The sequence below is a fragment of the Sphingomonas chlorellae genome (genome assembly GCF_056485145.1).
Genome location: NZ_JBQXXM010000003.1, coordinates 169,115 through 395,807 on the forward strand (window position 1 = coordinate 169,115; position 226,693 = coordinate 395,807).

Below are 226,693 nucleotides of genomic sequence, written 5' to 3' on the forward strand. Positions count from 1 at the left end.
CAGGTGGGAACCATGTGTGACAGACCAGGATCTGCACAGGGACAGCTCCCATGGATGAAGAGTATAGCCTCAGGGATTATTGCCAAGGCTCGTACCGGGCAGTGCCCGCCGTCGACCTATTTAGGGGCGCCGGCGCGCGGGCGCAACCGGCGGCAGCCGCTGGCGGGATCGAAGTCAGATGCCCGAATCGGCTTCGAGCATGGCGGCGACGCTTTCCAGGCGATCGGCGATCCGTTCGAGCAACGCCTCCGACACCACGCCTTCCGGTGCGGCAGGCGGATTGCGTTCGGCGCTGTCGACCATGTCGGCAAGGATCAGCGCAAGATAGACAAGCGTTCGCTCGGCGCTGGCACCACCGGCGGCGCGCAGCGCAGCGGCGGCATGCGCCTGCAACAGCGATTCGAGGTGCTGGAGATGCGGCACATCCTCATCGCGCGCGGCGATGGGATAATTGCGTCCGGCGATGTTGATGACGAGTTCGGCCATCAGTTTGCCTCCCCGGCATCGTCGGGCAAATCGTCCTGCTCGTCAGAAGCGATTGCCGCGGCCTGCCTGTCCTCCGCAATGAGGTGATCGAGCGCCGCGAGCGCGTCCTGCACACGGTCGCGAAGCACCGCATGACGGCGCGCGAGTCGTTCGGTGGCATAGGCGCGTTCAGCGGCGGCGGCTTCGATGCGCGCCAGCGCTCGTTCGATGCGATCGGCTGGGTTTTCGGACATTCCTGGCGCCGGATAGGCCCGCCCCGTCGCGCCCGCAACCCCCGTCGCGGTACGCGGTGGCGCGAGTCGGTTGACGTGCGGCGTCAAGGCTCGCAAAGGCGACCGCGAACCGAAATTCCGCCATCCGGGGGTAACAGAAACGTGTCCGCATCCTTCACCGACTGCGCCAATGCGATCCGGGCGCTCGCAATGGACGCTGTCGAGGCCGCCAATTCGGGCCATCCCGGCATGCCGATGGGCATGGCCGATGTCGCGACCGTGCTGTTCCAGCGCTATCTGAAGTTCGATCCGGCCGACCCGGCCTGGCCCGATCGCGACCGTTTCGTCCTTTCGGCAGGACACGGTTCGATGCTGCTCTACAGCCTGCTGCACCTGACCGGCTATGCGCGGCCGACGATCGAGGACATCAAGAACTTCCGCCAGATCGGCAGCCCGTGCGCCGGTCACCCTGAGAATTTCGAGTTGCCCGGCGTCGAGGCAACGACCGGGCCGCTGGGGCAGGGGATCGCGATGGCGGTGGGCATGGCGATGGCCGAACGCCATCTCAATGCCCGCTTCGGCGACGCGCTGGTCGATCACCGTACCTGGGTGATCGCGGGCGACGGCTGCCTGATGGAAGGCATCAACCACGAAGCGATCGGCATCGCGGGGCATCAGAAGCTCGGCCGCCTGATCGTGCTGTGGGACGACAACAACATCACCATCGACGGCGCGGTCTCGCTGTCGTCGAGCGAGGATATCCCGGCGCGCTATGCGGCGACGGGCTGGCACGTCGTTGCGTGCGACGGGCATGACGAGGCGAGCATCGCCGCCGCGATCGACGCCGCGATGGCTGACCCGCGGCCCTCGCTCGTCCGCTGCCGCACGGTGATCGGCAAGGGCGCGCCCAACAAGCAGGGCAGCTCGAAGGTCCACGGATCGCCGCTCGGCGCCGATGAGGTGGCGGCCGCGCGGCAGGCGCTTGGCTGGTCCTATGCGCCGTTCGAAATTCCGCAGCCGATCCGCGACGCGTGGACGGCCGCCGGGCAGCGCGGCGCCGAACCCCGTGCGCGCTGGGCCGAACGGCTGGCCGCCGATCCGGCGCGTGTGACCTTCGAAGCGGCGATGGCGGGCGACGTCGACGATGCGTGGCTGGGTGATTATCTCGCCGGCCTGATCGCGGCGCCGCAAAAGGTCGCAACCCGCAAGGCGTCCGAAATGGCGCTGGCGGCGATCAACGCCGCCGTACCGACGACGATCGGCGGATCGGCGGACCTCACCGGTTCGAACAACACGCTGACCAAGGGGATGGGGACGTTCGAGCCCGCCAATTATGGCGGTCGTTATGTCTATTGGGGCATCCGCGAATTCGGGATGGCCGCCGCGATGAACGGCATGGCGCTCCACGGCGGCGTCGTGCCCTATGGCGGCACGTTCCTTGTGTTTTCGGATTATGCGCGCGGCGCGATCCGGCTTTCGGCGCTGCAGCATGTGCGTGTCGTCTATGTGATGACGCACGACTCGATCGGGCTGGGCGAGGACGGTCCGACGCATCAGCCGATCGAGCATGTGATGAGCCTGCGGCTGATCCCCAATCTGGAGGTTTATCGCCCGTGCGACGCGGTCGAGACCGCCGAGGCTTGGGCGCTTGCGCTTTCGCGCAAGGACGGTCCGGCGCTGCTCGCGCTGTCGCGTCAGAACCTACCGCAACTGCGCACCGACGCCGGCGAGAACCGTACGGCCAAGGGGGCCTATCGCCTCATCGCGGCCGAGGCGCCGCGCAAGGTGGTGCTCGTCGCGACAGGCTCTGAAGTCGAGATCGCCGTCGAGGTTCGTGCGGCGCTGGAAGCGCAGGGCATCGGCGCCGACGTCGTGTCGATGCCGTGCTGGGAACGGTTCGACGCACAGGATGCGGCCTATCGCGCCGACATATTGCCCGCCGACGTTCTCAAGGTCACGATCGAGGCGGGGACCACGATGGGCTGGGAGCGTTATGCCGGCGACGGCCTGCGCTTCGGCGTCGACAGCTTCGGCGCGTCGGGGCCGTATCTGCGCCTTTATGAACATTTCGGGCTGAGTGCTGCGGCAATCGTTCCGCAGGTCATCGAACGCCTTAGCTAAGCAGGAGAAGAGGGACATGACGAAGGTTGCGATCAACGGGTTCGGGCGCATCGGCCGCTTGGTGGCGCGCGCGATCCTGGAACGTCCCGAGAGCGGGCTGGAACTGGTGACGATCAACGATCTCGCCGACGCCAAGTCCAATGCCTGGCTGTTCTCGCGCGATAGCGTCCACGGCAAGTATCCGGGCACCGTCAAGGCCGACGGCAACGACATCATCGTCGACGGCAAGCGCATCAAGGTGACCGCCGAGCGCGATCCCGCGAACCTGCCGCACAAGGAAAACGGCATCGACATCGTCCTCGAGTGCACGGGCTTTTTCACCAAGCGTGAAGATGCCCAGAAGCACATCGACGCGGGTGCCAAGAAGGTGCTCATCTCGGCGCCGGGCAAGAATGTCGACCTGACCGTCGTTTACGGCGTCAACCACGACAAGCTTGAGGCCGGGCACACGATCGTTTCGAACGCTTCGTGCACCACCAACTGCCTTGCGCCGGTGGCGAAGGTGCTCAACGACGCGATCGGCATCGAACGCGGTCTGATGACCACGGTGCACGCCTATACCAACGACCAGAAGATCCTCGATCAGATCCACAGCGATCTGCGTCGCGCACGCGCGGCGGCGATGTCGATGATCCCGACGACCACGGGCGCTGCGCGCGCGGTGGGCGAGGTGCTGCCCGAACTCAAGGGCAAGCTCGACGGTTCGGCGATCCGCGTGCCGACCCCCGATGTCAGCCTGATCGACCTGACCTTCACGCCGGCGCGTGAAACCACCAAGGAAGAGGTGAACGCGCTGCTGAAGGCGGCTTCGGAGAGCGGCCCGCTGAAGGGTATCCTGGATTATACCGACGAACCGCTCGTTTCGATCGACCTGATGCACACGCCCGTCTCGTCGACGGTCGACAGCCTCGAGACCGCCGTGATCGACGGCAAGCTCGTCCGCGTCGTCAGCTGGTACGACAACGAATGGGGCTTCTCGAACCGCATGGTCGATACCGCTTCGGCAATGGCGAAGCTGGGCTGAACAGGCTGAGGCAAGGCGCCGCCGCTCCGGGATGCCGGGGCGGCGGTCTTTGCATCGGCAGGCTTGGGCGCGAGACAAGGGAACGATGATGGCGCGCAACTTCAAGACGCTCGACGACATGGGTGATGTGGCGGGCAAGCGGGTGCTGGTCCGCGAGGATCTCAACGTGCCGATGGCCGAGGGGCGCGTCACCGACGACACGCGCCTGCGCGCCGCGGTGCAGACCGTGGCCGAACTGGCCGACCGCGGTGCGCGCGTGCTGGTGCTGGCGCATTTCGGGCGTCCCAAGGGGCAGCCGAACCCGGAGATGAGCCTGGCGCAGCTCGCCGAGCCGTTCGCAGCGGTGCTGGGACGTCCGGTTCGGTTCATTCCCGACGCCGGTGCCGTGGATGCGGTGAACGCGTTGCAGGACGGCGAGATCGCGTTGCTCGAGAACACGCGCTTCGATGCCGGCGAGGAGAAGAATGCGCCGGAGACGGTCGAACGCTTCGCCGCGCTCGGCGATCTTTACGTCAACGATGCCTTTTCGGCGGCGCATCGTGCCCATGCCTCGACCGAAGGGCTGGCGCATCGGCTGCCGGCCTTTGCCGGGCGGCAGATGGAGGCCGAACTCGACGCGCTCGACAAGGCGCTCGGCAATCCCGAGCATCCGGTCGCAGCGGTGGTGGGCGGTGCCAAGGTGTCGACCAAGCTCGACGTGCTCAAGCACCTGGTCGACAAGGTCGATCACCTCATCATCGGCGGCGGTATGGCCAACACCTTCCTGGCGGCGCGCGGGGTCGATGTGGGCAAGTCGCTGTGCGAGCATGATCTGACCGCAACGGCGGAAGCGATCCTCGACGCGGCCGACGGCGCCGGCTGCACTGTCCATCTGCCCTATGACGTCGTCGTCGCGACCGAATTCCGCGCCAATCCGCCGGTGCGGACGGTCAATGTCCACGAGGTCGGCGCCGACGAGATGATCCTCGATATCGGGCCGGCCGCGGCCGAGGCGCTCGCCGACGTGCTCAAGACCTGTCGCACGCTCGTCTGGAACGGTCCGCTCGGGGCGTTCGAGATTCCGCCGTTCGACGCGGCGACGGTCTCGCTGGCCCGCACGGCCGCGGCGTTGACGCGCGAAGGCTCGCTGGTTTCGGTCGCAGGCGGCGGAGATACGGTTGCGGCGCTCAACCAGGCTGGGGTCGCCGATGATTTCAGCTTCGTTTCGACCGCCGGGGGAGCCTTCCTCGAATGGATGGAAGGCAAGGAACTGCCCGGCGTGGCGGCACTCGCCCGCTAAAGGCTAACAATCCTGGTCGGCCGGGCGGGGCAGGGCGAAAGCCGACCCCGCCCGGCATGCCCATTCAGGCTGGACGCGGCTCCTTGAGCAGCGGCACCAACTCGCGGTTGAGCGCATCGAGATCGAATGCCGCCGCCTTGGCGTAGCGGAGTATCCCTGCGCGATCGATCACATAATTGGACGGCACGGCATTGTCGATCGGACCATAAGGCCCCTTGATCTTGCGGGTCGGCTGGATCGACAGCATCTCGAACAGCTTCTTGAGCTTGAAAAGCGGCGCCGAATCGTCGGTGGTGAGCGCATAGACGCGCAGGCCGTGCGCCCTTTGCGCTGCATAATAGCCGTTGAGCAGCGGCAGTTCGGTACGGCACGGGCCGCACCAGGTCGCCCAGATATTGAGCACCACGACGTCGCCACGCATCTCGGACAGCTTGACCGTACTCCGATCCATCAGTGTCAGTTCAGCCTCCGGGGCAGGTTTTCCGACGATCGGCTTTGAAGTTCCCGCGAACGCCGGCAATGCCGGCAACAACAATCCCGCGCTTGCCTGAAGCAGATTTCGCCGGTTCCACATGATTCCACTTCCCCCATTCGTCCGCCGACAAGCTATTGTTCTGTATGCCGCGGTCAATCCCCGTGGGCGAGAGATGGATCGCCGGAACTCCTGGTCGCACGAACCATTCGTTGCGACGGCGGCCAATTAGTTTTGACCGGCAGCAATTGGGCAACGTTGTCAGCCTTTCCTCGCCAGGACGGGCGCGATAGGGACCCGCTCGACATCATCATTAAGAGGAACATCATGGGCATCACGCCGGCCATCAAAGCGATCCTCGCCAATTACGAATCGGACAATCCGGGGGTGAAGGCGAACCTCGCCCGCATCCTGATGCACGGCCGCCTCGGCGGCACCGGCAAGCTGATCATCCTGCCGGTCGACCAGGGATTCGAACATGGTCCGGCGCGAAGCTTTGCGGTCAATCCCGACGCCTATGACCCCCATTATCACTATCAGCTCGCCGTCGACGCAGGGCTCTCGGCTTATGCCGCGCCGCTCGGCATGCTCGAAGCGGGGGCGGACAGCTTTGCGGGGCAGATCCCCACGATCCTCAAGGTCAACAGCTCGAACAGCTGGGCGACCTCTATCAACCAGGCGGTGACCGGTGGCGTCGACGATGCGCTGCGGCTGGGCTGCTCGGCGATCGGCTTCACCATCTATCCCGGCGCGGACGACGTGTTCGAGATGATGGAGGAGATCAAGGAGATGCGCGCCGAGGCCGCTTCGGTCGGGCTGGCGACGGTGATCTGGTCGTATCCGCGCGGCGGCAAGCTGTCGAAGGAAGGCGAACTGGCGCTCGACGTCGGCGCCTATGCGGCGCACATGGCGGCGCTGCTGGGCGCACACATCATCAAGGTGAAGCTGCCGACCGATCACATCGAGCAGAAGGATGCGCAGAAGGCCTATGAAGGACTGGATCGCTCGACGCAGGCGAAGCGCGTCGAGCATGTCGTGAAGTCGTGCTTCAACGGCCGCCGCATCGTCGTCTTCTCGGGCGGCGCGGCCAAGGGGGCTGACGCCGTCTATCAGGACGCGCGCGATATTCGCGACGGCGGCGGCAACGGCTCGATCATCGGGCGCAACACGTTCCAGCGTCCGCGCGACGAGGCGATCGCGATGCTCGACAAGCTCATCCGGATCTACAAGAACGAAGAGTAAGCACTTCTAGATCAATGCTTCTTTCCTTTGGGTGCTGCGGCCATTTCCCCAGGAAGGCATGCAAGGCTCCCAGTGAGCAATCGGCGGAGGCGCTGTGCATCGCACACGGCGTCTCCACCGATATCGTTGTTGAAGAACGTCCATGCGCTTCTTCTCGCATGTACCTGATGTTCCAGCCATAACGCGGCATCGCGAAGCGCTCGCGCCGGATAGCGCCCCCGATAGTCCCCGGCCGGCCCGTGGAAACGCAGATAGGCGACCTTGCCCATCGCAATGCACGGCGCCCGCGACCCGGGCATGTCGTGTACGCACAGGCTCGCCCCATGCGCGTCCAAGAGGGCGAAGACGGCATCGGCGTACCAGCTTGCATGCCTGAATTCAAAGACATGGATCGCATCGTCGGGAAGCAATGCAAGGAAGTCGGCCAATCGCGCATCGTCGCGGCCGAGGCTGGGCGGCAATTGATAGAGGATGGGGCCGAGGGCGGCGCCGAGGTAACGAAACGCCTAGATCATCCGCGCGACCGGCTCGGCGCCGTCCCGAAGCCTTTTCGCCTGGGTGAGATAGCGATTTGCCTTCAGCGCGAACTGAAAGCCGTCGGGGACGGCATGACGCCAATCGAGCAGCGTTGACGGCGAGGGCAGACGGTAAAAGCTGCTGTTGACCTCGACCGCGCCGAAATGGTGGGCATAGAAGGGCAACCAGCGCTTGACCGCAAGCGCCTCGGGGTAGAAGGCGCCGCGCCAGTGACGGTAATTCCACCCCGATGTACCGATATGAACCCTCGCCTGACCGGAGTGCGCCATGACCCTTCCCGATGATGACCTAGACACCGAGAACGCGCTGGAGGGCTTTTCGGATCGGTTCGAGCGCGATGATCGTCGACCGCCCTGCCAGCTCTACCTGATCTCGCCGCTCGACGTGACGGGCGGCTTTGCCGATCGGCTCGCACGCGCGCTCGACGCCGCGCCGGTGGCGGCGTTCCAGTTCCGGGTAAAGGGCGTCGACCAGCACGAGGCAGCCCGGCTGGCCGAACCGCTGCAGCGGATTTGCGCCGATCGCGAGGTCGCGTTCATCGTCAACGACAGCGTCAGTCTCGCCAAGCGTCTGGGCGCAGACGGCGTCCATCTTGGCCAGGAAGACGGCGATGCCCGCGAGGCTCGCGCAGCGCTGGGGCCGCAGGTGCAGATCGGCGTCACCTGCCACGACAGCCGCCACCTGGCGATGGAGGCGGGGGAAGCGGGCGCCGACTATGTTGCCTTTGGCGCCTTTTATCCGACCAGCACCAAGGAAGTGCGCCATCATCCCGAACCGTCGATCCTGTCATGGTGGTCGACGCTGTTCGAGATTCCCTGCGTCGCAATCGGCGGGATCACGCCCGACAACGCCGCGCCGCTGGTCGCAGCCGGCGCCGACTTCCTGGCGGTTTCGGGCGCGGTATGGGGCGGCGACGAGGCGGCGGCAGTCCGCGCCTTTCATGCGGTACTGCAAGGCTGACGCGTGGGAAGGGGCGCCGCCGAAGCGCCCGGTTGCCCCGGCGGGCGACGCGGCCTAAAGCCGGGCGCATGGCGAACCCCTTCTATCTCACCACCGCGATCCACTATCCCAATGGCCGTCCGCATATTGGCCATGCCTATGAGATGATCGCGGCCGACGCGATCGCGCGCTTCCAGCGCCAGCAGGGTCGCGAAGTCCTGTTCCAGACCGGCACCGACGAGCATGGCCTCAAAATGGTGCAAACGGCGCGTGGGCGCGGCATGACGGCGCGCGAACTCGCTGACGAAATGTCCGGCTATTTCCATGAGATGGCGGACAAGCTTGATATCAGCTACGATCGCTTCATCCGGACTTCGGAGCCGGAGCACCATGCGGCGAGCCAGGCGATCTGGAAAGCGATGGCGGCGGCGGGCGACCTCTATCTCGACCGTTACGAGGGCTGGTACTCGGTTCGCGACGAAGCCTTTTACGAGGAAAAGGAACTCGTCGAGGGCGAGGGGGGCCAGAAGCTTTCGCCGCAGGGCACGCCCGTCGAGTGGACGACCGAGGAGACGTGGTTCTTCCGCCTTTCGAAATACCAGCAGCCGCTCCTCGACTTCTACGCCGCCAACCCCGACTTCATCCGTCCGGAGGGGCGTCGCAACGAGATTCTGCGCTTCGTCGAGGGCGGTCTGACCGACCTGTCGGTGAGCCGCACCAGCTTCGACTGGGGCGTGCCGGTGCCCGACAGCCCCGGTCATGTGATGTATGTGTGGGTCGACGCGCTCACCAACTATATCACCGGGGCAGGTTATCCCGCCGATCCCGAACGGTTTGCGCGGTTCTGGCCGGCCGACCTTCACCTGATCGGCAAGGACATCGTCCGCTTCCACGCCGTCTATTGGCCCGCCTTCCTGATGTCGGCGAAGCTTGCGCTGCCGCGCCAGGTATTCGGCCACGGCTTCCTGCTCAACCGCGGCGAGAAGATGTCGAAGTCGGTCGGCAATGTTGTCGATCCGATGCAACTTGCGGAACTCTATGGCGTCGATGCGCTGCGCTACTTCCTGTTGCGCGACGTCAGTTTCGGTCAGGACGGCACGTTCAGCGACGAGGCGATCGTGACGCGCGCCAACGCCGATCTCGCCAACAGTTTCGGCAACCTCGCACAGCGCACGCTGGCGTTCATCGCGAAGAACCTTGAAGGGGCGTTGCCCGACGCCGGCCGCGCCGACACGGCTGATGCGGCATTGCTGGCCGAGGTCGATACCGCGTGCGCCACCTTCCGCGTGGCGTTTCAGGACCTGGCGCTCGCGCATGCCCTCGAAGGCTGGATGACGGGCGTTTTCGCGTGCAACCAGTATATCGATGCACAGGCGCCCTGGGCGTTGCGCAAGACCGATCCCGAGCGGATGCATGCGGTGCTGCGCACGCTGGTGCGCGCGATCCGTCAACTCGCGGTGACGATCGAGCCGGTGATCCCCGGTTCGGCCGGCAAGCTGCTGGCGCTTCTCGGCTACGCCGCCGAACAGGGGGATGACTGGTACGATCAGTTGGCCGCGGCGGGCTATCGCATCCCGACGCCGACGCCGATCTTCCCGCGGCTCGAACTGCCGGTGAAGGAAGAAGCATGAAGCTGGCCGACAGCCATTGCCACCTGAACTACAAGGGGCTGGCCGAGGATCAGCCTGCGGCGCTTGCGCGTGCGCGCGAGGCCGGCGTGGTGGCGATGCTGAACATCGCGACGCGCGAATGCGAGTGGGACGCGATCGTCGCGACCGCCGAACGCGAGCCCGACGTGTGGGCGAGCGTCGGCATTCATCCGCATGAGGCCGACGCGCACCCGCAGATCGACACTGCCCGGCTGGTGGCGCGCGCCGCGCACCCGCGCGTCGTCGGGATCGGGGAAACGGGGCTCGACTATTTTTACGATCATTCCGATCGTGATCGGCAGAAGACGAGCTTTCGCGCCCATATCGCGGCGGCCCGCGAGACGCAGTTGCCGCTGATCGTCCACACGCGCGACGCCGAAGCAGACACCGCCGAAATCCTTCGCGATGAAATGGGGAAGGGGGCCTTTCCCGGCGTGATCCATTGTTTCACCGCGAGCGATGCGTTTGCTGCAATCGCGCTGGAACTCGGTTTCTATATCTCGATTTCGGGGATCGTGACCTTCCGCAATGCCCATGCACTTCAGGCGACCGCCGCGCGCTTGCCCCTCGATCGGCTGCTGATCGAAACGGACGCGCCGTTCCTCGCGCCGGTGCCGCATCGGGGGAAGACGGGCGAGCCGGCCTTTGTCGCCGACACGTGCCGCTTCCTCGCGAGCTTGCGCGGCGAAACGCCGGAAAGCCTTGCCGAGCGTACGCGCGACAATTTCCATCGGCTGTTTGCGAAGACGCTGGGCTGAGATGGCTGGGCTGAGATGACGGCCGGCAGCCTGTCGCTGCGTATCCTGGGATCGGGGACGTCGTCAGGCGTGCCGCGGATCGGCAACGATTGGGGCCGATGCGATCCCACCGATCTCCGCAATCGGCGCACGCGCGCCTCGGTGCTGGTCGCATCGGCGACAACGCGCATCCTTGTCGACACCAGCCCGGACATGCGCGAGCAGTTGCTGGCTGCCGGCGTCGCTGATTTCGATGCCGTGATCTGGACGCATGACCATGCCGACCACTGCCACGGCATCGACGATTTACGCCAGGTCATGCACGCGCGCGACGGCGTTCCCGTGCGCGGGCTCGCGCGCCCGTTCACGCTCGACCAGTTGCAGCAGCGCTTTGCCTATGCGTTCCATGGCCGGGCAGGGTATCGGCCGACGATCGCCGCCGAACTGTTGCCCGACACGCTGACGATCGGCGATATCACGATACGCGTTGCCGATCAGCCGCATGGCGGGATCACTTCGGCCGGGCTGCGTTTCGAACATGCCGGCCGTGCGATCGGCTACGCCACCGATTTCCACGACATGACGGACGCGATGCGCGCGCTCTATTCGGGCCTCGACCTGTGGGTCGTCGATGCGCTCCGGCGTGCGCCCCATCCCACGCATCCGCATCTCGAGGCGGTGCTTGACTGGATCGCGGCCTTGCAGCCGCGCCGTTCCGCGCTTGTTCACATGGACAATTCCATGGACTATGCCGAACTGGCCGCGTCGCTGCCCGCGGGGGTAGAGCCGGGGCATGACGGTCTGGAGTTCATCGTTTGAACATGCCCGAAGGCGTCGACGCGATCCGGATGATCTGGCTGGTCGTCGCGCTCGTCATCGTCGGCAGCGCGCTTTTCGCGAGGCGTGTGTCGCTCGGCTTCCTCGTCCGGTCGATCCTGGGCTGGCTTCTGCTGATCGCCGGCGCCACCTTTGCCGTCACGCATCGCCACGCGCTTGCCGGATTGTTCGAGCGCGCGTCGGCAACGCTCGGGGCCGATGAGCAGCAGGTCGATGGTGGAGTCGTCCGGATCCGTATGGCCGACGACGGGCATTTCTGGGCGAAGGTTCGGATCAACGGCGTTCAGCGTCGCATGCTGATCGATAGCGGTGCGACAATCACCGCCATCTCGGCGGCGACTGCCGATGCCGCCGGGATCGAGGCCGGCGGCGCGTTGCCGGTGATGATCGAAACCGCGAACGGAACGGTGCCGGCATCGCGTGGGCGCATCGATCGGTTGTCGATCGGTTCGCTGTCGACGCGCGATCTGGGCGTGGTCATTTCCGACCGTTTCGGGCCGCTCGACGTGCTTGGCATGAATTTTCTGTCGCGGCTGCACAGCTGGCGGGTCGAGGAGAATGTGCTGATCCTCGAACCGCGCCGCGACGGTGATGCCGGGAAGCGGGCGAACGGCCACCAAGGGGCACAGCCGACCGATGATAAAGGTGGCGATAATTAACATAATGCAGATTATCGGAACGATGGCCGCTACTTTTGGGATGCATGCATGACGATGTCCACGACGCCCCCCGACATCCAGCGGATCGTCGCGATCATGGCGCGGCTGCGCGATCCGCAACGCGGATGCGAATGGGACGTCGCGCAGGATTTCTCGACGATCGCGCCTTACACGATCGAGGAAGCCTATGAGGTCGCCGACGCCATTGCCCGCGGCGACCTGCGTGACCTGAAGGACGAACTGGGCGACCTGTTGCTCCAGGTCGTGTTTCACAGCCGGATGGCCGAAGAAGCCGGCGCCTTCGCGCTCCAGGACGTGATCGATGCCATCAGTGACAAGATGGAGCGTCGTCACCCGCACATTTTCCGCGGCGCGGCCGAGGGCGGCCATCACCTCTGGGAAACGATCAAGGCCGAGGAACGCGGTCAGCGCGATGCAGGCGGAGCACTCGACGGCGTCGCACTGGGGTTGCCCGCGCTTCTTCGGGCGGAAAAGCTGCAGAAGCGCGCCGCACGCGTCGGCTTCGACTGGCCGGACGCAGCGGGTGCGCGGGCCAAGGTCGACGAAGAGCTTGTCGAGGTCGAAACCGCGCCCGATGCCGAAGCGCGCGCCGAGGAGATCGGCGATCTGTTGTTCGCGGTTGTGAACTGGGCGCGCAAGCTCGGGGTTGAACCCGAAGCCGCATTGCGCGCCGCCAACGGCAAGTTCGAACGTCGTTTCCGCGCAATGGAATCGGCCGCCGGCGAAGAATTCGCCGCGCTCGACCTCGATGCGAAGGAGGCATTGTGGCAGGCGGTCAAGCGGGACGAACGGCACGCCTGACAACGCAAGGAGCGCCCCCTCGCCCCTCTCCCTCGCGTATCAGCGCGTGAGGAAGCGTTCGTAGTCGCGCGGCGCCATCCGCACTTCATAGACGGCTTGATCGTCCTCGATCGTCTGGTCGAGCACTTCGCCGTGCTGGTGCAACCATGCCGCCGCCGCGCCGTCGGCCGGGTCGAGCCGCAACGTATAGCGGCGATGTCCCTCGGTCAGCCGGTTTGCGACCGCCCCGATCAGCCCGTCGACACCCTCCCCCGTCACCGCCGAAATCGCACGCACATCGGGACGGCGCGAGGCTGCCTCCAGGATTTCGGCGCGAGCCTCGGGGTCTAGGAGGTCCAGCTTGTTCCACGCCTCGAACCGGGGGGTCGCTTCAGAAACGCCGATCTCGCCCAGCACCTTCTCGACATCGGCACGCTGCGCTTCGCTGTCGGGATGCGCGACGTCCCGGACATGGATGAGCAGGTCGGCGGAGACCACTTCCTCCAGCGTCGCCTTGAACGCCGCCACCAGTTGCGTGGGCAGTTCGGAGACGAACCCGACAGTGTCGGACAGGATCGCCTTGTCGATGCCGGGCAGCGCGATCTGGCGAAGCGTGGGGTCCAGTGTCGCGAAAAGCAGATTTTCCGCCATTACGGTCGCGCCCGTCAGGCGGTTGAACAGCGTCGACTTGCCCGCATTGGTATAGCCGACCAGTGCGATCACCGGCCAAGGCGCGCGCTGCCGGCGATCACGGTGAAGCGTTCGGGTACGGCTCACCTGATCGAGTTCGCGCTTGAGCCTTGCCATGCGGTCACGGATCATGCGCCGGTCGGCCTCGATCTGGGTTTCACCCGGGCCGCCCAGAAAGCCGAAACCGCCGCGTTGCCGCTCAAGGTGCGTCCAGCTGCGAACGAGCCGCCCGGCCTGGTAATCGAGATGGGCCAGTTCGACCTGCAGCCGCCCTTCGGCGGTCCGGGCACGCTCGCCGAAGATTTCGAGGATCAGCCCGGTTCGGTCGATCACCTTGCACCCCAGCGCCGTCTCGAGATTGCGCTGCTGGACGGGTGTGAGCGCAGCATCGAAGACCGCGAGTTGCAATTCGGCATCGCGGACCGTCTCCGCGAGACCTTCGACCTGGCCCGACCCGATCAGCGTGCCCGGTTTGGGCTGACGCAGCCGCAGCGCGACGCGCTCGACCACCGTCACCCCGATCGCGGCGGCGAGACCGGCGGTCTCCTCCAGGCGCGCATCCGCATCGCGCGAGCTGACCCCAAGATCGGGATAGACGACAATGGCGCGAGCGCCCCGCGCGAATTCGGAGGCGTCGCGTTCGAAACCGGTGCTCATGCTGCGATCAATCGCCGTCGCCGGCGGTCGTTTCCTCGGAAAGATTGAGCGGATGCGCCGGCTGGATCGTCGAGACGGCGTGCTTGTAGACGAGCTGCGCCGAACCTTCACGCTGAAGCAGCATGCAAAACAGGTCGAACGCCGCGATCTGCCCCTGGAGCATCACGCCGTTGACGAGGAACATGGTGACGTTTTCCTGCTGACGGCGAACCGCGTTGAGGAAAATCTCCTGGAGCACCGGGTTCTTCTGCTGGTGATCGCCGGCCGCGAGCAGCAGGCTGGGCAGGTCGATCGGCCCCGCGGGCATGATCGTGGAAATGGCGTGCTTGTAGATCAGTTGCGACTGACCGTCGCGGCGCAACAGCACCGAGAAATTGTCGAACCAGGTAACGATGCCCTGCAGCTTCACGCCCTTCACGAGGAACATCGTGACAGGGACTTTCGAGCGCCGCAGCGTGTTGAGGAACAAGTCCTGAAGCGAGGTCTGCTTCTCAGCCATTGGGTACGTTCCTTCTTTTCTTGGCGGGATCTGTCCCGCGTTGCGCCGTTTTCCGGCGTCAGAATGCCGCGCCACCATGACGCGCCGCAACATTGTACGGCGTCCGATGCGCGTCGTCCAACGCTTAATCCTCGCGGGTTTCGGTAATGCCCAGCAGCTTGAGCTTGCGATGGAGTGCCGACCGTTCCATCCCGATGAAGTTGGCGGTTCTCGAGATGTTGCCGGAGAAGCGGCGGATCTGAACGCGCAGATACTCGCGCTCGAACGTCTCGCGCGCTTCCTTCAGCGGCGCGCCCATGATCGCACTCGCCCCGATGCCGTTCCCCTCCTCGCGCTGGCTCCCCAGCACCTCGGGCGGCAACAGGTCGATGTCGATCCGGCCGATACGGTCGCCCGGCGCCAGGATCACCGTGCGCTCGACGACGTTGCGCAGCTGACGGACATTGCCCGGCCATTCATAGCTCTGCAGCGCGACCATCGCATCGGCGGCGACTTCGGGCGTCGGCACGCGCCGCTCGGCGGCATAATGCGCCACGAAATATTCGACGAGCGCCGGAATGTCCTCACGACGCTGGGCAAGCGGCGGGATCGCGACCGGGACGACATTGAGCCGATAATAGAGATCCTCGCGGAACCGCCCTTCGGCGATCTCGACCTGCAAATCGCGCGACGTGGCCGAGACGACGCGGACGTCGACCTTGACCTGACGTGTGCCGCCGACGCGGTTGAAGCTCTGGTCGGTCAGCACGCGCAGGATGCGCGCCTGCGTCGCGATCGGCATATCGGCGATCTCGTCGAGGAACAGCGTGCCGCCATGCGCCTGTTCGAGCAGGCCGGGACGCACCAGGTCCCCCCCCTCCTCCACGCCGAACAATTCCTCGTCGACCCGCTCGGGGGTCATGCGGGCGGCGCTGACGATGATGAAGGGTGCGCCTGCCCGATGGCTCCACGCGTGCAGCAGCCGGGCGGCGACCTCCTTGCCCACGCCCGCCCCGCCGGTGACGAGCACGCGGCTACCGGTCGCCGCGACGCGCTTCAGCGTTGCCCGAACGCCGTTGATCGCCGCCGAATTGCCGGTCAGGTCGTCCTCGCGCCCCAGGGTCGCACGAAGCGACGCCACCTCGCGCCGCAACCTTTCGGTTTCGGTCGCGCGTTCGACCAGCCACAACAGCCGCTCCGCCTCGAACGGCTTTTCGATGAAGTCGGCGGCGCCGCGCCGGATCGCCGCGACGGCGGTATCGAGGTTGCCGTGCCCCGAGATGACCAGCACGGGGATCGACGGGTCGCGCTGCTTGATCTCGTCGAGCAGGTCGAGCCCGTCGAGCCGCGAGCCCTGTAACCATACGTCGAGCAGCACCAGGCTGGGCCGCCGATCGGCGATGGCATCAAGCGCCGAGTCGCTGTCTGCGGCGGTACGCGTCGAATAACCTTCGTCCTCGAGCACCCCCGCGACCAGCTCGCGGATGTCGCGTTCGTCGTCGACGACCAGAATATCCAGGCTCATTTCACTTGTCCGGTTCGGGTGAGCGCGGTTGGCCGGGGCTCGGCGGGCGCGGCATCGCCCTCCTGCTCCGCCAGGCGGGAAAGCTGATGCGTGTCAAAGCACAGCGTCACGACGGTGCCGCCGCCGGGGCGGTCGGCAAATCCGATCGTCCCGCAATGTTCCTCGACGATCTTCTTGACGATCGCCAGCCCCAGCCCGGTGCCGCGACTGCGGGTGGTCATATAGGGCTCGACGATGCGGTCGCGTTCGACGGGAAGGCCGATGCCGTTGTCCGCAACCGTCAGCAACAGCCGGTTCGACTGCGGCTCGGGCGTGATCGTCATCGTGATGGCGCCGGGCGACGACTCGGTCTCCTGTCGGGCCTCGATCGCCTCGACCGCATTCTTGACGATATTGGTCAGCGCCTGCCCGATCTGGCGGCGATCGCACACGAACGGTTCGACGCTGTCGGGCGCATCCAGCTCGAAACGGACCCCCGGATGCGCGACCTCGTGGAGGAACAGCGCCTGGCGCGCCATGTCGATCAGCGATTCGCGCCGGAACACCGGCTTGGGCATGCGGGCGAAGGACGAGAACTCGTCGACCATCCGGCGAAGATCGGCGACCTGGCGAACGATCGTGTCGGTCAGCCGCGCGAACACGCCGTCGCTGCTGTCGACCTGCTTGCCATAACGACGCTGAAGCCGTTCCGCGGCAAGCTGGATCGGCGTCAGCGGGTTCTTGATCTCGTGCGCGATCCGGCGGGCAACATCGGCCCAGGCGGCGCGGCGCTGATCGGTCAATTGCTGCGTGATATCGTCGAAGGAGAGCACCTGCCCGCCCTCGTCCGAGGTGATCTTGACCGCCAGCGTGCGCGTCTCGCCGCCTGCCGTGATCTGGACCACACCCTCGCGCGCGCCGCTTGCCAGCATCGCGTCGAGCTCGGGCGCGACGACGCTCAGCGGTTGGCCCAGCGGATCGGCCGTGTCGGGATGCAGCAGCGCTTTCGCAGACGCGTTGATCAGGCGCACCTGCCGCTCCGCGCCGATCGAAATGACGCCTGCGGAAACGCCCGACATCACCGCCTCGATCAGCGCGTTGCGACTGACCAGCGCCTCGGTCTGCTGTTGCAGCCGCTCGGTCATGCTGTTGAACGCGATTCCCAGCGTGCCGATCTCGTCGACCTGTTCGGGCTGTGGGACGCGTACCGTGAAATTGCCTTCGGAAACGTCGCGCGATGCCGCGACAAGCCGGTCGATCGGCCGCACCAGCCGGTCGGCGACAAGGATCGCGACCCACATGGCGCAACCGACGATCAGCAGCGCGACGCCGTATAGCGCGGCGATGAACTTCACCTGGAGCGACCGTGCCCGCGCGCGCAGCGTCTCGTAATCGCGCACGATATCGCGCGCCGAACTCGTCTGGCTCATCAGGAAATCGGCGTTCACGGGCGTCGCGACATAGAGAAAGATGTTCCGCGCGCGATCGACAGGGGTGACGACCCAGATCTGTTTCTCGTTGAAGTTGATATAGGTTTTCTGGTTCTCGTTCAGGACATTGAGGATCTGTCCATTCACCCGCGCCGCGAATTCGCGCGCATCGGGTTGCTCATAGGCATAGAGCGGCTCGATCGTCTTCCCGCTGACGACCTGGAACATCACCGAGTGATAGAGATTTCGATTATAGGTCTGCTGGAGGAACCAGCTGTTCAACTCCGGCGATTGCCGCGGCAATTCGGGGAAATAGCGCAGCAGGTCGGCCGCCATCGCCCGCGCTTCGGCCGTCCATCGTTCGGACACGACCTGCTGGCCCTCATGCGCCAGCGCCATCGCCGATTCGAATGCCGTGCGCGCACGTTCCGATCCCCACAACTGGACACCGGACTGGAACATCACCGACGCCGCGATCACGGTCAGCACGATCGGCACGCTGGCGATCAGCGAGAACATCGCGACAAGCCGCACATGCAACTGGCCGCCGCCGGCCAGCGCCGTCTTGGCCACCCGATACCGCGCGATCCGCCGCCCGACGAGCACGATCAACGCCACCGAGGGGGCCAGGTTGATGAGCAGCAGCAACGCCGTCACCCCCGGGCTCAGCAACCGCCCGGCAATGTCCTCGTTGTGGATATACCAGATCGACGCGATCAGCGCGGCGACAAAGGCAGCCAGCACGCCGAGCTCGATCGCGGCAGTCACCCCGAACCGCCATCGGCGCGGGACTGCTGAAGCTATTGGCTCGGCGGCTGCACGGTCCATCGTTGCAACGATACAACGAGATAGTGGCCGAAAGAACACAGAATCTGCATCAATCTGTCGCTATTCGGCACTGCCGTCTCATGCGGTCGAAAGATCGATCCCCAGGGTATCCAGCCGCTTGCGCAGCGTGTTCCGGTTGATGCCAAGCGCACGGGCGGCCCGCAACTGATTGCCGCCGTGCCGCGCCAGCATCGCCTCGATCAGGGGCCGCTCGACCTCGCCGATGATCCGGTCATAAAGCGTGCCGTCGTCGAGCGCGCGCGGCTCCTCGATCGCGATCCGTTCGAGCCGGGCGCGGACCGCCGCCTCGATACCCGCATCGGGCGCCGGGCCGGCCGCTGCGCTTCGTGCCGCGCCCATCGCGCCCCGGATCGTATCGGCGTCGATCCATTCGTCACGGCTGAGTGCGGCGATCCGGCGCATCAGGTTTTCCAGCTCGCGGACGTTGCCGGGCCAGTCGTGCGCTTCGAGCACCGCGACCGCGTCGGGCGCCAGCGACTTGCGCGGCAGCCCGTGCGCCACCGCGCGTTCAAGGAAATGCCGGGCAAGCAGCGCCACGTCCTCGCGCCGTTCGCGCAACGCCGGCAGCGCGATCGGCACGACGTTGAGGCGATAGAATAGATCCTCGCGAAACTGGCCGCCCTGGACGAGCAACGCCAGATCCTTGTTGGTGGCGGCGACGATCCGCACGTCGACGCGGATCGGGCGAGCGCCCCCGACGGTGGTGAACTCGCCCGACTGGAGCACGCGAAGCAGCCGGGTCTGCGCATCCATCGGCATATCGCCGATTTCGTCGAGGAACAGCGTTCCGCCGGCGGCCTGCTCGAACTTGCCCGCGACGCGTGCCTGCGCCCCGGTAAAGGCGCCTCGCTCATGGCCGAACAGCTCGGCCTCGATCAGTTCACGCGGGATCGCGGCCATGTTCAGCGCGATGAACGGAGCGTGGCGCCGTGGTCCCATGTCGTGGATCGCACGGGCGACCAGTTCCTTGCCCGTTCCCGACTCGCCGGTGACAAGCACGGTCAGGTCGTTCGCGACCACGCGCGCGATGACGCGATAGACCTGCTGCATCGCCGGCGACCGGCCGATCAGCGCATGGCCCCCGCCCCCCGCATCGGGTTCGGGCGTATCGGCCGGCCGTGCCTGGCCGCGCGCGATCGCGCTGTTCACCGCGCGGGCAAGCACGTCGAGATCGAAGGGCTTCGGCAGATAGTCGAACGCGCCCACCTCGGTCGCGCGCACCGCGGTCGCGAGCGTATTCTGCGCCGAAAAGACGATGATCGGCAGTGCGGGATGCTCGGCAAGCAGTGCCGGAATGCCGTCAAGCCCGTTGCCGTCGGGAAGGACCACGTCGGTAACGAGCACGTCGGGAACGCCCGCCGCGATCGCACGGCGCATTTCCGCGACACTGGCCGCAGTCACGACGCGGTGGCCCGCGCGGCGCAGCGCAGCGCCCACCACCGTCCGGATGGCGTGGTCGTCATCGACGACGAGGACGGTTCCGTTCATGCCGCCCTCGGCAACAGGATACGGAACACGGTCTGATCCGGATCGCGCTCGCGCGCATATTGCACGATGCCGCCCATGTCGCGCACCAGCTTCTCCACCAGCGGTAATCCCAGCCCCTTGCCCTCGGGCTTCGAGGTGACGAACGGCTCGAAAAGGTGATCGGCGATGTCGGCCGGGGCACCGGGGCCGTTGTCGATCACCTGGATCTCGATCGGCAGCGGGCGGCGCGGCTGGCCGGCACCGCCGCTCACCGACATCCCGTGTCGATAGGCGGTGGTCAGCACGATCCGCGGTCCCGCCATATCCCCCAGCGCCTCCGCGGCGTTCTTGATGAGGTTGAGCAGCACCTGGAGAAACGCGTCGGGATCGATCAGCACTTCGGGAAGCGAGGGGTCGAACCGCTCCTCGACCATGATCGCGCGCGCGAACCCGGCCTGCGCAACGCGGCGGGCGTGGCCCAGCAGCGCATGGACATTGGTCGGCTGGAGCCGGGGCGGTCGCGTATCGGTGAAATCCTGCATCCGGTCGATCAGCGCCGCGACGCGATCGACCTCGGTCGTGATGAGTTCGGTCAGTTCGGCATCCTGCCCCCCTGCCGCGAGGAGTTGCGCGGCCCCGCGGATGCCGGCCAGCGGGTTCTTGATCTCGTGCGCCAGCATCGCCGCCGCGCCCACCGCGGCGCGGGCCCCCGCGGTCCGGTCAGCCCCTTGCGCCACGCGGCGCGACTGCGGCGCATGGTGCAGCGTCACGATCCGCCAGCCGGGATGGTCGGCCACCTGCGTTTCGACCAGATCGACGCGTGCGCGAACCCCGCGACTCGATTCGACCTCGATGTCGAATGCCGAAAAGGCATGGCCGTCGCTGCGGCTGGCGCGCAGTTCGGGCACGCGAAGCACCGCGTCGAACGGACGATCGAGCATCGCGCTCTCGCTCTGGTTGAGCAGCAGTTCGCACGCGGCATTGGCATGGGCCACGCAGCCCGCGGGGTCGATCACCAGCACCGCCAGCGGCAACGCGGCGAACAATTCGGCAAAGCCGGGGCTGCCGGCCTCCGGCGCGGCCGCGGTCACGCTGCTTCGCGCGCCCGCCACGGAGCGTAGAACGCGTCGAGCATTTCGAGCACGCGGCGCGGATCGGCGACCTGGTTCACCTTGTTCCGGAACTCCGCCGACCCGGGCAGTCCCTTGGTGTACCAGCCGATATGCTTGCGCATCATGTTGACGCCGACTTCGTCGCCATAATGACCGAGCGTATCGACATAATGCTCGACGACGACGCGATACTGCTCCTCCAGCGTCGGCTCGGCACGTTCGCCCTTCCCGGTCAACGCATCCATCACCTGCCGAAGCACCCACGGCTTGCCATAGGCCCCGCGGCCGATCATCACGCCGTCGGCGCCCGACTGGCGCAGCGCCTCGCGGGCATCCTCGACATTGCAGATATCGCCATTGGCGATCACCGGGATCGAAACGGCGTCCTTGACCCGGCGGATGAATGCCCAGTCGGCGCTGCCCTTGTACATCTGGTTGCGCGTGCGGCCGTGCACCGTCACCAGGCGAATGCCCAGATCCTCGGCGATGCGTGCCAGTTCGGGCGCATTCAGGCTGTCATGGTCCCAACCCATCCGCATCTTGAGCGTCACGGGAACCTTCACGGCCTTCACGCAAGCGTCGATGATCGCGGCCGCATGCTTCAGGTCACGCATCAGCGCCGACCCGGCATCGCCATTGGTCACCTTGCGTACCGGGCAACCCATGTTGATGTCGATGATGGCCGCACCGCGATCCTCGTTGAGCTTGGCCGCCTCGCCCATTTCGTGCGGCGTGCAGCCGACGAGTTGCATCGAGACCGGCTCCTCGATCGGATCCCATGCCGCCTTCTGGACCGACTGGCGCGTCTCGCGGATCGCCGCGGCGCTCGCGATCATCTCGGTGACATTGAGGCCCGAACCATAGCGGCGCACGCAGCGGCGGAACGGCAGGTCGGTCACGCCGGTCATCGGCGCGAGCAACACGGGGGCGTCGATCCGCACGGGGCCGATCTGGATGGGGGCGAGTTCGCTCATGAGAATGCCTGAAAAATAGGCACGAACGCCTAGTGCCGCAAGGGCGGATTGGCAAGCGCGGAGTCTCCCGCTAGGGCGCGCGACCATGGGGCAAGCAATTCACGCTGCGCTGATCGTCGCTGCCGGCCGGGGAGTCCGGGCCGGGGGCGGCATACCCAAGCAGTTCGCCATCGTTGCGGGGCGTCCGCTCCTCGCGCACAGCCATGCCGCCTTTTCCGCGCATCCGTCGATCGGGCGCGTGCTGGTGGTGGTCGGTGCCGGTCAGGAATCCGCGCTCTTCGATGCGCTGGGCGAGGTTCCGTATGTTATCGGCGGTGCGACGCGCCGCGAATCGGTTCGCAACGGCCTCGAGGCGCTGGCGTCTGCCGGCGCCGACGGCGCCGTGCTGATCCACGACGCGGCCCGGCCTTTCGTCCCGCCGCGCGTCATTGACGATCTGCTGGCCGCGCTCTCCACGCACGACGGCGCGATCCCGGCGCTTCCGGTTGCCGACACGCTGGTACGTGCCGACGGGGCGATGGGCGAAACCGTCGCGCGCGACGGGCTGTGTCGCGTCCAGACGCCGCAGGCCTTCGCGTTGCGGCGCATCCTCGACGCGCACCGTAACTGGCCCGACGGCCGCGAGGCGACCGACGATGCACAGATGGTCCGCGCCGATGGCGGCCGCGTCGCGCTGGTTGCAGGAGATCCGATGCTCGAAAAGATCACCCTTCCCGCCGATTTCGCGGCTGCCGAGGCGCGTGCCGCGACGACGATGCAGGTGCGGACGGCGCAGGGTTTCGACGTCCACCGCTTTGCCGATGGCGAACCGTTGTGGCTGGGCGGGGTCCGGATTCCCTCGTCGCGCGGGCTCGCCGGTCACAGCGATGCCGATGTCGCGCTGCATGCGATCACCGACGCGCTGCTCGGCACGATCGCCGCCGGCGACATCGGCATGCACTTTCCTCCCAGCGACCCGCAATGGCGCGGGGCAGCGTCGGCACGTTTTCTCGAACATGCCGCCGGTCTGGTCGCACGGCGCGGCGGGGTGATCGATTTCGTTGACCTGACGCTCATCTGCGAAGCGCCCAAGATCGGTCCGCACCGCGACGCCATCCAGGCGAGCATCGCCGGGCTGTTGCGGCTGGACCCGGAACGCGTTAGCGTCAAGGCAACGACGACCGAGCGGCTCGGCTTCACCGGCCGGGGCGAGGGCATGGCCGCACAGGCCATCGCGACGATCAGAATTCCGGAGAAACAGGCATGATGAAGGGGGTCGCCGCAGCCGCGGCCGCATGGATGGCGCTGGGCGCCAGCGGTGCGCAGGCGGCGACGACGCTTGCCGTCGCCAAGGATGCGCCGTGCCTGTATCGTGCCGAGGCGCAGGGACTGATGACCGCACTCGCGCCGGGACTGCTCGGATCGTTGCGCGACCGCTGCGCCGAAAATCTCCCTGCAACGGCCTATCTGCGCGTCAACGGTGATGCGTTGATCGAGCGCTACCGGGCGCCGGCATTGGCGTCGTTGCCGCTGGCGGCGCAGGCGATGGGCAAGATCACCGGGGCGAAGGTCGACGAGGCAACCTTTGCCGCGGTGGCTGACGCGCTGGTGCCGCCCATGCTCGCCAAGGAAATCAAACCGCGCGATTGCGGCAAGATCGATCGTGCTGCGGCGCTGCTCGATCCGCTGCCGCCCGAAAATTTCACCGGGCTGATCGTCCTCATCCTCGAGCTCGGCTCGAAAAAGGACGACAAAGGCCCGTTTCCCTTATGCAATATGGCAAATTGAAATGATGGACACCCTTCTCCCCCCCGAACTCATCGCCGCAGCGCGCAAGGTGCTCGACGCAAACCGTGCCGCCGGCCGCAAGATCGCGGTGGCGGAAAGCTGCACCGGCGGGCTCGTCTCGGCGGCGCTCACCGAAATCCCCGGCTCGTCCGACGTGTTCGAAGCCGGGTTCGTCACCTATTCGAACGAGGCCAAGCACGCGGTGCTCAAGGTCAGCACCGATGTGCTCGAGACCTTCGGCGCGGTGTCGATCGCGGTGGCCTGGCGGATGGCGCAGGGCGTGCTCGAAAATTCGGACGCCGACGTCGCGGTGGCGATTACCGGGATTGCGGGCCCCGAGGGCGGGAGCGAGAAGAAGCCGGTCGGCACGGTGGTCTTTGCCCAGGCGGAGCGCGGTGCCGATCCGCAGAACGTCGTGGCCGACGCGCGGCAGTTCGACAATAACGGGCGCGGCGGCGTTCGCCTCCAGGCGGCGCTCTGTGCGCTCGATCTGCTTATGCCGGCCGAACCCGAGGCCGAGGCGCCCGAGACACCCGAGGCGGAAGAACCTCAGGATTCGCCGGAAGCGTAAAGCGCGGCAGCGCGCGTCTCGAACGCACCGATCATCTTGCGCAGGGCACGGTCAAAGACCTGCCCTGCCAGCATCTCGAACACGCGGTTCTTGAACGCGAAGTCGACCGTGAAGTCGACCAGGCAGCCGCCCTGTCCGTCGGGGCGGAAGCTCCAGTCGTTGTGCAGGAACTTCAGCGGCCCGTCGACATAGTCGACATGGATCCGCTCGGGGCGCAGCTTGCCGACCTTCGACGTGAAGGTCTCGCGCAGCCCCTTGAACCCGACGATCATGTCGGCGACCATCTCGGTGTCGCTGTTCGAGCGAACCCGGATCGCGCTGACCCAAGGCAGGAACTCGGGGTAGCGCGCGACATCGGCCACCATGTCGAACATCTGCTCCGGCGTATAGGGAAGCTGCCGGGTCTCGCTGTGCTTCGGCATCAGGCGGGCTTGGCGGCCTTGGCAAGCTTTGCTTCGCGCGCCGCCCGCAGCTTCTGGAAGTCGTCGCCGGCGTGGTAGCTCGACCGGGTAAGCGGCGACGACGCGACCAGCAGGAAGCCCTTCGCCCGCGCGATCGCGCCATAGGCCTGGAAGGCATCGGGCTTGACGAACTCGGCCACCTTGGCGTGCTTCGGCGTCGGCTGGAGATACTGACCCATCGTCAGGAAATCGATATCGGCCGATCGCATGTCGTCCATCACCTGATGGACCTCGAGCCGCTGCTCGCCCAGGCCCAGCATGATCCCCGACTTGGTGAAGATCGACGGGTCGAGCTTCTTCACCGTCTCCAGCAGGCGCAGCGACGCGTAATAGCGCGCGCCCGGGCGGATCGTCGGATACAGCCTCGGGACGGTCTCAAGATTGTGGTTGAACACGTCCGGCCGCGCCTCGACGATCGCTTCCAGCGCGCGCTCGTGCTTGTTGCGGAAATCGGGGGTCAGGATCTCGATCGTCGTGTCGGGTGCCTGCTCGCGCAGCGCCCGGATCACCTTGACGAACTGGCCGGCGCCGCCGTCGGGCAGGTCGTCACGGTCGACCGAGGTGATGACGATGTGTTCCAGCCCCATCTGCACTGCGACGTCGGCGACGTGCTGCGGTTCCATCGGGTCGACCGCACGCGGCATGCCCGTCTTGACGTTGCAGAACGCGCACGCGCGCGTGCAGGTGTCGCCCAGGATCATCACCGTCGCATGCTTGCGCGACCAGCACTCGCCGATGTTCGGACACGCTGCCTCTTCGCACACCGTCGCCAGGTTCTTCGAGCGCATCAGCGCCTTGGTCTGGGCAAAGCCGGTCGAAGTCGGCGCCTTCACGCGAATCCAGTCGGGCTTGCGCGAACGTTCGGGGCGGGCGAGCGGGGTGACATCGTTCATGCGTGCCAGATAGCGAGGCCGACGCTCCGGTACAACAACCCGCCGACGCCGGGACGGCCTCGCCCGGGAAAGCGGGTTCACAAGCGGCCGCGTTGGCGTAAAAGGCGCGCCCATGACCGACTTCCGCGACCTGCTCGCCGGCTATCGCCGCTTTCGCACCACGGGGTATCGCGCGCAGCACGAGCGCTGGGAGGAACTGTCGCAGGGGCAAAGCCCCAAGGTGATGGTGATCGCCTGTTCCGACAGCCGAGTCGATCCGGCGCAGATCTTCGACACGTCGCCGGGCGAGATCTTCGTCGTCCGCAACGTCGCCAACCTGGTGCCGCCGTTCGAAACCGGCGGCGGGCGTCACGGCGTGTCGGCGGCGCTCGAATTCGCGGTGACGCAGCTCGAGGTGCCCGAAATCGTCGTGCTGGGGCACGGCGCGTGCGGCGGCGTCCATGCCGCGCTGACACGGCGCTTTGCGGATGCGCCCAACGGCCAGGGCGGCTTCATCGCGCACTGGGTCGACATGCTCGACGATGCCCGCGACCGCGTCGTTGCATCGCATGGCGACGGCCGCGATGCGATCAAGGCGCTCGAGCTCGAAACGGTGCGCGTGTCGCTCGCCAACCTGCGCAGCTTCCCCTTCGTCGCCGAGCGCGAGGCGGCGGGCAAGCTGCGGCTGCACGGTGCCTATTTCGCGATCGCCGACGGCGCGCTGCACGTGATGGGCGCCGACGGCAGCTTCACCGCCGCCTGAACGACCGCCTCACCGACCGAGCTCAGAGCCCGAGCGCGCGCCGCGCCACCTTCTCCAGTTCCGGGTCGAGCTCGGGAGGCGCCATCGGCACATTCGCCTCCAGCCGGTCGGCAATCGCGGTCAGCGCCGCGATGCGCGCGGCCTGCTTGTTGTTGCCGTCGACGACGATCCACGGCGCCTGCCGCGTGCTGGTCTTGCGGAACATGTCGTGCATCGCGGTCAGATACGCGGCGCGACTCGCCCGGTTCCGATAATCCTCGAGCCCGGTCTTCCACCGCTTCCACGGATTTTCCAGCCGCTCGCGCAACCGCGCGTCCTGCGTCGCCTGGGTGATGTGGAGGAACAGCTTGACGATGGTGGTCCCGCTGTCCGCCTGCTGCGCTTCGAACGCGTTGATCTCGTCATAGGCGCGCTGCCACTCGGCTTCGGTGGCAAAGCGCTCGACCCGCTCGACCAGCACGCGTCCGTACCAGCTGCGATCGAACAGCGCGATCTGCTGGTCGGCGGGCAGCCGCGTCCAGAAGCGCCACAGGAAATGGTGCGCGCTTTCCTCCGCGCTCGGCGCCGCAATCGGCCAGACGCGGAAATAGCGCGGCTCCCACTCGGCCGTCAGTCGGCGGATGACCCCGCCCTTCCCCGCCGCGTCCCATCCCTCGAAAAGGATCAGCGCGCGGCGGCGATGGACGATGTGCGCGAAGTGGATGCGCGCCAGCCGAAGCTGCAGCTTCCTGAGCGCCTTGGCATAGTCTCCCTCGAACGGACGACCGGCCTCGAAATCGCTCAGGTTGATGCCCATCGCGTCAGGCGCCGACGCCGGGCGCAAGGCGGATGTGCAGCTCCTTGAGCTGCTTGTCGCTCACCGTCGACGGCGCGCCCATCATCAGGTCCTCGGCCTTCTGCGTCATCGGGAAGGTGATGACCTCGCGGATGTTCGGCTCGTCGGCGAGCAGCATGACGATGCGGTCCACGCCCGGTGCCGAGCCGCCGTGCGGCGGCGCGCCATATTTGAACGCGTTGATCATGCCCGCAAAGTTCGTGTCGACGTCCTCGCGGCTATAACCCGCGATCTCGAACGCCTTGTACATGATGTCGGGACGGTGGTTCCGGATCGCGCCCGACGACAGCTCGATGCCGTTGCACACGATGTCGTACTGATAGGCGAGGATGTCGAGCGGATCCTTGGTCTCCAGCGCCTCCAACTCGCCCTGCGGCATCGAGAAGGGGTTGTGGCTGAAATCGACCTTCTTCGCGTCCTCGTCATATTCGAACATCGGGAAGTCGACGATCCAGCAGAACTCGAACCGCTTCTTGTCGATCAGCCCCAGCTGCTCGCCGACGCGGGTGCGCGCCAGGCCCGCGAGCTTGGCCGCCTGCGCTTCCTTGCCGGCGGCGAAGAAGATGCCGTCGTTCGGGCCCAGGCCCATCGCTTCGGCAATCGCCTTCATGCCGTCCTGGCCATGGTTGTTGGCGATCGGACCGCCGAACACGCCGTCCTTCTGCGTCGCATAGCCCAGGCCCGGGAAGCCCTCGCTCTGCGCCCAGTTGTTCATGTCGTCGAAGAACTTGCGGCTCTTCTCGTGCGTGTTCGGCGCCGGGATTGCGCGGACGACGTCGCCGCCCTCGACGATCGAGGCGAAGCGGCCGAAGCCCGAACCCTTGAAGAAGTCCGACACGTCGGTGATCAGCAACGGGTTGCGCAGGTCGGGCTTGTCGTTGCCGTACTTGAGCATCGATTCGCGGTACGGGATGCGCTTGAACGGCAGCGGGCTGACGGTGCGGCCCATGCCCTCCCAGTTCGCGAACTCCTCGAACACGCCGTGCAGCACCGGCTCGATCGCGGCGAACACGTCGTCCTGCGTCACGAAGCTCATCTCGAAATCGAGCTGGTAGAATTCGCCCGGCGAACGATCGGCACGCGCGTCCTCGTCGCGGAAGCAGGGCGCGATCTGGAAGTAGCGGTCGAAGCCGGCGACCATCAGCAGCTGCTTGAACATCTGCGGTGCCTGCGGGAGCGCATAGAACTTGCCCGGATGGACGCGGCTGGGGACGAGATAGTCGCGCGCGCCCTCGGGGCTCGACGCGGTGAGGATCGGCGTCTGGAACTCGGTGAAGCCCTGGTCGATCATCCGGCGGCGCAGGCTCGCGATCACCTGCGCGCGCAGCATGATGTTCTTGTGAACCTTCTCGCGGCGCAGGTCGAGGTAGCGATAGCGAAGGCGGATTTCCTCCGGATATTCGGCATCGCCGAACACCGGCATCGGCAGTTCGGCCGCCGCGGACTGGACGGTCACTTCGGCCGCACGCACCTCGATCGCGCCGGTCGGCAGGTTGGGGTTCACCACGCTCGGATCGCGTGCCACCACGGTGCCCGTCACCGTGATGACCGACTCGCTCTTCAGCGATTCGATCGCGGCAAAGGCCGGGCCGCTCACGTCGGTGACGATCTGGGTGATGCCATGATGGTCGCGCAGATCGACAAAGACCAGGTCGCCATGGTCGCGCTTGCGGTGCACCCAGCCCGACAGGCGGACTTCCTGACCGACATTTTCGGCGCGAAGCTCGGCGCAGTTGTGCGTGCGATAGGCGTGCATCATCTTCTTCTTTCTGGCGGCCTTCCGGCAAACGATCCCGCACGCGATCGGCGCATCGGGTCCGTCCGCGCCGGCATGGCACGTTGAACGGGACAGGTCGCTGCGCTTTCCCCTCAACACCCGCTTTGTCAACCCGCGCGGACGGGTATATGGCACGCCGATGCACATCCACGGTCTGATCGAGGACAACACCGCCCTCGCCAATCTTTGCAGCCGCCTTGCGCAGTCGGACTATGTCACCGTCGACACCGAGTTCATGCGCGAGAACAGCTACTGGCCCGAACTCTGCCTGATCCAGGTCGCCAACGACCAGGAAGCGGCTGCGATCGACCCCAAGATGCCCGGGATCGATCTTGGCCCGCTGCTCGATCTGCTGGTCGAAAACGATGCGGTGCTGAAGGTCTTTCACGCCGGCGGGCAGGATATCGAGATCGTCTACAACCTGACGGGCAAGACGCCCTTCCCCCTGTTCGATACCCAGATCGCGGCAATGGCGCTCGGTCAGGGCGAACAGATCGGCTATTCGAACCTCGTCGACACCTATCTGGGGTTCACGATCGACAAGGGCGCGCGCTTCACCGACTGGAGCCGCCGGCCGCTCGACAAGCGCCAGATCGACTATGCGATCGCCGACGTGACGCACCTGTCGAAGATCTTCCCGAAGATGCTCGACAAGCTGCGCAAGACCGGTCGCGGCGCCTGGCTCGACGAGGAGATGGAGCGGCTCGGCGATCCCGCCAACTATCGCAACGATCCCGACCTCGCGTGGCAGCGGGTCCGCATCTCCAGCCGCAAGCCCGAAGTGCTCGGGCGGCTCAAGGCGCTCGCGCGCTGGCGCGAACTCGAGGCACAGGGCAAGGATCTGCCACGCGGCCGCATCGTCAAGGACGAGACGCTCGCCGACCTCGCGGGCAACCCGCCGCAGCGCCAGGCCGATCTCGCCCGCGTGCGCGGCCTTTCGGCATCGTGGGGCGGCAACGATATCGGCGGCCGGCTGATGGCCGCGATCGCCGAAGCGACGCCGCTTTCGCCTGCCGAAATGCCGGCGCGCGACGATCGCAAGCCGTCGGTCGGCAAGGACGGGGCGCTGGTTGCCGACCTGCTCAAGCTGCTGCTCAAGATCCGCGCCAAGGAAATCAACGTCGCGCCGCGCCTCCTCGCCCGCTCGGAGGATCTGGAGGCGCTTGCCGCCGGCCAGCGCGAATCGATCCAGGTGCTTCAGGGCTGGCGATACGAACAGTTCGGTCGCGATGCGGTCGCGCTGGTCGAGGGGCAGCTCGGCTTCACGGTGCGTAACGGCAAGCTCAAGATGACCCGCGCCGAGGATCCGCAGTGAGGCGGCAACCCGGCGGCATCCTGACCGCGGCGGCACTGGTCCCGGCGGCCCTTATTGCCGGTTGCATCCCGCGCGGCCATCCCCCGGCGCCGCCGGTCGCATCGACGGCGCCCGCATCGCCATATTCGCCGTCCGTGCCGGGGGCCTGCCAGGTCGGGCGCACACCGTTGCTCGATCGCGTCGCCGATGCGCCGACGATCGCGTTCGCAAAGCGCGAGGCGCATGCGGCGACGGTGCGCGTGATCCGGCCGGGCATGGCGGTGACGATGGATTATCGGGGTGACCGGCTCAACCTCGTCGTCGATCGCAACGAGCGGATCGTCCGCGCGCATTGCGGCTGAACCGGTCGGGGCCGGCCGCGCCGGCTCCGGGTCGTGAACGCAAAGCGCCCGCTCTTGGCACGCGCCTTCCTGTCCAAGGCTGGCGGCACGTGCTGAAAACGCTCGGAGACGCCAACCGCCGTCAATGGTGAAGAATTTTCACCTCCGGCCGAAACGGAGCTCTCGATACGGTCGGGCCTTTCCTGCCGTTCCGCATCGCTGATCGTTCGTCGGGCTAGATCGACAATACCGGTGCGGCGCCCATTGCCGCGGCGAGCGCCTTGTGCCGCTTCTCGACGGCATCGCCGTACAGCGCCGCGTCGCGCCCCTTGAGCGCGAGCGCCAGCTTGCCGTCGCCCAGCGACAGCCGCGAACGGCGCAGCGGCTCGGCGACCCCGGCGCTCAATCGCTGGCCCAGCCGCATCGCCAGCCCCCATTGCCGGGCACGCGTCAGCAACGGTGCATCGGCAAGCCGGCTGAGCGGCGCAGGGGTTCCCGTTCCCCCGCCCAGCGAGGTGAACAGCGCCTGCGCGACGACGGCGCGCCCGGCGGCGTCGATCGCCACCCAGTTGCCGTGGAGCGCGATCTCCATGCCCCGTTCCGCGCGGAACTCGGGATTGGCGCGCCAGCCCACATCGGCGAGCAGGCAGGCCGCATGGCGCAGCCGCGCGAGTTCGGGCGGATCCTCGGCGAAAAGCGGTGCGACCCAGTTGTCGAGCAGGTCGCCATGCTCGGGAAACCGTCCGGCGCGCGCCCCCTCATCGCGTGCGGCCGCGATCAGCGGGTCCTCGAGCCGCTGCTCCGGGCTCAGCCGCTGATAGAGCAGCCCTTCGCGCAGGCCATAGGCCGAAGCGACCGCCCGCGTTGCGCCGAGGTGGCGCAGCACGACCTCCAGCAGCGCGGCCGCGTCGCCCAGTTGCGGAATGCGCGCGCTCGACAGGTCGGGAACCGCCTTGAGCGCGCCGCGCGGCGTATCGGCGAGCAATCGCTGCAGCTCGCCGAGATGGCCGTTGGGAAGCGTATATTGGTGGACGACGGGCAACGGATAGCCGGTCCGGTGCATGTCGAGCCGCGCGAGCGCGCGCCACGATCCGCCGACGAGGTAGAATGGCAGGTCGCGGCCGCGATCCTTCCATCCGCTGCGCGCCAGCAGTTCGCCGACCTTGGCGTCGAGCGCGCCCTTCCCCGCGCCGCGAATCCCGGGGACGCGCAGCACGCCCAGCGGGAAGGACGCCCGGTCGGTAACGGTGCCCGCGACCACGCGCACCAGTTCGAGGCTGCCGCCGCCCAGATCGCCGACGATGCCGTCGGCGTCGGGAATTGCCGAGATGACGCCCATTCCGGCGGCGCTTGCCTCCTCGCCGCCGCTCAGCACCTCGACCTCAAGGCCCAGCCTGGCGGCGGCGTCGACAAGCTGCTGGCCGTTCGACGCGTCGCGGACCGCGGCCGTCGCCACGACGCGCAGCTCGTCGACGCGCATCTCGCGGGCCAGCAGCGCGAACCGCGCGAGCGCGGATGCCGCCATGTGGAGCGCGGCGGTCTCGATCGCGCCGCTCTGGGCGAGCGAACGCCCCAGCCCGGCCATCACCTTTTCGTTGAACAGCACCGCCGGCAGCCGCGCCGGTCCCTGATAGACGACCAGCCGCACCGAATTGGATCCGATGTCGATGATCGCGACGCGCGGATCGTGCGCGGCAGCGCCGCGCGCCGGGCGCGCGGACCGAAGGGTGGACATGGTCAAGTTCAGCGCTCCTTGGCCGAGGAACGCCGACGCTTGAGCGATAGTTTCGGCACCGGCTTGCGCGCCTCGCTCGCCGCCCCGCGGCCGGAGAGCGAGGGGTTGGTCATGAAATAGCGGTGAAGGTTGAACCGCTCCTCGCCGGGAACCATCCGGACATAGCGGCCGTCGGGCTGCAACTGCCAGCTCTGCTCGTTGTCGAGCAGGTTGGCGACCATCACCTGGTCGAGCACCTGGTCGTGCACGGTCTTGTTGAGGATCGGCAGCATGAACTCGACGCGCCGGTCGAAATTGCGCGGCATCCAGTCGGCGGAGGAAATGAACAGCTTCGCCTTGTCGTTGGGAAGCGCCTGGCCGTCGCCGAATGCCCAGATGCGGCTATGCTCCAGAAAGCGCCCGACGATCGACTTGACGCGGATATTGTCCGACATCCCCGGTACGCCGGGGCGCAGGCAACAGATGCCCCGCACGATCAGGTCGATCTCGACGCCCGCGTTGCTCGCCTCGTACAGCTTCTCGATCACCGCCGGATCGACCAGCGAGTTCATCTTCGCCCAGATCGCCCCCGGTCGCCCGGCCCGGGCATGTCCGATCTCGGCGTCGATCAGCGCCACCAGCCGCTCGCGCAGGTCGCGCGGGCTGATCCCCAGCAGCTCGAGCTCCTGCGGCTCGACATAGCCGGTGACATAGTTGAAGATCTGCGCCGCATCGCGACCCACCCGGGGGTCGGCGGTAAAGAAGCTGAGATCGGTGTAGATCCGCGCCGTGATCGGGTGATAATTGCCCGTCCCGAAGTGGCAATAGGTGCGATACGCGCCGCCCTCGCGCCGTACCACCATCGACACCTTGGCGTGCGTCTTCCAGTCGATGAAGCCATACACGACCTGCACGCCCGCGCGCTCCAGCGCGGTCGCCCAGTACAGGTTCTGCTCCTCGTCGAACCGCGCCTTCAGCTCGACCACCGCCGTCACCGACTTGCCGGCCTCGGCCGCCGCGATCAGCGCGTTGATCACCGCCGGCTGCTTGCCTGCGCGATAGAGCGTCTGCTTGATCGCCACCACATCGGGGTCGGCCGCGGCCTGCCCCAGGAACGAAAGCACGACGTCGAAGCTTTCATAGGGGTGGTGGACGACGATGTCCTTGGCGCGGATCGCCGCGAAGCAGTCGCCGCCATATTCGCGGATGCGCTCGGGGAACCGCGGCGAATAGGGGGTGAATTTCAGGTCGGGCCGATCCTCGTCGACCAGCGAACTGAGGTCGCCGATCCCCAGGAACCCGCCCTTCTCGGTCAGCAGCGCGTCGCTGCCGCCCAGCTCTTCCTTGAGCACCGCCTCGAGCTCGGGGTCGATCGACTCCTCCATCTCGAGGCGGATGACGCGGCCCCGGCGGCGGCGCTTGATCGCCGAGCGGAAGGTGAGCACCAGGTCCTCGGCCTCTTCCTCGATCTCGATGTCGCTGTCGCGCAGCACGCGAAACGCCGCCGCCCCGCGCACATCGTATCCGGGAAACAGCAGGTGCGAGAACCGCTTGATCAGCGTGTCGACCGCGACATAGCGCGCCGGCTGCCCGGGCAGCCGGACGAAACGCGGCAGCGTCGTCGGGAGCAGCACCAGCTCGCGGATCGGCTCCATGTCCGATCGCCGCACCAGGTCGAAGATCACGCTCGATCCCTGGTTCGGGATGAACGGGAACGGATGCGCGGGGTCCAGCGCCTGCGGCGTCAGGATCGGGAAGATCTGCTCGCGGAAATGGTGGATCAGCCACGCCTCGGTCTCGCCGCTGATCGCCGCCGCCTCGAGCACATGGATGCCCACCGCCGCCAGTTGCGCGCGGATGTCGCCCCACACGCTCTGCTGCGCGTCGGCGAGCGACTCGGCCTCCGCCGAAATTGCCGCGAGCTGCTGCCCCGGGGTCAGCCCGTCTGCCGATCGCGCCTCGACCCGCTGGAGCTGCTGCCCCATCAGCCCCGCGACGCGCACCATGAAGAACTCGTCGAAATTGGTGCCCGAAATCGACAGGAAGCGCAGCCGCTCGAGCAGCGGATGCGCCGGGTTGCACGCCTCCTCCATCACGCGCCGGTTGAAGGCGAGCCAGCTCAGTTCGCGGTTGAAATAGCGCGAACCCGAAGCGGGCTCGGCAGCGGCGGATTGCGGGACGGGCGTCGTCATGCGGGTTCCTTATCGCGTCCGGGCGCCAGCAAGCCAGCACGTTCCAGCGCCTCGCGCACCACGGGAAGCGTCAGCCGGTCGCGCCCCGCCGCCTCCAGCACGTCGGCGGCGCGCAGGATGGCGACATGGCTGCGCTCGATCCGACGGGCGATCCACGCAAGCAGCTCGGGTTTGGCGTGGAGCAGATGCCGGGCAAAGGCGCGTTCGAGCAATTGCGGGATCAGCGCGTCGTCGGGCACGCCGATTTCGAGCAGCGGCGACGCCGCCAGTCGCGACCGGAGATCGGGCAGCCGGACCTCCCAGCGCGGCGGCGGCGCGTCCGCGACGATCAGCAGCGGGTGATGCTCGTGCTGCGCGCGGTTCCAGGCGTGGAAGATCGCCGTCTCGCTCTGGCGCTCGGCATCGTCGATCACCTCGGCGCCGGTCTTGGCGGCAAAGATGCGCGCGAGCAGGCTGCGCCCCGACTTGCGCGGGCCGACGAGCAGCGCCGCCCGCACCGGCCAGCTCCCCCAATGTTCAAGCTGATGGACCGCACGAGCGTTCGAATCGCTGACGAGGAATTCGTTCTCATGCGCCTCGGGAAGCCCGAGGGGCAGGCGAAGCTGGCTCATGGGTTGCGCGACGTTCCGGACGGGCGCGGAATGGGCGGCGGCGATGCGCCCGGCGCCGGCGCCGCGCCCCCGGCACGGCCCGCGCCGCCGCTGCCCGATGCTGCGGGCGCGCGCGCCTCGCCGCTGCTGCTCGCGCTGCCGCCACCGCCGGGCCGGCGGATGCGCAGCACCCCCGCGCCCTCCTGAACCTGCCAGCCCCGCGCCTCGAGCGCCGAACGCAACGCGCCGATATTGCCCTCGAATGCGACGCGGACGACCGAGATGCCGCCGAGCGCGAGGCTCGACGTGACCGCCGACCGCACCCCCGGCGTGGCGCGCAGCGCGCTTTCGGAAGCATTGACCGCGGCGGCGTTCGGCGTCTCGACTTGGACGGTGATCGTCGCCACCGTGCCCGCCGCGCCCTCGGCCGCCGCTGCGGCCGCGGCTTCGGCCGCCGGGTCGACGACGGGCTTGGGCGCGGGCGGGCGCGTGGCGAGCATCCGGTCGGGACGCAGCCGGCCGTCGGCAAGCGCGGTCTGGAATGCCGCGTCGATGCGCTGGATCGCGGTATCGTACAGCGAATCGATCGCATCCGCCGATTCGACCCGCAGCGCGAAATGCGTGATCGGCGTGCGATCGGGGCCGTGCGTTGCCGCGAACAGCCCGACGACCGGACCGCCGGGATAGTCGCGGCGCAACTGCACCTCGGCGACGACCATGTCGCTCGCGCCATATTGGTCGAGCACCGTGCGCCACCAGTTGCGGCCGCGGCGCAGCGTCTGCCCCGCGTTGACCAGCAGCGAATCGGCGCCGTTGCCGCGCAGCCGGACATAGTCGATCGTGCTGCTCGTCGCGCGAAAGCGGTTCCATGCGCGCGCCCAGGCGGTCTCGCGCTCGAATACGCGGCCCGTCCCGCCCGAAAATTCCAGCGGCACCAGCAGCGTCGGCACCGATCGCGTCATCTGAGTCGAAACGCCCAGGATCGCGCCGGCGCGCGCGCGATCGAACTGGATGCCCAGCCGGGCGATGTAACGCGTCGGCCCGATCTGTTCCTGTTCGATCACGACGCCGCTCACCAGCGAATCGATCGCCGAGTCGGAAAGGTCCGATTTCTCGCCGGTCAGCCGCTGCGACAGCATCTGCCATCCCTTGCGCTGCGCGATCCGCCATCCGCCCAGCCGCGCACTCTCGGCATCGCGCCCTTTGACGTCGACGGTCACGCCCGTCACCTCGAAACTGCCGGCCGAATCGGCGGCGGCGCCCCCCTGCCCTTCGGCAAGCGTAACCCCCGCGCCGCCCGCGAGAACGAGCGCGCCGGCCGCGCCGATGGAGAGGAAAAGCCGTTTCCGATGCATGCGGGCGCTCTTTTGGCGAAGCGGGCGTGGAAATCCAAGCGCGTTGTGGCTAGGCGGTTCGGCCATGACCGATCCGAAAGCCTATACCTACGCCCAGGCGGGCGTCTCGATCGCGGCGGGCAACGCGCTGGTGCGCGCGATCGCCCCGCTCGCCCGTTCCACGCGCCGTCCGGGTGCCGATGCCGATCTCGGCGGGTTCGGGGGGGTGTTCGATCCTCGCGCCGCCGGGTTCAAGGATCCGCTGCTCGTCGCCGCCAATGACGGCGTGGGAACCAAGCTCAAGCTCGCGATCGAGCATGACCGGCACGACGGGGTCGGGATCGACCTCGTCGCGATGTGCGCCAACGATCTGGTCGTTCAGGGGGCCGAACCCCTGTTCTTCCTCGACTATTATGCCAGCGGCAAGCTCGACGCCGGGGTCGCCGAACGCGTCATCGCGGGCATCGCCGAAGGCTGCCGTCAGGCGGGCTGCGCGCTGATCGGCGGCGAAACCGCCGAAATGCCCGGCATGTATGCCGCGGGCGACTATGACCTTGCGGGCTTCTGCGTGGGTGCGGTCGAGCGCGAGCAACTGCTCGACGGCGGCACGATCCGCCCGGGCGACATCCTGCTCGGCATGGGCTCGACGGGCGTACATTCGAACGGCTTCTCGCTCGTGCGTCGCCTCGCGGCGGACAAGGCGTGGAAGCTCGATCGCCCCGCGCTGTTCGATCAGGACGTGCTGCTCATCGACGCGCTGATGGCGCCGACGCGCATCTATGTCGCCAGCCTGTTGCCGTCGCTCCGCAAGGGGCTGATCCGCGGGCTCGCGCACATCACCGGCGGCGGGCTGCTCGAAAACGTTCCGCGCGTCCTCCCGGCGGGATGCCATGCCCGGATCGACGCGGGCAGCTGGCCGTTGCCGCGGCTGATGGCGTTCCTCCAGGCACAGGGCAATATCGAGCCCGAGGAAATGGCGCGCACCTTCAATTGCGGCATCGGCATGGTCGCCGCGGTTCGCCCCGAACATGCGGCCGAGCTTGCCGAGGCGCTCACCGCCGCCGGCGAGACGGTGTTCACTATCGGCGAGATCGTGGCGGGCGAACGCGGCTGCACCGTGTTCGGATCGGGCGAGACGTGGAGCGCGCGCGCGGACTGGTCGGCCACGCACCATGGCTGATCCGGCGGCTGATCCGGCGGCGGCGCGCCGTCGCGTCGGCGTGCTCATTTCGGGGCGCGGGTCGAACATGGCGTCGCTGGTCGAGGCCGCACGCGCGCCCGATTGCCCCTATGCCGTCGTGCTCGTCGCCAGCGACAAGCCCCAGGCGGCGGGGCTCGCCTGGGCGGCGGAGCGGGGCATCCCCACCTTCGCCCAGTCGCCCAAGGGCATGCCCAAGGCCGAGTATGAGGCGCGCATCGATGCGGCATTGCGCGCGCACGATGTCGAGATGATCGCGCTTGCGGGCTATATGCGGCTGCTCTCGGATCGTTTCGTCGCCGACTGGCGCGACCGGATCGTCAACATCCACCCCTCGCTGCTGCCAAAGTACAAGGGGCTCGACACGCACGCGCGCGCGATCGCCGCGGGCGATGCTGAGGCGGGGTGCTCGGTCCATGTCGTCACCGAAGAGCTCGACGGCGGCGAACTGCTCGGCCAGGCGCGCGTGCCGATCCTTGCCGGCGACACCGCCGACACGCTCGCCGCGCGCGTGCTGGTCGAGGAACATCGTCTCTATCCTCAGGTGCTCGCGCGCTGGGCCATGGCGTTGCCGCGCCAGCACGGCGGCCGGGGCTAGGCCGCTTCGGGCTTCTTCGGGCGTCGGCCGGATATTTCGGGCGGGCGGCGGGTTGTGCCCCGTCGCCGGCTTTGCCTGTCGCCGGCAAGTGGAGGCCCCATTCGGACGCATCGCGACACGCCCGCAACCCTCTTGCGCCATGGCGCCGCCGCCCGCGATAAGGGCGGGGTGATCAAGGTCGCCAGCTACAACATGCGCAAGTCGATCGGCACCGATCGCCGCCGGCGCCCCGAGCGGACGCTGCAGGTGCTCAACGAGATCGACGCCGACATCATCGCGCTGCAGGAGGCCGATCGCCGCTTCGGCACCCGCGCGGCGGTGCTGACCGCCGCGCTGCTCGCCGAACACAGCGACTGGAAGGCCGTTCCCGTCAACCTGCGGGCGCGCTCGATGGGATGGCACGGCAACGCCTTGCTGGTGCGCAAGTCGGCGACGATCCTCGACTGTGCGCCGCTCCACCTGCCCGCGCTCGAACCGCGCGGCGCGGTGATGGCCGATATCGAAATCGGCGGTCAGGCGATCCGCGTCGTCGGGATGCACCTCGACCTGTCGGGGCTCTGGCGGCGGCGGCAGGCGGCGGCGATCCTTGCCGAACTCGCCGCGCGCGAACGGCGTCTGCCCACGGTGATGATGGGCGATCTCAACGAATGGACCGCCAATGGCGGCTGCCTGCGCGACTTCGGCGAGCGTTTCGCCTTTGCCGAAACGGGCAAGACCTATCATGCGCGCCGCCCGATGGCGCGGCTCGACCGGATCATGGTCACCGGCGACATCGCGATCGCGGGTTCGGGGACGCATGAAAGCCTTCAGGCGCGCACCGCGTCGGACCATCTGCCGATCTGGGCCGAACTCCGGATCGCGCAATGACCGCGGCGCGCGACAAGGAACTGCGCCTCGCGCTCGTCTGCTATGGCGGCGTCAGCCTTGCGGTCTACATGCACGGCATCACCAAGGAGATCTGGCGCCTCGCCTGTGCGAGTTGCGCGGTGCGCGAAGGCGGCGATGCCGACGGCGTCTATGCCGCGCTCCTCGACGAGATCCGCGACAGTTGCGGGGTCAATCTGCGCGTGCTGGTCGACATCCTGTCCGGCGCGAGCGCGGGCGGCATCAACGCGGTCTTCCTCGCCCAGGCGCTCACCACGGGTCAGTCGCTCGACGCGCTGACCGATCTCTGGATCGAACATGCCGATATCGAATCGCTGCTCGATCCGGTGCAGGCGCCGTCGCACCGTTTCGCCAAGATCTGGGCGACGCCGATCGCGTGGATGCTCGCCGACCGCAACAAGACCGTCGACGAGACCGTCGAGGCAGGCGCGCGGGAAGAGGTGCGTGCCAAGCTCGAACGCTTCGTCCGGTCGCGCTGGTTCGAGCCGCCCTTCGGCGGGCGCCAGCTTTTCCATACGCTGATGGATGCCTTCGACGCGATGGCGCGCGGCCCCTCGCGCAACCGGCTGCTGCCGCGCGATCAGCCGCTCGACCTGTTCGTCACCGTCACCGATTTCCACGGCCATCGCGAGGCGCTGCGGCTCAATTCGCCGCCGCTCGTCGACGAGACCGAGCACCGCCTCGTCTTCGCCTTTTCCGACCATGGCGAGGAAGGCGCGATCGGGCACCCCGCCGCGCTCGCCTTTGCCGCGCGGGCGACCTCCAGCTTTCCGGGCGCATTCCCGCCGGTGACGGTCGAGGAACTCGACACCGTGCTTGCCGAGCGGGGTGAAAAATGGGGTGGGCGCGACGCGTTCCTCGAACGGGCCCTTCCGCAGCATTTTTTGACCGATAATGCACGAAAAGCGGTGCTGATCGACGGGTCGGTGCTCGCGAACGCGCCCTTTCGTCCTGCCATTGACGCGCTCCGCGAGCGCCCTGCCCGCCGCCAGATCGATCGCCGCTTCGTCTATATCGACCCCACGCCCGAACTCCGCCTGCTCTCCTATGGACGTTCGGCGGAGCGTCCGGGCTTCTTCCAGACGATCATCGGCGCGCTGACCGAACTGCCCCGCGAACAGCCGATTCGCGACAATCTGGAGGCGATCAGCGCCCGATCGGACCGGATCGAACGCATGCTGGCGATCATCGGCGACATTCGCGCGGAGGTCGAAAGCCAGGTCGAGGGGCTGTTCGGCTATACGCTCTGGCTCGATTATCCGACGCCTCGCCGCCTCGCCGCCTGGCGCCGCCGCGCCCAGGTCTCCGCCGCGACCAAGGCCGGCTATGGCCACACGGCCTATGCTCTCCTGAAAGTCGACGGCGCCGTCGAGCGCACCGCCCGACTTCTCTACGCGGTGGCTGGGCTCCATGGGCCGGAAACGCTACGTTCCCTGCGCGATTCGCTGATGGCTGCGGTGCGCGCGCGCGGTGCCGATCGCTTCGGCGCGGCACTGAACGGAGGCGCGTCGCCCGAGGCGTTGGCGTTCCTGCGCGCGCACGACCTCGGCTTTCGTATCCGTCGGTTGCGGCTGCTGGCGCGCCGTCTGACCGAAATGGACGTGCGCGAACGGCGCGAAGAACTGCGCCCGATCCGCGACGCACTCTACGAGTCGCTGGCCGCGTATCTCGAACTCAAGCGTTCCGATACCTATGCCGACCTCGCCGACGCCGCGCGCGCCTGCGCGACAGGGACGGGAGACGCCTCGGCGCTCCTCGACCGTGTCGGCGAACGGATGGACCTGACAGCCCTCGACGCAGCCGCCGATGCCCGGCTCTCGCAGGGATTCAGCGCCCTGGGCCGCGATCTGCGCCGTCCGCTCTTGCTCGCGCATCTCGGCTTTCCCTTTTTCGACATTGCCACATTGCCGCTGCTTCAGGGCGACGGTCTCGACGAGTTCGACCCGATCCGGGTCGACCGCATTTCGCCCGAGGACGCCAGGGCCATCCGCACCGGCGGTGCCGAGGCGACGCTCAAAGGCATCCAGTTCAACAGCTTCGGCGCTTTTTTCAGCCGGGCGTACCGCGAGAATGATTATCTGTGGGGCCGCCTGCACGGCGCCGACCGGCTGATCGACATCGTGCTTTCCACGCTTGCCGATGACGAACGCCTCCCCGAGGAGCGCGTGAGCGCGATCAAAAGGGCGGCATTTCACGCGATCCTTGACGAGGAACAAGGCCGTTTGCGCAACATTCCGGCGCTGTTCGAGGAACTTCGGGCGGAGATCGGGCCGCGCTGACAGGGCGCGGACCGGCCGGGACGACGCGCGGACGAGACTGGTCAAACCGCCATATCGGCCCTATCGTCCAAGCCTCTTTTCAGCGGGAACGGGGTTTCGATGCGGTTTCTGAAGGTGCTGTTCTGGCTCTTGCTGGGCGGCCTCGTCACAGCCTTCGTGATCTATAACGGCGACGAGCGGGTGAGCATCCACCTGTGGGGCGGACTGGTGGCCGATTTCAGTCTGCCGCTGCTGCTGATCCTGATCTTCCTCATCGGCTTTCTGCCGATGCTGGTCGCCTATCAGACGACGCGATGGAGCCTGCGCCAGCGCATCAGCAACCTTGAGCGCGCACTGGCCGACATCCGAACCGCCGCGACCGGCGCCACGCCCGACGCGGCGCTGACCACGGAAACGGGCCTCTCCATGACGTCTTCCATCTCCCCGACCCAGCCTGCCGCCCCGTCCGCGGGGCCGCTCTTCGCGGATCGCCAATCATGACCAATCGTATCTTCGTTGCCCTCGACACGCCCGATATCGAACGCGCAAAGTCGCTCGCCAAGCGGGTGCGCGCGCATGTCGGCGGGATCAAGCTGGGCCTCGAATTCTTCATGGCCAACGGGCGCCACGGCGTGCGCGAAATGGCGGAAATCGGCGTTCCGATCTTTCTGGACCTCAAGTTTCACGACATTCCGAATACGGTCGGCAAGGCGATCCAGGCCCTGCGGCCTCTCAACCCCGCCATCCTCACCGTCCATGCCGCCGGCGGCCGCGCGATGCTGGAGGATGCCAAGGCTGCCGCGCCCGACGGGACCAAGGTGGTCGCGGTAACGATGCTGACCAGCCTTGATCGCACCGATCTTCACGCCATCGGCATGAACCGCGATCCGCACGAACAGGTATTGAAGCTCGCGGAGCTTGCCCGATCGGCGGGCGTGGACGGCATCGTTTGCTCGGGCGAGGAGGTGAAGGCGGCGCACGCCGCATGGAAGGACGGCTTTTTCGTCGTTCCGGGGGTCCGCCCGTCGCAGGCACAGGCTGCGGACCAGAAGCGCGTCGTGACGCCGCGTGCTGCCATCGATGCGGGCGCATCGATCCTCGTCATCGGCCGCCCGATCACCTTGGCCGAGAACCCCGATCAGGCCGCACGCGACATCGAGGCGACGCTCTGACCCTTTCCTTCCAGCAGCTTTCCCTGACGTCCCGTCGGCGGCAAGGAGGGGTTGCCAAGTTGATTCCCGCTCCGATCGTTTCCCGATGACCATCCTGATTTCGCCCGCGACGGTGGACCAGCTTTCGGCGATCCATGCCGTCATCGAACGTGCCTATCGCGGCGATTCGGCACGTCTGGGCTGGACCCATGAAGCGGATCTGATCGAGGAACCGCGCACCGACCTTGCCACGCTCGCCTCGATCATCGGCGACCCGGACCAGGTACTGCTGATCGCAGAGCAGCGTGGCGTGACGGTCGGCTGTGTCAACGTCGTGAACCGCGGCGGCGGCGTCGCCTATCTGGGTCTGCTGTGCATCGAGCCGCTGCGGCAGGCGGGCGGGCTGGGCCGTCGACTGATCGCCGCTGCCGAAGTTCATGCCCGCACCGTGTTCGGATGCACCCGCATCGAGATGACCGTAATCGAGGCGCGCCGCGAGCTGATCGAATATTATCTCCGCCGCGGCTATGCCGAAACCGGCGAGCGCCGCGACTTCCCGATCGCGCTCGACCCGCCGCTGTTTATGAGGGTGCTGGCCAAGCCGCTGGTCTGAATCCGTCAGCTCTGGTGCCGTCGATACACGGTGATATTCGCTTGCGTCCCCGGGGGGGCAACCACGATCCGCCGGCGGCGGGTTGAAGCGCGCGTCCGGCCAGCAACGGGCAGACGCGCCGGTTTCGACGTCCTCCCCCCCTTGGCCCGAAAATACAGCCGGTGATCCGACGGTCCCCGAGCCGAGCCGAGCCAACGCCGTCGCTGAGATCAACCTTTGTGTGCAACCGTCCCAATGCCCGGGCTTGTCGCTTCGCAAAAATGGGACGACATGGCGACCATGCCCACAACTGCGAAAATCTGCGGCCTGTCCACCCCTGAGACGCTCGACGCCGCCGTTGCCGGCGGGGCGAGCCATATCGGCTTCGTCTTCTTTCCGCCCAGCCCGCGTCACCTGAGCTTCGACAAGGCGCACGGCCTCGCCGCGCGGGTGCCCGACCGTGTCGCGCGCGTCGGGGTGTTTGTTGACCCCGACGATGCGTTGCTCGATGCCGCCATCGCAGCCGGGAGGCTCGACGTGATCCAGCTCCACAAGGTGCCCCCCCAGCGCGCCGCGGCGGTGAAGGCGCACACCCACCTTGAGACCTGGGCCGCGCTCGCCGTGAAGACTCGCGCCGATCTCACGCCGGCCGCCGCGTTCCGCGGTGCGGCCGACCGGCTGCTCTACGATGCGAAGGCGCCCGAGGGCGCCAAGGTGCCCGGCGGCACTGGCCTCCGCTTCGACTGGCAACTGCTCGACGGCTTTGCCCATCCCCTCCCCTGGATCCTCTCCGGCGGGCTCGATGCCGCCAATGTCGGCGAGGCGATCCGCGTCACCGGTGCCCGCCTCGTGGATGTCTCTTCGGGCATAGAGGCGGCTCCAGGCGTCAAGGATGTGGACAAGATCGCTGCTTTCCTTAAAGCCGTGGCCCGATCATGAGCACACCCAACTCCTTCCGAGCCCAGCCCGACGACCGCGGGCATTTCGGCCAGTTCGGCGGCCGCTTCGTCGCCGAGACGCTGATGCCGCTGATCCTCGACCTGGAGCGCGAATACACCGCCGCCAAGGCCGATCCCGCCTTCCAGGCCGAGTTCGACGATCTGCTCGAACATTATGTCGGCCGCCCCAGCCCGCTCTATTATGCCGAGCGGCTGACCGAGGCGCTGCGCGAGAATGCGCCCGAGGGCATGGGCGCCGAGATCTGGTTCAAGCGCGACGAGCTGAATCACACCGGCGCGCACAAGATCAACAATTGCATCGGCCAGATCCTGCTCGCCCGCCGCATGGGCAAGACACGGATCATCGCGGAGACCGGCGCGGGCCAGCACGGCGTGGCGACCGCCACCGTCTGCGCCCGCTTCGGCCTGCCCTGCGTGATCTATATGGGCGCCACCGACGTCGCGCGACAGCAGCCCAATGTGTTCCGCATGAAGCTGCTCGGCGCCGAAGTGGTGCCGGTGACCTCGGGTGCCGCGACGCTCAAGGACGCGATGAACGAGGGCCTGCGCGACTGGGTCGCCAATGTGGAAGACACCTTCTACATCATCGGCACCGCCGCCGGTCCGCACCCCTATCCGGAGCTGGTCCGCGACTTCCAGTCGGTGATCGGCCGCGAGGCGCGCGAGCAGATGCTCAAGCGCACCGGCAAGCTGCCCGACCTGCTGGTCGCCGCGATCGGTGGCGGGTCGAACGCGATCGGGCTGTTCCACCCGTTCCTCGACGATGCCGATGTGAAGATGCTCGGCGTGGAGGCGGCGGGCGAAGGGCTCGACAAGCGCCATGCCGCCAGCCTCGCTGGGGGCGCGCCGGGCATCCTCCACGGCAACCGCACCTATCTGCTGCAGGACGAGGACGGCCAGATCACCGAGGCGCATTCGATCTCGGCGGGGCTCGACTATCCGGGCATCGGGCCGGAACACGCCTGGCTGCGCGACATCGGCCGCGTGGAGTATACGGCGGTGACCGATACCGAGGCGCTCGATGCCTTCCAGCTACTCTGCCGCACCGAGGGCATCATCCCCGCGCTCGAGCCGAGCCATGCCATCGCCGCGGTCGCCAGGGTCGCCCGCACCATGCCGCGCGACAAGGTGATTCTCGCCAACCTCTGCGGCCGCGGCGACAAGGACATCTTCACCGTCGCCGACGCGCTGGGAGTGAAGATGTGACCCGGCTCGCCAACGCATTTGCCCGCGCCGCTGACGAGGGCCGCGCCGCGCTGGTGACCTTCGTCACCGCCGGGGACCCCACGCCAGGTGCCACCGCCGCGATCCTCGACGCGCTCGTTGCGGGCGGCGCCGACGTGATCGAGCTCGGCATGCCGTTCACCGATCCGATGGCCGACGGCCCTGCGATCCAGGCGGCGAACCTGCGCAGCCTCGCCGCCGGCACCAACACGGCGGACGTGCTCGCGATCGCCACGGCGTTCCGCGCGCGGCATCCGGAGGTGCCGCTGGTGTTGATGGGCTATGGCAATCCGATGACGCGACGCGGACCGGAGTGGTTCGCGAATGCCGCGTGCAACGCGGGCGTCGACGGCGTGATCTGCGTCGACATCCCCGCCGAGGAAGACGATAGCCTTGGCGAGGCGCTGCGCGCGGTCGGCGTGGCCAATGTGCGGTTGGCGACGCCGACGACGGACGCTGCCCGCCTTCCTGCCGTGCTCGCAGGGGCATCGGGCTTTCTCTACTATGTCTCGGTCGCCGGGATCACCGGGCTGCAGCAGGCGGCGCAGGGCTCGATCGAGGCCGCGGTCGCCCGCCTCAAGGCGGCGACCGACCTGCCGATCGCGGTGGGCTTCGGCGTCCGCACCCCCGAACAGGCCGGTGCAATCGCACGCGTTGCCGATGGCGTCGTGGTCGGCTCGGCGATCGTCGAACTGGTAGCCCGACATGGCGCTGGCGCCGAAGAGCCCGTGCGCGCCTATGTTCAATCTCTTTCCGCGGCGATTGCCGCGGCACGCAAGGAAAACCAATGAGCTGGATCAGCCGCGTCCGCAACGCCCTGTCGCTGGGGACCAAGAAGGACACGCCCGACAACCTCTGGCACAAGTGCAAGGGGTGCGGACAAATGGTGTTCGTGAAGGAGCTGGAACAGAATCTGCACGTCTGCCCGCATTGCGACCATCATGAGCGCATCGGACCTGCGGAGCGTTTTGCGCATCTCTTCGACCCGGGCAGCTATACCGTGCTTCCCAATCCGCGCGTGACCGAAGACCCCCTCAAGTTTCGCGACTCGAAACGCTATGTCGACCGCCTCAAGGCCGCGCGTGGCCAGACGGGCGAACCCGACGCGTTTCTCAATGCGCGCGGCACGATCCACGGCCAGACGGCAGTCATCGGGGTTCAGGACTTCGCTTTCATGGGCGGGTCGATGGGCCTGGCTGTCGGGGAGGCATTTGTGGCAGGCGTCGAAGCGGCAATCGCTGCACGCGCGCCCTATATCGTGTTCACGGCGTCGGGCGGTGCGCGGATGCAGGAAGGCATCCTCAGCCTGATGCAGATGCCGCGTACGACGGTCGCCATCCAGATGCTGCACGATGCCGGGCTGCCCTACATCGTCGTGCTTACCGATCCGACCTCGGGCGGGGTGATGGCCGCCTATGCCATGCTGGGTGACGTCCAGATCGCTGAGCCGCGTGCAACCCTGGCCTTTACCGGCCGTCGCGTGATCGAAAACACGATCCGCGAGAAGCTCCCCGACGACTTCCAGACCAGCGAATATTATCGCGATCACGGTCTTGTGGACCGGGTCGAACACCGTCGCGACCTTCGTGACGTTCTCGGTCGGCTGATCGGGCTGCTATGCGAGCAGAAGGCGGCGGCGTGAGTCCAAACAGGCGTAGAACGGACGCCCGTTGATGCCCGATTTCGCACGATCCGAAGATACCGCCGTACAGCGGCAGATCGACCGGTTGATGGCGCTTGGCCCCGGCACCGATGTGCTGGGACTGGAACGCATAACCCAGTTGCTTCAGCGGATCGGTGATCCGCATCGGCGCTTGCCGCCCGTGCTCCATGTCGCCGGGACCAACGGCAAGGGCTCGACCTGCGCCTATCTGCGGGCGGCGACCGAGGCCGCCGGAATGCGCGCGCACGTTTATTCGAGTCCGCATCTCGTCCGGTTCAACGAGCGGATCCGAATTGCGGGACGATTGATCGATGATCATCGTCTGGCGTCGCTCCTCGCCGGCGTTCTCGACGCTGGGGGCGATATCGGGGCGAGCTTCTTCGAAGTGACGACCGCAGCAGCCTTTTTGGCCTTTGCGGAGACGCCCGCAGATGTCTGTATCATCGAGGTTGGCCTTGGCGGACGGCTGGACGCCACCAATGTCCTTGCAGACCCCGCAGCAACCGCGATCGCCCAGCTTGGGATCGACCATCAGGCATTTCTCGGCGACACAATCACGGCCATTGCCTTCGAGAAGGCGGGCATTGCCAAATCCGGACGGCCGCTGGTGATGCTTGATGCTCCGGCAGAAGCCGTTGCCGTGATCGATGCCCATGCGCACCAAGTGGGCGCGCCGGTATATCGGGCCGGCGTCGACTGGCACTTCCGCGCGGAAGGAAGCCAGCTGATCTATCACGATCGGCACGGCCACCTTTCCACGCCGTTACCGGCGCTCGCGGGTGTGCACCAGCATGCCAATCTCGCGCTCGCGCTCGCAACGTTGCGGCACCAGGATCGGATCGACGTGCCGGTGGAGGCGCTTCGGTCAGCCGCCAGCGGCGCACGTTGGCCGGCTCGAATGCAGCGGCTCTCCGCCGGTCCTCTCACCGATCGGCTTGCGCCAGGTACTCCCGTCTGGCTCGACGGCGGACACAATGCCAACGCAGCCGATGCGCTTGCGGCGGCGATCCGTGCAGCGGCGAACGGGCAACCGATCGCGATCGTGATCGGAATGCTCGCCAACAAGGACGCAGAAACCATGATGGCGCGGCTGGCCCCGCTTGCAGATCAACTGATCGCAGTGCCGATCGAGGGGCACGCCGCCCATGCTCCGGAAGTGCTTGCCCGGTTGGCACAGGTCCAAGGCATTCCGGCAATGGGCACGGCAGAGGATGTCGCTGCAGCGCTCGATCAGATCGGGGCCAGGCGTGGGGCACGCACAGCCCCCGTGCTCATCTGTGGGTCGCTCTATCTTGCTGGACGCGTGCTGGCGGCAAACAACGAACTGCCCGAGTGACATTTATTGCGATTGACTCGCAATAGCGATGTGGCAAGTTGGTGGCGTTCGTTTCAGGAGTCGCCCCCATGCTCGCCATCCACTCGCTTGCCGCCGCCCTGCCCGTTGCCCAACCGGATGATGCAGGCGCGCGGCTGCTCCTGTTCGGAATCCGTCAAATCGGTGCCAATGGTCTAGCCGACGCCGCTGCCGCCCACGCCTTTGTCAGCGCATTCGGCAGGTCGTTTCGCCGCCCGCTGTTGCTGCTGCGGACGCTGATGGGCGAAATCTCTACACATTCGGCCGGCCCCATTCCTATCGCTCCCTGGTGCTGTCCCCGCATGACGGCGGCGGAGGCGACATTGGTTGCAGCGATCGCGCGGGCACCGGAGAACCCGCGCGGCGCGGCGGTGCTGCTCGCCGATCTGCTGGGCGTCCGGGAGGCAGGTGGAACGGCGGCGACTGCAGCGTTGCTCGGGCAAGCCTTTGCGGATGCCGGCCTTCCGCTGCCCGAGGCATAAGAAGTCTCAGCCGCGCGCGTTCAGCGCGATGCCGGTGAGCATCCAGCGAAAACCACGCAAACGAAACTCGAGCGTCGGGGAGCCTTGTTGCTGTGGGCGAACGATGAAACGGTCGACCGCGCCATGATCAAGGCGCATTTGGTTCGGGGCCGCATCGCCGCCGGCGTCGAACGTCGCCGTTGCCAGACCAGCGCGGCCCAACAACATCTGCATGCCGTGTGGAGTCACCATCGCTTCGATCGCAGGGTCGGCGAGTTGTCCGGCCAATGCGCGTCCGGCGTTGCCCAGTGGCGAGCCGTCGGAGTCTCGCGCCATCCAGCTTTGCACCTCCGTCCGCAGGCTCGCGCGGACCGCCGGATAGTCGACATGTGCGGAGACGGTGCGCGCATCGCCCTCGCGCACGGCATTCTGGAGCGTTCGCAGCGTCCAGTAAGGCGATAGCCACAACCAGGCGCCGACCGCCGCGACCGCAAGCATGAGGAGCAGCACGATCGCCCAGCGCGCCTTCGGCCTTCGCGCAATCCCGAAATCGTCAATCCTTCCGGGTGGAGGCTGATGGCGCGACATGAATATACCCTCGCATTCTACAAACTGCCGCCAATGCGTTCGCCATCAACGCGCGCGGGCCACGGCAGGGTCCGAAGGAAGGATAGCGGCTCAGGCGACCACTTCGGCTTGGCGCCTCTCCCGCCGTGCTGTCAGCCGCTCGCGCGCCCACTCGGCCAGAACGAAGAACACCGCGATCAGTCCCAGGGCCGCCGTGAAGACAAAAACGGGTGCATAGCCCTGGGTCTTGATCGCATCACCGAGCGCCGCACGTCCCAACGACCCCAGCAAAAGGGTCATCGAGGACAGAAGGGCGTACTGGACGGCGCTATAGGTCCGGCTGGTAATCGCGGAGAGATACGCGACGAACGCGGCACCCGCGAGTCCTCCAGCGATGTTCTCGCCGGAAATGGCGATCAGCAGACGGAGAATCCTGGCATCAGGGACGAGTATTGCGAGCCCGGTCAACCGGGCAAAACCGTCGATCCAGACCGCTCCAGAGGCAAGGTCGGCATAGAGCAGATTGGTCAATGCCGCGAGGATCGCCCCGACCATCAATGTCGGCATGCGTCCCAACGTCACGAACATCACCCCGCCCAGCGAGATTCCGGCAATCGTCATCCCCACGCCGAAGATCTTGGAAGCGAACGCAACCTCATCCTTCGAATAATGGAGCGCATCGAGGTAAAAGGGATAGGCGAAAGGTCCCCAGATCGAATCGCACAGGCGATAGCTGAGGATCAGCCCAAGCACGACGATAATTCCCCAGCCCAACCTGCTGGTCAGATCCGACAGCGGCAGGACAAGCGCCGCATAACCATGGCGGACAAGGATCGACCCCGCCTGTGCGTCGCCGCGCGACGTAATCGGACGACGCGCCTTGAGCGCATTCGCGGCGGCAGCGACGATCGTCGGCACGACAATCGTTGCAATGATGATCCAAGGCCCGACATAGCGCGTGAAGTCGAGGACATTGGGAGCCCCAGGCGCACCGGCCGGGGTCACGAGCGCGCGGACCATGAAGTCCCCGATCGTCCAGATCGCCCATGCCCAGCCGAGGCCGACGACACTCAGGGCGATCAGGCGTGTACGCGGGTCCGCCATTGCCGCATCCTGCGCGCCCTCACCCGTTATCGCTTCCGGGCGTGGCGTATCGGGAGCGAGGAAGGTCACCGCCATGGCGACCAGCATCAGGCATCCCATGATCGTGTAAACAGCCGGCCAGCTGATCCGGCTGGCCAGCACCAGGGCGAGCGCACCTCCGACGAGCGCCGCGATACGATACCCGATCTGCCAGATCGACGACAGGACGCCGACGGTCGCGACCTCATCCGCAACATCGATGCGCCAGGCGTCGATCGCGACATCCTGCGTCGCGGAAGCGAAGGCGGCGAGCACGGCAACCAGGGCAAAGGTGCCGATCGCGGCGACAGGGCTGGTTGCGGCCAACAGGAAAAATGCCGCGACGATCATCAACTGGCACAGCAAGATCCAGCTCCGTCGCCGCCCCAGCCGTTCCAGCCCGGGCAGCGGCAATCGGTCGACGAGCGGCGACCACAGAAATTTGAAGGCGTAGGCCAAGCCCATCCAGGAGAGGATCCCGATGGTTGCAAGGTCAACCCGCGCATCCGCCAGCCAGGCGTTGAGCGTCCCGAGCAGGAGGCTGAAGGGAAGGCCGGAAGCGAAGCCGAATACCAGCATGACGCCGGTTTTCCGATTGCGTAGCGCCATGGTCAGCAGCGCCAGTCCAGCTGGCTGTTTGGTATTTTCCGTCACTCGGCGCCCCCGCGCTCCTGTCATTGGCCTTGCGGCATTCGTTTAACCGTGCGGCGCTGACGCTAGAAGCTTCTGGCGCCAAAGCCTAGACGCGATACTCTTCGCGGATGCCTCAACGGGCTAAACGTCGGTTTTCTAAGGGATTGCCCGGTACGGCGAACACGCGAGGAGAATTGGAAATCATTCGGGCTTATGCAAAACGGATTGCCCGACTGGAGTGTTCGTGATGCATGTGCCGTTGGAACGCCTGAATGGTCAGCCGCTCGCGCCCGCCGAGTCCAGCCGTTGGCCCCGCTCGCTGGGGTTCCTGTTTGCGGTCGCCCTGTCATTGGTGATGTGGGCGATCATTCTGGGGTTGATCCTGTTCGCCTGAAGATGGAGTTCAGCCGGGCAAGAACAATGTGAACGTGGGCGGCAGCCTTGAAACCGTCTCACCCGACCGAACGCGACGAATGATCTCGATCGCTTCGACCAGATCACGCTGCGGATAGGGTTTTGTCAGGCAACCTGCGGCCATTCGATGTGCGGCTTCGGGTAGATTTCCGGTAACGAACAACACTTCGATCGCGTTTTCCCGCGCCGCCTCGGCAACGGCGAGTCCCGTACCGTCGGCCAACCCGATATCCACGAGCACAAGATCAATGCCGTCGTCCGCCTCGATCGCAGCCAATGCGGTCGCTACCGAATCGACCGTTGCGGCGATCGAGTATCCTTCGGTCACCAGAAAGTGTTCGGTGTCAAACGCAATCAGCGGTTCATCCTCGACAATCAGGATGCGCGCCGCTCGTGCTTTGCGCCTCGCGAACAGCTTCATCGGTCCTCCCCGTTCCAAACGCCCGCCGCGTTCAACGAGAAAAGCACGAGTTCGGCCGCATTAATTTTTGATCGATGCGACAAAGCGGCTATATCGCCGCGGTGAACGCCACCACTACCCGCAAAACCACCCGCGAGCCCCAGCGCATCGCGAAATTGCTCGCGCGTGCGGGCATTGCCTCACGCCGTGAAATCGAACGCATGATTGCCGAAGGTCGTATCGCGATCGACGGCAAGCTGGTCGATACACCCGCGACCCTGCTTACCTCGCTTCGCGGCGTGACGGTCGACGGCAATCCCGTCGCGGCGCCTGCGCCCGCGCGCCTTTTCCTTTTCCACAAGCCCGCGGGCGTGCTGACCACCGAACGAGACCCCAAGGGCCGGCGGACGATCTATGACGTGCTGCCTGACGATCTTCCCCGCCTCGTTCCCGTCGGCCGTCTCGACCTCAACACCGAGGGGCTGCTGTTGATGACGACCGATGGGGAACTCAAGCGTCAGCTTGAGCTTCCGGCGACCGGCATCGAACGCAGCTATCGCGCCCGCGCCTTTGGACCGGTCACGCAGGACGCGCTCGAATCGCTTAGCGAAGGTGTCGAGATCGAGGGCATCCGCTATGGCTCGATCGACGCCAATCTGGAACGCCGCACGGGTGCCAACAGCTGGATCGAACTCACGCTTACCGAAGGCAAGAACCGCGAGGTCCGGCGCGTGCTCGAATATCTGGGCCTTGAGGTCAGCCGTCTGATCCGCACCCGTTACGGCCCGTTCGTCCTTGCCGACTTGCCGTCCGGTGCCATTGGCGAGGTTCGCCAGCACGATCTGGTGGCCTTTCGGAAGACGCTGAAGCTGCCGGCGACAGCGCGACGCTATGATCCCGTGATGGTCCGCCCCACTCCCGCAGCGGAAGCTCCCCAGGCCACGGCTGAGGAAGTTGTCGCGAAGCCCGCACGCGCGACGCCGCGCGGAGCGCCTCGCAAGACGTCTGCCGACGGAGTCCAGAAGCCGGCGCGCGCCGCACGTGCCCGCGCGCATCGCGAGGCACGCGCGGACGAGGCAGGTGTGGCGCCCGCCGCTGGACCTCGTCGGACTCTGTCGTCGCGCCCGCGCAGTGACGCTGCGCTGGCCGAGGGGGCTGCGAGAGCCGATCGTTCCCGTGCGGGGGGACGCAAGACAACCGGCGCCAGCTCTGCCGCCTCGAGCAGGGAGCGTAGCCCGGTCAGCTCGCCGCGTTCAGATCGTCCGATGCGTGGACCGCCCGGGGCCCCTGCCAAACCACGGGGACCGCGCCCACCGCGGGGACCGCGCGCATGAGGATTATCGCCGGACAGTGGCGCGGACGTCCGCTCATCGCACCCAAGACCGATGCGACCCGCCCCACCGCAGATCGCACCCGCGAAGCCTTGTTCTCGATGCTGACCAGCCGCATTGGCAGCTTCGAAGGATTGGCCGTCGCCGACCTGTTCGCCGGATCGGGGGCGCTTGGCCTCGAGGCATTGTCGCGTGGGGCGGACTCCTGCCTGTTCGTCGAGCAGGACCGGGCCGCGCTGGACGCAATACGGGCCAATATTGCCAAACTCGGCGCACGCGGCACCGACGTCCGTGCGACCTCAGTGCTCGCGCTAGGGCCTGCGCATAAGCCGCTCGACCTGGTGATGATGGACCCGCCCTATGGCAGCGGTGCGGGTGCGGTCGCGCTGGACAAGCTTGCACGGCTTGGCTGGATCGGTGCGAATACGTGGGTCAGCATCGAAACCGCACGTGACGAAGCGGTTTCGGTAAGCGGCTTTGCGTCGGAGGCCGACCGCGTGCATGGCAAGGCACGGCTGATCCTCCTGCGCGCGATCGCCGACTGACGCGATCAACCGCGCGGGCGATGAAGGGCGGTGGCAGCAAGTCCTACCAGGCTGAGCAGCCCCGCTCCCGCCAGATAAACGCCGACCAGCCCCAGTCCGCCCCTTTGGACGAGCGTTTCAGCAATCAGCGGCGTCAGCCCGCCGCCGATGATCCCCCCGATGTTGAAGGTGACTGAAACGCCGGTGTAGCGGACCCTCGGCGGAAACAGACTGGGCAGCCAGCCGCCGAGCGGGCCGTATACAAAGCCCATCGTGAACAGTGCGAAGGCCAGCCAGACGAAGACGCGCGTTTCAGCGCCGGGCACGAGCAGCACCGGCATCGCAGCGCCCACAGCGACGGTGACGATACAGCCGAGGGCAAGGACACGTTCGGCAGTGCCCCGGTCCGCACCATAGCTGGCCAGACCGATTCCTGCCGCCATGAACAGGATGGCGCCAAGTTCCAGCCCGAGAAATGCCTCGCGCCCAAAGCCCAGCGTCTTCGTTGCATGACCGATGATGAACACCGTCGCAACATAGAAGAGCGCAAAGCACGCCACGGTTCCGATCGTCCCTGCAAAGGTGGGTAGCCAGTGCAGCCGCAGCAGTTCTCCGATCGGTACTCGCGGGGGCGGCGACGCGCGATTGGCTTCGATAAACGCCGGGGTCTCGGTCAGCTTGATCCGCACCCACAGCCCCAGGGCGACAAGCGCCGCCGAAGCAAGGAACGGCAGGCGCCATCCCCATTCGCGAAACTGCGTCTCGTTCAGCACCGCACCGAGAAACAGGAAGAAACCGTTGGCAAAGATGAATCCCACGGGAGCCCCTAGCGGCGGGAAGCTGCCATATCGATAGGTCCAGCCCGGGGGCGCGTTTTCCACTGCCAGCAGCGACGCTCCGCCCCATTCGCCGCCCAGCCCAAGCCCTTGCCCGAAGCGCAGGAGGCAAAGAAGCAACGGCGCCACCCACCCGATCATCGCATAACTCGGCAGAAACGCGATCAATACGGTTGATAGCCCCATGAGCATCAGCGAGGCGACCAGCGTCGACTTGCGTCCCAACCGGTCGCCAAAATGACCGAAGACGAGCCCGCCCAGCGGTCGCGCGAAAAAGGCGACGCTGAAACTGGCATAGGACAACATCTGCCGAATCGCAGGGTCGCTTGCCGGAAAAAACAACGTTGGGAACACGAGCGCGGCCGCCGTCGCATAGATATAGAAATCATAGAATTCGACCGACGTGCCAACCAGGCTGGCGAACAGAATTCGCCGGTGCGACGCGGATTTGGTTCCGTTCAAGCTCGTCTCCCCTCTGCCACCATTTATGGCAGATCGGGCATTCCGGCGCCACGGCGTTCATCGAACCGTCAGTTTCGGTTGCGTAGCAAGGCAGCATCCCATCCGAACCGGCAGCAAAGGGAGACGGTCGATGCAGGATCAGCAATCAGCAGGGCGTCGCTTCGTGACCGGCAGCCTTTTCGCGCTTCTGGCAGGTTTTCTGGTTTCGCTGGGCAACCCGGTGGATGCGCTCAAGAGCCAGTTGCGGCACGATACACACCAGATGCAGACCGACCTGAAACTAGCGGCGCGTACGCTTGAGCGCCTCTATTCGGATTCGATCCGCGCCTGATCGCCATGACAAAGGGGGCGCGGCACCGCCACGCCCCCTTTGCGGAAAAACCGGCAGGTGCTGCGTTCACAGCCCCAGCGTGCGCGTCACCATGAGCATCAGCCAGTAGAGCCCGCCGGACAACAGCATGGCTGCGGGCAGCGTCAACAGCCAGGCGGCGGCAAGCTGCATGATCGTCCGCGTCTGGACACCGGCACCGTTGGCGACGGAAGCACCCGCCACGCCCGACGACAGGATATGGGTCGTCGAAACCGGCAATCCGAAACGATCGGCGGCAAGGATCGTCCCGGCCGCGACCAGTTCGGCAGAAGCGCCCATGCCGTAAGTCAGATGCTGTTTGCCGATGCGCTCGCCGACGGTGATGACGATCCGCTTCCAGCCGATCATCGTTCCCAATCCCAGGGCGATCGCGACCACGATCTTGACCCACAGCGGAATGTATCGGGTGCCTGCTTCGAGCCCTTCCTGATAGGTCTTGATGGCCGCGGTCTGGGTGGCGTCGAACGTCCCGGGCTTCTTTGTCGCGAGCCGGATCGTATCCAGAACCAGATACATGTCGTTCCGGACGTTCGAGGTCGCTTCCGCAGGGACCGCGCTCAGCGAACCAAAGCTCTCGACCCGGGCGGTCAGATCGCGCGAAAGCACTCCCAGTGCCGAAAAGACCACCGCCTTTTCCGCCTTGCGATCCTGTAGTGCGGTCGTCAGCGTTGCCCGTGCCTGTGCGACCGGCATCGCCGATACCGCCTTGTCCGCTTTGGTCTCGAAGGCGGCGGTCGCGACGTTCGCGGCCTGAACATATGCCGGCGTCGAACTCGCCGGGATCGTGCGATTAAGCGCATAGGCGGTCGGGGCACAACCGATCAGGATGAGCATGATAAGACCCATACCCTTCTGCCCGTCATTCGAGCCATGGCTGAACGACACTGCGGTGCAGGTAAAGATCAGCAGCGCGCGGATGCCGTGCGGCGGGGCCTTTTCTCCCTCGGGCGCCTTGTACAGCTCAGGACGGTTTACCAGCAGCCGCATGGCCAGCAGCAGCAGCAGCGCCGCGCCGAATCCGATCAGCGGCGCCATCCATAGCCCGGTCAAAACCTTCTGCGCCTGGCTCCAATCGACACCGGCCGTGCCGCCGCGCGACCCCGCTTGAATCAGCTGATTCGCGAGCCCGACACCCAGCACCGAACCGATCAGCGTGTGGCTGGAACTGTTCGGCAGCCCCACATACCAGGTACCGAGGTTCCACAGCACGGCGGCGACGAGCAACGCGAAGATCATTGCAAACCCTGCCGACGATCCGACGTTCAGGATCAGATCGACCGGCAGCAGCGTGATGATCGAATACGCAACAGCTCCCGAGGAGAACATCACGCCGAGGAAGTTGAAGAAGCCCGACCATACGACGGCAAGATGCGCCGGCATCGAGTTGGTGTAGATCACCGTCGCAACGGCATTCGCCGTATCGTGGAAGCCGTTCACGAACTCAAAGCCGAGCGCGATCAGCAGCGCCAGCCCGAGAAAGGCAAAAACGCCCATGGCGAGCTGCTCGCCGACCCCCCGCGTATCGGTGAGGACGCTCCAGCCAGCAAAGGCCAGCCCTCCGACCAGAATGGCCGCGAAGAGGAACTTCGCGAGCGGGTGGGTTTTATAATCGAAACGGGGACTTCGGGGCTGTTCTGCCGACGGAGCCTGATCGAGTGCAAGCGTTGCCATGATGGGGGCGCCTTGGGGTGGGTCTGTTACAGCGATATGACAATCAGGTCGTGGGTCGACGCTAACGCTTGGCGCAGACGACCGAATTGATACGGGTCACCTTGCCGTTAGCGTCCTTCTCCTCGATCCGGCTCGGGACGCAGCCGTCCTGACGGCCCGAACCGGGTCCGCTGCGCCAGGCGACGAACGCCACAAGCACCGCAACGGCCAACGCAATCGCGAGCCGCGCCTTCCGATTCCGGGGAGTCATGGCGGCCGCTTAGCTCGTTTTTCAGGGAAAGTGAACCGGTCGGTTCAGAAGCTGACCTGTGCAAAGATGCGCGGACCGGAAGGCGATCCGCGTCCGGCGAAGCGCCACAACCATGCCGCACCGATTTCGACCGGCGTACCGGCAATCGCAAAGCTGCTGCTGGGACCGATATAGTGCTGTGGCGCAGGGGCGCCGGAGGCCGTTCCCGCGATGCGGGCGAGCCGGCCGGAAACCTCGCCGCCCAGCCAGACGTTCTTGCCCACCGACCGCAGCGCCGACATGGCGTAAGCAATGCCGGTTCCGCGCGCGCCACGGTCGCCCGCGTTCCGAAGCGCGATGTTCGCCATCACCCACCAGCGCGGGCGCCGTCGATCGACGATCGCGCGGGCCTCGAGAACATCGAGTTGACCATCCCGATCGACTCCGGCGGAAAACTCCATGCTAAGTCCTGCCGGCCCCTTTTCGGGATCGGAGAAGCGGAGCAACAGCTTTGCCGCTGCCGAGTCGAACTCGCGCCCGTCAAGGTCGACCTCACCCCCGACGATCAGCAGATCGCTCAAACCGCGCGCGAGTTCAAAAGCATGGCCGTCGCCGCCCGAACGAACCAATGTGTATTGCGCCTGCCACTCGCCGGCCCCCGGCTCCACCTGTTCCAGATCTTCGATCTGCGCGTGCGCGGAAGGTACGCCAAGGAATGACAGACCGGCCATCAGGCACGCCGCAGCGATAGCCCCCTTCCCCGCCGCTCTGTTCCGCATTTCAGCGCGCCGTGGCCAACATGGCAGCCGGTCGCTCGGCAACGCGCCGGCCCGCCTGTCCACCCGAGGCAGGGGCAACAGGTGCGCCGCCGGTCCGAAATGCGCGCGCGCGGTCGGACAGCGACTCGCTCTCGTGATGGAGGTGACGCGCCGCTGCCGACGTCTCCTCGACCATTGCCGCGTTTTGTTGGGTCGAATGATCCATCGCCGCAATGGCACTGCTGATCTCGGAGATCGCGCTCGACTGGGCACGGTTGTCAGCCGCCATCGCATCCACGAGCCCATGCACCTCCCGAACCTCGTCGAGTACGCGATCGAACGATCCGTCGACCTTTTCGACGCAGGCGACTGCCGAATGGACCTCAACCTGGGCCGCATCGAGTTGCTCATGCGCCCGAGCGGCCTCTTCCTCAGAGCGCATGGCGAGGGCCGACACAAGGTCGGCAACCACCGCAAAACCGCGTCCAGCCTCGCCGGCACGCCCCGCCTCGACGGCCGCATTCATTGCGAGCACGCGCGTCTGGAAGGCGATCTTGTCGAGCGCCTCGATCACGCTGTCGATGCCCTTGGCACTTTCAGAGACGCGTTCCATGGCAGAGACCGCACTCATCGCCAGCGACTTGCCGTCATCGGCGACCTCGATCGCATCGTTCGCACGCGCCACGGTACGTTCGGCGGCGCTCGCGCTTGCTCGAAGGCGCTGGTCGATCTGCGTCAGCGCCGCAGAGGTCTCCTCCAGGCTCGCGGCATTGCTTTCGGTACGGCGAGCGAGATCGTCCGACGCCGCGGAAATCTCCATTGCGCCGGTGCGAATGCCCTCGGCACTGTCGACGACACTCGCGATCAGTCCGCGAAGGGCCTGCAGCGCATCATTGTAGTTGGTCCGCAGTGCTTCGTAGGCGGGCGGGAAAACTTCGCGGATCTCCGCCGTCAGGTCGCCCTGACGCATCGCCGACAGCCCGGCACCGATGCTCTCGGTGACGCGCGCCTGCTCTGCGGCGTGACGCGCATCCGCAACCGCGCGATCCGCCGCAGCCTGGCGAAAAACGTCGGCGGCACGCGCCAGGGTGCCAATTTCGTCGGCTCGGTCGAGCGACGGGATCGCACGGTCTTCGCCGTGTGCAAGTCGGTCGACTGCATCCGCGAGCACCTGCATCGGGCGTCCGACGAGACGACGCACAGCAAAGAGGATCGCGACCACCAGTCCGATCGTCACCACGATCGCACAGGCGATGAGGTTCCATTTGAGCGCAACGGCCGGCGCCGAGATCGCTGCCGCCGGGATTTCCGAAATCAGCGCCCAGCGCGCCTTCACCTGCCCCAGTTCAACGGGCTGAACGAACCGGATCCACTGGACACCCGACGCGTCCGTCACCGTAAACGACTGCGGTCGTCCGGTATCGATGACCTGCCGGACCACGTCCTTGCCGATGTCGGAATATGGCTTCATCCGCTTCGCGGCGTCCGGATTGACCAGCCAGTTTCCTGCGCCGGACACGAGCAGCAGCCGACCGACACCGAAAGGTTGAACTTTCGACAACCGCGACGTCATTTCGTCGAGCGCCATGTCCATGCCGGCAACCCCCACGATGCGCCCTGCGTGCCGCACGGGGTGCACCACCGACATCATGACATAGGTCTTGCCATAGACGTCATAGGCATACGGTTCGACGAGCGCCGGTCGCCCCTGATCGTGCGCCTGCTTGTAATAGTCGGCATTGTAATCGGCGTCATTGGCGACCGGATCGAGCGTAACCTTGCCGCCCGGGCGCAACCACCATGGCGCGAAGTTGCCCTTCGGCGACGATCCCGGCTGGCCCCGATGATCGGCATCGAGACCGATGCTGTCGCGCTCGGCCATATGCCAGACGCCGAACTCGATCGGCGTGATGTTGAGGTAGCTGCGCAGTTCACGCACGATGTCCGCCCGCGAAACGCCGCGGTCATAGCTGTTCGAAACTGCGGTCGCGACGGACTGCGCCGCACTGCCGATCTCCGCCACGTTCCGGGCGACGCTTTCGGCGTGAACGCGCGCATCGGCAAAGGCCCCCTCGGTCGACAGTCGACTCACGGCGCCTTGGGTGGCCGCAACGACGATCGAAAAACCGATGGTGAGCAGCAACAGGACTGCCGCTGCGGAAACGGTAAGCAGCTTGCCCGCGATTGGAAGCCGCTGAAAAGCGTTGCTGATCGCGGAAGGGCTGATGGCCGCCATAAGGTTCTTCTTTCCCTTGGTCGAGAATTAGGGGTCGGATGGTGGAGCGCCTCGCGAGGCGGCGACTCAAAAGGTCAGGCGTGCGCTTGCCAGCAGTGTCGGCTTCGCGATGCCGAGCCGGGGTACGTCGGTATCGATATAGTTGAGCCCGAACTTCACATGCTTGAGCGTGACCGTCGCTCCCAGCGACCAGTCGAGATATTCGCCGTTGGGCGCCCAGGCGCCGGCCGATCGCCCCAGATGGGCATTGAGCGCCACCCGGCTCTTCGGCACCGCATATTGCACGTCAAGCCCGAGGTTGAAGTTCTCACGGTGCGAGAGCGACGTCTGCCTCGGCGCATAATAGGCACTGGCGGTCGCTGTGACCGGCCCGATCACTTCGGAGTAGCGGATATAGGTTTCCGCATAGTCGATCGGCGGCGCAGAGGCCGCACGGCGCGGATAGGTGTAATATGCCAACCCGACATCGAGCGCCCCCGTCTTGCTCAGGGCGTGCGTCCAGCCGCCGGTAAAGTCGAGTTCGACTGTCCCCAGCGCATCGGTTTTCGGCAGAGACGAAACGAAGACGTTGGCGTAAAGCCCGCTTTTATGACTGATCGTCACCTGCGGCTGAACGGCTGCCTTGCGATCGGTATAGGACAGACCGCGAAACCGGTAGTCGCTGACAACCGCGACCTCGCCGCTCACAGTCAGACCGGGAGCAATCGTCTGCTGTGCGTGTGCCGCCCCGCTCCAAAAACCCACAGCACCAGCAAGAACCGCAGGAATCCAGTAGTTTTTCATTATAATTTTCTCGCCCGAGACGATCCCCTCTAGCCCAATTATAGGAAGCGAAGCCGCAACGTTGCCGAAACACATCGGAAAACTTGCCCAAGCCGACGACCCGGATACGCCGTTCGGTAGACGCGGGGCGCCTTGCCGTCGCGCGCGATGTTCCCTAGCTGTTCGCGCATGAACATGCCCGCCTCCGAACCCGAACCTCCCTACCTGCGCGGTCTCAACCCCGAACAGCGCGAGGCCGTGCTGACAACCGAGGGGCCGGTGCTCGTTCTTGCCGGAGCAGGCACCGGCAAGACGGCGGCGCTGACCGCCCGCCTCGCCCACCTGCTATGGACGCGGCGCGCCTACCCCAGCGAAATCCTCTCGGTGACCTTTACCAACAAGGCTGCTCGCGAGATGAAGGAACGCGTCGCCCGACATGTGGGCGATGCGGTCGAAGGGATGCCTTGGCTGGGAACTTTCCACGCCATCGGCGCGAAGATGCTTCGCCGCCACGCCGAACTGGTCGGTTTACAGTCGAACTTCACCATCCTCGATACCGACGACCAGCTGCGCTTGCTCAAGCAGCTCATCCTCGCCGCCGGTCTCGATGAGAAGCGCTGGCCCGCCCGCCAGCTCGCCGGATTGATCGACGGCTGGAAGAACCGCGGACTCACGCCTGCCGATCTGGATGCTGGCGAGTCCGAGCATTTTGCCAATGGTCGCGGCCAGGCAATGTATGCCGCCTATAAGGACCGGCTACGCGCGCTCAATGCATGCGACTTCGGCGACCTGCTGTTGCACACGCTCACCATCCTCAAGGCCGACCGCGAGGTGCTGGCACTTTATCAGCGGCGCTTCCGCTACATCATGGTCGACGAATATCAGGACACCAATTCGGTTCAGTATCTCTGGCTTCGCCTGCTGGCGCAGGAGCGCAAGAATATCTGCTGCGTCGGCGATGACGATCAGTCGATCTACAGTTGGCGCGGTGCGCAGGTTGAAAACATCCTAAAGTTCGAACGTGATTTCCCGGGGGCGAAGGTCATCCGCCTCGAGCAGAATTATCGGTCAACGCCGCATATCCTCGGCGCCGCTTCAGGGGTCATCGCCAACAATGGCGGACGGCTGGGGAAAACGCTTTGGACCGAAAAGGACGCGGGCGAAAAGGTTCGGGTGATCGGCGTGTGGGACGGCCCCGAAGAGGCCCGCCGCGTCGGTGACGAGATCGAGACGCTGCAGCATCGCGGGTTGAGCCTCGACCAGATGGCGATCCTGGTCCGGGCACAGCACCAGACACGCGAATTCGAAGACCGCTTCATCGCCATCGGCATGCCCTATCGGATCATCGGCGGCTTCCGTTTCTATGAACGTCAGGAAATCCGGGATGCGCTCGCCTATTTGCGCGTCGTTGCCCAGCCGTCGGACGACCTTGCCTTTGAACGCATCGTTAATGTCCCAAAGCGGGGCTTGGGTGACAAGGCGCTGGCCAAGGTGCATCAGTTCGCCCGTGCCCACGGCCTGCCCCTGACGGTCGCGGCCGCGCGGATCCTCGATACCGATGAACTGACCCCGCAGGCCCGCCGCGCACTCGGCAACCTGATCGGCGACCTCGCGCGGTGGCGCTCGCAGGGCGACGTCCTCCAGCACCCGGACCTTGCCCGCCAGATCCTCGACGAGAGCGGCTATACCGCGATGTGGCAGGCGGACCGCACCGCCGAGGCGGCAGGACGACTCGAAAACCTCAACGAGTTGGTTCGGGCGATGGAGGAATATGAGAGCCTGACCGCATTTCTGGAGCATGTCAGCCTTGTGATGGACAATGAGGCTGCGGCCGACGAGGCAAAGGTCACGATCATGACGATCCACGCCGCCAAGGGACTCGAGTTCGACACCGTGTTCCTCGCGGGATGGGAAGAAGGCTTGTTTCCGTCGCAGCGCGCGCTGGACGAAGGCGGGTTGGCGAGCCTGGAAGAAGAGCGCCGGCTGGCCTATGTCGCGATCACGCGCGCGAGAAGGTTGGCGGTAATCCTCCACGCGGCCAACCGTCGAATCTACGGGCAGTGGAACTCGTCGCTGCCGAGCCGCTTTGTCGGCGAATTGCCCCCTGAGCATGTGGAAAGCGAGACGACGATGAGCGGCGGCGCCAGCCTGTGGCGCGCCAACTGGTCCGAACGTGCCGATCCGTTTGCCGATCACGCTCGCGGGACCGGACGCGGGCCGGGGTGGCAGCGCGCGGCGGGAACCGGATCGACCTTCACGCGCGAGCCGACACGTATCGTCGAAGCCCGCGCCAGCGCCGTCAGCTTTGCCGCAAAGCCTCGCGCCGATCTAGCGGTCGGCGCCCGCATATTCCACCAGAAGTTCGGTTACGGCACGATTGCGGAGGTCGACGGGAACAAACTCGAGATCGATTTCGAACAGGCCGGACGCAAACGTGTGATCGACAGCTTCGTCAATCCTGCCTGAGCGATTGCAAGGCATGGAACCCGCCGCGGCTTCGGGTACTGTGCAGGGGGTGAATGCTCCCCTACCGATGTCTCGCTTGCCGATGGCTCGCCGGTTTCAGGCAATCGCGGCGCTTTCGTTCGGCACCGCGCTGGTGGTGATCGATGGCGCGATCGCCACCGTGGCACTTCCCACGATCGCACGTGATCTACAGGTCGATGGGTCGGCCGCGGTTGCGGTGGTGACGATCTACCAGCTCATGCTGGTCATGCTGCTGCTCCCCTTTTCCGGGCTCGGCGACCGCGTCGGGCTGCGACGCATGTATCAGACGGGGCAGCTGGTCTTTACCGTCGCCACCATATTGTGCTTCTTCGCCCGAAGCCTGCCGTTCCTGCTGATCGTGCGCGCTGCACAGGCCGCAGGTGCCGCCGCGACGCTCAGCGTTTCGTCGGCCCTGCTACGGCGTGTCTATCCCCCCGAACAGCTCGGACGCGGGCTCGGGATCAACTCGGTCGTGGTTTCGAGTTCGGCCGCCCTCGCGCCGACGCTGGGCGGGCTCGTCCTCGCCGTCGCGCCATGGCCTTGGGTGTTCGCATCGGCCGTACCGTTCGCGATCCTGAGCCTCGCTCTCGGACGGGCACTTCCGGAAGCGCGGCCCTCCGCGCATCCATTCGATCTGAGCGGTGCGTTGCTGTGTGCAGCGATGTTCGGACTGGTGATCGGCGGGCTCGAAAGCGGCGTTCATGGCGACAGTCCCGTCGTCTCCGCCGCCGTGGTTGCTGCCGGCATCGTGATCGGCGTCCTGTTCGTCCGGCGCGAACGTGGCAATGCCAGGCCGATCCTGCCGGTCGATCTGCTTGGGCGCCCGGTGCTGGCCCTGTCGACGATCGGTGCCTTCACGGCCTTTATCGCGACGATGACGACGCTGCTGAGCATGCCCTTTCGCCTTCAGCACGGCTATGGCTTCTCGCCATCCGAGGTCGGTGCCGTCCTTGCACCCTGGCCGCTCACCACGATGATCGTCGCGCCGCTCGCCGGAACATTGTCGGATCGTTATCCGGCCGGTGCACTCGGCGGGATCGGCATGGCGGTCGCCTTCGCGGGCCTGATCGCGCTGGCCTTTCTTCCGATGCATCCCGGCTGGTTCGACATTGCGTGGCGAATGTCGCTCACGGGCGCGGGTTTCGGCCTCTTCCTGTCACCGAACGCCCGGCTCATCATCGGGTCCGCGCCCATCGAACGCGCTGCGGCAGCCGGGGGCCTGATATCGACCACGCGCATGGTAGGCCAGACAATGGGCGCAACGCTGGTCGCCGCGCTGCTCGCGCTGGGGATGGGGGCAGATCGCACTCCCGCCTTCGTTGCCGCCGCGCTGGCTTTCGTCGCCGGCCTGTGCAGCTTGGCGCGCCTGAACCCCGCGATCCGCAACCCTCGCGCGGCGGAGACCGAGGCTGTTCGTCCGGCGCAGACCCCGTGATCGTCGCAAGCCATCGCAAAGCTTGGAAGCGCCAAAGCAAAGGTCCATTGCGGCGCCGCACCAAAGCGATCAATAGCGACCGCCATGGCTGATCGATCCCACCCCTTTTCCGTCCCGGATTTTCGCGCCTACTGGACCGCACGACTTGCTTCCACGCTGGCGCAGATGGCGATGGTGATCGTGATCGGCTGGCAGGTCTACGACCTCGCCCGCCAGTCGATGGGGATCAAGGCGGCCTCCTTCCAGCTCGGGCTTATCGGCGTCGCGCAGTTTTTGCCGATGCTGTTCCTGTCGCTCTTCTCCGGCTGGCTTGCCGATCGGGTCGATCGCCGATGGATTGCCCGTGCAGCACTGGCGCTGGAGGCCTTTTGCGCGTTGACCCTGGCCGCACTCACCTACACGCAACTCATCAGCCTTGGGGCACTGTTCGGAGTCGCGGCGCTGCTCGGTGTCGCGCGCGCCTTTGCAGGACCAGCCCTGGGCGCACTGGCGCCGAACCTCGTGCCCAAGGCGATCCTGCCGACCGCCATCGCGCTCAGCTCGCTTGCCTGGCAGACGGGAACGGTCATCGGGCCGGCGATGGGCGGCTATCTCTACGCTGCGGCGCCGTGGCTGCCCTACGCGGTATCGGGTGCACTTTTCCTGCTGGCGCTGGCGATGATGCTGCTGATTGGCCCAATCCCCCGCAGCCCAGCCAAGTTTACCGGCAGCCCCTGGGCCCAAATGGTCGACGGCTTGCACTATGTTCGGCGCAACCGGCTGGTGCTCGGCGCGATCTCGCTCGATCTGTTCGCCGTCCTGCTTGGCGGCGCAACCGCGATGCTGCCCGTCTATGCGCGCGATATCCTGATGGTGGGGTCGGCAGGGCTGGGTCATCTCCGCGCCGCGCCAGCGGTCGGGGCCGTCGTGACGGCACTCCTGTTTTCGTGGCGGCCGCTCAAGCGCGAAGTGGGAACCAAAATGCTGCTGGCAGTGGCAGGCTTCGGTCTTGCCACCGTGGTTTTCGGCGCTGCGGCGCCGCTGCTTGTTCCAGTCCTCGGCCCCACGGCGATCGGCCATGATCTTGCCCCCGCGGTGCTGATCTCGCTCGTCGCACTGTTCGCACTGGGGGCGGCGGACATGGTCTCGGTCTATGTCCGCCAGTCGCTCATCCAGCTCTATACCCCGGACGAAATGCGCGGCCGCGTCGGCGCGGTATCGACGCTGTTCATTTCGGGCTCGAACGAACTGGGCGAAGCCGAATCGGGCTTTCTTGCGGCGCTGATCGGGCCGGTGGCCGCCGTCGTCGGTGGGGGCATCGGTGCGATCCTTGTCACCGCGCTATGGGCCAAGCTATTTCCCGAGTTGAGGCGGGCTCGCACGTTCGATCCTCCGGCCAATCTCGACGTTCCTGCCAAGGAGATCACGAAATGAAGGCCAACACGATCCTCGAAACCATCGGCAATACGCCGCACGTAAGGCTCAACCGGCTGTTCCCCGGCGCAGAGGTGTGGATCAAGTCAGAACGCGGCAATCCGGGCGGTTCGATCAAGGACCGTATCGCGCTGGCGATGATCGAGGCTGCCGAAGCCGAAGGCGTGCTGAAGCCGGGCGGGACGATCGTCGAACCGACAAGCGGCAATACCGGCGTCGGCTTGGCGATGGTCGCGGCGGTGAAGGGCTATCGGCTGATCCTCGTCATGCCGGAAAGCATGTCGCTCGAACGGCGGCGGCTGATGCTTGCCTATGGCGCAACCTTCGATCTCACCCCGCGCGAAAAGGGGATGAAGGGCGCAATCGAACGCGCGATGGAGCTCGTCGAAACCACGCCCGGCGCGTGGATGCCCCAGCAGTTCGAAAACCCCGCCAATGTTGCTGTTCACGCCCGCACCACCGCGCAGGAAATTCTGAACGACTTCCGCGACACGCAGATCGACGTGCTGATCACCGGCGTCGGCACCGGAGGACACATCACGGGCGTCGCCGAGACGCTCAAGCAGCATTGGCCTGCGCTCAAGGTGTTCGCCGTCGAGCCGACGCTGTCGCCGGTGATCTCGGGTGGCCAGCCCGGCCCGCATCCGATCCAGGGCATCGGCGCGGGCTTTATTCCCCGCAATCTCCACACCGACGCGATCGACGGTGTGGTTCAGGTTGACGGCAACGATGCGAAGGAAATGGCACGGCGTTCGGCACGTGAGGAAGGGATGCTCGTCGGCATCAGTTCAGGGGCCACGCTCGCGGCAATTGGGCAAAAGCTCGGCGAGCTGCCCGCGGGGTCGCGCGTTCTCGGGTTCAACTATGACACTGGCGAACGCTATCTGAGCGTCCCCGACTTCCTTCCGGAAAGCTGACGACTTTCCTGCCCGGCGCCGTCCCACCGCGGGGCGGCGCTTCGGTATCGTGCGGGGATATTTCCGGCGCGATCCGCGTTACGGCACCGCAATGGTTCTCTACCCATCCCTCCTAGCAGCCGTGACCGATGCGCTTTGCAGCGTTTCGACCGCGACGGCCGTTCGACGCTGACGCGATGGACGGTCTATCGCTTCCTGCCGCGGGGGCGCTTGCGTCGCCTGAAAGCACCGTCGCCCGATCGGGATCGGATCGTCGGCTCTCGCCCCTGCTGATCGCCTTTCTGATCGCGACGGCGCTGGCCGCCCTGCTCGGCCCGGCCCTTCTGGTTCGCAATGGCCCGCGAACGATCACCCGCGGGGGTGAGACGGTATTGATCCCCCGGCGCGTCGTCCCCGCGACCGAGCTTCCCAAGGTGGATCCCGTCGAACTACAGGCCGTCGACCCCGATGACGCGCGCGCCATCAATGCCGCAATCGCATTTTCGACCAAGCCCAATCCCGCCGCCCGCCCCTTCCGCATCGATGGCGCGGCGGATAGTCGGGCACGCGCTGTCGATTGCCTCGCTGCCGCCGTCTATTACGAGGCTGGCGATGACGCTGTCGGCGAACGAGCAGTGGCACAGGTTGTGATCAACCGCGTTCGCCATCCGGCCTTCCCAAAAACCATCTGCGGGGTCGTGTTCCAGGGATCCGAACGTTCGACCGGCTGCCAGTTCACCTTCACCTGCGACGGCGCCCTGCTGCGCTACAGCCCCACCCCGATCGCCTGGCAACGCGCGCGGGAGATCGCGTCCTCGGCCCTGAACGGCGCGGTCTATCGCCCGGTCGGGCACGCGACACATTATCATACCGATTGGGTCGTTCCCTATTGGAGCGCAAGCCTCGAGAAGATCACTGCGGTCCACACGCACCTTTTCTACCGTTGGGCAGGATGGTGGGGAACGCCGCCGGCATTCAATCGCGGCTATATCGCCGCGGAACCGAGCATCGCGGCTTTGGCGCGGCTGTCGAACCTCCACAAGGAAGGTCTGGGCACGGCGCCCGATGATGCCGGGGGCATTGCCGCGGCAGGCACCGACCCCGCCTCCATTCCGGCGGCGGTCGTTCCGGGCGCCATTGCGCCGACGGGTCCGGAGTCCAACATTTTCCTCGTGACGCTCGATCAGCGTCTCAATCCGGATGCGTTTGCCGCGCTTGCGATCCGCACCTGCGGCGAGCGCCCATATTGCAAATTCATGGCCTGGAGCGATCCACGCGACAAGCCGGCGCACCTGCCCGCAACGCCTGCGCAGATTGCAACGCTCTCGTTCAGCTATCTGCGCGACCAGCCCCAGGGCTTCGCCAAGGCGCTGTGGAATTGTCAGCAGTTCAAGCGGCCAAGCCCGGTACAGTGCATGCGCGCGACACTGGCCGCGCCGCCCTCGGCGCGCGAAACGCCCGTCGGACCGGCAATCCAGCCCGTCGTCGCGGTCGATCGCTTGCCGGGCGGGCGTGATGTCACCGCGCCGCTGACAGGTATTCGTCGCAAGCCGGCCGAAAGCACCCGCACGACGATCGAGCGCCCCACCGCCATGGCCACGCCGACGCCGGGGTCGCCACCGTCGCAAGCGCGCGAATAGCCCGGCCCAGCGGCCGGATTGTTTCGGCACCGGCACGCGAAAAGGGGGAACGGCGCTGGCGCCGCTCCCCCCTCCGCATCCAGTCCGCGTCGCTGATGATCAGGCCGCGCGGAACATTTCCGGCTCGAGCGCCATTACCGTCTCGCTCCCCGCCTCGATCTTGCGGCGCAGCGCACTCGCGTCGGGCAGGAAGCGCTCGCCATAGAAGCGCGCCGTAACCAACTTGGTCTTCAGGAACTTGGCGTCACCGGTTCCCGCCGCGAGCTGCTCGATCGCCGCGCGCGCCATCTTCAGCCACATCAGGCCCAGAGCGACGGTGCCCGTCAGCTGCATATAGGGATAAGCGCCCGCGCCGACATGGTTCGGGTTCTGGAAACCATTGGCGGCAAGCCACATCGTGGCACCCTGCAGATGCCCCAGCGCCTTTTCGAGCCCTTCCGCCAGCGGCGCGAGCTGTTCGTCGCCCTTGCCGGCTGCCACCTCGTCGCCGACCATCTTGAAGAAGGCCTGGACGGCGCGCCCGCCATTCATCGCGAGCTTGCGGCCGACCAGATCCATCGCCTGAACGCCGTTGGTGCCCTCATAGATCATGGCGATACGGGCATCGCGCACATACTGCTCCATGCCCCATTCGGCGATATAGCCATGCCCGCCATAGACCTGCTGCGCGTCGGTCGCGACCTTGTAGCCGATGTCGGTGCCGAAGCCCTTGATGACCGGCGTGAGCAGCCCGATCAGGTCGCCCGCAAGCTGACGGGCCTCCTCGCTCTCGGCCTGATGCTCAAGATCGACCTGCAGCGCCCCCCACAGGCACAGTGCCCGCAGGCCCTCGGTCAGCGACTTCGCTTCCATCAGCATGCGACGCACATCGGGATGCACGAAAAGCGTGTCGGCCTTCTCACCCGGCTCCGCCGGCCCCGTGAGCGCACGCCCCTGGCGACGGTCGCCGGCGTACTGGACCGCATTCTGGAGCGCCGTTTCCGCCACGCCGAGCCCCTGCAGGCCGACACCCAGACGTGCTGCGTTCATCATGATGAACATCGCGGCGAGACCTTTCATCTCGTCGCCGACGAGCCACCCCTTGGCCCCGTCATAGTTCATGACGCAGGTGGCGTTGCCGTGAATGCCCATCTTGTGCTCGATCGAGCCGCAGGTGACCGCGTTGCGCTCGCCCAGCGAACCATCGTCGTTCACCAGGAACTTCGGCACCAGAAAGAGCGAGATTCCCTTGGTGCTGTCGGGTGCGCCGGGCGTCTTGGCAAGCACCAGATGGATGATGTTGCTCGTCAGGTCGTGCTCGCCCGACGAGATGAAGATTTTGGTCCCGGTCACCGACCAGCTGCCATCGGCGTTCGGCTCGGCACGGGTGCGGATCAGGCCCAGATCGGTGCCGCAATGCGGTTCGGTGAGGTTCATCGTCCCTCCCCATTCACCCGCCACCATCCGCGGCACGTACTTGGCCTTCTGCTCGTCCGAGCCCTTGACCAACAGAGCGGCGATCGCGCCGTGCGTCAGCCCCGGATACATGGCGAACGCCATGTTGGCGCTGACCATATATTCCTCGAACGCGCTCGCGATGACGTGCGGCATGCCCTGCCCGCCAAACTCCACGGGCGCGCTCAGCGTTCCCCAGCCGCTCTCGGTGAACTTGGCATAGGCTTCCTTGAAACCGTCCGGCGTCGTGACGCTGCCGTCGTCGTGGCGGGTGCAGCCCTGCTGGTCGCCGCTGTGGTTCAGCGGAAACAGCACTTCGGCAACAAAGCGACCACCCTCATCCAGGATCGCGTCGACCATGTCGGGCGTCGCGTTCTCAAAGCCGGGAAGCCCGGCGAAGCGATCGAGCCCGACCACCGATTCCAGGATGAAGCGCGTATCGCGCACGGGCGGAGTATATTGCGGCATTCCAGGGTTCCTCAGGCTTGATTGATGTTCTGGAGCAGGTGGACGAACGAATCGAGTTCCTCGATCGCGGCGTCGATGTCGCGCTTTTGCGCCTCCAGCGATGCAATCCGCTCGCGGCAGCGCTCAAGCGTGACCTGGCGCTGGACGCGGCGACCATCGCCCATGTCGTAGAGGTCGAGCATCTCGCGAATTTCGGCCAGGCTGAAGCCGACGCGTTTGCCGCGAAGGATCCAGGCGAGCCGCGCGCGATCGCGATGCGAATAGATCCGCACCGTTCCCCGTCGCTCGGGCGCGATCAGGCCCTCATCCTCATAAAATCGAAGCGCGCGCGGGGTCACGCTGAACTCGGCGCACAGATCGGTGATGGAAAAGGCATCGCGGTCGGTGCGCGGTTCGATTGGCGCCAGACCCGCAACGTTCATAACGGCTTGAGCAGCAGCAGACATGCTGCGAATGTAATTTACCCTTACGTGAACGTCAATAAGGTGCGCATGCCGGTCCCGGCTCCACCCGCCTCCGGCCGGCGCTTCAATCGCTGCACAGCATCCGCCCGCCCCGATCGCGCAATGCGACCGCCTCGGCACCCGAATCGCTGATGCGTTCGACGCTGAGTCCCGACAGCGAGGCTCGTCCGGTGCACGCGGACGAACACCCCGCCGGAACAGCTCCCGGAAAGCGGATCACGTCTCCGTCGATCCGCGCCTCGAACCGGCAGTTCGGCCCCAATGTCAGCGACAGCCGGTCGCCGTCGCGCGTCGCGGTCCCGTTCGCACTGCATGCATGCAAATCGCCGTAATCGACGATCACGCCCGCGCGCAACGAAGCCGCTTCGTCCGCCCCCGCCTTGGTTGCGGCGATGCAAAGCCGGTCGCTCCCCCGCGCATAGACGCCCACCGGATCAAGATCGTCAGAAGCCCGAACCAGACCGCGTTCAGTCGCGGTGGCTTCGAGCTGAGCAGCCGGATCGGCAGCGGCAACAGGCTTGTTCGGGCCGCCGTTACAGCCGGAGACCAGCAAGAGCGCCGGCATCGACCACAAGGCCGCCCAGGCTGCCCCTCGCCAATCCGTCATTCCTCGTCGCGGACCAATTGGCCGCCTTCGATCCGACGAAAGAAGCAACTGCGCGCGCCCGTATGGCATGCAGGACCGGCCGGCTCAACCTTCAGCCACAGCGCATCCTGATCACAGTCGATCCGCGCCTCGACGACCCGCAAGACATGCCCGGAAGTCTCGCCCTTCTTCCACAGCCGGCCGCGGCTGCGCGACCAGAAATGCGCCTCGCCGGTCTCCAGCGTTCGCGCCAGCGCCTCGGCATTCATGTGCGCGAGCATCAAAAGCTCGCCCGAGGCTGCGTCGGTCGCCACGGCGGTTATCAGGCCGGCGGCGTCGTATTTCGGGTCGAGCGTCAGCCCGCTATCGCGTTGGTCGGTCACGCGATCCTCCTTAACCATCTCCGCGGCCGCGCGGGAACAAAACATTTGTGACAGGCGGGCGACAAACGCGATTCGAGCGCCTATATGCCCGCTCGATTCCCCGCGAACCCCACCGAGGGACGATGATTACCACCAATCCGTTCGACGATGACAAGCTGCGCGAAGAATGCGGCATTTTCGGCGTTTCCGGCGCCGATGGTGCCGCCGCGCTCGTGGCGCTTGGCCTTCACGCACTCCAGCATCGCGGCCAGGAGGCCGCAGGCATCACCAGCTTTGACGGGCATGAGTTCCATACGCACCGTGCGATGGGACATGTGGCCGGCAATTTCGACCGCGACGAGGTGATTCGAGCGCTCCCCGGACCCACCGCGTGCGGCCATGTTCGCTACTCGACGACCGGTGAGACGGCGCTGCGCAACGTCCAGCCGCTCTATGCGGAGCTGGCGAGCGGCGGCTTTGCGGTCGCGCACAACGGCAATCTGTCGAACGCGCTCCGGCTGCGTCGCGACCTGGTTCGCCGCGGCGCCATCTTTCAGTCGACCTCGGACACCGAGGTCATCATCCACCTCGTCGCGACCTCGGCATATCGTACGCTGATCGATCGTTTCATCGACGCGCTGAAGCAGATCGAGGGTGCCTATTCGCTGATCTGCATGACGCCCGAAGGAATGATCGCCTGCCGCGATCCGCTCGGTATCCGCCCGTTGGTGATGGGTCGGCTGGGCGATTCGGTGATCGTCGCATCCGAGACGGTCGCGCTCGACGTTGTCGGTGCCGAATATGTCCGTGACGTCGAGCCGGGCGAACTGCTCATCATCAAGGGCAGCGAAATCGCCTCGCACAAGCCGTTCGCACCGATGGCGCCGCGGCCCTGCATCTTCGAATATGTCTATTTCTCCCGCCCCGATTCGATCAGCGAAAACCGCTCGGTCTATTCGGTGCGCAAGGCGATCGGCGCCCAGCTTGCGCTCGAGGCGCCGGTGGAGGCCGATCTGGTCGTGCCTGTCCCCGATTCGGGCGTCCCCGCCGCGATCGGTTACGCCCAGCAGTCGGGCATCCCGTTCGAGTTGGGGATCATCCGGTCGCACTATGTCGGCCGCACCTTCATTCAGCCCGGGGACAAGGTCCGCCACCTCGGCGTCAAGCTGAAGCACAATGCCAATCGCGAGCTGATCGCGGGCAAGCGGATCGTCCTGATCGACGATTCGATCGTGCGCGGCACCACCAGCCTCAAGATCGTGCAGATGATGCGCGAAGCCGGGGCCGCCGAGGTGCACATGCGCATCGCATCGCCGCCGACGCGGCACAGCTGCTTCTACGGCGTCGACACACCCGAACGCGCGAAGCTGCTCGCGGCCAAGATGGACGTGGGTGGCATGACCGACTTCATCCAGGCCGACACGCTCGCTTTCATCAGCATCGACGGGCTCTATCAGGCGCTCGGTGAAGCACGGAAGCCGGGCGCTCCCAAATATTGCGACGCCTGCTTCACCGGCGACTATCCCACGACGCTGACCGACCAGGACGAGCTTCAGCCCGTCGATCAGTTCGCGCTGTTGGAAGAACGCGTCGGCTGACGCAGATCAAGGCGTGCGGTGCCGCTTTCGCCAAGCGGCCCGCACGCCATCGTCCGCGCAGATCCTGCCGCGGGCCGGGCCTGAATGCCGCCAGGAAGAATAATGACCGCCAAACCGCTTGCAGACCAGATTGCCCTCGTCACGGGCGCCAGCCGCGGGATCGGTGCCGCCACCGCACGCGCGCTTGCCGCAGCCGGAGCGCATGTGATCCTCACCGCCCGCACTGCGGGTGCGCTCGAGGAAGTCGAGCAGTCGATCCACGAAGCGGGCGGCACCGCGACCATTGCGCCGATGGATCTGACCGAGAACGAAAGCGTGGCGCGCCTCGCGGCAGCCGTCGCCGAACGCTGGCCGGCGCTCGACATGCTCGTGCTCAACGCGGGCGCGCTTGGGACGCTCAGCGCGTTTCCGGCCATCGACTTCAAGGAGTTTGCGCGCGTGCTGACGCTCAACGTCACCGCGCAGGCTGCGATTCTGGCGACGTTCGATCCGCTGCTCCGCCGTTCATCGGGCGCACGCGTCGTTGGGCTGACGTCCAGCGTCGCACGCACGCCGCGCGCCTATTGGGGCGTCTATGGGGCGTCCAAGGCCGCCTTCGAAAACATTGTCGCGAGCTATGGCGAAGAGGTGCGGAACACCACCGCGATCCGGACCGCGATCGTCGATCCGGGGGCCACGCGTACCAAGATGCGCGAGCGGGCCTTTCCGGGCGAGGATCCGGCCAGCGTCAAGCCGCCCGAGACGGTGGCCGAGCGGATTGCGGCGCTGCTCATTCAGGGCTTTGAAACCGGACATTATGAACGGGTCGGCTGACGCACCTGCACGCCGCCGCACTTAGGCACCTGATCGCAGCGACGCGAACGCCGCAAGTGCCCGTTCGCGCGCCGCGCGATGTTCGATGCGCTTGGCCGGATAGCCCGCAGGCCGACGGCCGGCCGCGTGCGGATCGTGGATCACATCGTCGTTCAGGTGCGCAAGTTCGGGCACCCAGCGGCGGATATAGCCCGCCGAATCGAACTTTTCGGACTGGCTGAGCGGCGCCATGATGCGAACGAACATGTTGGCATCAATCCCCGTCCCGGCGACCCACTGCCAGTTCACCGCGTTGCTGGCATAGTCGGCATCGACCAACGTATCCCAGAACCATCGCTCGCCCTCGCGCCAGTCGATCAGCAGGTGCTTCACAAGAAAGCTCGCCGCGATCATGCGGACGCGATTGTGCATCCAGCCGGTCGCCCACAACTCGCGCATACCCGCATCGACGATCGGATAACCGGTCCGTCCACGCTGCCAGGCGCACAGATCCGCCGCCGCGTCTTCATGGCGTGGGTCGCGCCACGGGAACGCGTCGAATACGGGCTTCCCGTTGCGCGCTCCATAGTCGGGGAGCTGAAGGATCACATTCTGCGCATAGTCACGCCAGCCCAGCTCGGCGAGAAACACCGGATCGGCGGCCCCCGCCATGCCCTCGACCTCGGCGGCGAGCAGCCTGTGCCAGATCTGCGACGGTGTGATCTCGCCGAAATGAAGATGGGGGGACAGGCGCGAACTGCCGGCGATTGCGGGGAGGTTCCGTGCCTCCGGATAGGCGGCGGCGTTGCCCGCGAACCGTGCGACCGCCGCCTCGGCTCCGGCCTCACCCGGCGTCCACATCTGGGCAAACCCGGCAGCCCAGTCGGGCGCGTCCGGTAACAATTCCCAGTCCGATAGCGCGTCGCTCGACGGCCAGACATCCGGCGCCGTGATCCGGACCGGCGCGGCGAGCGGGGCCGCCGGCGGCATCCGCTGCTGCAACGCCCGCCAGAAAGGTGTGAAAATGCGATACGGCGTCCCGCCTCCGCTCCGTACGCTTCCCGGCGGGGCGAGATAGTTGCCCGCGTGGCAGATGAGTTCGAGCTGTTGGCCCGCGGCTCGTTCGGCGTTGCGCCACCAGGGTTCGTAATGCCGCACCGCATGGACCCGCGTCGCCCCGGTCTCGGCGGCGAGATCGGCCAGCACCGCCTCGCTCCGGCCGCGCCGCAGGATCAGACGCGATCCGCGTGCGCGCAGGTCGGCGCCGAGCGCCGCCAGGCTGTGATGCAGCCACCATCGCGACGCGCCGCCCATTCGCCGGTGCCGGGGCGTCTCGTCATCGAGGATATACACCGGAACCACCGGGCCGTCGGCCAGCGCCGCGGCCAGTGCGGGCTGGTCGTGAAGGCGAAGGTCGCGGCGCAGCCAGAGGAGAGTGACCATTCCCCTGCCCTAGCCCGCCGCCGCGTCGCCGCGACCTGTCCCATCGTTCAGGAGCGCAGCCGTACCGGGACGCCCCGCCATCATCGCCTCGCCCATCGTACGGATCGCCGCGACATGCCGTGCCGCGACGGCCATGGCATCCTCGCCATAGCCGCCTCCGAGCGTCAGGGCGGCCGGAATGCCCCGGGCGCGCAATGTTGCGGCGATCCAGCGTTCGCGCGCCGCCAACCCCTCCGCGCTCAGTGCCAGCCGTCCAAGACGGTCCCCGGCATAGGGATCGACACCCGCCTGATAGAGCACGAGATCCGGCCCGAAACCGTCGATCAGCCCCGGCAGCGTCGCCGCGAGCGCCGCCAGATAGGCTTCGTCACCGGCACCGTCGGGCAACGCCACATCGAGCGTCGAACGGGCTTTGCGCACCGGGAAGTTCTTTTCAGCATGGATCGAATAGGTGGCGATTTCCGGCCGCCCTGCAGTCAGCGCGGCGGTGCCGTCGCCCTGGTGCACGTCGCAGTCGACGATCAGCACGCGCCGTACCACAGCGCTTTCGACGAGTCGGTGCGCGACAATCGCAAGATCATTGAACACGCAAAACCCGGCGCCGGTATCGGCAAGCGCATGATGGCTTCCTCCCGCCGTATTGGCGGCAAAACCCTGATCCAGCGCGAGTTGCGCCGCACGCCAGGTACCGCCGGGCACCATCTGCGCGCGCAGCGCCACCGCGGGCGTCACCGGAAAGCCGATCCTTCGCTCCTTCACCGCGGGAACGCGCGCCTCTACCACTTCGGCCACATAATCGGGATCATGGATCGCGCTGATCCACGCGAGCGGCATCGGATCGGGCTCGAACCAGGTAAAGCGCGAACCCTCGGCGCGAAGCAGGTCGCGGACCAGTCCGTTCTTGTTCCACAAATAACGACTGCGCGCGGGCGCTGGCGCCACATAGACCGGATGATGGACCAGCGGGATCATCACAATTCAGGCTAGACGGCCGTCGGCGTTCCGCCAACCGGGCCATCGGGTCAGTGTGCCACCCGGTTGCCGGCACCCGACAATTCGGCGGCGCGTGCCGATGCGGTGGCGCAGGCGCGAGCGAGGCGCTACATCGCGCTCGATGACCGACCCTGCCACGCTTCCCTATCGCCCCTGCGCCGGGGTGATGCTCGTCAACCGCGCCGGCCGCGTTTTCGTGGGCCAGCGCCTCGATACCGCAATCGAGGCATGGCAAATGCCGCAGGGCGGGATCGACCCCGGCGAACAGCCACTCGAGGCCGCCTATCGCGAGCTTCGGGAGGAAACCGGCGTGGCGCGCGATCTGGTCGAGTTCGTCGCCGAAGCCGGCGAGGAATTGGTCTATGACCTGCCGCCGGATCTGGTCGGCCGTGTCTGGAAGGGGCGCTGGCGGGGGCAGCGCCAGCGCTGGTTCCTCTTCCGCTTCCTGGGTAACGACGATCAGGTCGATATCGCCACCCCCGAACCCGAATTCCGCGCCTGGCGCTGGGTCGAGCCGGCCGAGCTTCCCGAACTGATCGTGCCATTCAAACGCGCCATCTATACCCGGCTGCTCGAGCTGTTCGGCGACGCGCTTCGTCGTTGAGTGCCAACGGTTCGACGCGATCGGGCCTTTTTCCCGCCGTTCGGGCCGCGCATAAGGAAAGCGTGATGTCGCCTCGCTTGCTTCCCATTGCCTTTCTCATGTCCGCCACCGTTGCCGTTCCGGCGCTGGCAGCGCCTGCGGTCGACGATCCGGTGGCGGATCCAAAGGGCGATCCGTCGACCCCGGGCTCCACCCTGCCGCCGGTCATCAAGGCGATGCTCGATGCGGCGATGGAGTCGGGGAGCGAGGCCGACGTCAACGTGATCGTCAAATATGCGAAGACCGTGGCCCCGGAGAGTGCGGAACTGGTGCTGCGTACCGCGAACGACTGGCGCAACGAGCGTGCGGCACGCGCGGCGCGCAAGATCCGCGAGGCGAGCTTCTTCGATCTGGTCAAGGGTCACGCCGAACTCGGCGGCTATTCGACGGGCGGCAACACGCAGAATATCGGTGTCACCGCGGCTGTCGAGATCAAGCGGGAGGGGCTCGCCTGGCGCCACAAGTTCAAGGTACAGGGCGACTATCAGGAAAGCCTGGGCGTGACGACGCGCGAACGGCTGCTGCTTGCCTATGAGCCGAACTGGAAGTTCGCCGACCGGGCCTATGTCTACGGCGCCGCGCAGTATGAGCGCGATCGCTTCTCGGGCTTTACCGATCGTGTTTCGCTGTCGTCGGGGGCGGGATACAGCGCGATCCGGACACCGACGATGAAGCTCGATCTCGAAATCGGCCCCGCCTATCGTTACACGCGTCAGGTCGACCGCACGACCGAAAGCAACATGGCCGCACGCGGGTCGCTCGATTTCGGGTGGAAGCTCACGCGGACGATCTCGGTAACGCAATCCGCCTCGGCCTATATTCAGGATTCGAACAGCACGGTTTCGACGCGATCGGCGTTGCTCGCCAAGCTGATCGGGCCGCTCTCGGCCCAGTTTTCCTATGCGATGCAGTACGAAAGCCTGCCGCCCGAAGGTCGCAAGACCACCGACACGACCAGTCGTGCCGCGCTGGTGCTCGACTTCTGATCATCCCGCCGCGGGGGGTTCCACCCGCCCCATGATCCGCGCTACCAGCGTGGCATGAGGGGAGTTTCAAAGGCAGAAGAGGCGGTCATCGCCCGGGCGCAGGCGGCGCCGATGCTCGACTGGACGCGCGCCTGGGTGGCGATCAACAGCGGCACGCGCAATCTCGCCGGACTGGCGATCATGGGCGACACGCTTGCCCATGCGTTCGCGGCGCTGCCGGGCGATGTCGAACTGATCGATCCCGAACCCGTCGATGCCATGGCAGCCGACGGGTCGCGCATCGCCCTCGACCACGGGCGCCATCTGCGCGTGACGGTTCGGCCGGATGCGCCGCTGCAATTGCTGTTCACGGGCCATATGGACACCGTGTTCGGTGTCGATCACCCGTTCCAGACCGAGCGCTGGAACGCCGACGGCTCGCTCAACGCCCCCGGCGCCGCCGACATGAAGGGCGGGCTCGCGGTGATGCTCGCGGCGCTCCGCGCGCTCGAACACAGCCCGGCGGCAGGCGCGATCGGCTACCAGGTCATCGTCAACTCGGACGAGGAAACCGGCTCGCTCTCCTCGCGCGGGTTGATCGCCGCGGCGGCCCGGGGACGTCGCGCCGCCTTCACCTATGAACCCGCGCTTCCCGACGGCACGCTTGCCGGCGCGCGCAGCGGATCGGGCAATTTCTCGCTGTTCGTCCACGGGCGGAGCGCGCATGCCGGGCGCAACCCCGAGGATGGTCGCAACGCCGTCGTCGCGGCGGCCGATCTGGCGCTGCGGCTGGCCGCAGTGCGGCGCGCGGGGCTTTCGGTGAACCCGGCACGCATCGACGGCGGCGGCCCCAACAATGTCGTGCCGGACCGCGCGGTCCTGCGCGTCAACTTCCGGCCCGCCGATGCGGGAGCGGCGGCCGAGGCCGATATCGCGATCGATGCCGCGATCCGCGCGGTCGAAACGGCGCACCAGGTGCGGATCGAGCGACATGGGGGCTTCAACCGCCCGCCCAAACCGCTCGACGATGCCGCAGAGGCGCTGTTCGCGCTGGTCCGCGATGCCGGGGCCGATCTCGGGCTCTCGCTCGCCTGGCGGGCGACGGGCGGCGTTTGCGACGGCAACAATATCGCAGCCTGCGGCGTGCCCGTGGTCGACACGATGGGCCCGCGTGGTGGCGCCATTCATTCAGGGGAGGAATTTCTGATCACCGAATCGCTGTCCGAGCGCGCCGCCTTGTCGGCGCTCAGCATCCTGCGTCTGGCCGAGGGAGGTCGCGCGTGACCTTCCGCATCCGTGCCGCACGCGATGAAGATCTTCAGGCGCTCTACGAAATGGCGAAGCTCACCGGCGGGGGCTTCACCAACCTGCCGCCGGAGCGCGACGCGCTGCGTGCCAAGCTGGCGCGCAGCCATGCCGCCTTCGCGCGGGAGGAAGTCGGCCTCGTCGACGACCTGTTCGTGCTCGTGCTCGAAAATGTCGAAACGGGCGAGGTACGCGGCACCTGTCAGATTTTCACGCATGTCGGCCAGATCTGGCCCTTCTACAGCTATCGCCTCGGCACGCTCACCAAATATAGTCGCGAGCTCAACCGCACCTTCCGCTCGGAAATCCTCAACCTCGTCAACGACCTCGAGGGCAGTTCCGAAGTCGGGGGACTGTTCCTTCATCCGGGTGAGCGCGCCGGCGGGCTCGGCATGCTGCTCGCGCGCAGCCGCTATCTGTTCATCGCACGCCACCGCGCCCGTTTCGCCGACCGGGTGCTCGCCGAACTGCGCGGCGTGATCGACGAGGCGGGCGGATCGCCCTTCTGGGACGGTGTTGCGGGCCGATTCTTCGGCATGAATTTCCAGGATGCAGACTCGTTCAACGCCACGCACGGCAACCAGTTCATCGCCGATCTGATGCCCAAGCATCCGATCTACACCGCGATGCTCTCCGAATCCGCACGCGCGGTGATCGGCCTGCCCCATCCGAATGGCCGGGCAGCGATGCGGATGCTCGAAAATGAGGGGTTCGCCTTCGAAAACTATATCGACATCTTCGACGGCGGACCGACCATGACGGCGCGAACCGATCAAGTGCGCACGGTGCGCGAGGCCCGGGCGGCGCCCCTCGTGGCGATCGCAGAGGACAGTCGCGATGGCACGCCGTCGCTCGTCGCGACCGGCCGCCTTGCCGACTTCCGCGTGGCTTTCGGCAGGGTCGCTGCGGCGGAGGGCGACGGGGTGGCGATCGACGCGAACTGCGCCGCTGCTCTCGCAATCGGTGTCGGCGACGAAATCGTCCACGTGGCCCGCTGATGCTGCGCGAGATCAACTTCGACGGCATCGTCGGGCCCAGCCACAATTATGCCGGGCTCAGTCCCGGCAATCTGGCCGCGACACGTAACGCAGGGCGCGCCTCGTCGCCCCGCGCCGCGGCGCTCGAAGGGATCGCCAAGATGCGCGCGAACCTCGCGCTCGGGCTCACCCAGGGCATCCTGCTGCCGCATCCCCGCCCCGATCACGGCTGGCTTGCGCAGCTTGGGGTCAACTATCAAGCGGCACCGCGCCACCTCCAGGCCCAGGCATTGTCGGCGTCGAGCATGTGGGCGGCGAACGCGGCCACCGTCTCGCCCGCGCCCGACACCGCCGACGGCCGTTGCCATCTGACGGTCGCCAACCTCGTCACGATGCCGCACCGCAGCCACGAATGGGCCGAAACGCTGCGCCAGCTTCAACTCGCCTTTGCCGATCCGGCATTCGTCGTGCATCCACCGATCCCGGCTCCTTTCGGCGACGAGGGCGCGGCAAACCATATGCGGCTCGCCACCGGCCATGATGCGCCGGGCGTCGAGATCTTTGTCTATGGCGTCGCCGGCGGCCCTTTCCCCGCCCGCCAGCATCTTGAAGCGTCGCAGGCGATCGCACGCCGTCACGGGCTCGATCCCGAACGAACGCTGTTCGTCCGCCAGTCAGACGCGGCCATCGCTGCCGGCGCCTTCCACAACGACGTCGTGGCGGTTGCCAACGGCACGGTCCTCTTTGCCCATGAGCAGGCCTTTGCCGATCGCGATGGCTTCTACGACGCGCTGCGCGCCATGCTCCCCGAGGTCGAGATCGTCGAGGTTCCCGCCGCCTCGGTCAGCCTTCAGGACGCGATCGCATCGTACCTATTCAATGCCCAACTCGTGACGCTCCCGTCGGGCGAATCGGCACTCATCGTCCCCGCCGAAGCGCGCGAGACGCCCAGCGTCTGGGCATGGCTGACCGATCATCTCGCGGGCAACGGCCCGATCCGACGCGTCGAAGTGGTCGACGTCCGCGAATCGATGGCAAATGGCGGCGGCCCCGCCTGTCTCCGCCTGCGCGTGGTCGCCGATCCCGCGACGATCGACCCGCGCTTTCTGGTCGATGCGCAACGGCTCGACCGCATCGCCGAGGTGATCGAAGCGCATTGGCCCGATCGGATCGCGCCCGATGCAATCGGCGATCCGGCGTTGATCGGAAAGATCGAGCATGCGCGTGCGACGCTGCTCGATGCGCTCGGCCTGTCGGGTTAATTTACAATTTACCATATGAGCCGCCGCGGAAATCCCGGATTTCCGCGGTTGGCCCGTGGCTTGCTTGCATTTCCGGCATGTTCGACCGGATACGCAGCCTGTTCACGATCAAGTCGAAGTTCGAGGCGTTCCTCGTCATCTACGGCCTCGGCACGGGTGCCGTGGAGCGCGGCGTCCATTATCTCCACCAATATCCCGGCTGGGGCGGCTGGCTGCTCTTTTCGGTGTGCCCGATCGCGGTGTTCATGGCGGGCGGCCGCATCCTCGACAGCCTCGAACACGAGGACTGACCACAGGCCGCCACGGTGGCGCCGCCTGTCAACCCAACCGACGATGATGGAAGAAATGGCGCGCCCGGAACGATTCGAACGTCCGACCCTCAGATTCGTAGTCTGATGCTCTATCCAGCTGAGCTACGGGCGCGCAGAGCAGGGCAAGAACCCTGCGATGTAATTTGGCGCGCCCGGAACGATTCGAACGTCCGACCCTCAGATTCGTAGTCTGATGCTCTATCCAGCTGAGCTACGGGCGCGCTGTGGAGCGGCGCTGATATGCGGCGAATCAGAATGATGCAACCCCGTTGCGTCACTTTTTTCACGCGCATAGAGCATGGCCATGCGCCGCTTCGCCCTTTTGTCCGCCCTCGCCCTTGCGGCGTGCGCCGAAACGCCCGGCTCCTATCCGTCGCTGCTACCGCGGCCGGCGGAAAGTGCGGCCTTTGCCGAACCCGCCTCGCCCCCGGGGCAAGCGGCGGAACCCGTCGCCGATCCTGCGCTCGACAAGCAGATCGCAGCGCAGCAGCAGGCACTCGCCGCCGCCGCCGGCCGGTTCGCACGCGCTGCCCAGGACGCCGAAGCGCGGGTCGCCGTCGCCCGCGGGGTTCGCGAGGGCAGCGACGCCTGGCTCGATGCCCAGACCGGGCTTAGTACGCTGCAGTCGCTTGCCGCGCCGTCGCTGCTCGCGCTCCAGCAGCTCGAATCGCTGGCGATCGCACGCGGCGAAGCGGGTAAGCCGCCCTACCCGCAACTCGACCGAGCGATTCAACAGGCGCGCACGCTGACTGCCGATCAGGCGCAGCGCATTCACGCGCTCGAAACCGCGCTCGCCGCCCGCGAATAGCGCGGCGGTCAGCGGTTCGCCTGCGGCTCGTCCTTGGTCTGGTCGAGCCGCAGCACGGGCAGCACCGACCCATAGTCGTCACGCCAGGCATCGATCCCCGGCTCGCGCAACAGCGGCCGCCAACGCGGGTCATCGCCCGCCATTGCCTCGACCTTGTCCTTTTGGCTCGAAAGCGCGATCCAGTCCGACACGCTCGCCTCGCGCGCCTGCGCGGCCGCGTCGGGCACATAGAGCCGGCGAAGCCCGGTCCATCCCTGTTCGGCGGCGGCCGCTGCGACAACCGGCTCGAGCCGCAGGAAGCGATTGGATACGTGGACGAGCAGCAGCCCGCCCGGCGCGAGCACCCGGCCATAGGTGGCAAAGGCCTGCGTGGTCATCAGGTGCATCGGCACCGAATCCGAGGAAAAGGCGTCGAGCACGAGCAGGTCGAGGCTGGCGTCGGGTGCCTGCGACAGGCGCAATCGCGCATCGCCCAATTCGATTGCCGCGTTGGGCGCACAGTCGCGCAGGAAGGTGAAGCGACCCGAATCGCGCGCCAGCAGAACGATCGCCGGATCGATCTCATAGAAGCGCCACGACTGGCCGGGCTGCGCATAACAGGCGAGCGTGCCGGTCCCCAGCCCCACCACGCCCACGCGCGCGTGCGGTCCATAAAGCCGCGGCAGCGCCGCCATCGCGGCGGCGACGCCCGATCCCGGAGCATAATAGGTGGTGGGAAGGCGCGCATCGGCGCCGCGGAGCTGCACGCCGTGCAGCGTCGTGCCATGGGCCAGCCGCGTCTGATCGGGCAGCGCGTTGATTGTGTAGACGCCGAAATAGCTTCGCACCCGGTTGCCCGCGAACGACACGCTGATCGCCTGCCAACCGCCATAAAGCAGCAGCGCCGCCGTCAGCGCGACAAGGAAGAGCGTGCGGTTCCCCGCCGCCACGATGCCCAGCACCGCCACGCCCAGGAAAGCGAACTGCAGCGTCTCGCCATCGCCGCGGCCGCCGCCCGCGATCCCGGCGGCGAGGATGGCGACGATCGCCGCGCCGAGGCCGATCGCCTTGGCGCGACGCCCGCGTGCCCAGAACCGCGCGGTCAGCGCGAACAGGTACGTCTGCGGCGTCAATGCCGCTGCCGCGATCAGCAACAGCGGATATTCATAGGTCCAGTCGAACAGGATCGGCGCGACGAGCGCGGTCAGCACGCCGCCCGACGCGCCGCCGAACGCCATCGCGAGGTAAAAGCCCGTCAGCCCGGCGGGCGGCGGCCGCAACGCATGGAGGCGATGGTGCAACGCCACCGCAACGACGAACAGCAACGCCAGCCCGATCACCGCGTTGGCGATCGCAAAGCGCTGGTTTCCCGCCACGCTCGTTGCGCCGAACAGCAGCAACAGCACGGGCAACAGCTTGGCGATCAGTTCATCGAGCAGCGGCGATTCGCGAAACGCCACCGAAAAGCTCAACAGGTAGAGCGCAAGCGGCAACACCCAGAGCAGCGGCATCGCGACGATGTCGGTGGTGAGGTGCGTGGTCGTCGCCAGCATCAGCCCCGAAGGCACGAGCGCAAGCACCACCCAATGCAGCCAGCGCCCGCGCGGGATGGCCCCGGCTGCGACGCGCGCCCGGTCGTGCGGCACCGCTGTCCCGCTCCCGCGCGGCAGACAGAGCGCGGCAGCGACCACCAGCAGCGCCACGAACCCATAGCCGATGCTCCACGAAAGGCTCTGCCCCTTCAGGCTCAACAACGGCTCGACGACCAGCGGATAGACAAGCAACCCGCCCAGGCTGCCGATGTTCGAAGCGACATAGAGGCGATACGGATCGCGCCCCGCCGCTGCGGCGACGTACCAGCGCTGAAGCAGCGGCGCCTGCGCCGAAATCGCGAAGAACAGCGGCCCGATCGACGCGACCAGTAGCCACGGCGTCCACAATGCCGGCTCGGCGCCCGGCGGCAACTCGAACCGGGCAAGCCCGATCGGCAGCCACAACGCGGCGAGCGCGAGCAGCACCAGATGGATGACGGCCTGCCGCCGCAGCGGCTGCGCGGCAACGGCGTGGGCATAGCCATAGCCGCCGAGCAGCAACGCCTGGTAGACGAGCATCGCCGAGTTCCACACCGCCGGCGCGCCGCCCAGCCGCGGCAGCGCCATCCGCGCCACCATCGGCTGGATCAGGAACAGCATGAAGGATCCGGCCAGGATCGTAGCCACGAACAACGTATCGACTGCCCACGGCCGCACCGCCGCCGGCATGTCGTCCCCTGCCCGCGGCGCAGCGCTCACGGGCGGGCGATGCGATAGGTGATGTGGCTTCGCAGCGCCGGGGTCGCCGCAGGATGGTCGAACGCGCCATCGGCCACGCGCACCATCCCCAGTCGCTCCATCAGCCCCCAGCTCCGCCGGTTGGCCGGAACGGTGATCGCGACGACCTGCGGCACGTCGAGCGTGCGCCACGCCCATGCAAGCGTCGCCGCTGCCGCCTCGCGGGCATAGCCCTGCCCCCAATGGGGCGCGGCAAGCCGCCAGCCGATCTCGATCTCATTCTCGATCGGCGTCCCGGCGGCGCCCGGCTTCAACCCGCAAAAGCCCAGAAAGGCTCGATCAGCCGCACGCTCGACGGCCCAGAAGCAATAGCCGGTCGTCGCCAGCAGGGTCTGTTGCCGATCGATCGCGGCATCGCTTTCGGCGCGGCTCAGCGGCGGCCCCAGATACGCCATCACGTCCGGATCGTTGCACATCGCATGAAACGGATCGCGGTCGCCGTCGCGCCAGCCGCGCAGGGTCAGTCGTTCGGTTTCGATCACGGCCGGTCGATCGCATAGGCGACGGTCGGTGCCAACCGGTCCGCCGGATCGAATACCGGGTGCATGAACTCGGCAAAGGCCGTCATGCCCAGCCGGGTCATCAGGCGACGGCTGGGCTCGTTGACGATCGCGGTGATCGCGACGATCCGCGACTCGGGCCGGTGCTGCCATCCCCATGCCAGGCTCGCCTCGGCCGCCTCGCGGGCATAGCCCTGGCCCCAGACCGCGCGAACGAACATCCAGCCGATCTCAAGCTCGCCTGCAATCGGCGTGTTCGGCGCGCCGGGCTTCAATCCGCAGAAGCCCGCCAGCGTGCCGTCGTCGCGGCGCTCCGCGACCCAGAAGCCCAGCCCGTCGCTCGCGCGATAGCCGAGGTGCCGGTTCAGCGTCGCCTCGCTCCCCTTGCGCCCCTTGGAGGGGCCAAGGTTGCGCATCGCATCGGCATCGCTCCACATCGCGTGGAGCGCGTCGAGGTCGCGCGGCTCGGGTACCCGCAGGATGAGCCGCGCGGTCTCGATCACTTCGCCAGCAGCCGTGCAGCAACCGGCGCGTGGTAAGTGAGAACGCCCGAAGCGCCTGCGCGCTTGAACGCCATCAGCGTTTCCATCACCAGCCCCTCGCGATCGCACGCGCCAACCGCCGCGGCGGCCTCGATCATCGCATATTCGCCCGAGACCTGGTACGCGAACACCGGCACCTGGAACTCGTTCTTCACACGCAGGATGATATCGAGATAGGGCAGGCCCGGCTTCACCATCACGCTGTCGGCGCCTTCGGCGAGGTCGAGCGCCACTTCGCGAAGCGCTTCCTCGGCGTTGGCCGGGTCCATCTGATAGGTCTTCTTGTCGCCCTTCAGCAGCCCGCGCGTGTTCACCGCGTCGCGGAACGGCCCATAGAAGACGCTCGCATATTTGGCGGCATAGGCCATGATCTGGACGTTGGGGTGGCCGCCGTCCTCCAGCGCCTCGCGGATCACGCCGACACGGCCGTCCATCATGTCCGACGGCGCGATGATGTCCGATCCGGCCTCGGCCTGCACGATCGCCTGGCGCGTCAGCACCTCCACCGTCGCGTCGTTGAGCACATAGCCCGCCGCATCGACGATGCCGTCATGGCCATGGGTGGTATAGGGGTCGAGCGCCACGTCGGTCAGCACGCCCAGATCGGGGACCGCATCCTTGATCGCCCGGATCGCGCGGCACATCAGATTGTCCGGGTTGAACGCTTCGCGCCCGTCGTCGGTGCGCAGTCCGTGGGGCGTGTTGGGGAACAGCGCCACGCACGGAATGCCCAGGTCGGCGGCCTCGCGTGCGCGATCGACCAGCCGCCGCAGCGACCAGCGCGAAACGCCCGGCAACGACGAAACCGGTTCCTCATCGGCGCCTTCGGTGACGAACAGCGGCCAGATCAGGTCGGCGGGGGTAAGAACCGTCTCGGCATGAAGCCGACGGCTCCAAGCGGCAGCGCGCGTGCGGCGCATGCGGAGCGCAGGATAGTGACTCATGGCCGGGCTTGTGGACCCGTGCGCGCGCCCGCGCAACCCGCCGCCGACGCGACGCGCATCAGCCGCGCGCCTTGCGCCGCCGCAGCCGGGCCAGCGCGATCGCCGCCGCGCCCAGCGCGAACAGCCCCACGCTTTCCTCGGGCACCGGCGTCGGCGTCGTGCCGCCGCCGGGCGGCAGCGTCGGCGGCGTGTACTGGCCGTTATAGGTGCCCATGTGGAACTCGCCGTCCTGCACCAGGCTGCCGAACACCGCCGATCCCTGGATGTAGTTGTGCGTCGTCGCCGCCGCGCCGGGCGCGAGCACCGATCCGCCCCACGCCGTGCTCGCGTCGAGCGTCTTGGCGTCGGGGAAGTTCCAGATCACATGCTCGCCCAGTCCCTGCGTTCCCCCCAGAAAATTGTCGTCGAGCCGCACGTTCGCGCCGCTGACGTTCACCACCGCGGTGTCGGCGCCGTTGAGGTTGAACTGGATCTCGCCGACGCGGTTGAGGTCGTCGGCGGTCAGGTTGAACACCGCCACGCCCTTGGCGTCGGGAACGGCGTTGAACGTCGCGCGATTGCCCGAAATCGTGACCGCGCTGTTCGCCGACAGTCCCTTCAGCGACTGCGACAGGTCGGTCAGGCTGCTCGTCAGCAGGCTCTTCTGCTGGTTGAGCCCGGTGACGAAGCCCGGATCGCTCGTCCCCAGCCCGGAGGTGACGCTGTTCTGGTTGACGTTGGTGTTGGCGATCGACCCGCCGACCTTGACCGTCTGCGTCGCGCCGTTGAGGTTGAACCCGCTCGCGACGTTGCCGCCGATCAGCGCGCCCGATCCGTTGTTGAGGTTCTTGATCCCGCCCGTCACGTCGCCGACGACGGTCAGACCGGGGATGCCCAGCGGCGACGGCGCCGGTGCGGCGATCTGATAGTTCGACGAGCCGCCCGACAGGTTGCCGCCGACAAAGGTGCGCCCCTCAACCTCGGACGAGGACTGGAGGTCGCCCAGCACGACCAGGTTCCACTGGCGCAGCGCGTCGATGCCCGCGACCGACACGCCGGCAACCGACTGGGCGATTCCCGCCGTCGCCACGCCCATCGTCGCCAGCAGCGCCGCCGCCGGCAGCGTCCACCCGATCCGCGCCCGTGCCATTTTCCATTCCCTTTCGATCACTTCGTCATCGCGCATAGCCTTGTTGCGCTTCCGGAAGAATGTCAGCCTATGGTTAACGCCTGTCCCGTGCCGGGATGCGGATCGTCTGGCGCGGCCGGGGCGTTACCCGCGGTCCACGCAAGCCATGGAGGATGGGTGAAGCCCCGGCAGCAACGATCGATCGCCCTGCTCGTCAACACGCGGTCGCGCAACGGCGACCGCTGGTTTCGCCGTGCCTGCGCCGCCTTTGCCGACCGGGGCGTCACGGTCGATGCCCAGGCGGTGGACAGCCCCGACGCGCTCGCGCCGCGGCTGCGGCAGATCCTCCAGCGCAAGCCCGACATCGTCGCGCTGGGCGGCGGCGACGGCACGATCAGCGCGCTGGTCGACGAAATGGTCGGCCATGACGTCGCGCTGGGCGTGCTCCCCTTCGGCACCGCCAACAGCTTCGCCCGCTCGCTCGGCATCCCGCTCGAGGTCGACGGGGCGGTCGAGACAATCCTCGCCGGACGGCCGCGGCGGATCGACCTGGGGCGGATCGGCGACGATTATTTCGCCAACGCCGCCGCCATCGGCCTGTCGCCGCGGATCGCGCAGACGGTGCCGCACGCCGCCAAGCGCTGGTTCGGCCGCGCGGGCTATCTCGCCTGGGCGGCGATCCAGTTCGCGCGCTTCCGCCCCTTCACCCTGATCATCGACCAGGACGGCGCCGAGACCCGGCTGCGCGTCGTCGAGGTCCGCATCGCCAACGGCGCCTTTCACGGCGGCACCGAACTGGTCGACTCGGCCCGCGTCGACAGCGGCCAGATCGTCGTCCAGGCCGTGAAGGGTCATGTCCGCCGCCGGCTGATCGGCAACTGGGCCAAGGCGGTGCTCGGCTTGCCGCGCCACGACGACAGCGTCGACTTTCGCGGCGCCCGCATCGGCATCCGCACCGAACCGCCGCTGCCGATCTCGATCGACGGCGAGGTCCTCGCCCGGACCCCGGCGGTCGCGAGCATCGCCGCCGGGGTGATCGAGGTGATGGTCCCCGCCCGGACCGATTAGCCCAGCCGGGCGAGCGCCGCGGTCAGCCGGTCGGCCTCCGCCGCCTTTTCGGCATGGTCGGCGCGCGCCTTTTCGACCGCCTCGGGCTTGGCCCGCTCGACGAAGCTGGGGTTGGCGAGCCGCCCGGCGAGGCTGTCGCGTTCCTTGGCCGCCGCGGCGATCGCCTTGGTCAGCCGCGCGCGCTCGGCCTCGAGATCGACGACGTCGCCCAGCGGCATCACGAAGGTCGCCTCGTCGACGACGATCTGGAGCGCGCCGCCCGCCGGCGCCTCGCCCTGTGCCTGGTCGACGCGGCCCAGCCGCGCCAGCGCCGCGTCCTGCCGACCCAGCCGCGCCAGCGTCTCGGCCGAGGCATCACGGACGTGCAGCGCCAGCCGCGCGCCCGGCGGCACGTTGAGTTCGGTGCGCGCCGCGCGGATCTCGTTCACCAGCCGGATCAGCCAGTCGATCTCCTGCGCCGCCGCAGGGTCGAGCGCGCGGGCGTCGGCCATCGGCCAGTGCGCGACGATCAGGTCATGGTCGCGCGGCCCCATCTTCGACCACAGCTCTTCGGTGATGAAGGGCATGAACGGGTGGAGCATGACGAGGATCTGGTCGAGCGCCCAGCCCGCGACAGCGCGCGTCTCGTCGGCGCCCTCGACGCCCTCGCCCTGGAGCACCGGCTTGATGAGTTCGAGATACCAGTCGCAGAAACGGCTCCACACGAACTGATAGATCGTGTTCGCCGCCTCGTCGAAGCGCAGATCGGCGAGCGCGAGGTCGAGCGCCTGCACCGTGGCAACGGTTTCCGCGATGATCCAGCGGTTTACGGCCAGCTCCGCAGACGGCGCCTCAATGGTACGGCTCGCCGCGATGCCGTTCGACTGACAGAAGCGCGCGGCGTTCCACAGCTTGGTCGCGAAGTTGCGATAGCCCTCGATCCGCTTCTCATCCATCTTGATGTCGCGGCCCTGGCTTTCCATTGCCGCCATGAAGAAGCGCAGCGCATCGGCGCCGTACTTGTCGATCAGCCCCAGCGGATCGACCGTATTGCCCTTGGACTTCGACATCTTCTGGCCGTCCGCCGCGCGGACAAGACCGTGGAGATACAGCGTCTTGAACGGCACTTCTTTCATGAAGTGCAAACCCTGCATCAGCATCCGCGCGTCCCAGAAGAACAGGATGTCGAAGCCCGAGATCAGCACGTCGTTGGGATAGCGGCCGCCCAGCGTCGGGTCGGTATTCTCCGGCCAGCCGAGCGTCGCGAACGGCCACAGCGCCGAGGAGAACCAGGTGTCGAGCACGTCGGGATCGCGGGTGAGCGCAACGCCCTCGCCCGCCTGTGCCTGTGCCTCTTCCTCGGTTTCGGCGACATAGGCATTGCCGTCGGCATCGAACCACGCCGGGATGCGGTGGCCCCACCAGAGCTGGCGGCTGACGCACCAGGGCTGGATGTTTTCCATCCAGTTGAAATAGGTCTTTTCCCAGCTCTTCGGAACGATCTTCGTCGCGCCCGAGCGGACCGCTTCGATCGCGGGCTGCGCCAGCGTCTTGGCGTCGACATACCATTGGTCGGTCAGCCACGGCTCGATCACCTGGCCCGAACGGTCGCCGAACGGCGTCTGGATCGTGCGCGGCTCGGCATCGTGCTCGTTGCCGTCCTTGTCGACGAACGGCACGAGGAAGCCCTCTTCCTTCAGCCGCGCGACGATGGCCTTGCGCGCGTCGAACCGGTCGAGCCCGATCAGTTCGGCCGGGACCAGCCCGTCCTGCGTCTGGCAGATCGCCGCCTTGGCATCGAGCATGTTGAGCATCGCCGCCGCCTTGAACCCGGCGCGGACACCCACTTCGAAGTCGTTGAAATCATGGCCCGGCGTGATCTTCACCGCGCCCGAACCCAGTTCGGGATCGGCATGTTCGTCGGCAATGATCGGGATCAGGCGGCCGGTGATCGGCAGCCGGACCTGCTTGCCGACCAGCGCCTTGTACCGTTCATCCTCGGGATGCACGGCGACGGCCATGTCGGCGAGCATCGTTTCGGGGCGCGTCGTCGCGACCTGGATGAAGCCCGAGCCGTCGGCCAGCGGATAGCGCAGGTGCCAGAAATTGCCGCGAACCTCGCGGGTTTCGACCTCAAGGTCCGAGATCGCCGTGCCGAGGCCCGGATCCCAGTTGACCAGCCGCTTGTCGCGATAGAGCAGCCCCTCGCGATAAAGCTGGACGAACACCTTCAGCACCGCCTTGCTGAAACCCTCGTCCATCGTGAAGCGTTCGTTCGCCCAGTCCATCGAACAGCCGAGCCGGCGGAGCTGGCCGGTGATCGCGCCGCCGCTCTCTGCCTTCCACTTCCAGACGAGGTCGACGAACTGTTCGCGCGTGTAGTTGGTGCGCTTGTCCTGGCGCGCGTTGAGCTGGCGCTCGACCACCATCTGCGTCGCGATGCCGGCATGGTCGGTGCCGACGACCCAGCGCGCATCCTTGCCCTTCAGCCGGGCATGGCGGACGAGAATGTCCTGCAGCGTGTTGTCGAGCGCGTGGCCGATGTGCAGGCTGCCCGTCACGTTGGGGGGCGGGTTGACGATCGTCCACGGATCGGCGCCCGGACGGTCGGGACGGAACAGCCCCTCACCTTCCCAATGGGCATACCAGCGGGATTCGATTTCGGCGGGGTCGAAAGTCTTCGGAAGCTCGGTGGTCATCGGCCGCGCTTAGCGCGAACGCGGGCGAAACCAAACCCCCCGTCGCATCGCCCGCGCCAAAGGTTCCAATAGTTCCGGGAAAACGCCATGTGCCCGCCCCCGCGCCGCCCGGCGGACGCGACCGGGACGGCAGAGTGGAGCAGGCGAAATCCTAAATGGCAAGCCCCCGCGCCCGCACGGCGCAGCGGCATGGCGCATCGCCACCCGGGCAGGGCGTGCGCGCCCCGTCCCGCCCCGCGGCGGGAGGGGCGCCCACCGTCATTCGCCCTTGGTGTATTTGTTCATCCAGCCGAGCACCTCGCCATACCATTGCATCGAGTTCTTCGGCTTGAGCACCCAGTGGTTCTCGTCGGGGAACACCACCAGCCGCGACGGCACGTTGCGCCGCTGAAGCGCGGTGAACGCCGCCAGCCCCTGCGTATAGGGGATGCGGAAGTCCTTTTCGCCGGTGATGACGAGCTGCGGCGTCTTCCATTCGGTGACGTGGTTGACGGGGTTCCATTTCTCGAACGCCTGCGGGTCCTCGAAATAGGCCTTGCCGCCATGCTCCCACTCGTCGAACCACAGCTCCTCGGTCTCGTACGCCATGGCGCGCGCGTCGAACACGCCGTCATGCTGGACGATGCACTTGAACCGATCGGGCCAGCGCCCCTCGATCCAGTTCATCATATAGCCGCCATAGGAGGCACCGAGCGCGCAGGCATTGCCCGCGTCGAGGAACGCGAACCGGTCGGTCGCGGCCTTGAGCCCCTTTTGCAGATCCTCGAGCGGCCAGCCGCCCCAGTTGTTGCGGATCGCGTCGGTAAAGGCCTGGCCGTATCCGGTCGAGCCGTGGAAATCGACCGCGACGACGGCATAGCCCGCGCCCGCGAACACCGCCGGGTTCCAGCGGTACGACCAGCTGTTGCCCATGCTGCCCTGCGGCCCGCCATGGACGATGAACGCGATCGGCGCCTTGGCCCCCGCCGCCAGCCCCGCCGGCCGGGCGACATAGCCCCAGACGGTGTCGTTGTTCGCGCCGGTGAAGCTGTAGCGCGTGATTTCGGGCATCGCGATGCCGGCGAGCTTTTCGGCGTTGACCGCGGTGAGCCGCGCCGTCGCCTTGCCCTTGAGCAGGTAGAAATCGTCGGGCGCGGTCAGGCTGTTCATCGCATAGACGACGCCGCCCTTGCTCACCGCCACGGCCGAGACGCTGCCCTTGTCGGTCAGCCGGCTGACCTTGCCGGTCGCGGCGTCGACCGCGAACAGCGGTTCTTCCTGAACGTCCTGCGCGGTGACGTAGAGCGTCCGCGAATCGGGCGACCACGCGATCGACGCGACCGAACGGTCCCAGCCCTGCGTCAGCGAACGGACCTCGCCCGTGGCGAGGTTGCGCAGCTTGAGCACCTGACGATCGGCTTCATAGCCCGCGCGCGCCATCGACGCCCAGGCGAGCCACTTGCCGTCGGGCGAGACGGCGGGGAGCGTGTCGGTGCCGTGATTGTCGGCGGTGAGGTTGACCGGCTTGGCCGAGCCGTCGGCGGGAACCGCGAAGATGTCGAGATTGGTCGACAGCGGTTCGATCCGCCCCGCCTCGCGCAGCGCGAAATAGATCGTCTTGCTGTCGGGCGACCAGGCGATCTCCTCGCCGCCGCCGAACGGCTTCGACGGCGTGTCGCCGATCAGCGTGCCGCCCACCGCCAGCGCCTCGCCGGTGGTGCCCTGCGGCCCGAAGGGAAGTACGAAGAGCTGCGAGCGCTCGCCGTTCGCCCATGTGTCCCAGTGGCGAACGAAAAGCTGGTCATAGGTGCGGCCCGAACCGGCGTTCGGATCCTTCTTCACCTGGGCGGGGGTGAGGCCGGGGGCACCGGGCTTGCGATCGGCCCAGACGAGCAGCTTCGACCCGTCGGGCGACACCTTGTACCCGCCGAAGCCGCCCTGGATGTGCGTGAGCTGGACCGGCGCGCCGCCGGTGATCGCGACGCCCCACAACTGGTCCTCGCCGCCCTTGTCGGAGGTGAAATAGACGGTCTTGCCGTCGGCGGCGAATTGCGGCGCCGTCTCGTTGACGTCAGCCTCGGCGACGAGCTTTTCGGGCCGGGCGCCCTTGGCGGTCAGGTCGAGCCGCCACAGGTCGAACCGGCCGCGATTGGCGGCCAGGTCGGTCTCGCGCTGCTGCCAGACGAGCCAGTGGCCGTCGGGCGAGACGCTGGGCGACCCGACGCGCGACAGCGCGGCAACGTCCTGGATGGTCAGGTCACGGGCCGCGGCGGGCGCGGCGACGAAGGCGAGCGCAACGCCCGCGAGCAGGAGGTGCTTCATGGCGGCGAGATAGAGCAGAAGGTTGCGCAGGTTACAATATCGCGCGTCGTCTGCGCGCCGCCCGGCCGGGGCGCGCGGGCTCAGCTCGTCCCGTTCGGCCCGTCGAGCAGCGTGCGCAGCCGCAGCGCGAGCTCGGCCCGGCGATAGGGCTTGCGCAGCACCTCGAACCCGTCGGCGCCGGGATCGAGCGCGGCGTCCGAATAGCCGCTGGTGAGCAGCACGGGGAGCGCGGGATGCCGCTCGCGGATCTTGCGCGCCAGCGTCACGCCGTTCATGCCGCCGGGCATCACCACGTCGCTGAATACCAGCTGGGCGTCGCACCCCGCGGCCAGCCGGCCGAGCGCGGCGCGCGGGCCGTCGACGCGCGTGACGCGATAGCCGAGCGCCTCGAGCGTGGTCTGCGACAGCGTGCCCACCGCCGGGTCGTCCTCGACCAGCAGCACATGCTCGCCGCGGCCCGCGCTGTGCGCCAGATTGGCGGCATCGTCCTCGACCCGCCCGGTCGCGCGCGGGAAGAACAGGCGGAAGCGTGCGCCGCCGCCCGCGCGATTCTCCGCGACGACCGCGCCGCCCGACTGGCGCATGAAGCCATAGACCATCGACAGGCCCAGCCCGCTGCCCTGCCCGACATCCTTGGTCGAAAAGAACGGATCGAACACGCGGCGCAGCATCTCGGCGGGGATGCCCGGCCCCTGGTCGGTGACGGTCAGCTCGACATATTCGCCCGGCGCCAGCCCCTCGGCGAGCGGTTCGGCATCGCTCGACACGCGGTTGGCGGCGGTGATCTCCAGCCGCCCGGCGCCGCCCATCGCCTCGCGCGCGTTGATCGCGAGGTTGATGAGCGCCATCTCCATCTGCACCGGGTCGAGCCGCGCGTTCCACAGTTCGGGATCGAAGCGCAGGTCGAGCGCGACGGTGTCGCCCAGCTTGCGCTGAAGCAGCGTTTCGAGCCCGACGACGAGCGTGTGGAGGTTGAGCAGCCGGTCGCGCAGTTCCTGCCGCCGGGCAAAGGCGAGCAGGTGCTGCGTCAGCGTCGCGCCGCGCGCCGCCGCCGCGCCGATCGCCTCGACCGCGCGCATCGCCAGCCGGTCGGCGGGGTCGACGCGCGTCTCGAGCACGTCGACATAGCCGAGGATGACCTGGAGGATGTTGTTGAAATCGTGCGCGACGCCGCCGGTCAGCCGGCCCACCGCCTCCATCTTCTGCGCCTGCAACAGCGCCTCCTCGGCCTCGCGCCGGCGCGAGATGTCGAGCTGGCTGCCGAAGAAATAGAGGAGCTCGCCCGCCTCGTCGAACACCGGCGAGACATAGAGCGCGTTCCAGAAGGTCGAGCCGTCCTTGCGATAGTTGAGCAGTTCGACCGCCAGCTCGCGCCGCGCCGCGATCGCCTCGCGCACGCGCGTCACCGTGGCGCGGTCGGTCTCCGGGCCTTGCAGGAAACGGCAGTTGGTGCCGACGATCTCGTCGAGCGTATAGCCCGTCATCCGCTCGAATGCGGCGTTGCAGAAGATGATCGGGTTGTCGTCGCGATGCGGATCGGTAACGATCATCGGCATCCGCGTCGTCTCGACCGCGGCGAAAAAGATGTCGGGATGCGCGTCGCGCGGCATCAGGCCGTCGACAGGGCTGCCCGGCTGGCCGGACCGGGCGCCGGAAAGGGAATGGTCCGGGCCGGGACCGGAGGTTGATCTGCTCATATTCCGCAACTGAACGCGCCAGAATCCGCTCGGTTTCGAGCTTTCCCAACGCGTCCGCGCGTCAGCCGTTCCGTCCGGTAATCCGCGAAATCTCGCGCGCGACCATCGCCTCGACGATTTCGGGCAGGTTGGCGTCGAGCCATTCGCGCAGCATCGGCTTGAGCATCTCGCGCACCAGCCCCTCGAGCGTGTCCGACCCGGCAACCTCGGGACGGACGACCATGCGCGACAAGGCCTCGAGCGGGCCGCGCGTCGCCTCGACCGCACGTTCGGACAGGATCGGTTCGGGCGCGGGCGCCGGGATCGGCCGCTCGGCGCGCGGCTCGGCCTCACGCTCCGCGTCGCGCTCGGCGGCGGCGGCGCGCCGCCCCTCGGCGATGCGGTCGCTCAGTTCGAGCACCTCGTCGACCGGGTCGATCGCCGGCACGCGCTCGGCACGCTCGGGACGCGGCGCCGGCTGCGGCGGCGCCGTCCGGCTCCTGCGGCCGCGCGGCGCCCCGGCGGCGTCGCCTTCCTCGGCGATGATGCGCTTGATGGACGAGAGGATCTCTTCCATCGAGGGCTCGGCGCTGAACTCTCCACCCATGGCCAACATCGTCTCCGGCGCTTGTTTCCTGCGTCTCAATCAGGGATTCGGGGCGCGCATGTCAACCTGTGTGTCCACCTCGCGGCGGAGCACGGGGTCGTTCGACGGCGACGGCCCGACGATCGCGCCCTGCGGCGGCGTGCTGCGCGTCGGCGTGCCGATCGCCTGCGGCTCGGGATCGTCGCGCCAGTCGTTGATGCGGTTGCGCACGCGGCGATAATTGGCCTGCGGATCGTAGAGCGGCCCGCCGTCGAGCCCGAGATCCTTCGCCTCGGCCTGCCCCATCGTCGCGAGCAGCGTGAACCCGGCGACATAGGCGTCGCGCTGCGCCGTCACATACTGGACCTGCGAATTGAGCAGTTCCTGCTCGGCATTGAGGATGTCGAGGATCGTGCGCGTGCCGACGCTGTTCTCGGCACGGACGCCTTCGAGCGACAGCCGGTTGGCCTCGACCGCGACGCGCGACGATTCGGTGACGCGCAGCGCCGAGTCATAGCTGGCGAACGCCGACCGCACCTGGGCCACGACGCCGCGCTCGGTCAGCGTCACATTCTCGATCGCCGCCGCCTCGCGCGCCTGCGCCTGGCGGACCTCGGCGGCGGGGCGGCCGCCTTGGAAGATCGGCACCGAAACCTGCGCGCCGATCGTCGCGGAAAAGCCGTCGGGCTTGGTCCCCAGCTTCGACGCGGTACCGCTGAGCGAGCCCAGATAGCTGTAGTAATTGCCGCCGCCGGTCAGCGCGACCGAGGGCAGCCGGCTCGACTTGGCGGCGCGCACGTCCTGGCGGCTGGCGTCGCGCGAAAGCTGCGCCGCCTCCAGATAGGGGTTGTGCGCCAGCGCGATCTGCTCGGCGGTGCCCGCGTCGGTCGGCAGGTTGGGCAACGGCGGCGGCGGCGCGAGCACGCCCGGCGCCGCGCCGATCACGCGGATATAGGTCTCGCGGCTGCCGATCAGCCGCGCCTCGGCCGAGCGCAACTGCGCCTGCGCCTGCGCGAGCCGCGCCTCGGACTGGGCGACGTCGGTGCGCGTCAGGTCGCCGACCTCGAACCGGTCGCGCGTCGCCTGGAGGTTGACCTCGAGCACATGGACGTTCTGCTGGTTCAGCCGGACGATCGCCTCGTCGCGGATGACGTCGACATAGGCGGTGACGGCGTCGGTGAAGATCGACGATTCGGTGCCGCGCAGGTTCGCCTGCCCCGCGCCGACGCGGATCTCCGCCGCGCGCACCGCGCTGCGCACCGCGCCGCCGTTATAGACGGGCACCGTGACGTCGAGCCCCAGCCGGCCGTTGCGATTGGGGCTGAGCGGCGACGAGTCCGAATTGTAGAGCGAGTTGCTCGCCGTTCCGGTCGCGGCGGTGCTGGGCAGCCCGCGCGAGCGGGCGATCGGCACATTCTCGTCGGTCGCGCGCTGGTTCGCCCGCGCGCCCGCCAGTTCGGGGTTGCCGGTATAGGCCTGGACGAGCGCGTCGCGCAGCGTCGTCGTCGGCGCGGGCGCGGCGGTCTCGGGCGCGGCGACGGGCGCCGCGGCCTTCACACCCGCACCGCCCGGCCGCGCCGGACGCGACGACTGAACCTTATCGCGCGGCCCGGTCTGGACCGGGCCGGAGTGCGCAGCGGCGGGCACGGCAAGCGCAACCAGGCTTGCACCGCACAGAACAAGGTTCAGTCGCATCCATCCTCATCTTCAGAAGGTGAATGTCCGCTTGCGCTGGAAACCAGGCAATTCGGCGCATTCGATGTCGAGAAAATCGGCGAGCGCAAAGCCGCCGGCGGTCTTGCGGCCATGGGCGAGCCGCGTGATGCCGCGATCGACCACGCCCGTCACCACGCGCGCGCCGTCCTTGAGCTGCGCGAGCAGCGTCTCGGGCATTTCCTCGATCGCGCCGTCGATGACGAGCAGGTCATACGGCCCGCTGGCCGGGCAACCCGCGGCGAGCGGCGCCTCGACGAGCTGGACGCGGCTGTTGCCTGCCAGCGCCGCGCGCGCGATCGCGACGAGCGATTGCTCCTCCTCGACCGCGACCACCGTGCCCGCAAGCCTTGCGAGCACCGCCGCGGCATAGCCGCCGGCCGCGCCGATCAGCAGCACGCGATCGCCCGGCTGGACATGCGCCTCGGTCAGCAGCCGCCCGGTCGCGAGCGGCGAATTGTGGCGCCGCCCGCCGGCAAGCGGCAACAGCGTGTCGCGATAGGCGATCGCACGGTGTTCGGCGGGCAGAAAGTCCTCGCGCGCCACATTTGCCATCGCTTCGACCACGCGCGGGTCGTTGACGGCATTGGTGCGCAACTGGCTTGCCACCATGGCATGGCGCATCGCTTCGAAACGGTTCGCTTCGTCGGGCGCAGGATCGACCGTCTGGGCCATCATCACTCCAGCTTTGTGACACAACCGTATTAGTTGTGCAATACACTTGTTGGTAACGAGAGCGCTTCTATCGCGCCGGGGCGGCATCGCCAAGCGAGCGACGAATCATTTTCGAAGGCGGTTGACACGCGGCCCGCTCCTGCGCATGACGCGCCCTCGCTCCGAGGCCCGATGGCGGAGTGGTGACGCAGCGGACTGCAAATCCGTATACGCCGGTTCGATTCCGGCTCGGGCCTCCAGCATTTTTCCCCGACATCACCATCACCGGGCACCGCGCGCACGGAGCGGCTTCGCGAGGCGCGTGCCCCGCCCCTGATCCGCCGGTGCTTCAGTCGCGCGCGCGCACGGGCAGGTAATGCGCCAGCCGTCCGGCCGCGTCGCCGCCGCCCAGCCCGCGCGCCGCGATCCAGTCGTCGTCGAAGCAGGTCGAGGCATAGCGATCGCCCGAGTCGCACAGCAGCGTCACGATCGACCCGCGCTCGCCGCGCGCGACCATCTCGTCGACCAGCATCAGGCAGGCATGCAGGTTGGTTCCCGTCGAGGGGCCGCAACGCCGCCCCATCACCATGCTCAGGTGCCGCGCCGCGCGGATGCTGTCGGGGTCGGCGACCGCGATCATCCGGTCGATCACGTCGGGGATGAACGACGGCTCGACGCGCGGCCGCCCGATCCCCTCGATGCACGACATCGCGCCTTCGACCGCGGTGACGCTGCGGTCGGCATAATGGCGGTGGAACACCGACGCCTCCGGGTCGGCGACGCACAGCCGCGTCGCATGGCCGCGATAGCGGATATAGCGCCCGATCGTCGCCGAGGTGCCCCCCGTCCCCGCGCCGCACACGATCCAGGCGGGGATCGGATCGGCCTCGCACGCCATCTGGCCGAAGATGCTGTCGCCGATATTGTTGTTGCCGCGCCAGTCGGTCGCGCGCTCGGCATGGGTGAACTGGTCGAGATAATGGCCGCCCGTCTCGGCCGCGATGCGTTCGGCGGCGGCATACATGTCGCGCGGGTCGTCGACCGTCCGGCACCGGCCGCCCTGCTGCTCGATCGCCTCGATCTTCTCGCGCGCGGTGCAGGCGGGCACCACGGCGACGAAGGGCAACCCGAGCAGCCGCGCGAAATACGCCTCGGACACCGCGGTCGACCCCGACGACGCCTCGACCACGGTCGTCCCCGGGCGGATCCAGCCGTTGCACAGCGCATGGAGGAACATCGACCGCGCGAGCCGGTGCTTGAGGCTTCCCGTCGGGTGCGCCGATTCGTCCTTGAGGTACAGCGACACGCCCGGCGCGTTGGCGAGCGGCACCGCGATCAGATGCGTGTCGGCCGAACGCCGCTGTTCGGCGTGGAGCCGCGCGATCGCCTGCGACAGCCACGCCCGGTCGGCGCACGCCGTCTCGCCCGTCCGCGGCCCGCTCTCGAACGCTTCCACCCGCATTGCCCGTCTCTCGTCGCTGTTGGTCCTGATGCCAGCGTTATAGCACTGCGGGGGCGACGCCGGGTTGCAACCTTGCGCTCGATCGCCGGAGGCGACGCAATTCGCGCGCTCGACGACCGGTTCTTGCGCAAATGGCTTGCACGCGCCCGCGATCGCCCGCACATCGCCCGCAGGAGGCCCCGTCATGCTCGACCCGCGCGACATCGCGATTCTCGACCTGCTGCAACAGGATGCCGACACGCCGCTCGCGGCGATCAGCGCGCACGTCCATCTTTCGCCCTCGGCCTGTTCGCGGCGGATCGCGCACCTGCGCGAGGCGGGCTATATCCGCCGCAACGTCGTCCAGGTCGACCGGCGGCGCATCGGCCTGCCGACGACGCTGTTCGTCTCGATCCGCGCCAAGCAGCATTGCGAGGAATGGACGACGCGCTTCCGCGCCGCGATCGAGGCGATCCCGGAGATCGTCGAGGCGCACCGGATGACGGGCACGGTCGACTATCTGCTCAAGGTCGTGCTGCCGTCGGTCGAACGCTATGACGCGGTGTACAAGCAGCTCATCGCCGCGATCGAGATGAGCGAGGTGTCGGCGCACATCTCGATGGAAACGCTCAAGGACGCCTCGGCCCTGCCGCTCGGCCAGCTCGCGCCGCGCGGCTAGCCGGCGGGCCGCAACGCCGCGGGCGCCCCGCCCGGCGACGTCAAGGCTTCGGTTCGAGGCGATAGGCGGCGGTGGCGATCAACTGGACGCGATCGGTGCGCTGGCCGGGCTTGTCGGCCCGGCTGATCCGGACGGACAGCGCAGGATCCTTGCGGTTTCGGTAGACGGTCGAGACCATGCCCTTCGCGGTGACGCTCTCGCGCTTCTCCCATCGCGCCAGGAAGGCGGCGGACGAAAGCACCGCTTCGACCGCGGGTTGCAGGTCGGCGGCGCCGCCCCCGGTGATGTGGCACATGGGAAGCCGGTCCGACACCACCAGCACATAGCCCGAGGTCTGAGTCGAATTGATCCGCCAATAATGGTTGGCGATCCGCAGCGCGGGCGGCGGAAGGTTCACTTCCTCGACCCGATCGACCAGCACCATTTTCGCGCCGAGGCCGGCCTTCGCCACGAACGGCGCGGTGCCGTCGTTCCAGCTCGCCGGATCGAGGATCCATGTCTCGCAGCCGGTCAGCGCCCCCCGCAGCCCCTGTTCGAGATCGGTTTCGGCATGCGCGGCGGGAACGAAGCCCATCGCCAGGATCGCCATCAGGTATCGCATCGCGTGATGCTATCGGCACAGATTGCCGGTATCCAACAAAAATGCGCAAGCCGCGGACCGCCCGCGTCAGGGGATGCGGGGCGTGCCCTCGGGCGTCAGTTCGACGAGCCCCATGCTGTTGCCCGCGGGGTCGGTGAACAGCCCCAGCACGACGACGTTCTTCACCTCGAAACGCGGCGCGACGATCGTGCCGCCGTGCGCGGCGACCGCGTCGAGCGCCGCGGTCACGTCGGGCACGCCGAGATAGAGGATCTTGTCGGCCGGATCGGTGCGCAGCGTTCCCGAAAGCCGCGTCCCGCTCACCGGCGCCGAGACCACGCCCCCCGGCCCCGCCGTCCAGCCGAACACCGCCGCGTAAAAGGCGGACAGCCCCGCATCGGCGGGGCCGGCGATGTCGAAATGGACGATGGGTGCCGGCATGGTCGCGCCTCGCAAGCGTCAGCGGCGGGGTCGACGCCGCGGCCGCCCCGCCCTTCCCGCCGCGCAGGCTCAGTCGAGCTTGCGCGCCAGTTCCTTGTTGATCCCCAGCGCCACCAGCGTCGCGATCGCACCCGACAGCAGGTATCCGCCCGCCGCGATCAGCCCGAACTGCGTCGCGAGCAGCAGCGCGGCCAGCGGCGCGAACCCCGCGCCGAACAGCCACGCAAGGTCCGACGTCAGCGCCGACCCGGTATAGCGCGCGTGCTTCTCGAAATTGGCGCTCACCGCCCCCGACGACTGGCCGAACGACAGCCCCAGCAGCGTGAAGCCCAGGATCATGAACAGCGCCTCGCCCGTGTCGCCGCCGTCGAGCAGCTGCGGGGCAAAGCCGCTGAACACCGCGATCCCCGCCGCGGTATAGGCGAGCAGCGAACGCCGCCCGATCCGGTCGGCGAGCAGCCCCGAGACGACGATCGCGCCGATGCCGAACATCGCGCTGACGATCTCGATCGTCAGGAACTGCACGATCCCGGCATTGGTGCGCAGGTGGATCCACGACAGCGGGAACACCGTCACCATGTGGAACAGCGCAAAGCTCGCCAGCGGGGCGAATGCGCCGATGATGATGTTGCGCCCCTCCTGGCGCACCGTCTCGAGCACCGGCGTCGGCTGCAGTTCGCGGTTCTCGAACAGGCGCGTATAATCGGGCGTCACCACCATGCGCAGCCGCGCGAACAGCGCGACGACGTTGAGCGCGAACGCCACGAAGAACGGATAGCGCCAGCCCCAGGCGAGGAACTCGGCGTTGGAGAGCGTGGCATAGAAAAAGGCGAACAGCGCGCTCGCCACGATCAGCCCCAGCGGCGCGCCGAGCTGCGGCACCATCGCGTACCAGCCGCGCTGGTTCTCGCGCACGTTGAGCGCGAGCAGCGAGGCGAGCCCATCCCACGCGCCGCCCAGCGCGACGCCCTGGCCGATGCGCAGCAGCGCGAGCAGCGCCACCGACGCCATCCCCACCTGTTCGTAACCCGGCAGGAACGCGACCGCGACCGTCGCGCTGCCCAGCAGGAACAGCGCGATCGTCAGCTTGGTGCCGCGCCCGTGCCGCCGGTCGATCGCCATGAACAGCAGCGAGCCGAACGGCCGCGCGACGAACGCCAGCGCAAAGATCGCGAACGAATAGAGCGTGCCCGTCAGCCGGTCGACATAGGGGAAGACCAGCGTCGGAAACACCAGCACCGATGCGATCGCATAGACAAAGAAGTCGAAGAATTCCGAGGTCCGTCCGATGATGACGCCCACCGCGATGTCGCTGGGGCTCACATGGTCGTCGCGACGCGCATGGATCGCGCGTGCGTCGCGTTCGAGCGGAGCGGACGAAGCAGCCACTGCATTCATGCGTCTCTCCTTTTGCCGCCCTTTGGACGGCGCTTTCGTTGGCCCAACGCGTGAGCAGGGGGATCGTCGCACGAATCGCGGATTCCCGCGAGCGGAATCCGACGCGTCTTTGATCCGGATTAAGGCGGTGGGACAAAATGCCCTATGGCCTCTGCTGCAGCGCAGCGCTAACGGCGCGCCCATGATACCGGTACGTGCACCCCGACTCAGCCGCTTGCGGCTGCCGCTCCTGGCCCTTCCCGCGGTCGCACTGCTCAGCAGCTGCAATTCCGTGGTGATGAACCCCGACGGCGATATCGCGCGTCAACAGGCCAACCTGATCCTCATCGCTACCGTGCTGATGCTGCTCATCATCATTCCGGTGATGTGCCTGACGGTGCTGTTCGCATGGCGCTATCGCCAGTCGAACAGGGACGCCGAATATCAGCCCGACTGGGACCATTCGACCAAGCTCGAGCTGGTGATCTGGTCCGCCCCGCTCGCGATCATCATCGCGCTGGGCGCCATCACCTGGGTCTCGACGCACCTGCTCGATCCGTTCCGGCCGCTCGACCGGATCGCGCCGGGCAAGCCCGTCGCGCCGGGCACGCGCCCGCTCGAGATCGAGGTCGTGTCGCTCGACTGGAAATGGCTGTTCATCTACCCCGAACAGGGCGTGGCGACGGTCAACGAGCTCGCGCTCCCCGTCGATCGCCCGGTGCGCTTCAAGCTGACGTCGAGCAGCGTGATGAACACCTTCTACGTCCCGACGCTCGCCGGCATGATCTACACGATGCCGGGGATGCAGACCCAGCTCAACGCCGTGCTCAACAAGCCCGGCCAGTTCGAGGGCAAGTCGGCCAACTATAGCGGCGCCGGCTTCTCCTACATGAATTTCCCCGTGAAGGGGCTCGACGCGGCGGGCTTCGACCGCTGGGTCGCCGAAACGCGCGCGGCCGCCGGCGGCGCCAAGCTCGACTCGGCCGAATATCTGAAGCTCGAGGTGCCGAGCGAGCGCGTTCCCGTGATGCGCTATGCCAGCGTCGACGCCGGGCTGTTCGCGCGCGTGCTCAACATGTGCGTCCGCCCGAACACGCCCTGCATGGCCGACACGATGCACCGCGACATGCAGCGCCGCGGCGAAGGCCATGGCCATGGCCACCCGCCGGTCAACGACACCGCGCAGCCGGTGCCGGGCGAGCCCGAAGGCGCGCTGATGCAGCATCCGTCGGAACACCAGCCGTCGCCGCACCTGTCGGCGCCGCACGGTGAACCCGCGGGCCGTTCGGAACCCGGCAGCGATGCGAACCGCAACATGACCCGAAACGACATTCCGGCCCGGCCGGGCCACGCGCCCGTCGTCCGCTCATAAGGCCAGCACCGATGAACGAGACTTTGCTCAAGACCATCTTCGGACGGCTCTCGCTCGAGAGCATTCCGATCCACGAACCGATCCTGATCGGCACCTTCGCCGGCGTGGCGGTCGGTGGCATCGCCATGCTGGCGATCATCACCAAGTACCGCCTGTGGGGCTATCTCTGGAAAGAGTGGTTCACCAGCGTCGACCACAAGCGCATCGGCGCGATGTACATGATCCTCGCGCTCGTCATGTTCCTGCGCGGCTTTGCCGACGCGGTGATGATGCGCGCGCAACAGGCGATGTCCTTCGGCGCGAACGAGGGCTTCCTGCCCGCGCACCATTATGACCAGGTGTTCACCGCGCACGGCGTCATCATGATCTTCTTCGTGGCGATGCCGCTCGTCACGGGCCTGATGAACTATATCGTCCCGCTCCAGATCGGCGCGCGCGACGTGGCCTTCCCGTTCCTGAACAATTTCAGCTTCTGGATGACCACCTCGGGCGCGATGCTGGTGATGGCGTCGCTGTTCATCGGCGAATTCGCGCGCACCGGCTGGCTGGCGATGGCGCCGCTGTCGGGGCTCGACTATTCGCCCGATGTCGGCGTCGACTATTATATCTGGGCGCTGCAGATCGCGGGCGTCGGCACGCTGCTCTCGGGCGTCAACCTGATCGCGACGATCGTGAAGATGCGCGCGCCGGGCATGACGATGATGAAGATGCCGGTGTTCACCTGGACGTCGCTGTGCACCAACGTGCTCATCGTCGCCGCCTTCCCGATCCTGACCGCGGTGCTCGTGCTGCTCAGCCTCGACCGCTATCTCGGCATGAACTTCTTCACCAACACCATGGGCGGCAACCCCATGATGTACGTGAACCTGATCTGGATCTGGGGTCACCCGGAAGTCTACATCCTGATCCTGCCGATCTTCGGCGTGTTCTCCGAAATCACCTCGACCTTCTGCGGCAAGCGCCTGTTCGGCTATGCCTCGATGGTCTACGCCACGGTCGTCATCACGATCCTGTCGTACCTGGTGTGGCTGCACCACTTCTTCACCATGGGTTCGGGCGCCAGCGTGAACTCGTTCTTCGGCATCACGACGATGATCATCTCGATCCCGACGGGTGCGAAGATGTTCAACTGGCTCTTCACGATGTACAAGGGCCGCATCCGCTTCGAACTGCCGATGATGTGGACCGTGGCGTTCATGCTCACCTTCGTGATCGGCGGCATGACGGGCGTGCTGCTCGCGGTGCCCCCGGCGGACTTCGTCCTCCACAACTCGCTGTTCCTGATCGCGCACTTCCACAACGTCATCATCGGCGGCGTGGTGTTCGGCGGCTTCGCGGCGCTGAACTACTGGTTCCCCAAGGCGACGGGCATCAAGCTCGATCCGTTCTGGGGCAAGGTGTCGTTCTGGTGCTGGGTGGTCGGCTTCTGGGTCGCGTTCGCGCCGCTCTATGTGCTCGGCCTGATGGGCGTCACGCGCCGCCTGCGCCACTTCGACGATCCCAGCCTGCAGATCTGGTTCGTCATCGCCGCCATCGGCGCCGCGCTGATCGCGGCGGGCATCGGCGCGATGCTGATGCAGTTCGTGCGCACCTATCTGCGTCGTGACGAGCTGCGCGACACCACGGGCGATCCGTGGAACGGCCGCACGCTCGAATGGGCGACCTCGTCGCCGCCGCCGGCGTACAACTTCGCCAAGACGCCCGTCGTGCACGATCTCGACACCTGGGCCGACATGAAGGCGAACAACTATCGCCGTCCGGTCGACGGGTTCGAGGCGATCCACATGCCGTCCAACACCGGCGCGGGCATCATCCTTGCCGGCATCGCCACCGTCTTCGGCTTTGCGATGATCTGGTACATGTGGTGGCTGGCCGGGCTGTCGTTCGTGGCGCTGGTCGGCGTCGCGATCGCCCATACCTTCAACTACAAGCGGGATTTCTACATCCCCGCCGAGACGGTGGTCGCGACCGAAGAGGCCCGCACCCGCCAGCTCGCCAGCGTGGGAGCCTGAGCCATGAGCACCACCACGACGCACGCCGCCCCGCGCGCCGCCCGGGCGTATCACCTCGACCACGAGCCGCACCTGCCCGAAGGCGGCAGCACGATGCTCGGCTTCTGGATCTATCTGATGAGCGACTGTCTCATCTTTGCGATCCTGTTCGCCTGCTACGGCGTCTATGGCGCCAGCTTCGCCGGGGGGCCGACCCCCGGTGAGGTGTTCGAACTGCCGCTCGTCGCGCTCAACACCGCGATGCTGCTGTTCTCGTCGATCACCTACGGCTTCGCCATGCTCGCCATGGAAAAGAACCGCGTCGGCGCGACGCAGGGCTGGCTGGCGATCACCGGGCTGTTCGGTCTCGCCTTCCTCTCGATCGAGCTCTACGAGTTCGCCAACCTGATCCATGAAGGCGCCGGGCCGCAGCGTTCGGCCTTCCTGTCGTCGTTCTTCACGCTGGTCGGCACGCACGGGCTGCACGTCACCTTCGGCATCATCTGGCTGGTGACGCTGATGGCGCAGGTCGCGCGGCACGGGCTCGTCCAGGCGAACAAGCGCCGGCTGATGTGCCTCAGCCTGTTCTGGCACTTCCTCGACGTCATCTGGATCGGCGTCTTCACCTTTGTCTATCTGCTTGGGGTTCTGCGATGAGCGTCGAAAACACCGCGCATGATGCGCACCACGGCCATGGGCACGACCATGGCCATGGCGACGCGCATGGCCATGGCTCGCTGCGCGACTATCTGATCGGCTTCTTCCTGTCGGTCGTGCTCACCGCCATCCCGTTCTGGCTGGTGATGAGCAAGGCGCTGCCGGCGGGCAGCACCTCGGTGATCGTGATCGCCTTCGCGGTGGTCCAGATCCTCGTCCACATGGTGTTCTTCCTCCACATGAACAGCAAGTCGGAGAATGGCTGGACGCTGCTCGCGGCGATCTTCACCTTCGTGCTGGTCGTCATCACCATCGCGGGTTCGCTGTGGGTGATGTACAACATGAACGCCAACATGATGCCGGGCATGGACACCATGGCCCCGGTCCAGGCCGCCCCGGCCGATGCGGGCGCCGCGGGCAACGCCGCCGCGCCGATGCACGGCACGGACGCGATGCACGGCATGGAAAACATGAGCGGCATGTGATGCGCGGGCGCGGCCATCGTGCCGCGCTCGTCGCCATCGGCCTGGCGGTCGTCGCCGGGCTGGTCGCGCTGGGCGTCTGGCAACTCCAGCGGCGCAGCTGGAAGCTGGCGCTCATCGCGCAGGTTCAGGCGCGGCTCGCCGCCGCGCCCGTCCCCGCCCCCGGCCCGGCCGCATGGCCGGCGATCGACCGCACCGACGCCTATCGCCGGCTTTCGCTCGAAGGCCGCTATCGCCCGCAGGGCAGCGTCCGCGTCCAGGCGGTGACCGATCTCGGCGCGGGCTGGTGGGTGCTCACCCCCTTCGACACCGATCGCGGCTTCACCGTGCTCGTCAACCGCGGCTTCATCCCCGCCGACATGGCGATGCCCGCACCGCCGGCGGGGCCGCAGCGGATCGGCGGGCTGCTCCGCGTCACCGAGCCCGGCGGCGCGTTCCTGCGCAGCAACGATCCCGCACATGCGCGCTGGTATTCGCGCGACGTCGCCGCGATCGCCGCGGCGCAGCGACTCGGGGCGGTCGCCCCCTATTTCGTCGATGCCGACCGCCGTTCCGGCCCCGGCTGGCCGCGCGGCGGGCTCACCGTCGTCGCCTTTTCCAACAACCACCTCGTTTACGCGCTCACCTGGTTCGGGATGGCGGCGCTGTTGACCGGGGCGCTGGTACATCTGGCCCGCCGCCGCGACCCGGCCTAAGGCGGGGCGCATGGCTGCCCTTCCCCCCGATTCAGCCCCCGACGCCGCCGGCCGGCCGCGCACCGCGCCGCGCCATCGCGGCTGGACGGGGGCGCCGCGCTATCGCGGCTGGACGGGGCTGTGGGTCACCGCGATCGCCGCGGCGGGCGGGCGCAACATGCGCCTCATCGTCCAGCTCCGCTGGCTCGCGGTGGTCGGCCAGCTGCTCGCGGTGCTCTTCGTCCATTTCGGGCTCGAAGTGCCGCTGCCGGTCGCGCCGATGCTGGGCGTCGTCGGCGTGCTCGCCGCGCTCAACCTCGCGACGCCGTGGCTGATGCGCGAGCGCGACGTCACCAACGCGCTGCTCTTCCTCTCGCTGCTGATCGACGTCGCCGCGCTGACGGTACAGCTCTACCTCAGCGGCGGCGCGGCGAACCCGTTCGTCTCGCTCTACCTGCTCCAGGTCGTGCTCGGCGCGGTGCTGCTCGATGCCGCGTCGAGCTGGGCGCTCGTCGCGCTCACCGCCGCCGCCTTCCTCGCGCTGATCTTCTGGAACCGCCCGCTCGCGCTGCCGCCGTCGCTCGCGACGACGCTGTCGGGGCCGCACCTGTTCGCGACCTGGCTCAACTTCTGCCTCGCGGCGGGGCTGCTCGTCCAGTTCCTCACGCGCATCCAGGCCAATCTGCGCAAGCGCGACGCGCATCTGGCCGAGCTGCGCCAGCGCGCCGCCGAGGAGGATCACATCGTCCGCATGGGGCTGCTCGCCTCGGGCGCGGCGCACGAACTGGGCACGCCGCTCGCCTCGATCGCGGTCGCGCTCGCCGACTGGAAACACGTTCCCGCGATCGCCGCCGATCCCGGGCTGCGCGAGGAGATCGGCGAGATGGAGGCCGAAGTCGCGCGGTGCAAGGCGATCCTCAAGGGCATCCTCTATGCCTCGGGCGAGGCGCAGGGCGAGGCGCCCGCGCGCACCACGCTGCGCGCCTTCGTCCACGCCGCCGCCGACGGGTGGGATGCGGTCCATCCCGGCATCCTGCGCCTCGACGACCGGCTGGGCGACGACGTCCGCATCGTCGCCGACCGCACGCTGGCACAGGTGATCGCCAACCTGCTCGACAACGCGCTCGAAGCCGCCGCGACCTCGCTGCTGCTCATCGCCGAGCGCGATGCCGACGCGCTGATCCTCACGCTGCGCGACAACGGCACGGGCTTTCCCGCCGCGATGCTCGCCGCGATCGGCAAGCCCTATCAGACGAGCAAGGGCAAGCGCGGCGGCGGGCTGGGGCTGTTCCTTGCGGTCAATGTCGTGCGCAAGCTCGGCGGCACCTTTGCCGCGGCCAATCGCGACGGCGGCGGCGCGGTGGTCACGCTCACCATCCCGCTCGCCGCGCTCGCGCTGGAGGAACGCCATGGCTGACGCATCCCGCCGGCTGGTGATCGTCGAGGATGACGAGGCGTTCGCGCGCACGCTGCGCCGCTCGTTCGAACGCCGCGGCTATGCGGTCGAGGTCGCGCCCAGCCCCGCCGCGCTCGATGCGCTGCTCGAACATTTCACGCCCGATCATGCCGTGGTCGACCTGCGGCTCGACGGCGCCTCGGGGCTCGGCTGCATCCGCACGCTGCGCGAGCGCGCCGCCGACATGCGCATCGTCGTGCTCACCGGCTTTGCCAGCATCGCCACCGCGGTCGAGGCGGTGAAGCTCGGCGCGACCAACTATCTCACCAAACCCGCCAACACCGACGAGATCGAGGCCGCGTTCGCGCGGACCGAGGGCGATCCCGACATCGGCCTGCCCACGCGCCCCACCTCGATCAAGACGCTCGAATGGGAACGCATCCACCAGACGCTGGCCGAAAGCGGCTTCAACATCTCCGAAGCCGCACGCCGGCTGGGCATGCATCGCCGCACGCTGGCGCGAAAACTCGAAAAACGGCATATCGACTGATCGCGTCCAGGTTTAACAATCGCTAACCTCGGTTCGTTAAGTCCATCGTCTGGCGTCGCACATGGTTAAACGGCTTCTCCTTCTGGCGATCGCTCTGATCGCGTCGCTGGTCGCTTCGGCGCCGGCGGCGGCGCGCGATCTGTCGGGCGCCTTCTGCCACGCGCTCACGCCGATCGGCGCCGCGCCGCCGCCGGCCGCGGCCTATCGCTGCGGCGGCAAGTCCGCCGAGCCCGCGCACCGGCGGCTATGGGTGTGGATCGACGCGCGCGCGATTCCCCCCGGCGCCTCGACGCTGCTGCTCCACCAGACGCGGTTCGACCGGCTGACGGTCGATTTCGTCTATGCCGACGGGGTGGTGCGGACCCAGTCGGTCGCCCATGGCGCCTATGGCGATCGCTGGCGCATCGGCGCGCAGGTGGCGTTCGACGCGCCGCGCCGCGACGTGCCGCTCGCGGGCGTGCGGCTGCACGTCGACAATCTGGCGCTCTATTCGCTGCTCCGCGTCCGCGCGCTCACGCCCGAGGCGGCGGGGCGCGACGCCTCGCTCGGCGGCGCGCTCGTCGGCGGCGTGCTCGTGCTGCTCGCGGTGTCGATGCTCTACAATCTCGGGCTCGCCATCAACACGCGGCGCGCCTTCTTCCTGTTCCACGCGCTGTGGGCGGCATCGCTGCTCGTCTGGGGCTCGCTCTGGTCGCAACTGGCGCTGCTCGTCGCGCCCGCGGTGGCGGGGACGCTGTCGTCCCAGCTCTGCAGCACGCTGTCGGGGCTCGCGGTGGTGTTCGCCACCGGCTGCGCGATCGCCTGCCTGCGGCCGGGCGACGTGCCGCGCTGGGCGCGCACGCTGCTGATCGCGCTCGGCCTGGTCGTGTTCGTGCTCTCGGTCCCGCTCGGCTTCGGGCCGGAGGCGTCGCTCCCCGCGCTGCTGCCGGTGATCGGCTATTGCATCCTCGCGCTGCTCGCGGGCGTCGTCGTCGCGCTCGGCATCGCCTGGGCGCGCGGCAATCGCGACGCGCGCGACTTCGTGCTCGCCTGGGCGGTGCCGATGGGGATGCTCGCGGCGCAGCAGTTCGTCAGCTTCGGGACCAGCCTGTTCGGCGGCGGCGCGCAGATCGCGATCCTGCTCGCGGGCGCGGTCCAGACGATCTGGCTGTCAGCGGTCACCTCGCTGCGGCTCGCGCGGCTGCGGATCGAACGCGACGCCGCGCTCGCCGCCGAGGCCGAGCTCAAGCTGCTCGCCGAACGCGACCCGCTCACCGAACTGTTCAACCGGCGCGGCTTCGTCCCGCGCGCCGACGCGATGGCGCGCGAGGCGAGCGAGCGCGACGACAGCTTCGGGCTGATCCTGCTCGACATCGATCATTTCAAGGCGGTCAACGACCGTCGCGGCCATGATCGCGGCGACGCGGTGCTGCGCACGCTCGCGCGCGAGCTCAAGCTCGCCGCCGAACCGTTCGGCCATAGCGGGCGGCTGGGGGGCGAGGAGTTCGCGGTGGCGATCCGCGGCATGACGCGCCCGGCGCTGCTGCGCTTTGCCGAGCATCTGCGCGCGACGCTCGCCGCGATCGACCATGGCGGCTTCTTCGTCACCGTCAGCATCGGCATCACCGAGGCCGCGGGCGACGACGATGCGGGCTTTGCCGAACTCTATCACGCCGCCGACCAGGCGCTCTATGCCGCCAAGCATGGTGGTCGCAACCGCACCGCCTATGCGCGCGGCGGCGCGGTGTTCGTGATGTCGCCCGGCGAACACGTCGCCGCCTGACGCCGGCCTCGGCCTGGCGACTGCCGCGGCACGATCCGTCCGCGCCGGACCTTTTTCACCCCTGCCCCCGTCGACTCGCGCCGGCGGCGTTGCTACGCCGTGGCGCATGACCAGCGCGACGGCCCGATCGAGCCCGATCCTGCGCGGTGCGGCGATCCTGCTCGTCGTATTGGCGCTGGCGTTGCGCGTGCTGGTTCCGGCGGGCTGGATGCCCGCGACCGGCCAGGGCTTTGCGCTCACGCTGTGTACCGGCAACGGCCCGGCGACCGCCTGGGTCGACGGCCGGGGCGAGGTGCATCACGGCAGCCCGTCGGCCCCGCGCGAGGCCGATCACCCCTGCGCCTTTGCCGGGATCGCCACGCCCGCGTTGCTGCCGGCGCTGCTGCCCGTCGCGCTCGCGCTGCCCGTTCCGGCGGTGCCCGGCTGGGCGCCTGCCGCGCGCGTCGCGACGATCGGCCACGGGCTTGCCGCGCCGCCGCCGCCGCCCACCGGACCACCGCTCCGCGCCTGAACGCTCACCGTTTCGCCATCGGCCGCCGCGCGTGCGGCGCGTCCGATGTCCGTTGATGCAAGGCGTGCGTGCCGGTCCGGCGATTTCGGGCTCGGGCGCGTGCCGTTCAGGCTGTTGGAAATCGATGACCCTTTGCACCTTCCTCGCGCGGGCGCCGCTCGCCACGCTCGCGCTCACCGTGTCGCCCGCCGCGCTGGCCCAGTCGGCCGGCGCCCTCACGCCCCCCTCTCCCTCGCCCGCCCCCGCGCCCGACGATCCCGCCGCCGCCGCGGCGCAGGGGCGCGGGGAACGCAGCACGATCGTCGTGATCGGGCGGCGGCTGGCCCAGGATGCGGCGGCGCGCGTCGCGGCGACGCCGGGCGGCGCCGATCTGGTCGATGCGGCGGCATTCCAGGACCGGCTCGCGGTGTCGCTGCGCGACACGCTCGCCTTCACCCCCGGCGTCTATACCCAGCCGCGTTTCGGGCAGGAGGTCCGCATCTCGATCCGCGGATCGGGGATCAGCCGCGGCTATCACATGCGCGGGCTGATGCTGTTTCAGGACGGCATCCCGATCAACCTTGCCGACAACAACGGCGACTTCCAGGAACTCGACCCGGCGGTGTTCGGCCAGATCGAGGTTTATCGCGGCGCCAATGCGCTCCGGCTGGGCGGCTCGACGCTCGGCGGCGCGATCAACGCGATCACGCCGACGGGACACAGCGCGCCCGGGCTGGCGCTGCGGCTCGACGGCGGCAGTTTCGATACGCTGCGCGGCCAGCTTGCCGCGGGCTTCGTCCGCGGGCGCGGCGATGCCTGGGTGTCGCTTGCGGGCGATCGCTCCGACGGCGATCGTGCCCATGCGGCGCGGCGCGCGCTGCGCTTCAACGGCAATGCCGGGTTCGACCTGGGCGACGGGCTGGCGACGCGCTTCTACGCTGCGATCAACCATATCGAACAGCGGCTGCCCGGCGCGGTGACGCGCGCGGCGGCGCTTGCCGATCCGGCCGCGCCGGGTGCGACGGTGGCGGGCGACCAGCAACGCAACATCGATTCGCTGCGGCTTCAGAACCGCACCACGCTCGCGCTCGGCGATGCGACGGTCGAGGCCGGGCTGTTCCTCAACGCCAAGCAGCTCTTCCACCCGATCTATCAGGTGATCGACCAGAAATCGGTCGATTATGGTGCGTTCCTGCGCGCCGATGCCCCGCTCGTCGGCGGCGGGCCGCTGCCGCTGCGGCTGGCGGGCGGCGTCACCGCGCGCTTCGGCAACGTCGCGGCGCGGCAATATGTCAACCGCGCCGGGCGGCGCGGCGCGCTCACCGCCGATGCGACGCAGACCGCAAACACGATCGACGCCTATGCCGAATTGCGGCTCGGGCCGGTCGCGGGGGCACAGCTCGTGCTCGGCGGGGTGTTCACGCATGGCGAACGGCGCGTGACGAACCGCCTCGCCATCGCGCGCAGCGGAACGGCGGATTTCGACGCGTTTTCGCCCAAAATCGGCGTGCTGTGGCAACCGAACGGCGGCGATTTCACGCTTTACGGCAACTACAGCCGGTCGATTGAGCTGCCCGGTCTTGCCGAATTGTCTCAGACGCCCTTTGCCGGGGCGGGCGGCGCGGTGGCGCCGGGCTTCGTTCCGGTCGACCTTCAGCGGGCGTGGACGGCGGAGCTGGGCGCGCGCGGCCGGATCGGGTCATCCTCTTTTGAAATCAGCGTGTTCCGCGCCGATCTTCAGGGCGAAATGCTGCAATTCGACCAGGCGCCGGGCATCCCTGCGGCAACCTTCAACGCCGACCGGACGCGCCATCAGGGAATCGAGGCCGGACTCGACCTTCCGCTCACCCGCTGGGCGCTGCTGCGTCAGGTCTATCAGTATTCCGACTTCACTTTTCTCGGAGACAAACAATTTGGGAACAATCGCTTGCCGGTCATTCCTGAGCATGTTTATCGCGCCGAGATTCAGCTCTCTGCGGGGCCGATCCGGCTGACCCCCAATGTCGAATGGCTGCCGCGCGGCGCTTGGGCCGATTATGCCAATACCAGCCGCGTTCCCGCCTATGCGCTGCTCGGGATCGGCGCGACCGCCGATCTGCGCGCGGGGCTGACGCTGTTCGTCGACCTGCGCAACCTGCTCGATCATGCCGCGATCGGCGACATCAGCGCGGCGATCCGCGCGACGCCGACTTCCGCGATCTACTATCCCGTCGAACGCCGCGCGGCCTATGCCGGCGTGCGCGCACGATTCTGAGGAGTGCGTCGCATGGCATTGATTTCGAACGACACCGGGCGGTCTCAAGGGCTCTATCGCGCTGTCTGGCGCTGGCATTTCTATGCCGGGCTGGCGGTGCTGCCGCTGCTCGCCTGGATGGCGGTGACGGGTGCGCTCTATCTCTACAAGCCCGAGATCGAGCGGCTGGTCTATCGCGACTGGCTCCGCGTCGACGGCGCCGCGCCGGCGCTTGCGCTCGACCCGATGGTCGCGCGCGTGGCCGCCGCGACGGGCGCGCGCGTCGTCCAGGTCACGCGCCCGGCCGAATCCAACACCGCCTGGCGCATGACGCTCGTCTTTCCCGACGGCACGCGCCGCACGGCCTTTGTCGATCCGTCTCACGCCACCGTCCGCGGCCTCACCCGCCCCAACGGCATCACCCAAACCCTCCGCGACCTCCACAGCCTGATCCTCACCGGCCCGATCGGCAACGCGCTCGTCGAGATTGCGGCCGGCTGGGCGATCCTGCTCGTGCTGACCGGAATATGGCTGTGGTGGCCGCGGCGCGGCGCGCCGGCACTGGCGTTGCGGGGGAGCCCGCGCCGACGCCTGTTCTGGCGCGACCTCCACGCGTCGCTGGGGCTGCTGGGAGGCGTGATCATACTGTTCCTGGCAGTCACCGGCATGCCGTGGAGCGGCGTGTGGGGCAAGTCGGTGCAGGGCTGGGTCGCGACGCACGGCCTCGGCCGCCCGCGCGCGCCGGGGCCGACGCCGTGGGAAGCGGCCGCCGCCGCGACGCGCGACGCAGGGCGGCAGGGTTTGCCATGGTCGATGCAGCAGGCGGCCGCGCCGGAGCATGGCGCGCATCAGGCGCACGACGGCACGCCCGGCCCCGCCGAGCCCGCCCATGCCGCGCCCACGATCACGCCGGGCCGTGCCGCGGCGATCGCAAGCGCCCAAGGGCTCGAAAAGGGCTGGACGATGACGCTGCCGGCTGCGCCGGGCGCCCCCTATCTCGTCTCGGCGACGATCGTCCGCGCGCAGGACGCCCGCGTCCTCTATCTCGACGCAAGCGACGGGCATGTCCTCCAGGATGCACGCTATGCCCAGTTCGGACCCGCCGCGCGCGCAATCGAATGGGGCGTCGCGGTGCATCAGGGACAGCAATATGGCGAGGCCAACCGACTGACGATGCTCGCCGGCTGTATCGCGCTGCTGCTGCTGTGCCTCAGCGCACCAGTGATGTGGTGGAAACGGCGCCCGGTACAGGGCGGGATCGCCGCGCCGCCCCGCGCCGATGCACGATCGGCGCGAACCGTCGCGCTGATCCTGCTCGTCGGCGGCGCCGTCTTCCCGCTCACGGGTGCGACGATGGTCGTGGCGCTGCTCGCCGATCGGCTGGTCGCGCGCCGGAGCGCAGCACCGGCGTGACCCCGGGCGCCCCGGCCCTGCGGCCAGCTTCCGCACGGCCGGGGCGATCCGCACTTCCCCCACATTGCGGCCCGGCCCCGCCGCGGCTACCCAACAGCATCGCCACAACGGGTGGAACGCGATGAATTTCTTCTTCCTCGTCTACATGATGCTTTCGGTTTTCGTGACCCAGTCGATCCGCCGCAACGCGCGCGCGGCGCGGCCGAGTCCGGAGATCGTGACGCTGGTCGGCTGGGGGTTGTTCTCGCTGTCGTCAACGCTTGCGGTGCTGCTCGGCGGCGTCGCGCTCGCGCTCGCGATGGGGGCGCACTTGGCGCTTCCCCCCGAACTGGCAACGCCGCTATTCTGACGCCATGCCGCTCTATCAGTTCGGGGGCCACGCCCCCCAGATCGCCGACGATGCCTGGGTCGCGCCGAGTGCCGACCTGATCGGCGACGTCCGCCTCGCCGCCGGCGCCAGCGTCTGGTTCGGGGCCGTCATTCGCGCCGACAACACGCCGATCCTGGTCGGCGCGCGAAGCAACATCCAGGACGGATCGGTGCTCCATTCGGATCCCGACGCGCCGCTGACGATCGGCGATGCGGTGACGGTGGGGCACCACGCAATCCTTCACGGTTGCACGATCGGCGACGGAACGCTGATCGGCATGGGGGCGACGGTGCTCAATCGCGCCGTGATCGGCGCCAACTGCCTCGTCGGTGCCGGCGCACTGGTGACCGAGGGCAAGCAGTTTCCCGACGGTCATCTGATCGTCGGCGCGCCGGCCCGCGCCGTGCGCCCGCTCGATGCCGCGACGATCGCGATGTTGCAGGCATCGGCCGCACTCTATGCCGCGAAACAGCGCGATTATGCCGACGGCCTGACCCGAGTCGGATAGCGCGCGGCGGACGCAGGCCCGGGCCGGTGCCCTGGCTTGCGCCGCTGCCGTAACGTCCGCCTCGCCGGGATTTACAGCCCCGTCGCCTGCGGTAAGATTTGGCGCATGAGCCTGCCTCCGCTGTTCGATCGCCTCCGGCTTCCCGTGATCGGGTCGCCGCTGTTCATCATCTCGGTGCCCGATCTGGTGATCGCGCAGTGCAAGGCGGGAATCGTCGGCGCCTTTCCCGCGCTCAACGCGCGGCCGCAAGGGTTGCTCGACGAGTGGCTCCACCGCATCACCGAGGAACTGGCGGCCTGGGACCGCGACCATCCCGACACGCCCGCCGCGCCGTTCGCCGTCAACCAGATCGTCCACAAGTCGAACGTCCGCCTCGAACAGGATGTCGAAACCTGCGCCAAGTGGAAGGTGCCGATCGTCATCACCTCGCTCGGCGCGCGGCCCGAGGTCAACGATGCGGTGCACAGCTGGGGCGGCATCACGCTCCACGACGTCATCGACAACCGCTTCGCGCACAAGGCGGTCGAAAAGGGTGCCGACGGGCTGATCCTCGTCGCCACGGGCGCCGGCGGCCATGCCGGACGGCTGAGCCCGTTTGCGCTGGTGCAGGAAGTCCGCGAATGGTTCGACGGCCCGGTCGCGCTTTCCGGCGCGATCGCCAACGGCCGCTCGATCCTCGCGGCGCAGGCGATGGGCGCCGACCTTGCCTATATCGGCTCCCCCTTCATCGCGACCGAAGAGGCCAATGCGATCGAGGCCTATAAGCAGGCGATCGTCGACGGCGGCGCCAGCGACATCGTCTATTCGAACCTCTTTACCGGGGTCCACGGCAACTATCTGCGCAGTTCGATCGTCGCGGCCGGTCTGGACCCCGATCATCTCCCCGAAAGCGATCCCAGCGCGATGAACTTCGGCGGGGCAAAGGCGTGGAAGGACATCTGGGGCGCCGGCCAGGGCATCGGCGCGGTTCACGCCGTCGAGCCCGCCGCCCAGCGGATCGACCGGCTGCGCAGCGAGTATCTTGCCGCCCGCCAGGCGCTGTGCGGCGGCGCCACCGCCTGAACGCCAACGCGCCCGAAACAGGCCGGCGCTAAAGCGCCCCGCGCAGCCGGTCGATCATGCGATGTGCGGGGCTCGACGCCGGCGCCGGTTCGTCAAAGACCGCGTCCAGACGCTCGACGCGTTCGTAGAGCGCACGGCTCGCCTCGACCAGCGCGACCGCGCGGGCCGGCATCGCCGCGAGTACGGCCATCTCGGGCAGCGGCGCACTCCCCAGCCGACGCGCAGGCGTCGCCGCCTCGTGCGCGGCAAGCTCGCCCGTGTCGACCGCGCGCTGCGTGAGCAGCCAGGCGATGACGTGCATCAACCGCGTCGTCACCTTCAACGCCTCGCACGAAAACGAAACGCGCATCACCGCGTCGAGCGCATCGCGCTGCTCGCGCCCCTCCCCGTCGAAATAGGCGCGCGCGTCGTCGGCCAGCAGCATCGCCTCGACATAGAGCGAGTCGACCAGCCGTCGATGGATACGGGCGGGGGGTGGGACGGATTGCATCGCGCGACGGTGTTCGCACAGCCGTCGCTGCGACAAAATGATTAACATCGGCCACGAATTGTACCAAGTCGGGAGCCGATTGCGGCACCCGCAGCGTTCAGGCGATGATGTCGGGGATCAACTGGTCTTCGAGTGCGCTGATTTCGTCGCGTAACTTCAGCTTGCGCTTCTTCAGCCGGGCAAGCTGCAACTGGTCCGGGCGCCCTTGCACGATCAGCGCGGCGAGCGCATCGTCGAGGTCGCGGTGCTCGGCCCGCAACGCTTCGAGCCGCCCGCGGATCTCGCCTTCGTCCATTCCGCTTCCCCCGATCGTGCCCGCGCAACCTGCACGAGAGACGTGCACGCGGCAACCGATCGTCGCGACTTTTCGACGCGTCATCGATCCGTCAAATTGCGGATGGCGACAAGCACGACAATTCGTGGTCTAGTTCGATGTCCGGCCACTCAGCACAGGAGGACGCAAACATGCAGAACGGGCATTTTGTGGCACTTACGGCAAAACACGCCTCGCTCGACGCGCGAATCGCCAACGAATCGCAACGGCCGATGCCGGATCAAATCCTGATCGCCCAGCTGAAGAAGGAAAAGCTGCGGGTCAAGGAAGAGCTCGCCCGTTAAGGCGGTAATCGGCACCAGAATGGTACTGATCTGAGGGTTCGGGCGCGCGCTGCGGCGTGTGCCCGGGCCGCTTCTGCCCGACGGTCCATTCCGATGTCCGCGGTTGCCGCCGACGCGTGCCGACGAAACCGGACGCTCGCCCCGGGAACACCCCGCACGCGCATCGCGTCGCGGTCGGCCTGTTCGTGCAGACTGGACGCTGCGAGCGTGCAGTCGCGTCAAGCGCGCTTCATCGCGACCGCTGCCCACTGAACATTGGGCGAATCAGCTCTTCGGGAACCCGGCGGCGGCGGCCCGCCCTTCGCCATGCGCGGCGGTCGCAACCGGAATTGTCGGCGTATCTGCCCCGCCGCACCGTTACCGGCGCGTGAGAATCGGCGGCTTGACGTAGACGGGGGTGGTCGTGCCCTTGCCGACCGGCTTGCGCGCTGCCTTGGGGTCGATCGGGCTGTCGAACGCGACCCCGACGCGGCCTTCCGCGCACCAGGCGATTCGCCCCTTCACCCAGCCGATACCGCGCACTTCGACCTCGACCGGGGTCCGGATCATCAGCGGCGCGGGATGTTCGGCCATCAGGCCGCCGGCGGAAAGGTTGCGCACGCGCACCGTCTCTCCCGACGGTTCGCCATCGACCCGGAACTGCGCGGTCAGCAACAGGCTGTCGCGCACGGAGCTGCGCTTGCCGCGAAAATCCTCGGCCGAAAGGGCGCTGGTCTGGTCGGAGGAAAGCTGATCCATCGGGCTGCCTGGACGCGTGAAACCTAGTCCGACGGACGATAGCCCGACACCCTAACCAAAGCGTTAACCCGGGCACGCGATCCGTGCCCGGGAAACACGCCAAGCCGCTTATTCGTCGCGCGAAATCTTCTCGTTCCGTTCGTGACGCTCCTGCGCCTCGACCGTCATAGTCGCGATCGGCCGCGCCTCGAGCCGCCCGAGCGAGATCGGTTCGCCCGTCACCTCGCAATAGCCATATTCGCCTTCGTCGATCCGGCGCAGCGCCGCGTCGATCTTGGCGATCAGCTTGCGCTGACGGTCACGCGTGCGCAGCTCGATCGACCAGTCGGTCTCGCTCGATGCGCGATCGGTCAGGTCCGCTTCGCGCAGCGGTTCGGACTGGAGCTGATTGAGCGTTCCCGCCGCCTCGCGGTAGATCGCATCCTTCCATGCCAGCAGCTTCGCCCGGAAATAGTCGAGTTGCCGCGGGTTCATGAACGGTTCGTCGTCGCTCGGACGATATCCTCCGGCACCGTCGTTCGCCGGAGGCGGAGTCACTTTACCCGGTTCGTCGATCTGATCCAAAACAGTCGCCATCCCCACACTCCACACCGGTCACCCGATGGCCCGGAGCCGCCAGATGACCTGCTTCTGCCCGGTGGCGCTATACTGAGCGTCGGGCACTTAAACAAGCGCGTTACTGCATCTTTGCTGCGCGTAATTCCCCTTAAACGAGAGGAAATTAGCCGCAGCTGAACTCTCACGATCAAAAGCAAGGGGCCAAACGAACATCCGGCGCATCCGTTGCACGCCCGGACTTGGCCGCGAAACGAACCTGTTGCCGTAACGGCAGCCCGCCGCCCCGAACGGCGCATCGGCGCCAGGCGTTCCCAAACGGGACGTTAACCATGTTTCGCATCGCGAACGCGTGAAAAAGGCCGCGCAAACGGGGTTAATCCCCTCTATCGAACTTGCGATTAAGCCTTTGTTCTGCCCTTTTCGGCATGGACGCATCCCGGCGCCGCAAGGTGCAGGAGCGTTGCGCGGACGGCGCAGACGATGATCAAGTGGGGCAGTATGTCGGTTCGGATGGCCTTGGCAAAACTCTGCGCCTGCGCCTGCGGGGGCGCGCTGATTGGCGGCGGCGGCGTCTATGTGGCCGAGCGGGTGCAGAAGCCGGAAGTGGTGAAGCACTATGTCGTCGCGAAGAAGCGCGTGGTCCGCAAATATGCGCGCCCGGCGGCGACCAAGCTCGTGCGGCGGACGACCACCACGACCACGACGACCACGCCGGTTCCCCCCGAAGTCGTCGTCGTGACGCCGCAGGGCGTTCCCGTTCCCCCTGCCCCGGCAATGCCGCTGGTGGCCACCGGCGGCGGTTCGGGCGGCACGACGGTGATCGGCGGATCGGGCGGCGGCGGCGGATTTGTCGGCGGGTTCTTCGCGGGCGGATTTTTCGGCAGCTCCGGTTTTTCCAGCTCGGGCGCGAGCAGCGGGATCAATATCGAGATTTCGAGCAGTTCGAGCACCAGCGGCGGCTCGACCTCCTCGTCGACCGGCGGCGTCAGCAGCACGTCGTCGACGTCGAGCGGGACGGTAAGCAGCACCTCGTCGACCGGCGGATCTTCGACCTCGACGGGTGGGTCCTCGACCTCGAGCGGCAATGTCAGCAGCACCTCGTCCACCGGGGGCTCGTCCACCTCGACGGGGGGATCATCGACGTCGACCGGCGGATCGTCGACCTCGACCTCGACCGGCGGCTCGTCCACCTCCACCGGCGGATCTTCGACGTCGACCTCGACCGGCGGCTCGTCGAGCTCGACGTCGAGCGGGATCAGCTCGTCGACCTCTTCGTCGACGTCCAGCGGCGTTTCCACCTCGACGTCCTCGTCGACGTCGAGCGGCATCACCTCGTCGAGCTCGACCTCGTCGTCGACATCCTCATCGACCTCGAGCGGCTGGAGCACGTCGAGCGGCTGGCATACCTCGAGCAGCGGCAGCACGAGCACCAGCTCGGGTACGAGCAGCGGTTCCTCGGGCACGCCGCCCACGCCGGTTCCCGCGCCGCCGATGGTGCTGCTGTTCGGCGCCGCCGCCGGCGCGCTCGCGCTGCGCCGCCGTTTTGCGCGCAAGGCCTGACCGCGGCGGTCAGGCCGCGGTCAGCGCGGCCTCGATCTGCGGCACGGTATGACCGGTCAGGTCCTTGGCGACCTCACCGGCAAGCCGCTCGCGCAGCGCCTGGTCGTAATGCGGACGCATCGCGCCCAGCGCCCTGGGCGGCGCGACGACGATCAGCGTCTCGAACTCACCCGCCTGCGCCCGCGCATTGAGCAGCGCCGCCGCCTCGGCGGCAAACCGATCCTCCTCCTGCTGGTGGAAATCGGTTTCGCCCATCGTGCCGCGCGCCGGGGCGAACTGGCCGCCCTCGCCGCCCGTCGGCTGCCCCGTATTCCCGTATTGTAGCCCGACCGCACGCCCGGCCCCGACGCGCCGCCGCCGCCCCATGCCGACATGCTGCGCCCCGCAGCGTCGGTCTTCTGGTCCGAATCCTTGGGGTTCTGATCGACACGCTTCTGCTCGACGACCAGGTTGGGAAAGCGCGCATCGCCTTCGTTGCGAAGGAACAACAATTTGCGTCCGTCGGCGACGAGGACGACGGCATCGTGCGGCAGGTCCATGGCTTCACTCCTTCGGTTCGGGGGTCCGTGGATGCCCGGTGAACGCGCCTTGCCCGCGCGGGGTTGCGCCGCGCGCGCGCGCTCGCCATAGCCCCGATCATGCACGACATCCGTCTGATCCGCGAAAATCCCGCCGCCTTCGACCAGGGCCTTGCCCGTCGCGGGCTCGCCCCGCTCGCTGCCGACCTGCTCGCCCTCGACGAGCGCCGGCGCGCCATCGTCACCGAGCTTCAGGCGGGGCAGGCGCGCCGCAACGAGGCGTCGAAGGCGATCGGAGCGGCAAAGGCACGCAAGGACGATGCGGCCGCGGCGGCGCTGATGGCCGAGGTGGCGACGCTCAAGGAACGCCTTCCCGCGCTAGAGGCCGAGGAACGCAGCGTCGGGGAGGCCCTCGAATCGCGGCTCGCCGCGCTGCCCAACCTGCCGCTCGCCGATGTGCCCGAGGGTGCGGACGAGAATGACAATGCGCTGGTCCACAGCCGCGGCACGCCGCCCGCCTTTGCATTCGAGGTGCGCGAGCATGACGCGATCGGCCCGGCGATCGGGCTCGATTTCGAAACCGGCGCGCTGCTCTCGGGGGCCCGCTTCACCTTCGTCCGCGGCGCCGCGGCGCGGCTCCATCGCGCACTCGGGCAGTTCATGCTCGACACGCTCACCGGCACGCACGGTTATGAAGAGGCGGTGGTGCCGCTGCTCGTGCGCGACGAGGCGGTGTTCGGCACCGGTCAGCTTCCCAAGTTCGCCGAGGATCTTTTCCGCACCACCGACGGCCGCTGGCTGATCCCGACGGCGGAGGTCAGCCTGACCAACGCCGTGCGCGAGCAGATCCTGGCCGAGGAGGCGCTGCCGATCCGCCTCACCGCGCTCAGCCCCTGCTTCCGTTCCGAAGCGGGCGCGGCGGGCCGCGACACGCGCGGCTATATCCGCCAGCATCAGTTCGAGAAGGTCGAGATGGTGTCGATCACCACCCCCGACCAGTCCGAGGCCGAACATGAGCGGATGACCGCCTGCGCCGAGGACATCCTCACCCGGCTGGGCCTTGCCTTCCGCCGGATGAAGCTGTGCACGGGCGACATGGGCTTCTCGGCCGCGCGAACCTATGACCTTGAGGTGTGGCTGCCCGGCCAGGCGCGCTATCGCGAGATTTCGAGCTGCTCGACCTGCACCGATTTCCAGGCGCGCCGGATGAACGCCCGCTATCGCCCCGAGGGCGAAAAGGGCACGCGCTTCGTCCACACGCTCAACGGCTCGGGACTCGCCGTCGGCCGCACGCTGGTCGCCGTTCTCGAAAACTATCAGCAGGCGGACGGCGCCGTGGCGGTGCCGCCGGTGCTCCAGCCCTATCTGGGCGGGCTCGAACGGATCGAGCCGCAACGCTGAGCCATGCCGGCCGGGGCGGCGCTGCGCCGCTTCCGGCACCGGCCCCGGGCAAGTTCGAACGGCGGAAAAGGAAAGCGATGCGGATCCTGCTCACCAATGACGACGGTTATCATGCCCGCGGCCTTGCCGTGCTCGAACGGATCGCCCGCACGCTGTCGGACGACATCACCGTCGTCGCGCCCGCCGAGGAACAGTCGGGCAAGAGCCGTTCGCTGACGCTGACCGAGCCGTTCCGCGTCCGCCGCCACGGCGACGGGCGCTTCGCGGTGCGCGGCACGCCCACCGACTGCGTGATGTTCGCCCTGGCCGAGGCCATGAAGGGCAGCCCGCCCGACCTGATCCTCTCCGGCGTCAATCGCGGCGGCAATCTGGGCGAGGACGTCAGCTATTCGGGCACCGTTTCGGCGGCGATGGAGGGCGCGCTGGCGGGTATCCGCTCGATCGCGCTCAGCCAGCGTTATGCCCAGTCGGGGATGGGCGACACCGTTCCGTTCGATACGGCCGAGGCGTGGGGCGCGCGCGCGATCACGCCGTTGCTGGCGATGGAATGGGCGCCGCGCACGCTCGTCAACATCAACTTCCCGCCCGTCGCGCCCGACGCGGTGCAGGGCATCCGCGCAGTGTCGCAGGGGCTGCGCGACTATGGCCGGGTCGCGCTCGACAAGCGCACCGATCCGCGCGGCTTCCCCTATTACTGGCTCGCCATGGGGCGCCAGCCGCACGAACCCGAACCCGGCACCGATCTCGAAGCGATCGATCAGGGCTATGTCACCGTCACCCCGCTCCACCTCGATCTGACTCATCGCGAGTCGCTGGCGCGCGTCGAACAGGCCTATCGTTAGGTCCGGCCGCCTGCGGGTGTCTTGCCCCTACGGCACACACGTATCAAAACGGGACGAACGCGACTGATTCCCGGCCCGCCCGATCATGATTAGGTGGGAACCAATGAACGGGTCGCGCGCAAACACGGGTTTCAGTCCGGCTATGCTGGCAACAATGCTGCTGCTTGCGGGCTGCATTCCCCAGCCTGCCTATCGCGGGGCCGATTACGACCCGCCCGCACCGCCTGCGGCCGATGCTTCGGTGACGGCCGACAGCCAGGCGGCGGGCGACACGCGTTCGGGGCGCGCGCCCGCTGCCCCCGCCGCATCGCGCCGTCCTGCCCCGTCGCAGAATCTCGACGCCGAATGGGAACGCCGCGCGCTCGATCGCAACGTGCGCGCGCTGCCGGCGCCGCCGCCCGCCTGGGTCGCGCGGCGCGTCACGCCCGATGCACGCACCGTCGCCAGCACCAGCTATGTCGTCGCTCCCGGCGATTCGCTGGGCTCGATCGCGGTGCGGACCGGCGCGGGCGCCGATGCGATCGCGCGCGCCAACGCGCTCCAGCCGCCCTATGTCATCCGCGAAGGACAGCGGCTCACCATCCCCGGCGGCCGCTATCACCTGGTTCGCGACGGCGAAACCGGCATTGCGATCGCCCAGGCCTATGGCGTTCCCTGGTCGCGGATCATTGCGGCCAATTCGCTCGGCGAGCCCTATATCCTGCGCACCGGCCAGCGGCTGCTGATCCCCGATACCGGGCCGGAGACGCTCGAACAGCGCGCCGCGCGCTTTCATATCGACATCGACGACATCGTCACCGGCGGCGAACCCGCGATCGCGGCGCGCGCGCGGCCCGCGCGGCCGATCGCCTCGTCGGCGCGCGTGCTGCCGTCGACCACGCCCGTCGCCGCACCGGCGACGCGCCCCAGCGGACTGTTCGCCTGGCCGGTGAAGGGCAATGTCGTCACCCGGTTCGGCCCCGGCCGCAGCGGCGAGCGCAACGACGGCATCAACATCGCTGTCCCGCTCGATACCCCGGTGCTCGCAGCGGCGGACGGCGTCGTCGCCTATGTCGGCAGCGACGTACCGGCGCTTGGCGGTCTCGTGATCCTCAAGCACGGCAACGCCACCACCACCGTCTATGGCTATGCCAGCCAGTTGCTCGTTCAGCGCGGCCAGTCGGTGAAGAAGGGTCAGATGATCGCGCTTTCGGGCAATTCGGGCCATGCCGAGCGTCCCGAGTTGCATTTCGAGATCCGCCAGGGCCGCGCGCCGGTCGATCCGCTTTCGCGCCTGCCCGCGCGCTGATCGCGCCGGCACCCGGGCGGCGCGGCGCATTCCGCTTTATTGCCGCTGCGCGTCCGGCTACCCCCTCGCGCTTCCCGTCCCGCTGCCGCTGCGAAGGTAATGCCCGATGTTCGAACGGATCGCGCCCGTCGCCCTGCTCTTTGCCTCGAACATCTTCATGACCTTCGCCTGGTACGGCCATCTGCGCTTTCGTCACGCCCCGCTGATCGCGGCGATCCTGGTCAGCTGGGGCATCGCGCTGTTCGAATATTGCCTCGCCGTCCCCGCCAACCGGATCGGCGCCCAGGTCTATGCGCCCGCGCAGCTCAAGGGGATGCAGGAGGTGATCACGCTCAGCGTTTTCGCCGGCTTCTCGACGCTCTATCTGGGGCAGAAGGTGACGTTCAATCAGCTGATCGGCTTCGTCCTCATCGCGGCGGGCGCGTTTTTCCTCTTCCGCACCGGCCGCTGAAGCCGTCGCAAAACCGCTGCAAAACCGCCGCGGCGCGGCTCTGCCCTAGCAATTTTCTGCAAAACGCCTATGTGGCGCGCCAATCATGGCAACCAAACTCCCCGAAGTGCCCAAGGTGGGCATGGTGTCGCTCGGCTGTCCCAAGAACCTGGTCGACAGCGAGCGCATCCTGACGAAGCTGCGTGCCGACGGCTATGCGATGTCGCCCGATTATGCCGGCGCCGACGTCGTGCTCGTCAACACCTGCGGCTTTCTCGATTCGGCCAAGGAGGAAAGCCTCGAGGCGATCGGTGAGGCGATCGCCGAAAACGGCCGCGTGATCGTCACCGGCTGCATGGGCCAGGAAGCCGAGCTGATCCGCAACCGCTTTCCAAAGGTTCTGGCCGTCACCGGCGCACACCAGTACGAACAGGTGGTCGATGCGGTGCGCAGCGCGGCGCCGATGCCGCCCTCGCCCTTCGTCAACCTCGTGCCGGACAGCGGGCTCAAGCTGACCCCGCGCCACTACAGCTATCTGAAGATCTCGGAAGGCTGCAACCATCGCTGCAGCTTCTGCATCATCCCCAGCCTGCGCGGCGATCTGGTCAGCCGCCGCCCCGACGCCATCCTGCGCGAGGCCGAAAAGCTGGTCGAGGCGGGCACGCGCGAGCTGCTGGTGATCAGCCAGGATACCTCGGCCTATGGCATCGACATCCGCAAGGAGCCGCGCCCGTGGAAGGGGCGCGAGGTCGTGCCGCACATGACCGATCTGGCGCGTGAACTCGGCCAACTCGGCGCCTGGGTCCGGCTCCACTATGTCTATCCCTATCCGCATGTCGACCAGGTCATCCCGCTGATGGCGGAGGGGCTGGTGCTCCCCTATCTCGACATTCCGTTTCAGCACGCCAGTCCGTCGGTGCTCCGCGCTATGCGCCGCCCGGCGAACGAGGCCAAGGTGCTCGAACGGCTGCGCGACTGGCGCGCGATCTGCCCCGATCTCGCGATCCGCTCGACCTTCGTCGTCGGCTTCCCGGGCGAGACCGAGGCGGATTTCCAGTATCTGCTCGACTGGCTCGACGAGGCGCAGCTCGACCGGGTCGGCGCGTTCCGCTTCGAACCCGTCGAGGGCGCGGCGGCCAACGATCTCCCCGGCGCGGTGCCGGAGGCGGTCAAGGAAGAGCGCTACGCCCGGATCATGGAAAAGACCGCGGCGATCAGCGCGGCCAAGCTCCAGGCGAAGATCGGCCGCACGCTCGACGTGATCCTCGACGCGGTCGATGCCGAAGGCGGCGCCACCGGCCGCAGCAAGGCCGACGCGCCGGAGATCGACGGCGAGGTCTTCCTGCGCGACGCCGGCCACCTCGCCCCCGGCGACATCGTGCGCGTCGTGATCGAGGATGCCGACGAACACGACCTGTACGGCGTCCCGCTCGCCGACTGATCCGCGCGGGTCAGCCGATGCGGTGCCCCGGCGGCACGGCGAGCAGCGCATCGGCCTCGGCCAGAACGCGCCGCGTCCATGCCAGCATCGCGCCCATGAACGCCTCGCCCGCGGCATCGGTCGCCATCGCGTCGGCGATCGTCCGCGCGGTTGCGGCCAGCCGGGGGGCGTTGCGCGCGATCAGCGTCGCCAGCTCCCCGCGCCGCTCGCCGAACGCAGCGAACATCTTCAGGTCGAGCGTCAGCACGTGCAGGAATGCGTAATGCGCGTGGAGCACCGCGGTCATCGGGCGCAGCGTCCCGACGACCGGGCTGAAGAAGCGCGCCTCGGGGTCGTTGCGGACGATCCGCACCGCGGCCTCGTTGTCGACGCCCAGCGCGCGCAGCTTGTGATGCGACGCTTCGTGGACGATCGCCTGGGCGACGCCCAGCGGGCATCCCGTCGTCAGCCCGATCACGCCGAACCGTGCCGCCTGGTTGTGGCTGCACGAACCGAGCGCGGGGCGCGTCATGTCGTCATAGGGCTCGACGCGGTGGACGATCCGCGGCCATTGCGCCGCCATCGCCGGCCAGCAGCCGATCCGCGCCACCGCCTCGGTCAGCGTCGCCGGCACGCCCGGCACGGGTTCGAACCGCGGCAACGGCATCAGCGGCGGGCCGTCGAACCCGACGGCCACACGCCCCTCGGCGATGCGCGGATGCGCGCCGAGCGGGATCCGGTCGCACCGCGCGTCGGCGGCATGCCACGGCATCGGCTCGGCATCCATCAGCGCGGCGGTGACGGTGATGTCATAGCCGTCGTCCTGCGGCTCGGCCATCCGCGCCCAGTCGATCGCCTGCGGCGTCGCGCCTGCCGCTTCGACCGCCGGGGCGGTTCCCGTCGCGATGCCGCTCATGCGGGCACCCGCGCCGTCATCCGCGCGACGCTGTGGCCCGACAGTCGTTCGGCGATCGCCAGTCCCGCCGCATCCGCCAGGCTCGCCAGATCGCCATGACGTGCCCGCGCACGGTCGTCGGTATAGCCGATCACCGTCGCGCCATCGGCCCCGAGCGCCGCCGCCCAGGCCGCGCGTTCGGCTGCCGGTGCCGCAGCCAGCGCGCCCAGCCCGACAAAGGCGACGCGCGCAAGCGCCGGATCCTTGGCAGCATCCGCGTCCGGTTCGTCCGGCGGCAACCGCCCGACCATCAGCGTCGCCTTGCGCCCCTTCAATCGCTGCCGCGCCGCCGCGACCGCACCGGCCGCCGGATCGATCCCGGTCAATTCCCAACGCGGATTCCGGTCTGCCAGCATTTGCAGCAGAACGGCGTCACCGCACGGATAATGGAGCGCTTTTCCCCGCGAACGCGCCAGAAACGCCTCCGATTGCCACAGGATGGCGGCGCATTGGGCGCGTAGGGAATAGCCGTCGGCATGGCCCCCGGTCCATTCGCCGAACAGCGCCGGCCCGGGATCGTCATCGGCGATCGCCGCGGCGACGCGCACCGCGGCATGGCGCGTCTCGGCGGGTTCGCGCGCCGGGGCAGCGATGCGATGGCCCGCCTCGATCCGCTGCGCGGCGGCACCTTCCAGCAGCACGGCATAGCGAAACACCGGGGTGGTCAGTTCGCCGATCCCCGCCGCCACCGACCATTGCACCGGCCAGCGGCCCATCGCGTCGATCCAGCGCACGGCCGCTTCGTCCACCGCCGCCATGGCCGCGCGGAAGCCCGCGATCCGCTCGGCGGTCGCCCGGCATCCGGCGTGGCAGGGCGCATGGCGCAACGGCCCGATGCCGAGCAGCCCCAGAAGCCAATGCGCGCTGTCGACACGCCCCGCCGTCCCCAGCCCGTCGAGCGGCCCTCGCCGTGCGGCGCGGGCGGCAGCGCAACAGTCGGGCAGGTCGACATCGGGACGCTGGCCGATGCGCAGGTCGCATTCCAGCCGCCGCTCGCCATCGGCGCCTGGCCGCATCACCGCCGCGACGGGCATCGCCGCCAGCCCCAGCGCCGTCGCACGCGCGATCAGCGCCGGCACCGCCTCTGCCTCGGCGCGCACGATCGTGTGCCCGACCGTGCCGCGCGCCACCAGCGCCAGCTCGGCCGAAAGCGCCACGTCGCGCAACCGCGCGAGCCGCGGTGCCCACAGGTCGCGCGCCTGCGGGCTCGCCCAGCCGATCCGCCAGGGCAGCAGCGCGCTGCCCTCCCCCGTGCTTCGCGGCCACAGCAGCCGGGCGCTCATGCCGCCACCGCTGCGGCATCGGCGGCCGCTTCGTCCACCGCGACCGTCACCGCACCCGCGCTCACCGTCGCGCGCAACGCGGCAATCGTCGGGGCCAGCCCCTCGCGCCACGCCGCGATCGCCAGCGCCTCGATCGCCGCACGGTCGGAAGCAAGGCTCAGCGGCCGTTCACCCTCGGCGACAAGCTCGGCCTCGGCATCGGTCATCAGCCCCAGCCAAACCGCGCAATCGCGCGTTCGCAGCCGCCAGTCGCCCTGTTCGGCCATGCCGGGGCAATTGCCCTTGCACATCAGGAAGAACCGGCACCCGCGACACCCGCCTTCGGCATAGGGCGTCTGATGCAACGCGATCTGGCGCAGATAGCGCTGCCCTTCGGCCTTCAGATAGCCCTGACCGTCCTTGTTCGTGCGTCCGCAATTGGTCAGTCGCCCGTCGCCTTCCACACCCGTCACCGCGCGCGTCGCATAGGGATCGCAAGGGTGGAACACGCACGACGTCGCCGCATCGTCGCCGCGAAGCATCGCCTTGATCTCGTCGAACAGGTCGAAACGCAGCGCGCTGAACCCGCGTTCGAGCGACCGCAGGCGGCGCAGCACCGCCAGGCCCTCCTCGTGCGACAGCGCGAGTGCCTCGCCCGCCGCCGGATCGTCGATCTCGAGCAGATGCAGCCGGACCCGCCGGATCCCCGCGCGGTCCAGAAAGCCGAGCCATCCGCACAGCAACGGCAACCGCGCCGCGCTGGCGTTGCCGCGGTGCAGCGTGACGATCAGCGTCGGCGGCCGCCCGCGCTCGATCAGCGTCGCGATCAGCCCCTCGGTCCGCGCGGTGGCGCGTCGCGTCGCGGCAAGGCTGCCGACCCAGCGCGCGTCGTTGAGCGGTCCCGGCCCGTCGATCGAGATGCCCAGCCGCACCTGATAATCGGCAAAACGGTCGAGATCGTCCGGACCGACCAGCGTGCCGTTCGTCTGCAATCCGCTGCCCCCATGCCGCTCGCGTCCATAGGCGAGCAGCGCGTCGAGATCTTCGCGGTCGACGAGCATGATCTCGCCGCCGAACAGCGTGAAGGGCTCGCCCACGGCTTCCAGCCGCTCGATCATCGCCCCGACGCGATAATCGGAACGGACATTGCCCGCCGCGCGCACGCCCTCCTGATAGCAATAGACGCACTTGATGTTGCACTTCTCGCCGATGGGGCGGACCTCGACCGTCATGGCACCCTCGCTTCGGTTGCGGGCATCGGCGCCGCAAGCGCGCCGAGCGGGCTTTGCCGCGTTCCCGGGCGCGCCGCAGCGGTATCGATCGGCAGTGCGAGCGCGACGCCGTCGATCACGACGACCAGCCGCGTCGCGAGCAGCTGATCGAACGCGCGAAGCAACGCGGTTCGCCCCTCGGCGCCGCCACCCCGCGCCGCCAGCGCACGGTCGATCGCCGCGTCGATCGCGCGCGGCTCGCGCAGTGCGTCGATCAGCGCGGCCGCAGCGGGATCGAGATAGTGATAGGGCACCTCGCCGGCGATCGCCCGCGTATCGCGCACCAGCATCCCCGCATCCGACCCGAGCCGGGCAAAGCCCAGTTGCGCGGGCGCCCCGCCTGCCCAGCCGTCACGCCACGCGGCAACCGCGGTGCGCAGCGGCGCGATCGCCGCCTCGGGCGCCGCCCCCCGCGCCTCGCCTTCGAAGAAATAGGCAAGCGCGCGCAACTCTTCCTCGGGCAGCGCGTGCAGCGCGGCATAGGCCGGCGCGGGCACCACGCCCGTGAAGCCCATCGCCGCCGCCTGCTCGAAATTGGGGCTGAACCGGTCGAGCCGGACCGCCGAAAGGCCGGTCGGCGGGGGCAGATGCGTCAGCGCCGGGACCAGCGCCGCCATGTCGCGATAGGCTTCGGCGGGCTCGTCGGGAAAGCCGTGGAGGATCGACCAGGTGACCGCCAGCCCCAGTTCGCGGCAATTGCGCAGGAAGCGCAGATTGTGGAGCGTCCCGACGCCCTTGCGCATGATGCGCAGCACCGCGTCCGACAGGCTTTCGATCCCCGGCTGGACGTGCGTGACGCCGGCCTCGGCCAGTCGCCGCATCTGCCGCTCGTCGAGATTGGCCTTGACCTCGAAGAACAGCGCCGGGCGCGGCTCGGGAAGCTCGGCGAGCGGGCCCATCACCGTGTCGAGGTGGCGCTGGCCCAGGATATTGTCGGTCGCCGCCAGTCGCGACACGCCGTGGCGGGCGTACAGCGTCGCGATCTCGGTCACGACGCGGCCGCCCGACTTGGCGCGGAACGCCATGCCGCCCGCGTTGAGCCCGCAAAAGGTGCAGTGGTGCTTCTGCCCCCACCAGCAGCCCCGCGACGCCTCGAACGGCAGCGAAACCTCGATCCGCGCGCGGTCACTCAGCCGGGCGATCTGCGCGAAATAGTCGCGATATTCGGGGATCGGCGTCGCATCGAGCGCGACGACCGGCGCCGGCTCGCCCGTCGCGGGATCGCTCAATGCGCCGATTCCCCCGGTATCGCCGTCGATGCCGCGCACCGCCTGCCCGCTGATCGCACCGTCGAGGACATGGTCGACCCATTGCGGAAAGCTGAAATCGGCCTCGCCGGTAAAGACATGGTCGATCTGCGGATAGTTGCGCAGCAACGCTCGCCCCATCGGCCCGTGGCAATTGGCGCCGCCGAAGACGATGACGATCCGCGGATCGAGCGCCTTGACCGCACGCGCGATCGCCAGCGACGCCATCGTCTGCTGGAACATCGTGCTGAACCCCAGGATCGCCGGCGCCCGCTCGGCGATGCGGCGCGCCGCCGCGGCGACGAAGCCCGGGGCGAGCGTGTCGCGCAGCGGGTGCAGGTCGGGGATGCCCCGGCGCGCGCACAGCGTCGCGATCGCCTGATCGTGCGCCGCCTGCGCCTCGGCGCTTCCGCCCGGCCCGACGCCCGGGCGAAAGATCCAGTCGCCGACGAGCAGTTCGGCCGGGGTCCGCTCGGCAAGCTGCTCGTTGAGGTCGAGCCCGCAGGCCTCGGCAAAGTCGAGGTTGAGGTAGAGCGTCTCGACAAGGTGCCCCCGCGCCTCGACCGCCGCCTGGAGCAGCGCCAGCCCGATCGACGGGCGGACGACCGACATCACCGGCGCGGTACAGAGCAGCAGGTCAGGCGGCATGGACGACTCCGTCGGCAGTCGTCGCGGCGACCGGCACCACATCGCCGGGCGTTTCGAGCACCTGCGCCATCAGCCGCAACGCCGCGCCATAGGCCGCAAGCCGCGCACGCTGCCCCTCCGCCGCCGCGCGCGCCGCCGCGACGCGCGCCGGATCGCGAAAGATGCGGTCGCACGCCGCGCACACCCCGGCGCAGCCCACCGCGTTGCCTCCGATGGCGCGCAGCACTGCGGCCGGCCCTTCATAGGCCAGCCACTGCCACAGCGGATCGGCGCACGCCGCCTCGACCGCCGCCGTCAGCCCGGTCGCGAGCTGCCCCACGCGCAATCCCGGATATTGGGGCAACACGCCGCAGCACGGCTGGACGTCGCCGTCGTGCGTGACGGTGAAAGTGCGCAGCACCGAATGGCACGGCGCGTTCGCGGCATCGTCGGGCGCTTCCGAGACGGCGGGAACATCGTCGGCGCCCGCCGCAGCCGCCGCCGCAGCGCTCCCGGTCTCGGCCGCGCGCCCGGTCTCGTTGACGGGCACCGCATAGACGGCGACGCGCGCGGCCTCATCGGGACGCAGCTGCGACCGCACGGTCTCGGCCGTCACCGCCGCGCCGGGCGCCACGGTCACCGCGATCCGGATCGCCAGCCCCAGCTCGAGCCCGGCGCGCATCGCATGATGCACCCATTTGACCGGGACGAAGGCGGCATGGGCATCGTCGTGCGACAGCGTGAGCTCGGTCAGCCCCGCGGCGACCAGCGGGCGCAGCATGGTCCGCGCGCGATCGAGGCTTTTGGCCCAGAAGGCGCTCGTCGTCGCGCCCCCCGCCAGCCCCCGCGCCCGCGCCTCGGCAAAGGCGCGCTGCATGATGTCGGGATGGAGGAACGGATCGCCGCCGACGAAATGCACGATCTCGAAGCTGCCCAGCGCGGCCGCCTCGCGCACCGCCTGCACCGCGCCGTCGCCGTCGAGATGGCCCAGCTTGAACATGTCCGACGAAAAGCAGCAATGGCTGCAGCGCAGCGGACATTGCAGCGTGACGTTGATGACGAGTTCGCGCGGTGACGCGGCGAACAGCGACGTCGTTCGCATCCTCCCCCCTCGTCCCCGTCTGCCGGGGATCTGTATCGGTCGGCTCGGCCGGGCTCGCGGGTGCGGCATTGATGGGCGACCGGGTCCGGTCCCGCCCGCCCCGCGCCACGTCCGGGAAGCCGCGATGCCGGGCGCAGTACCGCCTCGCGGCACCGCGCCCGTTCACCGCTCAGGCGTCGATATGGATCGCGGAGGCCTGGAGCGCGCCGGCATGGCCGGCATCGAGCCGCGCGAGCAGCCCTTCGGCCATCGCATCGTCGATGGTGAGGCCCGACGCGGCGAGCAGCTGCTTGATGTCTTCGGCGCTGGCCGGCGACGCCGCCGGCACGATCTTGGTCAGTTCCATGACGCTCTCCTGAAATCGAGGACAGGCACCCGATCGATGCCCGACACGGCCGGTCGGCGAGCCGGGCGCTCGTCGCCGATGCCGGACGGGCGAGACGGATCAGGCGTCGATATGGATCGTGCCGGCCTGGACGGCGGCGGCGTCGGCGGCCTTGAGCCGGCCGAGCAGATGCGCATTCATCGCATCGTCGATCACCACGCCGAAGCGGGCAAGAAACGATTGCAGATCGGCGCGGATCTCGTCTTCGGTCGGAAGATTGCCGGCAAGCGAAGCCACCGCGGCCTTCGCCTTGTCATAGTCGATCGTAACGCTACTCATCACACCCTCCCGTTCAATACGGCAGCGAATCGCCAACCGCACCAAGATGATGTGACAAGATCAGAAAAGCACAAAGGTAAATATGAACCATTAGGGACGAAGATATCCGGTTCGTCGAATTACATTCGCCGCAAATTTGAACCGGTTGCTTTTGTTGATCTTCGTTGAACCGTTTCGGTTCTTTCGGCGCGCATCGTCCGCGCGCGCCGCGACGCCCGGCCGGGCGCTAGTGCGGCGCCGGACCCGCCCTGGGTCCGGCGCGCTGGGTTCAGGCGTCGCCGATGGGGCGGGTAGCGGCGCATTGTTCGACCATGGCGATGACCTGGCGGCGGCGTTCGCCGGCGAGCGGCATGCGCGGCATGCGGACGCGTTCGCTGCCGCGGCCCATGATCTGCTCGGCGAGCTTGATCGACTGGACCAGGTCATGCTCGGCGTCGAGGTGGAGCAGCGGCATGAACCAGCGATAGATGCGCCGCGCCTCGATCCAGTCGCCGCGCTCGGCCGCCGCGACCAGCGCCACCGACTCGCGCGGGAACGCGCTCGTCAGCCCCGATACCCAGCCGCTCGCGCCCAGCAGCAGCCCTTCGAGCGCCACGTCGTCGAGCCCCGCCATCACCTGGTAACGGTCGCCGTAACGGTTGATCATGTCGGTAAAGCGCCGCGGATCGGGCGCGCTTTCCTTCACCGCCACGATGTTCGGCACCTCGACCAGCGCGTCGAGCGTCGCGAAATCCACCGACACCCGGTACGCGGGCGGGTTGTTGTACAGCATGATCGGCAGCCCCGTCGCCTCGGCCACCATCCGGAAATGCGTGCACAGCTCGGCCGGCGTCGGCACATAGACCATCGCCGGCAGCAGCATCAGCCCGTTCACCCCGATCGCCTCGGCATCGCGCGCATAGGCGATCGCCCGCGCCGTCGTGAACTCCGACACCCCCGCGATCAGCGGAACCCGGCCTTCCACCGCCTCCACCGCCGCGCGCAGCACCGCACGCTTCTCTTCCGGCTCCAGCGAGTTGTTCTCCCCGCACGTCCCCAGCAGGATCACCCCCGTCACGCCGTCGTCCACCAGCGCGCGAACCACCTGCGCCGTCGCCGCCAGATCCACCGACCCGTCCGCGGCAAACTGCGTCGTCGCCGCCGGATAAACTCCCGTCCACAAGGCCCTGCTCAACGTCACTTGTTCCTCCATGTTCTTATGACGAGGAATCGTATACGATATATGATTGCCTTTGCCAATCGCAATTCGCAGGCGCAGCAAGAGCCCCGCCGGGGCGACCGGGGGCGGCGGCGGAAATCGTGATGGGAACGGCGGGGCGGCTTGCGCCGGACGGCTCAGCCCGCGGCGTCGAGCTGGACGCGCAGGTCGTCGAGCGCGCCCTGGATATGCGCGGCGGTCAACCGGCGAACCGCATCGCCGTCGCGCGCGAGCCATGCGTCGAACATCGTGCGATGCTCGTCCTCGGCACGCGTCTCGCGGCCGGTCGGCTCCAGGTGCTTGCGGACGTACCGCTCGGCCAGCACGTGCAGCCGTTCGAGGAAGCTCGTCGTCAGCGACTGGCCGCTCGGGCGCAGCAGCGCGAGGTGAAAGGCGCGGTTGCGCGCGGGCACGGTGCTCGCATCGGCCTGCATCGCGGTACGAAGCGCGGCCAGCGCCTCGCGCGCGGCATGATGGTCGTCCTCGGTCGCCCGCTCGGCGCCCAGCGCCGCGGTCTCGGGTTCGAGCTTCAGGCGAAGCGCATAGACTTCCTCGGCCTCGGCGGTACTCAGCGCGCGGACGAAGAAGCCGCGATTGGCCTGCGACTGGAGCAGCCCTTCCTGCTCGAGCCGCGCCAGCGCCTCGCGCAGCGGGATCTTGCTGATCCCCAATTCGCTCGCCAGCGCATCCTGGCGGATCGCGGCGTTGGCAGGAACGCGTCCCGACAGGATGCGATCGCGCACCAGCGTCACGAGCTGATCGGAGAGCGTTCGAACGACCAGGCTCATGCGGGCAGGCCAATCTTGCAGGAGAGACGGGCCTTTATCCTAGGCAAAGCCCGTTGCCCGCGCAACCGAGGCAGCACGCCCCTTGCCGCCTGCAAACCGCGCGCCGTCAGGCCGCGGCGGCGATCGAGAATTGCTGGTGCAGGTCGTCGAGCGTGCTGCGGATATGCGATTCGAGCAGCGTCGCCACGCGTGCACCGTCACGCGCCAGCCAAGCATCGAGCAGTTCGCGATGCTCCAGATGCGCCCGCGCATCGCGGCCCGCCGGCTCCAGATGCGCGACGACATAGCGTTCGGCAAAGACCGCCAGCCGCTCGACGAGCTGGAGCGTCAGCGCGCGCCCCTCGCAACGCACGAGCGCGCTGTGGAAGTCGCGGTTGCACCGCGCCACTTCGGCAAGGTTGCTCGACGCCGCGCGGTCGAGCCGCTCGAACGCCGCCTGCGCGGCCTCGCGCTCCGCCGGCCCGGCATGGATCGCGGCATACGCCCCCGCCGCCGGCTCGATCTGCAGGCGCAGCGCATAGATCTCGTCGACCTGCGCCGCCGACATCGGCTGGACGAAATAGCCGCGATTGGCGTGGCTGGTCAGCAGCCCTTCCTGCTCGAGCCGCGCCAGCGCCTCGCGCAGCGGGATCTTGCTGACCCCCAGCTCGGCGGCGAGCGCGTCCTGGCGGATCGGCTGATCTTCGGGAATACGCCCGGTGATGATCTGTTCGCGAACGACTTCGAAAACGCGTTCGGCGAGCGTGCGGACGACGATACTCATTTGACGATCAAAACCACTTCTGTTCTATATATCGTATACGATACTGCGCGGTGGGGCGCAAGGCGCCCCTCGACAGGTGCGGAAGGAAGAATGATGCAGATCGGCGGATCGGATTTCGATCGGGAACTTGCCGCAATTGTGCCCTGGCCCGGCGACACCCCCGTGATCGAAAATGGCGAATATGTCGAGCGCCTCGAACGCGCACGCGCGCTCACCGCGGCGGCGGGTGCCGACGCGCTGCTCGTCCATGCCGGCGCCAGCCTGCGCTATTTCACCGGCGTGCCCTGGGGGGCGAGCGAGCGCATGGTCGCGCTGCTGCTGCCGGTCACGGGCGGCGCGTCGATCGTCGCGCCGGCATTCGAACGCGGCACGCTCGAAGCCGATCTCAGGATCGCGGCGGACCTGATCCTCTGGGAAGAGGATGCCGATCCGATCGCCGCCACCGCACGCGCGCTGGCACCGGGGGCGACGCTCGCGCTCGATCCGCTGCTGCCCGTGCAATGGGGTCTGCGGCTGGGCGCGACCGGGCTGCGCATCGTCGACGGTGCGCCCGCGATCGACGGGTGCCGGCGGGTCAAGTCCCCCGCCGAACTCGCCTGCCTCGCCCGCGCCAAGGCGATGACGCTCGAGGTACAGCGCCGCGCCGCGCGCATCCTGCGCCCCGGCATCGCGGCGAGCGAGGTCGTCCGCTTCATCGACGCCGCGCACCGCGCCATCGGCGGCGGCGGATCGACCTTTTGCATCGTCCAGTTCGGGCGCGCCACCGCCTATCCCCACGGACTTCCCGGCGATCAGCGGCTCGGTGAGAACGACCTGGTGCTCGTCGACACCGGCTGCCGCGTCGCGGGCTATCATTCGGACATCACGCGCACCTATGCCTTCGGCACCGTCGACCAGAAGGTGCGCGACATCTGGGCGCTCGAAAAGGCGGCGCAGGCGGCGGCCTTTGCCGCGGTCGCGCCGGGCGTACCGTGCGAGGCCGTCGACGCGGCGGCGCGCGCGGTGCTCGAAAGCGCCGGGCTTGGCCCCGACTACCGCCTGCCCGGCCTGCCGCACCGCACCGGGCACGGCATCGGCCTGTCGATCCACGAGCCGGCCTATCTGGTGCGCGGCGACCGCACGCCGCTGGCGCCCGGCATGTGCTTCTCGAACGAACCGATGATCGTCGTCCCCGATCGCTTCGGCGTCAGGCTCGAGGACCATTTCCACGTCACCGAAGACGGCGCGGCATGGTTCACCGAGCCGCAGGTGGCGATCGACGCGCCCTTTCCCTGACGGACGCCGGGCCGTGAGCGGGGTCGGGGCCCGACCGGCCCCATGCGACGGGCGGGAGGCGGCGACGCCGCGCCCGCCCCGGCGCGGTCATTCCTCGTCGGGATAGGGGCCCTTGCCCCCCGCGGCGATCAGCGCGTCGACCCGCTGGTCGAGCACCGGCAGCGGGACCGAGCCCAGCGCCAGCACCGCGTCGTGGAAGGCGCGGATGTTGAACTTCGGTCCCAGCGCCTTTTCGGCCCGCGCCCGCGCGTCGCGGATCGCGATCGCGCCCATGTAGTAACTCAGCGCCTGGCCCGGCCACGCGATATAGCGATCGACCTCGGTCTCGATCTCGTGGTTCGAAAGCGCGGTGTTGTCGCGCAGGAACTTCTGTGCCTGCTCGCGGCTCCAGCCCTTGGTGTGGACGCCGGTATCGACCACCAGCCGCGCCGCACGCCACATCTGATAGCTCAGCATCCCGAACAGGTCATAGGGCGTCTCATACATCCCCATTTCCTCGCCCAGCGCCTCGCTGTAGAGCGCCCAGCCCTCGCCATAGGCCGAGATATAGCTGTCGCGCCGGAACTGCGGCAGGTCCTTGTTCTCCGCGGCGAGCGGCATTTGGAAAGCGTGTCCCGGCGCGCTTTCGTGCAGCGTCAGCGCGACCTGCTGGTAAAAGGGCCGCGACGGCAGGTTGTAGGTGTTGACCAGATAGATGCCCGGCCCGCCGCGCCCGCCGGTGTAAAAGGGCGCGATGTCCGCCGGCACCGGCTTGATCGCAAACCGGCTGCGCGGCAGGTGCCCGAACCACTGGCTCGCCTTGCCGTCGAACGTCTTGGCGATCCACGCCGCGCGATAGAGCAGTTCCTCGGGCGTCTTGGGATAGAATTTGGGATCGGTGCGCAGGTGCTCGAGAAAGGCCGGCAGGTCGCCCTGGAACCCCACCTGGCGCATCACCTCGCCCATCCGCGCGCGGATCTTCGCCACTTCGTCGAGGCCGATCTGGTGGATGCGTTCGGGCGGAAGGTCGAGCGTCACGAACTCGCGGATCTTCGACTGGTAATAGGCGCGCCCGTCGGGAAGGTCATAGGCCGCCAGCCCCGTGCGCGCGCCGGGGAAATATTCGGTCCGCAGGAACTGGAGCAGCCGGGCATAGGCGGGCTGCACCGCGTCGCGGATCGCCGCCTCGCCCGCGGCGCGCAGCTCGGCGCGCTGCGCCTCGGGGATCACCGCCGGAAAGTTGCGGAACGGCGCATAAAAGGGCGAATCCTGCACCGACTTGGCTTCGGCGACGATCGCCACGCCCGAATCACGGCCGGTCAGCGTCACCTTGGGCGGGGTAAAGCCGCGCGCCAGGCCCGCGCGCATATTGGCGATCTGCTGGTCGTAATGCCGCGGAATGCTCCGCATAAGCGCCAGATAGTCGCGATAGTCCTTTTCGGTGCGAAAGCTCCCGCGCGCCGCCTCGTTGATCTCGCCCCAGAAGCTCGAATCGGCATTGAGCGGCTTTTCATATTCGCGATAGCGCTGCTCGGCGAGCAACGCGTCGATCTGCCCCTTGTAGACCGCATAGTCGATGCGGACGCGCGGCGAGAGCGTCGCCGGGTCGATCGCCGCAAGTTGGCGCGCCACTTCGGTCCAGCGTGCGAGCTTGGCCGCCTGCGTCTGCGGCCCCACATCGGGCAACCCTGCGCTCTCGGCCTTGGGGCCGTCCTCCGACGGGCCGAGCAGCTTCAGCCGCCACGCATATTCGCTGGTATAGATCGCCTTGAAGCGCGCGTCGGCGCTCACCGCCTTCTTGGCGCGCACCGGCGCGGCGTCGGCCGCGGCGACGCCGAGCGGCAGCGGCGCCGTCACCGCGGCCCCCAGCAGCGCGAGTGTGAGAAGCGATCTGGTCATGCCTTTTCCCCCTTGCTGGCGGTGAACAGCACCACGCCGAACACCGGTCCCGCCGTGTTGCCCTGGCGCGGCACGAACCGGATGCGAACGCTTTTCTTGTTCGCGGTCAGTGCCTCGGGCAACGGATATTCGACGTCAAAGAACTTGCCCGGCCGGTCCTCGGTCAGCTTCTGCGTGGCGATGCGGGTCCCGTCGACCAGGATGTCGAACTCGCGCGGCCGCTCGCCGCCCCAATAGCTCGCCTGGAGGACCAGCGGCCCGGGCCGCACCTTCATGTTGAATTCGAAAAAGCCGCCCGAACGCGCGTCGCGCCCGTTCCGGCCGCGATAGCTGACCGGATAGGACAGTTCCGAACTGAGGTCGTGGTCGCGTTCGGGCTGCATCTCGCCCAGGTGCATCACGTCGACCGATCGCGCCGCGATGTCGCGCCGCCGCGCCTGCTCGGCCAGGAACGCCGCCTCCTCGGCCTTCCAGCCCGCCTCGGTGAACCGCCGGAAATAGACGGCGCTGCGCCGGTCGAACTGGCTGAAGAACGGCACGAAGGTCAGCTCGCCCGGCCGCACCACGCCGCGCGCGACATAGCGCGCCTGGCCGGCATCGACCGCGCTGAACCCGGCGAGCAGGTCCGCGCCCACCATCGCCGGATCGGCGGCTTCCCACGGCGTCTCGCGCGGACCCAGGTCGGCGGCGAGCACCATCGGGCCGCGCAGGAACGCGATCGTGTCCTGGTCGCCCGGCGCCGACTCGGTGCGCAGCTCGAGCGGCAGCGTGATCGCCACCACGTCGCCCGCCTGCCACCGCCGCGTGACGATGGCATAGCCGCGCTCGAAGCTAGGGGCGACCGGCTTGCCGTTGACGTGCACCATCGCCTTGCCCGCCGCCCAGCCGGGAACGCGCAGCGCGACCGGAAAGCGCGCCGGGCGGGCCAGCGCCGCCAGCGTCAGCCGCGCCTCGGGCTCGAACGGATAGCGCGTGTCGAGCACCAGCCGCGCGTCGCGCGCGCGCCACTGCGCCTCGGCGGGGATATAGAGGTTGACGATCAGCGCCCCCTCGCCTTCCCAGAAGATGCCCGTGCCGTGCTTGGCGTGGCTCTCCATCCCGCTGCCGACGCAGCACCAGAACTCGTTGTCCTCGCTGCTCGAATAGCCGCGGTCGGCGCCCGTCATCAGCGGCGTCATATAGGTGAAGCCGCCGGTCTTGCGGTGCTGCGCCGACATGACGTGGTTGAGGTGGGCGCGCTCGTAGAAATCGAACAGCGCGCCGTCGGGCTGCCAGCCATAGAGATGCTCGGTCAGCTTGAGCATGTTGTAGGTGTTGCAATGCTCGCACGTCTGCTCGGTGATGTGCGTCGCGATCGTGTCGGGCTCGGCGAAATACTCGCGGTCGGCATTGCCGCCGATCACATAGCTGTGATGCTGCGTCACGCGTTCCCAGAAAAAGCGCGCCGCCACCGCCGGCTCGGGCTTGCCGGTCAGCTCGTGGATGCGCGCCAGCCCGATCAGCTTGGGCACCTGGGTGTTGGCGTGGAAATTGGCGAGCTTGTCCTCGCGGGCCGCCAGCGGGTCGAGCACGCGCCGGTCATAGATGCGCTCGGCGACCGCCAGCCAGCGCTTGTCGCCGGTCCGCGCGTAAAGTTCGGCATAGCTCTCGTTGAGCCCGCCATATTCGCACCCGAGCAGCTTCTGCATCTGCGCGTCGTCGAGCGCGGCGAACACCCGCTCGAAATAGCCCGCCAGCCCGAGCAGCACCTGCATCGCGCGCGCATTGCCCCAGGCGCCGTGGACGTCGAGCAGCCCCGCGAACAGCTTGTGCACCGTATAGAGCGGCGACCAGGAACCGTTGAGGTCGAACCCGCCCGAACGGATGTCGCCGCGCATCACCTCGCCGAAAATCTCCTCGCCGTCGACGATGCTGCCGTCCTTGCGCTTGCGCTGGAGCGCGCCGACATAGCCGTTGCCGCGCCGCGACTGCGCCAGCGCCAGCTCGTCGACGATATAGTCGGCGCGGCGCCGGCATTCGGCGTCGCCCGTCTGCTGGTGCATCAGCACCAGCGCGGTCATGTAATGCCCCAGCGTGTGTCCGGCGATCGTGTCGCTTTCCCACCCGCCATAGATCGGCGCCTTGGGGTCCAGCCCGGCGAACTTGCGGAAATTGTGGAGCAGCCGGTCGGGTTCGAGCCGCTTGAGATAGGCGAGGTTGACCGCCACCGCGTCGGCATAGTCCGACGGGCGCAGCCGCACCGCGGCGAGCGGCAGCGGCTTGGCCCTCGCGGGCAGCGCCGCCCGCGTCGCCGCTGCGGCACGGACGCCCGGCGCGCCGCTCATCAGCGCCAGTGCCGCCGCGCCCACCATCCATTCGCGTCGATTGCTCGCCATCATCCGCCGCTCTCCCTCATTATCAAAATACCGTATACGATTATCGGGCGCTACGGAAAGGGTCAACGGGTCGCGGATTAACTCCTACAAATTCTTGGCCCCGCTCGGCTGGCTCGCAATCGCCTCGGCGGCGCGGACCGCATCGGCGACGCTATAGTGGCTGCGCGCGACCAGGTCGCTCCGCCCGGCACGGGCGATCAGGTCGCGCACATGGTCGCGCGCGCGGGCGAGCAACAGCCGCGTGCCGCGTGCGGCAAGCCGCTGCTCGAACTCGATCAGCGCGTCGAGCGCGGTGCTGTCGAGGTCGAAGCTCTCCTCGAGGCTCAGCACGATGCACGGCGCGTCGGCGGGCGTGCGCCGCGCGATCTCGCCCAGGATCGGCTCGGCATTGGCAAAGAACAGCGGCTCGGCGGGCCGCCACACCGCCACCTGCGCGACCAGCACCGCCTCGGGGTGGCGCGCGACGTCGACATAGTCGTGCGTGCCGGGGATCTGCCCCAGCCGCGCGACGTCGTGCGCCGCCAGCCGCCGCAGGAATGCGATCACCGACAGCAGCACCGCCAGCAGCATCCCCTGCACCACGCCGAACGCGATCACCCCCGCCGCCGCCGCGGTGGCGATCAACGGGTCGCGCCCGATCTTCCACAACCGCGTGAGCGGCGCGGGGTCGAGCGCGTGCGTCAGCGCACCGATCACCACCGCCGCCAGCACCGGCTCGGGGATGCGCGCGATCCAGTCGCGGGCAAAGACCAGCGCCAGCGCCAGCGCCGCCGCGCTCGTCATCGCCGCCAGCCGCGATCGCGCGCCCGCCGCCTCGTTCGCCGCACCGGCCGAAAAGCCCGCGCCCACGGGCATCCCCTGCCCCATCGCGCTTGCCAGGTTGGCAAGGCCGAGTGCCGCGAGCTCGCGCGCGGGCGCCACCTCGTCGCCGTGGCGCAGCGCCAGCGACCGGATCGTCCCCCAGCTTTCGGCAAACAGGATCAGCACCAGCGGCGCGACAAGCTGGATCAGTTGCCCCAGCATCGACCATTCGATCCGCGGCATCGCCCCTTCGAAACTCAGGTCGATCGGGCCGACCAGCCGCACGCCCAGCCGGTCGAGCCCGAACACGCCGGTCGCGGCGATCCCGCCCGCCAGCACGACCAGCGATCCCGGCACCCCGTGCCACCGGCGCAGCGCCAGCAGCGCCGCGAGCGCGCTTGCCGCCGCCAGCGCACTCGCCGCATTGGCCTCGTGCGCGCGGGCGACCAGCGCCGGCACCAGCCGCGCGACGTCACCCGGCATCCCGCCCAGCCCCAGCGCGAGCGGGAACTGGCGCAGCGCGATCGTCAGCGCGAGGCCGAAGGCAAAGCCGCGCAGCACCGGGCGCGAGATGAAGCTTGCCAGCGCGCCCAGCCGCAATCCGGCCGCGGCGATGAAGCACAGCCCGACGAGCAGCACCGCCACCGTCGCCATCCCCGCACGCGCCTCGGGCGGCACGTCGAGCGTGGCGAGCGCCGCGGCCAGGATCGCCGCCGAGGACGAGGTCGGCGAGACGATCGCAAAGCGGCTGCCGCCCAGCATCGCATAAAGGGCACAGCCGATCACCGCGGCGACCAGCGCGCGCGCGGGCGCCAGCCCCGCGATCCCGGCATAGGCGACGGCCTCGGGCAGCACGAGCGCCGCCACCGACAATCCGGCGACCAGGTCGGTTCGCCACGGCAACGGGGCTGGCGCGGGTGCGCGGGCGGGCTCGGTCATCGCGCGGGGCTTAACGGGCGGCGGCCCGCTGGCAAGCCGGAAGATGCCCTAGGCGCCGGCACCCGCCTCGTCCCCGGCAAAGGCGGGCTGATAGGCGAACAGCCCCGGCACGCCCCCGGTCATCAGGAACAGCACCGGCTCGCCCTCGGCAAAACCGCCCTCGGCGATCATCGCGATCAGCCCGGCAAACGCCTTGCCGCTATAAACGGGGTCGAGCAGCAATCCCTCGGCCTGCGCGACCAGCCGCACCGCCGCCAGCATCGCCGCCGTGGGCACGCCATAGCCCGGCCCGCGCGCGCGCCCGTCGACGACGATGTCGTCCGCCGCGATCGTCGCGCCGGGCGCGAGCAGCGCCAGCGTCGCGCGGGCGAGCGCCAGCGTCTCGGCCTGCGCGTCGGGCGCGGTCTGAAGCACCGCGAACGACAGGATGCGCGCGGGCGGCTCGCCCAGCGCCGCCATCCCCGCGGCCAGCCCGGCATGCGTTCCCGCGCTGCCGTTCGGAACAATGATCCGGGCGTGGCGGATTCCGGCCGCACGCTCCTGCGCCATGATCTCGCGTGCGCAGTCGGCATAGCCGAGCGCGCCCACCGGCGACGATCCGCCCGCGCCGACGGCATAGCCGCGCCGCCCCGTCGCCTTCAGCGCCTCGGCCCGCGCCTGCGCCGCCGCGAGCGCATCGGCCCCCGCGGGCAGCCGGTGGACCCGCGCGCCGAACAGCGCGTCGAGCAGCACATTGCCGTTGTCGCGATACGCCGCATCCTGCCGGTCGACGCTGTCGGTCAGGAACAGTTCGCACGCCAGCCCCATCCGCGCCGCCGCCGCCGCGCTCAGCCGGGCGTGGTTCGACTGGCGCGCGCCGGTGGTCAGGAAGGTGTCGGCGCCCTCCGCCATCGCCGCGCCCAGCAGGAATTCCAGCTTGCGCAGCTTGTTGCCGCCGCCGCCGATCGGTCCCAGATCGTCGCGCTTGACGTGGATCGCCGGGATCGGCCGCCCCGGATGGCGCGTGCGCAACGCCCGCTCGAGGCCGTTCAGCCGCTCGATCGGCGTCGGCCCTGCGAGCAGCGCGACGCGCGCGAACCGCGCCAGCCCCGTCAGTTCAACCCCGCCGTCGTCCGCCATGCTGCGCCTCCCGCCCGTGCGTCGGCCGCGCGGTCATCGCCCGATGTCGCGCACGGTCTCCATCGCGACGAAGGTAGAGGTGCTGGCGACATTGGGAAGGCTCGAAATCTTCTCGCCCAGCACTTCGCGGTAACGGTGGATGTCCGACGTGCGCACCTTGAGCAGATAGTCGAAGCTGCTCGCGATCATGTGGCACTCCTCCACCTCGCGGATGCGGCGCACCGCGGCGTTGAACGCCTGCAACGCCGCCTCGCGCGTGTCGGAAAGCTTCACCTCGGCAAAGGCGATATGGTCGAGCCCCAGCTTGCGCGGGTCGATCACCGCACGAAACCCCAGGATATAGCCGTTGTCGATCAGCCGCCGCAGCCGCAACTGGCACGGCGTCTTCGACAGGCCGACGCGCCGCGCGAGTTCGGTGACGGTCATCCGCCCGTCCTCGACCAGCGCGTCGATGATCCGCCGGTCGATTTTGTCCAGATCGTCCAAATCCGCCATGTCCGCCCTCGTTTCCGGCACGCCTCCGGCCGATCTTTGGTGCTTTAGCCTATGAAACCGCCTTCACAAAGTCGGAACGCCTGCGGCCAACGATGTTACAGCAGGCGCATGACCGGCTCCATCGACCCGCTTTTCGCCCGCTTCGCCCCGCCGCTTCGTGAGCAGGGGCCGTTGCGCCAGGCCATCACCGCCGCCTATCGCCGCCCCGAGGCCGAATGCCTCGCGCCGCTGATCGAGGCCGCGACGCTTCCCGACGCGCTGCGCACGCGCATCGCCGGCACCGCGCGCACGCTGATCGAGGGGCTGCGCGCGCGGCCCAATCTCGGCGGCGTCCAGGGGCTCGTCCAGGAATATGCGCTGTCGAGCGAAGAGGGCGTCGCGCTGATGTGCCTCGCCGAGGCGCTGCTGCGCATCCCCGACACCGCGACGCGCGACGCGCTCATCCGCGACAAGATCGCCGGCGGCGACTGGAAGGCGCATCTGGGCGAGGGGCGCTCGCTCTTCGTCAACGCGGCAAGCTGGGGGCTCGTCGTCACCGGCAAGCTCGTCACGCCCACCGACGGCCGCGGCCTCGCCGCCGCGCTCGGCCGGCTGATCGCGCGCGCGGGCGAACCCGTGATCCGCAAGGGCGTCGACCTCGCGATGCGGATGATGGGCGAACAGTTCGTCACCGGCCAGACGATCGACGAGGCGCTGCGCCGCGCGCGCACGCTCGAGGCCAAGGGCTTCGCCTATTCCTACGACATGCTCGGCGAGGCGGCGACGACCGCCGCCGACGCCGAACGCTATCGCCGCGACTATGAACAGGCGATCCACGCGATCGGCAAGGCATCGGCCGGGCGCGGCGTCTATGCCGGGCCGGGCATCTCGATCAAGCTGTCGGCGCTCCACCCGCGCTATTCGCGGGCGCAGGCGCACCGCGTCGCCGAAGAGCTGATCCCCACCGTCCGCTCGCTCGCGCTGCTCGCGCGCCAGTACGATATCGGCATCAACATCGACGCCGAGGAGGCCGACCGGCTCGAACTCTCGCTCGATCTGCTCGAAACGCTTGCCTTCGATCCCGACCTCGGCGGCTGGGACGGTCTCGGCTTCGTCGTCCAGGGCTATGGCAAGCGCTGCCCCTTCGTGATCGACTGGCTGATCGATCTGGCGCAGCGCAGCCGTCGACGGCTGATGGTCCGGCTGGTCAAGGGCGCCTATTGGGATGCCGAGATCAAGCGCGCGCAGGTCGACGGGCTGCCCGGCTTCCCGGTCTACACGCGCAAGGTGCATACCGACGTCGCCTATATCGCCTGCGCGCGCAAGCTGCTGGCGGCGACCGACCATATCTTCCCGCAATTCGCGACGCACAACGCGCAGACGCTGTCGACGATCTACCACCTCGCCGGCCCCGATTTCGCGATCGGCCGCTATGAGTTCCAGTGCCTGCACGGCATGGGCGAGCCGCTCTACGACCAGGTGGTGGGCAAGGCCGGGCTCGACCGCCCGTGCCGCATCTATGCACCCGTCGGCACGCACGAGACGCTGCTTGCCTATCTCGTCCGCCGGCTGCTCGAAAACGGCGCCAACTCGTCGTTCGTCAACCGCATCGGCGACCCCTCGGTGCCCGTCGAATCGCTGCTCGCCGACCCGGCGGCGGAGGTGCGCGCGATGCCCGAACCCGGCGCGCCGCATCCCGCGATCGCGCTGCCGCAGGCGCTGTTCCCCGGCCGCCGCAACGCCGCCGGGCTCGATCTTTCGGACGAGACCCGGCTCGCCGCGCTCGACGCCGCGCTCCAGGCGGGGCTGGCCCGCACGCGCGTCGCGGGAACGCCGGGCACCGGCACGCCGCGCGCAGTGCGCAACCCGGGCGATCACCGCGACATCGTCGGCGAGGTGATCGAGCTGGCGCCCGCCGCCGTCGCCGATCTGGTCGCGCGCGCCGCCGACGCCGCGTCCGGCTGGGCCGCCACCCCCGTCGCCGATCGCGCCGCCTGTCTCGATCGCGCCGCCGACGCGCTCGAGGCGGCGATGCCCGACCTGCTCGGGCTGATCGCGCGCGAGGCGGGCAAGACGATGTCGAACGCCATCGCCGAGGTGCGCGAGGCGGTCGACTTCCTGCGCTATTATGCGCAACAGGCGCGCACCGCGCTCGCCGCCGACGCGCGCCCGCTCGGCCCGGTCGCGTGCATCAGCCCGTGGAACTTCCCGCTGGCGATCTTCACCGGCCAGCTCGCCGCCGCGCTCGTCGCGGGCAACCCGGTCCTCGCCAAGCCCGCCGAGGAAACGCCGCTGATCGCCGCCGAGGCAGTGCGCGTCCTCCATGCCGCGGGCGTGCCCCAGGCGGTGCTTCAGCTCGTGCCGGGCGACGGCGCGGTCGGGGCCGCGCTCGTCGCCGATCCGCGCGTCGCCGGGGTGATGTTCACCGGCTCGACCGAGGTCGCCCGCGCGATCCAGCGCCAGCTCGCGACGCGGCTCGCGCCCGACGGCCATCCGGTGCCGCTGATCGCCGAAACCGGCGGGCAGAACGCGATGATCGTCGACTCCTCGGCGCTCGCCGAACAGGTGGTCGCCGACGTGCTCGCCTCGGCATTCGACAGCGCGGGCCAGCGCTGCTCGGCGCTGCGCATCCTCTGCCTTCAGGAGGAGGTCGCCGACCGCACGCTCACGATGCTGCGCGGCGCGCTGCACGAACTGTCGATCGGCCGCACCGACCGGCTGGCCGCCGATATCGGCCCCGTCATCACCGCCGAGGCCAAGGCGACGATCGACGCGCATGTCGAACGGATGCGCGCCGCGGGGTGCCGCATCGAGCAGCTTCCGCTGCCCGAAAGCGCCGCGCACGGCACCTTCGTCGCGCCGACGATCATCGAGATCGACCGGATCGACGCGATCGGACGCGAGGTGTTCGGCCCCGTGCTCCACGTCCTGCGCTATCGCCGCGACGATCTCGACGCGCTGGTCGATGCGATCAACGCCACCGGCTATGGCCTCACCTTCGGCCTCCACACCCGGCTCGACGAAACGATCGCGCAGGTGCTCGGCCGGATCGAGGCGGGCAACCGCTACGTCAACCGCAACATCATCGGTGCGGTCGTCGGGGTTCAGCCCTTTGGCGGGCGCGGCCTGTCGGGAACCGGACCCAAGGCGGGCGGCCCGCTCTATCTCGGCCGGCTGGTGCGCGGCGGCGCCACGCCCGCGCTCGCGCCTGCCGACGCGGCCGATCCTGCGCTTGTCGCCCTTGCCGACTGGCTCGCTCAGCGGGCCGCGCCCGCCGCGGCGTCGCTCACCGCGCTCGCGGCGACGATCCCGCTCGGCGTCGAAGCCGTGCTCGACGGGCCGGTCGGCGAACGCAACCTCTATGCGCTTGCCCCGCGCGGCCGCATCCTCGCCGTTCCCGCGACCGAGGCGGGGCTGTTCGCCCAGCTCGGCGCGATCCTCGCGACGGGCAACCGCGCGCGCATCGTTGCCGCCGCGCCGCTGCGGCGCGCGCTCGACGGCGCGCCCGCGCCAGTCGCCGCGCGCATCGAATGGGCGGAAACGCTGGCCGAGGGCCAGGGCTGCGCCGCCGCGCTGATCGAGGGCGAAGGCGATGCCGTCATCGCCGCGCAGACCGCGCTTGCCGCGCTTCCCGGCGCGGTGATCGCGGTGCAGGCGGCGTCGGGCACCGCGCTCGCCGCTCATGGCGCGGCCGCCTATGCGCCGCTGCTGCTCGTCGAAGAGGTGTCGACCTCGATCAACACCACCGCTGCGGGCGGCAATGCCAGCCTGATGGCGATCGCCTGACCCCGTGCTGCGGCGGCGCGGCTCGGGTCGCGCCGCCGCCGTACCGGGCGCAAAAGTTCTTGCGATTGACTATTAAGAGCGATAGTCGCGCCGCGTGGCAGAGACTTCCGCTTCCGACCCGACTCGTCCGATCGACCGCCAGCTCCGGCGCGGCTTCTGGTTGCGCCAGATCCATCGCTGGCACTGGATCAGCTCGGCCTTCTGCCTGGTCACGATGCTGCTCTTCGCCGCGACCGGGATCACGCTCAATCATGCCGCGGACATTTCCGCCGATCCGGTGACGGTGAAGCGCAGCGTGCCGCTCGACGCGCCCGCGCGTGCCGCGCTCGCCGGGGTCCATCTCGCCGACGGTGCGCACGCGCCGCTCCCCGCCCCGGTCGCGCGCGCGGTCGAACAGGCGCTTCGGGTCCAGCCCGGCACCGCCCCCGCCGAATGGTCCGAGTTCGAGGCGTTCGTCCAGCTCCCGCGCCCCGGCGGCGACGCGACGCTGACGATCGACCGCGAGGCGGGCACCGCGACGCTCGAAACCACCGATCGCGGCTGGGTCGCCTATCTCAACGATCTTCACAAGGGCCGCAACACCGGCACGGCGTGGAACTGGTTCATCGACCTGTTCGCGGTGTGCTGCCTCGTCTTCACGATCACCGGGCTGCTGCTGCTCCAGCTCCACGGGCGCAACCGCCCCGCGACCTGGCCGGTGGTCGGCTTCGGGCTGCTCGTCCCCGTGCTTCTCGTCCTCCTTCTCGTCCACAGGTGAACCCATGCCGCAACTCGCCCACCGCCTGATCCTCACCGGCCTCGCCGGCGTCGCCGCGACCGGCCCGGCGATGGCGGGGACGCTCGACGTCACCGTCACCATCCCCCAGCTTCGCACCGCCGAATATCATCGGCCCTATGTCGCGATCTGGCTCGAACAGCCGGGTCAGCCGACGATCCGCACGCTCGCGGTCTGGTATGATTTCGACAATCGCGAAAATCGCGGGCTCAAATGGCTGCGCGACCTGCGCAGCTGGTGGCGCAAGGGCGGACGCGAGCTGACGATGCCCGCCGACGGGCTCACCGGCGCCACCCGCGCCCCCGGCCCCCAGCGCGCACGCTTCAACGTCGGCGCGCTCAAGCCCGGCAATTACGTGCTGATGGTCGAGGCCGCGCGCGAAGAGGGCGGCCGCGAACTGGTCAGCGTGCCGATCGCGTGGAACGGCCGCGCGGCGACCGGCCGCGGCACCGGGTCGAGCGAGCTCGGCGCGATCACCGCCACGCTGCGCCCCTGATCCCCCGTCCCCGTTCGCAGACGTCCCCGTTCGCAGACAAGGAACCTCCCGATGAAGCGCATCCTCCTCCTTGCCGCCACCGCGCTGCTCGCCACGCCCGCGGTCGCGCACAATATGTGGATCAAGCCCTCGGCCACCACCGTCTCGGGCGACGAGGGCTGGGTCACGTTCGACGCCGCCGCGTCCACCGACGTGTTCGTCCCCGATCATCAGCCGCTCCCGCCCGAGGCGTTCCGCGCCTATGCCCCCGACGGGTCCGAGGTGAAGCTCGAAAACGCGATGCGCGGCCGCTTCCGCAGCACGTTCGACCTGCATCTCACCCAGGTCGGCACCTGGCGCGTCGCGCTCGAAAACGGCGGGATCATGGGCAGCTACACGCTCAACGGCCAGGCCTATCGCGTCGGCGGCCGTCCGGGAATGCGCCCCGGCGCGCCGGGTGCCCCCGCCGCTCCCGCCGGTGCGCCGATCTTCGTCCCCGCGACGCCCGATTTCGTCGCGCCCGCCGGCGCCACCGACGTCAAGCTGCTGCTCACCGCCAACCGCAACGAGGTGTTCGTCACGCTCGGCAAGCCCAGCACGATCGCGCTCAGCGGCAAGGGGCTCGAGATGCAGCCGCTCACCCACCCCTCCGATCTCGTCGCCGACACGCTCGCGCGCTTCCGCTTCCTCGTCGACGGCAAGCCCGTCGCCGGGCTCGAGGTCGAGCTGACGCCGGAGGGTCGCCGCTTCCGCAACGATCAGGGCACGCTCACGCTCAAGACCGACGCCAGGGGCGAGATCGCCGTGCGCTGGCCCGGCGCGGGGCTGTACTGGATCCATGCGAGCTACAGCGACGATGCCGCGCCGCGCCCCGGCATCACCGGCCGCCGCTTCGGCTATACCAGCTCGGTCGAGGTGATGGCGCCCTGACGGCGCCCGCCCGCCCGGCCTGCCCATCCGCGTCGCGATGCTCGAACCGCTGCTCCTCCTCCCGCTGACCGCCGATCCCGCGCGGCTCGTCTGCCCGGCGGGGGCGGTGCGCCACGATCTCGGCGGCGCGACGATGGGCACGCGCTGGTCGCTTCGCCTCGCCGCCCCGGCGCTGCCGCCGGGGCTCGGCGAGCGCATCCAGGCCGAACTCGATATGGTCATCGCCGAAATGAGCCATTGGGAGCCGGGTTCGCACCTGTCGCGCTTCAACGCCGCGCCCGCCGATAGCTGGCACGCGCTGCCCCCCGGCTTCGCAGCGGTGATGGCGGCGGCGCTGGACCTGGCGGCGCTCAGCGACGGCGCGTTCGATCCCGCGATCGGTGCGGTCGTCGATCTCTGGGGTTTCGGCGCGGTCGCGGCGGAGCGGCTGCCGCCCGATCCGGCCGCGCTCGCCGCCGCGCGCGCCGCCGGGGGATGGCGCCGGCTCGGCTTCGATCGCGCGACCGCGCGGCTGCATCAGCCGGGCGGCGCCCGGCTCGACCTGTCGGCGATCGCCAAGGGCCATGCCGTCGACCGCGTCGCCGCGCTGCTGCGCGACGCGGGCCACCCCGCCTTCCTCCTCGAAATCGGCGGCGAGCTTCGCGGCGAGGGGCTGCGGCCCGACGGCCAGCCCTGGTGGGTCGATGTCGAGCCGCCGCCCGGCTGCCCGCTCCCGCGCACGCGGATCGGGCTCACCGGGCTGTCGGTGGCGACCTCGGGCGACTATCGCCGCTTCCACGCGGTCGACGGCCGCCGGCTGGCGCACACGCTCGATCCGCGCACCGGCACGCCGGTCTCCAACGCGCCGCCCTCGGTCAGCGTGCTCCACGATCAGGCGATGCTCGCCGACGCCTGGGCGACTTTGCTCACCGTGCTCGGCGTCGATGCCGGGCTCGCGCTCGCCGATGCGCACGGCATCGCGGCGATCTTCCTGCACCGCAGCGCGCATGGCTGGTTGCGCAGCCTCAGCGCCGCCGCGCGCGCCATGGCCGAATGAGCGGCCGAATGAACGGAAAACGATGAACGAAGCAATGCGGATCGGACTGGCGCTGGCGGCGACGCTCGGCTGGAGCGGGCTCGTCGCGGCCAGCGTCGTGCGCCATCGCCGCACGCGCGTCGCGGTCGCACCGGCCACCATCCTCGTCGTCGACGCCAGCCAGACGGGCAACGCCGTCGCGCTCGCCGATGCCACCGCCGCCGCGCTCACCGCCTCGGGCTGCGCCGTCACGCGCATCGGCATCGCCGCGCTCCGCCCCGACCATCTCCGCGCGACCGATGCGGCGCTGTTCGTCGCCGCGACCACGGGCGAAGGCGATCCGCCCGACGATGCCGCGCCCTTCCTTCACGCCTGGCACGCGGCCCCGCCCGCGCTCGGCCATCTCCATTATGCGGTGCTCGCGCTCGGCGACCGGCATTACCGCCATTTCTGCGCCTTCGGGAACCAGCTCGACGCGCTGTTGCGCCGCGCGGGCGCGCAACCGCGCTTCGACCGGGTCGAGGTCGATGCGGGCGATCCCGGTGCGATCCGCCACTGGCAACAGAGCCTGCGGCTGTTCGGCGCGGCGACCGACCTGCCCGACTGGCAACCGCCCGCCTATCGCCGCTGGCGGCTCGCCGAACGCACGCATCTCAACCCGGGCAGCCCCGGCGCGCCGCTCTATCGCATCCGCCTCACGCCGGACGAGGACGGCATCGTCTGGCGCGCGGGCGATGTGGCCGAGCTTTATCCCGGCCCCGCCGACGCGGCGTTCGCGCCGCACCCGCCGCTGCCGCACCGCGAATATTCCCCCGCCTCGCTCCCGCACGAAGGCGGGCTCGACCTGCTCGTCCGGCTGTTCCACGCGCCCGACGGGACGCCGGGCCTCGGCTCGGGGTGGCTGTGCACGCGCGCGGCGATCGGCGCGCGCGTCGCGCTGCGGCTGCGCGCCAATCCCGGCTTCCACGCCCCCGATCCGGCGGTGCCGATGCTGCTCGTCGGCAACGGCACCGGCCTTGCAGCGTTGCGTGCGCATCTCGTGGCGCGCGCGCCCGGCACGCGCAACTGGCTGGTCTATGGCGAGCGCGATCCGGCGCACGACCGTCCGCTCGCCGATACGCTCGAACAATGGCGCCGCGACGGGCTTCTCGAACGGCTCGACCTCGTCTTCTCGCGCGCCGCCGATGCCGATGCGCGCTACGTCCAGCACCGCCTCGCGGCCGAGGCGCCGCGCGTGCGCGACTGGGTCGCGGCGGGCGGCGCCGTCTATCTGTGCGGCAGCATCGCGATGGCCGAGGGGGTCGACGCCGCGCTCGCCGACATTCTGGGGGCCGACGGCCTGCGCGCGCTCGCCGCGGCGGGCCGCTATCGCCGCGACGCCTATTGATCGCACGGCCCGGGACCGCATGAAAAAGGGGGGCAGCACCGCGGCGCTGCCCCCCTTTCTGATCGGTCGCCGTCGCTGCGCTCTCGCGCGCGCGGCGGCTCAGTTGAGCCCGCCGCCCAGCACCCGGTACAGCGTCACCAGATTGGTCGCGCGCGCCAGCCGCGTCGCGATCAGGTCGCGCCGCGCGCCATAGGCGGTACGCTGCGCATCGAGCGTGGTCAGGAACGATTCGACCCCGGCGCGATACCGCGCCTCGGACAGCCGCGACGCCGTCACCGCCGCCTCGGCACGCGCGGACCGCGCCGCGACCTGCTCGCCGATCGTCCCGCGCGTCGCCAGCGCGTCGGCGACCTCGCGGAACGCCGTCTGCAACGTCCGCTCATAGCTCGCCGCCGCCGCCTGGGCCTGCGCACGCGCCGCCTCCAGGTTGCCGCGCCGCCGCCCGAAGTCAAAGATCGGCAGCGTCGCCGCCGGCGCGACCGACCAGGCGTCGCTGTTCTTGCCGAACAGCCCCGACAGCGCGGTGCTCACCGTGCCGAAGCTCGCGGTGAGCGAGATCGTCGGGAACATCGCCGCGCGCGCCGCGCCGATATTCGCGTTCTGCGCGATCAGCTGGTGTTCGGCCTGCAGCACGTCGGGCCGGCGCAGCAGCACGGTCGAGCTCAGGTCGGCGGGCAGCGCGTCGATCGTCACCCGCCCCTCGCCCAGCCCGTTGGGCAGCAGCGTGTCGGGCACGCTCGTTCCCGCCAGCAGGTTCAGCGCATTGCGGTCCTGCGCGATCTGCGCCTCCAGCGTCGCGATGTCGTTGCGCGCCGCCTGATAGTTGGTCTCGGCCTGGCGCACCTCCAGCTCGGATGCGGTGCCGATGCGGAACTGCGCGCGCGTCAGCTCGAGCGACTGGCGAAAGCTCTCCAGCGTGTCGCGCGCGATGCCCAGCAGGTCCTGGTCGGCGGCAAGCGCCAGATAGGCCGACGCGATTTCGGAAATCAGGCTGATCCGCGTCGCGCGCTGCGCTTCCTGCGTCGCGAAAAAGTCCTGGAGCGCCGCCTCGTTGAGGTTGCGGATACGCCCCCACAGGTCGATCTCGAACGCCGAAACGCCGATATTGGCCTGATAGATCTCGATCGTGTCGTTGCTGCCGCCGGCACCCGCCCCGGCACCGGCGCCGCCGGCCCCGGCCTGTGCGCCGCGGCTGTTGGCGAACGCCGCCGTCCCCGTCGCGTTGAGCGACGGGAGCAGGTTCGATCGCTGGATGCGATACTGTGCGCGCGCCGCCAGCACATTGGCCGCCGCGACGCGCAGGTCGCGGTTGTTCTCCAGCCCCAGCGCGATCACGTCGCGCAGCCGCGCGTCGGTGAAGAAGTCATGCCAGCCGATCGCCGACACGTCCGTCCCCTCAGCCGCCGCGGCGGGATAGGGCCCGCCCTGCGGCAACGTTGCGGGAACCGCGCCTTCGGGGCGGACATAGCGCGGGGCCATGTTGCACCCGGCCAGCAGCGTGCTGGCGAAAAGCGCGGCAAGGATCTTGGTCTTGGTCGTGGTCACGGTTCAGGCTCCCTCGGGCTGCGTCGGGCCGTTGTCCCCGGGCTCGCCGCCCCTGGGCTCGATGTCGCGGTTCGCAGCCGCGTCCTTCGTCCGGCGGCGCGCGAACAGGCTGCGCACCACCACGAAGAACATCGGAATGAAGAAGATGCCGAGCAGCGTGGCCGAAAGCATGCCGCCCACCACCGCGCGGCCGATCGCATTCTGCCCGCCCGCGCCGGCGCCGGTCGAAATCGCCAGCGGCAGCACGCCGAACACGAATGCCAGGCTGGTCATCAGGATCGGGCGCAGGCGCAGCCGCGCGGCGGCGATGGCGGCGTCGAACGCCCCCATACCCTCGCGCATCCGCTCCTCGGCGAACTCGACGATCAGGATCGCGTTCTTCGCCGACACGCCGATCGTGGTGATCAGGCCGACCTGGAGGTAGATGTCGTTGTTGAGCCCGGTCAGCATCGCCGCGAGCAGCGCGCCGACGACGCCCAGCGGCACGACGAGCAGCACCGAGATCGGCACCGACCAGCTTTCGTACAGCGCGGCAAGGCACAGGAACACGATCAGCAGCGACAGCGCATAGAGCGCGGGCGCCTGGTTGCCCGACAGCCGCTCCTCATAGGACAGGCCCGTCCATTCGAGCGCGGTGCCCGGCGGCAGCTTGGCGTGGATTTCCTCCATCGCCTGCATCGCCGCGCCCGAGCTCAGCCCCGGCGCCGCGCCGCCCTGGAGCTGCATCGCGGGCTGGCCGTTATAGCGCGTCAACTGCACCGGCGCCTGCGTCCAGCTCAGCGTCGTGAAGGCGCTATAGGGCACCATCGCGCCGTTCGCGCCGCGGACATAGAAGTTGTTCAGGTCCTCGGGCTTCAGGCGATAGGGTTCGTCGGCCTGGACATAGACGCGCTTGACGCGGCCGCGGTCGATGAAGTCGTTGACATATTGCCCGCCCCACGCCGACGCGATCGTGGCGTTGACGGCGTTGAGGTCGAGCCCCAGCGCGCGCGCCTTGTCCTGGTCGACGTCGATCTTGAGCTGCGGCGCGTCCTCCAGCGACATCGGGCGCACCTGCACCAGCCGCTTGTCCTGCATCGCCATGCCCAGCATCATGTTGCGCATCTGGACCAGCTTCTCGTGCCCCATGCCGACCTGGTCGACCAGCTGGACGTCAAAGCCGGTGGCGTTGCCCAGTTCCTGCACCGCGGGCGGCACCAGCGCAAAGATCATCGCGTCGTGGAACTGCATGAACGGCCCCATCGCGCGCCCGGCGATCGCCTGCGCCTTGTTGGCCGCGCCCGAACGGTCGCCCCAGTCCTTCAGCAGGACGAAGGCAAGGCCCGCATTCTGGCCCTGGCCGGCAAAGCTGAAGCCATTGATCGTGAACACGCCGTCGACATTCGCCTTCTCGGCATTGAGGAAATGGTCGCGCACCAGCGCCAGCCCCTTGTCGGTCCGCGACGTCGTCGCGCCCGACGGGCCCTGCACCAGCGCGATGATCGACCCCTGGTCCTCTTCGGGAAGGAATCCGGTGGGCAGCCGCACGAACAGCAGCCCCATGCCCACGCCGATCAGCACATAGACGAGCATCGAGCGCTTCCAGCTCCGCGAGATCCGGGTGACGCCGCCCTCGTACCGCATCGAATTGCGCTCGAACGTGTCGTTGAACCAGCGGAAGAACCGCGCCAGCGGCCCGTGCCCTTCCAGCTTGCCGGGGTCGTGCGGCTTCAGGATCGTCGCGCACAGCGCCGGCGTCAGGATCAGCGCGACCATCACCGACAGCGCCATCGCCGACACGATCGTGATCGAGAACTGGCGATAGATCACGCCGGTCGACCCGCCGAAGAACGCCATCGGCAGGAACACCGCCGACAGCACCAGCCCGATGCCGACCAGCGCGCCGCTGATCTCGTCCATCGACTTCTTGGCGGCTTCCTTGGGGCTCAGATGCTCGGTGGTGATCAGTCGCTCGACATTCTCGACGACGACGATCGCGTCGTCGACGAGCAGGCCGATCGCCAGCACCATGCCGAACAGCGTCAGCGTGTTGATCGAATAGCCCGCGACCGCCATCACCGCAAAGGTGCCCAGCAGCACCACCGGCACCGCGATCGTCGGGATCAGCGTCGCGCGGAAGTTCTGCAGGAACAGGAACATCACCAGGAACACGAGCACCACGGCCTCGACCAGCGTGTGCACCACCTGCTCGATCGAAAGCCGCACGAACGGCGTCGTGTCGTAGGGATAGATGACCTTGACGTCGGCCGGGAAGGTCTTGGCGATCTCGCCGATCCGCGCCTTCACCGCGTCGACGGTGTTGAGCGCGTTCGCGCCCGGCGCCAGCTTGATGCCGAAGCCCGAGGCGGGTTTGCCGTTCCAGCGCGTGTCGAACCCGTAATTCTCGGCGCCCAGCTCGACGCGCGCGACGTCGCGCAGCCGCACCACCGCGCCCGCGGCGCTCGTCTTCAGGCGGATATTGCCGAATTCCTCGGCGGTCTGGAGCCGCGACTGGACCGAAACGGTCGCGTTGAGCATCTGCTCCTTCGGCGCGGGCTGCGCGCCGATCTGCCCCGCCGAAACCTGCGCGTTCTGCGCCTGCAGCGCGGCCGTCACATCGGCCATCGTCAGCTGATAGCCGTTGAGCTTCAGCGGATCGACCCACACGCGCATCGCATATTGCGAACCGAACACCTGCGTGTCGCCGACGCCGTTGACGCGGCTCAGCGGGTCCTGGATGCGCGACGCGATCAGGTCCGACAGGTCGGCGGCGTTATGCGCGCCGTTCTCGGAATACAGGCCGACGATCAGCAGGAAGTTGGTGGTCGCCTTGGCGACGCGGATGCCCTGTTGCTGCACTTCCTGCGGCAACAGCGGCGTCGCCGCCTGCAGCTTGTTCTGCACCTGCACCTGCGCGATGTCGGGATCGGTGCCCTGCTCGAAGGTCAGCGTGATCTCGACGGTGCCCGCCGAGCTCGACGACGACGAGAAGTAGCGAAGGTGGTCGATCCCCTTCATCTGCTGCTCGATGATCTGCGTCGTCGTGTTTTCCAGCGTCTGCGCGTCGGCGCCCGGATAGGTCGCGGTGATGCTGACCGACGGCGGCGCGATCGACGGGAACTGCGCGATCGGCAGGCTGCGCATCGCCAGCACGCCCGCCAGCATCAGGATGATGGCGATGACCCATGCAAAGATGGGCCGGTCGATGAAGTAGCGCGACATGGTGCCTCAGCGCCCCTTTGCTGCGGGGGCGCCCGCCGGCGCGGCCCCGTTGGCGGCGCCCTGCGGCGCGGCGTCGGGCTTCCACGCGACGGCCTTTACCGGCGTCCCCGGCTGCAGGTTCTGCGCGCCTTCGACGACCACGCGGTCGCCGGGCTTCAGCCCGCCGGTGACGAGCCAGGCGTCGCCCACCGTCCGCGGCGCGGTGATCGGCCGCGGCTCCAGCTTGTCGCCAGCGCCCACCACCATCACGACGGCATGGCCCTTCTCGTCGCGCGTCACCGCGCGCTGCGGCACCAGCATCGCCGCCGCCTGCGTGCCCTCGACGAACTCGGCGCGGACATACATGCCCGGCAGCAACAGCCCGTTGGGGTTGGCGAACTGCGCGCGGATCGTCTGGCTGCCCGTTTCCGGATCGACGGTCACGTCGGCGAACTTGACGACGCCCTCGACCGGATAGGTCGTGCCGTCCTCCAGCTTCAGCCGCACGCGCGCCGCATCGCTGCCGCGCGCCAGCTTGCCCGCCAGCAACTGCTGGCGCAGCCGCAGCTGGTCGGCGCTCGACTGGGTGATGTCGACATAGATCGGGTCGAGCCGCTGGATCGTGGTCAACGCTGTCGCCTGCGCCGCCGTCACCAGCGCGCCCGTCGTCACCAGCGAACGGCCGATCCGCCCGGCGATCGGCGCGCGCACCGTGGTCCGCTCGAGGTCGATCGTCGCCGAACGCAGCGCGGCCTGCTGCGCGGCCACCTCGGCGCGCGCCTGCTGCGCGGCGGCGACGGCATTTTCGTAATCCTGCCGCGCGATCGCGTTGATCTTGACCAGTTCGCCGTAACGCCGCGCCAGCGCCTCGCTCGACGCGATCGTCGCCTGCGCACGGGCCAGCGCGGCGCGCGCGCTCGCAACCTGCGCGGCATAGGGCGCGGGGTCGATGCGATACAGCGGCTGCCCCGCGCGCACCTGGTCGCCTTCCTGGAACAGCCGGGCGGTGATGATGCCGTTGACCTGCGGCCGCACTTCCGACGTCTCATAGGCGGCGGTGCGCGCGGCAAGCTCGGTGGTCAGCGTCACCGGCTGGGTCTGGATGGTCACGAAGCCCACCTGCGGCGGGCCGGACGGGCCCATCTGCTGCTGGGGAGCGCCACCGCAACCGGCAAGCAACAACGCGGCGGTGATCGCAACGGCGGACGATTTCCTCATGGACCCTTCCATTTCCCTGCAAATTATGTGAGTGAGCGCTCACTCACGATTTGGGCGTGCCCTAGACTCGTTGTAGAGCGAAAGCAAGCGCAGGTGACGCGCAGGGGGTGGATTTGAACGGTTCGGCCTGTTTTCCGGGCGAGGCGCCGCGCGGCCGCGCGGCAAAGGCGGATGATCGACGGCGACGCGTGCTCGATGCGGCGCGCAAGCTGTTCACCGAACGTGGTTTTCACGCGGCAAGCGTGGCCCAGATCGCCGAGGAATCGGGGGTCAAGGTCGGCCAGCTCTATCGCGATTTCGAGTCCAAGGAAGACATCGTCGCCGCGCTCGCGGCGGCCGATGTCGAGGTGTTCCTCGACGAATCGACGCTGCGCGCGGCGGTGCTCGCGGGCGATCTCGGCGCGATCGAAAGCTGGGTGCTGCGCTTTCTGGAATCGACCGAGACCGATGCCGAATGCGCGCTGCTGGCCGAGGTGTTCGCCGAGGCGACGCGCAACCCGCGCGTGGGCCAGATCCTCCATTCGATCGACACGCGGCTGCATCAAAGCCTGATGACCGCGCTCCACGCGATTGCCCCCGGCGAACGCTCGGGGGACGCGCTCGAACGGCTTGCCGACCTCATCCTCGCGCTCGGTTCGGGCACCTGGTACCGGCGCATCGCCGATCCTTCCTTCAACCATCACGGGCTCGCCCGTTATGCGAGCGAGGTGGTGCAGGGCGAGATCGCGCGGTTCCGCGCTACGGAGGATCGCGGATTGCGCCGCGCCTGACGCGGCGTCGCGTGGCGGCCGCCCCCGGCGCGACTCCCCCTTTTCTCGGTTCGGGAACAATGCCAACAGCGATGCGATTGGGGAATCGCGGCGCTGCGCCCAAATTCGGCCCGCCGCACGCAGGGAAAGGGATCGCGTGAAGCCACTCGGAACGCTCGGCTGGGTCTTGGTCGCAGGCGCCGGGGCCGCCGCGCTCGGCATCGTCGCCAGTGCGCGCGGCGAACCCGTCAACGCGGTATGGCTCGTCGTCGCGGCGGTCGCGATCTACCTGATCGCCTATCGCTTCTACGCGCTCTACATCGCGCGCACGGTGATGCGGCTCGATCCGTCGCGGCCCACCCCGGCGGTGCGCCATCCCGACGGGCTCGATTTCGTCGCGACCGACCGGCGCGTGCTGTTCGGCCACCATTTCGCGGCGATCGCGGGCGCCGGCCCGCTCGTCGGCCCCGTGCTCGCCGCCCAGATGGGCTATTTGCCGGGCATGTTGTGGATCCTCGCGGGCGTCGTGCTCGCGGGCGCGGTCCAGGACTTCATGGTGCTGTTCATCTCGATGCGCCGCGACGGCCGCTCGCTCGGCGAGCTGATCCGGATGGAGCTCGGCCCCGTCCCCGGCACGATCGCGCTGTTCGGCGCCTTCATGATCATGGTCATCATCCTCGCGGTGCTCGCGCTCATCGTCGTGCGCGCGCTCGCGAACAGCCCCTGGGGCACCTTCACCGTCGCCGCGACGATCCCGCTTGCGATCCTGATGGGCGTCTACACCCGCTGGATCCGCCCGGGCCGCATCGGCGAGGTGTCGATCCTCGGGCTGATCGGGCTGTTCGCGGCGATCCTGTTCGGGCGCAACGTCGCCGAATCGGCCACGCTCGCACCGCTGTTCACCTTCACCCCGGTCCAGCTCTGCTGGATCCTGATCGGCTATGGCGCGATCGCCTCGGTGCTGCCGGTGTGGCTGCTGCTCGCGCCGCGCGACTATCTGTCGACCTTTCTCAAGATCGGCGCGATCGCCGCGCTCGCGATCGGCATCGTCGTCGTCGCCCCGCCGCTTCAGATGCCCGCGCTCACGCGCTTCGTCGACGGCACCGGCCCGGTCTGGTCGGGGTCGCTCTTCCCGTTCCTGTTCATCACGATCGCGTGCGGCGCGGTGTCGGGGTTCCACGCGCTGATCGCCAGCGGCACCACGCCCAAGCTGATCGCGTCCGAAGCCGACGCGCCCTTCATCGGCTATGGCGCGATGCTGATGGAAAGCTTCGTCGCGATCATGGCGCTGATCTCGGCGTCGGTGATCGAACCGGGCATCTATTTCACGATGAACAGCCCGGCCGCCGTCGTCGGCACCACTGCCGACAGCGCGGCCGCCGCGGTTCACAAGATGGGCTTCGACATCACGCCCGCGACGATCGAACAGACCGCGAGCGATGTCGGCGAAAGCACGATCATCTCGCGCGCGGGCGGCGCGCCCACGCTCGCGGTCGGCATGGCGCATGTGTTCAGCCGGCTGATCGGCGGCAAGGCGATGATGGCCTTCTGGTATCATTTCGCGATCCTGTTCGAGGCGCTGTTCATCCTCACCGCGGTCGATGCCGGCACGCGTGCGGGGCGGTTCATGCTTCAGGATCTGATCGGGCTCGTCGCGCCGGGCTTCCGCAACGCGACGACGATCATGCCCTCGCTCGTCGGCACCGGGCTGTGCGTCGCCGCCTGGGGCTTCTTCCTCTATCAGGGCGTCACCGATCCGCTCGGCGGCGTGAACACGCTGTGGCCGCTGTTCGGTATCTCGAACCAGATGCTCGCCGCGGTCGCGCTGATGCTCGCGACGGTGGTGCTGTTCCGGATGAAGCAGGATCGCTTCGCCTGGGTGACGATCGTGCCCGCCGCCTGGCTGCTCGTCTGCACCGTCAGCGCCAGCCTGCTCAAGCTGTTCTCGTCCAGCCCGGCGGTCGGCTTCCTCGCGCATGCCCGGCGCTTCTCCGACGCGCTCGGCCGCGGCGAGGTGCTCGCCCCCGCCAAGTCGCTCGGCGAGATGCGCCGCATCGTCGCCAACGACATGATCGACGCGGGGCTGTGCGCGCTGTTCCTCGCGGTCGTGCTGGCGATCCTTTTCTATTCGATCCGCACCGTGTTCGCCGCGCGCCGGATCGCGGAGCCGAGCGTGCACGAACTGCCGCTCGCGCCGGCCGAATGACGCGGCCGCGCCTCCGCGACCTGTGGGCCGGCGCGGCCGAGACCGCGCGGCTCATGGTCGGCCTGCCGTCCTATGAGCGATATTGCGCGCATCGGGCGGCGCATCATCCGGGCGAGCCGGTGATGACGCGCGCCGAGTTCTTCCGCGACCGGCAGGAGGCGCGCTATGGCGGCAAGAATGGCGGCCGCTGCTGCTGAGGATCGCCGCGCCGCGGGCCGCGATTGCTGAGGACCGCCGCTGCCGGGGCGCTACTGCTGAAGTCGCCGCTGCCGGGCTCCGGCTGCTGAGTCGCCCCTGCTGGGGGAAGCCCTGCCGCCGGGGACCGCTGCTGCGGAGGTCACTGCTGCTGAAGCGGCCGCTGCCGAGGGCGCGCTTGGCAAGCGCGTCGCTGCCAAGCGCGTCGCTGCCGCGCTCAGACTGCCTAGGCAGCCCCTGCTGGGGGAAGCCCTGCCGCCGGGGACCGCTGCTGCGGAGGTCACTGCTGCTGAAGCGGCCGCTGCCGAGGGCGCGCTTGGCAAGCGCGTCGCTGCCGCGCTCAGACTGCCGAGGCAGCCCCTGCTGGGGGAAGCCCTGCCGCCGGGGACCGCTGCTGCGGAGGTCACTGTTGCTGAAGCGGCCGCTGCCAAGATCGCCACTGCCAACGCCGCCGCTCGCGCGCTCCGGCGCTGAGGCGCCGCTGCCGGGGCCTGCCGGGCAGCGCGACGGTCGCGTTCCTCCCGGGTTACGAACAGGTGGGAATGGCGTCGGTGGGTCGCTGCCGCACAGGCGACCGCCACGGCTGACGATTGCGGTTGCCAGCGCCGCTGCTGCGCACGCCTCTGCGGCCGCGGATCGCCGAGCGCCGCCGGGGCTTGCCCCTCGCCCCTCGCCCGCCGCCGACGGAACATGCCCGCCGGACGTTCCGGCGCGCGCGTTCAGGCGGCAGCGTTCAGGCGGGGGCGTTCAGGCGCGCGCCACGCGCTTCAGCGTCTCGGCGTCGATGCCGTACAGCCGACAGATATGCGCCGCCACGCGTGCCCGCGCCGCGCGCATCGCGGCAAAGGCGGCGTCCTCGCCCGCCTCGGCCTCGGCGTTGACGATGTCGGCCGACGGCACCAGCGCGCGCCAGTGCTCGCCATGCTGCGCCTCGGCCTCGCGCATCGCCGCGACGAGCGCGCGCGCCTCTGCCACGGCGTCCGACGGCGGATCGGGCGGCGACGCGCCCGGCGGATCGTTGGTCGTGCTCACCCGCCATCAACGCACGTCGCGCGCTGCCGGGTTCCGCGGGCAAAAAGGGCCGCCGGCGCTACGCGACGCCGGCGGCCAAGGCACAGGTCCGGCGGGTGGGGGACAATCGCCGCCCGGCCGGCCTGCGGGAGTTGCGTTCGGCGCTCGCCACGGGCGTGCGCGAGCGGTGCTATTGTCCGACAATTTTTGGCAACCATGACCCGCCGCAACGCTCCGTCATTTGGTTGCGGCGAACGGCATGATTCGGGGCTGAAATTGCGCCTTTTCGCCGTCGCCGGTCGCGCGAACGACACGAATTGCGTGCCGATTGCGCGATCCGGACGGCGATTGGGCGGGGGGGCTCAGTCCTCGAACGCCTCGACCGTCTCGCGGTGGCCGCGCAGGAACGCGTCGGCGACCAGCCGCAACGGCGCGGTGTCGACGTCGCGCTGTCCCGCCCGGATCAGCTCGGCGAACCGGGCATAGAGCCCCGGATATTCGTGGTCGGGACTGGTATGCGTGCTGCCCGGCAGCACCAGCACCGCCCCGCCCTTCTCCAGCTTCAGCGTGCCGTGGTCGGTCTCGACGACGATGTCCCAGCTCTGCGGCCCGGTCTGGCGCCAGTCGAGGTCCATATGGATCGGCGTCCCCGCCGCGTCGCGGAACGACAGGTCGGCGGCGATCGGCGCGGCGCGGTTCGCCGGGATCGCCAGCCGCCCGCTTTCGAGGAAGAACGGCGTCGGCAGGATATGCGTCACGATCGACAAGGCGTTGATTCCGGGGTCGAAAACGCCCAGCCCGCCCGGCTCCCAGATCCATGCCTGGCCCGGGTGCCACACGCGCACATCCTCGCGCCAGACGATCGAGACCTTCAGGATATGGCGGTTCGCCAGCCATGCCTTGGCCGGTGCCACGCCTGCGGCGTACCGCGAATGCCAGCTCGCGAACAGCGTCACGCCCGCCGCCTCGGCATGGGCGTCGAGCACGCCGACCTCGGCCAGCGTGGCGCCCGGCGGCTTTTCGAGGAACACGTGCTTGCCGCGCGCGATCGCGGCGGCGGCCAGCGGATAGCGGACCTGCGGCGGGGTGCACAGCGCCACCGCGTCGACCTCCGGCCCCTCGTCGAGCAGCGCGTCGATCGTCGTGAAATGCGGCAGCTCGCCCACTGCCTCGCCGCGCGTGCTCACCGTCGCCGCCAGCCGGAACTCGCCGTTTTCGGCGATCGCCGGCAGGTGCTGGTCGTGCGCGATCTTGCCCAGCCCGACGACTGCGATGCGGATCGGATCGGCCATCACAGCACCTTCACGCCGGTCGCCGGCGCCGCCGCCCGCGCCAGCGGGTTGCGCAGCGGCAGCGTGAACGGCGCGGCGTCGATCTCGAACACGTCGCCCGCGCGCGTGGTTACGCCGTCGGCAAAGGACAGCGTCGCCGTGCCGAAAAAGTGGACATGGATGTCCCCGGGGCGGCGGAACAGCGGATATTTGAAATGGTGATGCTCAAGGTTCGCCAGGCTGTGCGACATGTTGGCCTCGCCCGAAAGGAACGGCTTCTCCCACAACGTCGCACCGTCGCGCAGGATGCGGCTGGTGCCGCGAATATCCGCGGGCGGGGTGCCGACCAGGATTTCGGCGCCCAGCGCGGCCTGGCGCAGCTTCGAATGGGCCAGCCACAGATAATTGTGGCGTTCGGTCACATGGTCGCTGAATTCGTTGGCGAGGCACAGGCCGATCCGGAACGGCGTGCCGTCGGGACCGATCAGGTAGATGCCCGCCAGTTCGGGCTCCTCGCCGCCGTCCTGCGCGAAATCGGGCATGGTCAGCGCGTCGCCGGGGCCGACCAGCTGCGACCCGTCGCCCTTGTAGAACCATTCGGGCTGCTGCCCGGCCTGGCCGGCGGCGGGCTTGCCGCCCTCCACGCCTTCCAGGAACATGCGCATCGAATCGGTCAGCGTCTCGGGCGCGTCGGCGGCCGCGCGGTGCATCTTGTCGCGCCCTTCGGCCGAGCCGAGATGCGTCAGGCCGGTCCCGGTCATCCACAGATGCGCGGGGTCGTCATGGTCGATCGGCGCGATCAGCCGTCCGGCCGCCAGCTCGGCGGCCAGATCGACCGCGGCACCCTGTCCGCCTGCGGCGACGGCTTCGGTCAGGCTCTGCCCCGCCGCGATTGCCGCCAGCGCCAGCGCCCGCACGCTGGCATGGCCGGGAACGATATGCGCCGCGTCGCCGCGCGCCGCGATCACCGCGCGCGTGCCGTCGTCGTTGCGTTGCTGCAACAGCCTCAAAAGCATCTTTCTCTCCAATCGGGCGGGGCGCGCCTTTGAAGCGGCGCGCCCTCGCTGCATCACGCGACGGCGGGCTTGCCGTCGACCAGTCGGGGAAGCCCCGCCTCGGCCGTGTCGCGCAGTTCGGCCGGAAGCAGTTCGGGCGCCAGGCTCTGGTACGAAACCGGGCGCAGGAAACGGTCGATCGCCAGGCTGCCGACCGAGGTGGTGCGCCCGTCCGACGTCGCCGGGAACGGGCCGCCATGCACCATCGCGTGCGTCACCTCGACGCCCGTCGGCCAGCCATTGGCGAGGATGCGGCCCGCCTTGCGTTCCAGGATCGGGATCGCGCGCTGGGCCATCGCAATGTCGGCGTCGTCCATGTGGAGCGTCGCGGTGAGCTGCCCCTCGGCCGCCTGAAGCACCGCGAGCAGTTCGGCCTCGTCCTTGCACCGCACGAGCAGCGACGACGATCCGAACACCTCGTGCCCCATTGCCGCGTCGCGCAGGAAATCCGCCGCCGTCGTCGCGAACAGCGCCGCGCTGGCGCAGGTCACGCCCTCGCCCACCTGCCCGCGCGCGATCGTCGCCACCGCCGGGTTCGCCTCGAGCGCGGCGACACCCGCCTGATAGGCATCGTGGATCCCGCGGGTGAGCATCGGTGCCGAAACCGTTTCGGCGAGCGCCGCGCTCGCCGCGTCGACGAACGCGCCCAGCCCCTCGCCCTCGATCGCAAGCAACAGGCCCGGGTTGGTGCAGAACTGCCCCGCCCCCATCGTCAGCGACGCGACGAACGCCTTGCCCAGCTCGGCGCCGCGCGCGCGCAGCGCTGCGGGCATCAGCAGGACGGGGTTGATGCTCGACATCTCGGCATAGACGGGAATCGGCACCGGCCGCGCCTGCGCAACGCGCACCAGCGCAAGGCCGCCGCCGCGCGATCCGGTAAAGCCCACCGCCGCGATGCGCGGATCGTTGACCAGCGCGGTGCCCAGTTCGTTGCCCGGCCCGACCAGATGGCCGAACACGCCCGCGGGCAGCCCGCACGCCGCCACCGCGCGGCGGATCGCCTCGGCGACCAGCGCCCCGGTTGCCGGATGCGCCGGATGCCCCTTCACCACCACCGGGCAACCCGCGGCCAGCGCCGACGCGGTGTCGCCACCGGCCGTCGAAAAGGCGAGCGGGAAGTTCGACGCACCGAACACCGCAACCGGGCCCAGCGGGATCATCCGCAGGCGCAGGTCGGGACGCGGCAGCGGCTGGCGATCGGGAAGCGCCGGGTCGATGCGAAGCCCCATCCAATGGCCGTCACGCACCACCTGCGCGAACAGCCGAAGCTGGCCGACGGTTCGCCCGCGTTCGCCCTCCAGCCGCGCGCGCGGCAAGCCGCTCTCGCGCATCGCGGTTTCGATCAGCACGTCGCCGATCGCGACGATCTCTTCGGCGATCCGCTCCAGAAACGCCGCACGCGTCGCGCGGTCGGTCGCTCGGTACGAATCGAACGCAGCCTCCGCCGCGGCGCATGCGGCTTCGACATCGGCGGGACCATGCACGGCGAACGGCGCGCCGAACGATTCTCCGGTACGCGCGTCAACAGAATGAAATTCAACAGGATTCGGAACCACAGCGGTCATCACCACTCTCCTTTACTCCGACATATTCCACGGAGTACGGATTAGCAATCTTTCGTTCCACCTTTGCAGCGTCATTGGTAGAACAGGCGAGGGAGAGGGGCGTAATGGAACCAACCAAAGACGTCGACGTGCAGGATGACGCCACGTCGACTCCGCCGGCGACTTCGGCGACCGCGGGACGGACTCCGCGCGGCACCGGCCGTCGGCTGCACGGCGCGATCGCGCACAAGCTCGGCGCGGCGATCGTGTCGGGCGAATATGCGCCAGGCGACCGGCTCGAGGGCGAAGTCGCCTTTTCCGAGGCGCTCGACGTATCGCGCAGCGCCTATCGCGAGGCGGTTCAGGTATTGGCGGCCAAGGGGCTGGTTGAAAGCCGTCCCAAGGCGGGAACGCGCGTGCTGCCGCGCAGCCGCTGGAACCTGCTCGATCCCGATGTCCTCGCCTGGGCGTTTACCGGCGAACCCGATATCGACCTGGTGCGCGACCTGTTCGAACTGCGCGCGATCGTCGAGCCCGCCGCGGCGCGATTCGCGGCCGAACGCCGCACGCGTGACGACCTCAAGGCGATGAAGACTGCGCTCACCGCGATGCGTCAGCACACGCTGGCGACCGACGCGGGCCGCGCTGCCGACCGCGACTTCCACAATGCGATCCTGCACGCGACGCGCAACGATGCGCTCGTGGTGCTCAGCGCCAGCATCGGCGCGGCGGTCGCTTGGACGACGCAGTTCAAGCAGCGTTCGCGCGCCCTGCCCCGCAATCCGATTCCCGATCACGTCCGCGTCTTCGATGCGATCGCCGCCGCCGATGGCGAGGCCGCGAGCAGCGCGATGCGCGTGCTGGTCGATCTCGCGCTTGAGGACACGCGCAGCGCGATGGCCTGAACCGCGCCCCCTTTTTCCGGCACCGGACCTTCCACGAAAAGGGGCGCCCCGCCATTGCGGAGCGCCCCTTTTTCTTGTGTTTTCCCTCCGGCCGGCGCTCAGTCGACGCGGTCGACCACCGGATCGGGCAGCGCGTCGGTCGGCTTCGAACCCCAGACGGCATAGAACAGGATATAGAGTTCGCAGATCGCGGTCAGCAGGAACGAGTTCTGCAGCCCGTAATGATCGGCCAGCCATCCCTGGACCGCGACCAGCGCCCCGCCGGCGATCGCCATGATGAGCAGCCCCGATCCTTCCTCGGTCAGCGGCCCCAGCCCGCGGATCCCCAGCGTGAAGATCGTCGGGAACATGATCGAATGGAACAGGCCCACCAGGATCAGCGCCCACATCGCCGTCTCGCCGCTCGCGACTACGGTCACGGTCATCACCGCAAAGGCCGCGATTGAAAACACCGCGAGCACAATCTCGGCGCGGACCTTCTGCATCAGCGCCGAACCGACGAACCGGCCGACCATCATCCCGCCCCACAGCAGCGTCAGGTAACGTCCCGCCTGTTCGGTGGTCATGTTGCCGATGTCGGGGCGGCTGACGAAGTTGACGAACAGGTTGCCGACGCCGATCTCGGCGATCAGGTAGATGAAGATCGCGGGCACGCCGAGCACCAGGTTGCGGTGCCGCCACAGCGAGTGACGCTGGCGTTCGGCCTTGGCGACGCGGCTGGTGGCCGCGCCCATCGACGGCAGCGGGAAGCGCGCGATGACGACGGCAAGCACCACCAGCACCGCGGCGACCAGCGCATAGGGAAGCATCACCGACTGCGCGTCGGCCAGTCGCTCGGCCGGCGTCAGCACGACGTCCGCGCCTGCGGTCCCTCCCTTCGAGCGACCGAGGATCAGATAGGCGCCGAACAACGGCGCGAGCATCGTCCCTGCCGAATTCATCGCCTGGACAAGGTTGAGCCGGGACGACGAGGTTTCGGCCGGACCGATCACCGCGACATAGGGGTTGGCGGCGACCTGGAGCAACGTGATCCCGCTCGCGATGACGAACAGCATCGCCAGCGTCACCCCATAGGACGGCAGGCTGGCCGCCAGCACCATGCCCAGCGCACCGGCGGCCATGATGAGCAGCCCGGTGACGAGCGCTTTCTGGTACCCGATTCGCTCGATCAGCTTCGCCGACGGGATCGATGCGAAGAAATAGGCAATGAACCAGACACTTTCGATCAACGCCGCCTGAAAGTAACTCAGGTCAAAGACACTGCGCAAATGGGGCAGCAGCGTACCGTTGATGACGGTGATGAACCCCCACATGAAAAACAGGCTGGCGAGCAACGTCAGCGCCGGGCGATAATTTCCCGTCGCGGACGAGACCGCGCCGGCATTGGCGGAAACGGACAATGGCGCAGGCATGGACTTCCTTCTCCTGGCAGAAGCCGTTCGGAAGGACGATCGTCGCGACGCCCCCTCGGCTTGCCCTATGGCTTTTTGTCTGACTATATAGCGCGCAAAGGGCGCGTCAACGGCACCCGGACGAGATCGGAGAGGATATGCGTAGTCCAACCAAATCCATGCTTTGTGCGGCGGCCGTCGCGGCGGCCACTGCCGCCGGCGCCGCGAATGCGGCCGAAGCGAAGCGCGAACCGGCAGGCAAGCTCAAGGACGGCAGCGCGATCGAGGCCGTCACGCTCATCGGCGCCAACGGCGTTTCGGCACGCATCCTCACCTATGGTGCGACGCTCCAGTCGCTGATCGCGCCCGATCGCAACGGCAACCGTGCCGATGTGCTGCTGGGATATGACGACACTGCCGCGTACGAGGCGCGGCCGAACTTTTTCGGCGTCACGGTCGGCCGCTATGCCAACCGCATTGCCGGCGGCCGCTTCAGCCTCGACGGCAAGCGCTATCAGCTCCCGCTCAACGACAAGACCAACTCGCTCCATGGCGGCGGCCAGGGCTTCGACAAGAAGATCTGGCGCATCGTCTCGGTCAACAGCGGGCCGACGGCGAGCGTCGTGCTCGCCTATACGAGCCCCGACGGCGAGTCGGGCTATCCGGGCAAGCTCGAGGTCAAGGTGACCTATTCGCTCGACGACAAGGGGGCACTCACGATCGCCTTCGACGCGGCGACCGACAAGCCGACGATCGTGAACATGACCAACCACGCCATCTTCAACCTGGCGGGCGAAGGGTCGCCGGGCGGCGCGACGGGGCATGTCCTCACCATTCCCGCGGCGGCGTTCACGCCCGTCGATGCCACGCTGATCCCCACGGGCGAGCGCCGCAAGGTCGAAGGCACCGTATTCGACTTCCGCACGCCGCGCGTCGTTGCCGACGGTATTCGCGACGGTCGCGACGAGCAGATCCGCTTCGGACTCGGCTACGATCACAATTTCGCGCTCGACAAGGGCGTGACGGCACGGCCCGAACTCGCCGCCCGACTCGAGGACCGCGCCTCGGGTCGCGTGCTCGAAGTGCTGACGACCGAACCCGGCGTCCAGTTCTACACCGGCAACTTCCTCGACGGCACCTATTACGGCAAGCAGGGCCATCTCTATCGCATGGGCGACGGGATCGCGCTTGAGCCCCAGAAATTCCCCGACTCCCCCAACAAGCCGGGCTTTGTTTCCGCCCGCGTCGACCCTGGCAAGCCCTATCGGCACGTCATGGTCTATCGCCTTTCCGTGTCCAACTGATCGGATCTGCCATGACTTCCGAGAAAGCGTCGAAACTGCGCTCGCGCGCGTGGTTCGACAATCCTGAGAATATCGACATGACGGCGCTCTACCTCGAGCGCTACCTCAACTTCGGCCTCAGCCTTGAGGAACTGCGCTCGGGCAAGCCGATCATCGGCATCGCCCAGACGGGCAGCGATCTCAGCCCGTGCAACCGCCATCATCTGGTGCTCGCCGAACGCGTCCGCGAGGGCATTCGCGAGGCGGGCGGCATCGCCATCGAGTTTCCCGTGCATCCGATCCAGGAAACCGGCAAGCGGCCGACCGCCGGGCTCGATCGCAACCTCGCCTATATGGGGCTGGTCGAGCTGCTCTATGGCTATCCGCTCGACGGCGTGGTGCTCACCGTGGGCTGCGACAAGACGACGCCGGCATGCCTGATGGCCGCCGCGACGGTGAACATCCCCGCCATCGCGCTGTCGGTGGGGCCAATGCTCAACGGCTGGCACAAGGGCGAGCGTACCGGCTCCGGGACGATCGTGTGGAAGGCGCGGCAGATGCTCGCCGCCGGCGAGATCGACGACGCCGAGTTCATCCGACTCGTCGCCTCCTCGGCCCCCTCGACCGGCTATTGCAACACGATGGGCACGGCGACGACGATGAACTCGCTTGCCGAGGCACTGGGCATGACATTGCCGGGGCAAGCGGCGATCCCTGCGCCGTACCGTGATCGGCAGGAAGTCTCGTACCGCACCGGCAAGCGCATCGTCGAAATGGTTGCGGAGGATCTGAAGCCCTCGGACATCCTCACGCGCCAGGCGTTCGAGAACGCGATCGTCGTCAACTCGGCAATCGGCGGATCGACCAACGCGCCGATCCACCTCGCCGCGATCGCGCGGCACATCGGCGTCGATCTGCCGATCGAGACCTGGCAGGAAAAGGGGCACAAGGTGCCGCTGCTGGTGAACCTCCAGCCTGCCGGCGAATATCTGGGCGAGGACTATTACCGCGCCGGCGGCGTGCCCGCGGTCGTCGCCCAGCTCATCAAGCACGGCCTCATCCATGAGGACGCGGTCACTGCCAATGGCCGCACGATGGGCGAGAATTGCCGCGACGCGACGATCGAGGACGAAAAGGTCATCCGTCCGTTCGAACAGCCGCTCAAGGAAGAGGCCGGGTTCATCGTGCTGCGCGGTAACCTGTTCGATTCGGCAATCATGAAGACCAGCGTCATCAGCGACGAATTCCGCCAGCGCTATCTTTCGAACCCCGACGATCCGGATGCGTTCGAAGGTCCCGCGGTCGTATTCGACGGGCCGGAGGACTATCACCACCGCATCGACGATCCCTCGCTCGGCATCACCGACGAGACGCTGCTGTTCATGCGCGGCGCCGGCCCGGTCGGCTATCCGGGCGCGGCCGAAGTGGTCAACATGCGCCCGCCGGCCTATCTGATCCGCGAAGGCGTGCACGCCCTGCCCTGCATCGGCGATGGCCGCCAGTCGGGAACGAGCGGCAGCCCGTCGATCCTCAACGCCAGCCCCGAGGCGGCGGCGATGGGCGGCCTCGCGCTCATCCGCACCGGCGACCGCGTCCGGATCGACCTGCGCAAGGGCACAGCGGATGTGCTGATCTCTGACGCCGAACTCGCCGAACGCCGCCGGGCGCTCGCCGAAGCCGGCGGTTATCCCTATCCGGCATCGCAAACGCCGTGGCAGGAGATTCAGCGCGCGGTCGTCGGCCAGATGGAAAGCGGCGCGATCCTTGAGGGTGCCGAGAAATATCAGCGCATCGCGCAGACCCGCGGCGTTCCGCGCGACAACCACTGATGACGCGGCGCGGGCGGGTGCGCAACCGCGCCCGCCCGCGCCGTCAATCATCGCGTCAGATCAAACCGAGTTCCTTGGCCTGGCTGGTCAGTTCGTCGCGGAACTGCGGCGCCGCGATCGCAATCAGCGCACGGGCACGCTCGGACATCGACTTGCCCTTGAGTTCGGCCACGCCGAATTCGGTCGCGATATACTGGACGTCGTTGCGCGGCGTCGTCACCGGACCATCGAGCCGCGGCACGATGCGCGACAGCGTGCCTTTCGCGGCCGTCGCATGGCAGGCGATGATCGATCGCCCGCCCTCCGATGCAACCGCACCGCGCACGAAATCGAGCTGCCCGCCCGATCCCGTATATTGGCGGCCGCCCAGATATTCCGAACAGCACGCGCCCATCAGGTCGACCTGCAACGTCGCGTTGACCGACACCATCCCCGGGTTCTGCGCGATCACATAGGGATCGTTGACATAATCGACCGGATAGGCGGCTGCGGCCGGGTTGCGGTCGATGAAGCGATAGGTATCGGCATCCCCCATCGCGAAGGCGAACACCGTCTCCCCGGTGTGGATCGCCTTGCGCGCGTTGGTGACGATCCCCTTCTGCATCAGCCGCGCCAGGCCCGGCGTGAACATTTCGGTATGCACGCCCAGGTCGCGATGCCCCGCCAGCGCTTCGCACACCGCGTTAGGCAGCGCACCGATTCCCATCTGCAACGTCGCGCCGTCGCGGACCATCTCGGCGATATAGCCGCCGATCGCACGGTCCTCGGCCCGCGGCGCAACCTCCGGCACCGCCAGCAACGGCACGTCATGCTCGACGATCGCGGTCACGCGCGAAACATGGATGGTCGAACGGCCGCCGGTATGCGGCATGTTCGGATTGACCTCCAGGATCACCCGCTTGGCCGTGTTGGCCACTGCCACGCTGTAATCGGGATTGGTGCCGAAGCTGAAATTGCCTTCGCCGTCCATCGAGGAGACGGTCGCCACCAGCGTATCGACCCCGACTTCGTGCGTCAGGACGCGCGGCACCTGCTGAAAGCTCGACGAGATGAATTCGACGGTGCAGCCCGCATCCTCCAGCGCACGCTCGACGCCGCTGTGGAACAGGCTGTACGGACGGATGCGGCCGTTGAGTTCGGGGCGCAGTACCGTCTTGCCGGCAATCGCGGTGGAAAGCATGTAGTAGAGCGAAATCGCTTCGAACGTTCCCGCCTCGGCCCGCGCGGCGATCGCTGCCAGCAATGCCGGCGGCTGCCCCACGCCCAATGCCATCGCAACCTTCGCGCCCGAAGGGATCATCGCTGCTGCGCTGGCCGCATCGGTCAGGCGTTCACGGTAAAGCGTTTCGAAATCCACTGGCTCTGGTCTCCCCTTTTTCAAAAGCCCGGGACGGGCCGGCAGGGGGCTTGATAATGTCACCAGCGCGATTTGTGGACCCTACGGAAATCTCCGATGGCGCGGCGGGCACGCCGGTTTGTCCCGTAACAGGCGACGGGCGCCCTTCTGCCGGACGCCCGCCCCCGATCATATCCGATATTATCGTTTCGCTGCCGTCGCTTATCCCGACCGGCCGCCGCAGTTCGCGCAATCAGCGCGGCGCTACCGAAACGGTCAGCAGGTCGGTATAGACCCCCGCGCGCTTGCCCGCGACCGATCCGATCACGAACTGCATCGGCAGCGAATCGGTCATCGGCCCGTTGCCGCCCGACTGATAGGTCGAAATGCCGGTCAGCGGCATCGTCTGGTTGCCGATCACCAACTGATACGGGATGCTCCAGTCGGTACCGACAAGCCGCAGCTGTCCCTGATTCCGCGACTCGACGTCGACACGATAGGCGCGCGTGCTCGAAACGCGCAGCTGCAACGGAACCTGGCTGACCCCTTCGGTCAGGTCGCCCAGGTCGACCAGCGCCTGGCCGCCGCTGCGGCGATACGCTCCCGAAAGCCCCAGCACGGCCGAGGGAAGCACGTTGATCCCCAGCACCAGCGAGCGCGATGCAAGCTGTTGCCCGGTGCCGCGTGCTTCGGCGGACACCGTCACGCGCTGCGTGAAGCTGCCGTCGGCACGGATGGCGTCCTCGTTGACCGCAAGCTGGTAACGGACGATCTGCTGCCCGCCGGGGGTCACCACCACCGGCCGCGTCGTGACGCCCTGGATCGTGCGCCCAGACGTCGGCGTGACGTTGGTGTTGTTGAACTGGTCGAGCAGCGTGTAGCCGATCCGGCCGGTCCGCCCCTCGCTCGTCAGCCCGAACGACTCCTGATCGAGCAGGAAGACCGGGTTGAACGCGCATGCAGCCCGGCCGTCGTTGCTGAAGGTCAGGTCGAACGTGGCGATCGGGCTGGTCGATCCGAAGGGGTCGTACCCCTGGATGATCCAGTTGCTCGCGCTGCTGTCGATCCGCAGCTGGCAGGCCGCGGGGCGCGCGGCAAGCCCGCTCTGCGCCTGCGCCGGCAGCGCCGCGAAGGCCAGGCCCGCCGCCAGCGCCGCGACGGAGGTGAGGCTCTTCATCATCGCTCAATTCCCTCCCTTGAGCACGATCGTCTTGAGGTCGACGAGCCCGGTGGTATCCTCGGGCACGGTAAATTCGAACATCGTCTGCCCGCCTGCAAGCTCGACGCGATAACGCACGCCGGGGCGCAGGTTCTGGATGGCGAAACGGCCGACCGAGTTGGTGAAGAAGGGCAGCGGCTCCTTGTCCTTGCCGTCCGCGGCGAATACCCGCCCGCCGACCAGGCTCAGCGGCTTGCCTTCGCCCACCATCAGCACGCCTGCCGCGCTCACGAACGCATCGGTGCCGATCCGCAGCTTGTAGCCGCTGTGATAGGGCGGATTGACGTGGACGACGCCGTCGCCGACGTCATAGCCCGGCGGCGGGTTCTCGACGTCGTACTGAATCGGCTGGTCGACATAGGAGCTGAGGTACGAATTGACCGCCCCGCCCCATACGCCGCTCTTGCTCATATATTCGTTGCTGGCGAGCGATTGCCCCGCCACCACCGCATGTCCGCGCAGATTTTCGTGCGGATAGAGCACGGCGAAACTGTCGTTGATCCGTCGCCCGATCCCGAAAGCCCCGTCCGCGAACGCGATCGAGGTGCCGACGCGAAGCGCGGTGACGTTCTGCGACCCGAAGGACGAGAAGTCGGGGCCATAGCTCGAATGCGATAGCGTCGCGTCGAAGCGATTGGCGATATAGTCGACAAAGCCCTGGCCCGTCACCGAATCGCCGTCGCGCGTCGCCACCGCGCCATAGCCGAGGCTGCCGATGCGGTTTGACGACGAATGCAGATAGGACAGCGAACTGACGTCCGAGCTGCTGTCATGCCGCGCCTCGAGCCGGTCGCGATAGCTCGGCTGGAACACCAGCGAGATGTTGAAGCCGAACCCCTTCGCGCGGCCGATCGAGCTGTCGAACTTGGTATATTCGACGCCCGCGCGCAGGCTCAGCCGCGGATTGAAATAATAGTTGCCCGACGCGCCGATGCGATAGCTGTCGCCGCGGTCGCCGCGACTGTGCAGGTAATTGCCCGAGAACAGCAGCGACAGGTCGGTCGTGATCGCGCGCGTATACTGGCCCGAAAAGTTGATCGCGTTCACATTGTCGGCTTCGGGCGACGACAGGAACGCATAGCGCCGCGACAGATAGTCGACGCGCAGGCTCGCCGAATCGACCAGACCGCCGCGGTCGATGATCTGGTCGAGCCCGACGCCCGCCGAAACGCCCTCGCCCACGTCGCGCGAATGGCTGACGCCGCCGTCGAGCAGGATGCGCGTGCCGCCGCGCAGCACGAACTGCGTCTGCGCGGTCAGCGTCTGGACGCGGGCGCTCGCCTGCACGCCCACCCCCACCGCGGGGGCATTGACAAAGGCCTTGCGGAAAAAGCCCGAAAAGGCGACCGGACCGTTATATTTCGGCGAACGCCCGAAATTGGTGCTCGTCGGCCCGAGATAGGCGCCATACTCATAGTCGCCCGGCACCAGGTCGATCGGATCGAGATACGAGCTGTACGAGACCGTCTGGACGCCGCCCGACGCGTCGCGAACCTCGATCTGCACGTCGTTGCTGCCCGCGACCAGCGGCAGCGCGGTGAAGTCATAGGAACCGGCATCGAGCCGCAGCTCGCGATAAAGCACGCCGTTGCGCAGGATGCGCACGCTCGAATCGCGCTGGAGCACCAGTTGGCGGTTGCCCTGGAGCACCGACGATCGATACGGGTCGAACCGGCGGCGCTGGCGTGTCACGCCGATACCGCCCATCTGGATAAAGCCCTGCTGCCCGCGCACTTCGGGGCTCAGGTCGCCCAGGAACCAGCGGCGATAATCGCCCGGTTCGTCATAGACGAGCCGCGCATAGGTGCGATCGAACACATAGGGCGCGTCGCTGGTAAAGCCGCGCTGCGCGAACTGGCCGTCGCCTTCGAACACGATGCCGCCGTAACGGATCGCGCCGTTCAGGTTGACGGTCGGCGGCGCGTTGTTCTCGCCCTTCCAGTTATAGGCCTCGAGCGCGTTGATGTTGAGGAACGCCGCGAACGAAGCCGGCATCAGGTCGGGCTTCTCGTCCTCCGGCTTGCTCATCCGGAACAGCTTCTCGACGGCGCGCTGGCCCGGGTCGATCGTCAGCACGACGACGGCCAGGCTACTCGGATCATATTCGAACGAGATGCCGAGCGCGGCGAGATCCTCGGCCGTGAAACGGTCGAGCGAGGCGAGCTTTGCGGCCACCTGCGCGTTGGCGGCCTCGCTCAGCAACGGCCGGATCAGCGACAGGAACGCCTTCGAGTCGACCAGCAGCCGGTCGTCATAGGTCAGGCGGATCGGCAGGTCGCCGAGCATCCGGCGCCGGAACATCAACGGCACCGTCAGGTCCATGTCCCGGTCATACGGGTTGATGTCGGGCCGGCCATATTTGCCGATCGGCAGCTTACCGATCGAATCCTGGCCGAGCACGGGCAGGCCCGGATTGGCCGGCGGCGGCGTGTCCGGCCCCTTGGGCGCGGGCGATGCAGGGGCGCCGGGCAACGGCACCGGCACCTGCTGCTGTTGAGAGGTGGGACGCGGCGGATTCTTGCCGGGGAGCGGAACCGACACCTGCGCCGCGGCGCTGCCACTGATGAGGCAGAACCAGGCGCTTGCGCTCAGTAGCGTTCCCTTGGTCACTTCAGGAACTTGACCTTGATCGGGCCAGGCCCGAACGCCTTCGCAAGCGGCAACTGATAGGTGCGAACGCCGTTGCCGCCGGGCACATAGCCGCTGCCGATAACGCGGCTCAGATCCTCGGGCGCGATGATGAAGCGCATCGGCTTGCCCTCGGTATCGGTGCCCTCGATCACCCAGCGCAGCACCGACATCATGGCATGGCGGCGACCGGTGTTCTTCAGCGTGATCTCGACCCCGGGCACCTTGGGCGGCAACGGATCGCCCTGCTTGGCCGCCGGCGGCTGATAGTCGATCGGCTTGGCCGATTCGGTCGTGACGTTCGGCGTCGCGCCCGGCGGGGCGACGACGACCAGCGCCTTCATGTGATAGACGACCTGGACCTGCGCGCCGCCGGCCTGATCGACCGCGACGGGCAGCTGATTGACCGAAAGATAATAAGCGCGCGAGGTCGGCATGTCGGTCGGCCCGGCCCATTGCAGGCGAACGACCTGACGGCCGCCCTGCGGCAGCACGCCCTGCGGCGGAAAGACGATGAAATCGCCATCGGCGGGCGTCTCGGTCGTGTGACCGGCGGCGTCGAACTCGACCTGGGTGATTCGCGTCTCGAAGGCGAGGTTGCCCGAGTTCATGTTCTGAACCTCGACCCGCGCGGTCGCGTCGGTTCCCGTCGTCGTCATCTCGACGACCATCGGCGACACCCGCATCGCATAGACGGCGGAAATCGCCGAAACCGATGCCACGACGGCGGTCGCAACAGCGGCGCGCCTCATTCCTTTAGAAAGACTGGCAAACACTGGATCGCCCCCACCCCATTTATTGTTCGACGACCTAACAGCAGATGCAGATTAAGGTTGACCTAATGAAACGAGGGGAGAGGTAAGGCCCTCCCCCCTCGCCATTGCTACCTGGCCTCAGGAATTAGAGGGCCTTGAGCTCGACGGTCAGCGTGTCGGTGTAGCTGCCGGCGACCAGCGCCTTGCTGGGGACCGGCGCCGCGATGTTCAGCGTCATGTCCGAGCGCCACGCGCCACCGTTCCACACCTTCGACGCTTCGTTGGCGGCAACGCCGACGGTCTGGGTGGTGCCGGCCGCACCCGCCGACTGGTTGGTCGTGCCGGTGAAGAGCACGGTCGCCGAGTACGGGATGTTCGCCTGGAACTCGTTGCTGTCATAGCCGCCGGCGGCGTTGTTCTTCAGGCCCGACGTGCCGTTCGACTTCGTGACGGTGACCGAGTTGTTGAAGTTGCAGCCCGCAGTCGTCGTCGTGACGGTGGCGGTCGCCGGAGCACGCATGTCGAACGCGTCGTTGGCGGTGGTGTTCGCCTGGGTGTTCACGCCGATCGTGCCGAAGTCCAGCGTGTGGCTGGTGGTGTTGCCGCCGTAGTACGAGCAGTCCTTGGTCACCGCGCCCTTGATGAGCCAGGTGTTGGTGACGGTCGGGCTGGCGGTCTCGACGTTGCCAGCAGCGAAGCCGGCTTCACCATAGGCAGCACCGGTCGGCGTCGGGAAGAAAATGCCCGTGGTCCCGATGGTGACGTTGGCGAACGAGTCCGCCTGAGCGACGCCGGTCGACGAAAGCAGCGCGACAACGGCGGCCGAAACGATCTTCTTCATAACATAATCCCCACTAGTTTGTGCCGGCGGTCGATGGTCTAGACCAGACGGCAACGGTTTTGCCAAATAACGCTTACTTAACTTTTAGCAACCCAAAAGCGACAACCGCAGCTCCGGTTTGCGTCTCAATTTGGCGCAAGTTACTATTTACTATAGACGCGCCTCACCCTTCGCCGAATGGAACTTCCAGCCGGCGCATTTCGACCCGAAATTGCAAATCTTAACTCAGTTGGGGGCGACCGTGATTTCGATCACCTCTCCATATTGACCCGCAAGCAGCCCTGCCTCGCTCGTCGGCGTCGCCACCGCGAGCCGCAGCATCAGGCCGTCCATGGCGATTCCGCCCTGGCTCGAAATCGACTGGCCGGCGGCGAGCAAGCGCCCCTCAAAGGCCCGCGACACAATCGCGGCCTGCGGCCGTCGAACCGGCAGTTCGACATCAAGGTTGTATGCAACCGACCCGGCATAGGGGCCGACACCCAGCGGGTGGTCCGCATTCACCAGTGCGCCGTTCTGCGCCTTGATCTTCATCGTGAAGGGGACGTTGCAGTCGAACTGGATCTTCTGTGCCGCCGCAAGCCCAGGCCGTGTCAGGTCGCCCAGATCGGTCGTGGCGATCGACCCCAGCGCACAATGCTGCTGGACGCGCCCTTGCACCGCGATCTCGACCGACTTCACATTGGCGATGTCCTGCGCCGCAGCCGGCGTCGCCACGACGATCAGGCCAAACCCGGCCACCGCTGCCAGCGCAGCGCCGCGACCCAGCTTGCCGATTCGGGCCGATCCGACCCCGCGAAACGCCGCGCTGTCGCGCTGTTCGCCCGCCCTGGCTATGGAACGCATCTCCAATCCCCCGCTCCGTTCCTCACTAAAGCCTTACTAATGGATTGCGGGGTTACTTGTCTAATCAATAAAAGGTTAACGTCAGAAAATTTAGCAAACCGTTGTTTTTCAGCGCATTTTGCAACGGTCGTGGTCAGGCGCAGTCACCGGAACCATCGAACTGGACTAACGTTTTAAGATAACGAACAAAGTTAATAGATGGTTTTCTTACTAACTTTGCTTGCAACCTCTCAGCGATTCGCAAGAATAACCGACGATTAACTACTCGTTAATCTTTTCGTTGGATGATTTTGCGGCAGTCACTTTGGGTGTTCGGACAATGCTGGTACGTTCGATTTCGAGGCTTTCGGTGGCAAGCCTCCTTCTCGTGAGTAGCGCACTTGGTGCCGAGCCAGTGGCGCAGAGCACGTTTCAATTGCGTCTTAACGTGCCGCTAGTTTGCACGGTCTCGCATCAGGCGAATATCGCGCCGGCGGGAAATGGGTACCAACTTGGCGAGCTCCACGAATTCTGCAATTCCCCCAGCGGTTATCAATTGACCGTAAATTACGCGCCCGGATCGATGCGTGGCGCGACGATTTCGCTGGGTGACGAACGGGTGATTCTCGACGGTTCGGGGCGCGCGGTGATCAGCCAGGCGCCCGGCCCCCGGATTCGCGACCGTCAGATCTATGCGGAACCCGGTCCGGACGGTTTCGATACCGATCGAATCGATTTCGCGGTCCAGACCAACTGATTCTTGCGTGGACGGCGCGCCCCATCGGCGCGCCTGTCCCGTTTTGGCGCTTTGGCCCGCGCCGCGCCACGCTTCCCCGCTGTTGCCACGCCACGCCCTGTTTTAGAGACGGGCGCCATGATGCGCGGGGGCCCTTCCGAACCATTGCCGGACGTCGTCGAGACGCTGATCGAGGGGCAGGCCATGCTCGCCTCGTCGCTCTATATCGAACTCGTCAATCTCGGCCTGATCGATAGGCGCGCCGCGGCCGATCGGTTGCGCGCGCTCGCGACGCTGGCGGCCAGCCCGCTTCAGCAGCACCCCGAAGTCGCCGCGGCGCTCGCGGCGCGAATCGATCGTTACGCCGCAGGAATCGATGCGGCGGCGGCCGCCGATGCCGATCCGCGCACCCGGTTGCGGGTGATCGAGGGCGGCCGCCTCTAATCCGGCGGTTGCGTCCGCCCGCTTGGCCGGCGGACCGGAACTCAAGCGGTGCGCAATGCCTCGGGTTCGGCTGCGGTGCGGTTGCGGCAATACTCGGTCTTGAGCGCCCAGCCCTGGCCGCGGATCGACTGGATGAAATCGCGTCCGCCGCTTGCGAGCTTGAGCTTCTGCCGAAGTTTCGAAACGAACACGTCGATCGCGCCGTTCGACGCGGCCGGTCCCTGCGGATACAGCACCTTCAGGATCGTCTCGCGCGAAACCGCTTCGGGCATCGCCGCCCACAGGGTGTCGAGGATCGTCCGCTCGGTCTCGGTCAGCCCCAGCTGGCGCCGGCCGACCCGATAGGCCTTTTCATCGGGACGGTAGATCAGCGAACGCATATACTCGTCGCCGGTCTGTCGGGCGCGCGGCGCGCTCTCGAGCGCGGCGAGCACCAGGCTGACCAGTTCGTCGCGGTGCGTATGGAGCACCTCGCCCAACCGGTTTTCGGTGTCGCCCACGGGCACGTCGCGCATCGTGGCGCTCACCTGGCGGACGACCGCCAGCGTCTCCTCGATTTCGCGCTTGGCACGCTCAAGTCGCGCCTCGCAGTCGAGCAGCAGCTGAGGGAGCGCTTCATTCTCTTTCGACACGGGACTTCCGATCAGAACGCAACTCGATCTGTCTTATTATTACGATTAGTTAACGGGAGGTAAAGACGCGGGCTTCCGGCGATGGTTCCGCGGCTCTCCCGGATTAAATATTGCGATACGCGCGCTTCCGGCTGCGAACGGCAAGAAGGCGCCGGCCCGTGGGGCCGACGCCTTGCCATGCAATCCGCCGCCGTGCCGGCGCAATCCGTCTCAGCGGCAGCTTCCGCCGCGCTCGACCTCGCGACCGACAAGCGCACCCACGCCGGCGCCGATGATGCCGCCGGTCGTGCTCGGACCGCGCCACGAGCTGCCGCGGCCGACCTCGCGCCCCAGCAGGCCGCCGGCAATGGCGCCGACGATCGCGCCGGTGGTCCCGCTCGAGCAGCGCTGGTCGTAATAGCGGCGATCATAATAGCGGCGGTCATAGCGATAGACCGGGTGCGGCGCCGGGCGATAATAGCCCGCATAGGGGTTGCCGCGAACGTCGCGATACTCACGATAGTCGCGATAGCCGTCGCCATAGTCACGATATTCGCGCACTTCGCGCTCGTAGCGGTAATCCTGCGCCGCCGCAGGGGTCGCGGCGATCCCGCCGATCGCGACGGTTGCGGCCAGGGCGGCAGTGACCAGCGACTTCATCATCGTCTTCCTCCTCGCATGGCGAAGGCTGCTTGCCTTCCCTCGATGGAGCCCTTTTCGCACAACCAGCCTGCGCCGAGCCTGAACGCGGCGGTTAGGTTGCGTTCAGCCACGCCGGTTCGTCGCGGGGCGGCCCCGCCCCGGCGCAGCGATTTCGGCGCCCCTTGCGGAACAAAGCCTGATTCCGGCCCGTTCGTGTCGGGCAAGTGGGAGAAGCGCGATGTACGATTTCGGCCTTCGCCAAGCGCTGTCGGGGTACCGACTCGGATACAGGCTGCATCAGACCAATATTTGCCCGGGCTGCGGCCGTGCGCACTGGATGGTGGGTCGCATTACCGCCGAATGCGCCTTCTGCGCCACCGCGCTCCCGCTGGTCGGCGGGGCCGCATCGGGACCGGGCGTGATTCGCAGGCACAATGTCGCCATGGCGTCACCTTTGGCGGCTTGACTGGCTCCCGGCGCATCCGCGCCCGGTCAACGATAAGAAAGTCGAGGAGCCTGGAATGACCAACATCTCGGTGACGTCGCCGATCGAACGCATCGCGCGGGTGATTGCGGCCGATGCGATCAGCGCCAACGGCAAGGGCGGCAACCTCAGCGCCGGCCGCACGGTCGATGCCTGCTGGCGGTACGAGACCGATCGCGCACTCGCGGTGCTGCGCACGATTCGCGAGCCCACGCCCGAAATGGTCGAGGCAGGCCGCGGCGCCGGCCCCGACCCTGCCGCAATCTGGAGCGCGATGATGCGCGCGGCGATCGAGCAGCACCTCACCATGGGCTGTTGAGCGCCGTCACGCCGGCTTGCGCCATCGGCGCGCGAGCGGGGTCACATCCCGCTGCGCGCCGTCTCCACATCATCGGGCTTGGCCTGCGCCGTGTGCAGCTTGGCGAGCAGCGTGTCGGGCGTCACACCGCTCAACGCGGCCTGCAGCTTGTTGACGAAGCCCGACACGACATGCGCCCGCCCCGCCTTCATCGCGGCCCAGCCGTCCGCCGCGACCTTGGCGGGATCGGCCTTTTCCGCCTCGCCCACCGGCGTGTCGAGCATCCCGGCCCGCCGGAAGAACTCGGTCTCGGTCGGTCCCGGCATCAGCACGGTCACGTTGACGCGGCTGTCCTTCAACTCCTCGCGCAACGCATAGGCGAGGCTGTCGAGATACGCCTTGCTGGCGTTATACACCGCCTGCCAAGCGCCGGGGATCAGCCCTGCGATCGACCCGGTGATCAGCACCGAACCGGCGTCGCGCGCGACCATCTGCTGCAACACCTTCTGGAGCAGATAGGTGGTGCCGACGATGTTGGTGTCGATCAGCCGCCGCCAGTCGGCGACCGGCTGTTCCAGAAAGCCGTGGCCCAGGCCCAGTCCGGCATTGGCGACCAGAATGTCGATCGGCCGGCCGCGCGTGGCGGCGATCAGCCGGTCGTTGCCCTCGATCGTGGCGAGGTCGGCCTCGATCGCCTCCACCGTTCCGCCCTGCCCCGCCAGTTCGCCGGCGGCGGCATCGATCTGCGGCTCGTCGGCAACGACGATCAGGTCATATCCCTCGCCCGCGGCGATCCGCGCCACCTCGCGCCCGATTCCCGACGATGCGCCGGTGATGACGGCAAGTCCCTGTGCCATGGTTCCACTCCTCAGACGGTTTCGAGGCCGGGCTTGAGCACGACCTTGGTGCAATGGTCCTGTTCTTCCTTGAACATGCGATAGCCTTCGGGCGCCTGCTCGAGCGGCAGGCGGTGCGAGATGAGGAAGGTCGTGTCGATCTCGTCCTCGGCGATCATCTCGAGCAGTTGCGGCAGATATCGCTGGACGTGCGTCTGCCCGGTCTTGAGCGTCAGCCCCTTTTCCATCATCGCGCCCATCGGGAACTTGTCGACAAAGCCGCCATAGACCCCCGGCACCGAAACGCGGCCGCCCTTGCGGCACGCCAGGATCGCCTGGCGCAGCGCGTGCGGCCGCTCGGTGCCGAGAAAGGTCGACGCCTTGATCTGGTCGATCACATTGTCGACGAAGAAGCCGTGGCTCTCCAGCCCGACGGCGTCGATCACCGCGTCGGGGCCGATCCCGCCGGTCATCTCCATCAGCGCCTCATAGGTGTCGGTGGTCTCGAAATTGACGGTCTCGGCCCCGAAACCGGCGGCGAGTTCCAGCCGGTGGGGGAAATGGTCGATCGCGATCACGCGATAGGCGCCCATCTTGAACGCCGACTGGACCGCGAACAGTCCCACCGGTCCGCATCCCCACACCGCCACCGTGTCGCCGGGCTCGATCATGGCGTTTTCGGCGGCCATCCATCCCGTCGGCAGGATGTCCGAAAGGAACAGCACCTTGTCGTCGTCCAGCCCGTCGGGGATCACGATCGGCCCCGCATCCGAATAGGGGACGCGCACATATTCGGCCTGTCCGCCGGGATAGCCGCCGGTCAGGTGCGAATAGCCGAACAGCCCGGCCATCTCGTGCCCGTACAGCGTCTGGCCCAGATCCTGGTTCTCGGCCGGGTTGGAATTGGCGCACGCCGAATGCTGCTGTTTCTGGCAGAAAAAGCATTGGCCGCACGCGATGACGAACGGCACGACCACGCGCTGTCCCTTCTTCAGCGTCGAATTCGGCCCCACCTCCTCGACGACGCCCATGAACTCGTGCCCCAGTATGTCCCCCTTCTCGAGCGTCGGGATATAGGCATCGTACAGGTGCAGGTCCGACCCGCAGATCGCCGTCGAGGTGATCCGGATGATCGCGTCGCGCGGGTTGAGGATCTGGGGATCGGGAACAGTTTCCATCCGCACATCGTGCTTGCCGTGCCAGGTGAGTGCGCGCATCGGTATCTCCGGGGATAGGGGCTGGTCGGTTGCGCGGGCACACGGCGCGCCCGCGGGCGGGTCAGGAATCCGACGGCGGATTGGGGGGCGACGAGGTCGCGATCTCGCCCGTTTCCATCAGTTGCTTGAACCGTTTGAGGTCGCGCGTCGCGCTGATCTGCGGCTCCTTCTGCGTCAGCGCGGCGACCGCCCTGCCGATAAAGCCCATCGGCGCGTCATACGCGATCACCGCGCGCACCCAGGTGCCGCGCCCCGGCGGCGCGTCGCGGAACTCGACACGCCCGCTGTTGCGAACGTCGGCATCGGGCGCCGACTCCCACGCGATCACCCGGCCCGGCTCATCCTCGGTGACGATCGCGTCCCATTCATAGTTGCCGTTCGGGCCGCGCACCTTCCAGTGCGACCGGCGCGCATCAAGCACCGACACCGACTCCACATTCTCCATGAACCGCGCCAGGTTCGCGAAGTCGCGCCAGAAGGCATAGAGTTCGTCGCGCGGACGATCGATCGTCAGCGTCCGTCCCCACACGGTGTTCTCGCCGCGCGGCGCGGCATCGGCCTGCGTCGTCCGGTCCTTGGCCAGATAGTCTGGCGCGTCGTCACGCAACGCGCTCATGATCCGGTTACTCCTCGGGCCACTTCCGGGGCATCGGGATATTCCTCGGGCAGCGCCTTGCCCTGGTTCTTGACGGCCTGGCGCTCGTTACCGGTCAGCGCCGGATCATCGTCGGGGCCCTCGATCGCGGAGCGGCGATCCTTCGCGCCGCCTTCGGAAAGGCGCTTGTCGTCAGCCATGCGGCATCTCCTCGCGCGACGGCGGCGGGGCCGTCCGCGCGGTTCGCGGGGGGTTGCAATCTGGGTTCGTGAGGCGCCGGCCCAATCGTTCCGGCCGACCGCTCGCTTGGAAAACCAATGGGTTGTCCGCCCGTTCCGCGCGCCGGGCGAATATGTCGGCGCCGCGGGGCGCGGCGCGACGGGGCGCATGGCACGCGCGACGGGCGGCGCTCAGTCGCCGGGGGCGAGCCGTTCCATATAGGCGGCGGAGACCCAGCCGGTAACGCGCGGGTCGCTGTTCGAACGCTCGACCTCGACGAAGCCGCCCGTCTGCGGAGCCCCCGTCGCGCGCAACCGCGTATCGGGCGCCAGCCGCTCGATCACCGCCGCGTCGCCGGCAGGCCCGGCGCGCAGGTTGAGCCGCCCGCCCGCCGTCGCCACGCGGTATCGGTGTCGCGGCACCCATTGGGTCACGCGCGCCGCCAGCCGCAGATAATCGCGGAAATTCTCGCCATAATAGCGCCCGTCCGCGCTGCGGAACCCCTGCTTGAGCCCTTTTGCCGGATCATAGCGCCCGCGATTGTACGCGATCGCCACCGCGCAGCGTTCACGCTCGTCGAGCGTCGCGCGCGCCGCCCATCCCAGCCGGCGCTGTGCCGCGCGCAATTCGGCGACGCATTTGGCCGCGGTCGCCTCGATCCGCGCATAGCGTTGTTCGAGGAAATAGTCGGGGTCGGTGCGAAAGAACTGCAGGTCGTATTGGAACAGGCCGAACCCGTGGCAGAACTTGTCGGGCTTGGCCGCCGCACCGGCATAATCGGGAATATGGCGGGCCAGGTCGATCAGCGCCGCGCGCGCGATCGCGAACATCCGCTCGCCCTGCGGCGCCGCCTCCAGTTCGGCGCGGCTGCGTGGGAAGGCGCGGCGCGAGTCGATCGTGTCGCCGACGCACAGCGCGAGGATCCGTTCGGTCGAAAGCGGCCGGGTCCGCAGCCGCGCCCACAGATAGCCGGTCTCCTGGCACGCGATCGCGGCCAGCATGTCCAGGTCGAACGGCGTTCCCGCGACCGCAACCGCGATCGCCTCGCCGAAGCTCGCCTTGAACCAGCCTATGTCCTCGGCATCGGGCATGTCGGCCCCCATAAGTGGCGGTGGCAACGCGGGTACCGGCCGCCGGGCGGCGCGGGCGCAGTCTATCACGCCCCTGCCCCGCCACAAGCATGCCGGGGCGCAGGTCCATCGCCGCAGCGGCGCCGCCCCAGGCCGCGCCATGCGCCTCCCGGTTGCACCATCGCACGCCTGCGCTATGGGATGGAGCCATGGAACACACCGCCCCGCTCACGCTCTACAACTCGCTCACGCGCAGCCTCGAGCCGTTCGCGCCGCTCGATCCCGAAAAGGGCGTGCGTGTCTATTCGTGCGGGCCGACGGTCTACAACTATGCCCATCTCGGCAATCTGCGCGCCTATGTCTTCACCGACACGCTCGGGCGCGTGCTGCGGTGGAAGGGCTATCCGCTCACGCACGTCATCAACATCACCGATGTCGGCCATCTCACCTCCGACGCCGATGCCGGCGACGACAAGATGGAGGCCGCCGCGCGTGCCCAGTCGCGCAGCATCTGGGACATCGCCGCGCATTACACTGCCGCGTTCAAGCAGAACCTGCACGACCTCAACATCCTCGACCCGTCGCGCTGGTCGGTGGCGACCGATCATATCCAGGAAATGATCGCCTTCGCCGAAAAGATCGCGCCCAAGCATTGCTACGAACTCGACAGCGGGCTCTATTTCGACGTCGCGACGGTTCCCGATTATGGCCGCCTCGCCGGCGCGCAGGACGACGCCGCCGAAGGCCGGATCGATCCGGTCGCGGGCAAGCGCCATCCGCAGGACTTCGCGATCTGGCGCAAGTCGCCGCCGGGCGAGCAGCGCCAGATGGAATGGGATTCGCCCTGGGGCAAGGGCGCGCCGGGCTGGCATCTCGAATGCTCGGTGATGAGCCTCAAATATCTCGGCGCGCCGTTCGACATCCATACCGGCGGGATCGACCATCGCGAGATCCATCATCCCAACGAGATCGCGCAGAACCAGGCCTATTGCGGCTGCGGTCAGCCGACCGGTTTCACCGGCGCGCGCTTCTGGCTGCACAACAACTTCCTCGTCGATCGCCAGGGCAAGATGTCAAAGTCGAAGGGCGGCTTCACCACGCTTCAGTCGCTCATCGACGCGGGCGTCCACCCGCTCGCCTATCGCCTGCTCTGCCTTCAGGCGCATTATCGCAGCGAGCTCGAATTCTCGGGCGAGCACGTCGCCGCCGCACTCACCCGGCTCAAGCGGCTGGTGATGTCGGTCGCGGCGCTGCGCACGCGCGCGGGCGACGCGACCGGCCAGGCGCTCGAACCCTGGGTCAAACGGCTCGACGAGGCGGTGTCGGACGATCTCAACACCGCGCGCGCGCTCGCACTTCTCGACGAACTGCTCGGCGAAAAGCGGATCGCCCCGGCCGACCGGCTCGCGACGCTTGCCGAGTTCGACCGGCTGCTCGGGCTCGAACTGCTCACGCTCGACCGCGCCGCGCTTCGGCTGCGCCCCGCCGGCGCCACGATCGATGCCGCCGCGATCGAGGCGCGGCTCGCCGAACGCCGCGAGGCGCGCGTCGCCAAGGACTTCGCGCGCTCCGACGCGCTGCGCGATGCGCTCGCCGCGGACGGGGTCGAGGTGATGGACGGCGATCCGCTGGGCTGGGACTGGAAGCCCGCGCTCTGAATCTGATTACTCTGATCGCGTAATTGCACTTGCGCGCGCTTACCCCAATCGGGTAAGCGCGCTGGCATGACGACACTCGCCGGTACCAAGATCCGCCGTTTCCGTGAAGAACGTGGCCTCACCCGCGCCGCCTTTGGCGCGTGGTTCGACACCGCGGGCAGCACGGTGCAGGGCTGGGAAAGCGACGGCAAGCGCGCCAATGCGCGCGTCATGAACCAGATCGCGGCGATCGGCATCGCCGATCATGCCGACTGGAATGTCACCGTGCGCGATACGGAGAGCCTGATGGCCGCCAACTGGACTCCCGATAGCTGGACGCAGTTCGAGGCGCGCCAGCTCCCGCAATATCCCGATTCGGGTGCGCTCGACGCCGCGACGCGCCAGCTCGGCACCTTCCCCCCGCTCGTCTTCGCGGGCGAGGCGCGCGCGCTGACGCAGGAGCTTGCCCGCGTCGCGCGCGGCGAGGCGTTCCTGCTCCAGGGCGGCGATTGCGCCGAGACCTTCGCCGAGTTCCACCCGAACAACATCCGCGACACGTTCCGCGTCATCCTCCAGATGGCGGTCGTGCTCACCTTCGCCTCGAAGCTGCCGACGGTGAAGGTCGGCCGCATGGCCGGTCAGTTCGCCAAGCCGCGCTCGGCCGATGTCGAGGTGCAGGACGGCATCGAGTTGCCCAGCTACCGCGGCGACAATGTCAACGACATTGCCTTCACGCCCGAGGCGCGCACGCCCGATCCGCAACGCATGATCCAGGGCTATTCGCAGTCGGCCGCGACGCTCAACCTGCTGCGCGCCTTTGCCCAGGGCGGCTACGCCAATCTGCATCAGGTCCAGCGCTGGACGCACGACTTCATGGACAAGAGTCCCTGGGCACAGAAATATTCGGCGCTCGCCGGCCGGATCGGCGAAGCGCTCGACTTCATGGAAGCCTGCGGGATCAACCCGGAGACCGTCCCCCAGCTCAAGGGCACGCAGTTCTACACCAGCCACGAGGCGCTGCTCCTCCCCTATGAGCAGGCGCTGACGCGGCAGGACAGCCTCACCGGCGACTGGTACGACACGAGCGCACACATGCTGTGGATCGGTGACCGCACCCGGTTCGAAGGGTCGGCGCATGTCGAGTTCCTGCGCGGCATCGGCAATCCCATCGGGATGAAGTGCGGCCCCAGCCTCGAACCCGACGCGCTGCTGCGCCTGCTCGACACGCTCAACCCCGCGCGCATCCCCGGGCGGATCACGCTCATCACGCGTTATGGCCATGACAAGATCGAACGCGGCCTCCCGCCGCTCGTGCGTGCGGTCAAGCGCGAGGGGCATCCGGTGGTGTGGAGCTGCGACCCGATGCACGGCAACGTCATCAAGGCCGCCAACGGCTTCAAGACGCGCCCGTTCGACCGTATCCTCGACGAAGTGCGCGGCTTCTTCGCCGTGCACCGCGCCGAGGGCACGTTCGCCGGCGGCATCCATGCCGAAATGACCGGGCAGAACGTCACCGAATGCACCGGCGGCGCGATCGACATCACCGAACAGGCGCTGGCGGACCGCTATCACACGCATTGCGACCCGCGGCTCAATGCGGGGCAGAGCCTCGAACTCGCGTTCCTGCTCGCCGAAATGCTCAACGCGGAAATGGCCGAGCGCCGCCGCGCGGCGGCCTGACGCGGCCCGATCCGGTGCCGGCGGCGAGACGGGGGCGCCTCGCTCCCGTCCCGCCGGCAGCCGCCCTCAAAAGGCGCTCTTGCCGAACTCCTGCCGCGTCACCGGATGGCTCGTCGAAAGCCCGCCGTCGACGACCCATGCCTGCCCGTTGACATAGCTCGCCTCGTCCGACGCCAGGAACAGCGCCACGCGCGCAATCTCCTCGGGCCGCCCCGCGCGGCGCAGCGGGTTGAGCTGGCCCAGCCGGTCCTCCTTGCCGCGTTCGCGCGCATAATCGAACGCGCGCTGCGTCATTCCCGTCTCGATCAGTCCGGGGCAGATCGCGTTGACGCGCACGTTCGAGGTGCTGAGCTGCTGTGCCGCGGTCTGCACCAGGTTGATGACCCCGGCCTTCGACGCCGAATAGGCCGGTCCGCCCGCGCCCGATCGCAGCCCCGCGACGCTCGCGGTGCAAATGATCGCGCCCCCGCCGCGCGCGACGATCTTCGGCGCGGCGTGCTTGATCGCCAGGAACGGCCCGATCAGGTTGACGCGCAGCACCTCGGTCCACAAATCGACGTCGCTGTCGAAAATGCCCGCCGCGCCACCCGAAATCCCGGCATTGGCATAAAAGACGTCCAGCCCGCCGAAACGATCGCACGCCAGCGTAACCGCCTCGGTCACGCCCGCCTCGTCGCCCGCGTCGATACGCAGCGCCACCGCCTCGCCGCCCGCCGCGGTGATCGCCGCCGCGGTCGCGTCGACCGCGCTGTCGATATCGGCGGCGACGACGCGCCCACCCTCGGCGGCAAAGGCCTGCGCCGTCGCGCGCCCGATTCCCGATCCCGCGCCCGTGACGATGATCGACTTGCCCGAAAAACGCATCAGATCGTTACCCCTCCGTCGATCACCAGCGCCTGTCCGGTCATGTACCGACTGGCGTCGCTGGCCAGGAACACCACCGCGCCCGCAATCTCCTCGGGCTCGCCGATCCGCCGCAACGGCGTCACCGCGTTCATCCGCGCCGCCTGCTTGGGATCTTCCCACAGCGCGCGCGCGAAATCGGTGCGGATCAGCCCGGGCGCGATGCAGTTGACGCGCACATTGTCCGGTCCGAACTCGACCGCATAGTTGCGGGCAAGCTGCAGGTCGGCCGCCTTGGAAACGTTGTACGCCCCAATCACCGGCGATCCGCGCATCCCGCCGATCGACGACACGATCACGATCGATCCCCGCCGCCGCGCGCGCATCTCGGGCGCGACAAGCTGGATCAGCCAGTGGTTCGACAGGATGTTGTTGTCCAGGATCTTGCGGAACTGCGCGTCCGAAATATCCGCGAGCGGCCCGTAATAGGGATTGGTCGCGGCGTTGCACACCAGCGCGTCGATCGGGCCGAACGCCGCCCGCGTCGCCTCGACCAGCGCGGCCAGCGCCGCCTTGTCCGAAATATTGGCGGCGACCGCGATCGCGCGCGTCTCGCCGTGCCGCGCGTTGATTTCCGCGGCCACCGCGTCGCATGCCGCCTGGTCGCGGCTCGAAATCGCGACGCGCGCGCCCTGCGCCGCCAGCGCCTCGGCCGCCGCCCGGCCGATCCCGCGCGACGATCCGGTGACGATCGCGACGCAACCGGTCAGGTCGAAGATGTCGTTGGCGCTCATGCGGCCCCCGCTTGTTCGGCGAAGCGCCACGCCGCGGCCACCAGCCCGGGCAACCGCGCGACCGTCTCGGCCGCCTGCGCGCTCGATGCGTTGCCGTCGATCATCCGCTTCTTGATCCCCTGGACGATTCCCGCCAGCCGGAACAGGTTATACGCGAAATACCAGTCGAGGTCGGGCACGCCGTCGCGCCCCGTCGCCGCGCAATAACGCTCGACGATCGCCTCGATCGGCGGGATGCCGGTCTCCGCCCCGGTCCGCCCCATCACGCCCGACCGGCCTTCGGGCTCGGTCACCCAGCTCATCAGGAAATAGGAGAAATCGGCCAGCGGATCGCCCAGCGTCGAAAGCTCCCAGTCGAGCACCGCGCGCACCTGCGGCCCGTCGGGTGCAAAGATCATGTTGTCGATGCGATAATCGCCATGGACGATCGCGGTCCGTGTCTGCGCGGGCACCGTGCGCGGCAGCCATTCGATCAGCCGCTCCATCTCGGGCAGCGTCTCGGTCTCGCTCATCCGGTATTGCTTCGACCAGCGCGCGACCTGCCGTTCGAAATAATTGCCCGGTTTGCCGTAATCGCCCAGCCCCGCCGCGTCGTAATCGATCGCGTGCAGCCGGGCGAGCGTGTCGACGATCGCGTGATAATGCGCCGTGCGCTCGGCGGGTGCCATGCCGGGCAGCGTCCCGTCCCACAGCGTCCGCCCCTCGACCAGCTCCATGATATAGAAGGGCGCGCCGATCACGCCCTCGTCCTCGCACAGGCCATATGGCCGTGCGACCGGAAAGCCCGTCGGGTGCAGCGCCGCGATCAGCCGATATTCGCGCTCGACGGCGTGGGCAGACGGCAGGATCGGCCCGAACGGCTTGCGGCGCAGCACATAGCGGCCGCTCGCCGCCTCGATGCGATAGGTCGGGTTGCTTTGCCCGCCCGGGAATTTCTCGACCGTGACCGGCCCGGCAAAGCCGGCGACCGCGTTCTCCATCCAGGCGGCAAGCCGCGCTTCGTCCAGATCACTCATGCGAATTCGATCACCGATCGCACGGCGTCCCCCTTTCTCAGTTTGTCCATGGCGGCGTTGACGTCGTCCAGCCGGATGCGCTCGGCGACCATCGTGTCGAGGTCGAGCCGCCCGTCGAGGTACATCCGCACCAGCCGCGGCATGTCGATCGGGAAGCGCGTCGAACCCAGCAGCGATCCCTGGATCTTCTTGCCGGTCAGGAAACTCGGGCCGGGAATCCGCACCTCGTTGCCCGGGGCGATCATGCCCAGGATCGTCGCGGTGCCGCCGCGGCGCAGGATCGTCCAGGCAAGCTCGGCGGTCTCGGGTCGTCCCACCGCCTCGACCGCGTGATGCACCCCGCCCTCGGTCAGCGCGAGCACGCGCTTGGCCAGATCGGGGTCGGCGGCGTCGAAAACGTCGGTCGCGCCCATCGTGCGGGCACGGGCGCGCTTCTCGGCGACGGGATCGATCGCGACGATCCTGCCCGCGCCGGCGATGCGCGCCGCGTTGATCGCGGCCAGGCCGATGCCGCCCGCGCCCACCACCGCCACCTGCTCGCCGGGGCGCACGCGGCTGTCGTTGAAGATTGCGCCCGCGCCGGTGATGACCGCGCATCCCAGCAACGCGGCGCGATCGAGCGGCATCGCCTTGTCGATCGCGACGCACGCATTTTCGTGCACCAGCATCTGCTCGGCAAAGGCCGACAGGTTCAGGAACGGGGCCAGCGGCGTGCCGTCGGCCAGCGTGGCGCGCGGCGGCGCGCCCTTGGGGCGCCGCGTCGACGGGTCGATGCACAACGACGGGCGACCGCTCGTGCACATCTCGCACGCGCCGCAGAACACGGTGAAAAAGGTGATGACATGGTCGCCGGGGCGCAGGTGGCTGACGCCGCTTCCCACCGCTTCGACCACGCCCGCAGCCTCATGCCCGGGCACCGTCGGCATCGGGTGCGGGAACGCCCCGTCGACGAAATGCAGGTCCGATCGGCACACGCCCACCGCCGCGGTGCGGATCAGCACCTCGCGCGGGCCGGGCGAATCGATCCGCACGTCCTCGATCGACAAGGGGGTCCGCGGCTCGAACAGCACGGCAGCCTTCATCGCTCGCTCCTCATCGCCGGCCGCGCCGGCGGCTTGCAGGTGGAAGGGGTGCGCCCCGTCGCGCCGGACGGGGCGCCGCCCGGTTCAGCGCGCCACCCCCAGCGCGCCCGACGACGGCCGGTCGGCCTTCATCTCGCCGTAACGACCGAATTCGGCGCGCGCGATCGCGCGGGCGTGCACCTCGTCGGGGCCGTCGGCCAGCCGCAGCGTGCGGACATTGGCCCAGGCGCTCGCCAGGTCGAAATCGTCGCTCACCCCGGCGCCGCCATGCGCCTGGATCGCGTCGTCGATGATCGCCAGCGCCATCGACGGCGCCTGCACCTTGATCATCGCGATCTCGAGCTGCGCCGCCTTGTTGCCCGCCTTGTCCATCATGTCGGCCGCCTTCAGGCACAGCAGCCGCGTCATCTCGATGTCGATCCGCGCGCGCGCGATCCGCTGTTCCCAGATCGAATGGTCGGCGATCCGCTTGCCGAACGCCACGCGCCCGAGCAGGCGCCGCGTCATCGCCTCGATCGCCGCCTCGGCGACGCCGATCGTGCGCATGCAATGGTGGATGCGTCCCGGCCCCAGCCGGCCCTGCGCGATCTCGAAACCGCGTCCCTCGCCCAGCAGCATGTTCTCGACGGGGACACGCACATTTTCCAGCAGCACCTGGCCGTGCCCGTGCGGCGCATGGTCGTACCCGAACACCGGCAGCATCCGCTCAATCGTCACGCCCGGCGCATCGAGCGGCATCAGGATCATGCTCTGCTGCTGGTGGCGCGGCGCGTCGAAATCGGTCTTGCCCATCACGATCGCGATCTTGCACCGCGGATCACCCGTCCCCGACGACCACCATTTGCGGCCGTTGATGACATAATGGTCGCCGTCGCGCTCGATCCGCGTCTCGATGTTAGTGGCGTCGGACGACGCGACCGCGGGTTCGGTCATCAGGAAGGCCGAACGGATCTCGCCGTCCATCAGCGGGCGCAGCCACGCGTCCTTCTGCGCGCGCGTGCCGTAACGCTGGAGCACTTCCATGTTGCCCGTGTCGGGCGCCGAGCAGTTGAAGCACTCCGACGCCCACGAGATCCGGCCCATCTCCTCGGCGCACAGCGCATATTCCAGGTTGGAAAGCTGCGTCCCCTCGAACCGGAAGGTCTCGTCGACCGGCGGCCGCCCCGAATGCGGCGGCATGAACAGGTTCCACAACCCGGCCTCGCGCGCCTTGGCCTTGACCGTCTCGATCGCGGGAATCACCTTCCAGCGCTCGCCCTCGGCCTCCTGGGCACGATATTCGGGATCGCGCGGGCGGATCTCCGAATCGATGAATTGGCGAACCCGATCGCGGTAATAGGTTTCGCGCTCGCTGAGCGTGAAGTCCATCGCGGCATCCTTTCCTGTCTTTTCACCCAAGGCTTAGGCCATACCCGATATTCGGTAAAGCCCCTTGGCACCGATCAAAACGCTATTGCGCCGGGGTGAATTTCCATCCCCGAAACCCAAAAAAGCCGTTTCGGGAAGCCGCCCGTGCCGCTAGAAAGGTCCGATGCAGGACGAAGACGCAACCGCCGCGGCCGCCGACAAGGGCACCAAGCGCTTCCAGGCGAAGCGCGACGCGATCCTCGCCGCCGCGGCCGAGGTCATCAACGAACAGAGCGCGAAGGGCATGACCTTCGCCGACGTCGCGCGCCGCGTCGGGCTCAACACCACCAGCGTCACCTATTATTTCAAGCGCAAGGAGGATCTTGCCGCCGCCGCGTTCGAGCACACGCTCACGCGGCTCGACGCGATGCTCGAAGAGGCGATGGCCGAGCCCACGCCCGAACGCCGCGTCGCCCACTATCTCCACGCCAACATGGTCCGCCTCGCCCGCGTCCGCCGCGGCGACGAACGCGACTTCGCGGTGCTCTCCGACCTGCGCGCGATGGAGGAGCCGATGAAGGGCCAGCTCCTCGCCGGCTGGCGCAACATCTTCCGCAAGACGCGCGCGCTGTGGGGCGAACCCGCGAGCCGCGCCGAAACCGATCTGCACGGCGGCCGTGCGCACGTGCTGCTCGAAAACACCTTCTGGCTGCCCGTCTGGCTCACCCGCTACGAACTCGACGAATATCCCCGCGTCGAGGCGCGGCTGATGGACGTGTTCCGCCACGGCATCGCGGGTGCGGGCCAGCGCTGGGCGCCCGCGCTGCTCGATCTCGCGCAGGTCGAGCCCGAACCCGGCCGCGACGCCTTCCTCCTCGCTGCCACGCGGCTGATCAACGAGCTCGGCTATCGCGGCGCATCGGTTCAGCGGATCGCTTCCGAGCTCAACGTCACCAAGGGCAGCTTCTACCACCATCTCGACGCCAAGGACGATCTGGTCATCGCCTGCTACCAGCGCAGCTTCGACCTGATCGGCGAGGCGCAGCGCCGCGCCGAGGCGCTGTCGGGCAGCCAGTGGCAGCGGCTGTCGAGCGCGATCGCGACGCTGCTCGACGTCCAGTTCTCCGAACACGGCCCGCTGCTGCGCACCACCGCGCTGTCGGGCCTGCCCCAGGGCGTGCGCTCGACGATGATCGACCGGTCGAACCGCATCGCGCGCCGCTTTGCGGGCATGTTGTCCGACGGCATTGCCGAGGGCTCGGTCCGTGCGATCGACCCGCTCGTCGCCAGCCAGGCGCTGATGGCGCTCCAGAACGCAGCGTTCGACATGCGCAAATGGGCAAGCACGATGCCGCGCGAACGCGCCGTCGCCTTCTACGCCTCGACGCTCGCCTTCGGCCTGTTCGACACGCGCGTCCTCGCCGACTGACCCGCCCGGAGCGACAGCGGCCCGCCGGCCGCCCCGCGCCGTGCCGCCGCACCGGAAAAGCGAAGGGCGGGAGCAGCCGGTGCCGCTCCCGCCCCTTTCGCCTTTGCCCCGCCGGTCAGAAGCGTCCGCGCACCGTCACGCCATAGGTCCGCGGCTCGGCCAGATAGGACGAAAAGGTCTGGCGCCCGCCCGGATATTGCGGGTCGGTGAAGGGCGCGCTCGCCGCACCTTCCTGGAAAGGCGAGTTGAACGTCACCTGCGTATAGTTCTGGTTGAGCAGGTTCTGCGCCCACAGCTCGATCGCCCAGCGCTCCTGCGGCCCGCGGATGCCGATGCGGCCGTTGACGATCGCATAGCCGTCCTGCGCCTTTTGCGGGAACAGGTCCGACCCCGTGTTGTAATCGCCGGTCATGCGGCCGTCGAAATAGACGAGCCCGCTCAGCCCCGAACTGCCGATCGCCGGCGTCCACGCCACCGATGCGGTCGCGACGAATTCGGGCGCGTTCGACAGGTGCGAACCCGGCAGTTCGCGCAGCGCCGGGTCGAGCGGCACGCCCGCCGCGTTGCCGACCAGGTTGTCGCGATACTTGGTGTCCGAATAGGTCAGGCCCAGCCCGACGCGCAGGTCGCGCATCGGCACCAGCGACGCCTCGATCTCGACGCCCTGCGAGAGCAGGCCGAAGGTCACGTCGTCCTTCGCGCACGCGCCGCTCGTCGCCGCCGCCGGGTTGTAGTTCGCCGTGCCGGGGAACTTGGCCTGGTCGCGATCGGCCCCGCCCAGCGACTTCGAACAGCCGTTGATGTTCTGGACGAGATAGACGGTGCCGTTGAACGTGTTGAGCTGGAAGTTCTTGAACTCCTGCCGGAACGCCGCGACGTTCAGCGTGAACGGCCCCGTCGAGTATTTGGCGCCGATTTCATAGGCGTTCACCGTCTCGGGGTCGAACTGCAACGCGCCGGTCAGCGCCTGCGCGCCGCCGACCGAGGCAAAGGTGGCGATCGGGGCCTTCAGCGCCGACCGGTCGAGGTTGAACCCGCCCGCCTTGTAGCCGCGCGAATAGCTGGCATAGAGCAGCAGGTCGTCGATCGGCTTGTACGAAAGCACCGCGGTCCCGGTCAGCCGGTCCTCGCTGCGCCGGTCGTGGATCGACACGCCGTTGACCTCGGACGTCGAATTGCCCTGGCACGAAAGCCCGACGATCGCATCGACGATCCCCGTCAGCGCGGCGTTGGCGCGCAGCGGCAGCAGCGCCGACTGGTTGGCGACGCACGCGGTGTTGTCGTTGCCGAAGGTCGCGTTGAACTTCTTGCGCTCGTTGGTGTAGCGCAGGCCCACCGTCAGGTCGAAATTCTTGGCGAGATGGACGATATTGTGCGTGAACACCGCCCAGTTGCGGCTGTTCTGCAGATAATGGTCGAGCGTCGTGCCCTTGTCGTTGATCCCGTCGAGCCGGTCGAACGCCGCATAGATCAGCGGCGAGGCCGCGCCGAACGCCGCCGGGCGCGCCGCAAGGCACCCCGTCGAGGTCGGCGAATACAGCGCCGCCAGCGCGCTGCCCGAAACGATGCGGCACGTCGCGAAGCGGCCATACTGGTTGCCGAAGCGCAGATTGTCGAGGACGGTCAGATCCTCGTTGGCGTAATAGCCGCCGATCAGCCAGTCGAACTTCTCGTTGAACGCGGTGCCCTGCAGCCGCAGTTCCTGGCTGAACGTCTTGAACTGGCGCGCCGAATTGCCGTCGCCCGCGCGATAGAGGATGTCGACCGCGCTATAGTCGGTGTCCGATCCCTGGTCCGACCGATAGTCGCGATAGGCGGTGATCGACGTCAGCTTGGCGCCGCCCAGGTTCCAGTCGACCTGCCCCGAAATGCCCCAGTCCTTGGTCTTGCCCTGCAGGCTGCGCCCCGCCGAAACCCACAGCTTGCGGTCATAGGGGTTGGTGAACGCCGCCATCGGCTGACCCAGATCGCGCAGCACGCGCACGATGTTGTTCTGCGCCGGATCGTTGAGCCCGCCGATAAAGGGGTTCATCGTGTTGGTTGCATAGGTCGCGCCACAGCACGCCTCGTCGCGATGCGTATAGTCGGCGATCAGCCGCACGCTCAGGTCCGACGACGGCTCGAACATCAACTGGCCGCGCAGGAAATAGCGGTCGCGATCGTTGACGTCGCGCTTGTTGACCTCGTCGCGGTAAAAGCCGTCGCGCTTGTTGTACACCGCGTCGATCCGGCCCGACAGGCTGTCGGCCAGCGGCGCGTTCAGATAGCCCGACAGGCGGATATTGTTGTAATTGCCATAGGTCGCCTCGGCACCCGCCTTGAACACCGGGCTCGGCGCCTTGCTGACGATGTTGATCAGGCCCGCCGACGCGTTGCGGCCGAACAGCGTGCCCTGCGGCCCGCGCAGCACCTCGACGCGCTCGATCTCGCCCAGTTCGTTCAGGCCGATGCCCGAACGCGAGCGGTACACCCCGTCGATGAACACCGCGACCGAGCTTTCCAGGCCCGGATTGTCGCCCACCGTGCCGATGCCGCGGATACGCGCGGCGCCGTTGGCCTCGGTGCCGGTCGACGAGACCAGCAGCGACGGCGTCACCTGGTTGAGCTGGCGGATGTCGTTCGCGCCCGTCAGCGACATCGTCTCGGCGCTGATCGCCGAAACCGCGACCGGAACGTCGGCGAGCACCTGTGCGCGCCCCTGCGCGGTGACGACGATCTCGTTGCTGTCGAAACGACCGGTTTCCTGTGCGCTGCTCGACTGGGCATCGGCTGCCGGCTGGCTGTCCTGCGCGTGCGCCTGACCTCCAAGCGCCATCGCGATGGCAGGAATCGCGCATGCCGACAAAAGGCGTAACCGCATGTTGCTCTCCTCTCCACGGGCCGGAGCGTTATTGTTGGCTGCTCCATACCCTAGGCTCGAATAACACCCGGTTCCTTCACCGTCGTCAAGCATAACAAAGGTTGCAAAGCGGGACTGGACTCGCGGTGTTGCAGCTTTGCATCGTTCGCATCTGCCGCAATTTCGTGCCCGAAACGGCGCTGCCGGTGCGAAGCATAACGATTAAATGGCTCTACATGGGCGATACTGCACTGCAGCGCGGCCGGATCTGGCGAACGCTGTCGCCGGATCGCGATCTTTTCGAAAACGGGGTATGCGATTTCCGGCGCCTGCGGCTTTCCCTTAGGCTGCGTCCGGTTCGACGCGGGAGCGCCGATTCCGGGCCGCCGTTCCCCGGCCGCCCCGCCACGCGCGGCCGCGCTCACCGCAGGCGGCACGCGGCCGGTGCGCCCCGCCCGGCGTCGCGACCATTGCAACGCTCGCGGCAGCACCCCACCTGCGCGCGGCGTTCATGGGAGCGAAACGATGATCGAACTTTACTACTGGCCGACGCCCAACGGGCACAAGATCACGCTGTTTCTCGAGGAGGCGGGCGTCGATTACCGCATCCGCCCGGTCAATATCGGCGCCGGCGAACAGTTCGCCCCCGATTTCCTCAGGATCGCGCCCAACAACCGCATGCCCGCGATCGTCGACACCGCGCCCGCCGACGGCGGCGATCCGATCAGCGTGTTCGAAAGCGGCGCAATCCTGCTCTACCTCGCCGAAAAGACTGGCCGCTTCCTCGGCACCGACGTCCGCACGCGCTTCGATCAGATCCAGTGGCTGATGTGGCAGATGGGCGGGCTCGGCCCGATGGCGGGGCAGAACGGCCACTTCAACATCTATGCCCCGGAACGCGTCGACTATGCGATCAACCGCTATGTCAACGAAACGCGCCGCCTCTACGGCGTGCTCGACCGGCGGCTCGAAGGACGCGATTTCATCGCGGGCGATTATTCGATCGCCGACATGGCCTGCTATCCGTGGATCGTCCCGCACGAGGCACACAAGCAGAATCTCGACGATTTTCCCAATCTGCGCCGCTGGTTCGAATCGATTCGCGCGCGCCCGGCGACGATCCGCGCCTATGCCCGCGGCGACGAGGTTCGCCCCGAACAAAAGCCGATGACCGACGCCGAACGCCGCATCCTGTTCGGTCAGGGCACTGCCGGACCGGCCTGACCGCCGTATCGGCGTCCGGCCCGCCCGGACGCTACGGCGCCGCGCCCGCCCGGCCATGCCCCTGCGGCCGGCCGGGCGGGGAGCGACCGGCCCCTTGCCGGCGTCCTTGCCCGCGCCCTTCCCCGCACTCGCCCGCCTCCCCCGTCGACTGCATGAAAATCCCTGTGGCATCGCGCGCCGCGGTCGCTTAGCGGAAAAGCAAACGACAACAGGGGGTTCGCAATGTCGGCCAAGGCCATGCTGGCGGGGGATTTCGCCACCCTGCCCGATCTCATCCGTGCGCACGCCGCCGAGCGCGGCGGCGCGGTCGCGCTGTGGTGCGACGATCATCCGCTCGATTATGCGACGCTCGATGCGCGCGCCGACGGCGTCGCCGCCGCGATCCAGCGCGCCGGGATCGCGCCCGGACGGGCGATCGCCTTCCTCGGCGAAAACGGACCCGGCTACATCATCGCCTTTGTCGGGGCGTTGCGCGCGGGCTGCGTCCCCGCGCCGCTCGCGACCTCGCTCACCGATGCGCAGGTGGCGGCGATGCTCGGCGACTGCGACGCCGCGCTGCTCTTCGCCGATGCCGACCAGGCGACGCGCACGCTGGCGGGCGGCGTGCCGGTCGCGCCGCTCGATGCCGACGGGCTCGCCTGCTGGGTCGGCGACGCGGCGGCGCCCGCACCCGCGCCGCGCGGGCCGGACGACGCGTTCAACATCATCTATTCGTCGGGCACCACGGGCACGCCGAAGGGGATCGTCCAGTCGCACGCGATGCGCTGGGTCCATATCGCGCACGCGCCGCCGGGTTTCGACACCGCGGTGACGATGGTGGCGACGCCGCTCTATTCGAACACCACCTGGATCAGCGTGCTGCCCACGCTCGGCTGGGGCGGCACCGTCGTGCTGATGCGCCGCTTCGACGCGCGCAGCTATGTCACGCTCGCCGAACGCCATCGCGGCACGCACACGATGCTCGTGCCGGTCCAGTATCAGCGCATCATGGCGCTCGACGATTTCGACCGGTTCGACCTGTCGAGCTTCCGGCTCAAGACGTGCACCAGCGCCCCGTTCGCCGCCGCGCTCAAGGCCGACATCCTCGCGCGCTGGCCGGGGATGCTCGTCGAATATTACGGCATTTCCGAAGGCGGCGGGACGACGATGCTCGTGTGCAACGCGCATCCCGACAAGCTCGGCAGCGTCGGCCGCCCGCTCGACGGGCACGAGATCCGGCTCGTCGATGCCGACGGGCGCGAGGTGCCGGCAGGCGCGGTCGGCGAAGTCGTCAGCCGTGCGCGCGCGATCATGTCGGGCTATCACGGCCGCGAAGACGCGACTGCGGCGGCGACCTGGGTGGCGCCCGACGGCACGCGCTATCTGCGCCACGGCGATCTCGGCCGGCTCGACGCCGACGGCTTCCTGACGCTCGTCGGGCGGACGCGCGACATGATCGTCTCGGGCGGGTTCAACATCTATCCGGTGGACATCGAGGCGGTGCTGCTCGACCATCCGGGGGTCGACGAATGCGCGGTGTTCGGCGTGCCCAGCGAACGCTGGGGCGAAACGCCCGTCGCCTGTTTCGTCGGCACCGCCGATCCGGCGGCGCTGCGCGACTGGTGCAACGCGCGCGTCGCCAGGGTTCAGCGGCTCGCCGCGGTCCACCGCGTCGACGCGCTGCCGCGCAACGCGCTGGGCAAGGTGCTCAAGCGTGTGCTTGAACAGGAATATGCCGCGCACGTCCCCGATCGGGCCGGCGCGGCGCTGGGGGAGGAACAGCATTGACCAACGCGCTCGCGACGATCCTGGCTGCGGCCGAAACCACCGATACGGGACTGCGCACGCAGGTGCCCGCCGACTGGAAACAGGGGCGCACCGCCTATGGCGGCTTCTCGGCGGCGCTCGCGCTGGCGGCGGCGCACCGCGTCGCGTCCGACCTGCCGCCGCTGCGTTCGGCGCAGATCGCCTTTGTCGGGCCGCTCGACGGCGCGATCGCGGTGTCGGCGCAGACGCTGCGCCGCGGCCGCAACGCCGCCTTCGTCCAGGCCGACGTGACCGGCGAGGCCGGGCTCGGCATGCGCGCGACCTTCGTGTTCATGTCGGCGCGCAACTCGGCGATCGGACACGGCGCCGCCGATCCGGCCCCCGTCGCCGCGCCGGCCGCCGATGCGCGGTGCTTCTCCGGCCCGCCCGGCTTCTTCGCGAGCAACTTCGACTATGTCGATCCGCTGCCTGCCGATCCGGCGCCGGCCGAATGGCTCCGCTGGACGCGGCTTCACGAACGCGACGGGCTCGATCCGATGGTCGAGCTGATGGCGATCGGCGACGCGCTGCCGCCGGGCGCGATGCGGCTCGCCGGGCTGGGCGGGATGCCGGTCAGCTCGCTCAACTGGCACATCAACCTGCTCACGGCCGAACCCGCCACGCGCGACGGCTGGTGGCTGCTCGGCACGCGCGCCGATCATGTCGGCGACGGGTTCAGCAGCCAGCGGATGGCGATCTGGAACGCCGACGGGGCAATGATGGCAGAGGCGATTCAGGCGGTCGCCATCTTCGGCTGAGCAACGGCGGCTTTTCGCGCGCGAACGACAGGATCGGGCGCCGATTTTCACGCGATCGCGACAATTTGCGACATTTTTGCGCGATCGGTGACACAATCGGGGGACAGCCGGGGGCGATATCGGCGGGGTCCACGGATCACCGTGGCCGAACAGGAGACCCGCCGATGAACAAGACGCTCGTCGCCGCGCTGCTCGGGGCGACGCTGCTCACCGGAGCCGCCCAGGCGCAGCAGGCCCCTGCCGCGCCCCCGGCACCCCCGCCCCCGCCGCATGCCGGCGCGCTGATGCGCGCCGACGCCAACCATGACGGCGTCGTCACCCGCGCCGAATGGCTGGCGGCCGTCGATGCCCGTTTTGCACGGCTCGACGCCGACAAGGACGGCAAAATCACGCCCGACGAGCGCCGCGCCGCACATCGCCGCCCCGGCGGTCCCGACGGCGATCGCCCAATGCCCGGCGGCCCGATGATGCGCCACGGCCCGGCCATGCCGCCGCCCCCGCCCGGCGCCGACCGCACCGTGACGCTCGATCAGGAACGCGCCCAGGCAACGCGGCTGTTCGATTTCATCGACCAGAATCGCGACGGCCGGATCGACGCCGCCGAGATCGAGGCCGCGCGCGCCACCGTCCGGCCGTTGATGGGTCCGGACGGCCCCCGTCCCGGCCGCTTCGGCCGCCACCACGGCCCCGGCGCGCCCGGCGAGATGCCCCCGCCGCCCCCGCCCCCGGGCGGCAATCCCGGCGGCGCCGACGACTGATCGCGCGCCGCCCGCCGGCCCGGGTCGCCGCTCCCGCCCCCTTTGGGCGGCGGCCCGGGCCTTTCCTCGCCCGCTTCTGCTGGTAAGCTTGCGACATGGCCGATCTGCCCCACCTGCTGCTCGTCGACGACGAACGCTCGATCCGCGAGCCGCTCGCCCAGTTCCTCACGCGCCAGGGCTTCCGCGTCACCCAGGCCGGCGATGCCGAGGGCGCCCGCGCCCGGCTCGCCGCCTATGCGATCGACCTCGTCATCCTCGACATCATGATGCCCGGCGAGGACGGGCTCAGCCTGTGCCGTCACATCCGCGAGACGAGCGAAACGCCCGTCATCCTGCTCACCGCGCGCACCGAGGAGACCGACCGCGTCGTCGGGCTCGAAATGGGTGCCGACGACTATGTGGTGAAGCCGTTCAGCCCCCGCGAGCTCGCGGCGCGCGTCAAGGTGGTGCTACGGCGCCTCGCCGCCGGCGGAACGCGCCAGCATGCACCCGAAACGGGCAGTTTCGCCTTTGCCGGCTGGGTTCTGAAGAGCGGCGAGCGCGCGCTCGTCGACCGCGAGGGCGTGTCGGTCGCGCTTTCGACCGGCGAGTACAACCTGCTCCACGCGCTCGTGACGCGCCCGCGCCAGGTGCTCACCCGCGACCAATTGCTCGACCTGACGCAAGGCCGCGAGGCGGCCGCGTTCGACCGCGCGATCGACAATCAGGTCAGCCGCCTGCGCAAGAAGATCGAGCCCGATCCGCGCAATCCGGCGATCATCAAGACGGTGTGGGGCGGCGGCTACACGCTCGCGGCCGAGGTGACGCGGCTTTGATCCGGCTGCTCCCGCGCAGCCTCACCGGCCAGATCGGCCTGCTCGTCGCGGTCGCGCTGTTCGTGGCACAGGCGATCAACTTTACGCTGCTGCTTCAGGAGCGCAGCGCCGCGCGCTTCGGCCAGGTCGTCGTTCCGGCGGTTACCCGGCTCGCCGATGCGGCCGAACGGATTGCCGCCACCCCCGCCGCGGCGCCTTTTCCCGCCCCGCCCCGCCCGCGCCTCCACGAACATCGCGGGCGCATCCAGGTCACGCCCGACAATCCGATTCCCGCCGATGCCGGCCGCCGTCCCGATCTGGAGCGCGACATCCTGCGCGCACTCAACGACAGCGGCATCCACCCCAGTGCCGTCGTCGCGGCGATCCGCCCGTTCGACGATCACGCCCCGCCGCCGCCGGGCGTCACGCCCGAACGCGCCGAACGGATGCGCCGGCTGGGCGCCGAACTGCGCATCGCGGTCGCCCTGCCGGGCCGCGGCTGGCTCTCGCTCACCGCCCCCTGGCCGCGTTACGAACGCGGCGTGGTGTGGCAGCTGCTCGGCCAGACGCTCATCCTCTACGCCGTCGTGCTGATCCCGCTGCTGCTCGCCGGGCGGCGGATCGCGCTGCCGCTGCGCCGCCTCGCCACGGCCGCACGCAGCTTTCGCCCGGGCGAACCGCCCGAGCCGGTCGTCGAACGCGGCCCCGCCGATGTTCGCGCGGTGATCGCTGCGTACAACGCGCTCGGCCTGCGCGTGAACGCGATGCTCGACGAAAAGGACCGGATGCTCGGCGCGATCGGCCACGACCTGCGCACGCCGCTCGCCGCGCTGCGCGTCCGCATCGAATCGGTCGAGGACGACGATGATCGCACCCGCATGGCCGACACGATCGACGAGATGAACCGCACGCTTGAGGACATCCTGTCGCTGGCCCGCCTCGGCCGCCCGAGCGAGCCGCCGACCGAAGTCGACCTGCCGGCGCTGATCGACGCGGTTGTCGAGGATTTCCGCGATCTGGGCGCCGAGGTGAGTTTCGAGGAATCGCCGCGGCTGCGCGCCCGGCTGCGGCCGGCGCTGATGCGGCGGGCGGTTCGCAATCTGATCGAGAACGCCGTCAAATACGGCCATGGCGCGGCGGTGCGCCTGATCGCCGACGACCGGCGCCTGACGATCGAGGTCAGCGACCACGGGCCCGGCATCCCGGAGGATCAGCTCGCCGCGGTGTTCGATCCGTTCACGCGGCTCGAAACCTCGCGCAATCGCGAGACCGGCGGCGCCGGACTGGGGCTTGCGCTCGCGCGCGCCATCGTACGCGAGGCAGGTGGCGAGATCGGGCTCGCCAATCGCCCCGAAGGCGGCCTGCGGGCCACCATCACCCTGCCGCGGCGCGGATAGCGCCGGGCGGGGCAAAGGCGCCGCGCCCCTGCCATGGCAGGATCGACGCAGCGCCCCTGTCGGATCAGCCGACGATTTCTTCCGGCTTGAAGAAGAACGCGATCTCGATCGCGGCATTCTCTTCCGAATCCGAACCATGGACCGAGTTCGCCTCGATCGATTCGGCCAGCTCCTTGCGGATCGTGCCGGGCTCGGCGTTCGCCGGGTTGGTCGCGCCCATGATGTCACGGTTGCGCTGAACGGCGTTCTCGCCTTCCAGCACCTGCACGACGACCGGGCCCGAGATCATGAACTCGACCAGATCGTTGAAGAACGGACGCTCCTTGTGCACCGCGTAAAAGCCTTCGGCCTGCTCGCGGGTCATCTGGATGCGCTTGGAAGCGACGACGCGCAGGCCCGCTTCCTCCAGCATCTTGGTGACCGCGCCGGTCAGGTTGCGGCGGGTGGCGTCGGGTTTGATGATCGAAAAGGTCCGGGTCGCGGCCATGGCCGTGCGGCTCCTGCATTTGAGGTTGTCGGGATGGCCGGCTCCCTAGTGCGGGGCGCGCATTTTGGCAAGCTCAGGCGGCGCGTTCCCATCGGCCGGTTTCGTCCTGTTTCCAGTAACGACGCTCGACCTCGGCATGGGCACCCAGCGCCTTCCACGCCGTTCGCGCCTCGGCGATCGCGCGCTCGTCGAAAAAGTGAAAGGCGCGTGCGAAATGCAGCGCCGCGTCGCGCCACTGTCCGTCGATCAGCGCGACATGCGCCGCCTGGTTGGCCGCGGCCCCGTCCTCGGGCACCGCATCGGCGATCAGCACCGGCTGTTCGGCATCGAACGCACCGCCCGCCTCGCCATGCGGCAGGAAACTCGCCGGCGCATAGGCCCAGAGCTGCTGGTCGATCGCCGCGCGCTGGCCGGCATCGGCCGAAACGACCAGCAATCGTACACCGGATGCCAATACCTTTTCGGCGATTTGCGGCAACGCGCGTTCGACGGGCGTTCGCGTGAGATGATAGAAATCGACCTGCATGGCCGCGTGTTAGCGCGCCCTGCGTCTCGCGCCAACGCAGCGGCGTTGCGATGGCGCCGGTGCTGGGATAGGGCGAGCGCGCGGGAGTGCCTGGGAGTGAAGGTAAAGGTGGAAGAAAACGTGACGCGCAAGGCTCTCCTGCTGTCCGCCGCCCTCGGCGTCTGCCTTGCCGCCCCGATCGAAGCCGACGCGCAGTCGGCCGCCCGTGCGGGTGCCGGCGCCGATACGCGGCCGCAACGCGCCGACGATGCCGGTGCGCCCCAAACCGGCCCGGAATCGGGCGAGACCGATCTCCAGGATCGCGGCACGACCCCGCCGCCGCCTTCGGCCACGCCGCTCCCCGCCGACGACCAGGTCCAGTTCACGGCGAACCAGCTCGATTACGACTGGGAGCACGACATCGTCACCGCCACGGGCGACGTGCGCCTCTATCGGCGCAGCGACAGGTTGCGCGCCGACAAGGTCGTGTGGGATCGCAAGACCGGCCAGGTGCTTGCCGAGGGCAACATCGTCGTCATCAACCCCGAAGGCGACGCCGCCTATGGCGACCGGATCGAGCTGACCGACACGCTCAAGGACGGCGTGGTCGAGAACATGCTGATCGTGCTCGACGCCGGCGGCCGGATCGCGGCGCAGCGGGGTCGACGCGACAACGGCATCGTGACGGTGGACAACGCCGCCTATACCGCCTGCTCGGTCACCGATCTCCAGAATTGCCCCAAGGAGCCGTCGTGGAAGATCACCGCACGGCGCGTCATCTATGATCCCGACGCCGGGCGCATCCGCTACACCGGCGCACGGATCAGCGTGTTCGGCACCGTGTCGCTGCCGCTCCCGGCCTTTTCGCACCCGGTGGGCGGGCGCAGCGCGAGCGGTCTGCTGACTCCCGATGCGCGCTACAGCCGCACCAACGGCTTCCAGATCGCGCTGCCCTATTTCTTCAACCTCGCGCCCAACCGCGACCTGACGATCACCCCGCGGATCTTCACCAACACCTTGCCGATGATCCAGGGCGAATATCGCGCGCTCGAAAGCTTCGGGGCCTATCGCGTGACCGCCTACGGCACCTACAGCCGCCGTGCCGACGACCTCACGGTGCCGATCACCGCCTCGACGTCGAAGAACGACCTGCGCGGCTATATCGACGCGGTCGGCAATTTTCAGCTCGGCGACGGCTGGAGCGCCAGCGGATCGCTGCGCCTCACCTCCGACCGCACCTTCCTGCGCCGCTACGACATTTCGCGCGACGACCGGCTGCGCAACAATGTCCGCGTCGAGCATATCGACCAGGACAGCTATTTCTCGGTCAACGCCTGGGCGGTGCAGACGCTGCGCGTCAACGACCGTCAGGGCTTTCAGCCGATCGCGCTTCCCGAAATCGATTATCGCCGCCGGATCGACGACGGCGTACTCGGCGGTCGCGTCGAGCTTCAGCTCAACACGCTCGCGATCGCGCGGACCGAGGGGCAGGATTCGCAGCGCGCCTTCGCCAGCGCACGCTGGGATCTGCGCACGCTCACGCGCTGGGGCCAGGAAGTCACCTTCACCGCCTATGGCCGCGGCGACATCTACAACACCCACGGCACCGCGCTGACCACGATCGCCAGCTATCGCGGAGACGAGGGGTTCCAGTTCCGCGGCATCGGCGCACTCGCAGTCGACGTGAAATGGCCGCTGATCGCCAGTGCGTTCGGCGGCACCCAGCGGCTGACGCCGCGCGTCCAGTTCGTCGCCTCGCCCCGCACGCGCAACCTTGAGGTTCCGAACGAGGACGCCCGTGCGGTCGATCTCGAGGATTCGAACCTTTTCGCGCTCAACCGCTTCTCCGGCTACGACCGCTTCGACGATTCGACGCGCGTGACCTACGGCTTCGACTATGGCCTCTATCTGCCGGGGTTCAGCATCGACGCCAATATCGGGCAAAGCTATCGCCTGTCGGACCGCAACACGCTGTTCCCAGAAGGCACGGGGCTCGACGGCCGCGTATCGGACATTGTCGGCCGCACGGTGGTCCGGGTCGGCGATTTCGTCAGCTTCACGCACCGCTACCGGCTCGACAAGGACGGGCTGGCCGTGCGTCGCAACGAACTCGACACCACGATCGGCACGCGCGGCACCTATGTCACGCTCGGCTATCTGCGGCTCAACCGCAACATCACCGGCCAGCTCGAGGATCTTCAGGATCGCGAGGAGGCGCGCGTCGGCGGACGAATCCAGATCAACCGCTTCTGGTCGGTATTCGGCTCGGCGCTGATCGACCTGACCGACCGCGCCGAGGACGTGCTGTCGCAAGCCGACGGTTTCGAGCCGGTGCGGCACCGTGTCGGCTTCACCTATGAGGACGATTGTCTGCGGCTGGGGCTCACCTGGCGTCGCGATTATCAGACGACGGGTGACGCGCGGCGCGGCAACAGCTTCCTTTTGACGCTGGCGCTAAAGAACTTGGGACGCTAGCCTGTCACCGGCCATTCGGCTCAGCCTTGGTTCAGGCACAATTGGCGAGTAATTGCCGCGATCTCCGTTTTGGGATGAGGTACGGATTCACGTGATCATGGGTGTTGCAGGGGTGACCCGGTTCGGCCGCAAGGCTCTTCTGGCGCTTGGCGTCGCGGGGCTGGGTACGGTGGCGGTCGCGCAGACGGTTCCCGATCAGCAGGAGGCGCCGCAGACCGCGCTCGACCTGCCGGCGAACATCCAGTTTTTCGGCAAGGCCGATCCGAACGTCCGCAAGCCGACCGCGATCGTCAACGGCGCCGTCATCACCGGCACCGACGTCGATCAGCGCGTCGCGCTGATCGCGGGGATCAACAAGCTCAACCTCAAGCCCGCCGAGCGCGACCAGCTTCGCCTCACCGTGCTGCGCCAGCTCATCGACGAGACGCTCCAGATCCAGGAGGCCAAGGCCAACGAGATCACCGTCGATCCCAAGGAGCTCGATCAGAGCTTCAACCGCGTCGGCCGCAACTTCAACCGCTCGCCCGATCAGCTCCGCGGCTGGCTGCGCGAGATGGGCTCGTCCGAACGCTCGCTCCGCCGCCAGATCGAGGGCGAACTGGCGTGGAACCGGCTCCTGCGCCGCCGCGTCAACATCAATGTCGGCGAAGCCGAGGTGAAGGCGATCCTCGACCGGATGCAGCAGCAGAAGGGCAGCGAGGAATATCACGTCTACGAAATCTACATGGGCGCCACCACCGATCGCGCCCCCGCCGTCCAGGCGGGGATGCAGCGCATGATCCAGCAGATGCGTGAGGGCGCGCCCTTCGACTATCTCGCCAAGACCTATTCGGAAGCATCGACCAAGTCGGTCGGCGGCGATCTCGGCTGGGTGCGCCCGGGCATGCTGCCCGACGAGCTCGCCCATGCGGTGCAGGAGATGCAGCCCGGCCAGGTTGCCGGCCCGATCCCGCTCACCACGGGCTTCTCGATCCTCTACCTCGCCGAAAAGCGCAAGGTGCTCGAGGCCGACGCCCGCGACGCCAAGCTCAGTCTGCGCCAGATCGCGGTGACCTTCCCCAAGGGCACGTCCGAACCGCAGGCGGCCGCCAAGGTCGCCGAGTTCGCCAAGGCGATCCAGACGATCAAGGGCTGCGGCGACGTGCCGCGCGTTGCCCAGCCGCTCGGCGCCGAAGTGGTCGATCGCGACGGCATCACCATCCGCGACCTGCCGCCCGCGCTCCAGAACATCCTGATGCCGATGCAGGTGGGTCAGGTTTCGCCGCCGTTCGGTTCGCCCGAGGACGGCGTGCGCACGCTCGTGATCTGCGGCCGCGAGGAACCGCGCGACGTCAACCTGCCCTCGGCCGAGGCGATCCAGGCGCAGATCGAGGAACAGCGCACCAACCTGCGCGCCCAGCGCATGCTGCGCGACCTGCGCCGCGACGCGCTGATCGAGTATCGCTGAGGTGCCCGGCCGGACCCCGATCCGGCCGATCGCCGTATCGCTGGGCGATCCCGCCGGGATCGGCCCGGAAATCGTCGCGGGGGCGTGGGCGGCCCGGGCCGCTGCCGGGCTCGCCCCCTTCTTCGCGGTCGGCGACCCGCGGGCCGTCGCCCGCGTCTGGCCGGGGCCGCTCGCCATCATCGGCGATCCCCGCGAAGCGACCGAGCGCTTTGCCGATGCGCTTCCCGTGCTCCCCAGCGGCGATGCCGGGGGCGTCGAGCCGGGGCATCCGGGCGAAGTCGGCGCCCGCGCCGCGCTTCAGGCGCTCGAAACGGCGGTCGGGCTCGCGCGCACCGGCGCCGCCGACGCGCTGGTGACCGCCCCCGTCTCCAAGGCACAGCTCTACCGCATCGGTTTCACCCATCCCGGCCAGACCGAGTTCGTCGCCGAACGCTGCGGCGTGGCTGCCGACAATGCGGTGATGATGCTCGCCGGCCCCACGCTCCGCGTCGTGCCGATCACGATCCATATCCCGTTGGCGGAGGTGCCGGCGCAATTGACGCAGCCGCTCGTGCTCGCGCGCGCCCGCGTCACCGCCCGCGCGCTCGTGCGCAGCTTCGGGATCGCCCGCCCGCGGCTCGTCTTTGCCGGGCTCAACCCCCATGCCGGTGAGGACGGCGCACTCGGCCGCGAGGAAATCACCGTGCTCGCCCCCGCAATCGCGCAGTTGCGCGCCGAGGGAATCGACGCACGCGGTCCCTTCCCCGCCGACACGCTCTTCCACGCCCGCGCCCGCGCCGATTATGACGTCGCGCTCTGCGCCTATCACGATCAGGCACTGATCCCGGTCAAGACGCTGCACTTCGACGAAGGCGTGAACACCACGCTCGGCCTGCCGATCGTGCGGACGTCACCCGATCACGGTACCGCCTTCGCGATTGCGGGGTCGGGCACCGCCGATCCGGGGGCAATGATCGCCGCAATCGGGCTGGCCGCCGAACAGGCCGGGCATCGGCGCAACGCCGCCGCCGCTGCCGCCGCGGCTGCGCAGCCTGACCCCGCGCATTGACCGCGGCCCACCCCGCGCTATCAGCGGGGCGATGAGCGAGCTTCCCCCTCTTCGCGACGTCGTGCGCCGGCACGGGCTCAGCGCCAGCAAGGCGCTGGGGCAGAATTTCCTGTTCGACCAGCAATTGCTGGCCCGCATCGCGAAGATCCCCGGCGATCTCGAAAATGCCGAGGTGTTCGAGGTCGGCCCCGGCCCCGGCGGCCTCACCCGCGCGCTGCTCGAATCGGGCGCGCGCGTCACCGCGGTCGAACGCGACCCCCGCTGCATCCCCGCGCTCGCCGAACTCGACGCCCATTTTCCCGGCCGGTTGCGCGTGATCGAGGGCGACGCGCTCGCGATCGATGCGCCTTCGCTCTTCGAAGGGCGGCCGCACATCGTCGCCAACCTGCCGTACAATGTCGGCACCGCGCTGCTCGTCCGCTGGCTTTCGGCCGACTGGCAGCCCTGGTGGTCCAGCCTGTCGCTGATGTTCCAGCGCGAAGTGGCCGATCGCATCGTCGCCCAGCCGGGCAGCGACGCCTATGGCCGTCTGGCCGTTCTCGCGCAGTGGCGCTCGGTGCCGCGGATCGCGATGCCGGTCCACCGATCGGCCTTCACCCCGCCGCCCAAGGTGATGTCGGCGGTGGTCCACATCGTTCCCGCGGCCGCGCCCGAGGGCGTTCGCCTCACCACGCTCGAGGCGGTGACCGCCGCCGCTTTCGGCCAGCGCCGCAAGATGCTGCGCCAGAGCCTCAAGCCCGTGCCGCGTGCGCTCGACGCGCTCGCAACGCTGGGCATCGATCCGAGCCGCCGTGCCGAAACGGTGTCGGTCGACGAATTCATCGCGATTGCCCGGACGATCGGCTGACCGTTCATTCCGTTCGGGAATCGGGCGTCCACCGCATCGCCAGCCGGAACGCGTCGAACGCGGTCGTGGCGAACCCCAGGCTGCGATAGAGCGCGGCCGCGCCGGCATTGGCGCGCAACACCGACAGCGCGACCGGCTTGCCGATCGTCGCGGCGTGCGCCTGCACCGCCGTCACCAGCGCCCGGCCGATCCCGCGTCCGCGCCACTGCGGCAGCATCAGCATGTCGATCAGGCGGAGCTCGGTGCCCAGCGCATCGACGTAAAGCCTGCCGATCGGCTGGCCCGCCACCAGGACCAGCAGAAACGCGGCGCCGGGGTAGCTGGCGCAACAGCTCCGGTGCTGAAGCGCGAATTGCTCGGCGCAGAACTGCCGGATGTCGCCCTCCGACCATCCGGCCGCGTCCAGCTCGCGGCGGCGCTCCAGCCGGAACAGACGCTCCAGAAACGCCATGTCGCGCACCGCGCAGGGGCGCAGCCGCACACCCGCCGCCGCCGCGCCGCGGCGCAACGCGTCGTGCAGCCCGCCCTAGGCGGTGCGCGGATCGGCGACCGGAAACCGCAGTCGCTCGCGTCCGCCCGTCGCACCTGTCGCGACGCCGACTGCGGCGCCCGTCTGCACAGGCGCGGTCACGCGTGCACGGCGCGGGCCGCCGGCCGCGCAACCGCCTGTTTCCGGCACAAGCCGCATGACCCTGCCGGGCCGGGCCGCCTTCTCGCCATCGCCGCGCTCCGCTGCGCTGTCGTCACTCCCGCTGCCGAGGTAGCCGATCGGATCGGCGCCGCCACCCTGCAAAGGCTCCACAATGGTTGCGGCGCGCCGTCCCAGGGTTGCATCGCACCGGCATGACCGCGGGCATCGCGGCGACCCGGCACCGCTCGATATCGCGGTCATCGCGCCGTTCGAAAACCGCCGGATCGGATCGATTCGGCCGGTCGCGCGGCGATCAGGGCTTGTCGGTCGGGGCGGGCGTCGGGCCGGCGGGAGGAATCGGCATCTGCTGCGCGGTCGCGGTCGCCGGCGGCCCCTTCTCGATCGCGGCGGCAAGGCGGGTCGCGTCGGCGCAGTCGCCGTTGCACAGCTTGCGCAGCCGCTCCAGATTGGCCTTGGCCTTTTCCACCGCGCCCTTGGCGACCATTGCCTCGCCCTGGCCGCGCAACGCCTCGGCGTCATTGGGTTCGAGCGCCAGCGCCTCGGCATAAAAGCGGATCGCCTTGCCCGGCAGATCGCGCCGCTGCGAGATTTCGGCGAGCGCGACAAAGGCCTGGCGGTTGCGCGGATCGACCGCCAGCGCGGTCTCGATCAGATCCTCGGCACGGTCGAGCGCGCCCGAGGCGGCGGCAGTCCGCCCCTCCTGCAACAGCGACAGCGACCGGGGATCGATCTGGTCGTCGGGACGCTGCGCCATCAGCGAGGTCGAAACCGAAAGCAGCAGCAACGCGCCTGCTGCCGACACCGCCGTGATCCGCATCAACATCTCCGAACCTGTCCACCGCGCCGCTACCATGGCGCCCGCATCTTCGCGACAAAAAAGCCGTCCGTCGAGTCCGCATGCGGCGTCAGCCGGATTCCCGCGCCGCGCGGCGTGCCGACGGGCAATGACGGCGGCACCGCCGCCCAGTCCGGATGCGCCGCAAGGAAGCGCGCGACCGGATCGGCGCCCTCCGCATCGAGCACCGAACAGACGATGTGGACCAGCACGCCGCCCGGCCGCACCAGCGCCGCGCCGACCTCGATCAGATGCGCCTGCGTCGCCGCCACCCGCGCCAGTCGCTCGGGCGTCAGCCGCCAGCGCGCCTCGGGGTTGCGCCGCCAGGTGCCGGTTCCCGAACACGGCGCGTCGATCAGCACCAGGTCCGCCATGCCGCGCTGGTCGGCCAGCGCCTCGGTCTCGCGGCCGGGATCGAGCAGGCGCGTCGTCGCGATCGTCACGCCCGCGCGCGCGGCGCGCGGCAGCAACCGCGACAGGCGCGGCCGGTCGACGTCGCAGGCAAGGATCGCCCCCTGCCCCGCCATCGCCGCAGCAAGCGCCAGCGTCTTGCCGCCGCCGCCCGCGCACAGGTCGATCACGTGCATCCCCGGCGCCGCCCCGGCCGCCAGCGCCATCCATTGGCTGCCTGCATCCTGCACCTCGAACGCGCCCGCCGCGAACAGCGGCGACGCCTCGACCGGCGTGTCGGCGGGCAGCCGCAGCGCGTTGTCGAGGCCTGCGATCGGCTCGGCCTGCGGAAAGGCGGCACGCACTGCGGCAACGTCGCCCCGCATCGGGTTGACGCGCAGGTCGAGCGGCGCGCGATCGAGCATCGCCGCCTGCACCGTTCCGTCCAGTCCCGATGCGGCAAATGCGGCGGCCAACCAGTGCGGCAACGCACCCGCCTCGGCCACGGGTTCGTCCGCCATGATCGGCGCGGGGCCATAGGATGAGCCGTCGAACAGCGCAGCCAGTTCGGGACGCGCCGCAGCGAGCGCGAGCATCGCCGCGCGGCCGCTCGCCGGGCGCTCGCCGCAATGACGGATGGCGTCATAGACCAGCCCGCGGATCGCCCGCCGGTCCTTCGATCCGGCATAGCGCCGTTCGGCGAGCCCGCGCGTCAGGATCACGTCGGCCGCCGGCCCCTGGTCGCGCGCGGCGGCGATGATCCGGTCGAGCAGATCGATCGCCGCCTGCATCCGTGCCGCGGGGGTCATGCCGCGCCGCTCCGGCCCGGCATCGGGCGGTCAGCGCGTCGGGTAATTGGGCGCCTCGCGCGTGATCGTCACGTCGTGGACATGGCTTTCGCGCAGGCCCGCATTGGTGATGCGCACGAACCGCGCCTTCTTCTGGAACTCGGGGATCGTGCCTGCGCCGACATAGCCCATCGACGCCTTCAGCCCGCCGACGAGCTGGTGGATCACGTCGCGCGCCGGGCCCTTGTACGGCACCTGGCCCTCGATGCCCTCCGGCACCAGCTTGAGCTGGTCCTTGACGTCCTGCTGGAAATAGCGGTCGGCCGAACCGCGCGCCATCGCGCCCACCGAACCCATGCCGCGGTACGACTTGTACGCGCGCCCCTGATACAGGAACGTCTCGCCCGGCGCTTCCTCGGTGCCGGCCAGCAGCGATCCGACCATCACGGTCGAAGCGCCCGCGGCGATCGCCTTGGCGATGTCGCCCGAAGTACGGATGCCGCCGTCGGCGATCACGGGGACGTCGGACTTGGCCGCCTCGCGCGCCGATTCCATCACCGCGGTCAGCTGCGGCACGCCCACGCCGGCGACGACGCGCGTGGTGCAGATCGACCCCGGGCCGATCCCCACCTTCACGCCGTCCGCACCCGCGTCGATCAGCGCCCGCGTCGCCTCGGCGGTCGCGACATTGCCCGCGATCACCTGGACGCGGTTCGACAGCTTCTTCACGCGCTCGACCGCGCGCGCCACGTCGCGATTATGGCCGTGCGCGGTATCGATCACGATCAGGTCGACCTCGGCATCGACCAGCGCCTCGGTGCGGGCAAAGCCCTTGTCCCCCACGGTCGTCGCCGCGGCGACGCACAGCCGGCCTGCGGCGTCCTTGGTCGCGCTCGGATAGTTGACCGCCTTCTCGATGTCCTTGACGGTGATCAGCCCGACGCAGCGATAATGCGCGTCGACCACCAGCAGCTTCTCGATCCGCCGCTGGTGGAGCAGCCGCCGCGCCTCGTCCTGGCTCACGCCGGTCTGCACCGTCGCCAGGTTCTGGCTGGTCATCAGTTCCTTGACCGGCTGGTTGGGGTTCTCGGCAAAGCGGACGTCGCGGTGGGTCAGGATGCCCAGCAGCTTGCCGTCGGCCTCGGTGATCGGAATGCCGCTGATGCGATGCCGGGCCATCAGCGCCTGCGCCTCGGCCAGAGTCCCGTCGGGGGTCATGGTGATCGGGTTGACCACCATCCCGCTCTCGAACCGCTTGACCGCGCGCACCGCCTCGACCTGCACGTCGACCTCGAGGTTGCGGTGAAGCACGCCGATACCGCCAAGCTGCGCCATCACGATCGCCATGTCGGCTTCGGTCACGGTATCCATGGCCGAGGAGAGCATGGGAATGTTGAGCGAGAGCGAACGGCTCACGCGGGTCCGCGTGTCCGCCATGCTCGGCAACACTTCCGACTCGCCCGGATACAGGAGCACGTCGTCAAAGGTTAAGCCGAGGGGAATTTCCATGGGAGGTCTGCCAGGTCCTGAGTCGGAGGATGGCGGCCCATGTAACCGCATGGGTGTTGTTGCGCTAGGGGGTTGGCTCAATCGACCGTGATCGGCGGCAGATCGGGATAGAGTTGCGTGCGCTCGATCTCGATCTGGCGGCGCATCGCCTCGCCCAGCCGCTTCGACGCGGCGAGATAGGCGGGCCATTCGGCCATCGCGCGGCTCAGCGGCCAACTGGTGACGTGGTTGCTGTACATCATCCGCATCCCCATGCCGCCGTCGCGCAGCGCGCGGGCCATTTCGGCACGGCTGCCGCCCTGCGCCAACGCCTCCTCGACGATCCGGTCGATCGCCCGGCGCCGTGCGGCCACCGCCTGCGCCGTCTGGTATCGCACGCGCGACAACAGTTCGAAATCGGCGCTCGGCCGCGCCATCACCGTTTCGATCGCCCCCATCGCCTGGAGGAGGGCAGTATCGAGTTCGTGCATCTTCTCCATTGCTTATGAATAGAGGAACGGCCCCTGTCCGCGGGCCGAACGGCGAGAATTTTTGCCCCGGTCGCCCCGGCTCAGCCGCGGTTCGCGCCGCCCGCCCGCGCCAGCAGCGCCCGTGCCTGCGCGACGTGCATCGCCTCGACCATCCGTCCGCGGAACCGCTCGGCCCCGCCCGTCGCGGCGGCGATCAGCGCCTCGGCTTCCTCGATCTCGGCGGCGGTCGGACCAAAGGCCTCGGCCGCGGGCGCGATCTGGTTGGGGTGGATCAGCGATTTGCCGTCAAAGCCCAGCATGCGGCCGTGCCGGCATTCGGCTGCAAGCCCGGCCGCGTCCTCGATCGCGTTGAACACGCCGTCGATCGCCCAGCCGCCGCCCGCGCGCGCGGCCAGCACCACCGTCTGCAACGCCAGCGACAGTCCCTCGCGCCCGGCGCCGGCGGGAATGCCCAGTTCGGCGCGCAGGTCGTTGACGCCCGCGATCAGCCCCGCGACCCCCGGCTCGGCCGCGATCGCCGCCGCCGTCAGCACGCCCGCGGGAGTCTCGATCATCGCGAGCACGGGCTTGGCGCACGCTGCCGCCACCGCCCGCGCGGCCCCGGCCTGCTCGACCTTGGGCACCACCACGAAATCGCACGCCGTCGCGGCGACGGCCGCGATGTCGGCCTCGTGCTCGGGCGTGCCCGCCCCGTTGATGCGGATCGCGCACAGCCGGTCGCCGAAGCCCTCGCCCGCCGCCGCAACGGCACCCGCGCGCGCCGCATCCTTGGCATCGGGCCGCACCGCGTCCTCCAGGTCCAGGATCACCATGTCGGCATCCAGCGTCCGCGCCTTGGCGATTGCGCGGGGGTTCGATGCGGGCAGGAACAACGCCGTGCGCGGCGCCAATCGGGCTGTGGTCATGGCGTTGCTCTATGCTAGCAAGAGCACGCAATTGCGAGGGGGAGTCGCACCGATGGACCTGCTTTCAACCTTTCTGGCCGCGCTGGCGGTGCTCGTCCTCATCTACCTGATGTCGAGCGTGAAGATCGTCAATCAGGGCTATCAGTACACGATCGAGCATTTCGGCCGCTTCACCACCGTCGCCACCCCCGGCTTCAACTTCTATCCCGCCTTCTTCTACCGTGTCGGCCGCAAGGTGAACATGATGGAGCAGGTGATCGACATTCCGGGACAGGAGATCATCACCAAGGACAATGCGATGATCTCCACCGACGGCGTCGTGTTCTTCCAGGTGCTCGATGCCGCCAAGGCCGCCTATGAGGTGTCGGACCTCTATGTCGCGCTGCTTCAGTTGACGACGACCAACCTGCGCACCGTGATGGGCTCGATGGACCTCGACGAAACGCTGTCCAAGCGCGACGAGATCAACGCGCGGCTGCTCTCGGTGGTCGATCACGCGACGACGCCGTGGGGGGTGAAGATCACCCGCGTCGAGATCAAGGACATCCGCCCGCCCGCCGACATCGTCAACGCCATGGGCCGCCAGATGAAGGCCGAGCGTGAAAAGCGCGCCAACATTCTCGAGGCAGAGGGCGCTCGCGCCTCGGAGATCCTGCGCGCCGAAGGACAGAAGGCCGCGCGGATCCTCGAGGCCGAAGGACGCCGCGAATCGGCCTTTCGCGACGCCGAGGCGCGCGAACGCGGCGCCGAGGCGGAGGCCAAGGCGACGATGCTCGTTTCCGAGGCGATCGAGCAGGGCTCGGCGCAGGCGATCAACTATTTCATCGCCCAGAAATATGTCGAGGCGGTCGGCAAGTTCGCCAGCTCGCCCAATGCCAAGACGATCCTGTTCCCGGTCGAGGCGACGCAGCTGATCGGCACGCTGGGCGGCATCGGCGAACTGGCGCGCGACGCGCTGGCGCCGCATGCCCCCGCCGCCGGAACCGGCGCGCGCGCGCCCTCGGGTCCGACCGGCACGCCGGTCACGCGCCGCGAGGAATAGGCCGATGGCGACGCTCGCCGACGGCGGCGTGGCATGGCTGATCGCCGCGGTGGTGCTCGCGCTCGCCGAGCTGGCCGTGCCGGGCGTCTACCTGATCTTCATCGCGGCGGCGGCGGCGCTCACCGGACTCGGCGCGCTGCTGCTCCCCGACCTCGGCGTTGCGGGCCAGCTCGCCGCCTTTGTCGGCTGGTCCTTGGCGACCGTGCTGATCGGGCGGCGCTGGTATCGCGATTTTCCCGTGCCCTCGGCCGACCCGCTGCTCAACGATCGCGTCGCGCGGCTGATCGGCGAGGTCGTCACCGTCACCGAACCCATCGTCGATGGGCGCGGCCGCGTGCGCGTCGGCGATGGCGAATGGCCGGCACAGGGGCCGGACCAGCCCGCCGGTGCCCGCGTCCGCATCGTCGGCGGTGCTGCGGGGCTGCTCACGGTCGAACCGCTGCTGGCGCGACCGCTGGCCGACGGCACCTCCGCTTCCGATGTTCATGTTCCAGGAGATTGAATTGATGCAGACTTCCCGCCGCGCCGTCCTGCTCGGCACGGGCGCCGGCCTTGCCGCCGGCGCGATCACCGCCCTGCCCGCCCTCGCCCGTGCGGGCGACGCGGCCGGGGCTCAGGACGCCGCGGCGACGCGCGTGCTCGACCGGATCACCGAACGCTATCTCGCGCTCGCGCCCGAGGCGGCGACCGGGCTGGGGATCGACAAGGGCGCCCGCGCCGCGCTCAAGCATCAGCTCGCCGATCGCAGCATCGCGGGCCAGCATCAGCTTGCCGCCGGGCTGCGCACCGGCCTGTCCGAACTCGCGACGCTCGATGCGGGCGCGCTCTCGCCGGTGATGCGCACCAATGTCGAGGTCGTCCGCGCCGCGTTCGAGAGCGCGCTCAAGGGGCTCGCCTTCGACTTTTCCGACGTGTCGGTCGGCGGCTGGCGCAACACGCCCTATGTCGTCATTCAGAATGTCGGCGCCTATCTCGACGTGCCGCGGATGCTCGATTCCGAACACAGCATCGCGACGCGCGAGGATGCCGAGGCCTATCTCGACCGGCTCGAATCCTATGCGCGTCAGCTTGACGGCGAGACCGAACGGCTCCGGCTGGCGGAGGCGCGGGGCGTGATCGCGCCCGACTTCCTGCTCGACAAGGCGCTGCGCCAGCTCCGGCTCGCGCGCGGCGGCAACATCGCCGGCTGGGGGCTCGTCACCTCGGTCGCCAATCGCAGCGCCGGGATGACGGGCGATTTCGGACATCGCGCCTTCCAGATCTGCAGCGAGCGCGTGGCACCGGCGCTCGATCGTCAGATCGCCGAGCTCGAGCGCCATCGCGCCCGCGCCACCTCGGACGCCGGCATCTGGAAGCTGCCCGACGGCGACGCCTTCTATGCCTGGGCGCTCAGCGCGGGCACGACGACGACGCTCTCGCCGGCCGAGGTCCACCAGATGGGGCTCGACCAGCTCCGCGACCTCCAGTCCCAGATGGACGCGATCCTGCGCAAGGAAGGCTATAGCCAGGGCAGCGTCGGCGCGCGCATGACCGCGCTCGCCAAGGATCCGCGCTTCGCCTTCCCCGAAACCGATGCGGGCCGGGCAGAGATCATGAAGATCCTCAACGATCGCATCGCCGACATCCGGCGCCGCATGCCCCAGGCGTTCCACACGCTCGTCGGCGGCAATGTCGAGGTCAAGCGCATCCCGCTCACCGAAGAGCTGGGCGCGGCGGGGGCCTATGGCGGGCCGGGCACGATCGACGGCAGCATCCCCGGCCGCCTGTGGATCAACCTGCGCTCGACCGCGCTCTGGACGCGCTACAGCCTGCCCGATCTCGCCTATCACGAGGCGATCCCCGGCCATGCCTGGCAGGGCGAATACACGTTCAAGCTGCCGCTGATCCGCTCGCTGCTTCAGTTCAACGCCTATAGCGAGGGCTGGGCGCTCTATGGCGAGCAGCTCGCCGACGAGCTCGGCGTCTATGCCGAAACCCCGGCCGAACGGCTCGGCTATCTCCAGTCGCTCGCCTTCCGCGCGTGCCGCCTCGTCGTCGACAGCGGCCTTCACGCCAAGCGCTGGACGCGCCGCCAGGCGATCGACTGGTTCGTTCAGACCAACGGCTCGTCGGAGGAAGAGGTTCAGGGCGAGGTCGACCGCTATTGCTCGTGGCCGGGCCAAGCGTGCGGCTACAAGGTCGGCCACACCTATATCAACCGTCTGCGCGACAAGGCGAAGGCGGCGCTCGGCGCCCGCTTCGACCTGCGCGCGTTCAACGATGCGCTGGTCCTTGGCGGCAACGTCCCGATGACGGTGCTCGAATCGGTCGTCGACCGGCACATCGCCGCGCAAAAGGGCTGATCGCCGATCGCTGACGGCTTGAGGGGCGGCCCGCATCGCTGCGGCCGCCCCTCTCGTTCAGGCCGGGTGCCGGCATTCTTGCCGCACACCCCTGCCCCTCCTGCCTCGTGTCGCGCCCGCAGGCGCCCCGCGTCAGGCGGCTTCGGCCGCCCGCGGCGCCGCGTTGCGCACGCCCTCGTCGACATGGTCCGCGAACTGCGCGAAATTCTCGACGAACAGGTCGACCAGCTTCGCGGCGGTCGCGTCATATTCGGCCTTGTTGGTCCAGGTCTCGCGCGGGTCCAGGATCGTGCTGTCGACGCCCGGCACCGCCACCGGCACCAGGAAGCCGAAATTGGGATCGGTGCGGAACTCGGCGTTGTTCAGGCTGCCGTCGAGCGCGGCGTTGAGCAGCGCGCGCGTCGCCTTGATCGGCATCCGGCTGCCGACGCCGTATTTGCCGCCGGTCCAGCCGGTGTTGACCAGCCAGCACGAAACCTGCCCCTTGGCGATCCGCTCCTTGAGCAGGTTGCCATAGATCGACGGGTGGCGCGGCATGAACGGCGCGCCGAAACAGGTCGAAAAGGTCGCCTCGGGCTCGGTCACGCCGATCTCGGTCCCCGCGACGCGCGCGGTATAGCCCGACAGGAAATGGTACATCGCCTGTTCGGGCGTCAGCTTCGCGATCGGCGGCAGCACGCCATAGGCGTCGGCGGTCAGCATCACGATGTTGCGCGGCACCGGCCCCATGTTGCGCTCGGACGCGTTGGGGATGAAGTCGATCGGATAGGCGCCGCGCGTGTTCTCGGCGAGCGTCGCATCGTCGAGGTCGAGCGCGCGCGTCACCGGATCGATCACCACATTCTCCAGCACCGTGCCGAAGCGGCGCGTGGTCGCGTGGATCTCGGGCTCGGCCTCGGCCGACAGGCGGATCATCTTGGCATAGCAGCCGCCCTCGAAGTTGAAGACCGCCGTGTCCGACCAGCCATGCTCGTCGTCGCCGATCAGCGTGCGGCTGGCATCGGCCGAAAGCGTCGTCTTGCCCGTGCCCGAAAGGCCGAAGAACACCGCCGTGTCGCCGTCGGGGCCGATATTGGCCGAACAGTGCATCGGCATGATGCCCTTCACCGGCAACAGATAGTTGAGCAGGCCGAACACGCTCTTCTTCATCTCGCCGGCATAGGCGGTGCCGCCGATCAGGATCAGCTTCTCGGTGAAGTTGACCGCGATCACCGTCTCGCTGCGGCTGCCGTGGCGCTCGGGATCGGCGCGGAAGCTCGGCAGGTCGATGATCGTGTATTCGGGGACGAAACCGGCAAGC

The 226,693-nt window shown here is 68.3% G+C and carries 207 protein-coding genes, 3 tRNA genes, 1 other RNA gene and 1 pseudogene (2 of these 212 cut by a window edge); 102 read left to right on the forward strand and 110 right to left on the reverse strand.

Annotation, left to right across the window (positions count from 1 at the left end; genetic code table 11):
• From ssrS to ACT3CF_RS09580, 3 genes are all read right to left on the reverse strand, one after another.
• A non-coding RNA gene (gene ssrS, locus ACT3CF_RS09570) (6S RNA) lies at positions 1-108 on the reverse strand (it extends 51 nt beyond the left edge of the window).
• A 66-nt stretch (positions 109-174) separates the two neighbouring features.
• Positions 175-486, reverse strand: coding sequence for a cell division protein ZapA (gene zapA / locus ACT3CF_RS09575; RefSeq protein ID WP_478422210.1), 312 nt, complete (start codon positions 484-486; stop codon positions 175-177).
• On the reverse strand, positions 486-806 hold the full coding sequence (locus ACT3CF_RS09580; RefSeq protein WP_478422211.1) for a hypothetical protein: 321 nt from the start codon (positions 804-806) through the stop codon (positions 486-488). The genes zapA and ACT3CF_RS09580 overlap by 1 nt, the downstream gene beginning before the upstream one ends.
• A gap of 102 nt (positions 807-908) precedes the next feature.
• Between ACT3CF_RS09580 and tkt the strand changes: the two genes are divergently transcribed.
• The 3 genes from tkt to ACT3CF_RS09595 all read left to right on the forward strand — a co-directional run bounded on the left by tkt (position 909) and on the right by ACT3CF_RS09595 (position 5,122).
• Positions 909-2,819 carry a transketolase gene (gene tkt, locus ACT3CF_RS09585; protein ID WP_478422800.1) on the forward strand — a complete coding sequence of 637 codons (1,911 nt, stop codon included), beginning with the start codon at positions 909-911 and terminating at the stop codon, positions 2,817-2,819.
• Between the two features lie 16 nt (positions 2,820-2,835).
• Positions 2,836-3,843: a type I glyceraldehyde-3-phosphate dehydrogenase gene (gene gap / locus ACT3CF_RS09590; protein ID WP_478422213.1), complete on the forward strand. Its 1,008-nt coding sequence runs from the start codon at positions 2,836-2,838 to the stop codon at positions 3,841-3,843.
• 88 nt (positions 3,844-3,931) lie between these two features.
• Positions 3,932-5,122: a phosphoglycerate kinase gene (locus tag ACT3CF_RS09595; RefSeq protein ID WP_478422215.1), complete on the forward strand. Its 1,191-nt coding sequence runs from the start codon at positions 3,932-3,934 to the stop codon at positions 5,120-5,122.
• Positions 5,123-5,186: 64 nt separating this feature from the next.
• On the opposite strand, the gene ACT3CF_RS09600 is transcribed toward ACT3CF_RS09595, so the two are convergent.
• Positions 5,187-5,696: a TlpA family protein disulfide reductase gene (locus ACT3CF_RS09600; protein WP_478422217.1), complete on the reverse strand. Its 510-nt coding sequence runs from the start codon at positions 5,694-5,696 to the stop codon at positions 5,187-5,189.
• A gap of 225 nt (positions 5,697-5,921) precedes the next feature.
• Between ACT3CF_RS09600 and ACT3CF_RS09605 the strand changes: the two genes are divergently transcribed.
• Positions 5,922-6,836 (forward strand): class I fructose-bisphosphate aldolase, encoded by a 915-nt coding sequence (locus tag ACT3CF_RS09605; protein WP_478422219.1) that lies wholly within the window; start codon positions 5,922-5,924, stop codon positions 6,834-6,836.
• Positions 6,837-6,847: 11 nt separating this feature from the next.
• On the opposite strand, the pseudogene ACT3CF_RS09610 reads toward ACT3CF_RS09605, so the two are convergent.
• Positions 6,848-7,642: pseudogene (locus ACT3CF_RS09610) on the reverse strand (DUF72 domain-containing protein).
• Here ACT3CF_RS09610 and thiE point away from each other — a divergent pair.
• The 6 genes from thiE (at position 7,641) to mazG (ending at position 13,016) form a co-directional block, all read left to right on the forward strand.
• The gene (gene thiE, locus ACT3CF_RS09615) at positions 7,641-8,333 is read left to right on the forward strand and encodes a thiamine phosphate synthase (protein ID WP_478422221.1); all 693 of its coding nucleotides are present in this window, start codon (positions 7,641-7,643) and stop codon (positions 8,331-8,333) included. The pseudogene ACT3CF_RS09610 and the gene thiE overlap by 2 nt on opposite strands.
• A 68-nt stretch (positions 8,334-8,401) precedes the next feature.
• The gene (metG, locus tag ACT3CF_RS09620) at positions 8,402-9,943 is read left to right on the forward strand and encodes a methionine--tRNA ligase (RefSeq protein WP_478422222.1); all 1,542 of its coding nucleotides are present in this window, start codon (positions 8,402-8,404) and stop codon (positions 9,941-9,943) included.
• Positions 9,940-10,719: a TatD family hydrolase gene (locus ACT3CF_RS09625; RefSeq protein ID WP_478422223.1), complete on the forward strand. Its 780-nt coding sequence runs from the start codon at positions 9,940-9,942 to the stop codon at positions 10,717-10,719. Before metG ends, ACT3CF_RS09625 begins: the two co-directional genes overlap by 4 nt.
• Before the next feature lie 15 nt (positions 10,720-10,734).
• Complete coding sequence (locus ACT3CF_RS09630; RefSeq protein WP_478422225.1) at positions 10,735-11,517, forward strand: MBL fold metallo-hydrolase; 783 nt, start codon at positions 10,735-10,737, stop codon at positions 11,515-11,517.
• 2 nt (positions 11,518-11,519) lie between these two features.
• The gene (locus ACT3CF_RS09635) at positions 11,520-12,194 is read left to right on the forward strand and encodes a retropepsin-like aspartic protease family protein (protein ID WP_478422802.1); all 675 of its coding nucleotides are present in this window, start codon (positions 11,520-11,522) and stop codon (positions 12,192-12,194) included.
• Between the two features lie 48 nt (positions 12,195-12,242).
• The gene (mazG, locus tag ACT3CF_RS09640) at positions 12,243-13,016 is read left to right on the forward strand and encodes a nucleoside triphosphate pyrophosphohydrolase (RefSeq protein ID WP_478422227.1); all 774 of its coding nucleotides are present in this window, start codon (positions 12,243-12,245) and stop codon (positions 13,014-13,016) included.
• 39 nt (positions 13,017-13,055) lie between these two features.
• Here mazG and hflX read toward each other — a convergent pair whose 3' ends face one another.
• The 7 genes from hflX to dusB form a co-directional block, all read right to left on the reverse strand.
• Positions 13,056-14,342 carry a GTPase HflX gene (gene hflX / locus ACT3CF_RS09645; RefSeq protein WP_478422229.1) on the reverse strand — a complete coding sequence of 429 codons (1,287 nt, stop codon included), beginning with the start codon at positions 14,340-14,342 and terminating at the stop codon, positions 13,056-13,058.
• Positions 14,343-14,349: 7 nt separating this feature from the next.
• Positions 14,350-14,934, reverse strand: coding sequence for an RNA chaperone Hfq (gene hfq, locus ACT3CF_RS09650; RefSeq protein ID WP_478422231.1), 585 nt, complete (start codon positions 14,932-14,934; stop codon positions 14,350-14,352).
• Positions 14,935-14,965: 31 nt separating this feature from the next.
• Positions 14,966-16,345 (reverse strand): nitrogen assimilation response regulator NtrX, encoded by a 1,380-nt coding sequence (gene ntrX, locus ACT3CF_RS09655; protein ID WP_478422233.1) that lies wholly within the window; start codon positions 16,343-16,345, stop codon positions 14,966-14,968.
• Positions 16,342-18,522, reverse strand: coding sequence for a sensor histidine kinase NtrY-like (locus tag ACT3CF_RS09660; protein ID WP_478422235.1), 2,181 nt, complete (start codon positions 18,520-18,522; stop codon positions 16,342-16,344). Before ACT3CF_RS09660 ends, ntrX begins: the two co-directional genes overlap by 4 nt.
• Before the next feature lie 138 nt (positions 18,523-18,660).
• Positions 18,661-20,091 (reverse strand): nitrogen regulation protein NR(I), encoded by a 1,431-nt coding sequence (ntrC, locus tag ACT3CF_RS09665; RefSeq protein ID WP_478422237.1) that lies wholly within the window; start codon positions 20,089-20,091, stop codon positions 18,661-18,663.
• Positions 20,088-21,161: a two-component system sensor histidine kinase NtrB gene (locus ACT3CF_RS09670; protein ID WP_478422239.1), complete on the reverse strand. Its 1,074-nt coding sequence runs from the start codon at positions 21,159-21,161 to the stop codon at positions 20,088-20,090. Before ACT3CF_RS09670 ends, ntrC begins: the two co-directional genes overlap by 4 nt.
• Positions 21,158-22,156 (reverse strand): tRNA dihydrouridine synthase DusB, encoded by a 999-nt coding sequence (gene dusB / locus ACT3CF_RS09675; RefSeq protein ID WP_478422241.1) that lies wholly within the window; start codon positions 22,154-22,156, stop codon positions 21,158-21,160. Before dusB ends, ACT3CF_RS09670 begins: the two co-directional genes overlap by 4 nt.
• Before the next feature lie 85 nt (positions 22,157-22,241).
• Between dusB and ACT3CF_RS09680 the strand changes: the two genes are divergently transcribed.
• Genes ACT3CF_RS09680 through ACT3CF_RS09690 form a run of 3 tightly spaced genes read left to right on the forward strand, consistent with a single transcriptional unit; the run spans position 22,242 to position 24,494 of the window.
• The gene (locus ACT3CF_RS09680) at positions 22,242-23,402 is read left to right on the forward strand and encodes a bifunctional 2-C-methyl-D-erythritol 4-phosphate cytidylyltransferase/2-C-methyl-D-erythritol 2,4-cyclodiphosphate synthase (RefSeq protein WP_478422243.1); all 1,161 of its coding nucleotides are present in this window, start codon (positions 22,242-22,244) and stop codon (positions 23,400-23,402) included.
• Positions 23,399-23,923, forward strand: coding sequence for a hypothetical protein (locus tag ACT3CF_RS09685; protein ID WP_478422245.1), 525 nt, complete (start codon positions 23,399-23,401; stop codon positions 23,921-23,923). Before ACT3CF_RS09680 ends, ACT3CF_RS09685 begins: the two co-directional genes overlap by 4 nt.
• 4 nt (positions 23,924-23,927) lie before the next feature.
• The gene (locus ACT3CF_RS09690) at positions 23,928-24,494 is read left to right on the forward strand and encodes a CinA family protein (RefSeq protein WP_478422804.1); all 567 of its coding nucleotides are present in this window, start codon (positions 23,928-23,930) and stop codon (positions 24,492-24,494) included.
• On the opposite strand, the gene ACT3CF_RS09695 is transcribed toward ACT3CF_RS09690, so the two are convergent.
• Positions 24,473-24,916: a type II toxin-antitoxin system RatA family toxin gene (locus tag ACT3CF_RS09695; protein WP_478422247.1), complete on the reverse strand. Its 444-nt coding sequence runs from the start codon at positions 24,914-24,916 to the stop codon at positions 24,473-24,475. The two genes, ACT3CF_RS09690 and ACT3CF_RS09695, sit on opposite strands and share 22 nt — an antisense overlap.
• The gene (gene lipA, locus ACT3CF_RS09700) at positions 24,916-25,848 is read right to left on the reverse strand and encodes a lipoyl synthase (protein ID WP_478422249.1); all 933 of its coding nucleotides are present in this window, start codon (positions 25,846-25,848) and stop codon (positions 24,916-24,918) included. Before lipA ends, ACT3CF_RS09695 begins: the two co-directional genes overlap by 1 nt.
• A 112-nt stretch (positions 25,849-25,960) precedes the next feature.
• On the opposite strand from lipA, the gene ACT3CF_RS09705 reads away from it, so the two are divergent.
• Positions 25,961-26,590 carry a carbonic anhydrase gene (locus ACT3CF_RS09705; RefSeq protein ID WP_478422251.1) on the forward strand — a complete coding sequence of 210 codons (630 nt, stop codon included), beginning with the start codon at positions 25,961-25,963 and terminating at the stop codon, positions 26,588-26,590.
• 22 nt (positions 26,591-26,612) lie between these two features.
• Here ACT3CF_RS09705 and ACT3CF_RS09710 read toward each other — a convergent pair whose 3' ends face one another.
• Both ACT3CF_RS09710 and aspS read right to left on the reverse strand, forming a co-directional pair.
• Positions 26,613-27,386, reverse strand: coding sequence for a polyphosphate kinase 2 family protein (locus ACT3CF_RS09710; protein WP_478422253.1), 774 nt, complete (start codon positions 27,384-27,386; stop codon positions 26,613-26,615).
• A 4-nt stretch (positions 27,387-27,390) separates the two neighbouring features.
• Complete coding sequence (gene aspS, locus ACT3CF_RS09715) at positions 27,391-29,181, reverse strand: aspartate--tRNA ligase (protein ID WP_478422255.1); 1,791 nt, start codon at positions 29,179-29,181, stop codon at positions 27,391-27,393.
• Positions 29,182-29,341: 160 nt separating this feature from the next.
• On the opposite strand from aspS, the gene rnd reads away from it, so the two are divergent.
• Both rnd and ACT3CF_RS09725 read left to right on the forward strand, forming a co-directional pair.
• A complete protein-coding gene (gene rnd, locus ACT3CF_RS09720; protein ID WP_478422257.1) occupies positions 29,342-30,517 on the forward strand; it encodes a ribonuclease D in 1,176 nt (391 codons plus the stop codon).
• Positions 30,518-30,684: 167 nt separating this feature from the next.
• Entirely contained in the window at positions 30,685-30,858 is a 174-nt protein-coding gene (locus tag ACT3CF_RS09725; RefSeq protein ID WP_478422259.1) for an I78 family peptidase inhibitor, read from the forward strand.
• A gap of 214 nt (positions 30,859-31,072) precedes the next feature.
• Here ACT3CF_RS09725 and ACT3CF_RS09730 read toward each other — a convergent pair whose 3' ends face one another.
• Genes ACT3CF_RS09730 through ACT3CF_RS09745 form a run of 4 tightly spaced genes read right to left on the reverse strand, consistent with a single transcriptional unit; the run spans position 31,073 to position 36,688 of the window.
• A complete protein-coding gene (locus ACT3CF_RS09730) occupies positions 31,073-32,572 on the reverse strand; it encodes a Ppx/GppA phosphatase family protein (protein WP_478422806.1) in 1,500 nt (499 codons plus the stop codon).
• An 8-nt stretch (positions 32,573-32,580) separates the two neighbouring features.
• Positions 32,581-34,743 (reverse strand): RNA degradosome polyphosphate kinase, encoded by a 2,163-nt coding sequence (locus ACT3CF_RS09735; protein WP_478422261.1) that lies wholly within the window; start codon positions 34,741-34,743, stop codon positions 32,581-32,583.
• Positions 34,740-35,354 carry a P-loop NTPase family protein gene (locus tag ACT3CF_RS09740; protein ID WP_478422263.1) on the reverse strand — a complete coding sequence of 205 codons (615 nt, stop codon included), beginning with the start codon at positions 35,352-35,354 and terminating at the stop codon, positions 34,740-34,742. The genes ACT3CF_RS09735 and ACT3CF_RS09740 overlap by 4 nt, the downstream gene beginning before the upstream one ends.
• The gene (locus ACT3CF_RS09745; RefSeq protein WP_478422265.1) at positions 35,351-36,688 is read right to left on the reverse strand and encodes a heavy-metal-associated domain-containing protein; all 1,338 of its coding nucleotides are present in this window, start codon (positions 36,686-36,688) and stop codon (positions 35,351-35,353) included. The genes ACT3CF_RS09740 and ACT3CF_RS09745 overlap by 4 nt, the downstream gene beginning before the upstream one ends.
• A 64-nt stretch (positions 36,689-36,752) precedes the next feature.
• Here ACT3CF_RS09745 and purM point away from each other — a divergent pair, with 64 nt between their 5' ends.
• The 13 genes from purM to ACT3CF_RS09810 all read left to right on the forward strand — a co-directional run bounded on the left by purM (position 36,753) and on the right by ACT3CF_RS09810 (position 49,031).
• The gene (gene purM / locus ACT3CF_RS09750) at positions 36,753-37,847 is read left to right on the forward strand and encodes a phosphoribosylformylglycinamidine cyclo-ligase (RefSeq protein WP_478422267.1); all 1,095 of its coding nucleotides are present in this window, start codon (positions 36,753-36,755) and stop codon (positions 37,845-37,847) included.
• The gene (gene purN / locus ACT3CF_RS09755) at positions 37,840-38,463 is read left to right on the forward strand and encodes a phosphoribosylglycinamide formyltransferase (RefSeq protein WP_478422269.1); all 624 of its coding nucleotides are present in this window, start codon (positions 37,840-37,842) and stop codon (positions 38,461-38,463) included. Before purM ends, purN begins: the two co-directional genes overlap by 8 nt.
• A 168-nt stretch (positions 38,464-38,631) precedes the next feature.
• Complete coding sequence (locus ACT3CF_RS09760) at positions 38,632-39,330, forward strand: endonuclease/exonuclease/phosphatase family protein (protein WP_478422271.1); 699 nt, start codon at positions 38,632-38,634, stop codon at positions 39,328-39,330.
• Entirely contained in the window at positions 39,327-41,627 is a 2,301-nt protein-coding gene (locus ACT3CF_RS09765) for a patatin-like protein (protein ID WP_478422273.1), read from the forward strand. Before ACT3CF_RS09760 ends, ACT3CF_RS09765 begins: the two co-directional genes overlap by 4 nt.
• Positions 41,628-41,726: 99 nt before the next feature.
• Positions 41,727-42,107, forward strand: coding sequence for a lipopolysaccharide assembly protein LapA domain-containing protein (locus ACT3CF_RS09770; RefSeq protein ID WP_478422275.1), 381 nt, complete (start codon positions 41,727-41,729; stop codon positions 42,105-42,107).
• On the forward strand, positions 42,104-42,778 hold the full coding sequence (gene pyrF / locus ACT3CF_RS09775; protein WP_478422277.1) for an orotidine-5'-phosphate decarboxylase: 675 nt from the start codon (positions 42,104-42,106) through the stop codon (positions 42,776-42,778). The genes ACT3CF_RS09770 and pyrF overlap by 4 nt, the downstream gene beginning before the upstream one ends.
• Positions 42,779-42,863: 85 nt before the next feature.
• Complete coding sequence (locus ACT3CF_RS09780; protein WP_478422279.1) at positions 42,864-43,370, forward strand: GNAT family N-acetyltransferase; 507 nt, start codon at positions 42,864-42,866, stop codon at positions 43,368-43,370.
• A gap of 279 nt (positions 43,371-43,649) precedes the next feature.
• A complete protein-coding gene (locus tag ACT3CF_RS09785) occupies positions 43,650-44,288 on the forward strand; it encodes a phosphoribosylanthranilate isomerase (RefSeq protein WP_478422808.1) in 639 nt (212 codons plus the stop codon).
• Positions 44,285-45,514, forward strand: coding sequence for a tryptophan synthase subunit beta (gene trpB, locus ACT3CF_RS09790; protein ID WP_478422281.1), 1,230 nt, complete (start codon positions 44,285-44,287; stop codon positions 45,512-45,514). Before ACT3CF_RS09785 ends, trpB begins: the two co-directional genes overlap by 4 nt.
• Positions 45,511-46,323, forward strand: a complete 813-nt coding sequence (trpA, locus tag ACT3CF_RS09795) for a tryptophan synthase subunit alpha (RefSeq protein ID WP_478422283.1) — start codon at positions 45,511-45,513, stop codon at positions 46,321-46,323. The genes trpB and trpA overlap by 4 nt, the downstream gene beginning before the upstream one ends.
• Complete coding sequence (accD, locus tag ACT3CF_RS09800) at positions 46,320-47,174, forward strand: acetyl-CoA carboxylase, carboxyltransferase subunit beta (RefSeq protein WP_478422285.1); 855 nt, start codon at positions 46,320-46,322, stop codon at positions 47,172-47,174. The genes trpA and accD overlap by 4 nt, the downstream gene beginning before the upstream one ends.
• Before the next feature lie 31 nt (positions 47,175-47,205).
• On the forward strand, positions 47,206-48,531 hold the full coding sequence (locus tag ACT3CF_RS09805; RefSeq protein WP_478422287.1) for a bifunctional folylpolyglutamate synthase/dihydrofolate synthase: 1,326 nt from the start codon (positions 47,206-47,208) through the stop codon (positions 48,529-48,531).
• Positions 48,532-48,572: 41 nt separating this feature from the next.
• Positions 48,573-49,031, forward strand: a complete 459-nt coding sequence (locus tag ACT3CF_RS09810) for a hypothetical protein (protein ID WP_478422809.1) — start codon at positions 48,573-48,575, stop codon at positions 49,029-49,031.
• 6 nt (positions 49,032-49,037) lie between these two features.
• On the opposite strand, the gene ACT3CF_RS09815 is transcribed toward ACT3CF_RS09810, so the two are convergent.
• Positions 49,038-49,598, reverse strand: a complete 561-nt coding sequence (locus ACT3CF_RS09815) for a DUF2939 domain-containing protein (RefSeq protein ID WP_478422289.1) — start codon at positions 49,596-49,598, stop codon at positions 49,038-49,040.
• A 90-nt stretch (positions 49,599-49,688) separates the two neighbouring features.
• Complete coding sequence (locus tag ACT3CF_RS09820) at positions 49,689-51,353, reverse strand: AmpG family muropeptide MFS transporter (protein WP_478422291.1); 1,665 nt, start codon at positions 51,351-51,353, stop codon at positions 49,689-49,691.
• Positions 51,354-51,591: 238 nt separating this feature from the next.
• Here ACT3CF_RS09820 and ACT3CF_RS09825 point away from each other — a divergent pair, with 238 nt between their 5' ends.
• Positions 51,592-51,726, forward strand: coding sequence for a hypothetical protein (locus ACT3CF_RS09825; RefSeq protein ID WP_478422293.1), 135 nt, complete (start codon positions 51,592-51,594; stop codon positions 51,724-51,726).
• A 9-nt stretch (positions 51,727-51,735) separates the two neighbouring features.
• Here ACT3CF_RS09825 and ACT3CF_RS09830 read toward each other — a convergent pair whose 3' ends face one another.
• Positions 51,736-52,167 (reverse strand): response regulator, encoded by a 432-nt coding sequence (locus ACT3CF_RS09830; protein ID WP_478422295.1) that lies wholly within the window; start codon positions 52,165-52,167, stop codon positions 51,736-51,738.
• Positions 52,168-52,367: 200 nt separating this feature from the next.
• Between ACT3CF_RS09830 and ACT3CF_RS09835 the strand changes: the two genes are divergently transcribed.
• Positions 52,368-53,480 carry a pseudouridine synthase gene (locus ACT3CF_RS09835; RefSeq protein WP_478422811.1) on the forward strand — a complete coding sequence of 371 codons (1,113 nt, stop codon included), beginning with the start codon at positions 52,368-52,370 and terminating at the stop codon, positions 53,478-53,480.
• A complete protein-coding gene (gene rsmD / locus ACT3CF_RS09840) occupies positions 53,477-54,022 on the forward strand; it encodes a 16S rRNA (guanine(966)-N(2))-methyltransferase RsmD (RefSeq protein WP_478422297.1) in 546 nt (181 codons plus the stop codon). The genes ACT3CF_RS09835 and rsmD overlap by 4 nt, the downstream gene beginning before the upstream one ends.
• Positions 54,023-54,027: 5 nt before the next feature.
• Here the strand turns inward: rsmD and ACT3CF_RS09845 are convergent, their stop codons facing one another.
• The gene (locus ACT3CF_RS09845) at positions 54,028-55,299 is read right to left on the reverse strand and encodes an MFS transporter (RefSeq protein WP_478422299.1); all 1,272 of its coding nucleotides are present in this window, start codon (positions 55,297-55,299) and stop codon (positions 54,028-54,030) included.
• A gap of 130 nt (positions 55,300-55,429) precedes the next feature.
• On the opposite strand from ACT3CF_RS09845, the gene ACT3CF_RS09850 reads away from it, so the two are divergent.
• Positions 55,430-55,630, forward strand: coding sequence for a hypothetical protein (locus ACT3CF_RS09850; RefSeq protein ID WP_478422301.1), 201 nt, complete (start codon positions 55,430-55,432; stop codon positions 55,628-55,630).
• Positions 55,631-55,696: 66 nt separating this feature from the next.
• On the opposite strand, the gene ACT3CF_RS09855 is transcribed toward ACT3CF_RS09850, so the two are convergent.
• The 5 genes from ACT3CF_RS09855 to ACT3CF_RS09875 form a co-directional block, all read right to left on the reverse strand.
• On the reverse strand, positions 55,697-57,340 hold the full coding sequence (locus tag ACT3CF_RS09855) for an inorganic phosphate transporter (protein WP_478422302.1): 1,644 nt from the start codon (positions 57,338-57,340) through the stop codon (positions 55,697-55,699).
• A 61-nt stretch (positions 57,341-57,401) separates the two neighbouring features.
• Positions 57,402-57,590, reverse strand: coding sequence for a hypothetical protein (locus ACT3CF_RS09860; RefSeq protein ID WP_478422304.1), 189 nt, complete (start codon positions 57,588-57,590; stop codon positions 57,402-57,404).
• A gap of 44 nt (positions 57,591-57,634) precedes the next feature.
• The gene (locus ACT3CF_RS09865; RefSeq protein WP_478422306.1) at positions 57,635-58,390 is read right to left on the reverse strand and encodes a hypothetical protein; all 756 of its coding nucleotides are present in this window, start codon (positions 58,388-58,390) and stop codon (positions 57,635-57,637) included.
• Complete coding sequence (locus ACT3CF_RS09870; RefSeq protein ID WP_478422308.1) at positions 58,350-60,563, reverse strand: methyl-accepting chemotaxis protein; 2,214 nt, start codon at positions 60,561-60,563, stop codon at positions 58,350-58,352. The genes ACT3CF_RS09865 and ACT3CF_RS09870 overlap by 41 nt, the downstream gene beginning before the upstream one ends.
• 66 nt (positions 60,564-60,629) lie before the next feature.
• On the reverse strand, positions 60,630-61,346 hold the full coding sequence (locus ACT3CF_RS09875) for a TorF family putative porin (RefSeq protein ID WP_478422310.1): 717 nt from the start codon (positions 61,344-61,346) through the stop codon (positions 60,630-60,632).
• A gap of 168 nt (positions 61,347-61,514) precedes the next feature.
• On the opposite strand from ACT3CF_RS09875, the gene ACT3CF_RS09880 reads away from it, so the two are divergent.
• From ACT3CF_RS09880 to ACT3CF_RS09900, 5 genes are all read left to right on the forward strand, one after another.
• Positions 61,515-63,791, forward strand: a complete 2,277-nt coding sequence (locus ACT3CF_RS09880) for an ATP-dependent helicase (protein WP_478422813.1) — start codon at positions 61,515-61,517, stop codon at positions 63,789-63,791.
• Positions 63,792-63,858: 67 nt separating this feature from the next.
• Positions 63,859-65,247, forward strand: coding sequence for an MFS transporter (locus ACT3CF_RS09885; protein WP_478422815.1), 1,389 nt, complete (start codon positions 63,859-63,861; stop codon positions 65,245-65,247).
• A gap of 84 nt (positions 65,248-65,331) precedes the next feature.
• Complete coding sequence (locus ACT3CF_RS09890; RefSeq protein ID WP_478422312.1) at positions 65,332-66,660, forward strand: MFS transporter; 1,329 nt, start codon at positions 65,332-65,334, stop codon at positions 66,658-66,660.
• A complete protein-coding gene (gene cysK, locus ACT3CF_RS09895) occupies positions 66,657-67,577 on the forward strand; it encodes a cysteine synthase A (RefSeq protein WP_478422313.1) in 921 nt (306 codons plus the stop codon). The genes ACT3CF_RS09890 and cysK overlap by 4 nt, the downstream gene beginning before the upstream one ends.
• 176 nt (positions 67,578-67,753) lie before the next feature.
• Complete coding sequence (locus ACT3CF_RS09900; RefSeq protein WP_478422314.1) at positions 67,754-69,196, forward strand: cell wall hydrolase; 1,443 nt, start codon at positions 67,754-67,756, stop codon at positions 69,194-69,196.
• A gap of 99 nt (positions 69,197-69,295) precedes the next feature.
• On the opposite strand, the gene ACT3CF_RS09905 is transcribed toward ACT3CF_RS09900, so the two are convergent.
• The 4 genes from ACT3CF_RS09905 to hisI all read right to left on the reverse strand — a co-directional run bounded on the left by ACT3CF_RS09905 (position 69,296) and on the right by hisI (position 72,531).
• Positions 69,296-71,098, reverse strand: coding sequence for an acyl-CoA dehydrogenase C-terminal domain-containing protein (locus tag ACT3CF_RS09905; protein WP_478422316.1), 1,803 nt, complete (start codon positions 71,096-71,098; stop codon positions 69,296-69,298).
• Positions 71,099-71,109: 11 nt separating this feature from the next.
• Positions 71,110-71,520 (reverse strand): MerR family transcriptional regulator, encoded by a 411-nt coding sequence (locus tag ACT3CF_RS09910; protein ID WP_478422317.1) that lies wholly within the window; start codon positions 71,518-71,520, stop codon positions 71,110-71,112.
• Between the two features lie 106 nt (positions 71,521-71,626).
• A complete protein-coding gene (locus tag ACT3CF_RS09915; RefSeq protein ID WP_478422319.1) occupies positions 71,627-72,115 on the reverse strand; it encodes a hypothetical protein in 489 nt (162 codons plus the stop codon).
• 50 nt (positions 72,116-72,165) lie between these two features.
• Positions 72,166-72,531 (reverse strand): phosphoribosyl-AMP cyclohydrolase, encoded by a 366-nt coding sequence (hisI, locus tag ACT3CF_RS09920; protein ID WP_478422320.1) that lies wholly within the window; start codon positions 72,529-72,531, stop codon positions 72,166-72,168.
• A 122-nt stretch (positions 72,532-72,653) separates the two neighbouring features.
• Here hisI and purF point away from each other — a divergent pair, with 122 nt between their 5' ends.
• Entirely contained in the window at positions 72,654-74,108 is a 1,455-nt protein-coding gene (purF, locus tag ACT3CF_RS09925; protein ID WP_478422322.1) for an amidophosphoribosyltransferase, read from the forward strand.
• A gap of 102 nt (positions 74,109-74,210) precedes the next feature.
• A complete protein-coding gene (locus ACT3CF_RS09930) occupies positions 74,211-74,921 on the forward strand; it encodes an SDR family NAD(P)-dependent oxidoreductase (protein ID WP_478422324.1) in 711 nt (236 codons plus the stop codon).
• Between the two features lie 21 nt (positions 74,922-74,942).
• On the opposite strand, the gene ACT3CF_RS09935 is transcribed toward ACT3CF_RS09930, so the two are convergent.
• Together ACT3CF_RS09935 and ACT3CF_RS09940 are read right to left on the reverse strand one after the other, a co-directional pair.
• Positions 74,943-76,343 carry a cryptochrome/photolyase family protein gene (locus ACT3CF_RS09935; RefSeq protein ID WP_478422326.1) on the reverse strand — a complete coding sequence of 467 codons (1,401 nt, stop codon included), beginning with the start codon at positions 76,341-76,343 and terminating at the stop codon, positions 74,943-74,945.
• A gap of 9 nt (positions 76,344-76,352) precedes the next feature.
• Positions 76,353-77,315, reverse strand: a complete 963-nt coding sequence (locus tag ACT3CF_RS09940; protein ID WP_478422328.1) for a histone deacetylase family protein — start codon at positions 77,313-77,315, stop codon at positions 76,353-76,355.
• Positions 77,316-77,457: 142 nt separating this feature from the next.
• Between ACT3CF_RS09940 and ACT3CF_RS09945 the strand changes: the two genes are divergently transcribed.
• The 6 genes from ACT3CF_RS09945 (at position 77,458) to ACT3CF_RS09970 (ending at position 82,778) form a co-directional block, all read left to right on the forward strand.
• Positions 77,458-77,940, forward strand: a complete 483-nt coding sequence (locus ACT3CF_RS09945) for an RNA pyrophosphohydrolase (RefSeq protein ID WP_478422330.1) — start codon at positions 77,458-77,460, stop codon at positions 77,938-77,940.
• Between the two features lie 65 nt (positions 77,941-78,005).
• Positions 78,006-78,965 carry a DUF481 domain-containing protein gene (locus ACT3CF_RS09950; RefSeq protein ID WP_478422332.1) on the forward strand — a complete coding sequence of 320 codons (960 nt, stop codon included), beginning with the start codon at positions 78,006-78,008 and terminating at the stop codon, positions 78,963-78,965.
• A gap of 54 nt (positions 78,966-79,019) precedes the next feature.
• Positions 79,020-80,228 (forward strand): hydrolase, encoded by a 1,209-nt coding sequence (locus ACT3CF_RS09955; RefSeq protein WP_478422334.1) that lies wholly within the window; start codon positions 79,020-79,022, stop codon positions 80,226-80,228.
• Entirely contained in the window at positions 80,225-81,247 is a 1,023-nt protein-coding gene (locus tag ACT3CF_RS09960; protein WP_478422336.1) for an arginine N-succinyltransferase, read from the forward strand. Before ACT3CF_RS09955 ends, ACT3CF_RS09960 begins: the two co-directional genes overlap by 4 nt.
• A complete protein-coding gene (locus ACT3CF_RS09965; protein ID WP_478422338.1) occupies positions 81,247-82,488 on the forward strand; it encodes an N-succinylarginine dihydrolase in 1,242 nt (413 codons plus the stop codon). The genes ACT3CF_RS09960 and ACT3CF_RS09965 overlap by 1 nt, the downstream gene beginning before the upstream one ends.
• Positions 82,489-82,565: 77 nt before the next feature.
• A complete protein-coding gene (locus tag ACT3CF_RS09970; protein WP_478422340.1) occupies positions 82,566-82,778 on the forward strand; it encodes a hypothetical protein in 213 nt (70 codons plus the stop codon).
• A gap of 56 nt (positions 82,779-82,834) precedes the next feature.
• Here the strand turns inward: ACT3CF_RS09970 and ACT3CF_RS09975 are convergent.
• Both ACT3CF_RS09975 and ACT3CF_RS09980 read right to left on the reverse strand, forming a co-directional pair.
• Positions 82,835-82,911 (reverse strand) — tRNA-Arg (locus ACT3CF_RS09975).
• A 32-nt stretch (positions 82,912-82,943) separates the two neighbouring features.
• Positions 82,944-83,020: transfer RNA gene (locus tag ACT3CF_RS09980), tRNA-Arg, on the reverse strand.
• 83 nt (positions 83,021-83,103) lie between these two features.
• Between ACT3CF_RS09980 and ACT3CF_RS09985 the strand changes: the two genes are divergently transcribed.
• A complete protein-coding gene (locus ACT3CF_RS09985) occupies positions 83,104-83,607 on the forward strand; it encodes a hypothetical protein (RefSeq protein ID WP_478422342.1) in 504 nt (167 codons plus the stop codon).
• A gap of 8 nt (positions 83,608-83,615) precedes the next feature.
• On the opposite strand, the gene ACT3CF_RS09990 is transcribed toward ACT3CF_RS09985, so the two are convergent.
• From ACT3CF_RS09990 to ACT3CF_RS10010, 5 genes are read right to left on the reverse strand one after another with little or no spacing between them, the layout of a single operon-like run.
• Positions 83,616-85,847: a spermidine synthase gene (locus tag ACT3CF_RS09990; RefSeq protein ID WP_478422343.1), complete on the reverse strand. Its 2,232-nt coding sequence runs from the start codon at positions 85,845-85,847 to the stop codon at positions 83,616-83,618.
• A gap of 26 nt (positions 85,848-85,873) precedes the next feature.
• Positions 85,874-86,398 carry a GNAT family N-acetyltransferase gene (locus ACT3CF_RS09995; RefSeq protein ID WP_478422345.1) on the reverse strand — a complete coding sequence of 175 codons (525 nt, stop codon included), beginning with the start codon at positions 86,396-86,398 and terminating at the stop codon, positions 85,874-85,876.
• Positions 86,395-86,919, reverse strand: coding sequence for a GNAT family N-acetyltransferase (locus ACT3CF_RS10000; protein ID WP_478422347.1), 525 nt, complete (start codon positions 86,917-86,919; stop codon positions 86,395-86,397). The genes ACT3CF_RS09995 and ACT3CF_RS10000 overlap by 4 nt, the downstream gene beginning before the upstream one ends.
• Positions 86,916-87,902 (reverse strand): porphobilinogen synthase, encoded by a 987-nt coding sequence (hemB, locus tag ACT3CF_RS10005; protein WP_478422349.1) that lies wholly within the window; start codon positions 87,900-87,902, stop codon positions 86,916-86,918. Before hemB ends, ACT3CF_RS10000 begins: the two co-directional genes overlap by 4 nt.
• Positions 87,903-87,960: 58 nt before the next feature.
• A complete protein-coding gene (locus ACT3CF_RS10010) occupies positions 87,961-89,031 on the reverse strand; it encodes a choice-of-anchor A family protein (RefSeq protein WP_478422351.1) in 1,071 nt (356 codons plus the stop codon).
• A gap of 156 nt (positions 89,032-89,187) precedes the next feature.
• Here ACT3CF_RS10010 and ACT3CF_RS10015 point away from each other — a divergent pair, with 156 nt between their 5' ends.
• Positions 89,188-90,078, forward strand: coding sequence for a diacylglycerol/lipid kinase family protein (locus ACT3CF_RS10015; RefSeq protein WP_478422353.1), 891 nt, complete (start codon positions 89,188-89,190; stop codon positions 90,076-90,078).
• Here the strand turns inward: ACT3CF_RS10015 and ACT3CF_RS10020 are convergent.
• The 6 genes from ACT3CF_RS10020 to ACT3CF_RS10045 form a co-directional block, all read right to left on the reverse strand.
• Entirely contained in the window at positions 90,075-92,756 is a 2,682-nt protein-coding gene (locus ACT3CF_RS10020) for a valine--tRNA ligase (RefSeq protein ID WP_478422354.1), read from the reverse strand. The genes ACT3CF_RS10015 and ACT3CF_RS10020 overlap by 4 nt on opposite strands.
• A gap of 258 nt (positions 92,757-93,014) precedes the next feature.
• A complete protein-coding gene (locus ACT3CF_RS10025; protein WP_478422356.1) occupies positions 93,015-95,057 on the reverse strand; it encodes a S9 family peptidase in 2,043 nt (680 codons plus the stop codon).
• An 80-nt stretch (positions 95,058-95,137) separates the two neighbouring features.
• Entirely contained in the window at positions 95,138-96,667 is a 1,530-nt protein-coding gene (locus tag ACT3CF_RS10030) for a histidine kinase famiy protein (protein ID WP_478422358.1), read from the reverse strand.
• A gap of 148 nt (positions 96,668-96,815) precedes the next feature.
• Complete coding sequence (locus ACT3CF_RS10035; protein WP_478422359.1) at positions 96,816-97,340, reverse strand: DUF2497 domain-containing protein; 525 nt, start codon at positions 97,338-97,340, stop codon at positions 96,816-96,818.
• A 39-nt stretch (positions 97,341-97,379) separates the two neighbouring features.
• Positions 97,380-99,014: a TolC family outer membrane protein gene (locus tag ACT3CF_RS10040; RefSeq protein WP_478422361.1), complete on the reverse strand. Its 1,635-nt coding sequence runs from the start codon at positions 99,012-99,014 to the stop codon at positions 97,380-97,382.
• Positions 99,015-99,026: 12 nt separating this feature from the next.
• Positions 99,027-99,710, reverse strand: coding sequence for a protein-L-isoaspartate O-methyltransferase family protein (locus ACT3CF_RS10045; RefSeq protein ID WP_478422363.1), 684 nt, complete (start codon positions 99,708-99,710; stop codon positions 99,027-99,029).
• Between the two features lie 162 nt (positions 99,711-99,872).
• On the opposite strand from ACT3CF_RS10045, the gene ACT3CF_RS10050 reads away from it, so the two are divergent.
• A tRNA-Cys gene (locus ACT3CF_RS10050) sits at positions 99,873-99,946 on the forward strand.
• A gap of 89 nt (positions 99,947-100,035) precedes the next feature.
• Here the strand turns inward: ACT3CF_RS10050 and ACT3CF_RS10055 are convergent.
• Complete coding sequence (locus tag ACT3CF_RS10055; RefSeq protein WP_478422365.1) at positions 100,036-101,148, reverse strand: PLP-dependent cysteine synthase family protein; 1,113 nt, start codon at positions 101,146-101,148, stop codon at positions 100,036-100,038.
• Positions 101,149-101,332: 184 nt separating this feature from the next.
• On the opposite strand from ACT3CF_RS10055, the gene ACT3CF_RS10060 reads away from it, so the two are divergent.
• Positions 101,333-101,806 (forward strand): Lrp/AsnC family transcriptional regulator, encoded by a 474-nt coding sequence (locus ACT3CF_RS10060; protein WP_478422367.1) that lies wholly within the window; start codon positions 101,333-101,335, stop codon positions 101,804-101,806.
• Between the two features lie 40 nt (positions 101,807-101,846).
• Here the strand turns inward: ACT3CF_RS10060 and ACT3CF_RS10065 are convergent, their stop codons facing one another.
• From ACT3CF_RS10065 to ACT3CF_RS10075, 3 genes are all read right to left on the reverse strand, one after another.
• Positions 101,847-102,407: a hypothetical protein gene (locus ACT3CF_RS10065; protein ID WP_478422369.1), complete on the reverse strand. Its 561-nt coding sequence runs from the start codon at positions 102,405-102,407 to the stop codon at positions 101,847-101,849.
• 66 nt (positions 102,408-102,473) lie between these two features.
• On the reverse strand, positions 102,474-102,827 hold the full coding sequence (locus tag ACT3CF_RS10070) for a VOC family protein (protein ID WP_478422371.1): 354 nt from the start codon (positions 102,825-102,827) through the stop codon (positions 102,474-102,476).
• Positions 102,828-102,896: 69 nt separating this feature from the next.
• Positions 102,897-104,225 (reverse strand): MFS transporter, encoded by a 1,329-nt coding sequence (locus ACT3CF_RS10075; RefSeq protein ID WP_478422373.1) that lies wholly within the window; start codon positions 104,223-104,225, stop codon positions 102,897-102,899.
• 181 nt (positions 104,226-104,406) lie between these two features.
• On the opposite strand from ACT3CF_RS10075, the gene cyoA reads away from it, so the two are divergent.
• The 14 genes from cyoA to ACT3CF_RS10145 all read left to right on the forward strand — a co-directional run bounded on the left by cyoA (position 104,407) and on the right by ACT3CF_RS10145 (position 119,164).
• Complete coding sequence (cyoA, locus tag ACT3CF_RS10080; RefSeq protein WP_478422375.1) at positions 104,407-105,576, forward strand: ubiquinol oxidase subunit II; 1,170 nt, start codon at positions 104,407-104,409, stop codon at positions 105,574-105,576.
• 11 nt (positions 105,577-105,587) lie between these two features.
• On the forward strand, positions 105,588-107,588 hold the full coding sequence (gene cyoB, locus ACT3CF_RS10085) for a cytochrome o ubiquinol oxidase subunit I (RefSeq protein WP_478422376.1): 2,001 nt from the start codon (positions 105,588-105,590) through the stop codon (positions 107,586-107,588).
• A 3-nt stretch (positions 107,589-107,591) separates the two neighbouring features.
• Positions 107,592-108,224, forward strand: coding sequence for a cytochrome o ubiquinol oxidase subunit III (gene cyoC / locus ACT3CF_RS10090; protein WP_478422378.1), 633 nt, complete (start codon positions 107,592-107,594; stop codon positions 108,222-108,224).
• Entirely contained in the window at positions 108,221-108,709 is a 489-nt protein-coding gene (gene cyoD, locus ACT3CF_RS10095) for a cytochrome o ubiquinol oxidase subunit IV (protein ID WP_478422380.1), read from the forward strand. The genes cyoC and cyoD overlap by 4 nt, the downstream gene beginning before the upstream one ends.
• Positions 108,709-109,401 carry an SURF1 family protein gene (locus tag ACT3CF_RS10100; RefSeq protein ID WP_478422381.1) on the forward strand — a complete coding sequence of 231 codons (693 nt, stop codon included), beginning with the start codon at positions 108,709-108,711 and terminating at the stop codon, positions 109,399-109,401. The genes cyoD and ACT3CF_RS10100 overlap by 1 nt, the downstream gene beginning before the upstream one ends.
• A 157-nt stretch (positions 109,402-109,558) precedes the next feature.
• On the forward strand, positions 109,559-110,797 hold the full coding sequence (locus ACT3CF_RS10105) for an ATP-binding protein (protein ID WP_478422816.1): 1,239 nt from the start codon (positions 109,559-109,561) through the stop codon (positions 110,795-110,797).
• Complete coding sequence (locus ACT3CF_RS10110) at positions 110,790-111,326, forward strand: response regulator transcription factor (RefSeq protein ID WP_478422383.1); 537 nt, start codon at positions 110,790-110,792, stop codon at positions 111,324-111,326. Before ACT3CF_RS10105 ends, ACT3CF_RS10110 begins: the two co-directional genes overlap by 8 nt.
• A 61-nt stretch (positions 111,327-111,387) precedes the next feature.
• Positions 111,388-113,088, forward strand: coding sequence for a GGDEF domain-containing protein (locus ACT3CF_RS10115; RefSeq protein ID WP_478422384.1), 1,701 nt, complete (start codon positions 111,388-111,390; stop codon positions 113,086-113,088).
• A 106-nt stretch (positions 113,089-113,194) separates the two neighbouring features.
• On the forward strand, positions 113,195-113,599 hold the full coding sequence (locus ACT3CF_RS10120) for a hypothetical protein (RefSeq protein WP_478422385.1): 405 nt from the start codon (positions 113,195-113,197) through the stop codon (positions 113,597-113,599).
• 124 nt (positions 113,600-113,723) lie between these two features.
• Entirely contained in the window at positions 113,724-115,832 is a 2,109-nt protein-coding gene (locus tag ACT3CF_RS10125; protein ID WP_478422387.1) for a TonB-dependent receptor family protein, read from the forward strand.
• 12 nt (positions 115,833-115,844) lie between these two features.
• Positions 115,845-117,224 (forward strand): PepSY-associated TM helix domain-containing protein, encoded by a 1,380-nt coding sequence (locus ACT3CF_RS10130; protein WP_478422389.1) that lies wholly within the window; start codon positions 115,845-115,847, stop codon positions 117,222-117,224.
• A 121-nt stretch (positions 117,225-117,345) separates the two neighbouring features.
• Positions 117,346-117,573, forward strand: coding sequence for a hypothetical protein (locus ACT3CF_RS10135; protein WP_478422391.1), 228 nt, complete (start codon positions 117,346-117,348; stop codon positions 117,571-117,573).
• Between the two features lie 4 nt (positions 117,574-117,577).
• Positions 117,578-118,102, forward strand: coding sequence for a gamma carbonic anhydrase family protein (locus ACT3CF_RS10140; RefSeq protein ID WP_478422393.1), 525 nt, complete (start codon positions 117,578-117,580; stop codon positions 118,100-118,102).
• Positions 118,103-118,207: 105 nt separating this feature from the next.
• Positions 118,208-119,164, forward strand: a complete 957-nt coding sequence (locus ACT3CF_RS10145) for an NAD(P)H-dependent flavin oxidoreductase (protein ID WP_478422395.1) — start codon at positions 118,208-118,210, stop codon at positions 119,162-119,164.
• A gap of 28 nt (positions 119,165-119,192) precedes the next feature.
• Here ACT3CF_RS10145 and ACT3CF_RS10150 read toward each other — a convergent pair whose 3' ends face one another.
• Together ACT3CF_RS10150 and ACT3CF_RS10155 are read right to left on the reverse strand one after the other, a co-directional pair.
• Entirely contained in the window at positions 119,193-119,654 is a 462-nt protein-coding gene (locus ACT3CF_RS10150) for a DUF1465 family protein (RefSeq protein WP_478422397.1), read from the reverse strand.
• 97 nt (positions 119,655-119,751) lie between these two features.
• The gene (locus ACT3CF_RS10155) at positions 119,752-119,949 is read right to left on the reverse strand and encodes a YdcH family protein (RefSeq protein WP_478422399.1); all 198 of its coding nucleotides are present in this window, start codon (positions 119,947-119,949) and stop codon (positions 119,752-119,754) included.
• 170 nt (positions 119,950-120,119) lie between these two features.
• On the opposite strand from ACT3CF_RS10155, the gene ACT3CF_RS10160 reads away from it, so the two are divergent.
• Positions 120,120-120,272, forward strand: a complete 153-nt coding sequence (locus tag ACT3CF_RS10160; RefSeq protein ID WP_478422400.1) for a YdcH family protein — start codon at positions 120,120-120,122, stop codon at positions 120,270-120,272.
• A gap of 357 nt (positions 120,273-120,629) precedes the next feature.
• Here the strand turns inward: ACT3CF_RS10160 and ACT3CF_RS10165 are convergent, their stop codons facing one another.
• The 5 genes from ACT3CF_RS10165 to ACT3CF_RS10185 form a co-directional block, all read right to left on the reverse strand.
• The gene (locus ACT3CF_RS10165; RefSeq protein WP_478422402.1) at positions 120,630-121,010 is read right to left on the reverse strand and encodes a PilZ domain-containing protein; all 381 of its coding nucleotides are present in this window, start codon (positions 121,008-121,010) and stop codon (positions 120,630-120,632) included.
• 108 nt (positions 121,011-121,118) lie between these two features.
• On the reverse strand, positions 121,119-121,586 hold the full coding sequence (gene dksA, locus ACT3CF_RS10170; protein ID WP_478422404.1) for an RNA polymerase-binding protein DksA: 468 nt from the start codon (positions 121,584-121,586) through the stop codon (positions 121,119-121,121).
• Positions 121,587-122,182: 596 nt separating this feature from the next.
• Entirely contained in the window at positions 122,183-123,121 is a 939-nt protein-coding gene (locus tag ACT3CF_RS10175) for a hypothetical protein (RefSeq protein ID WP_478422405.1), read from the reverse strand.
• Positions 123,122-123,137: 16 nt separating this feature from the next.
• Positions 123,138-123,383, reverse strand: a complete 246-nt coding sequence (locus ACT3CF_RS10180) for a baeRF12 domain-containing protein (RefSeq protein WP_478422407.1) — start codon at positions 123,381-123,383, stop codon at positions 123,138-123,140.
• On the reverse strand, positions 123,281-123,667 hold the full coding sequence (locus ACT3CF_RS10185) for a baeRF12 domain-containing protein (RefSeq protein WP_478422408.1): 387 nt from the start codon (positions 123,665-123,667) through the stop codon (positions 123,281-123,283). Before ACT3CF_RS10185 ends, ACT3CF_RS10180 begins: the two co-directional genes overlap by 103 nt.
• 99 nt (positions 123,668-123,766) lie before the next feature.
• Between ACT3CF_RS10185 and serS the strand changes: the two genes are divergently transcribed.
• The 5 genes from serS (at position 123,767) to rimO (ending at position 129,048) form a co-directional block, all read left to right on the forward strand.
• A complete protein-coding gene (gene serS, locus ACT3CF_RS10190) occupies positions 123,767-125,047 on the forward strand; it encodes a serine--tRNA ligase (RefSeq protein WP_478422409.1) in 1,281 nt (426 codons plus the stop codon).
• A 77-nt stretch (positions 125,048-125,124) separates the two neighbouring features.
• Positions 125,125-125,889: a 5'/3'-nucleotidase SurE gene (gene surE, locus ACT3CF_RS10195; protein ID WP_478422411.1), complete on the forward strand. Its 765-nt coding sequence runs from the start codon at positions 125,125-125,127 to the stop codon at positions 125,887-125,889.
• 154 nt (positions 125,890-126,043) lie between these two features.
• Positions 126,044-127,177, forward strand: coding sequence for a peptidoglycan DD-metalloendopeptidase family protein (locus ACT3CF_RS10200; protein ID WP_478422413.1), 1,134 nt, complete (start codon positions 126,044-126,046; stop codon positions 127,175-127,177).
• Between the two features lie 106 nt (positions 127,178-127,283).
• Entirely contained in the window at positions 127,284-127,628 is a 345-nt protein-coding gene (locus tag ACT3CF_RS10205) for a DMT family protein (protein ID WP_478422416.1), read from the forward strand.
• A gap of 85 nt (positions 127,629-127,713) precedes the next feature.
• On the forward strand, positions 127,714-129,048 hold the full coding sequence (rimO, locus tag ACT3CF_RS10210; RefSeq protein WP_478422418.1) for a 30S ribosomal protein S12 methylthiotransferase RimO: 1,335 nt from the start codon (positions 127,714-127,716) through the stop codon (positions 129,046-129,048).
• A 10-nt stretch (positions 129,049-129,058) separates the two neighbouring features.
• Here rimO and ACT3CF_RS10215 read toward each other — a convergent pair whose 3' ends face one another.
• The 10 genes from ACT3CF_RS10215 to ACT3CF_RS10260 all read right to left on the reverse strand — a co-directional run bounded on the left by ACT3CF_RS10215 (position 129,059) and on the right by ACT3CF_RS10260 (position 138,904).
• Positions 129,059-129,943, reverse strand: coding sequence for an aKG-HExxH-type peptide beta-hydroxylase (locus tag ACT3CF_RS10215; protein WP_478422420.1), 885 nt, complete (start codon positions 129,941-129,943; stop codon positions 129,059-129,061).
• Positions 129,940-131,265: a hypothetical protein gene (locus tag ACT3CF_RS10220; protein ID WP_478422422.1), complete on the reverse strand. Its 1,326-nt coding sequence runs from the start codon at positions 131,263-131,265 to the stop codon at positions 129,940-129,942. Before ACT3CF_RS10220 ends, ACT3CF_RS10215 begins: the two co-directional genes overlap by 4 nt.
• Positions 131,262-132,476 (reverse strand): radical SAM protein, encoded by a 1,215-nt coding sequence (locus ACT3CF_RS10225; RefSeq protein WP_478422424.1) that lies wholly within the window; start codon positions 132,474-132,476, stop codon positions 131,262-131,264. The genes ACT3CF_RS10220 and ACT3CF_RS10225 overlap by 4 nt, the downstream gene beginning before the upstream one ends.
• Positions 132,473-134,410, reverse strand: a complete 1,938-nt coding sequence (locus tag ACT3CF_RS10230; protein WP_478422426.1) for a RiPP maturation radical SAM C-methyltransferase — start codon at positions 134,408-134,410, stop codon at positions 132,473-132,475. The genes ACT3CF_RS10225 and ACT3CF_RS10230 overlap by 4 nt, the downstream gene beginning before the upstream one ends.
• On the reverse strand, positions 134,400-135,491 hold the full coding sequence (locus ACT3CF_RS10235) for a radical SAM protein (RefSeq protein WP_478422428.1): 1,092 nt from the start codon (positions 135,489-135,491) through the stop codon (positions 134,400-134,402). Before ACT3CF_RS10235 ends, ACT3CF_RS10230 begins: the two co-directional genes overlap by 11 nt.
• 169 nt (positions 135,492-135,660) lie before the next feature.
• Positions 135,661-135,837 (reverse strand): hypothetical protein, encoded by a 177-nt coding sequence (locus tag ACT3CF_RS10240; protein WP_478422430.1) that lies wholly within the window; start codon positions 135,835-135,837, stop codon positions 135,661-135,663.
• Between the two features lie 99 nt (positions 135,838-135,936).
• The gene (locus ACT3CF_RS10245; RefSeq protein ID WP_478422432.1) at positions 135,937-136,155 is read right to left on the reverse strand and encodes a hypothetical protein; all 219 of its coding nucleotides are present in this window, start codon (positions 136,153-136,155) and stop codon (positions 135,937-135,939) included.
• A 268-nt stretch (positions 136,156-136,423) separates the two neighbouring features.
• The gene (locus ACT3CF_RS10250; protein WP_478422434.1) at positions 136,424-137,335 is read right to left on the reverse strand and encodes a dihydrodipicolinate synthase family protein; all 912 of its coding nucleotides are present in this window, start codon (positions 137,333-137,335) and stop codon (positions 136,424-136,426) included.
• Between the two features lie 155 nt (positions 137,336-137,490).
• Complete coding sequence (locus tag ACT3CF_RS10255; protein WP_478422436.1) at positions 137,491-138,141, reverse strand: GntR family transcriptional regulator; 651 nt, start codon at positions 138,139-138,141, stop codon at positions 137,491-137,493.
• Positions 138,142-138,247: 106 nt separating this feature from the next.
• The gene (locus tag ACT3CF_RS10260; protein ID WP_478422438.1) at positions 138,248-138,904 is read right to left on the reverse strand and encodes a GntR family transcriptional regulator; all 657 of its coding nucleotides are present in this window, start codon (positions 138,902-138,904) and stop codon (positions 138,248-138,250) included.
• A gap of 93 nt (positions 138,905-138,997) precedes the next feature.
• On the opposite strand from ACT3CF_RS10260, the gene ACT3CF_RS10265 reads away from it, so the two are divergent.
• Positions 138,998-140,179 (forward strand): M24 family metallopeptidase, encoded by a 1,182-nt coding sequence (locus ACT3CF_RS10265; protein ID WP_478422818.1) that lies wholly within the window; start codon positions 138,998-139,000, stop codon positions 140,177-140,179.
• Positions 140,180-140,266: 87 nt separating this feature from the next.
• Here the strand turns inward: ACT3CF_RS10265 and ACT3CF_RS10270 are convergent, their stop codons facing one another.
• The 5 genes from ACT3CF_RS10270 to ACT3CF_RS10290 form a co-directional block, all read right to left on the reverse strand.
• Positions 140,267-142,057 (reverse strand): DUF885 domain-containing protein, encoded by a 1,791-nt coding sequence (locus ACT3CF_RS10270; protein WP_478422440.1) that lies wholly within the window; start codon positions 142,055-142,057, stop codon positions 140,267-140,269.
• A complete protein-coding gene (locus tag ACT3CF_RS10275) occupies positions 142,054-144,435 on the reverse strand; it encodes a beta-L-arabinofuranosidase domain-containing protein (protein ID WP_478422442.1) in 2,382 nt (793 codons plus the stop codon). Before ACT3CF_RS10275 ends, ACT3CF_RS10270 begins: the two co-directional genes overlap by 4 nt.
• Positions 144,436-144,516: 81 nt before the next feature.
• On the reverse strand, positions 144,517-146,172 hold the full coding sequence (locus tag ACT3CF_RS10280) for a SulP family inorganic anion transporter (protein WP_478422444.1): 1,656 nt from the start codon (positions 146,170-146,172) through the stop codon (positions 144,517-144,519).
• 48 nt (positions 146,173-146,220) lie between these two features.
• Positions 146,221-147,291, reverse strand: a complete 1,071-nt coding sequence (locus tag ACT3CF_RS10285; RefSeq protein ID WP_478422446.1) for a D-cysteine desulfhydrase family protein — start codon at positions 147,289-147,291, stop codon at positions 146,221-146,223.
• 33 nt (positions 147,292-147,324) lie between these two features.
• The gene (locus ACT3CF_RS10290) at positions 147,325-147,786 is read right to left on the reverse strand and encodes an Lrp/AsnC family transcriptional regulator (protein ID WP_478422448.1); all 462 of its coding nucleotides are present in this window, start codon (positions 147,784-147,786) and stop codon (positions 147,325-147,327) included.
• Between the two features lie 108 nt (positions 147,787-147,894).
• On the opposite strand from ACT3CF_RS10290, the gene putA reads away from it, so the two are divergent.
• The 6 genes from putA to ACT3CF_RS10320 all read left to right on the forward strand — a co-directional run bounded on the left by putA (position 147,895) and on the right by ACT3CF_RS10320 (position 156,133).
• On the forward strand, positions 147,895-151,551 hold the full coding sequence (gene putA, locus ACT3CF_RS10295) for a trifunctional transcriptional regulator/proline dehydrogenase/L-glutamate gamma-semialdehyde dehydrogenase (protein ID WP_478422450.1): 3,657 nt from the start codon (positions 147,895-147,897) through the stop codon (positions 151,549-151,551).
• 94 nt (positions 151,552-151,645) lie between these two features.
• The gene (locus ACT3CF_RS10300) at positions 151,646-152,308 is read left to right on the forward strand and encodes a PepSY-associated TM helix domain-containing protein (protein ID WP_478422452.1); all 663 of its coding nucleotides are present in this window, start codon (positions 151,646-151,648) and stop codon (positions 152,306-152,308) included.
• 4 nt (positions 152,309-152,312) lie between these two features.
• Positions 152,313-152,822, forward strand: a complete 510-nt coding sequence (locus ACT3CF_RS10305; protein WP_478422454.1) for a DUF2271 domain-containing protein — start codon at positions 152,313-152,315, stop codon at positions 152,820-152,822.
• A gap of 51 nt (positions 152,823-152,873) precedes the next feature.
• Complete coding sequence (locus ACT3CF_RS10310; RefSeq protein WP_478422456.1) at positions 152,874-153,731, forward strand: DUF4198 domain-containing protein; 858 nt, start codon at positions 152,874-152,876, stop codon at positions 153,729-153,731.
• Between the two features lie 133 nt (positions 153,732-153,864).
• Positions 153,865-154,767 carry an FAD:protein FMN transferase gene (locus tag ACT3CF_RS10315; RefSeq protein WP_478422820.1) on the forward strand — a complete coding sequence of 301 codons (903 nt, stop codon included), beginning with the start codon at positions 153,865-153,867 and terminating at the stop codon, positions 154,765-154,767.
• Positions 154,768-154,789: 22 nt separating this feature from the next.
• Complete coding sequence (locus tag ACT3CF_RS10320) at positions 154,790-156,133, forward strand: flavodoxin domain-containing protein (protein WP_478422458.1); 1,344 nt, start codon at positions 154,790-154,792, stop codon at positions 156,131-156,133.
• 99 nt (positions 156,134-156,232) lie between these two features.
• On the opposite strand, the gene ACT3CF_RS10325 is transcribed toward ACT3CF_RS10320, so the two are convergent.
• Genes ACT3CF_RS10325 through ACT3CF_RS10335 form a run of 3 tightly spaced genes read right to left on the reverse strand, consistent with a single transcriptional unit; the run spans position 156,233 to position 162,076 of the window.
• Entirely contained in the window at positions 156,233-157,678 is a 1,446-nt protein-coding gene (locus tag ACT3CF_RS10325; RefSeq protein ID WP_478422460.1) for an efflux transporter outer membrane subunit, read from the reverse strand.
• A 3-nt stretch (positions 157,679-157,681) separates the two neighbouring features.
• On the reverse strand, positions 157,682-160,879 hold the full coding sequence (locus ACT3CF_RS10330; RefSeq protein ID WP_478422461.1) for an efflux RND transporter permease subunit: 3,198 nt from the start codon (positions 160,877-160,879) through the stop codon (positions 157,682-157,684).
• Between the two features lie 6 nt (positions 160,880-160,885).
• Positions 160,886-162,076, reverse strand: coding sequence for an efflux RND transporter periplasmic adaptor subunit (locus tag ACT3CF_RS10335; protein WP_478422463.1), 1,191 nt, complete (start codon positions 162,074-162,076; stop codon positions 160,886-160,888).
• A gap of 113 nt (positions 162,077-162,189) precedes the next feature.
• Between ACT3CF_RS10335 and ACT3CF_RS10340 the strand changes: the two genes are divergently transcribed.
• The 3 genes from ACT3CF_RS10340 (at position 162,190) to ACT3CF_RS10350 (ending at position 165,228) form a co-directional block, all read left to right on the forward strand.
• Positions 162,190-162,846: a TetR/AcrR family transcriptional regulator gene (locus ACT3CF_RS10340; protein ID WP_478422465.1), complete on the forward strand. Its 657-nt coding sequence runs from the start codon at positions 162,190-162,192 to the stop codon at positions 162,844-162,846.
• Positions 162,847-162,982: 136 nt separating this feature from the next.
• The gene (locus ACT3CF_RS10345) at positions 162,983-165,031 is read left to right on the forward strand and encodes a carbon starvation CstA family protein (protein WP_478422467.1); all 2,049 of its coding nucleotides are present in this window, start codon (positions 162,983-162,985) and stop codon (positions 165,029-165,031) included.
• Positions 165,028-165,228 carry a YbdD/YjiX family protein gene (locus ACT3CF_RS10350; RefSeq protein ID WP_478422469.1) on the forward strand — a complete coding sequence of 67 codons (201 nt, stop codon included), beginning with the start codon at positions 165,028-165,030 and terminating at the stop codon, positions 165,226-165,228. The genes ACT3CF_RS10345 and ACT3CF_RS10350 overlap by 4 nt, the downstream gene beginning before the upstream one ends.
• Before the next feature lie 745 nt (positions 165,229-165,973).
• Here ACT3CF_RS10350 and ACT3CF_RS10355 read toward each other — a convergent pair.
• The 4 genes from ACT3CF_RS10355 to ACT3CF_RS10370 form a co-directional block, all read right to left on the reverse strand.
• Positions 165,974-166,258, reverse strand: coding sequence for a hypothetical protein (locus ACT3CF_RS10355; protein WP_478422471.1), 285 nt, complete (start codon positions 166,256-166,258; stop codon positions 165,974-165,976).
• Between the two features lie 341 nt (positions 166,259-166,599).
• Positions 166,600-167,529 carry a Gfo/Idh/MocA family protein gene (locus ACT3CF_RS10360; RefSeq protein ID WP_478422473.1) on the reverse strand — a complete coding sequence of 310 codons (930 nt, stop codon included), beginning with the start codon at positions 167,527-167,529 and terminating at the stop codon, positions 166,600-166,602.
• Complete coding sequence (araD1, locus tag ACT3CF_RS10365) at positions 167,529-168,524, reverse strand: AraD1 family protein (protein ID WP_478422475.1); 996 nt, start codon at positions 168,522-168,524, stop codon at positions 167,529-167,531. Before araD1 ends, ACT3CF_RS10360 begins: the two co-directional genes overlap by 1 nt.
• Before the next feature lie 53 nt (positions 168,525-168,577).
• Positions 168,578-170,128 carry an aldehyde dehydrogenase (NADP(+)) gene (locus ACT3CF_RS10370; protein ID WP_478422477.1) on the reverse strand — a complete coding sequence of 517 codons (1,551 nt, stop codon included), beginning with the start codon at positions 170,126-170,128 and terminating at the stop codon, positions 168,578-168,580.
• A gap of 104 nt (positions 170,129-170,232) precedes the next feature.
• Here ACT3CF_RS10370 and ACT3CF_RS10375 point away from each other — a divergent pair, with 104 nt between their 5' ends.
• A complete protein-coding gene (locus tag ACT3CF_RS10375; protein WP_478422479.1) occupies positions 170,233-171,012 on the forward strand; it encodes a FadR/GntR family transcriptional regulator in 780 nt (259 codons plus the stop codon).
• A 98-nt stretch (positions 171,013-171,110) separates the two neighbouring features.
• Here ACT3CF_RS10375 and ACT3CF_RS10380 read toward each other — a convergent pair whose 3' ends face one another.
• The gene (locus ACT3CF_RS10380; RefSeq protein WP_478422480.1) at positions 171,111-172,424 is read right to left on the reverse strand and encodes a sugar MFS transporter; all 1,314 of its coding nucleotides are present in this window, start codon (positions 172,422-172,424) and stop codon (positions 171,111-171,113) included.
• A 158-nt stretch (positions 172,425-172,582) separates the two neighbouring features.
• Here ACT3CF_RS10380 and ACT3CF_RS10385 point away from each other — a divergent pair, with 158 nt between their 5' ends.
• Together ACT3CF_RS10385 and ACT3CF_RS10390 are read left to right on the forward strand one after the other, a co-directional pair.
• A complete protein-coding gene (locus ACT3CF_RS10385; protein ID WP_478422822.1) occupies positions 172,583-173,707 on the forward strand; it encodes an aldose epimerase family protein in 1,125 nt (374 codons plus the stop codon).
• An 11-nt stretch (positions 173,708-173,718) separates the two neighbouring features.
• Entirely contained in the window at positions 173,719-175,515 is a 1,797-nt protein-coding gene (locus ACT3CF_RS10390; protein ID WP_478422482.1) for an IlvD/Edd family dehydratase, read from the forward strand.
• 55 nt (positions 175,516-175,570) lie between these two features.
• On the opposite strand, the gene ACT3CF_RS10395 is transcribed toward ACT3CF_RS10390, so the two are convergent.
• The 6 genes from ACT3CF_RS10395 to ACT3CF_RS10420 all read right to left on the reverse strand — a co-directional run bounded on the left by ACT3CF_RS10395 (position 175,571) and on the right by ACT3CF_RS10420 (position 183,137).
• Positions 175,571-176,872: an acetyl-CoA hydrolase/transferase family protein gene (locus tag ACT3CF_RS10395; protein WP_478422483.1), complete on the reverse strand. Its 1,302-nt coding sequence runs from the start codon at positions 176,870-176,872 to the stop codon at positions 175,571-175,573.
• A 232-nt stretch (positions 176,873-177,104) separates the two neighbouring features.
• Positions 177,105-178,031, reverse strand: coding sequence for a hypothetical protein (locus ACT3CF_RS10400; protein ID WP_478422485.1), 927 nt, complete (start codon positions 178,029-178,031; stop codon positions 177,105-177,107).
• A 3-nt stretch (positions 178,032-178,034) separates the two neighbouring features.
• Positions 178,035-180,680 carry a fimbria/pilus outer membrane usher protein gene (locus ACT3CF_RS10405; RefSeq protein ID WP_478422486.1) on the reverse strand — a complete coding sequence of 882 codons (2,646 nt, stop codon included), beginning with the start codon at positions 180,678-180,680 and terminating at the stop codon, positions 178,035-178,037.
• Positions 180,677-181,420, reverse strand: coding sequence for a fimbria/pilus periplasmic chaperone (locus ACT3CF_RS10410; protein ID WP_478422488.1), 744 nt, complete (start codon positions 181,418-181,420; stop codon positions 180,677-180,679). The genes ACT3CF_RS10405 and ACT3CF_RS10410 overlap by 4 nt, the downstream gene beginning before the upstream one ends.
• Positions 181,421-181,598: 178 nt before the next feature.
• Positions 181,599-182,294 (reverse strand): hypothetical protein, encoded by a 696-nt coding sequence (locus ACT3CF_RS10415; RefSeq protein ID WP_478422490.1) that lies wholly within the window; start codon positions 182,292-182,294, stop codon positions 181,599-181,601.
• 225 nt (positions 182,295-182,519) lie between these two features.
• On the reverse strand, positions 182,520-183,137 hold the full coding sequence (locus tag ACT3CF_RS10420) for a hypothetical protein (protein WP_478422491.1): 618 nt from the start codon (positions 183,135-183,137) through the stop codon (positions 182,520-182,522).
• A 319-nt stretch (positions 183,138-183,456) separates the two neighbouring features.
• Here ACT3CF_RS10420 and ACT3CF_RS10425 point away from each other — a divergent pair, with 319 nt between their 5' ends.
• Positions 183,457-183,873, forward strand: coding sequence for a hypothetical protein (locus tag ACT3CF_RS10425; protein WP_478422493.1), 417 nt, complete (start codon positions 183,457-183,459; stop codon positions 183,871-183,873).
• Positions 183,874-183,990: 117 nt separating this feature from the next.
• Positions 183,991-184,296, forward strand: a complete 306-nt coding sequence (locus ACT3CF_RS10430; RefSeq protein WP_478422495.1) for a hypothetical protein — start codon at positions 183,991-183,993, stop codon at positions 184,294-184,296.
• A 41-nt stretch (positions 184,297-184,337) separates the two neighbouring features.
• Here the strand turns inward: ACT3CF_RS10430 and ACT3CF_RS10435 are convergent, their stop codons facing one another.
• The gene (locus ACT3CF_RS10435) at positions 184,338-184,928 is read right to left on the reverse strand and encodes a winged helix-turn-helix domain-containing protein (protein WP_478422497.1); all 591 of its coding nucleotides are present in this window, start codon (positions 184,926-184,928) and stop codon (positions 184,338-184,340) included.
• A 210-nt stretch (positions 184,929-185,138) separates the two neighbouring features.
• Positions 185,139-185,570, reverse strand: coding sequence for a glycine zipper 2TM domain-containing protein (locus ACT3CF_RS10440; protein ID WP_478422498.1), 432 nt, complete (start codon positions 185,568-185,570; stop codon positions 185,139-185,141).
• A gap of 500 nt (positions 185,571-186,070) precedes the next feature.
• Here ACT3CF_RS10440 and ACT3CF_RS10445 point away from each other — a divergent pair, with 500 nt between their 5' ends.
• Positions 186,071-186,352, forward strand: coding sequence for a hypothetical protein (locus ACT3CF_RS10445; protein WP_478422500.1), 282 nt, complete (start codon positions 186,071-186,073; stop codon positions 186,350-186,352).
• A gap of 41 nt (positions 186,353-186,393) precedes the next feature.
• Here the strand turns inward: ACT3CF_RS10445 and ACT3CF_RS10450 are convergent, their stop codons facing one another.
• From ACT3CF_RS10450 to ACT3CF_RS10470, 5 genes are all read right to left on the reverse strand, one after another.
• Positions 186,394-187,188 (reverse strand): SDR family NAD(P)-dependent oxidoreductase, encoded by a 795-nt coding sequence (locus ACT3CF_RS10450; RefSeq protein WP_478422502.1) that lies wholly within the window; start codon positions 187,186-187,188, stop codon positions 186,394-186,396.
• An 11-nt stretch (positions 187,189-187,199) separates the two neighbouring features.
• On the reverse strand, positions 187,200-188,384 hold the full coding sequence (locus ACT3CF_RS10455; protein ID WP_478422504.1) for a zinc-dependent alcohol dehydrogenase: 1,185 nt from the start codon (positions 188,382-188,384) through the stop codon (positions 187,200-187,202).
• 61 nt (positions 188,385-188,445) lie between these two features.
• On the reverse strand, positions 188,446-189,000 hold the full coding sequence (locus ACT3CF_RS10460; protein WP_478422506.1) for an SRPBCC family protein: 555 nt from the start codon (positions 188,998-189,000) through the stop codon (positions 188,446-188,448).
• Positions 188,997-189,179, reverse strand: a complete 183-nt coding sequence (locus ACT3CF_RS10465) for a hypothetical protein (protein WP_478422508.1) — start codon at positions 189,177-189,179, stop codon at positions 188,997-188,999. The genes ACT3CF_RS10460 and ACT3CF_RS10465 overlap by 4 nt, the downstream gene beginning before the upstream one ends.
• A 210-nt stretch (positions 189,180-189,389) precedes the next feature.
• Complete coding sequence (locus tag ACT3CF_RS10470) at positions 189,390-190,289, reverse strand: SH3 domain-containing protein (protein WP_478422509.1); 900 nt, start codon at positions 190,287-190,289, stop codon at positions 189,390-189,392.
• Between the two features lie 188 nt (positions 190,290-190,477).
• Between ACT3CF_RS10470 and cysS the strand changes: the two genes are divergently transcribed.
• Together cysS and ACT3CF_RS10480 are read left to right on the forward strand one after the other, a co-directional pair.
• Positions 190,478-191,926 carry a cysteine--tRNA ligase gene (cysS, locus tag ACT3CF_RS10475; protein WP_478422511.1) on the forward strand — a complete coding sequence of 483 codons (1,449 nt, stop codon included), beginning with the start codon at positions 190,478-190,480 and terminating at the stop codon, positions 191,924-191,926.
• Positions 191,927-191,992: 66 nt separating this feature from the next.
• A complete protein-coding gene (locus tag ACT3CF_RS10480) occupies positions 191,993-193,585 on the forward strand; it encodes a class II 3-deoxy-7-phosphoheptulonate synthase (protein WP_478422513.1) in 1,593 nt (530 codons plus the stop codon).
• Between the two features lie 66 nt (positions 193,586-193,651).
• Here the strand turns inward: ACT3CF_RS10480 and ACT3CF_RS10485 are convergent, their stop codons facing one another.
• The 5 genes from ACT3CF_RS10485 to ACT3CF_RS10505 form a co-directional block, all read right to left on the reverse strand.
• A complete protein-coding gene (locus ACT3CF_RS10485) occupies positions 193,652-194,449 on the reverse strand; it encodes an SDR family NAD(P)-dependent oxidoreductase (RefSeq protein ID WP_478422514.1) in 798 nt (265 codons plus the stop codon).
• A complete protein-coding gene (locus tag ACT3CF_RS10490; protein WP_478422516.1) occupies positions 194,449-195,222 on the reverse strand; it encodes an SDR family oxidoreductase in 774 nt (257 codons plus the stop codon). Before ACT3CF_RS10490 ends, ACT3CF_RS10485 begins: the two co-directional genes overlap by 1 nt.
• Positions 195,219-196,238 (reverse strand): phosphotransferase family protein, encoded by a 1,020-nt coding sequence (locus tag ACT3CF_RS10495; protein ID WP_478422517.1) that lies wholly within the window; start codon positions 196,236-196,238, stop codon positions 195,219-195,221. The genes ACT3CF_RS10490 and ACT3CF_RS10495 overlap by 4 nt, the downstream gene beginning before the upstream one ends.
• Positions 196,235-197,320, reverse strand: coding sequence for a Zn-dependent alcohol dehydrogenase (locus ACT3CF_RS10500; protein WP_478422519.1), 1,086 nt, complete (start codon positions 197,318-197,320; stop codon positions 196,235-196,237). The genes ACT3CF_RS10495 and ACT3CF_RS10500 overlap by 4 nt, the downstream gene beginning before the upstream one ends.
• 84 nt (positions 197,321-197,404) lie before the next feature.
• On the reverse strand, positions 197,405-198,688 hold the full coding sequence (locus ACT3CF_RS10505; protein WP_478422521.1) for an acyl-CoA dehydrogenase family protein: 1,284 nt from the start codon (positions 198,686-198,688) through the stop codon (positions 197,405-197,407).
• 163 nt (positions 198,689-198,851) lie between these two features.
• On the opposite strand from ACT3CF_RS10505, the gene ACT3CF_RS10510 reads away from it, so the two are divergent.
• The gene (locus ACT3CF_RS10510; RefSeq protein ID WP_478422522.1) at positions 198,852-200,096 is read left to right on the forward strand and encodes a TetR/AcrR family transcriptional regulator; all 1,245 of its coding nucleotides are present in this window, start codon (positions 198,852-198,854) and stop codon (positions 200,094-200,096) included.
• A gap of 115 nt (positions 200,097-200,211) precedes the next feature.
• Here the strand turns inward: ACT3CF_RS10510 and ACT3CF_RS10515 are convergent, their stop codons facing one another.
• Positions 200,212-202,956: a TonB-dependent receptor gene (locus ACT3CF_RS10515; RefSeq protein WP_478422523.1), complete on the reverse strand. Its 2,745-nt coding sequence runs from the start codon at positions 202,954-202,956 to the stop codon at positions 200,212-200,214.
• A 504-nt stretch (positions 202,957-203,460) separates the two neighbouring features.
• Here ACT3CF_RS10515 and ACT3CF_RS10520 point away from each other — a divergent pair.
• From ACT3CF_RS10520 to ACT3CF_RS10545, 6 genes are all read left to right on the forward strand, one after another.
• Positions 203,461-204,159, forward strand: coding sequence for a glutathione binding-like protein (locus tag ACT3CF_RS10520; RefSeq protein ID WP_478422524.1), 699 nt, complete (start codon positions 203,461-203,463; stop codon positions 204,157-204,159).
• A gap of 222 nt (positions 204,160-204,381) precedes the next feature.
• Positions 204,382-205,926: a class I adenylate-forming enzyme family protein gene (locus tag ACT3CF_RS10525; protein WP_478422525.1), complete on the forward strand. Its 1,545-nt coding sequence runs from the start codon at positions 204,382-204,384 to the stop codon at positions 205,924-205,926.
• Positions 205,923-206,702, forward strand: a complete 780-nt coding sequence (locus ACT3CF_RS10530; RefSeq protein WP_478422526.1) for a thioesterase family protein — start codon at positions 205,923-205,925, stop codon at positions 206,700-206,702. The genes ACT3CF_RS10525 and ACT3CF_RS10530 overlap by 4 nt, the downstream gene beginning before the upstream one ends.
• Before the next feature lie 164 nt (positions 206,703-206,866).
• The gene (locus ACT3CF_RS10535; RefSeq protein ID WP_478422527.1) at positions 206,867-207,460 is read left to right on the forward strand and encodes an EF-hand domain-containing protein; all 594 of its coding nucleotides are present in this window, start codon (positions 206,867-206,869) and stop codon (positions 207,458-207,460) included.
• Positions 207,461-207,555: 95 nt separating this feature from the next.
• Entirely contained in the window at positions 207,556-208,275 is a 720-nt protein-coding gene (locus ACT3CF_RS10540; protein WP_478422529.1) for a response regulator, read from the forward strand.
• On the forward strand, positions 208,272-209,651 hold the full coding sequence (locus tag ACT3CF_RS10545; RefSeq protein ID WP_478422531.1) for an ATP-binding protein: 1,380 nt from the start codon (positions 208,272-208,274) through the stop codon (positions 209,649-209,651). The genes ACT3CF_RS10540 and ACT3CF_RS10545 overlap by 4 nt, the downstream gene beginning before the upstream one ends.
• 64 nt (positions 209,652-209,715) lie before the next feature.
• On the opposite strand, the gene ndk is transcribed toward ACT3CF_RS10545, so the two are convergent.
• Together ndk and ACT3CF_RS10555 are read right to left on the reverse strand one after the other, a co-directional pair.
• Positions 209,716-210,138: a nucleoside-diphosphate kinase gene (gene ndk, locus ACT3CF_RS10550; RefSeq protein ID WP_476227909.1), complete on the reverse strand. Its 423-nt coding sequence runs from the start codon at positions 210,136-210,138 to the stop codon at positions 209,716-209,718.
• A 73-nt stretch (positions 210,139-210,211) separates the two neighbouring features.
• Complete coding sequence (locus ACT3CF_RS10555) at positions 210,212-210,664, reverse strand: DNA polymerase III subunit chi (protein WP_478422533.1); 453 nt, start codon at positions 210,662-210,664, stop codon at positions 210,212-210,214.
• A gap of 120 nt (positions 210,665-210,784) precedes the next feature.
• Between ACT3CF_RS10555 and ACT3CF_RS10560 the strand changes: the two genes are divergently transcribed.
• The 4 genes from ACT3CF_RS10560 to rsmA all read left to right on the forward strand — a co-directional run bounded on the left by ACT3CF_RS10560 (position 210,785) and on the right by rsmA (position 216,460).
• On the forward strand, positions 210,785-213,118 hold the full coding sequence (locus tag ACT3CF_RS10560; protein ID WP_478422534.1) for an LPS-assembly protein LptD: 2,334 nt from the start codon (positions 210,785-210,787) through the stop codon (positions 213,116-213,118).
• Between the two features lie 97 nt (positions 213,119-213,215).
• Positions 213,216-214,565 (forward strand): peptidylprolyl isomerase, encoded by a 1,350-nt coding sequence (locus tag ACT3CF_RS10565; protein ID WP_478422824.1) that lies wholly within the window; start codon positions 213,216-213,218, stop codon positions 214,563-214,565.
• Entirely contained in the window at positions 214,558-215,613 is a 1,056-nt protein-coding gene (pdxA, locus tag ACT3CF_RS10570; RefSeq protein WP_478422826.1) for a 4-hydroxythreonine-4-phosphate dehydrogenase PdxA, read from the forward strand. Before ACT3CF_RS10565 ends, pdxA begins: the two co-directional genes overlap by 8 nt.
• A 31-nt stretch (positions 215,614-215,644) precedes the next feature.
• Entirely contained in the window at positions 215,645-216,460 is an 816-nt protein-coding gene (gene rsmA, locus ACT3CF_RS10575) for a 16S rRNA (adenine(1518)-N(6)/adenine(1519)-N(6))-dimethyltransferase RsmA (RefSeq protein WP_478422535.1), read from the forward strand.
• Positions 216,461-216,464: 4 nt separating this feature from the next.
• On the opposite strand, the gene ACT3CF_RS10580 is transcribed toward rsmA, so the two are convergent.
• From ACT3CF_RS10580 to ACT3CF_RS10605, 6 genes are all read right to left on the reverse strand, one after another.
• Complete coding sequence (locus tag ACT3CF_RS10580; RefSeq protein WP_478422536.1) at positions 216,465-216,968, reverse strand: GNAT family N-acetyltransferase; 504 nt, start codon at positions 216,966-216,968, stop codon at positions 216,465-216,467.
• A 436-nt stretch (positions 216,969-217,404) separates the two neighbouring features.
• Positions 217,405-217,929 carry a hypothetical protein gene (locus ACT3CF_RS10585; protein WP_478422537.1) on the reverse strand — a complete coding sequence of 175 codons (525 nt, stop codon included), beginning with the start codon at positions 217,927-217,929 and terminating at the stop codon, positions 217,405-217,407.
• A 29-nt stretch (positions 217,930-217,958) separates the two neighbouring features.
• On the reverse strand, positions 217,959-219,146 hold the full coding sequence (locus ACT3CF_RS10590; protein ID WP_478422538.1) for an RsmB/NOP family class I SAM-dependent RNA methyltransferase: 1,188 nt from the start codon (positions 219,144-219,146) through the stop codon (positions 217,959-217,961).
• Positions 219,147-219,176: 30 nt separating this feature from the next.
• Positions 219,177-220,634 carry an IMP dehydrogenase gene (guaB, locus tag ACT3CF_RS10595; protein WP_478422539.1) on the reverse strand — a complete coding sequence of 486 codons (1,458 nt, stop codon included), beginning with the start codon at positions 220,632-220,634 and terminating at the stop codon, positions 219,177-219,179.
• A gap of 77 nt (positions 220,635-220,711) precedes the next feature.
• A complete protein-coding gene (locus tag ACT3CF_RS10600; protein WP_478422541.1) occupies positions 220,712-221,104 on the reverse strand; it encodes a hypothetical protein in 393 nt (130 codons plus the stop codon).
• A gap of 80 nt (positions 221,105-221,184) precedes the next feature.
• Positions 221,185-222,009, reverse strand: coding sequence for an HpcH/HpaI aldolase/citrate lyase family protein (locus tag ACT3CF_RS10605; RefSeq protein ID WP_478422543.1), 825 nt, complete (start codon positions 222,007-222,009; stop codon positions 221,185-221,187).
• A 52-nt stretch (positions 222,010-222,061) separates the two neighbouring features.
• On the opposite strand from ACT3CF_RS10605, the gene ACT3CF_RS10610 reads away from it, so the two are divergent.
• The 3 genes from ACT3CF_RS10610 to ACT3CF_RS10620 are packed head-to-tail and all read left to right on the forward strand — an operon-like array spanning position 222,062 to position 225,393.
• Positions 222,062-223,051, forward strand: coding sequence for an SPFH domain-containing protein (locus ACT3CF_RS10610; RefSeq protein ID WP_478422544.1), 990 nt, complete (start codon positions 222,062-222,064; stop codon positions 223,049-223,051).
• 4 nt (positions 223,052-223,055) lie between these two features.
• Entirely contained in the window at positions 223,056-223,553 is a 498-nt protein-coding gene (locus ACT3CF_RS10615) for an NfeD family protein (protein WP_478422545.1), read from the forward strand.
• A gap of 4 nt (positions 223,554-223,557) precedes the next feature.
• Positions 223,558-225,393: a DUF885 domain-containing protein gene (locus ACT3CF_RS10620; protein ID WP_478422546.1), complete on the forward strand. Its 1,836-nt coding sequence runs from the start codon at positions 223,558-223,560 to the stop codon at positions 225,391-225,393.
• Positions 225,394-225,525: 132 nt separating this feature from the next.
• On the opposite strand, the gene ACT3CF_RS10625 is transcribed toward ACT3CF_RS10620, so the two are convergent.
• Positions 225,526-226,693 carry the 3' portion of a phosphoenolpyruvate carboxykinase gene (locus ACT3CF_RS10625; protein ID WP_478422547.1) on the reverse strand. The gene runs 452 nt beyond the window's last position, so 1,168 of the gene's 1,620 nt are visible here — the last part of the coding sequence; its start codon lies off the right edge, out of view — the gene reads right to left on this strand; its stop codon occupies positions 225,526-225,528.

Excerpts from the sequence above, each read along its gene's own strand:
- zapA (WP_478422210.1), bottom strand. The coding sequence starts at position 486 with ATGGCCGAACTCGTCATCAACATCGCCGGACGCAATTATCCCATCGCC.
- tkt (WP_478422800.1), top strand. The coding sequence starts at position 909 with ATGGACGCTGTCGAGGCCGCCAATTCGGGCCATCCCGGCATGCCGATG.
- gap (WP_478422213.1), top strand. The coding sequence starts at position 2,836 with ATGACGAAGGTTGCGATCAACGGGTTCGGGCGCATCGGCCGCTTGGTG.
- ACT3CF_RS09595 (WP_478422215.1), top strand. The coding sequence starts at position 3,932 with ATGGCGCGCAACTTCAAGACGCTCGACGACATGGGTGATGTGGCGGGC.
- ACT3CF_RS09600 (WP_478422217.1), bottom strand. The coding sequence starts at position 5,696 with ATGTGGAACCGGCGAAATCTGCTTCAGGCAAGCGCGGGATTGTTGTTG.
- ACT3CF_RS09605 (WP_478422219.1), top strand. The coding sequence starts at position 5,922 with ATGGGCATCACGCCGGCCATCAAAGCGATCCTCGCCAATTACGAATCG.
- thiE (WP_478422221.1), top strand. The coding sequence starts at position 7,641 with ATGACCCTTCCCGATGATGACCTAGACACCGAGAACGCGCTGGAGGGC.
- metG (WP_478422222.1), top strand. The coding sequence starts at position 8,402 with ATGGCGAACCCCTTCTATCTCACCACCGCGATCCACTATCCCAATGGC.
- ACT3CF_RS09625 (WP_478422223.1), top strand. The coding sequence starts at position 9,940 with ATGAAGCTGGCCGACAGCCATTGCCACCTGAACTACAAGGGGCTGGCC.
- ACT3CF_RS09630 (WP_478422225.1), top strand. The coding sequence starts at position 10,735 with ATGACGGCCGGCAGCCTGTCGCTGCGTATCCTGGGATCGGGGACGTCG.
- ACT3CF_RS09635 (WP_478422802.1), top strand. The coding sequence starts at position 11,520 with ATGCCCGAAGGCGTCGACGCGATCCGGATGATCTGGCTGGTCGTCGCG.
- mazG (WP_478422227.1), top strand. The coding sequence starts at position 12,243 with ATGACGATGTCCACGACGCCCCCCGACATCCAGCGGATCGTCGCGATC.
- hflX (WP_478422229.1), bottom strand. The coding sequence starts at position 14,342 with ATGAGCACCGGTTTCGAACGCGACGCCTCCGAATTCGCGCGGGGCGCT.
- hfq (WP_478422231.1), bottom strand. The coding sequence starts at position 14,934 with ATGTTGCGGCGCGTCATGGTGGCGCGGCATTCTGACGCCGGAAAACGG.
- ntrX (WP_478422233.1), bottom strand. The coding sequence starts at position 16,345 with ATGAGCCTGGATATTCTGGTCGTCGACGACGAACGCGACATCCGCGAG.
- ntrC (WP_478422237.1), bottom strand. The coding sequence starts at position 20,091 with ATGAACGGAACCGTCCTCGTCGTCGATGACGACCACGCCATCCGGACG.
- dusB (WP_478422241.1), bottom strand. The coding sequence starts at position 22,156 with ATGAGCGAACTCGCCCCCATCCAGATCGGCCCCGTGCGGATCGACGCC.
- ACT3CF_RS09680 (WP_478422243.1), top strand. The coding sequence starts at position 22,242 with ATGGGGCAAGCAATTCACGCTGCGCTGATCGTCGCTGCCGGCCGGGGA.
- ACT3CF_RS09685 (WP_478422245.1), top strand. The coding sequence starts at position 23,399 with ATGATGAAGGGGGTCGCCGCAGCCGCGGCCGCATGGATGGCGCTGGGC.
- ACT3CF_RS09690 (WP_478422804.1), top strand. The coding sequence starts at position 23,928 with ATGGACACCCTTCTCCCCCCCGAACTCATCGCCGCAGCGCGCAAGGTG.
- ACT3CF_RS09695 (WP_478422247.1), bottom strand. The coding sequence starts at position 24,916 with ATGCCGAAGCACAGCGAGACCCGGCAGCTTCCCTATACGCCGGAGCAG.
- lipA (WP_478422249.1), bottom strand. The coding sequence starts at position 25,848 with ATGAACGATGTCACCCCGCTCGCCCGCCCCGAACGTTCGCGCAAGCCC.
- ACT3CF_RS09705 (WP_478422251.1), top strand. The coding sequence starts at position 25,961 with ATGACCGACTTCCGCGACCTGCTCGCCGGCTATCGCCGCTTTCGCACC.
- ACT3CF_RS09710 (WP_478422253.1), bottom strand. The coding sequence starts at position 27,386 with ATGGGCATCAACCTGAGCGATTTCGAGGCCGGTCGTCCGTTCGAGGGA.
- aspS (WP_478422255.1), bottom strand. The coding sequence starts at position 29,181 with ATGCACGCCTATCGCACGCACAACTGCGCCGAGCTTCGCGCCGAAAAT.
- rnd (WP_478422257.1), top strand. The coding sequence starts at position 29,342 with ATGCACATCCACGGTCTGATCGAGGACAACACCGCCCTCGCCAATCTT.
- ACT3CF_RS09730 (WP_478422806.1), bottom strand. The coding sequence starts at position 32,572 with ATGTCCACCCTTCGGTCCGCGCGCCCGGCGCGCGGCGCTGCCGCGCAC.
- ACT3CF_RS09735 (WP_478422261.1), bottom strand. The coding sequence starts at position 34,743 with ATGACGACGCCCGTCCCGCAATCCGCCGCTGCCGAGCCCGCTTCGGGT.
- ACT3CF_RS09740 (WP_478422263.1), bottom strand. The coding sequence starts at position 35,354 with ATGAGCCAGCTTCGCCTGCCCCTCGGGCTTCCCGAGGCGCATGAGAAC.
- ACT3CF_RS09745 (WP_478422265.1), bottom strand. The coding sequence starts at position 36,688 with ATGCATCGGAAACGGCTTTTCCTCTCCATCGGCGCGGCCGGCGCGCTC.
- purM (WP_478422267.1), top strand. The coding sequence starts at position 36,753 with ATGACCGATCCGAAAGCCTATACCTACGCCCAGGCGGGCGTCTCGATC.
- purN (WP_478422269.1), top strand. The coding sequence starts at position 37,840 with ATGGCTGATCCGGCGGCTGATCCGGCGGCGGCGCGCCGTCGCGTCGGC.
- ACT3CF_RS09765 (WP_478422273.1), top strand. The coding sequence starts at position 39,327 with ATGACCGCGGCGCGCGACAAGGAACTGCGCCTCGCGCTCGTCTGCTAT.
- ACT3CF_RS09770 (WP_478422275.1), top strand. The coding sequence starts at position 41,727 with ATGCGGTTTCTGAAGGTGCTGTTCTGGCTCTTGCTGGGCGGCCTCGTC.
- pyrF (WP_478422277.1), top strand. The coding sequence starts at position 42,104 with ATGACCAATCGTATCTTCGTTGCCCTCGACACGCCCGATATCGAACGC.
- ACT3CF_RS09780 (WP_478422279.1), top strand. The coding sequence starts at position 42,864 with ATGACCATCCTGATTTCGCCCGCGACGGTGGACCAGCTTTCGGCGATC.
- ACT3CF_RS09785 (WP_478422808.1), top strand. The coding sequence starts at position 43,650 with ATGCCCACAACTGCGAAAATCTGCGGCCTGTCCACCCCTGAGACGCTC.
- trpB (WP_478422281.1), top strand. The coding sequence starts at position 44,285 with ATGAGCACACCCAACTCCTTCCGAGCCCAGCCCGACGACCGCGGGCAT.
- accD (WP_478422285.1), top strand. The coding sequence starts at position 46,320 with ATGAGCTGGATCAGCCGCGTCCGCAACGCCCTGTCGCTGGGGACCAAG.
- ACT3CF_RS09805 (WP_478422287.1), top strand. The coding sequence starts at position 47,206 with ATGCCCGATTTCGCACGATCCGAAGATACCGCCGTACAGCGGCAGATC.
- ACT3CF_RS09815 (WP_478422289.1), bottom strand. The coding sequence starts at position 49,598 with ATGTCGCGCCATCAGCCTCCACCCGGAAGGATTGACGATTTCGGGATT.
- ACT3CF_RS09830 (WP_478422295.1), bottom strand. The coding sequence starts at position 52,167 with ATGAAGCTGTTCGCGAGGCGCAAAGCACGAGCGGCGCGCATCCTGATT.
- ACT3CF_RS09835 (WP_478422811.1), top strand. The coding sequence starts at position 52,368 with ATGATTGCCGAAGGTCGTATCGCGATCGACGGCAAGCTGGTCGATACA.
- rsmD (WP_478422297.1), top strand. The coding sequence starts at position 53,477 with ATGAGGATTATCGCCGGACAGTGGCGCGGACGTCCGCTCATCGCACCC.
- ACT3CF_RS09850 (WP_478422301.1), top strand. The coding sequence starts at position 55,430 with ATGCAGGATCAGCAATCAGCAGGGCGTCGCTTCGTGACCGGCAGCCTT.
- ACT3CF_RS09855 (WP_478422302.1), bottom strand. The coding sequence starts at position 57,340 with ATGGCAACGCTTGCACTCGATCAGGCTCCGTCGGCAGAACAGCCCCGA.
- ACT3CF_RS09860 (WP_478422304.1), bottom strand. The coding sequence starts at position 57,590 with ATGACTCCCCGGAATCGGAAGGCGCGGCTCGCGATTGCGTTGGCCGTT.
- ACT3CF_RS09870 (WP_478422308.1), bottom strand. The coding sequence starts at position 60,563 with ATGGCGGCCATCAGCCCTTCCGCGATCAGCAACGCTTTTCAGCGGCTT.
- ACT3CF_RS09875 (WP_478422310.1), bottom strand. The coding sequence starts at position 61,346 with ATGAAAAACTACTGGATTCCTGCGGTTCTTGCTGGTGCTGTGGGTTTT.
- ACT3CF_RS09880 (WP_478422813.1), top strand. The coding sequence starts at position 61,515 with ATGAACATGCCCGCCTCCGAACCCGAACCTCCCTACCTGCGCGGTCTC.
- ACT3CF_RS09885 (WP_478422815.1), top strand. The coding sequence starts at position 63,859 with ATGTCTCGCTTGCCGATGGCTCGCCGGTTTCAGGCAATCGCGGCGCTT.
- ACT3CF_RS09890 (WP_478422312.1), top strand. The coding sequence starts at position 65,332 with ATGGCTGATCGATCCCACCCCTTTTCCGTCCCGGATTTTCGCGCCTAC.
- cysK (WP_478422313.1), top strand. The coding sequence starts at position 66,657 with ATGAAGGCCAACACGATCCTCGAAACCATCGGCAATACGCCGCACGTA.
- ACT3CF_RS09900 (WP_478422314.1), top strand. The coding sequence starts at position 67,754 with ATGGACGGTCTATCGCTTCCTGCCGCGGGGGCGCTTGCGTCGCCTGAA.
- ACT3CF_RS09905 (WP_478422316.1), bottom strand. The coding sequence starts at position 71,098 with ATGCCGCAATATACTCCGCCCGTGCGCGATACGCGCTTCATCCTGGAA.
- ACT3CF_RS09910 (WP_478422317.1), bottom strand. The coding sequence starts at position 71,520 with ATGAACGTTGCGGGTCTGGCGCCAATCGAACCGCGCACCGACCGCGAT.
- purF (WP_478422322.1), top strand. The coding sequence starts at position 72,654 with ATGATTACCACCAATCCGTTCGACGATGACAAGCTGCGCGAAGAATGC.
- ACT3CF_RS09930 (WP_478422324.1), top strand. The coding sequence starts at position 74,211 with ATGACCGCCAAACCGCTTGCAGACCAGATTGCCCTCGTCACGGGCGCC.
- ACT3CF_RS09935 (WP_478422326.1), bottom strand. The coding sequence starts at position 76,343 with ATGGTCACTCTCCTCTGGCTGCGCCGCGACCTTCGCCTTCACGACCAG.
- ACT3CF_RS09940 (WP_478422328.1), bottom strand. The coding sequence starts at position 77,315 with ATGATCCCGCTGGTCCATCATCCGGTCTATGTGGCGCCAGCGCCCGCG.
- ACT3CF_RS09945 (WP_478422330.1), top strand. The coding sequence starts at position 77,458 with ATGACCGACCCTGCCACGCTTCCCTATCGCCCCTGCGCCGGGGTGATG.
- ACT3CF_RS09950 (WP_478422332.1), top strand. The coding sequence starts at position 78,006 with ATGTCGCCTCGCTTGCTTCCCATTGCCTTTCTCATGTCCGCCACCGTT.
- ACT3CF_RS09955 (WP_478422334.1), top strand. The coding sequence starts at position 79,020 with ATGAGGGGAGTTTCAAAGGCAGAAGAGGCGGTCATCGCCCGGGCGCAG.
- ACT3CF_RS09965 (WP_478422338.1), top strand. The coding sequence starts at position 81,247 with ATGCTGCGCGAGATCAACTTCGACGGCATCGTCGGGCCCAGCCACAAT.
- ACT3CF_RS09970 (WP_478422340.1), top strand. The coding sequence starts at position 82,566 with ATGTTCGACCGGATACGCAGCCTGTTCACGATCAAGTCGAAGTTCGAG.
- ACT3CF_RS09985 (WP_478422342.1), top strand. The coding sequence starts at position 83,104 with ATGCGCCGCTTCGCCCTTTTGTCCGCCCTCGCCCTTGCGGCGTGCGCC.
- ACT3CF_RS09990 (WP_478422343.1), bottom strand. The coding sequence starts at position 85,847 with ATGCCGGCGGCGGTGCGGCCGTGGGCAGTCGATACGTTGTTCGTGGCT.
- hemB (WP_478422349.1), bottom strand. The coding sequence starts at position 87,902 with ATGAGTCACTATCCTGCGCTCCGCATGCGCCGCACGCGCGCTGCCGCT.
- ACT3CF_RS10010 (WP_478422351.1), bottom strand. The coding sequence starts at position 89,031 with ATGGCACGGGCGCGGATCGGGTGGACGCTGCCGGCGGCGGCGCTGCTG.
- ACT3CF_RS10020 (WP_478422354.1), bottom strand. The coding sequence starts at position 92,756 with ATGACCACCGAGCTTCCGAAGACTTTCGACCCCGCCGAAATCGAATCC.
- ACT3CF_RS10025 (WP_478422356.1), bottom strand. The coding sequence starts at position 95,057 with ATGAAGCACCTCCTGCTCGCGGGCGTTGCGCTCGCCTTCGTCGCCGCG.
- ACT3CF_RS10030 (WP_478422358.1), bottom strand. The coding sequence starts at position 96,667 with ATGCCGCGCGACGCGCATCCCGACATCTTTTTCGCCGCGGTCGAGACG.
- ACT3CF_RS10035 (WP_478422359.1), bottom strand. The coding sequence starts at position 97,340 with ATGGGTGGAGAGTTCAGCGCCGAGCCCTCGATGGAAGAGATCCTCTCG.
- ACT3CF_RS10040 (WP_478422361.1), bottom strand. The coding sequence starts at position 99,014 with ATGCGACTGAACCTTGTTCTGTGCGGTGCAAGCCTGGTTGCGCTTGCC.
- ACT3CF_RS10045 (WP_478422363.1), bottom strand. The coding sequence starts at position 99,710 with ATGATGGCCCAGACGGTCGATCCTGCGCCCGACGAAGCGAACCGTTTC.
- ACT3CF_RS10055 (WP_478422365.1), bottom strand. The coding sequence starts at position 101,148 with ATGCGGGTGGAAGCGTTCGAGAGCGGGCCGCGGACGGGCGAGACGGCG.
- ACT3CF_RS10060 (WP_478422367.1), top strand. The coding sequence starts at position 101,333 with ATGCTCGACCCGCGCGACATCGCGATTCTCGACCTGCTGCAACAGGAT.
- ACT3CF_RS10065 (WP_478422369.1), bottom strand. The coding sequence starts at position 102,407 with ATGCGATACCTGATGGCGATCCTGGCGATGGGCTTCGTTCCCGCCGCG.
- ACT3CF_RS10070 (WP_478422371.1), bottom strand. The coding sequence starts at position 102,827 with ATGCCGGCACCCATCGTCCATTTCGACATCGCCGGCCCCGCCGATGCG.
- ACT3CF_RS10075 (WP_478422373.1), bottom strand. The coding sequence starts at position 104,225 with ATGAATGCAGTGGCTGCTTCGTCCGCTCCGCTCGAACGCGACGCACGC.
- cyoA (WP_478422375.1), top strand. The coding sequence starts at position 104,407 with ATGATACCGGTACGTGCACCCCGACTCAGCCGCTTGCGGCTGCCGCTC.
- cyoB (WP_478422376.1), top strand. The coding sequence starts at position 105,588 with ATGAACGAGACTTTGCTCAAGACCATCTTCGGACGGCTCTCGCTCGAG.
- cyoC (WP_478422378.1), top strand. The coding sequence starts at position 107,592 with ATGAGCACCACCACGACGCACGCCGCCCCGCGCGCCGCCCGGGCGTAT.
- cyoD (WP_478422380.1), top strand. The coding sequence starts at position 108,221 with ATGAGCGTCGAAAACACCGCGCATGATGCGCACCACGGCCATGGGCAC.
- ACT3CF_RS10100 (WP_478422381.1), top strand. The coding sequence starts at position 108,709 with ATGCGCGGGCGCGGCCATCGTGCCGCGCTCGTCGCCATCGGCCTGGCG.
- ACT3CF_RS10105 (WP_478422816.1), top strand. The coding sequence starts at position 109,559 with ATGCGCCTCATCGTCCAGCTCCGCTGGCTCGCGGTGGTCGGCCAGCTG.
- ACT3CF_RS10110 (WP_478422383.1), top strand. The coding sequence starts at position 110,790 with ATGGCTGACGCATCCCGCCGGCTGGTGATCGTCGAGGATGACGAGGCG.
- ACT3CF_RS10115 (WP_478422384.1), top strand. The coding sequence starts at position 111,388 with ATGGTTAAACGGCTTCTCCTTCTGGCGATCGCTCTGATCGCGTCGCTG.
- ACT3CF_RS10120 (WP_478422385.1), top strand. The coding sequence starts at position 113,195 with ATGACCAGCGCGACGGCCCGATCGAGCCCGATCCTGCGCGGTGCGGCG.
- ACT3CF_RS10125 (WP_478422387.1), top strand. The coding sequence starts at position 113,724 with ATGACCCTTTGCACCTTCCTCGCGCGGGCGCCGCTCGCCACGCTCGCG.
- ACT3CF_RS10130 (WP_478422389.1), top strand. The coding sequence starts at position 115,845 with ATGGCATTGATTTCGAACGACACCGGGCGGTCTCAAGGGCTCTATCGC.
- ACT3CF_RS10135 (WP_478422391.1), top strand. The coding sequence starts at position 117,346 with ATGAATTTCTTCTTCCTCGTCTACATGATGCTTTCGGTTTTCGTGACC.
- ACT3CF_RS10140 (WP_478422393.1), top strand. The coding sequence starts at position 117,578 with ATGCCGCTCTATCAGTTCGGGGGCCACGCCCCCCAGATCGCCGACGAT.
- ACT3CF_RS10145 (WP_478422395.1), top strand. The coding sequence starts at position 118,208 with ATGAGCCTGCCTCCGCTGTTCGATCGCCTCCGGCTTCCCGTGATCGGG.
- ACT3CF_RS10150 (WP_478422397.1), bottom strand. The coding sequence starts at position 119,654 with ATGCAATCCGTCCCACCCCCCGCCCGTATCCATCGACGGCTGGTCGAC.
- ACT3CF_RS10155 (WP_478422399.1), bottom strand. The coding sequence starts at position 119,949 with ATGGACGAAGGCGAGATCCGCGGGCGGCTCGAAGCGTTGCGGGCCGAG.
- ACT3CF_RS10160 (WP_478422400.1), top strand. The coding sequence starts at position 120,120 with ATGCAGAACGGGCATTTTGTGGCACTTACGGCAAAACACGCCTCGCTC.
- ACT3CF_RS10165 (WP_478422402.1), bottom strand. The coding sequence starts at position 121,010 with ATGGATCAGCTTTCCTCCGACCAGACCAGCGCCCTTTCGGCCGAGGAT.
- dksA (WP_478422404.1), bottom strand. The coding sequence starts at position 121,586 with ATGGCGACTGTTTTGGATCAGATCGACGAACCGGGTAAAGTGACTCCG.
- ACT3CF_RS10180 (WP_478422407.1), bottom strand. The coding sequence starts at position 123,383 with ATGGGCGAAACCGATTTCCACCAGCAGGAGGAGGATCGGTTTGCCGCC.
- ACT3CF_RS10185 (WP_478422408.1), bottom strand. The coding sequence starts at position 123,667 with ATGGACCTGCCGCACGATGCCGTCGTCCTCGTCGCCGACGGACGCAAA.
- serS (WP_478422409.1), top strand. The coding sequence starts at position 123,767 with ATGCACGACATCCGTCTGATCCGCGAAAATCCCGCCGCCTTCGACCAG.
- surE (WP_478422411.1), top strand. The coding sequence starts at position 125,125 with ATGCGGATCCTGCTCACCAATGACGACGGTTATCATGCCCGCGGCCTT.
- ACT3CF_RS10200 (WP_478422413.1), top strand. The coding sequence starts at position 126,044 with ATGCTGCTGCTTGCGGGCTGCATTCCCCAGCCTGCCTATCGCGGGGCC.
- ACT3CF_RS10205 (WP_478422416.1), top strand. The coding sequence starts at position 127,284 with ATGTTCGAACGGATCGCGCCCGTCGCCCTGCTCTTTGCCTCGAACATC.
- rimO (WP_478422418.1), top strand. The coding sequence starts at position 127,714 with ATGGCAACCAAACTCCCCGAAGTGCCCAAGGTGGGCATGGTGTCGCTC.
- ACT3CF_RS10215 (WP_478422420.1), bottom strand. The coding sequence starts at position 129,943 with ATGAGCGGCATCGCGACGGGAACCGCCCCGGCGGTCGAAGCGGCAGGC.
- ACT3CF_RS10220 (WP_478422422.1), bottom strand. The coding sequence starts at position 131,265 with ATGAGCGCCCGGCTGCTGTGGCCGCGAAGCACGGGGGAGGGCAGCGCG.
- ACT3CF_RS10225 (WP_478422424.1), bottom strand. The coding sequence starts at position 132,476 with ATGACGGTCGAGGTCCGCCCCATCGGCGAGAAGTGCAACATCAAGTGC.
- ACT3CF_RS10230 (WP_478422426.1), bottom strand. The coding sequence starts at position 134,410 with ATGCCGCCTGACCTGCTGCTCTGTACCGCGCCGGTGATGTCGGTCGTC.
- ACT3CF_RS10235 (WP_478422428.1), bottom strand. The coding sequence starts at position 135,491 with ATGCGAACGACGTCGCTGTTCGCCGCGTCACCGCGCGAACTCGTCATC.
- ACT3CF_RS10240 (WP_478422430.1), bottom strand. The coding sequence starts at position 135,837 with ATGGAACTGACCAAGATCGTGCCGGCGGCGTCGCCGGCCAGCGCCGAA.
- ACT3CF_RS10245 (WP_478422432.1), bottom strand. The coding sequence starts at position 136,155 with ATGAGTAGCGTTACGATCGACTATGACAAGGCGAAGGCCGCGGTGGCT.
- ACT3CF_RS10255 (WP_478422436.1), bottom strand. The coding sequence starts at position 138,141 with ATGAGCCTGGTCGTTCGAACGCTCTCCGATCAGCTCGTGACGCTGGTG.
- ACT3CF_RS10260 (WP_478422438.1), bottom strand. The coding sequence starts at position 138,904 with ATGAGTATCGTCGTCCGCACGCTCGCCGAACGCGTTTTCGAAGTCGTT.
- ACT3CF_RS10265 (WP_478422818.1), top strand. The coding sequence starts at position 138,998 with ATGCAGATCGGCGGATCGGATTTCGATCGGGAACTTGCCGCAATTGTG.
- ACT3CF_RS10270 (WP_478422440.1), bottom strand. The coding sequence starts at position 142,057 with ATGACCAGATCGCTTCTCACACTCGCGCTGCTGGGGGCCGCGGTGACG.
- ACT3CF_RS10275 (WP_478422442.1), bottom strand. The coding sequence starts at position 144,435 with ATGATGGCGAGCAATCGACGCGAATGGATGGTGGGCGCGGCGGCACTG.
- ACT3CF_RS10280 (WP_478422444.1), bottom strand. The coding sequence starts at position 146,172 with ATGACCGAGCCCGCCCGCGCACCCGCGCCAGCCCCGTTGCCGTGGCGA.
- ACT3CF_RS10285 (WP_478422446.1), bottom strand. The coding sequence starts at position 147,291 with ATGGCGGACGACGGCGGGGTTGAACTGACGGGGCTGGCGCGGTTCGCG.
- ACT3CF_RS10290 (WP_478422448.1), bottom strand. The coding sequence starts at position 147,786 with ATGGCGGATTTGGACGATCTGGACAAAATCGACCGGCGGATCATCGAC.
- putA (WP_478422450.1), top strand. The coding sequence starts at position 147,895 with ATGACCGGCTCCATCGACCCGCTTTTCGCCCGCTTCGCCCCGCCGCTT.
- ACT3CF_RS10305 (WP_478422454.1), top strand. The coding sequence starts at position 152,313 with ATGCCGCAACTCGCCCACCGCCTGATCCTCACCGGCCTCGCCGGCGTC.
- ACT3CF_RS10310 (WP_478422456.1), top strand. The coding sequence starts at position 152,874 with ATGAAGCGCATCCTCCTCCTTGCCGCCACCGCGCTGCTCGCCACGCCC.
- ACT3CF_RS10315 (WP_478422820.1), top strand. The coding sequence starts at position 153,865 with ATGGGCACGCGCTGGTCGCTTCGCCTCGCCGCCCCGGCGCTGCCGCCG.
- ACT3CF_RS10320 (WP_478422458.1), top strand. The coding sequence starts at position 154,790 with ATGAACGAAGCAATGCGGATCGGACTGGCGCTGGCGGCGACGCTCGGC.
- ACT3CF_RS10330 (WP_478422461.1), bottom strand. The coding sequence starts at position 160,879 with ATGTCGCGCTACTTCATCGACCGGCCCATCTTTGCATGGGTCATCGCC.
- ACT3CF_RS10335 (WP_478422463.1), bottom strand. The coding sequence starts at position 162,076 with ATGAGGAAATCGTCCGCCGTTGCGATCACCGCCGCGTTGTTGCTTGCC.
- ACT3CF_RS10350 (WP_478422469.1), top strand. The coding sequence starts at position 165,028 with ATGACGCGGCCGCGCCTCCGCGACCTGTGGGCCGGCGCGGCCGAGACC.
- ACT3CF_RS10360 (WP_478422473.1), bottom strand. The coding sequence starts at position 167,529 with ATGGCCGATCCGATCCGCATCGCAGTCGTCGGGCTGGGCAAGATCGCG.
- araD1 (WP_478422475.1), bottom strand. The coding sequence starts at position 168,524 with ATGCTTTTGAGGCTGTTGCAGCAACGCAACGACGACGGCACGCGCGCG.
- ACT3CF_RS10370 (WP_478422477.1), bottom strand. The coding sequence starts at position 170,128 with ATGACCGCTGTGGTTCCGAATCCTGTTGAATTTCATTCTGTTGACGCG.
- ACT3CF_RS10375 (WP_478422479.1), top strand. The coding sequence starts at position 170,233 with ATGGAACCAACCAAAGACGTCGACGTGCAGGATGACGCCACGTCGACT.
- ACT3CF_RS10380 (WP_478422480.1), bottom strand. The coding sequence starts at position 172,424 with ATGCCTGCGCCATTGTCCGTTTCCGCCAATGCCGGCGCGGTCTCGTCC.
- ACT3CF_RS10385 (WP_478422822.1), top strand. The coding sequence starts at position 172,583 with ATGCTTTGTGCGGCGGCCGTCGCGGCGGCCACTGCCGCCGGCGCCGCG.
- ACT3CF_RS10390 (WP_478422482.1), top strand. The coding sequence starts at position 173,719 with ATGACTTCCGAGAAAGCGTCGAAACTGCGCTCGCGCGCGTGGTTCGAC.
- ACT3CF_RS10400 (WP_478422485.1), bottom strand. The coding sequence starts at position 178,031 with ATGATGAAGAGCCTCACCTCCGTCGCGGCGCTGGCGGCGGGCCTGGCC.
- ACT3CF_RS10415 (WP_478422490.1), bottom strand. The coding sequence starts at position 182,294 with ATGAAGAAGATCGTTTCGGCCGCCGTTGTCGCGCTGCTTTCGTCGACC.
- ACT3CF_RS10420 (WP_478422491.1), bottom strand. The coding sequence starts at position 183,137 with ATGCGTTCCATAGCCAGGGCGGGCGAACAGCGCGACAGCGCGGCGTTT.
- ACT3CF_RS10425 (WP_478422493.1), top strand. The coding sequence starts at position 183,457 with ATGCTGGTACGTTCGATTTCGAGGCTTTCGGTGGCAAGCCTCCTTCTC.
- ACT3CF_RS10430 (WP_478422495.1), top strand. The coding sequence starts at position 183,991 with ATGATGCGCGGGGGCCCTTCCGAACCATTGCCGGACGTCGTCGAGACG.
- ACT3CF_RS10440 (WP_478422498.1), bottom strand. The coding sequence starts at position 185,570 with ATGATGAAGTCGCTGGTCACTGCCGCCCTGGCCGCAACCGTCGCGATC.
- ACT3CF_RS10445 (WP_478422500.1), top strand. The coding sequence starts at position 186,071 with ATGACCAACATCTCGGTGACGTCGCCGATCGAACGCATCGCGCGGGTG.
- ACT3CF_RS10450 (WP_478422502.1), bottom strand. The coding sequence starts at position 187,188 with ATGGCACAGGGACTTGCCGTCATCACCGGCGCATCGTCGGGAATCGGG.
- ACT3CF_RS10455 (WP_478422504.1), bottom strand. The coding sequence starts at position 188,384 with ATGCGCGCACTCACCTGGCACGGCAAGCACGATGTGCGGATGGAAACT.
- ACT3CF_RS10460 (WP_478422506.1), bottom strand. The coding sequence starts at position 189,000 with ATGAGCGCGTTGCGTGACGACGCGCCAGACTATCTGGCCAAGGACCGG.
- ACT3CF_RS10465 (WP_478422508.1), bottom strand. The coding sequence starts at position 189,179 with ATGGCTGACGACAAGCGCCTTTCCGAAGGCGGCGCGAAGGATCGCCGC.
- ACT3CF_RS10470 (WP_478422509.1), bottom strand. The coding sequence starts at position 190,289 with ATGCCCGATGCCGAGGACATAGGCTGGTTCAAGGCGAGCTTCGGCGAG.
- cysS (WP_478422511.1), top strand. The coding sequence starts at position 190,478 with ATGGAACACACCGCCCCGCTCACGCTCTACAACTCGCTCACGCGCAGC.
- ACT3CF_RS10480 (WP_478422513.1), top strand. The coding sequence starts at position 191,993 with ATGACGACACTCGCCGGTACCAAGATCCGCCGTTTCCGTGAAGAACGT.
- ACT3CF_RS10485 (WP_478422514.1), bottom strand. The coding sequence starts at position 194,449 with ATGCGTTTTTCGGGCAAGTCGATCATCGTCACGGGCGCGGGATCGGGA.
- ACT3CF_RS10490 (WP_478422516.1), bottom strand. The coding sequence starts at position 195,222 with ATGAGCGCCAACGACATCTTCGACCTGACCGGTTGCGTCGCGATCGTC.
- ACT3CF_RS10495 (WP_478422517.1), bottom strand. The coding sequence starts at position 196,238 with ATGAGTGATCTGGACGAAGCGCGGCTTGCCGCCTGGATGGAGAACGCG.
- ACT3CF_RS10500 (WP_478422519.1), bottom strand. The coding sequence starts at position 197,320 with ATGAAGGCTGCCGTGCTGTTCGAGCCGCGGACCCCCTTGTCGATCGAG.
- ACT3CF_RS10505 (WP_478422521.1), bottom strand. The coding sequence starts at position 198,688 with ATGGACTTCACGCTCAGCGAGCGCGAAACCTATTACCGCGATCGGGTT.
- ACT3CF_RS10510 (WP_478422522.1), top strand. The coding sequence starts at position 198,852 with ATGCAGGACGAAGACGCAACCGCCGCGGCCGCCGACAAGGGCACCAAG.
- ACT3CF_RS10515 (WP_478422523.1), bottom strand. The coding sequence starts at position 202,956 with ATGCGGTTACGCCTTTTGTCGGCATGCGCGATTCCTGCCATCGCGATG.
- ACT3CF_RS10520 (WP_478422524.1), top strand. The coding sequence starts at position 203,461 with ATGATCGAACTTTACTACTGGCCGACGCCCAACGGGCACAAGATCACG.
- ACT3CF_RS10525 (WP_478422525.1), top strand. The coding sequence starts at position 204,382 with ATGTCGGCCAAGGCCATGCTGGCGGGGGATTTCGCCACCCTGCCCGAT.
- ACT3CF_RS10535 (WP_478422527.1), top strand. The coding sequence starts at position 206,867 with ATGAACAAGACGCTCGTCGCCGCGCTGCTCGGGGCGACGCTGCTCACC.
- ACT3CF_RS10540 (WP_478422529.1), top strand. The coding sequence starts at position 207,556 with ATGGCCGATCTGCCCCACCTGCTGCTCGTCGACGACGAACGCTCGATC.
- ndk (WP_476227909.1), bottom strand. The coding sequence starts at position 210,138 with ATGGCCGCGACCCGGACCTTTTCGATCATCAAACCCGACGCCACCCGC.
- ACT3CF_RS10555 (WP_478422533.1), bottom strand. The coding sequence starts at position 210,664 with ATGCAGGTCGATTTCTATCATCTCACGCGAACGCCCGTCGAACGCGCG.
- ACT3CF_RS10565 (WP_478422824.1), top strand. The coding sequence starts at position 213,216 with ATGGGTGTTGCAGGGGTGACCCGGTTCGGCCGCAAGGCTCTTCTGGCG.
- rsmA (WP_478422535.1), top strand. The coding sequence starts at position 215,645 with ATGAGCGAGCTTCCCCCTCTTCGCGACGTCGTGCGCCGGCACGGGCTC.
- ACT3CF_RS10585 (WP_478422537.1), bottom strand. The coding sequence starts at position 217,929 with ATGCGGATCACGGCGGTGTCGGCAGCAGGCGCGTTGCTGCTGCTTTCG.
- ACT3CF_RS10590 (WP_478422538.1), bottom strand. The coding sequence starts at position 219,146 with ATGACCCCCGCGGCACGGATGCAGGCGGCGATCGATCTGCTCGACCGG.
- guaB (WP_478422539.1), bottom strand. The coding sequence starts at position 220,634 with ATGGAAATTCCCCTCGGCTTAACCTTTGACGACGTGCTCCTGTATCCG.
- ACT3CF_RS10600 (WP_478422541.1), bottom strand. The coding sequence starts at position 221,104 with ATGCACGAACTCGATACTGCCCTCCTCCAGGCGATGGGGGCGATCGAA.
- ACT3CF_RS10605 (WP_478422543.1), bottom strand. The coding sequence starts at position 222,009 with ATGACCACAGCCCGATTGGCGCCGCGCACGGCGTTGTTCCTGCCCGCA.
- ACT3CF_RS10610 (WP_478422544.1), top strand. The coding sequence starts at position 222,062 with ATGGACCTGCTTTCAACCTTTCTGGCCGCGCTGGCGGTGCTCGTCCTC.
- ACT3CF_RS10615 (WP_478422545.1), top strand. The coding sequence starts at position 223,056 with ATGGCGACGCTCGCCGACGGCGGCGTGGCATGGCTGATCGCCGCGGTG.
- ACT3CF_RS10620 (WP_478422546.1), top strand. The coding sequence starts at position 223,558 with ATGCAGACTTCCCGCCGCGCCGTCCTGCTCGGCACGGGCGCCGGCCTT.